The sequence below is a fragment of the Paenibacillus sp. GP183 genome (assembly GCF_900104695.1).
Taxonomy (GTDB): Bacteria; Bacillota; Bacilli; order Paenibacillales; family NBRC-103111; genus Paenibacillus_AI.
In genome coordinates, this window is sequence record NZ_FNSW01000001.1 from 1614803 (window position 1) to 1845488 (window position 230686).

The 230686-nt window shown below is 45.7% G+C and carries 223 protein-coding genes, 1 tRNA gene, 1 other RNA gene and 1 riboswitch (2 of these 226 cut by a window edge); of the genes, 65 read left to right on the top strand and 160 right to left on the bottom strand.

The genetic code is table 11. The features are described from left to right. The 8 genes from BLV33_RS08100 to BLV33_RS08135 all read right to left on the bottom strand — a co-directional run. Positions 1–1267: the 5' portion of an ABC transporter substrate-binding protein gene (locus BLV33_RS08100; RefSeq protein ID WP_090789944.1), read on the bottom strand. Its footprint begins 176 nt before the window's first position; only the first 1267 of its 1443 coding nucleotides appear in the window; its start codon is at positions 1265–1267; its stop codon lies off the left edge, out of view. A 109-nt stretch (positions 1268–1376) separates the two neighbouring features. Next, positions 1377–2657, bottom strand: coding sequence for a response regulator (locus tag BLV33_RS08105; RefSeq protein ID WP_090789947.1), 1281 nt, complete (start codon positions 2655–2657; stop codon positions 1377–1379). 23 nt (positions 2658–2680) lie between these two features. Further along, positions 2681–4453, bottom strand: coding sequence for a sensor histidine kinase (locus BLV33_RS08110; RefSeq protein WP_139305705.1), 1773 nt, complete (start codon positions 4451–4453; stop codon positions 2681–2683). Positions 4454–4474: 21 nt separating this feature from the next. Then, positions 4475–5653 carry a response regulator gene (locus BLV33_RS08115; protein WP_090789951.1) on the bottom strand — a complete coding sequence of 393 codons (1179 nt, stop codon included), beginning with the start codon at positions 5651–5653 and terminating at the stop codon, positions 4475–4477. Between the two features lie 3 nt (positions 5654–5656). Next, a complete protein-coding gene (locus BLV33_RS08120) occupies positions 5657–7450 on the bottom strand; it encodes a sensor histidine kinase (protein ID WP_253187000.1) in 1794 nt (597 codons plus the stop codon). Between the two features lie 73 nt (positions 7451–7523). Further along, the gene (locus BLV33_RS08125) at positions 7524–8405 is read right to left on the bottom strand and encodes a carbohydrate ABC transporter permease (protein WP_090789953.1); all 882 of its coding nucleotides are present in this window, start codon (positions 8403–8405) and stop codon (positions 7524–7526) included. A 20-nt stretch (positions 8406–8425) separates the two neighbouring features. Continuing rightward, positions 8426–9316 carry a carbohydrate ABC transporter permease gene (locus BLV33_RS08130; RefSeq protein WP_090789955.1) on the bottom strand — a complete coding sequence of 297 codons (891 nt, stop codon included), beginning with the start codon at positions 9314–9316 and terminating at the stop codon, positions 8426–8428. Between the two features lie 106 nt (positions 9317–9422). Continuing rightward, complete coding sequence (locus BLV33_RS08135; RefSeq protein WP_090789957.1) at positions 9423–10772, bottom strand: extracellular solute-binding protein; 1350 nt, start codon at positions 10770–10772, stop codon at positions 9423–9425. A 175-nt stretch (positions 10773–10947) separates the two neighbouring features. Here BLV33_RS08135 and BLV33_RS08140 point away from each other — a divergent pair, with 175 nt between their 5' ends. Continuing rightward, positions 10948–12042 (top strand): threonine aldolase family protein, encoded by a 1095-nt coding sequence (locus tag BLV33_RS08140; RefSeq protein ID WP_090789959.1) that lies wholly within the window; start codon positions 10948–10950, stop codon positions 12040–12042. Between the two features lie 33 nt (positions 12043–12075). Here the strand turns inward: BLV33_RS08140 and BLV33_RS08145 are convergent, their stop codons facing one another. The 17 genes from BLV33_RS08145 to BLV33_RS08225 all read right to left on the bottom strand — a co-directional run bounded on the left by BLV33_RS08145 (position 12076) and on the right by BLV33_RS08225 (position 31642). Beyond that, positions 12076–12633 carry a non-oxidative hydroxyarylic acid decarboxylases subunit B gene (locus BLV33_RS08145; RefSeq protein ID WP_090789961.1) on the bottom strand — a complete coding sequence of 186 codons (558 nt, stop codon included), beginning with the start codon at positions 12631–12633 and terminating at the stop codon, positions 12076–12078. Between the two features lie 11 nt (positions 12634–12644). Then, the gene (locus BLV33_RS08150) at positions 12645–12950 is read right to left on the bottom strand and encodes an MFS transporter (protein ID WP_090789963.1); all 306 of its coding nucleotides are present in this window, start codon (positions 12948–12950) and stop codon (positions 12645–12647) included. 176 nt (positions 12951–13126) lie between these two features. Further along, positions 13127–13750 carry an SGNH/GDSL hydrolase family protein gene (locus BLV33_RS08155; RefSeq protein WP_090789965.1) on the bottom strand — a complete coding sequence of 208 codons (624 nt, stop codon included), beginning with the start codon at positions 13748–13750 and terminating at the stop codon, positions 13127–13129. 107 nt (positions 13751–13857) lie between these two features. Further along, positions 13858–14607 (bottom strand): IclR family transcriptional regulator, encoded by a 750-nt coding sequence (locus BLV33_RS08160; protein ID WP_090789967.1) that lies wholly within the window; start codon positions 14605–14607, stop codon positions 13858–13860. Between the two features lie 286 nt (positions 14608–14893). Beyond that, positions 14894–16060: a group II intron reverse transcriptase/maturase gene (gene ltrA / locus BLV33_RS08165; protein WP_090789969.1), complete on the bottom strand. Its 1167-nt coding sequence runs from the start codon at positions 16058–16060 to the stop codon at positions 14894–14896. A gap of 1020 nt (positions 16061–17080) precedes the next feature. Continuing rightward, the gene (locus BLV33_RS08170) at positions 17081–17866 is read right to left on the bottom strand and encodes a molybdate ABC transporter substrate-binding protein (RefSeq protein WP_090789971.1); all 786 of its coding nucleotides are present in this window, start codon (positions 17864–17866) and stop codon (positions 17081–17083) included. A gap of 8 nt (positions 17867–17874) precedes the next feature. Then, complete coding sequence (locus tag BLV33_RS08175; RefSeq protein WP_216234721.1) at positions 17875–19209, bottom strand: MFS transporter; 1335 nt, start codon at positions 19207–19209, stop codon at positions 17875–17877. A gap of 117 nt (positions 19210–19326) precedes the next feature. Continuing rightward, on the bottom strand, positions 19327–20652 hold the full coding sequence (locus tag BLV33_RS08180; RefSeq protein ID WP_090789973.1) for a (Fe-S)-binding protein: 1326 nt from the start codon (positions 20650–20652) through the stop codon (positions 19327–19329). A gap of 16 nt (positions 20653–20668) precedes the next feature. Then, positions 20669–22075 (bottom strand): FAD-binding oxidoreductase, encoded by a 1407-nt coding sequence (locus BLV33_RS08185; RefSeq protein ID WP_090789975.1) that lies wholly within the window; start codon positions 22073–22075, stop codon positions 20669–20671. 48 nt (positions 22076–22123) lie between these two features. Next, a complete protein-coding gene (locus tag BLV33_RS08190; protein ID WP_090789977.1) occupies positions 22124–23293 on the bottom strand; it encodes a pyridoxal-phosphate-dependent aminotransferase family protein in 1170 nt (389 codons plus the stop codon). A gap of 118 nt (positions 23294–23411) precedes the next feature. Further along, complete coding sequence (locus BLV33_RS08195; RefSeq protein ID WP_216234724.1) at positions 23412–24227, bottom strand: enoyl-CoA hydratase; 816 nt, start codon at positions 24225–24227, stop codon at positions 23412–23414. A gap of 27 nt (positions 24228–24254) precedes the next feature. Beyond that, positions 24255–25445: a CaiB/BaiF CoA transferase family protein gene (locus BLV33_RS08200; RefSeq protein ID WP_090789981.1), complete on the bottom strand. Its 1191-nt coding sequence runs from the start codon at positions 25443–25445 to the stop codon at positions 24255–24257. 39 nt (positions 25446–25484) lie between these two features. Beyond that, the gene (locus BLV33_RS08205; RefSeq protein ID WP_253187001.1) at positions 25485–26009 is read right to left on the bottom strand and encodes a gamma carbonic anhydrase family protein; all 525 of its coding nucleotides are present in this window, start codon (positions 26007–26009) and stop codon (positions 25485–25487) included. Positions 26010–26050: 41 nt separating this feature from the next. Further along, on the bottom strand, positions 26051–28234 hold the full coding sequence (locus BLV33_RS08210; protein WP_090789984.1) for a malate synthase G: 2184 nt from the start codon (positions 28232–28234) through the stop codon (positions 26051–26053). Positions 28235–28279: 45 nt separating this feature from the next. Then, a complete protein-coding gene (locus BLV33_RS08215) occupies positions 28280–29044 on the bottom strand; it encodes a fumarylacetoacetate hydrolase family protein (protein WP_090789986.1) in 765 nt (254 codons plus the stop codon). Between the two features lie 82 nt (positions 29045–29126). Beyond that, positions 29127–30587 (bottom strand): NAD-dependent malic enzyme, encoded by a 1461-nt coding sequence (locus tag BLV33_RS08220; protein ID WP_090789988.1) that lies wholly within the window; start codon positions 30585–30587, stop codon positions 29127–29129. Positions 30588–30766: 179 nt separating this feature from the next. Continuing rightward, the gene (locus BLV33_RS08225) at positions 30767–31642 is read right to left on the bottom strand and encodes a hypothetical protein (protein ID WP_090789990.1); all 876 of its coding nucleotides are present in this window, start codon (positions 31640–31642) and stop codon (positions 30767–30769) included. Positions 31643–31999: 357 nt separating this feature from the next. Here BLV33_RS08225 and BLV33_RS08230 point away from each other — a divergent pair, with 357 nt between their 5' ends. Further along, on the top strand, positions 32000–32200 hold the full coding sequence (locus BLV33_RS08230; protein ID WP_090789992.1) for a hypothetical protein: 201 nt from the start codon (positions 32000–32002) through the stop codon (positions 32198–32200). Between the two features lie 61 nt (positions 32201–32261). Here BLV33_RS08230 and BLV33_RS08235 read toward each other — a convergent pair whose 3' ends face one another. The 13 genes from BLV33_RS08235 to BLV33_RS08295 form a co-directional block, all read right to left on the bottom strand. Then, complete coding sequence (locus tag BLV33_RS08235) at positions 32262–33482, bottom strand: MFS transporter (protein WP_090789994.1); 1221 nt, start codon at positions 33480–33482, stop codon at positions 32262–32264. Between the two features lie 96 nt (positions 33483–33578). Next, positions 33579–35000 (bottom strand): amidase, encoded by a 1422-nt coding sequence (locus tag BLV33_RS08240; protein ID WP_090789996.1) that lies wholly within the window; start codon positions 34998–35000, stop codon positions 33579–33581. A 23-nt stretch (positions 35001–35023) separates the two neighbouring features. Beyond that, positions 35024–36463 carry a DHA2 family efflux MFS transporter permease subunit gene (locus BLV33_RS08245; RefSeq protein WP_090789998.1) on the bottom strand — a complete coding sequence of 480 codons (1440 nt, stop codon included), beginning with the start codon at positions 36461–36463 and terminating at the stop codon, positions 35024–35026. Positions 36464–36514: 51 nt separating this feature from the next. Then, positions 36515–37912, bottom strand: coding sequence for an amidase (locus tag BLV33_RS08250; RefSeq protein WP_090789999.1), 1398 nt, complete (start codon positions 37910–37912; stop codon positions 36515–36517). Position 37913: 1 nt separating this feature from the next. Continuing rightward, positions 37914–38102, bottom strand: a complete 189-nt coding sequence (locus tag BLV33_RS08255) for a hypothetical protein (RefSeq protein WP_090790001.1) — start codon at positions 38100–38102, stop codon at positions 37914–37916. A gap of 29 nt (positions 38103–38131) precedes the next feature. After that, a complete protein-coding gene (locus tag BLV33_RS08260; protein WP_090790003.1) occupies positions 38132–39124 on the bottom strand; it encodes an ABC transporter ATP-binding protein in 993 nt (330 codons plus the stop codon). Positions 39125–39140: 16 nt separating this feature from the next. Further along, positions 39141–40040: an ABC transporter permease gene (locus BLV33_RS08265; protein WP_090790004.1), complete on the bottom strand. Its 900-nt coding sequence runs from the start codon at positions 40038–40040 to the stop codon at positions 39141–39143. 14 nt (positions 40041–40054) lie between these two features. Next, positions 40055–40999 carry an ABC transporter permease gene (locus BLV33_RS08270; protein WP_090790006.1) on the bottom strand — a complete coding sequence of 315 codons (945 nt, stop codon included), beginning with the start codon at positions 40997–40999 and terminating at the stop codon, positions 40055–40057. A gap of 14 nt (positions 41000–41013) precedes the next feature. Continuing rightward, positions 41014–42618 (bottom strand): ABC transporter substrate-binding protein, encoded by a 1605-nt coding sequence (locus tag BLV33_RS08275; RefSeq protein ID WP_171909057.1) that lies wholly within the window; start codon positions 42616–42618, stop codon positions 41014–41016. Between the two features lie 46 nt (positions 42619–42664). Further along, complete coding sequence (locus tag BLV33_RS08280; RefSeq protein WP_090790011.1) at positions 42665–43666, bottom strand: ABC transporter ATP-binding protein; 1002 nt, start codon at positions 43664–43666, stop codon at positions 42665–42667. A gap of 21 nt (positions 43667–43687) precedes the next feature. Beyond that, positions 43688–45304, bottom strand: coding sequence for an ABC transporter substrate-binding protein (locus BLV33_RS08285; RefSeq protein WP_090790013.1), 1617 nt, complete (start codon positions 45302–45304; stop codon positions 43688–43690). A gap of 54 nt (positions 45305–45358) precedes the next feature. After that, positions 45359–46912, bottom strand: a complete 1554-nt coding sequence (locus BLV33_RS08290) for an amidase family protein (protein ID WP_090790015.1) — start codon at positions 46910–46912, stop codon at positions 45359–45361. A gap of 50 nt (positions 46913–46962) precedes the next feature. Further along, positions 46963–48552: an amidase family protein gene (locus BLV33_RS08295; RefSeq protein ID WP_090790017.1), complete on the bottom strand. Its 1590-nt coding sequence runs from the start codon at positions 48550–48552 to the stop codon at positions 46963–46965. A 245-nt stretch (positions 48553–48797) separates the two neighbouring features. Here BLV33_RS08295 and BLV33_RS08300 point away from each other — a divergent pair, with 245 nt between their 5' ends. Beyond that, positions 48798–49820, top strand: coding sequence for a LysR family transcriptional regulator (locus tag BLV33_RS08300; protein ID WP_090790019.1), 1023 nt, complete (start codon positions 48798–48800; stop codon positions 49818–49820). Positions 49821–49850: 30 nt separating this feature from the next. On the opposite strand, the gene BLV33_RS08305 is transcribed toward BLV33_RS08300, so the two are convergent. From BLV33_RS08305 to BLV33_RS08320, 4 genes are read right to left on the bottom strand one after another with little or no spacing between them, the layout of a single operon-like run. Continuing rightward, positions 49851–50882 carry an Ldh family oxidoreductase gene (locus tag BLV33_RS08305; RefSeq protein WP_171909058.1) on the bottom strand — a complete coding sequence of 344 codons (1032 nt, stop codon included), beginning with the start codon at positions 50880–50882 and terminating at the stop codon, positions 49851–49853. Between the two features lie 32 nt (positions 50883–50914). Next, entirely contained in the window at positions 50915–51094 is a 180-nt protein-coding gene (locus tag BLV33_RS08310) for a hypothetical protein (protein WP_090790023.1), read from the bottom strand. Then, positions 51091–52428 carry an amidase gene (locus tag BLV33_RS08315; RefSeq protein ID WP_090790025.1) on the bottom strand — a complete coding sequence of 446 codons (1338 nt, stop codon included), beginning with the start codon at positions 52426–52428 and terminating at the stop codon, positions 51091–51093. The genes BLV33_RS08310 and BLV33_RS08315 overlap by 4 nt, the downstream gene beginning before the upstream one ends. 39 nt (positions 52429–52467) lie before the next feature. Beyond that, positions 52468–53604 carry an AbrB family transcriptional regulator gene (locus BLV33_RS08320; RefSeq protein ID WP_171909059.1) on the bottom strand — a complete coding sequence of 379 codons (1137 nt, stop codon included), beginning with the start codon at positions 53602–53604 and terminating at the stop codon, positions 52468–52470. Between the two features lie 249 nt (positions 53605–53853). Here BLV33_RS08320 and BLV33_RS08325 point away from each other — a divergent pair, with 249 nt between their 5' ends. Next, the gene (locus tag BLV33_RS08325; RefSeq protein WP_090790029.1) at positions 53854–54756 is read left to right on the top strand and encodes a LysR family transcriptional regulator; all 903 of its coding nucleotides are present in this window, start codon (positions 53854–53856) and stop codon (positions 54754–54756) included. Positions 54757–54794: 38 nt separating this feature from the next. On the opposite strand, the gene BLV33_RS08330 is transcribed toward BLV33_RS08325, so the two are convergent. Further along, positions 54795–56072, bottom strand: coding sequence for an amidohydrolase (locus BLV33_RS08330; RefSeq protein ID WP_090790031.1), 1278 nt, complete (start codon positions 56070–56072; stop codon positions 54795–54797). Positions 56073–56200: 128 nt separating this feature from the next. Here BLV33_RS08330 and BLV33_RS08335 point away from each other — a divergent pair, with 128 nt between their 5' ends. Genes BLV33_RS08335 through BLV33_RS08345 form a run of 3 tightly spaced genes read left to right on the top strand, consistent with a single transcriptional unit; the run spans position 56201 to position 57457 of the window. Next, positions 56201–56521, top strand: coding sequence for an ArsR/SmtB family transcription factor (locus tag BLV33_RS08335; protein ID WP_090790033.1), 321 nt, complete (start codon positions 56201–56203; stop codon positions 56519–56521). Beyond that, entirely contained in the window at positions 56514–56951 is a 438-nt protein-coding gene (locus BLV33_RS08340; RefSeq protein ID WP_090790035.1) for an SRPBCC family protein, read from the top strand. The genes BLV33_RS08335 and BLV33_RS08340 overlap by 8 nt, the downstream gene beginning before the upstream one ends. Before the next feature lie 53 nt (positions 56952–57004). Then, positions 57005–57457 carry a DinB family protein gene (locus BLV33_RS08345; protein ID WP_090790037.1) on the top strand — a complete coding sequence of 151 codons (453 nt, stop codon included), beginning with the start codon at positions 57005–57007 and terminating at the stop codon, positions 57455–57457. Positions 57458–57561: 104 nt separating this feature from the next. Here the strand turns inward: BLV33_RS08345 and BLV33_RS08350 are convergent, their stop codons facing one another. Then, complete coding sequence (locus tag BLV33_RS08350; RefSeq protein WP_090790039.1) at positions 57562–58590, bottom strand: alpha/beta fold hydrolase; 1029 nt, start codon at positions 58588–58590, stop codon at positions 57562–57564. A 97-nt stretch (positions 58591–58687) separates the two neighbouring features. Here BLV33_RS08350 and BLV33_RS08355 point away from each other — a divergent pair, with 97 nt between their 5' ends. After that, the gene (locus tag BLV33_RS08355; RefSeq protein WP_090790041.1) at positions 58688–59455 is read left to right on the top strand and encodes an IclR family transcriptional regulator; all 768 of its coding nucleotides are present in this window, start codon (positions 58688–58690) and stop codon (positions 59453–59455) included. Here BLV33_RS08355 and BLV33_RS08360 read toward each other — a convergent pair. The 9 genes from BLV33_RS08360 to BLV33_RS08400 form a co-directional block, all read right to left on the bottom strand. Next, a complete protein-coding gene (locus BLV33_RS08360; RefSeq protein ID WP_090790043.1) occupies positions 59445–60221 on the bottom strand; it encodes a LamB/YcsF family protein in 777 nt (258 codons plus the stop codon). The genes BLV33_RS08355 and BLV33_RS08360 overlap by 11 nt on opposite strands. Continuing rightward, a complete protein-coding gene (locus BLV33_RS08365) occupies positions 60222–61241 on the bottom strand; it encodes a 5-oxoprolinase subunit C family protein (protein WP_090790045.1) in 1020 nt (339 codons plus the stop codon). Beyond that, the gene (gene pxpB, locus BLV33_RS08370) at positions 61238–62008 is read right to left on the bottom strand and encodes a 5-oxoprolinase subunit PxpB (RefSeq protein ID WP_090790047.1); all 771 of its coding nucleotides are present in this window, start codon (positions 62006–62008) and stop codon (positions 61238–61240) included. Before pxpB ends, BLV33_RS08365 begins: the two co-directional genes overlap by 4 nt. A gap of 25 nt (positions 62009–62033) precedes the next feature. Then, positions 62034–63386, bottom strand: coding sequence for an acetyl-CoA carboxylase biotin carboxylase subunit (accC, locus tag BLV33_RS08375; RefSeq protein ID WP_090790049.1), 1353 nt, complete (start codon positions 63384–63386; stop codon positions 62034–62036). 33 nt (positions 63387–63419) lie between these two features. Continuing rightward, positions 63420–63896, bottom strand: coding sequence for an acetyl-CoA carboxylase biotin carboxyl carrier protein (accB, locus tag BLV33_RS08380; protein WP_253187002.1), 477 nt, complete (start codon positions 63894–63896; stop codon positions 63420–63422). Positions 63897–64154: 258 nt separating this feature from the next. After that, positions 64155–64784, bottom strand: coding sequence for a pyroglutamyl-peptidase I (locus BLV33_RS08385; protein WP_090790053.1), 630 nt, complete (start codon positions 64782–64784; stop codon positions 64155–64157). Positions 64785–64798: 14 nt separating this feature from the next. Then, the gene (locus tag BLV33_RS08390; RefSeq protein ID WP_090798772.1) at positions 64799–65761 is read right to left on the bottom strand and encodes a DUF979 domain-containing protein; all 963 of its coding nucleotides are present in this window, start codon (positions 65759–65761) and stop codon (positions 64799–64801) included. Beyond that, a complete protein-coding gene (locus BLV33_RS08395) occupies positions 65761–66489 on the bottom strand; it encodes a DUF969 domain-containing protein (RefSeq protein ID WP_090790055.1) in 729 nt (242 codons plus the stop codon). Before BLV33_RS08395 ends, BLV33_RS08390 begins: the two co-directional genes overlap by 1 nt. Positions 66490–67525: 1036 nt before the next feature. Beyond that, positions 67526–68020 carry a collagen-like domain-containing protein gene (locus BLV33_RS08400; protein WP_139305706.1) on the bottom strand — a complete coding sequence of 165 codons (495 nt, stop codon included), beginning with the start codon at positions 68018–68020 and terminating at the stop codon, positions 67526–67528. Positions 68021–68289: 269 nt separating this feature from the next. On the opposite strand from BLV33_RS08400, the gene BLV33_RS08405 reads away from it, so the two are divergent. Both BLV33_RS08405 and BLV33_RS08410 read left to right on the top strand, forming a co-directional pair. Beyond that, a complete protein-coding gene (locus tag BLV33_RS08405; RefSeq protein ID WP_090790057.1) occupies positions 68290–69486 on the top strand; it encodes a transposase in 1197 nt (398 codons plus the stop codon). Between the two features lie 886 nt (positions 69487–70372). Beyond that, positions 70373–71056, top strand: a complete 684-nt coding sequence (locus BLV33_RS08410; RefSeq protein WP_253187221.1) for an IS6 family transposase — start codon at positions 70373–70375, stop codon at positions 71054–71056. A gap of 126 nt (positions 71057–71182) precedes the next feature. Here BLV33_RS08410 and BLV33_RS08415 read toward each other — a convergent pair whose 3' ends face one another. The 17 genes from BLV33_RS08415 to BLV33_RS08495 all read right to left on the bottom strand — a co-directional run bounded on the left by BLV33_RS08415 (position 71183) and on the right by BLV33_RS08495 (position 88170). After that, on the bottom strand, positions 71183–71725 hold the full coding sequence (locus BLV33_RS08415) for a chromate efflux transporter ChrA (protein WP_090790061.1): 543 nt from the start codon (positions 71723–71725) through the stop codon (positions 71183–71185). Further along, positions 71713–72345 carry a chromate efflux transporter ChrB gene (locus BLV33_RS08420; protein ID WP_253187003.1) on the bottom strand — a complete coding sequence of 211 codons (633 nt, stop codon included), beginning with the start codon at positions 72343–72345 and terminating at the stop codon, positions 71713–71715. Before BLV33_RS08420 ends, BLV33_RS08415 begins: the two co-directional genes overlap by 13 nt. Before the next feature lie 97 nt (positions 72346–72442). After that, on the bottom strand, positions 72443–73480 hold the full coding sequence (locus BLV33_RS08425; protein WP_090790063.1) for a ketopantoate reductase family protein: 1038 nt from the start codon (positions 73478–73480) through the stop codon (positions 72443–72445). Positions 73481–73491: 11 nt separating this feature from the next. After that, positions 73492–74310 carry an SDR family NAD(P)-dependent oxidoreductase gene (locus tag BLV33_RS08430; RefSeq protein ID WP_090790065.1) on the bottom strand — a complete coding sequence of 273 codons (819 nt, stop codon included), beginning with the start codon at positions 74308–74310 and terminating at the stop codon, positions 73492–73494. A 95-nt stretch (positions 74311–74405) separates the two neighbouring features. Next, positions 74406–75194 carry an SDR family NAD(P)-dependent oxidoreductase gene (locus tag BLV33_RS08435; protein WP_090790066.1) on the bottom strand — a complete coding sequence of 263 codons (789 nt, stop codon included), beginning with the start codon at positions 75192–75194 and terminating at the stop codon, positions 74406–74408. 18 nt (positions 75195–75212) lie between these two features. Next, positions 75213–75980, bottom strand: coding sequence for an SDR family NAD(P)-dependent oxidoreductase (locus BLV33_RS08440; protein ID WP_090790068.1), 768 nt, complete (start codon positions 75978–75980; stop codon positions 75213–75215). A 21-nt stretch (positions 75981–76001) separates the two neighbouring features. After that, complete coding sequence (locus BLV33_RS08445; RefSeq protein ID WP_216234726.1) at positions 76002–76754, bottom strand: creatininase family protein; 753 nt, start codon at positions 76752–76754, stop codon at positions 76002–76004. A 52-nt stretch (positions 76755–76806) separates the two neighbouring features. Then, on the bottom strand, positions 76807–78414 hold the full coding sequence (locus tag BLV33_RS08450; protein ID WP_090790070.1) for a gamma-glutamyltransferase family protein: 1608 nt from the start codon (positions 78412–78414) through the stop codon (positions 76807–76809). Positions 78415–78463: 49 nt separating this feature from the next. Beyond that, on the bottom strand, positions 78464–79465 hold the full coding sequence (locus BLV33_RS08455) for an asparaginase (protein WP_090790072.1): 1002 nt from the start codon (positions 79463–79465) through the stop codon (positions 78464–78466). 103 nt (positions 79466–79568) lie between these two features. Next, on the bottom strand, positions 79569–81143 hold the full coding sequence (locus tag BLV33_RS08460) for an ABC transporter substrate-binding protein (protein ID WP_090790074.1): 1575 nt from the start codon (positions 81141–81143) through the stop codon (positions 79569–79571). A gap of 76 nt (positions 81144–81219) precedes the next feature. Next, positions 81220–81936: a creatininase family protein gene (locus BLV33_RS08465; RefSeq protein ID WP_090790076.1), complete on the bottom strand. Its 717-nt coding sequence runs from the start codon at positions 81934–81936 to the stop codon at positions 81220–81222. A gap of 23 nt (positions 81937–81959) precedes the next feature. Then, positions 81960–83354, bottom strand: coding sequence for an amidase (locus BLV33_RS08470; RefSeq protein WP_090790078.1), 1395 nt, complete (start codon positions 83352–83354; stop codon positions 81960–81962). Positions 83355–83367: 13 nt separating this feature from the next. Continuing rightward, positions 83368–84273: an ABC transporter permease gene (locus BLV33_RS08475; protein ID WP_090790080.1), complete on the bottom strand. Its 906-nt coding sequence runs from the start codon at positions 84271–84273 to the stop codon at positions 83368–83370. Continuing rightward, on the bottom strand, positions 84270–85223 hold the full coding sequence (locus tag BLV33_RS08480; RefSeq protein WP_090790082.1) for an ABC transporter permease: 954 nt from the start codon (positions 85221–85223) through the stop codon (positions 84270–84272). Before BLV33_RS08480 ends, BLV33_RS08475 begins: the two co-directional genes overlap by 4 nt. A gap of 16 nt (positions 85224–85239) precedes the next feature. Further along, complete coding sequence (locus BLV33_RS08485; protein ID WP_090790084.1) at positions 85240–86202, bottom strand: ABC transporter ATP-binding protein; 963 nt, start codon at positions 86200–86202, stop codon at positions 85240–85242. Beyond that, the gene (locus BLV33_RS08490; protein WP_090790086.1) at positions 86199–87191 is read right to left on the bottom strand and encodes an ABC transporter ATP-binding protein; all 993 of its coding nucleotides are present in this window, start codon (positions 87189–87191) and stop codon (positions 86199–86201) included. Before BLV33_RS08490 ends, BLV33_RS08485 begins: the two co-directional genes overlap by 4 nt. A 76-nt stretch (positions 87192–87267) precedes the next feature. Beyond that, the gene (locus BLV33_RS08495) at positions 87268–88170 is read right to left on the bottom strand and encodes an isoaspartyl peptidase/L-asparaginase (RefSeq protein ID WP_090790088.1); all 903 of its coding nucleotides are present in this window, start codon (positions 88168–88170) and stop codon (positions 87268–87270) included. 216 nt (positions 88171–88386) lie between these two features. On the opposite strand from BLV33_RS08495, the gene BLV33_RS08500 reads away from it, so the two are divergent. Continuing rightward, a protein-coding gene (locus BLV33_RS08500) for an IS630 family transposase (protein ID WP_216234728.1) occupies positions 88387–89428 on the top strand; the annotation gives its coding sequence in 2 pieces (ribosomal slippage) (positions 88387–88896 and positions 88898–89428; 1041 coding nt in all). Positions 89429–89720: 292 nt separating this feature from the next. After that, on the top strand, positions 89721–90365 hold the full coding sequence (locus BLV33_RS08505; protein ID WP_090790090.1) for a GntR family transcriptional regulator: 645 nt from the start codon (positions 89721–89723) through the stop codon (positions 90363–90365). A gap of 55 nt (positions 90366–90420) precedes the next feature. Here the strand turns inward: BLV33_RS08505 and BLV33_RS28725 are convergent, their stop codons facing one another. Continuing rightward, on the bottom strand, positions 90421–90645 hold the full coding sequence (locus BLV33_RS28725) for a hypothetical protein (protein WP_139305707.1): 225 nt from the start codon (positions 90643–90645) through the stop codon (positions 90421–90423). 855 nt (positions 90646–91500) lie between these two features. Here BLV33_RS28725 and BLV33_RS30420 point away from each other — a divergent pair. Next, positions 91501–91629 carry a hypothetical protein gene (locus BLV33_RS30420; RefSeq protein ID WP_290439047.1) on the top strand — a complete coding sequence of 43 codons (129 nt, stop codon included), beginning with the start codon at positions 91501–91503 and terminating at the stop codon, positions 91627–91629. Between the two features lie 8 nt (positions 91630–91637). Continuing rightward, complete coding sequence (locus BLV33_RS29240) at positions 91638–91787, top strand: hypothetical protein (RefSeq protein WP_171909060.1); 150 nt, start codon at positions 91638–91640, stop codon at positions 91785–91787. Between the two features lie 14 nt (positions 91788–91801). Here the strand turns inward: BLV33_RS29240 and BLV33_RS08515 are convergent, their stop codons facing one another. From BLV33_RS08515 to BLV33_RS08550, 8 genes are all read right to left on the bottom strand, one after another. Then, the gene (locus tag BLV33_RS08515) at positions 91802–92203 is read right to left on the bottom strand and encodes a hypothetical protein (RefSeq protein ID WP_090790094.1); all 402 of its coding nucleotides are present in this window, start codon (positions 92201–92203) and stop codon (positions 91802–91804) included. A 200-nt stretch (positions 92204–92403) separates the two neighbouring features. Further along, positions 92404–93147 carry an IS21-like element helper ATPase IstB gene (gene istB, locus BLV33_RS08520; RefSeq protein ID WP_090790096.1) on the bottom strand — a complete coding sequence of 248 codons (744 nt, stop codon included), beginning with the start codon at positions 93145–93147 and terminating at the stop codon, positions 92404–92406. A gap of 2 nt (positions 93148–93149) precedes the next feature. Then, positions 93150–93917 (bottom strand): Mu transposase domain-containing protein, encoded by a 768-nt coding sequence (locus tag BLV33_RS29915; RefSeq protein WP_253187004.1) that lies wholly within the window; start codon positions 93915–93917, stop codon positions 93150–93152. Between the two features lie 13 nt (positions 93918–93930). Further along, a complete protein-coding gene (gene istA / locus BLV33_RS29920) occupies positions 93931–94689 on the bottom strand; it encodes an IS21 family transposase (protein ID WP_253187005.1) in 759 nt (252 codons plus the stop codon). A gap of 103 nt (positions 94690–94792) precedes the next feature. Beyond that, positions 94793–95992, bottom strand: a complete 1200-nt coding sequence (locus tag BLV33_RS08530; protein WP_090790098.1) for a TniQ family protein — start codon at positions 95990–95992, stop codon at positions 94793–94795. A 41-nt stretch (positions 95993–96033) separates the two neighbouring features. Then, entirely contained in the window at positions 96034–96801 is a 768-nt protein-coding gene (istB, locus tag BLV33_RS08535) for an IS21-like element helper ATPase IstB (RefSeq protein ID WP_171909061.1), read from the bottom strand. After that, positions 96794–98329 (bottom strand): IS21 family transposase, encoded by a 1536-nt coding sequence (gene istA / locus BLV33_RS08540; RefSeq protein WP_090790101.1) that lies wholly within the window; start codon positions 98327–98329, stop codon positions 96794–96796. The genes istB (BLV33_RS08535) and istA (BLV33_RS08540) overlap by 8 nt, the downstream gene beginning before the upstream one ends. 390 nt (positions 98330–98719) lie before the next feature. After that, entirely contained in the window at positions 98720–99043 is a 324-nt protein-coding gene (locus BLV33_RS08550; RefSeq protein ID WP_171909062.1) for a Mu transposase C-terminal domain-containing protein, read from the bottom strand. 149 nt (positions 99044–99192) lie between these two features. On the opposite strand from BLV33_RS08550, the gene BLV33_RS08555 reads away from it, so the two are divergent. After that, on the top strand, positions 99193–99534 hold the full coding sequence (locus BLV33_RS08555; protein ID WP_090790106.1) for a helix-turn-helix domain-containing protein: 342 nt from the start codon (positions 99193–99195) through the stop codon (positions 99532–99534). A gap of 329 nt (positions 99535–99863) precedes the next feature. Beyond that, positions 99864–100196: a hypothetical protein gene (locus BLV33_RS08560; protein WP_090790108.1), complete on the top strand. Its 333-nt coding sequence runs from the start codon at positions 99864–99866 to the stop codon at positions 100194–100196. A gap of 367 nt (positions 100197–100563) precedes the next feature. Here the strand turns inward: BLV33_RS08560 and BLV33_RS08565 are convergent, their stop codons facing one another. Together BLV33_RS08565 and BLV33_RS08575 are read right to left on the bottom strand one after the other, a co-directional pair. Further along, positions 100564–101025, bottom strand: a complete 462-nt coding sequence (locus tag BLV33_RS08565) for a Mov34/MPN/PAD-1 family protein (protein WP_090790110.1) — start codon at positions 101023–101025, stop codon at positions 100564–100566. 785 nt (positions 101026–101810) lie between these two features. Beyond that, positions 101811–104453 carry an adenosylcobalamin-dependent ribonucleoside-diphosphate reductase gene (locus BLV33_RS08575; protein WP_090790114.1) on the bottom strand — a complete coding sequence of 881 codons (2643 nt, stop codon included), beginning with the start codon at positions 104451–104453 and terminating at the stop codon, positions 101811–101813. Between the two features lie 436 nt (positions 104454–104889). Here BLV33_RS08575 and dat point away from each other — a divergent pair, with 436 nt between their 5' ends. After that, on the top strand, positions 104890–105723 hold the full coding sequence (dat, locus tag BLV33_RS08580; protein WP_090790116.1) for a D-amino-acid transaminase: 834 nt from the start codon (positions 104890–104892) through the stop codon (positions 105721–105723). Between the two features lie 102 nt (positions 105724–105825). Here the strand turns inward: dat and BLV33_RS08585 are convergent, their stop codons facing one another. After that, positions 105826–106668 carry a lipoate--protein ligase family protein gene (locus tag BLV33_RS08585; RefSeq protein WP_090790117.1) on the bottom strand — a complete coding sequence of 281 codons (843 nt, stop codon included), beginning with the start codon at positions 106666–106668 and terminating at the stop codon, positions 105826–105828. A gap of 141 nt (positions 106669–106809) precedes the next feature. Here BLV33_RS08585 and BLV33_RS08590 point away from each other — a divergent pair, with 141 nt between their 5' ends. From BLV33_RS08590 to BLV33_RS08600, 3 genes are all read left to right on the top strand, one after another. Then, the gene (locus BLV33_RS08590; protein WP_090790119.1) at positions 106810–108588 is read left to right on the top strand and encodes a DEAD/DEAH box helicase; all 1779 of its coding nucleotides are present in this window, start codon (positions 106810–106812) and stop codon (positions 108586–108588) included. Beyond that, positions 108585–109592: a YqhG family protein gene (locus BLV33_RS08595; protein ID WP_090790121.1), complete on the top strand. Its 1008-nt coding sequence runs from the start codon at positions 108585–108587 to the stop codon at positions 109590–109592. The genes BLV33_RS08590 and BLV33_RS08595 overlap by 4 nt, the downstream gene beginning before the upstream one ends. A gap of 120 nt (positions 109593–109712) precedes the next feature. After that, complete coding sequence (locus BLV33_RS08600) at positions 109713–110645, top strand: hypothetical protein (protein ID WP_090790123.1); 933 nt, start codon at positions 109713–109715, stop codon at positions 110643–110645. Between the two features lie 46 nt (positions 110646–110691). Here BLV33_RS08600 and BLV33_RS08605 read toward each other — a convergent pair whose 3' ends face one another. From BLV33_RS08605 to BLV33_RS08625, 6 genes are all read right to left on the bottom strand, one after another. Further along, positions 110692–110910: a YqzE family protein gene (locus BLV33_RS08605; RefSeq protein WP_171909063.1), complete on the bottom strand. Its 219-nt coding sequence runs from the start codon at positions 110908–110910 to the stop codon at positions 110692–110694. A 66-nt stretch (positions 110911–110976) separates the two neighbouring features. Further along, on the bottom strand, positions 110977–111258 hold the full coding sequence (locus tag BLV33_RS08610; protein WP_090790127.1) for a hypothetical protein: 282 nt from the start codon (positions 111256–111258) through the stop codon (positions 110977–110979). Between the two features lie 79 nt (positions 111259–111337). Further along, positions 111338–112198: a DUF695 domain-containing protein gene (locus tag BLV33_RS08615; RefSeq protein ID WP_090790129.1), complete on the bottom strand. Its 861-nt coding sequence runs from the start codon at positions 112196–112198 to the stop codon at positions 111338–111340. 17 nt (positions 112199–112215) lie between these two features. Continuing rightward, positions 112216–112380: a hypothetical protein gene (locus BLV33_RS29245; protein ID WP_171909064.1), complete on the bottom strand. Its 165-nt coding sequence runs from the start codon at positions 112378–112380 to the stop codon at positions 112216–112218. Between the two features lie 22 nt (positions 112381–112402). Next, entirely contained in the window at positions 112403–113089 is a 687-nt protein-coding gene (locus BLV33_RS08620) for a YidC/Oxa1 family membrane protein insertase (protein WP_090790131.1), read from the bottom strand. A 19-nt stretch (positions 113090–113108) separates the two neighbouring features. Beyond that, a complete protein-coding gene (locus BLV33_RS08625; protein WP_090790133.1) occupies positions 113109–113390 on the bottom strand; it encodes a hypothetical protein in 282 nt (93 codons plus the stop codon). Positions 113391–113509: 119 nt separating this feature from the next. Between BLV33_RS08625 and BLV33_RS08630 the strand changes: the two genes are divergently transcribed. Further along, positions 113510–113707 (top strand): CDGSH iron-sulfur domain-containing protein, encoded by a 198-nt coding sequence (locus BLV33_RS08630; protein ID WP_090790135.1) that lies wholly within the window; start codon positions 113510–113512, stop codon positions 113705–113707. Between the two features lie 54 nt (positions 113708–113761). On the opposite strand, the gene cysI is transcribed toward BLV33_RS08630, so the two are convergent. The 5 genes from cysI to BLV33_RS08650 form a co-directional block, all read right to left on the bottom strand. Next, the gene (gene cysI / locus BLV33_RS08635) at positions 113762–115477 is read right to left on the bottom strand and encodes an assimilatory sulfite reductase (NADPH) hemoprotein subunit (RefSeq protein ID WP_090790137.1); all 1716 of its coding nucleotides are present in this window, start codon (positions 115475–115477) and stop codon (positions 113762–113764) included. A gap of 37 nt (positions 115478–115514) precedes the next feature. Next, positions 115515–117341: an assimilatory sulfite reductase (NADPH) flavoprotein subunit gene (locus BLV33_RS08640; RefSeq protein ID WP_090790139.1), complete on the bottom strand. Its 1827-nt coding sequence runs from the start codon at positions 117339–117341 to the stop codon at positions 115515–115517. Positions 117342–117577: 236 nt separating this feature from the next. Next, complete coding sequence (locus BLV33_RS29250) at positions 117578–117751, bottom strand: hypothetical protein (RefSeq protein WP_171909065.1); 174 nt, start codon at positions 117749–117751, stop codon at positions 117578–117580. Between the two features lie 153 nt (positions 117752–117904). Further along, positions 117905–119275, bottom strand: a complete 1371-nt coding sequence (locus tag BLV33_RS08645; RefSeq protein WP_139305709.1) for a PDZ domain-containing protein — start codon at positions 119273–119275, stop codon at positions 117905–117907. 97 nt (positions 119276–119372) lie between these two features. Beyond that, positions 119373–119456 (bottom strand) — tRNA-Leu (locus BLV33_RS08650). A 131-nt stretch (positions 119457–119587) separates the two neighbouring features. Between BLV33_RS08650 and BLV33_RS08655 the strand changes: the two genes are divergently transcribed. After that, positions 119588–119770: a hypothetical protein gene (locus BLV33_RS08655; protein WP_090790143.1), complete on the top strand. Its 183-nt coding sequence runs from the start codon at positions 119588–119590 to the stop codon at positions 119768–119770. Positions 119771–119784: 14 nt separating this feature from the next. On the opposite strand, the gene BLV33_RS08660 is transcribed toward BLV33_RS08655, so the two are convergent. After that, positions 119785–120522, bottom strand: a complete 738-nt coding sequence (locus tag BLV33_RS08660; RefSeq protein ID WP_171909066.1) for an adenosylcobinamide amidohydrolase — start codon at positions 120520–120522, stop codon at positions 119785–119787. 25 nt (positions 120523–120547) lie between these two features. Then, a complete protein-coding gene (locus tag BLV33_RS08665) occupies positions 120548–120781 on the bottom strand; it encodes a hypothetical protein (protein ID WP_090790147.1) in 234 nt (77 codons plus the stop codon). 584 nt (positions 120782–121365) lie between these two features. Between BLV33_RS08665 and BLV33_RS08675 the strand changes: the two genes are divergently transcribed. After that, the gene (locus tag BLV33_RS08675) at positions 121366–121674 is read left to right on the top strand and encodes a hypothetical protein (protein ID WP_090790151.1); all 309 of its coding nucleotides are present in this window, start codon (positions 121366–121368) and stop codon (positions 121672–121674) included. A gap of 51 nt (positions 121675–121725) precedes the next feature. Here the strand turns inward: BLV33_RS08675 and BLV33_RS08680 are convergent, their stop codons facing one another. Together BLV33_RS08680 and BLV33_RS08685 are read right to left on the bottom strand one after the other, a co-directional pair. Further along, positions 121726–122052 (bottom strand): hypothetical protein, encoded by a 327-nt coding sequence (locus BLV33_RS08680; RefSeq protein WP_090790152.1) that lies wholly within the window; start codon positions 122050–122052, stop codon positions 121726–121728. A gap of 82 nt (positions 122053–122134) precedes the next feature. Then, the gene (locus tag BLV33_RS08685; RefSeq protein WP_090790154.1) at positions 122135–122704 is read right to left on the bottom strand and encodes a xanthine phosphoribosyltransferase; all 570 of its coding nucleotides are present in this window, start codon (positions 122702–122704) and stop codon (positions 122135–122137) included. A 163-nt stretch (positions 122705–122867) separates the two neighbouring features. Here BLV33_RS08685 and BLV33_RS08690 point away from each other — a divergent pair, with 163 nt between their 5' ends. After that, complete coding sequence (locus tag BLV33_RS08690) at positions 122868–123596, top strand: hypothetical protein (RefSeq protein ID WP_090790156.1); 729 nt, start codon at positions 122868–122870, stop codon at positions 123594–123596. 21 nt (positions 123597–123617) lie between these two features. Here the strand turns inward: BLV33_RS08690 and BLV33_RS08695 are convergent, their stop codons facing one another. Continuing rightward, positions 123618–124253 carry a DedA family protein gene (locus BLV33_RS08695; protein WP_090790157.1) on the bottom strand — a complete coding sequence of 212 codons (636 nt, stop codon included), beginning with the start codon at positions 124251–124253 and terminating at the stop codon, positions 123618–123620. Between the two features lie 147 nt (positions 124254–124400). Between BLV33_RS08695 and BLV33_RS08700 the strand changes: the two genes are divergently transcribed. After that, positions 124401–125435, top strand: coding sequence for a YkvI family membrane protein (locus BLV33_RS08700; protein ID WP_090790159.1), 1035 nt, complete (start codon positions 124401–124403; stop codon positions 125433–125435). Here the strand turns inward: BLV33_RS08700 and BLV33_RS28730 are convergent. From BLV33_RS28730 to BLV33_RS08720, 5 genes are read right to left on the bottom strand one after another with little or no spacing between them, the layout of a single operon-like run. Then, complete coding sequence (locus BLV33_RS28730) at positions 125373–125816, bottom strand: hypothetical protein (RefSeq protein WP_139305711.1); 444 nt, start codon at positions 125814–125816, stop codon at positions 125373–125375. The two genes, BLV33_RS08700 and BLV33_RS28730, sit on opposite strands and share 63 nt — an antisense overlap. A gap of 26 nt (positions 125817–125842) precedes the next feature. Continuing rightward, positions 125843–126118, bottom strand: coding sequence for a hypothetical protein (locus BLV33_RS08705; protein ID WP_090790161.1), 276 nt, complete (start codon positions 126116–126118; stop codon positions 125843–125845). Between the two features lie 14 nt (positions 126119–126132). Continuing rightward, positions 126133–129414 carry an AAA family ATPase gene (locus BLV33_RS08710; protein WP_090790163.1) on the bottom strand — a complete coding sequence of 1094 codons (3282 nt, stop codon included), beginning with the start codon at positions 129412–129414 and terminating at the stop codon, positions 126133–126135. Continuing rightward, positions 129411–130730: a metallophosphoesterase family protein gene (locus BLV33_RS08715; RefSeq protein WP_090790165.1), complete on the bottom strand. Its 1320-nt coding sequence runs from the start codon at positions 130728–130730 to the stop codon at positions 129411–129413. Before BLV33_RS08715 ends, BLV33_RS08710 begins: the two co-directional genes overlap by 4 nt. After that, a complete protein-coding gene (locus BLV33_RS08720) occupies positions 130727–131857 on the bottom strand; it encodes a glycosyltransferase family 4 protein (RefSeq protein WP_090790167.1) in 1131 nt (376 codons plus the stop codon). Before BLV33_RS08720 ends, BLV33_RS08715 begins: the two co-directional genes overlap by 4 nt. A gap of 142 nt (positions 131858–131999) precedes the next feature. On the opposite strand from BLV33_RS08720, the gene BLV33_RS08725 reads away from it, so the two are divergent. Beyond that, positions 132000–133136, top strand: a complete 1137-nt coding sequence (locus tag BLV33_RS08725; protein WP_090790169.1) for a GGDEF domain-containing protein — start codon at positions 132000–132002, stop codon at positions 133134–133136. Next, positions 133129–133914 (top strand): hypothetical protein, encoded by a 786-nt coding sequence (locus BLV33_RS08730; protein ID WP_090790171.1) that lies wholly within the window; start codon positions 133129–133131, stop codon positions 133912–133914. Before BLV33_RS08725 ends, BLV33_RS08730 begins: the two co-directional genes overlap by 8 nt. A gap of 8 nt (positions 133915–133922) precedes the next feature. Here BLV33_RS08730 and BLV33_RS08735 read toward each other — a convergent pair whose 3' ends face one another. From BLV33_RS08735 to BLV33_RS29255, 5 genes are all read right to left on the bottom strand, one after another. After that, positions 133923–136298, bottom strand: a complete 2376-nt coding sequence (locus BLV33_RS08735) for a sensor domain-containing protein (RefSeq protein ID WP_090790173.1) — start codon at positions 136296–136298, stop codon at positions 133923–133925. Next, positions 136288–136806 (bottom strand): DUF5317 family protein, encoded by a 519-nt coding sequence (locus BLV33_RS08740; RefSeq protein WP_090790175.1) that lies wholly within the window; start codon positions 136804–136806, stop codon positions 136288–136290. The genes BLV33_RS08735 and BLV33_RS08740 overlap by 11 nt, the downstream gene beginning before the upstream one ends. Before the next feature lie 311 nt (positions 136807–137117). Continuing rightward, positions 137118–137327 carry a helix-turn-helix domain-containing protein gene (locus tag BLV33_RS08745; protein WP_090790177.1) on the bottom strand — a complete coding sequence of 70 codons (210 nt, stop codon included), beginning with the start codon at positions 137325–137327 and terminating at the stop codon, positions 137118–137120. 163 nt (positions 137328–137490) lie between these two features. Next, the gene (locus BLV33_RS08750; protein WP_090790179.1) at positions 137491–137781 is read right to left on the bottom strand and encodes a hypothetical protein; all 291 of its coding nucleotides are present in this window, start codon (positions 137779–137781) and stop codon (positions 137491–137493) included. Between the two features lie 100 nt (positions 137782–137881). Then, on the bottom strand, positions 137882–138043 hold the full coding sequence (locus tag BLV33_RS29255; protein ID WP_171909067.1) for a hypothetical protein: 162 nt from the start codon (positions 138041–138043) through the stop codon (positions 137882–137884). Positions 138044–138236: 193 nt separating this feature from the next. Between BLV33_RS29255 and BLV33_RS08755 the strand changes: the two genes are divergently transcribed. From BLV33_RS08755 to BLV33_RS08765, 3 genes are all read left to right on the top strand, one after another. Further along, complete coding sequence (locus BLV33_RS08755; protein WP_090790181.1) at positions 138237–138620, top strand: helix-turn-helix domain-containing protein; 384 nt, start codon at positions 138237–138239, stop codon at positions 138618–138620. Positions 138621–138736: 116 nt separating this feature from the next. After that, entirely contained in the window at positions 138737–139585 is an 849-nt protein-coding gene (locus tag BLV33_RS08760) for a sugar phosphate isomerase/epimerase family protein (protein WP_090790183.1), read from the top strand. Between the two features lie 26 nt (positions 139586–139611). After that, the gene (locus BLV33_RS08765) at positions 139612–140973 is read left to right on the top strand and encodes an RsmB/NOP family class I SAM-dependent RNA methyltransferase (protein WP_290439048.1); all 1362 of its coding nucleotides are present in this window, start codon (positions 139612–139614) and stop codon (positions 140971–140973) included. Here BLV33_RS08765 and BLV33_RS08770 read toward each other — a convergent pair. From BLV33_RS08770 to BLV33_RS08795, 6 genes are all read right to left on the bottom strand, one after another. Beyond that, the gene (locus BLV33_RS08770) at positions 140943–141230 is read right to left on the bottom strand and encodes a hypothetical protein (RefSeq protein ID WP_253187006.1); all 288 of its coding nucleotides are present in this window, start codon (positions 141228–141230) and stop codon (positions 140943–140945) included. The genes BLV33_RS08765 and BLV33_RS08770 overlap by 31 nt on opposite strands. Before the next feature lie 130 nt (positions 141231–141360). Continuing rightward, entirely contained in the window at positions 141361–142359 is a 999-nt protein-coding gene (locus BLV33_RS08775; RefSeq protein ID WP_090790185.1) for a hypothetical protein, read from the bottom strand. A 301-nt stretch (positions 142360–142660) separates the two neighbouring features. After that, positions 142661–148849: a glycoside hydrolase family 78 protein gene (locus BLV33_RS08780; protein WP_139305712.1), complete on the bottom strand. Its 6189-nt coding sequence runs from the start codon at positions 148847–148849 to the stop codon at positions 142661–142663. Between the two features lie 579 nt (positions 148850–149428). Further along, positions 149429–150559: an S-layer homology domain-containing protein gene (locus BLV33_RS08785; protein ID WP_171909068.1), complete on the bottom strand. Its 1131-nt coding sequence runs from the start codon at positions 150557–150559 to the stop codon at positions 149429–149431. Between the two features lie 135 nt (positions 150560–150694). Beyond that, complete coding sequence (locus BLV33_RS08790; protein ID WP_090790191.1) at positions 150695–151447, bottom strand: pseudouridine synthase; 753 nt, start codon at positions 151445–151447, stop codon at positions 150695–150697. 4 nt (positions 151448–151451) lie between these two features. Then, positions 151452–152960, bottom strand: a complete 1509-nt coding sequence (locus BLV33_RS08795) for an RsmF rRNA methyltransferase first C-terminal domain-containing protein (RefSeq protein ID WP_090790193.1) — start codon at positions 152958–152960, stop codon at positions 151452–151454. A 139-nt stretch (positions 152961–153099) separates the two neighbouring features. Here BLV33_RS08795 and BLV33_RS08800 point away from each other — a divergent pair, with 139 nt between their 5' ends. After that, complete coding sequence (locus BLV33_RS08800) at positions 153100–153609, top strand: thioredoxin family protein (protein ID WP_090790195.1); 510 nt, start codon at positions 153100–153102, stop codon at positions 153607–153609. On the opposite strand, the gene BLV33_RS08805 is transcribed toward BLV33_RS08800, so the two are convergent. The 12 genes from BLV33_RS08805 to BLV33_RS08860 form a co-directional block, all read right to left on the bottom strand. Further along, positions 153610–154044: a DUF309 domain-containing protein gene (locus tag BLV33_RS08805; protein ID WP_253187007.1), complete on the bottom strand. Its 435-nt coding sequence runs from the start codon at positions 154042–154044 to the stop codon at positions 153610–153612. Beyond that, a complete protein-coding gene (locus BLV33_RS08810) occupies positions 154037–154840 on the bottom strand; it encodes a GTP diphosphokinase (RefSeq protein WP_090790197.1) in 804 nt (267 codons plus the stop codon). The genes BLV33_RS08805 and BLV33_RS08810 overlap by 8 nt, the downstream gene beginning before the upstream one ends. 24 nt (positions 154841–154864) lie before the next feature. Further along, a complete protein-coding gene (locus tag BLV33_RS08815; RefSeq protein WP_090790199.1) occupies positions 154865–155962 on the bottom strand; it encodes a quinone-dependent dihydroorotate dehydrogenase in 1098 nt (365 codons plus the stop codon). 314 nt (positions 155963–156276) lie between these two features. Next, a complete protein-coding gene (locus BLV33_RS08820) occupies positions 156277–157842 on the bottom strand; it encodes a L,D-transpeptidase family protein (protein WP_090790201.1) in 1566 nt (521 codons plus the stop codon). A 197-nt stretch (positions 157843–158039) separates the two neighbouring features. Further along, positions 158040–159623 (bottom strand): stalk domain-containing protein, encoded by a 1584-nt coding sequence (locus BLV33_RS08825; RefSeq protein WP_090790203.1) that lies wholly within the window; start codon positions 159621–159623, stop codon positions 158040–158042. Between the two features lie 32 nt (positions 159624–159655). Beyond that, complete coding sequence (locus tag BLV33_RS08830) at positions 159656–160633, bottom strand: hypothetical protein (protein WP_139305713.1); 978 nt, start codon at positions 160631–160633, stop codon at positions 159656–159658. Next, positions 160620–160820, bottom strand: coding sequence for a hypothetical protein (locus tag BLV33_RS08835; RefSeq protein WP_090790207.1), 201 nt, complete (start codon positions 160818–160820; stop codon positions 160620–160622). The genes BLV33_RS08830 and BLV33_RS08835 overlap by 14 nt, the downstream gene beginning before the upstream one ends. A 118-nt stretch (positions 160821–160938) precedes the next feature. Next, positions 160939–162849: a FecR family protein gene (locus tag BLV33_RS08840; RefSeq protein ID WP_090790209.1), complete on the bottom strand. Its 1911-nt coding sequence runs from the start codon at positions 162847–162849 to the stop codon at positions 160939–160941. Between the two features lie 251 nt (positions 162850–163100). Next, positions 163101–164906, bottom strand: a complete 1806-nt coding sequence (locus BLV33_RS08845; protein WP_090790211.1) for a CHASE2 domain-containing protein — start codon at positions 164904–164906, stop codon at positions 163101–163103. A 221-nt stretch (positions 164907–165127) separates the two neighbouring features. Further along, positions 165128–165361: a ferredoxin gene (locus BLV33_RS08850; RefSeq protein WP_090790213.1), complete on the bottom strand. Its 234-nt coding sequence runs from the start codon at positions 165359–165361 to the stop codon at positions 165128–165130. An 81-nt stretch (positions 165362–165442) separates the two neighbouring features. Further along, positions 165443–165937 carry a molybdopterin-guanine dinucleotide biosynthesis protein B gene (gene mobB / locus BLV33_RS08855; protein ID WP_171909069.1) on the bottom strand — a complete coding sequence of 165 codons (495 nt, stop codon included), beginning with the start codon at positions 165935–165937 and terminating at the stop codon, positions 165443–165445. Between the two features lie 6 nt (positions 165938–165943). Next, the gene (locus tag BLV33_RS08860) at positions 165944–167248 is read right to left on the bottom strand and encodes a DNA polymerase IV (protein ID WP_090790217.1); all 1305 of its coding nucleotides are present in this window, start codon (positions 167246–167248) and stop codon (positions 165944–165946) included. Positions 167249–167426: 178 nt separating this feature from the next. Between BLV33_RS08860 and cimA the strand changes: the two genes are divergently transcribed. The 3 genes from cimA (at position 167427) to BLV33_RS08875 (ending at position 170864) form a co-directional block, all read left to right on the top strand. Then, a complete protein-coding gene (gene cimA, locus BLV33_RS08865) occupies positions 167427–169046 on the top strand; it encodes a citramalate synthase (RefSeq protein ID WP_090790219.1) in 1620 nt (539 codons plus the stop codon). A 152-nt stretch (positions 169047–169198) separates the two neighbouring features. Further along, complete coding sequence (locus BLV33_RS08870) at positions 169199–170302, top strand: ogr/Delta-like zinc finger family protein (RefSeq protein WP_253187008.1); 1104 nt, start codon at positions 169199–169201, stop codon at positions 170300–170302. Continuing rightward, positions 170283–170864 carry a hypothetical protein gene (locus BLV33_RS08875; RefSeq protein WP_090790221.1) on the top strand — a complete coding sequence of 194 codons (582 nt, stop codon included), beginning with the start codon at positions 170283–170285 and terminating at the stop codon, positions 170862–170864. The genes BLV33_RS08870 and BLV33_RS08875 overlap by 20 nt, the downstream gene beginning before the upstream one ends. Before the next feature lie 33 nt (positions 170865–170897). Here the strand turns inward: BLV33_RS08875 and BLV33_RS08880 are convergent, their stop codons facing one another. Next, complete coding sequence (locus tag BLV33_RS08880; protein ID WP_090790223.1) at positions 170898–171431, bottom strand: TlpA disulfide reductase family protein; 534 nt, start codon at positions 171429–171431, stop codon at positions 170898–170900. Between the two features lie 130 nt (positions 171432–171561). On the opposite strand from BLV33_RS08880, the gene BLV33_RS08885 reads away from it, so the two are divergent. Together BLV33_RS08885 and BLV33_RS08890 are read left to right on the top strand one after the other, a co-directional pair. Further along, positions 171562–172866, top strand: a complete 1305-nt coding sequence (locus BLV33_RS08885; protein WP_090790225.1) for an MFS transporter — start codon at positions 171562–171564, stop codon at positions 172864–172866. Between the two features lie 66 nt (positions 172867–172932). Then, positions 172933–173352 (top strand): M67 family metallopeptidase, encoded by a 420-nt coding sequence (locus BLV33_RS08890; protein WP_090790227.1) that lies wholly within the window; start codon positions 172933–172935, stop codon positions 173350–173352. Here BLV33_RS08890 and BLV33_RS08895 read toward each other — a convergent pair. From BLV33_RS08895 to BLV33_RS08905, 3 genes are read right to left on the bottom strand one after another with little or no spacing between them, the layout of a single operon-like run. After that, positions 173346–174080 carry an exonuclease domain-containing protein gene (locus tag BLV33_RS08895; protein ID WP_090790229.1) on the bottom strand — a complete coding sequence of 245 codons (735 nt, stop codon included), beginning with the start codon at positions 174078–174080 and terminating at the stop codon, positions 173346–173348. The genes BLV33_RS08890 and BLV33_RS08895 overlap by 7 nt on opposite strands. A gap of 35 nt (positions 174081–174115) precedes the next feature. Then, positions 174116–175192 carry a DUF294 nucleotidyltransferase-like domain-containing protein gene (locus BLV33_RS08900; protein ID WP_090790231.1) on the bottom strand — a complete coding sequence of 359 codons (1077 nt, stop codon included), beginning with the start codon at positions 175190–175192 and terminating at the stop codon, positions 174116–174118. A 39-nt stretch (positions 175193–175231) separates the two neighbouring features. Then, positions 175232–176614: an ammonium transporter gene (locus BLV33_RS08905; RefSeq protein WP_090790233.1), complete on the bottom strand. Its 1383-nt coding sequence runs from the start codon at positions 176612–176614 to the stop codon at positions 175232–175234. A 314-nt stretch (positions 176615–176928) separates the two neighbouring features. Between BLV33_RS08905 and BLV33_RS08910 the strand changes: the two genes are divergently transcribed. After that, positions 176929–177369 carry a MerR family transcriptional regulator gene (locus BLV33_RS08910; protein ID WP_253187009.1) on the top strand — a complete coding sequence of 147 codons (441 nt, stop codon included), beginning with the start codon at positions 176929–176931 and terminating at the stop codon, positions 177367–177369. 27 nt (positions 177370–177396) lie between these two features. Beyond that, a complete protein-coding gene (locus BLV33_RS08915) occupies positions 177397–178086 on the top strand; it encodes a zinc metallopeptidase (RefSeq protein ID WP_090790237.1) in 690 nt (229 codons plus the stop codon). Positions 178087–178146: 60 nt separating this feature from the next. On the opposite strand, the gene BLV33_RS08920 is transcribed toward BLV33_RS08915, so the two are convergent. After that, positions 178147–179037 carry a glutamate biosynthesis transcriptional regulator GltC gene (locus BLV33_RS08920; protein ID WP_090790239.1) on the bottom strand — a complete coding sequence of 297 codons (891 nt, stop codon included), beginning with the start codon at positions 179035–179037 and terminating at the stop codon, positions 178147–178149. A gap of 145 nt (positions 179038–179182) precedes the next feature. Between BLV33_RS08920 and tpx the strand changes: the two genes are divergently transcribed. After that, positions 179183–179704 carry a thiol peroxidase gene (gene tpx / locus BLV33_RS08925; protein WP_090790241.1) on the top strand — a complete coding sequence of 174 codons (522 nt, stop codon included), beginning with the start codon at positions 179183–179185 and terminating at the stop codon, positions 179702–179704. 49 nt (positions 179705–179753) lie between these two features. Here the strand turns inward: tpx and BLV33_RS08930 are convergent, their stop codons facing one another. Both BLV33_RS08930 and BLV33_RS08935 read right to left on the bottom strand, forming a co-directional pair. Beyond that, positions 179754–180143: a DUF1499 domain-containing protein gene (locus tag BLV33_RS08930; protein ID WP_090790243.1), complete on the bottom strand. Its 390-nt coding sequence runs from the start codon at positions 180141–180143 to the stop codon at positions 179754–179756. Positions 180144–180280: 137 nt separating this feature from the next. Continuing rightward, on the bottom strand, positions 180281–181627 hold the full coding sequence (locus BLV33_RS08935; protein ID WP_090790245.1) for an Nramp family divalent metal transporter: 1347 nt from the start codon (positions 181625–181627) through the stop codon (positions 180281–180283). Positions 181628–181901: 274 nt separating this feature from the next. Between BLV33_RS08935 and xylB the strand changes: the two genes are divergently transcribed. After that, positions 181902–183431 carry a xylulokinase gene (xylB, locus tag BLV33_RS08940; RefSeq protein WP_090790247.1) on the top strand — a complete coding sequence of 510 codons (1530 nt, stop codon included), beginning with the start codon at positions 181902–181904 and terminating at the stop codon, positions 183429–183431. Positions 183432–183535: 104 nt separating this feature from the next. On the opposite strand, the gene glpX is transcribed toward xylB, so the two are convergent. The 5 genes from glpX to BLV33_RS08965 form a co-directional block, all read right to left on the bottom strand. Next, positions 183536–184516 (bottom strand): class II fructose-bisphosphatase, encoded by a 981-nt coding sequence (gene glpX, locus BLV33_RS08945; RefSeq protein WP_090790249.1) that lies wholly within the window; start codon positions 184514–184516, stop codon positions 183536–183538. 58 nt (positions 184517–184574) lie between these two features. Beyond that, positions 184575–185231, bottom strand: coding sequence for a fructose-6-phosphate aldolase (gene fsa, locus BLV33_RS08950; protein WP_090798787.1), 657 nt, complete (start codon positions 185229–185231; stop codon positions 184575–184577). A 91-nt stretch (positions 185232–185322) separates the two neighbouring features. After that, positions 185323–185504: non-coding RNA, 6S RNA (gene ssrS / locus BLV33_RS08955), on the bottom strand. 57 nt (positions 185505–185561) lie between these two features. Continuing rightward, positions 185562–186338 (bottom strand): YesL family protein, encoded by a 777-nt coding sequence (locus tag BLV33_RS08960; protein WP_090790251.1) that lies wholly within the window; start codon positions 186336–186338, stop codon positions 185562–185564. 184 nt (positions 186339–186522) lie between these two features. Then, a complete protein-coding gene (locus BLV33_RS08965; RefSeq protein ID WP_090790253.1) occupies positions 186523–188139 on the bottom strand; it encodes a degradosome RNA helicase CshA in 1617 nt (538 codons plus the stop codon). 282 nt (positions 188140–188421) lie between these two features. On the opposite strand from BLV33_RS08965, the gene BLV33_RS08970 reads away from it, so the two are divergent. From BLV33_RS08970 to BLV33_RS09000, 7 genes are all read left to right on the top strand, one after another. Next, positions 188422–188955 carry a DUF4178 domain-containing protein gene (locus BLV33_RS08970; protein WP_090790255.1) on the top strand — a complete coding sequence of 178 codons (534 nt, stop codon included), beginning with the start codon at positions 188422–188424 and terminating at the stop codon, positions 188953–188955. 42 nt (positions 188956–188997) lie between these two features. Beyond that, the gene (locus tag BLV33_RS08975; protein WP_090790258.1) at positions 188998–189708 is read left to right on the top strand and encodes a DUF4247 domain-containing protein; all 711 of its coding nucleotides are present in this window, start codon (positions 188998–189000) and stop codon (positions 189706–189708) included. 108 nt (positions 189709–189816) lie between these two features. Beyond that, positions 189817–190885 (top strand): IS630 family transposase gene (locus BLV33_RS08980; RefSeq protein ID WP_253187010.1). Its coding sequence is split into 2 segments (ribosomal slippage): positions 189817–190326 and positions 190328–190885, totalling 1068 coding nucleotides; the frame shifts between segments, so codons are not numbered across the junction. Between the two features lie 148 nt (positions 190886–191033). Continuing rightward, a complete protein-coding gene (locus tag BLV33_RS08985; protein WP_090790260.1) occupies positions 191034–191849 on the top strand; it encodes a YitT family protein in 816 nt (271 codons plus the stop codon). A 126-nt stretch (positions 191850–191975) separates the two neighbouring features. Continuing rightward, entirely contained in the window at positions 191976–192170 is a 195-nt protein-coding gene (locus BLV33_RS08990; protein ID WP_090790262.1) for a hypothetical protein, read from the top strand. Positions 192171–192278: 108 nt separating this feature from the next. Next, positions 192279–192521, top strand: a complete 243-nt coding sequence (locus BLV33_RS08995; protein WP_090790264.1) for a Sec-independent protein translocase subunit TatA/TatB — start codon at positions 192279–192281, stop codon at positions 192519–192521. 175 nt (positions 192522–192696) lie between these two features. Beyond that, positions 192697–193881, top strand: a complete 1185-nt coding sequence (locus BLV33_RS09000; protein ID WP_090790267.1) for a putative glycoside hydrolase — start codon at positions 192697–192699, stop codon at positions 193879–193881. A gap of 51 nt (positions 193882–193932) precedes the next feature. Here BLV33_RS09000 and BLV33_RS09005 read toward each other — a convergent pair whose 3' ends face one another. Continuing rightward, entirely contained in the window at positions 193933–194472 is a 540-nt protein-coding gene (locus tag BLV33_RS09005; RefSeq protein WP_090790269.1) for an NADPH-dependent FMN reductase, read from the bottom strand. Positions 194473–194612: 140 nt separating this feature from the next. On the opposite strand from BLV33_RS09005, the gene BLV33_RS09010 reads away from it, so the two are divergent. Further along, complete coding sequence (locus BLV33_RS09010; protein ID WP_090790271.1) at positions 194613–195566, top strand: D-2-hydroxyacid dehydrogenase; 954 nt, start codon at positions 194613–194615, stop codon at positions 195564–195566. A gap of 77 nt (positions 195567–195643) precedes the next feature. On the opposite strand, the gene serS is transcribed toward BLV33_RS09010, so the two are convergent. From serS to BLV33_RS09035, 5 genes are all read right to left on the bottom strand, one after another. Next, a complete protein-coding gene (serS, locus tag BLV33_RS09015) occupies positions 195644–196921 on the bottom strand; it encodes a serine--tRNA ligase (RefSeq protein ID WP_090790273.1) in 1278 nt (425 codons plus the stop codon). Positions 196922–197204: 283 nt separating this feature from the next. Next, positions 197205–198173, bottom strand: a complete 969-nt coding sequence (gene pfkA, locus BLV33_RS09020) for a 6-phosphofructokinase (protein ID WP_090790275.1) — start codon at positions 198171–198173, stop codon at positions 197205–197207. 13 nt (positions 198174–198186) lie between these two features. Further along, on the bottom strand, positions 198187–199209 hold the full coding sequence (locus BLV33_RS09025; RefSeq protein ID WP_090798789.1) for a tetraprenyl-beta-curcumene synthase family protein: 1023 nt from the start codon (positions 199207–199209) through the stop codon (positions 198187–198189). Positions 199210–199240: 31 nt separating this feature from the next. Further along, positions 199241–199861, bottom strand: coding sequence for a hypothetical protein (locus BLV33_RS09030; RefSeq protein ID WP_139305714.1), 621 nt, complete (start codon positions 199859–199861; stop codon positions 199241–199243). Between the two features lie 30 nt (positions 199862–199891). Beyond that, on the bottom strand, positions 199892–200206 hold the full coding sequence (locus BLV33_RS09035; RefSeq protein ID WP_090790278.1) for a hypothetical protein: 315 nt from the start codon (positions 200204–200206) through the stop codon (positions 199892–199894). 138 nt (positions 200207–200344) lie between these two features. On the opposite strand from BLV33_RS09035, the gene BLV33_RS09040 reads away from it, so the two are divergent. The 3 genes from BLV33_RS09040 to BLV33_RS09050 all read left to right on the top strand — a co-directional run bounded on the left by BLV33_RS09040 (position 200345) and on the right by BLV33_RS09050 (position 203570). After that, positions 200345–201706, top strand: coding sequence for a multi antimicrobial extrusion protein MatE (locus BLV33_RS09040; RefSeq protein WP_216234731.1), 1362 nt, complete (start codon positions 200345–200347; stop codon positions 201704–201706). Beyond that, positions 201703–202851: an MFS transporter gene (locus tag BLV33_RS09045; protein WP_090790280.1), complete on the top strand. Its 1149-nt coding sequence runs from the start codon at positions 201703–201705 to the stop codon at positions 202849–202851. Before BLV33_RS09040 ends, BLV33_RS09045 begins: the two co-directional genes overlap by 4 nt. Positions 202852–202922: 71 nt before the next feature. Beyond that, entirely contained in the window at positions 202923–203570 is a 648-nt protein-coding gene (locus tag BLV33_RS09050; RefSeq protein ID WP_090790282.1) for a nitroreductase family protein, read from the top strand. A 58-nt stretch (positions 203571–203628) separates the two neighbouring features. On the opposite strand, the gene BLV33_RS09055 is transcribed toward BLV33_RS09050, so the two are convergent. The 3 genes from BLV33_RS09055 to BLV33_RS09065 all read right to left on the bottom strand — a co-directional run bounded on the left by BLV33_RS09055 (position 203629) and on the right by BLV33_RS09065 (position 205648). Continuing rightward, positions 203629–204369 (bottom strand): YebC/PmpR family DNA-binding transcriptional regulator, encoded by a 741-nt coding sequence (locus BLV33_RS09055; protein WP_171909071.1) that lies wholly within the window; start codon positions 204367–204369, stop codon positions 203629–203631. 264 nt (positions 204370–204633) lie between these two features. Then, on the bottom strand, positions 204634–204831 hold the full coding sequence (locus BLV33_RS09060) for a cold shock domain-containing protein (protein ID WP_090790286.1): 198 nt from the start codon (positions 204829–204831) through the stop codon (positions 204634–204636). A gap of 109 nt (positions 204832–204940) precedes the next feature. Next, positions 204941–205648 (bottom strand): class I SAM-dependent methyltransferase, encoded by a 708-nt coding sequence (locus BLV33_RS09065; protein ID WP_090790288.1) that lies wholly within the window; start codon positions 205646–205648, stop codon positions 204941–204943. Between the two features lie 185 nt (positions 205649–205833). Here BLV33_RS09065 and BLV33_RS09070 point away from each other — a divergent pair, with 185 nt between their 5' ends. The 6 genes from BLV33_RS09070 to BLV33_RS29260 all read left to right on the top strand — a co-directional run bounded on the left by BLV33_RS09070 (position 205834) and on the right by BLV33_RS29260 (position 212155). Next, positions 205834–206067 carry a hypothetical protein gene (locus tag BLV33_RS09070; protein ID WP_090790290.1) on the top strand — a complete coding sequence of 78 codons (234 nt, stop codon included), beginning with the start codon at positions 205834–205836 and terminating at the stop codon, positions 206065–206067. A 269-nt stretch (positions 206068–206336) separates the two neighbouring features. After that, complete coding sequence (locus BLV33_RS09075; RefSeq protein ID WP_090790292.1) at positions 206337–207158, top strand: TerC family protein; 822 nt, start codon at positions 206337–206339, stop codon at positions 207156–207158. 85 nt (positions 207159–207243) lie between these two features. After that, the gene (locus BLV33_RS09080; RefSeq protein ID WP_253187011.1) at positions 207244–207429 is read left to right on the top strand and encodes a hypothetical protein; all 186 of its coding nucleotides are present in this window, start codon (positions 207244–207246) and stop codon (positions 207427–207429) included. Positions 207430–207681: 252 nt separating this feature from the next. Continuing rightward, positions 207682–209472: an oligoendopeptidase F gene (pepF, locus tag BLV33_RS09085; RefSeq protein WP_253187012.1), complete on the top strand. Its 1791-nt coding sequence runs from the start codon at positions 207682–207684 to the stop codon at positions 209470–209472. Between the two features lie 81 nt (positions 209473–209553). Further along, positions 209554–211941, top strand: a complete 2388-nt coding sequence (locus BLV33_RS09090) for a beta-propeller domain-containing protein (protein ID WP_090790297.1) — start codon at positions 209554–209556, stop codon at positions 211939–211941. Between the two features lie 70 nt (positions 211942–212011). Then, positions 212012–212155 (top strand): hypothetical protein, encoded by a 144-nt coding sequence (locus BLV33_RS29260; protein WP_171909072.1) that lies wholly within the window; start codon positions 212012–212014, stop codon positions 212153–212155. A 2-nt stretch (positions 212156–212157) separates the two neighbouring features. On the opposite strand, the gene BLV33_RS09095 is transcribed toward BLV33_RS29260, so the two are convergent. Then, positions 212158–212982 (bottom strand): DUF92 domain-containing protein, encoded by an 825-nt coding sequence (locus BLV33_RS09095; RefSeq protein ID WP_090798791.1) that lies wholly within the window; start codon positions 212980–212982, stop codon positions 212158–212160. Between the two features lie 185 nt (positions 212983–213167). Here BLV33_RS09095 and BLV33_RS09100 point away from each other — a divergent pair, with 185 nt between their 5' ends. Then, on the top strand, positions 213168–214361 hold the full coding sequence (locus BLV33_RS09100) for an HD domain-containing phosphohydrolase (protein ID WP_171909073.1): 1194 nt from the start codon (positions 213168–213170) through the stop codon (positions 214359–214361). Between the two features lie 54 nt (positions 214362–214415). On the opposite strand, the gene BLV33_RS09105 is transcribed toward BLV33_RS09100, so the two are convergent. Beyond that, positions 214416–215054 (bottom strand): fumarylacetoacetate hydrolase family protein, encoded by a 639-nt coding sequence (locus tag BLV33_RS09105; protein WP_090790298.1) that lies wholly within the window; start codon positions 215052–215054, stop codon positions 214416–214418. Between the two features lie 44 nt (positions 215055–215098). After that, on the bottom strand, positions 215099–216397 hold the full coding sequence (locus tag BLV33_RS09110; protein WP_253187013.1) for a CapA family protein: 1299 nt from the start codon (positions 216395–216397) through the stop codon (positions 215099–215101). A 155-nt stretch (positions 216398–216552) separates the two neighbouring features. On the opposite strand from BLV33_RS09110, the gene BLV33_RS09115 reads away from it, so the two are divergent. Continuing rightward, positions 216553–217326, top strand: a complete 774-nt coding sequence (locus BLV33_RS09115) for a metallophosphoesterase family protein (protein ID WP_090790300.1) — start codon at positions 216553–216555, stop codon at positions 217324–217326. Positions 217327–217367: 41 nt separating this feature from the next. After that, positions 217368–218582, top strand: coding sequence for an MFS transporter (locus tag BLV33_RS09120; RefSeq protein ID WP_090790301.1), 1215 nt, complete (start codon positions 217368–217370; stop codon positions 218580–218582). Between the two features lie 486 nt (positions 218583–219068). Here the strand turns inward: BLV33_RS09120 and BLV33_RS09125 are convergent, their stop codons facing one another. Then, positions 219069–219707, bottom strand: a complete 639-nt coding sequence (locus tag BLV33_RS09125) for an O-methyltransferase (protein WP_090790303.1) — start codon at positions 219705–219707, stop codon at positions 219069–219071. Between the two features lie 135 nt (positions 219708–219842). Between BLV33_RS09125 and BLV33_RS09130 the strand changes: the two genes are divergently transcribed. Further along, positions 219843–220982 carry a THUMP domain-containing class I SAM-dependent RNA methyltransferase gene (locus BLV33_RS09130; RefSeq protein WP_090790306.1) on the top strand — a complete coding sequence of 380 codons (1140 nt, stop codon included), beginning with the start codon at positions 219843–219845 and terminating at the stop codon, positions 220980–220982. Positions 220983–221262: 280 nt separating this feature from the next. On the opposite strand, the gene BLV33_RS09135 is transcribed toward BLV33_RS09130, so the two are convergent. The 5 genes from BLV33_RS09135 to BLV33_RS09155 all read right to left on the bottom strand — a co-directional run bounded on the left by BLV33_RS09135 (position 221263) and on the right by BLV33_RS09155 (position 224546). Next, the gene (locus BLV33_RS09135; RefSeq protein WP_171909074.1) at positions 221263–221646 is read right to left on the bottom strand and encodes an SMU1112c/YaeR family gloxylase I-like metalloprotein; all 384 of its coding nucleotides are present in this window, start codon (positions 221644–221646) and stop codon (positions 221263–221265) included. A 127-nt stretch (positions 221647–221773) separates the two neighbouring features. Continuing rightward, positions 221774–222691 (bottom strand): exopolyphosphatase, encoded by a 918-nt coding sequence (locus BLV33_RS09140; protein ID WP_090790310.1) that lies wholly within the window; start codon positions 222689–222691, stop codon positions 221774–221776. A gap of 121 nt (positions 222692–222812) precedes the next feature. Further along, positions 222813–223193, bottom strand: a complete 381-nt coding sequence (locus BLV33_RS09145; protein WP_090790312.1) for a hypothetical protein — start codon at positions 223191–223193, stop codon at positions 222813–222815. An 86-nt stretch (positions 223194–223279) separates the two neighbouring features. Then, positions 223280–223368, bottom strand: a riboswitch (cyclic di-GMP riboswitch). 165 nt (positions 223369–223533) lie between these two features. Further along, positions 223534–223986, bottom strand: coding sequence for a hypothetical protein (locus BLV33_RS09150; RefSeq protein ID WP_090790314.1), 453 nt, complete (start codon positions 223984–223986; stop codon positions 223534–223536). Then, positions 223983–224546 carry a glycine-rich domain-containing protein gene (locus BLV33_RS09155; RefSeq protein WP_090790316.1) on the bottom strand — a complete coding sequence of 188 codons (564 nt, stop codon included), beginning with the start codon at positions 224544–224546 and terminating at the stop codon, positions 223983–223985. The genes BLV33_RS09150 and BLV33_RS09155 overlap by 4 nt, the downstream gene beginning before the upstream one ends. A 207-nt stretch (positions 224547–224753) precedes the next feature. On the opposite strand from BLV33_RS09155, the gene BLV33_RS09160 reads away from it, so the two are divergent. Further along, positions 224754–225662 carry a TIGR01777 family oxidoreductase gene (locus BLV33_RS09160; protein WP_090790317.1) on the top strand — a complete coding sequence of 303 codons (909 nt, stop codon included), beginning with the start codon at positions 224754–224756 and terminating at the stop codon, positions 225660–225662. Between the two features lie 48 nt (positions 225663–225710). On the opposite strand, the gene BLV33_RS09165 is transcribed toward BLV33_RS09160, so the two are convergent. Continuing rightward, a complete protein-coding gene (locus tag BLV33_RS09165) occupies positions 225711–225932 on the bottom strand; it encodes a YuzB family protein (RefSeq protein ID WP_090790318.1) in 222 nt (73 codons plus the stop codon). Continuing rightward, positions 225932–226234 carry a heme biosynthesis protein HemY gene (locus BLV33_RS09170; RefSeq protein WP_090790320.1) on the bottom strand — a complete coding sequence of 101 codons (303 nt, stop codon included), beginning with the start codon at positions 226232–226234 and terminating at the stop codon, positions 225932–225934. Before BLV33_RS09170 ends, BLV33_RS09165 begins: the two co-directional genes overlap by 1 nt. A 192-nt stretch (positions 226235–226426) precedes the next feature. Between BLV33_RS09170 and BLV33_RS09175 the strand changes: the two genes are divergently transcribed. The 3 genes from BLV33_RS09175 to BLV33_RS09185 are packed head-to-tail and all read left to right on the top strand — an operon-like array spanning position 226427 to position 228695. After that, positions 226427–226789 (top strand): winged helix-turn-helix transcriptional regulator, encoded by a 363-nt coding sequence (locus BLV33_RS09175; RefSeq protein WP_090790322.1) that lies wholly within the window; start codon positions 226427–226429, stop codon positions 226787–226789. 50 nt (positions 226790–226839) lie between these two features. After that, the gene (gene map / locus BLV33_RS09180; RefSeq protein WP_090790323.1) at positions 226840–227586 is read left to right on the top strand and encodes a type I methionyl aminopeptidase; all 747 of its coding nucleotides are present in this window, start codon (positions 226840–226842) and stop codon (positions 227584–227586) included. A gap of 20 nt (positions 227587–227606) precedes the next feature. Then, positions 227607–228695: an AI-2E family transporter gene (locus BLV33_RS09185; protein WP_090790326.1), complete on the top strand. Its 1089-nt coding sequence runs from the start codon at positions 227607–227609 to the stop codon at positions 228693–228695. A 415-nt stretch (positions 228696–229110) separates the two neighbouring features. Here BLV33_RS09185 and BLV33_RS09190 read toward each other — a convergent pair whose 3' ends face one another. Next, complete coding sequence (locus tag BLV33_RS09190; protein ID WP_090798797.1) at positions 229111–230676, bottom strand: flotillin family protein; 1566 nt, start codon at positions 230674–230676, stop codon at positions 229111–229113. After that, a protein-coding gene (locus BLV33_RS09195) for an NfeD family membrane protein (protein WP_090790327.1) crosses the window boundary here: on the bottom strand, positions 230657–230686 show its 3' end. The gene runs 516 nt beyond the window's last position; only the last 30 of its 546 coding nucleotides appear in the window; the start codon falls outside the window, past its right edge; the stop codon is at positions 230657–230659. The genes BLV33_RS09190 and BLV33_RS09195 overlap by 20 nt, the downstream gene beginning before the upstream one ends.

Here is a 230686-nt window from a genome sequence, read left to right on the forward strand (position 1 = left end):
TGTTTAATTCAGGAGAATACTTATACACATTATCATGCTTTTCCAACAAGGCATTATATTTTTTTCCATAATCCGAGTTGTCATTCCAATAGTTGATCAGTTGGGGAACATAGACTTGATTTTTGGCTTTTTGAGCTTTAATTTGGGTGTCAATCGAATCCAGATAGGCATCCGTAAAATATTCATCCACTACAAAATTGAATGCCGCTTGCTGCTGCTCTTTGGTTGCCAATCCATTGATAACCTTGTAATTTCCGCCAGCCACACCGATATGTTTGCCGCCTTTAGTCATCGATGGAATTGGATATAAGAGTACATCATCTTTACTAAGTCCGCCTTGGTTGATGGCTCCATCAAGAGCATTACCGCTTCCGCACATAACCATTGCGCCGCGGCCTTGGTTGAATAGCGTCAGTGCATCGCCGTAACCAAGCGCCCAGTTTTGTGGAATCACATTTGCGTCCTTCAAATCCTTATAAAATTGCAGCGCCTTAAGTCCGGCATCCGAATTAAAGGCTGCTGTTACTTTTCCGCCTGCTACGGTTTCAATTTCTCCGCCCGCCGAATATAAGAAGTTCGTCCAGTTCCAACCTGCCTCGGTTCCTTTACCCATCGGGATAAATCCGGCTATTCCTTTGCCTGGATCGTTGACTGCCTTCGCAGCCTTTATCAGATCATCCCAAGTCCAATCAAGCGGCGGCAATGCGACCCCTTTATCTGCAAACAGTTTTTTGTTAATGGTGATCGTCATTCCATAAGCATCAATAGGAATTCCGTATGTTTTTCCTTCTATAATAAATGGTTTTAGCGCAAACTCATTCAGATCTTTGGTATATTTCCATTTGGACAAATTATCGGTTAGATCCAAGATCCATTTCTTTCCTGACAACAGCTTACCTTCCGTTGCCCAAGTGGTAAATTCGGTTTGCGCACTATTGGAAGCCATCTTGATGGCAACCTCCGTATTTTCGTACTTCCAATATTTTGGAGTGATCGTCACATTGGGATTCTTGGCTGTAAATCTTTTGATTTTCGCATCTAGGGTTGCATTTTCTTCTGTTTTATCAGCCGGATATGCGTAAGCAGTGATACTCACCGGTGCTGCCGGTACTGGTGTTGCTGGTGCAGGTGTTGCACTTGCAGCATTACTTGCCGGCTTAGGTGTATCCGTAGCTGTGGTTGCCGTCTTACTTGGAGTTCCTCCACAGGCTGACAGCACAAGGATCAGTGCAAGAAAACTAAGAACCAAACTCTTATTCATTCTCATTTTATTTCCCCTCTCGATAACGTTTACATGCACTTATATTATAAAACCCCCTTAAGTTCCATGACGATGTGCGATATTATGATAAAGCAGTGTTTAATTATGGTACCTGTTAATGTTTGAACTCGGAGGGGTTGACGCCAAAATACTTTTTAAAAATTTTGCTGAAATGCTCCGGTGATTCATACCCAATCTCATCTGAAATCTCATATCTGCGTTTTTCAGTGGTTAAAAGCAGCCGCTTTGCTTCTTCCATTCTTAGCTTGGTCACATAATCCCAAAGATTAATGCCCACGATCTTTTTAAATAAATAGCTCAAATAATTAGGGCTCAAAAATACAGATTCAGCGATATCTTGCAGTTTCAAGCCTTTTTGACGAAAGTTTTTCTCTATGTACTGAATAGTGCTTTGAATAAAGCTGTTATTCTCCTCCGGTTTGCCAAAATCCTCAATGTAGAACACATGATGATCCTTATGTATTTCACTCCAATGAATCGCTTCATTCGCTTCTTTATTTATTTCCACCCAGTTCCGAATGCCTTCTTTAATTCGGCTGATCCCGATCACACTTTTCATATTGATATAGGTAAGCAGATTATTGTGCAGCAATTGGGCGATCATCGTTTGCTGATTGAGCCGAGTTGTCATATCCATCTCCTCTTGTGAAAATTGGAGCACGACTGAAATGGTATGACTCCCGCTGTAGAAAGCAATACTTTCCCATTTGTTTAACGTTTCCTCAATGACATTTAATGACGCATATTTCAATAAATTCCGATCACGAAAAGAACTGATTTCAAGCTCCAATAAACCGGCTTTTGTTAAATCGAGCTTAATTACTAACATACAATAGTAGGGTCCGTCTAACCGATAGCCCAAATAGCTGAATACTTCCTCAATTTCAGATTCACTAATCCCTTCCGAAACCAATTCGTTCAAGATATAGTTTCGACTGGAAGCCATATCTTCAAAAGAGAATTTATGATTAAACATAGTGTCCGTAATGGAACGTAATTGCACTTCTCTTTCCATCAACAGAGCATGTGACACTCGAATTAACTCTGCGGGACTAATCGGTTTCACGATGTATTCCTTGACCCCAAACCTCAACGCTTTCTGAGCATATTCAAATTCACCATGGGCTGACAAAACAACTATAGGAATCGTAGGCTTCTCCACAAAAATAGTTTCAATGAGTTCAATACCATTCATCAGGTCCATTTGAATATCGGTTATCACAAAATCGATTCTTTCCAAGCGAATATAATCAAGTGCTTCAAATCCGTTATGCGCTATGAATATTTCTGAGACAGCCAGATGGGAGTTGGTTAGGACGGTAGCCACGCCGTCACAAATCATAGGTTCGTCATCCACGACTAAAATGTTATACACTCTGCAGCCTCCCTTCTAAAAATTTAACTTTCTCCTGTTATGGCAGGTATCAGGATAATAGCCCTGGTTCCACCCTCCGGTCTGATCTCATAATGTAAGCCGAAGGTATCGCCAAAATGTAGCTTGATTCTTTTATTAACATTCATGATGCCAAAGCCTGTATTAGGAATAACTCCATCCAAAATATCGTTTAACCTGCTTAAATCCGTTAATTTATAGCCATTATCTTCAATCATGATCCTAAGCATACCCTCATAGGTTTTAAGGGATATCCATAATTGTCCATCTTGTTCCATATTCCGAATCCCATGGATAATCGCGTTTTCCACCAGAGGCTGCAGAACCACTTTGGGGATCAAAAAGGGCTTAACCTCCTCTTCTACATCCCAATTAATCTGGAAAGAGTAACGGTATCTTTTTAACTGCAGCCTTAAGTAGGCTTCTACATGGTTAAGCTCTTCAGAAATTTGGATCAATGTTTTACCGCGGCTTAGGCCGATTCGCATCAACATTGAAAGATCATGGATCATTTCGGCTGATTCCGAATCTCCTTCCTTGGTAGTCCGCCAATAAATCGATTCAAGGGTGTTATAAAGTAGATGAGGGTTGATTTGTGAATGGAGGATGGTTAATTCGGCTTCCTTATGTTTTAATTCCAGATCATATTTATCATGAATGGATTGATTTAACCGTTTGGTCATATCAATAAATGAATTGTTTAATAATCCGATTTCATCCTTTCGATTGATCTGATAGTCGCTCATTAAGGGTTTTCCGGGTTCAAAAGATCGAGTTAATCGGGCTAGTCGGGACAAAGGATTTAGAATATATCTGAAAAAGTAAATGCTCGTAATGATTAAAACAAAAAAGTAAGCCATCATCAAATAGTTAACCAATTGCCGCATGGCCACATGCTCGCCGATAATCGAATTAACAGGAATTTGGAAAAGCAATTTGGTATCGCTGTCTGAACTCGAATGAAAGACGTATAACCAGGAATGTCCCTCTTCTTGCGCCGTATAGACGCCCGATAAAGAATTTGAAATAGCTGCTGGAAGCTTAAAAGAGGACCCAATTTCGAAGCCTGCCGTATTCGCCATTATGACATTTTCGTTATTTAAAAGGAGAATCCTTCCGTCTTTTGGAATTTTGAGAGGCTCCAGATCTTTTTGCAGCAAATAATCCAACCCGGTCATCACGGCAACTCCAACGGGCATATTATCGCCTATCGTGTTATTCATTCGTCTTATGTAAGCAGTTGTTTTCAGATGTTCCGGATTATTTCCCCATTGGTCGATAATCTTGATGATACCGCTGCCTCTTGCGCTTACCGCATCTTGAAACCAACTCTGCGATGCGATTTGGGCAGAGTAAAAAACCCCTTTTTGCAGGATTTCCGGAGGGGGTGCGAATGGATAGGAATCGGTAAGCTCAGGGATAAAGATCGAGAAGTTAATAGGATTTTTGGAGTAGTTCGAGAGCAGCGAATCCAAGACCAAATATTTTTGCAATCTCTCGTATTCGGATAAAGAAGACACATCAAACATTCTTTGAGTTTCCGGGGTAATCATTAATTTCTCTGTAATCCCGTCGATAGAGGTGATATCCCGATCCAACGTTAAATGACTTGTTTTGACCAATTGAAACAACGTATTCCCCATTTGATCTTCAGTGATCGAAGCAACCTTGACCGAAACAATCCAATATACAAGCAATATGGGGATAACAACCAGAAATACAAAAAAAACGATTAATTTTTGAATCAAATTCATTTTTGAGGGCAATATCAAATTCAATCGATCATTCGCCTCCACCAATTAAAAAGATGAGTTCACGCTTTGCTCCTGGCGATATTCAGATGGTGTAGTGCCATACTTCTTGCGAAAGACTTGCGAGAAATGACGCAAATCATGGTAGCCGATCCTCTCGGTGATGTCGATGAGCTTCAACTTTGGATTGAGCAGCAGCTGCTTGGCCTGCTCCAGCCGCAGATGGATGACGTACTCCTTGAAGCCTTGGCCTGTCTTCTGCTTAAATAATTGACTGAAGTAGGCCGGGTTCAAATAAACAATGGAGGCTACCTTCTCTAAGGATAAATCCGCATGATAGTGCGTACGTATATATTGCAGCGCTACTTCAATGGAACGATCGCTGCCGTTAGCGTAATACTCGTATATTTGCGTGGCAGACGCTTGACGCATGCGCTGAACCTCAGCAGGCACAGCCTGGAACTGCTCAATCCGCTCGGTGCTCATAATCTGGAACGGCACTCGTAAATATTTGATCAGATGCCCTCGCAATTCTTCAATGAGCGACTGCAATCGGGTGCCATCAGGCAGTGTAACCAGGCCCAGCAGACTTTTGCTGTCGTATAAGGTTACGAAGCCCTTGCCATGTTTCTCGATCAGCTCGAGGAGTACGTTCTCAATGATGAAATTGTCGAGCTGCACGACTTTGTCGCTCTCCATTTTGACCATGATGAGGAAGAAATGGGGATGTTTATCCATGAAGGGCTTCATATCGATCCGCCCTGTGTCAAGCCCCATCGCCCAGCGCTGGAAAACGGCTTCCTGCAAATATTTGCGATTGCTCTTCAGCTGCAGCATTTCCTCCGTATGCTCGGTTTCCCGAACGACCTCCTCGCCAAGCTTCTCCACCATTTCGTTCAATGCATCCTTGCCAAAAGGCTTGAGCAAATAATCCTTTGCCCCTAATCGAATGGCCTCTTGTGCATATGCAAACTCGGAATAGGCTGAGATCACTACCCATTTCACTAACGGGTGACGGTGGCGAGAGATGTCCATAAGCTGGAGGCCGGTCATGCCCGGCATCAAGATATCTGTAAACACAATGTTCATGGGTTGGGTGCGCAGCAGCGCCATCGCTTGCTCGGCATTCGCCGCCAAGTGAATACGGTATTGCGGAAAGCTGCTCAGCAGCGTGCGCTCAATCCCCTTTCGAATAGCGCTTTCATCATCAACGATAAGAATGTGCATAAACTAACTACCTTTCCGAGGAAGCGGAATGGCGATAACGACCTTGGTTCCTTCCCCCTGTGTACTATGAATGCTGAGTCCGTAGGAATCGCCAAACATTAAGGCAATTCGACGGTGAACATTGGTCAGTCCAATACCTCGCGAGAGTTTTCTATAACTCGCAGGACTATGAATGGAAGCGGTGTCTTCCCGAAGCATCTCTCTGAGCCGGTTCAGAACACTCTCTTCCATGCCGATTCCGTTATCTTCGATAACAATCCACAGCTCCTGCTCATTGACCTTGGTTGACACTCGGAGGGTACCTTTATGACTGAGCGGCTCCAATCCATATTTTACCGCATTCTCGATGATCGGTTGAATCGTCATCTTCGGCAGCGGCACATCCAGCCACTCAGGATAGACGCTCACCTCGGCGCTGACCCGGCCTTGTAAGCGATTCTCAATAATCGTCATATAATGGCTCATTTGATCCAGTTCCTGCCGCAGGGTGGTCTTGGAAGCTTCCTCCCAGTCGCTGCTGTAGCGAAACATATGCGATAAGGCCAGAATGACCCGACCCAGCCTGTCATTCTCTCTCTCATCCAGCATCCAATAAATCATATCGAGCGTGTTATATAGAAAATGAGGATTAACCTGCGACTGAAGCGCCTGCAGTTCGGCATTCTTCTCACTGATGGAGGCAAGTGTGATCCGCTCAATCAGCTCATCCATCCGTTTGACCATGCGATTGAACGATGACACCAACGAGTTAATTTCTTCAAATGAATTGACGGTTACCGATCCTTTGAAATTCCCCATCTCCACCTGCTTCATCTCGCGGATCAGCAGCTTTAGCGGCGAGGAAATATTGCGGGAAATCAGTACCGCGAGAGCAGTCGACAAGATGACAAGCACCACGATGACGACATACAAATACTCTCTGGACTTTACCACTTCAGCGTTGATATCCTCTTTTGGCGTCAGTCCGATAATCGTCCAGTCGGACATCTTGGCCTTGGCGGCAACAACGAGTTGATTGGCTTGATTGTCTACGATAATCTGGGCGGTCTGCGGACGCGGAAGCCCGTTTAAAGCCGGCGGTTTCACCTGCTCCGATGCCGAAGAAACAATCAGTCGATCCTCCCGATCCACGATGTAGACACGACTGTTAGGGCTTATGGTCACATTGGACAGCGCGGCAAGTATGGGCGCTGGGTTCGTTTCAATGAGCATCACACCGATCATTCGGTGGTCGGTCAAATCATACAATTTGCGCCCAAAAACAAAGAGCTGCTCATCCTGGAATCGATTGATTACAGAACCATGGAATAACCCCAGCCACACCATCTCTCCGGAAGAATTGAGGAGCTTCTGATACCAGTCTGATGACGTAAAATTCGCATCGATGACACCGGCGAATCTGCGCTCGTAGTTATAATTCTTTCCAGTATTCGTGATGACATGAATGCCGACAATATCATCGCGCGAATAATAAATTGCGCCCATAATGTTCGTAATTGTGCGCTCGTTAATCACACTGACAGCCGGGTCCTTGTTGGCCTCGCGATCTTCAATGAGGCGCAGCATCTCATAGTTGCTATTGAGTGACTTGGTAACGCTGTCATATCCCTGGAGCAACAAATCGAACAAACCAACCGTTTGCGAAATATTTTTCTCCGCCAGAACACTAATTTTACTGTGAATGATTTCGGTTGTCTTCTGATAATAGAGCACACTGACAATGAGCAGGAGAACCAACATGCAGGAGATAAATAGCAGAAACAGCCGATTGCGTATGGAATGCAGGCCGCGTGTCAATCCAGTCGATCCCCTTTCTTTATGCCCTGCTTCCCATTTTAACACAGAGAACAAAAAAAAGGGGAGTGGTGAATTATCCCTTCACCGCTCCCGCGACCATGCCCTTCGTAATTTTGTCCGCTAACAAGAAGTATATGAGAATAACCGGCAGTGCTCCGAGTACGAGGAATGCCCCAATGGCTCCATAATTGACCGAATATTGACTGACAAAGCTGTTCACGCCAAAGGGAAGCGTCTTTAACCGTTCAGACGAGATGAATGTGGCTGCCAAAATGTACTCATTCCATATACTAATGAAGGTTAGAATCGATACGGTCATCATCGGAGGAATTGAAATCGGCAGGATGATGCTTCGGAAAATACGCTGCACACTCGCTCCATCCATCACGGCGGATTCTTCAATTTCGCTTGGAATGGACTTCATAAATCCGCTGAGAATGAATACGGCAATCGGTGTCTGAAACGCCACATACGGCAGGATCAGCGAGAGATGCGTATTGAGGATGTGCATGTTTTTGAAAATGATCATGAGCGGCAATAAGGTTGCCTGCAGCGGGATCATCATTCCGATCAGAAAGAGAACCATCACAATCTGGCCGTATTTCCATCGGAAGCGGCTGATGGCGAATGAGGCCATCGAGCTTAACAGCAGCACGGAAGCCATGGACACTGAGGTGACAAACAAGCTGTTTTTCAAATATTGAAAATAATGGCCAGCTTTTATCGCGTCGCTGAAATTTTTCCATTGAAGCACGGCCGGCAGCGCGAAAAATCTGCCTGATAATATTTCTTCATTGGTTTTGAAGGAATAAATGAACAGCCAGAGGAGCGGATAAACTTGAGTTACGACCAGAATAGAAAGAAAGATGACCACGATCACCTTGACCGCGGAGGGGCGTTTCCTTCTGACTATTGCTGCAGGCATTGCAGGAGCTGCACTCAGCGTTGAATTCATGTTGATGGAACTCCCCTCTTTTAGGAATATTTTCTCTCTAATAGATTAAACAACTTATTGATAATGACAGTTACGATTAGGCACAAGCCCACTAAAAACGCCCCGATTGCGCTTCCGTATCCATATTTCAGGGAAAGGAAGGAGGAGTTGTACATGTGCGTCGAGATCACATCTGTCGCATGCGCAGGTCCACCGGCTGTCATCACCATGACCATGTCAAACGCTTGAAGCGAGCCGATAAAAGCCAGGACTATCGATATTTTGAAAATCGGAATATTCATAGGGAAGGTAATATGCCAGTCAGCTTTGATTCCTTCAGCTCCGTCAATCCGGGCAGCTTCATAAATATCAGAAGGAATGTTCCTGATGCCGGTAAACTGGATCAGCGTATGATAACCCAGGTACTGCCACAGCGCTACAAAGTAAAGCGAGTACATCGCAATTTTCGGTTCAGTCAACCACGACCTCGTCCAGCTATGCAAGTTCAAGAGGTCAAGAACTTGATTCAGCATGCCCCCCATCGCGGCGGGATTATAAATCGTTTTCCATAATTGGCCGATAATGACGACGGATAAAATAACAGGCAGAAAATAACTCGAAACGAGAAAGTTCGGCTTCTTGATAAACCTGTTAAGCAGAATCGCTACGAATAAAGCAATTGGAATCTCCGCCATGGAGAACACTGCAAACATTAACGTTCTGCGAACAGAAGGCCAGAATACGGGGTCTGCGAACAGGAGTGTATAAAAATTTTGCAAGCCAACGAATTTGGACGTGCCAATCCCGTTCCAATCCAGGAGCCCGCTATAAAGCGAAACGAGAATCGGGACAAACACGAGTCCCGCATAGAGCACCAGGCACGGAAGTACAAACATTGCTATCGTCCATTTTGAGACTCTTAACACATTCACTTTACTCGCCTCCCTTATTGGAATATGCCAATCGGAACTTACCTTTTACACCTGGATGGCGTCAAAGATAAATTCCGAATCGGCTGTTACTTCATCTTATTTCATCTTATTTTTTGTTTGTATCGTATGCGGTTTGATGCTCTTTGGCGATCTCTGCAGGATCCTTCTTCTGTACGAACAGGTTTTGGATGCTGGTCAGATGGCCTTGTGCTGTTCCCGGGTTCATCGTGTTGTCGAACGCCAAGTCTCCGCCTTTTACTTGCTTGAACAAGCCGAGTACTTCCATCGCCATATCGGAATAACCTGCAGCTTTAAAGTCTCCATCCACCTTCTGAGCCACACCTACCGCTCCTTTTACGGCAAAAGCTTCTTTCGGATAATTCAGCATAAAGTAGTTCAGGAAATCTTTAGTTTCTTTCAAATGCTTGCTGTTTGCAGAAATTGCAAATGCGCTTCCCGGTGCCAGCATGAACTCGTCAGGGTTACCTTTGCCTTTGACCGTCGGGAATTTGAATACGCCAACCTTGCCATTCACCGAGGATGTTTCAATACCGCCTGTTGCCCAGGAGCCCATGAAGTACATGGCAGCTTTGCCGGTTTTGAACAAGTTCTCGCCAGCATTATAATCAAAAGAGGTTGCTCCTTCCTGGAACGCTCCTGCTTGAATCAAATCCTGGAAGCTGGAAACAGCATCTGTAAAGGCAGGGTCATTGAACGTCTTTTTGCCGTCAACTACATCTTTCAGGAAGCCAGGTCCGCCGTTTGTACGAAGCAGCACGTTCATGAACAAGAAGGAACCGGTCCATGAATCCTTTTCACCGATGGCCATAGGTTGAATCCCTTTGGCTTTAAGTGTTTTTACAGCAGCGACCATTTCTTCGAAGGTTTTTGGAACTTGTACGCCAGCTTGCTGGAACAAATCTTTATTGTAATAAACGACAGCGATGTTATTGCCGTCAGGCAGTGCATACAGATTATTGTTGAACGTATACCAGTCAAGAATTCCGCTCTGGAAGGTATCTTTCAAACCGTTCTGAGCCACCATGTCATTCAAAGGTGCAAAAAGGCCTGCATCCACGAAAGGCTTCATTTGCGCAGCTGGATTAACAATCGTGATATCCGGAACCTCTTTGGAGGCCGCTTGCGTTTTCAGCTTCAGTTTTTGTTGATCCGTGTTCAGGGAGTCGAGCTCGATTTTGATACCCGGATTTTTTGTTTGATAGTCATTCACGATTTTCTTCAGCATGCCATTCTTTGGATCTGTTGGATCAGGATAAATATTTTGGAATGTAATCGTAATGTTGTCTACCTTTTTCTCAGGCGCTGTAGTACCTGCACTTGTAGTTGCCGTTGCCGTGCTACCACCATTGCTCTTAGTAGCTGAACCACATGCAGTCAAGCTAAGTGCCAGCGTACCTGCCATAACAAGCTTTAATGCGTTTGACTTTGTTGCCATTTTGAATCCCCCTTGATCTTTGATGTGTTTATTATCATCCATTATAGGCATCGCTTACAATGCGGGAAATTATAGGTTTGTAGTTTGGTTTTTATAGGTTCTTTTCTTGAACTTTACCTGTTATACTTCTTTTATATAAAAATTAGGTTATCAACTGAAAGGAGTATCATCCATTATGAACGGAAATAATCCATTGTTAGAAGCATTTAATCAAACTACCTATCAATTAGGTGGCCATGGTAAAAGAAATACGAAAGTGCTGAAAGAGGCATTCCAGCATATCGATGAGAATGTGGACAGTGATAATTATGGTGCAGGCAAGGTCATTGAAGACTTTCAAGATCAAATGGCGGCGTATTTAGGAAAAGAAAAGGCCGTTTTTTTTCCAAGTGGAACCATGGCACAGCAAATTGCCCTAAGAATATGGTGTGATAAAAAGGGACTAAAAAAAGTAGCCTATCACCCTTTATGTCATTTAGAGATTAAAGAACAAGACGGGTTAAAAGAACTGCATCATATCGAATCTATCTTGTTAGCGGATCATAGCAGGACCATTCAGCTTGAGGATGTTCTGAACATGAAGGAGGATGTCGCTTGTATTTTGCTTGAATTGCCACAGCGCGAGATCGGTGGAACGCTGCCTGATTACCAGGATCTAGAAGCTATCTCCGTATACTGCCGCGAAAAAGGGATCAAGCTTCATATGGATGGGGCTAGACTTTATGAAACGCTGCCCTACTATCAAAAGTCGGCTGCTGAGATTTGCAAGCTTTTTGATAGTGTTTATGTTTCATTATACAAAGGAATTGGCGGGATTGCAGGCGCTATTCTTGCAGGCGATGAAGCTTTTTCGAACGAATCCAAGGTATGGAAAACGCGCCATGGCGGAAATTTAATTAGCCTTTATCCGTATATTCTCAGCGCGGATTATTATTTCAAACAAAGGTTGCACAAAATGGAGCAGTATTATGAAGAAGCAAAGGAGCTTGCGGGTTTTTATAATCAGTGCCATGCCGTTGCAACAAAACCTTTGGTGCCTGTTTCCAACATGTTTCATGTACATGTTGATATTCCGAAAGAAAAGCTTGAATCTATTTTAATAGCCATTTATAAAGAAACGGGTATAGGCTTAACCACCTATGTCAAAGAAACCAGCGCGACAACCTGTTATTATGAAGTTAGTATCGGTGATCGTTACTCGAACATACCGAAAGACGAGATCAGGAAAGTATTTCAATTGCTTGATGAGAGAACCGGAGCGGAGATTTAGTTTACTTTCCACTACAGGGTTACGCAAACTTTTTCAACTTTTCCAGCGTTTCGTTAAGTCATTTTCGATCTCAAACTGGTCTAAAATTCTCGCTACCGTATGATTGATAATATCATCAATCGTTTGGGGATGATTGTAAAAAGCAGGCATAGGGGGGAGCATGACTGCTCCCATCCTTGACAGCTTCAGCATGTTTTCGAGATGGATATCGTTTAGCGGCGTCTCTCTTGGTACAATCACTAACTTCCGTCGCTCTTTCAATATAACATCCGCAGCTCTCGCCACTAAGTTGTCAGTGATGCCGCAAGCGATACTCGCTAATGTCTTCATACTGCAAGGAGCAATAATCATACCATTTACCTGAAAGGAGCCGCTTGAGATGGAAGCGCCCAAGTCATTGGAAGAGTGAACGTGACTGGCCATTGATTTGACTTCGTCTACCGAATAGCTGGTTTCAATCTTTATCGTCGCTTCAGCCCATTTACTCAGGATTAAGTGGGTCTCAACGTCGTGTTCCTTCAAAGCTTGTAAAGTTCTAATCCCATAAACGGCTCCCGTTGCTCCGGATATGGCTATAATTATTTTCCGCATAACTTTGGCACCTACTTCAATTTTTTAAAAGCCCACATATGTACCTTATCTTTTCCGCCTGAAATACACCCATTGAACTTTTGCCAAAAAACGGACTGTTCATTTTTTCTTATGTCCTTGATTTCCGTATAAACATCCATATTGGCCACTACAAATTCTTCAACGAACAAGTCGGGTTGGTCCGTTCCTTCATAAATGGTGATGTGTTCAGCTCCAAAATGATGAAGTTGATCTTTCAACTCATGAATCAGGTTTAGATACGTTTCTCTTTGTTCTTTATCCACCTTATATTCAGAAAGAATGGTTATCGTATCCAAATTGCCTTCCTCCTAGCATTCCATAACTAGTGATTTGTAAGCATATTATATACTGTTTCTTTCTGAATCACATCAGCATAGTTGTAATTATCTCGCCAGAATAATAAAGGTCAATCGAATTGTTTATCGACTGACCTTGTTTATTCCAATATTTGATCAATGTATTGAATAAATGCTCAAGCCTTTACAGCATCGAGCCAAGCCTTGGCTATTAAAGCATGACCGGCAGGAGAAGGATGAACTCCATCAGGTGCCCAAAATGCTGGAGGAGCCTCAGTACTTGCTTGCGCAAAAAGACCGTCGAGCGGCACGTATAACGTATTGAACTCCCTGGCGAGCTCTCTGACAGCGGTGATTTTAAGATCCAGGTCCTCTCTCCATTTCTTGCGATCCTCAGGGAATGGGAGCACAAACGGCTCGATCAAAATCAGCTTGGCGTCCAGCTTCTCTTTGGTTTGCACGATCAGATCCCGATACCCTTGCGCATAGTCCTCCGCTGAGGTTGGATCATTACTATCATAACGTCTCCAAGTATCATTGATCCCAATATAAATCGAAACCCAAGTGGGGTTAATATCGAGGCAATCCTCCTGCCAGCGCTGCTGCAAATCCTTGACCCGGTGTCCGCTGATCCCCTTATTAATAAACTTCACTTGCTTCTCCGGATACTTGCTGGAAAATAAAGCCGATGCCATCAGAGCGTAGCCCTTCCCCAGATCATCCGTTTCCCGATTTCTTCCGCAATCTGTAATGCTGTCTCCCTGAAAAAGAACTACCGCTTGATCTTCGATTCTGGTCATTTGATATTTGCTCCTCTCGGTTATAAGCTTAATCTCTCCAAAACTTTGAACCATATTATAAAAAAAACCGCCGACACTTAAGATCGACAGCGGTTTACCTTATTCCATTAGCGGTTGAAAGACAACATGTGAGCCAAATCTTGAATTTCGCGGAGCGCAGACTCTTTTTTCTCCTCCCAATTGTGAACCGGCATCGATACGCTGACTGCCGACGTCATTTCATTTTTTGAAGGAAATACGGGAGCTGCAATGCAATTAAACCCCATGACGCCTTCCTGAAGGTCAATCGCATAACCGTTCTTGCGGATCTCGGCAATCTGTGCCATCAATTCCCGTTTGGTATGGAGCGTGAACGGCGTCAGCGCAGGCAGATTTTCTTCCGGATACAATCTATGCAGGTCTTCTTCTTTCAGGTAGGATAACAATACTTTTCCAAGTCCTGTGGCATGGGCTGGAAACCGGACGCCGGGTACCGGAACCATCTGTATTGGGGAAGGCGCTGTTTCTTTGGCCAAATACAACACATCGGGGCCGTTCAATTGAGCCAGCTGAATCGATTCCATAAGACGTTCCATCGTTGTCGGGGCCAACCGTTGAAAAGCCTCTATCAGATCATATTGTTGAAAATATGAATTGCCCATTATGCCATAATGAACTCCCATTGAATACGTGTTATTCGGATTCTGGGTAATCCATTCAAGAGCTTCCATCGTCTGCAGCAAGGAAAACATGGAACTTTTGCTTATGTTAAGCCGTTTGCACAGATCGGCCATTTTCAGCTTGGCCGGCTCATCTGCGATCATACGGATAATGTCATTGGCTTTTTCCAATGCAGGCACCCAATATTTTCTGTCCATAGAAACTCCATTCACATTTATATTATTTCATTATACTACCCGGTTCTCAAATATTGTCAATACCATAACCGCGTTCACTCGGCTAAATACGAGATTAATATGGAGTGATCCAGGTCTCCGAATCCGCTGGTCGTGTCCAAGTAGGGTAAGACGAGGGATTACTCCCTCGGACTCCCCGTCAAACCGTGCATGCGGATTTCCCGCACACGGCTTTCCTTCGTCAGTTCCCCATCTTCAGGAATGAGTTCTCTTCATCCGTCACCGGATTGCAAATTTCACTCCTGAATTAGGAACGTGTGATGAGTAAGCTTGTTAGAAATACCATTCCTGCCGATTCCAGTACTTTGTTAGGTATCAGCGAATTAGAAACCGTAGATTTCTTTTGACGCATGAAGGCTCGAACCCTCATACGCGTCCATTCATCCAATCGTTGAAACTTCTTCTTTACATTCCCTATGCCGAAATAGTTACCAAAACCCCGTGCAATTTCATTTAGTTTCTTGAGCATTTCGCCAAAGTTATTCGCTTGTTGTCTGCGGGTGACTTCCCGGATTTTATCCTTGTACTTCTTCACTTTCGTGTCGGGTACCATCAGATAATCTTTCCAGAAGTCGAATCCTAGGAAACGAAAGCCTTCATCGAAATGCACCACTTTTGTTTTCTCAGGGTGCATTCGAAGCTGTAATTCCTTTTCCAGAATGGTCTTTGCCGCTAGATACGCTTCTTCTGCTTGCTCCTTTGTTTTGCAAAGAATAACGGCATCGTCTGCATACCTTACCACAGCAAAACCTTTCTTCTTCATCCCCCAGTCGAAATGGTTCAAGTACAAATTCGCAAGCAATGGCGACAAATTCCCGCCCTGCGGAGACCCGATTTCCGTTTCATGGAACTGGCCACCTTCCATGAATCCCGCCGATAGCCATCCGCGAATGAGCGTCAGCACTTTTCCGTCAGTGATTCTCTCATGCACTTTCTCCATCAGTGATTCGTGTGGAATTTCATCGAAGAAAGACATGATGTCCAGGTCAACCGCATATTCGTATCCGCCACGTTTCGCGCGTCGAATCGTATTCACTGCTTGGTGCGCCGAGTATCCTGCACGAAAGCCAAAGCTATAGTAGTAAAAGTCCTGTTCGAAGATCGGTTCAATGATTTGGCGTACCGCTTGCTGACATATGCGATCTCGGATTGTGGGTATCCCTAACGGTCTTAACTTCCCATTTTCCTTCTCGATGAAATGTCGTTTCACAGGGTCGGGTTTATACCGCCCTTGTTGCAGTAACCTTTGGAGTTCCCTTAGGTTCATGCACACGTTTTTCTCAAACATGGCGATACTTACGCCATCGATGCCGCCGCTTCCCTGATTCTTCTTTACAGATAGCCATGCTTCGTACAGATTATCCATTTGGTACACTTTATCGATCAGGGAGTAGTATCGTCGTTTCGGTTTCATTGGTGTTTCACCACCTTTACCCCTACTCACCAAGCTGATCTTGTTTCCGCTACCGATGATCGATTCCTTGCTTGTTCCACGGCACGACAAATGCGTCTTAGACTCATTGCCAATCGCTCCTGTTTGCTCGCCGTGTACTCAGGTCGCCAGTAGCCCTCGATCCGTTGGCGTTCTTTCGCCATTGGCGGGACGTACCCACTTGGAGCTACCCTCATTGGTTTAAGGCGTTTACGATCCCCCACTCACGCAAACTCACAGACTTTGACGAAGCACGTCCCCTTTGCCTCTGTCTTCCCTCTTTTGGAGTGGAAGCAGGTTATGCGACTGAGTTTTTTTTTTTTTTTTCCTCTCGTGCGCATACTCATCCAAGTTTTACCCTCCAGACTGTTACAGCTTTCATCGGCTCGGACTTACTCGCTACTACGGGACGATCCGCCATCTCGCAGCCCATCGATTCGGCTTTCCCTTTAAGGTTATACCTCCCCTACCTTGTCCGCGTTTACGTCAAGGAGACTACGAGACTTCCCTCAGTTATCTGCACATTCTATTCCATCCATCCTGACCCTAATCACGTCGATGAGCCTTGCAGGTCATGTCCCTTTGATTGTTTTCCTGCAAGATATGCTTAATCGCATAGGTTTCCCCGTTTTCATGGCGGGTCACCCTACATCGCCGCCACCTCTGGTTCACCGCATTCCGGGCTGGACTTTGCCTGCAGGCCCTTCGGATTCCCCCTCACGAGAGACACCCTGCCAATCCTTCTCCTATTGGATTAGGACCTTATCTTCGGCTACGGCACTTTAAAGGGTAAAGTTACCGAGTGGATTTGAACCACTTAGATTGTGCGACTGTGAGGCGCACATGAAAAAGGATCCCGCACGGATCCTTAGCAAACAATAATACTCGTATAGGACTCTGCGCCAAAAACTCCATTTTATTGAAATTCGCTTGAGATAATGCTCATTCCACCTAACTCCAGATTCGATTTCATAATCTTCTGACATTCACCCGCACAATAATTTATATGTCCAGTTCTGATGGAATCGACCCTTCTTTGACGAACGGAAAAAGTGGTGGCTGACCCGCCTGCTTCAAAATATCCCGGCCGGCCGGAGAAAGAACGAAACGTAAATAGTCCATGGCGGCCTCCCGATTTCGTGATGTTGACGGGATGCTGAGGACATTTCGTATTTGATCGCTCAAGTTGATGGAATCGGGAAACGGAATGTAATCAAAATGCTGCCGTTCTGCAATCGCCGTCGATAGATATACGATTGCAGAGTCCCCCTTATTCTCTCTCAAGGCTTGAATCGCCTCCGGAATGGTATGCGCCTTGACCGCTGTTTCGATCATCCGCTCCGCAATCTCGGGCATTCCCTCTTGGTTTGCAGCCTTCCGAATGAACTCAATCGTTCGGTATGTCGCGAGATCCTTTTCGCCGGCAACCCGGATCAATTGAATTCCCGGGCGAAGGAGATCCTGAGCTCCATGAATCGCGAGAGGATTGCCTTTGGGTACCATCAAGACCATCTGGTTGGCGGAAAAGACGATATACCAGGACGCGGCCTTCAAATCCGTGCCCCGGATGTACTTTCCCATCATTTCTTCCATCATGACTTTCTCGTCTGAAAAGGCCGCAATGTCACAGCTCGCACCATTGCCTATCTCACTCGCCAGCTCACGCGAACGTCCTGGCGTTAAACGAATTTCGATGTCGTCATGCAGAGCTTCGAACTCTTGTTTCAGCAGGTTCATCGGACCGGTTAAGGAATCCGCATGGAAAACTTCAATTTCTGTTTTCATCATGATCAGACTCAGCCCGATATTGTAGGCGGATTCATTTTAGCTAGCATTTGCTTATCGACAACGGATTTTTCGGGGTTCAACCAAAACAGCCAAACGATCGCTCCGATGGTCAGAAGTCCGACTTCGACATAGAATGGCGCACTCCACATGCCTGCCTGCACAAGGGCGCCAAAAACGATAGGAGATAAGGCGCCGCCCATATTCCCTGCCATATTCATCATGCCGGATACAGTTCCCGAATATTCTCCACCGACATCCATCGGAACGGCCCAAGCGGGACCTATGACGCATTCAAGGAAAAACATGGATGCCGTCAGACAGTATACAGCCAGATAAGGATCGGAAGTTTGAGCGGCTGGAATGAGAAAAATAGCGGCACAAAGCATGGACGGTATAGCGACTACCTTTCGCGCGAACTTCATATTTTTGGTTTTATGCAGAATCTTATCTGTTACGATTCCCCCTACCGTATCCCCAATTACACCGGCAAACAAGGGCAAGGAGGCAAACAATCCCATTTTCACAATGGAAAAGCCCTGATGGTCTACCAGGTAAGACGGCAGCCAGGTCAAGAAGAAATAAAGGCAATAGTTGTAGCAGAAATACGCGGCCATGATATACCACATGTTGCTAGACGACAATAAAAACTTCCAGGGAACCTTCGGTTTTTTCTTAATATCGATCGGCAAATTTATGTTACCGCTTTCATCCAGCCCTCGAAGATAAGTTAATTCCGCTTCGTTCACCCCTTTGTGCTCCTCCGGCAAGTTGCGGTAAATCAGAAAGAACAGAAGTGCCCATACTATACCTACGAGACCGAAAGTGTAAAAAACCGCTTTCCAGCCCCAGGCCACCATAATGGCCACCGCGATCGGCGGCACGATTGCCGCTCCGAAACGGCTGAAGCTATGCGTGATGCCCTGAACGAAACCTCGCTCCGCTTTCGTAAACCATAACTGCATGGCTCTCGTTGCTGTTGGAAATGCTCCGGCTTCGCCAAGTCCAAATAAGAAACGGATCACCCAAAATGAGATAAAGCCTACAGACTGGGCGGTAACCATAGTCATGAAAGACCAATACGTCACGATCGTTGTAAGAACGCCTCGAGGACCAAATCGGTCGCCTAGCCAACCTCCTGGAACCTGACCTATCGCATAGGCCCAAGTAAACGAGCTGAAGATTAAGCCCATCGTGATTTTATCAAAACCAAATTCCTTTCGGATAGCCGGCGCTACTACAGATATGTTGGTCCGGTCCATATAGGTGATGAGATACATTAGACAAATAATTAATAGAACCAACCAGCGCATATTGCTCCTCTTTTGATTCAATAATTTGTTCAAAGATACAACCTCCAGCAATTTAATGTTTGGCCAGACTTCTAACTAGGCTTCAAAACAGTTTTCCATCACCTCCATAGTGAATAGATCTATCTTAAGTAAATTACGATAGCGCTTACATTATCTCGAAATTGAAGATTTGACGCCTTCTTTCTGTGCCCTTTCCATCGTTTCCGTCAAATAGTCAACAATATGCATCGCTTTAACTTTGCCCTGGAGCCCCGCTCTTTGTATGCCGATGTTCATTTGCAGCAGACAGCCTGGGTTAGCCGTAATAATAATGTCCGGCCGAATGGCTTGGACATGGTTCATTTTTTTATCCAAAATATCCGAAGCAAGCTCTGGTTGAAGCAAATTATAAATGCCTGCAGAACCGCAGCATAACTTGGCTTCAGGCAGCTCCGTAAATTCTGCATTCGTCACGCCTTTCAACAGCTTCTTCGGGGCGTCCTTAACGCTCATGACATACTGGAGATGGCAAGAAGGCTGATAAGTAATCCTTTCCCCGTTCCCAACGGCATCCATTTCATTTGGATCAAGCACTTCGCTGATATCCCGAATCTTGTCGCTAAAGCTTTCGGCCGGGTGGCGCCAGTCCGGATCGTCTCTAAGGAGCTCCCCGTATTCTTTTAACATAGCTCCGCATCCGCCTGCATTAGTTACAATGAAATCCGCACCACTTTGTTCGAACGCCGCAATATTTCTCCTAGCGAGCTCCATGGCTGATTCTTTCTTACCGTTATGCCTATGAAGAGCCCCGCAACATACCTGTCGATCCGGCGTTATGACATCGTATCCGGTCTTGGACAGCAATTGAATCGAATGGTCATTCGTCTTACGGAACATGACGTCCATGATGCATCCGACAAACATGCCAGCACTAAGCTGAGAACGTGCAGCATCTTCGCCGCTTCCCCGCGACTCAGTCCAAACGGGACGGGGCTTGCGTTCTGCAGGTGCCGTTATATCCGGCATAACCGCTTCCATTTGCCTCAGCGATTCCGGGAAAAGCTTAAGAATTCCAAGTCCTTGCGTTATTTTCCGCAAGCCGGACTTTTGGTAAAGCCATAGAAGTGTACCCAAGGTTCGAAGCCTTTTTGGATAGGGAAGCAGACTATCAAAGAAGAAATTGCGAAGAAGTTTTATGTGCGGAGGGTACGATTGGGTTTCCTTCAATTTCTCCTTGGCAAGCATGACAATATCAGGAATCGGAACGTCCATCGGGCATGCGTCAACACATGCGGAACAAAGAAGACAGCGGTCCAATTGCATTTCGATTTCTTTGTTGCTCGGGATCACACCCTCTATTACGCTTCGCGCCATATAGACGCGACCTCTGGGTCCGTCCGCTTCCTTGCCGGTAATATCCAGCGTAGGGCAAACATCGCGGCAAGCCCCGCAGCGGACACAAGAATACATGGCTTCTTCCGTACTTAACATTTTCATAGTCCGGTTCTCCCGCTCAGATTGGCAGCGCCATTTTGCCAGGATTTAAAATATTGTTGGGATCCAATGTTTTTTTGATGGCGCACATGACTTGAAACGCTGGGCCGTGTTCAATTTCCATATACGGAGCTCTGACAAATCCTACGCCATGCTCTGCTGTTGTTGTTCCTTCCATCTCGATCGCCATTCGGTGAATATCCTCAATCATTTTCTTGGCGTTCTCCACCTCCGTTTGGTCTTTTAAATTGATCACAGGCGATGTGTGCAAATTGCCGTCGCCGATGTGCCCGTAAATGGCGCATACGATTTGATACGACCTAGCGATCTCGTGAATGGTCCGCAGCGCTTCAGGCAATCTGGATAACGGGACGCAAATATCCTCTCCTCCGTATACACGAAATCCACCCGGCTTTAAACGCCCTGTCGCCGCACCGACGATTTGTCTGGCTTGCCACAACTTCTGGCATTCTTCAGGGCTGTCGCTGAATTTCACATAGTCGGTATATGCACCAACAACCTCAGTTACCCTTGCGACTTGGGAGGACACCTCAGCCTTACCGCCATCCACTTCGATCACGAGCAGAGCCTCATTTTCGGGCAAAGCAAGCTCCGGCCGCATCAGATTTGCCGCTTTCGTACATTGTTGGTCCATGATTTCCAATGCGGAAGGCATGATCCCCGAACGAAAAATATGGTTGACCGCTTCGCCCGCAAGTTCAAGCTGCCGGAAGGAGCAGAGGATGATTCCACGGGAAGGCGGGAGGGGAAGAACTTTTAGCCGCAACCGCGTAATAATGCCCAGAGTCCCTTCCGAACCGATCATCAGGTGAGCGAGATCATAACCTGAAACCGATTTCAGCGCCTTTGATTTTACGCCCCCTGTGACAATGACGTCGCCTGTCGGCAGCACGACTTCCAGACCAAGCACATAAAAACGGGTATTCCCGTACTTGACTGCCCGCAGTCCGCTTGAATTATTGGCAACCATGCCGCCTATTGTGCACATTTTCGCGCTGCCCGGGTCGGGCGGAAAGAAGATTCCATATTTCTTAAGAGCGTCATTCAGATTAGCCTGCACAACACCCGGCTCGACCGTGACCTGCATATTCGAGTGATCAATCTCCAGAATTCGGTTCATTTTGGATAAATCCATCACAATTCCTCCCAAAACAGGAACCGGTCCACCGGTCTGAGCGGTTCCCGCTCCCCTAGGATAAAGAGGAATACGATATTCATTCGCCAATTTTGTACAAGCGCTCACTTCTTCTGTCGATTCGACAATGACGACAATTTCCGGTTCCTTCGGTTCCAATTGAGTAGCGAAAGAAGCGTCGTAAGAATAGGTCATCATATCGGTTTTGCTTGTCAGCACACGGTCTTGGCCCAATATTTGCTGCAATTTAAAAATAAGATTCCCGCTCATACGACCCCCAGTCCGCTTGTCTCCAGAGCAATGATTTCGCAGAATCGGTTAACAGTAAGGGTTTTCCAGCCAGTACTTCTGGGCTGCGGATACTCCCGCTCCAAGCTGAACGTTAAAGCCCACCTTCGTAAGTCCCAGCTCCAATGCGGCAAACATTTTCAAGATGTCAGCGGCATCTGTATATCCCATATGTCCTAGACGAAGCAGTTTCCCTTTCTGTTTCCCTAAGCCGCCGCCTACAGCAACATGGAATTGCTCCCGCATTAATTTGCGCAGCGAGTCGGAGTCCATCCGATCGAATACTACCGAGGTGAGAGTCGGACTGGCCGCAGAATCATCGACCAGAAGTTCCAATCCCAGGGCGCGGACTCCCGATCTTGTCATATCGCGCAAGCAGGCATGACGTTTGTAAGCTGCTTCTATTCCTCCCCCCCGCTCAATCATTCTGCAAGATTCAAGCAAACCGTTCACCAAGGCAATGTTGGGTGTGTACGGCGTATGTCCTTTCGGAAGCAGTTCTCTGTACTTTTTCAAATCCAAATAAAATGACGGACATTTATGGTTGTCAATAACACCCCATGCTTTATCACTCACGGCTACCAATGCGTTTCCTGGCGGCAGCATAAGTGCCTTTTGGCCGCCTGTAGCCACTATATCGATTCCCCAGTCATCCATATACAAAGGAGTTCCGACGATAGAGCTGACCGCATCCGCGACAAAAACGGCATCGAACTGCCTGACGATGGAGCCTAACTCCTTAATGTTATTGATCGCTCCCGTAGACGTTTCGCAATGGGTCGCAAAAACGGCTTTGATTTCAGGATGCTGCTCCAATGCTTTTTTGACATCTCTCGGGTCAACGATTTCTCCCCAGGGAGCATCCACACGAATGACGTTTACACCGATATGTTCAGCAATATCGACCAAATAATCGCCAAAGTAACCGATTACACAAATGAGGATCGTATCCGATGGACCGACCAGATTCACCATCGCCGTTTCCAGTGCCGAAGCACCGCTTCCGCACAGGATATAGACGTCGTTTTTCGTTTGAAACACTTTTTTGGCCGCTTCGGCCGCTTCCTTCAAAATTTCCTGATGCTCCTCATTCCGGTAATCCATCATCGGATGATCGAATGAACGTAGGATCGCCCTCTGAATTTCCCGCGGAACCTGTACGGGCCCAGGCAGACGCAAATCCATTTTTTCCGAGAACATAGAGCCACTCTCCTTGGAAATGTATAGTTTCATTATAATGAACCATGTTCAATATCATGTGATAATTATATTGCAAATTCTGGAAGAGGTCAATCGTTTTTTCTCTTCCCGCCCATCATTACAGGTGCCAGTTCGGCTTGCGTTTCTCGATATAGGCGCTGACGCCTTCTGCGAAATCCTCGCTGCCGTAAACCAGAGCGATCACATCATCGAACTGTTCTGCCGATAAATGATTTTGGTCGGCTTGTTTCAGGCGCCGAAGAGCTTCCTTCGACGCCTTAATCGTTAACGGCGCATTTCGACTGATTTGCTGCGCGACCTCCATCACTTTATGCAAAAATTCTGCTTGATCAAATAAGGAAGTCAAAAAACCAGCTTGCAAAGCCTCGTCGGCCGAAAACAACCGAGATGTAAACAACATCTCTTTCGTTCGCATGGCACCGATTTCCCGAACGATCCGCCGATAGCTGTCAAGACTAAGGCAATTGCCCAGCGTTCGTGCCATCGGAGCTCCAAATTTGGCAGCCGGAGTCGCATAGCGCAAATCGCAGGCTGCCGCGATAAGGAGCCCGCCTCCAACAGCGTAACCATGAATAGCTGCGATTACCGGTATCGGCATGTTTTCCAAGAGGTGGATTATTCGATCGATCCTACGCTCATATTGGATACCATCTTGCCCGGTAAACCCTTTGAACTGGCAAATATCGGTACCAGCTGCAAAGGCATCGCCGTCACCCCGTATAACGATAACGCGAATCGATGCATCTTCCGCCAGCTTGTTTAAATGAGCTTCCAATTGTTCGTACATGGTCCATGTCAAAGCGTTGAGGGAGGAAGGTCTTGACAACAGCAGCTGTGCGATCGGACCCGTTTGTTCCAGCAGTACGGCACCTTCTTCACGTGCGTTAGATGCTTTAGAACTTGGATTAGACACAGGTAACTCCCTCCTGGGCATTCAAGGTTATTTAATGACAGCCTGGCTGCGCAATTCAGTTAACTGCTCTTCTGTAAGCCCTATCGTGCTGCTTAATACTTCATCCGTATGTTGGCCGAACAATGGGGCGGGCATCTTGATTTGACCCGGTGCTGCCGAAAATTTGGTGGGGATTCCGAACATCTTCATTTTTCCAATAACAGGGTGCTCAATCTCCTCAATCATCCCCCGCTCTAAATAATGCGGATCCTGCACGACATCGTTGAAGTTGTTGATCGGGCCGGCAGGTACTCCAGCAGCCTCGCACTTTTGGAGCCAATGTGCCCTGTCTTCCGTTTGAAATACTTCCTCCAGCAAAGCCTCAAGAGTTTCGACATTGACCCCGCGGTCTGAATTGGTTTTAAATCGCGGATCCTCTAGCCATTCCGGTTTACCGATGACCTCTTGGCATAATTTCTCCCAGGTTCGCTGATTCGCGCAGCCTAACATGATATATCCGTTTCTCGTCTTTAAAGCCTGATAGGGAGCCGAAACTCTATGACGCCAGCCTGTCGGGCCTGGAACGGTTCCGTTTGAAAAAAAAGCTGCCGCTTCCCAAGTAAACCAAGGTAACCCGCATTCGGCCAAGGATACGTCGACATGTTGTCCTTCGCCGGTTCTTTGTTTGTAAATATACGCTGCCAAAATCGAGTAAAGCGCGGTAATACCGGCACCAATATCATATACGGCAATTCCCGACTTTAAAGGCCTTCCGCCGGGTTCGCCCGTCATGCTCATTAACCCGGACATTCCCTGAGCCACAAGGTCAAAGCCGCCCTTATGCGAATAAGGTCCGGTTTGACCGTACCCGGAGATTGAACAATAAATGATTCCAGGATTTAATCTCTTAATCGTTTCGTAGTCGACTTTTAGCGATTTTGTTACTCCAGGCCGGAAGTTTTCAACGATGATATCCGCAGTTTTGGCTAGTTCGTAGAACAGCTCTCTGCCTGTTTCATTTTTAATATCGAGGACAATTCCTTTTTTATTGCGGTTAATTTGAAAGAAACAGGTGGATTCCCCGTTCACGAAAGGCCCCATCTGGCGGGAATCATCACCACCATCCAGCTTTTCCACTTTGATAATCTCGGCGCCCAAATCTCCAAGCACCATCGTACAATAAGGTCCGGCCATAATTTGTGAAATATCCAGTACCCTTACTCCTTCTAATAATGCCATATTTGGTTTCCCCCCCTAAAATGAGAAGTAAGCGCTTTCTTATTTCTCGAAAACGATATTTGCAGCAATATACCGCCTGCTCTGCTGCACATAATGATCGGATGTGTTTACAATTTTGGCCAAATCATTCTCGGTCAGTTCCCTGACAATCTTACCGGGACTACCCATCACCAGGGACCTTGCAGGGATCTTTTTGCCTTCCGGAATCAGGGATCCTGCAGCCACAAGGGACTGCTCACCGATCTCTGCACCATTCATAACGATGGCTCCCATTCCAATTAATGCGCCATCGCCAATGGTACAGCCATGCAGGATTGCATTATGTCCTACGGATACACGATTACCGATAATCAGTGGTTTTTCAGGGTCAACATGCAGCGTGCATCCGTCTTGGATATTGGTTCTATCTCCAATACGGATTAGTGCATTGTCTCCCCTTATCACCGAGTTGAACCAAACACTGGATTCCGCTCCGATTGTAACTTCGCCGATCAATTGAACTCCTGGAGCGATATATGTCGAGGAGTCCAAACATGGCTTGATTTCATTAATCGAATAAATCACAATGCATCTCCCCTTCATTTGCAATGCAGGTGCGGAGCAAATTATGCCTTCTGGGCTGTCACTTTAGCTTTGAATTCTTTACGTCGACGATGCAAAATCGGCTCCGTATAACCGCTTGGTTGTTCATATCCTTTAAAAACCAATTCGCAAGCGGCTTGAAATGCTACAGAGCTATCAAAGTTAACAGCCATAGGACGGTAAGCGGGGTCGCCTGCATTTTGCTCATCCACTATTTTTGCCATGCGCTTCATGGTTTCTACGATCTGCTCCTCAGTACAAATACCATGGTGCAGCCAGTTTGCCATATGTTGACTGGAAATGCGAAGGGTAGCACGGTCTTCCATAAGTCCAACATTATTAATGTCCGGCACTTTGGAGCAGCCAATCCCCTGCTCTACCCATCGAACCACATAACCTAATATCCCTTGTGCATTATTGTCCAGCTCCTGCTGGATTTCTTCATGGTTCCATTCCGGGTTCTTGGCAACTGGAATGTCTAGAATATCATCACGGAAATCCTTAATCGTTTCTTTTAAATGATTTTGAATTACTTTTACATCAACTTGATGATAATGGAGTGCGTGCAATGTAGCAGCTGTAGGCGAAGGCACCCATGCGGTATTACAGCCTGCTTCCAGTTGACCGATTTTTTGTTTCATCATTTCCTTCATCAGGTCGGGCATGGCCCACATCCCTTTGCCTATCTGAGCGCGGCCTTGCAAACCACAAGCCAGGCCTATGCTAACGTTCGACTTTTCATAGGCTTGTAACCATGTTGATGACTTCATGTTATTCTTTCTAATCACAGGGCCCGCTTCCATAGAAGTGTGCATCTCGTCACCTGTACGGTCCAAGAATCCCGTATTGATAAAGGCAATGCGTTCCTTAACTGCACGAATACTAGCTTTCAAATTTAAAGAAGTTCGACGTTCCTCATCCATAACACCGATTTTAAGTGTATTACGTTCTAGTCCGAGCATATCTTCAACTCTATTAAATAGTTCATTTGCAAAAGCCGCTTCTTCGGATCCGTGCATTTTCGGCTTAACAATATATATGGAACCTGCGGAAGAATTGCAATATGGGCTGTTTCGCAGTAAATCGTGTTTCGCAATTAGGCTGGTCACAACAGCATCCAGAATCCCTTCCGGAATTTCCTGTCCATTCTGATCCAGTATCGCATCGATGGTCATCAAATGACCAACGTTACGAACAAACAGCAGTGAGCGTCCGGGCAAACTAAACTCCTCACCGCTTAGAGACGTGTATATTCGGTCTGGATTCAGTGTCCGTCTAACGGATTTATTTCCTTTCTGGAAGGCAGCAGACAACGTCCCTTTCATAAGGCCCAACCAGTTCCTGTAAACCAATACTTTATCCTCGGCATCCACTGCTGCGACAGAATCTTCACAATCAATGATCGTCGTGAGCGCCGCTTCCATGAGAATATCCTTCATACCCGCTTGATCCATATTTCCAATAGGATGATTACGGTCAAGCTGGATTTCAAAATGAAGACCGTTATTTTTTAGCAAGATAGCGGTTGGATCTTCAGGCTGGCCCTGGAAAGCTATAAGATTTGCGGCATCTTTGAGCCCCGTTGTTTGTCCATTGCTAAGAGAAACGGACAATTGACCACCCACAATCGAATATCGTGCTGCATCTTTATGTGAGAATGCTATTAATGGCGCTGATTGATCCAGAAAATTCCTGGCATATGCAATAACTTTCTCGCCGCGGATCGGATTGTATTCAGCTGAATGGGCAGCTCCTCCTTCATCATCGATTGTATCCGTTCCATACAGAGCGTCGTATAGGCTTCCCCAGCGAGCGTTGGCCGCATTAAGCGCATAACGGGCATTATTCACCGGAACTACTAACTGCGGGCCGGCTTGCATAGCAATTTCATCATCTACCCCTTGGGTGGTAATCTGAAAATCCTCAACCTGAGTCTCTAAGTAACCAATTTTTTGCAGGAAATTTTTATAAGCTTCGAATTCAAAATGACCATCATTTTCCTTGTGCCATTCATTTATTAATTGTTGCAATTCATCTCTCTTGGCTAATAATTCTTTGTTTTTGGGAGCTAAGTCGTCTATCAAGGTACCGAAATCAGACCAGAACCGTTCGCTGTTCAATCCGCTCCCGGGGAGGGCTTCCGAATTAATAAACTGATAAAGTACCGGAGAAACTTGTAGATTTCCTGCTTTCACATATTGTTCCATGGCTATCTGCCTCCAAAAATTAGTCTAAAAATGGATAGGCTTATATTAGTTAGAAGCGCTGACAGGGTTTCGCAGGTGCCCTATCCCTTCAATATAACAATCAACAAGATCCCCATCACGCACCATATCCGCTCCGGCTGGCGTTCCTGTCAGGATGACATCCCCCGGCATAAGAGTCATAAATTTGCTGATGTAGGATATCATTACGTCTATCGGTGTAATAATTCGTTCCATCAAGGCATCTTGCTTGGCCTTATCGTTCACATATGCTTGAATCCGTGCTGACCGATAATCAAATTCAGTTTCAATCACCGGACCTAGAGGACAGAATGTATCGAACGCTTTGCCAATCGTCCAGTGTCCTTCCGGGTGAAAATAATTAAAAGCGCCGAAATCATTGGCAACGGTATAACCGAAGATGATCTCGTCCACTTGGCCGGGTTCAATGTCTTTCACTGTTTTCCCTATGATGACAGCAAGCTCCGATTCAAACTTGATTGCCTCCGTTCCGCGGGGGAGCAGCACTTTGTCACCAGGACCGACTACAGTGGTCGACGGTTTAAAAAACAAGATCGGCATTTCAGGAACAGGCGGTTTTTCCATGCTTTCATCAACAAAATTTTTGCCAATTCCGATGATGTTTCCAGGTATAAGCGGAACTAAGAATCGCACATTTTCCAAAGGGAAGGTATTACCGGTAAGAGTGCGGGAGCCAAATAAGTCTCCAGTAAATTCCCTTACAACTTTCTCTTCAACAATACCGCTGCGGGTTACAGAATCATTAGTAAGATTAAACCGAGCCAACTTCATAAAATACGCCGCCCTTCTTGTTCAATATTATGAACATCGTTCATTTTTTATTCAAAAATATCTTATCATAAAAAGCACTGTATTAGTGCAAAATCATACTATCTTCAACAATATTTATGGTTCCATGCGGTTCGTGAGATTGAAATTCTGGCGGAATCCGTTTAGCCACGCCGGTTTTAAGTGCCGCTTCTATGACCGCATCGCGCACTCGCAGAACAACCTTTTCATTAAAAATACTTGGAATAATGTACTGCTCATTAAGCTCTTCCTCAGTAACGATGGAGGCAATGGCTCTTGCTGCCGCCAATTTCATCTCCTCATTAACCCGTGATGCACGACAGTCCAGTGCCCCTCGGAACATACCGGGAAAGCAAAGAACGTTGTTAATTTGGTTCGGATAGTCACTTCGCCCTGTGGCCAACACACGGACTAGCGGCTCCGCAATTTCAGGGTCAATCTCAGGCTCGGGGTTCGCCATGGCAAACACAATCGGGTCTTGAGCCATTTGTTTAATATCAACTGTTGTGAGAACACCAGGACCTGATACACCAATAAACACGTCAGCTCCCACAATCACGTCACCTAGCTTGCCTTGCTTTCTCTCTGAGTTGGTGACAGCTGCAATCCGGTTTAGGGTCGGATGATTGTAATCGACCCCCGGAACCAGCGCGCCGCAGCGGTCAACTGCGATTAGATTGCGTACCCCTGCTGCTAAAAGCATTTCAATGCAGGCAGCTCCAGCTGCTCCGACGCCGCAAACCACGACTCGGATGTTGGATACCGATTTTCCGACGAGCCGAAGCGCATTAAATAGTCCTGCCAATATCACAACAGCCGTACCGTGCTGATCATCATGAAAGACAGGAATGTTTAATTCGTCTTGCAATCTTCGTTCAATCTCAAAACAACGGGGGGAGCTGATGTCCTCCAGGTTAATCCCACCGAAAGTAGGTGATATCGCCTTAACAATACGCACAATTTCGTCTACATCCTTAGTCTGCAGACAAATCGGAAACGCATCCACATCGGCAAATTGTTTAAAAAGCATTGCTTTTCCTTCCATTACTGGCATAGCGGCTTCAGGACCAATATCCCCAAGACCCAAAACGGCTGTACCATCCGTAACGATCGCGACCGTATTGCGCTTCACGGTCAATGTAAAAGCTTTGCTCGGATCCTCATGTATGGCCATACAAACCCGAGCCACTCCAGGTGTATACACCCGGGATAAATCCTCCCGATTTTTAATCGGCGACTTGGGCATGACTTGGATTTTCCCGCCTAGATGGGCAAGAAACGTACTGTCAGACACATGAATAATACGAGTTCCCTGAAGCGATTGGACCTTATCTATAACTTGTTGATGCATGTCTACATTCAATTGTACCGTGATATCGCGAATGCTTACATCTTTACCTGCTCGGATTATATCAACAGCAACGACATCGCCGCCGGCTCCGTTCACAGCAGTGGCAATCTCCCCAAAAGTAATTTTCGCGTTATCAATTTCAACCCGAAAAATCATACTCGTGCTTATCGACATTCAAATTCCTCCTTTAATCATTGTTCAAGATGTTCATTATATTGAACTAAGTTCAAAATAATGCTTACTTTTCATGATCCCATAGTTATCCATTAGTGTCAATAAGAAAAAAAGGAGCTGCGGCAGCAGCTCCTTCTCTTAGAAATTTAATAATTTTGATTACTATTTGTCATTTATAGTTATTGAGCAACATTTGAGTTGTTCATTTGAGCATCGTTTACGGGTGCTTGAACTGGGGCGGCAGCTTGGTCGTTTTGATTTTGATTATTTGCTGTCGTATTTGTCGTGTTTTCGGAAGAAGTTCCCGCATTTGACGTATCATTGGTATTACCCTTCTTAGCAGCATGCTTTACAGGTCCATGCCCATGTGCCGCAGCTTGGTTGCTTTGATTTTGATTGTTTGCTGTTGTATTTGTCGTGTTTTCGGGAGAAGTTCCCGCATTTGACGCATCATTGGTATTACCATTTTTAACGTCGTTTACGGGTGCTTGAACTGGGGCAGCAACTTGGTTGTTTTGATTTTGATTGATTGCTGGCGTTTCGTTAGTAGTAGTTCCCGCATTTGACGCATCATTGGTATTACCCTTTTTAGCTTCATTTACTGGTCCTTGAACTGGGGCAGCAGCTTGGTTGTTTTGATTTTGATTATTTGCTGACGTATTTGTCGTGTTTTCGGTAGTAGTTCCCGCGTTTGACGCATCATGGATATTACCCTTTTTAGCTTCAATTACGGGCGCTTGAACTGGGGCAGCAACTTGGTCGTTTTGATTTTGATTGATTGCTGACGTATTTGTCGTGTTTTCAGTAGTTGTAGTTCCCGAATTTGACGAATCACTTGTCTTAGCCTTTTTTGCTTTATTTACAGGTCTATGCCCTTGTGCCGTAGTTTGGTCGTTTTGATTCTGATTGTCTGCTGCCGTTAATTTCTTGATTGCTGCAGAAGTTCCCATATCTGCTGCGAATGCCTGATTATGTGGCATTACAACCATGCCACCTCCCAATAACAAACTTGCTGCTATCGTGCCTACAACGATTTTCTTATTAATCGATTTCACAGATATCATTCCACCTTATCTTCTAGTTTTTTATCTTACAGATTTTGCTCTCAAACGATAGGCTTGCAGTAATCGACTCCGCGGAAGTCTTGTGTGCCTAGATTTAGTGTAAATATGATTTCTGAAAGTAGCATGAAAAAAGGTGAATCCAAATGTTGGAAGTAATATTTAAACTTTGCTAAACAAACAAAAAAGGCCCATTTGCTTATTTTCGTAATTATGTCCAGACACAAAGAGACCCACATTCAAATAATATGTGGGTCTTCATTTATGCTCATCACAGGCATGACTAGTTGTTATCTACTTTCATGTTAATTTCATGTAACCATTATAAGATTAAGCTAAGGAGTGATTAATATGATTTTTTCTTTTGACCATAGCGAATGGCTAGATGAATATAATGACTACATGATGCTTTACAAAATGTTTGGTGATGAAGAATATCTAGAAGAAGCTGTTGAGGTGCTGAATAGTCTAAAGGCATTAGTAACACGCACAGAATATTACCATAAATTTATGGTAAGTATTAATGATAATGAAATACAAAAATTTAAGTAAACGGATCTGCGAACCCACATAACTCCGTTTTTGTTGATTCTAAATTCATTGGAATTTATTTTCAAACACTGCGCCTCACCGTTTGACTCTCGGTCCCCTCATCGGAGCTTAGGTGGAGCGGATCTTCCGCCGGTAATGTGTGTTCAACCGAGGGGGGAATTCGCGTGAAGTAAGCTCCTGTCATCATAATGATGCCATTGGCGACAAAAATGAACTGCAATCCAAAATATCCGCCAGCTCCACCAAAAATGATGGGTGCCGCAAACTGAAGAATCCGATTGATGGAAAGCCGGATGCCAAGCACTTCGCCGTGGCGATCCGCCGATGTGTAATTGAGCGCATACACGATACTTAACGGTTGGACAATTCCGAGACCGGCGCCCATTAAAGCGATAATTATCGCCAAAATGACCGGTATTTGGGTCCATGCGATGAGCAAAAATGCCACGGCACTAAAAAACAAAGCAGCAGTCATCACTTGAGTTCTGCCGAATTTTTGTACGATTTGATATTGGATGAACCTCACAGCAATGGTCATCATTGCGGAAATAGACAGGATGATCCCGATTTCGCTTACGGACATGCCTATTTTCATCCCGTAAAGCGGAAAATACGCTACGATTAATTCTTTCGAGTACAATCCCACTCCGCTAATAATCAATGATTTTCTTAAATTCACATGTTTAAGTAATGTCCACGTAGAGCCCGAGTAGGGATAAGCTTCCTGCATGTTCGAAGCGCCCACCCGCCAGTGATGAGATTTAAGCAGGCACCCTAAGATCAATGCAGCCAATGTTGTAGCGGCGGCAAGGCCAAAGGAAAAGCCAAAGCCGTAATGAGCGAATGTAAAGCCGCTCACCAGCGGACCGAGCATATCTCCAAAGGCAGCCGACAGGCTGTGGGCTGTAATCAATTTATCCCGGTTTCCCGGAAGATTCCCTACTGTTTTTTGTATCGAAAGAATGACAAGAAGCTGCGAAAAACCAAAGATCAATTGAGACAAAAATAATAGGGGCAATCGGAACGAAAACAGCGGCAAAAGAAAAGCGAGCAGCAGCCCGCTTCCCCCTAGAAACACCATTCTTTTGGAACCGACACGATCAACCCATCGGCCAGCCCGAACCGCCATCAGCATGGATAAAAAAGAGTAAGACGACACGAGCAGCCCGATGAGCGCAAACGGAATGCCAATGGATTCAGCATAAATGGGAATGATCGGACGTGTGCTGAACATACCGAAACCGTACAACGCGTTCATAACTAACAAAGTAAAGAGGATCATAACTTACCTTCACCAGCTCTCGAAAGCATATAACCCGATTCCGGCACTGACTCAACAAGCTCTGGCCAAGTTGATCTTCACGACATCATCCGCTTTTTATACAACTAACCGATTTGCTCCCACCATGGAACTAGCTTGCTCGTAGGCGTAAGCCGCTTGAAATACCTGTACCTCATCGAAGGCTCTGCCTTGAATTTGCAAGCCGATCGGCAATCCGGACGCAGTAAACCCGCAGGGTACGGAAATGGACGGATACCCATTGAAATTGCTTGGAGAGGTTCTGCCCGCTATGCCGAGTTCACGCGGATTTATTTCCTTTCCCCCATGTAAAATGGTTTCCACGCCTATCGGGTAAGCAGGTAGCGCCGTAGTCGGTGCTGCCAGAAGGTCGATTGTTTGATAAACATCGGCCCACTCTTTCTTGTAATGCTGCCGCAAGCGCTGAGCTTCGACATAAGCCCAGGCAGGAATAAATTGCCCCTTTTCCAGCCGTTCACGAACGTTCGCGCCGTATTCGCCATAACGATCTTTCAAGTACGCCGAATGATACGCATAAGCTTCCACATTTGAAATCAGCCCTTGTAAACTTGCTGCCTCCGCTAAGGAAGGAATGTTGACCTCAATGACTTTTGCGCCGAGCTCCTCAAGCAGGCTGATGGCTTGCCAAACAGACTTCTCAATTTCAGGATCTAAATTTTCAAAATAGTATTCCTTGCAAATCCCCACTTTTTTGCCTTTTAACGGAAGACGGTCTCCATCTTCCAAAGCTGCCAAATAATTAGGCACTTCTTTCGGGGAGGAGGACGCATCTTTCGCGTCATATCCCGCTATTACGGAAAGCACAGCCGCAGCATCCCAGGTCGTTTTCGTCATCGGACCGGCATGATCAAGCGATGAGCTTAAAGGAAGCACACCGTGCCTGCTGACCCTTCCATAAGTAGCTTTTATGCCGACAATACCGCACAATGCAGCCGGTCCACGAATGGATCCGCCGGTGTCGGTGCCTAGGGAAAATATTGAACTTGCCGCGGCCACCGAAGCCCCGGATCCGCCGCTTGAACCGCCGGGAATCATTTCCAAGTTCCAAGGATTTCTTGTCGGGCCGTAATGTTCGTTTTCGTTAGTGCCTCCGAAAGCAAACTCATGCAAGTTATTTTTACCTACAAGGATTGCGCCCGCTTCGCTCAAACGCTTAACGGCAGTCGAATCGTAATCCGGAACGTACTCCGCTAAAATTTTCGACCCGCCCGTCGTCTTGATCCCTTTTGTCGTAAAAAGATCTTTCGCCGAATAAGGAATTCCATGGAGCAGTCCTCTGTATTCGCCATTCATGATCTCTTGTTCCGCTGCCACAGCGTCCGCCATCGCCTTGTCGGCAAGCACGGTGATGTATGCGTTAATAGACGGCTCGGTTTCCTCAATTCGCTGCAAACATTGCTCCACCAATTCAACTGGCGAGATTTCCTTCTTTCGAATTAATGGCGCCAATTCTTTAATCGATTTTTGCATGAGACTCATTTCTCATCGCTCCTTCAATATATTCATAATTGACCTATTTTTTCAGGGGACTTCAGCGTAACTTTGTTTTTCCTATCAAGCATCAACATAGCAACAGGCAGCACTAACAAAATAACGCCTCCCAATCCTAGAAATAACTGCTGAACTGCCAAAATTCCCGCCTCTTCTATCGGCATGCGGATGGAATAGAGACTTCTCCTTGCTTCGAAAAACATCGAGAATATAACGACAGCCACAGATGCGGTAATTTGTCCTACGACGTTATTGATGGACATCGCTCTCGAAACTAGTTCTCCCGGCAAAGCATTTAAGCCTGCGGTTGTGGCCGGTGTATGAATGCAACCTATGCCCAAACCGCGAATACTAAGCAACAAAACCAACATTAAAATGCCGCTTCTGCCTGCCGTTAACCCTAATGCGAACGACATCAATGCGACAATAACCAGACCGATTGGCAGTATGGCTTGAGGACCGTAACGGTCCACGATTCGTCCGCCTATTGTCATCGCCAACCCCATCATCAAAGCCTGGGGAAAAAGAATAAGTCCTGTTGTCAGGGCACTGTCATGCAAGACCTCCTGCAGCAGCAGAGGGATGAGCAGCATACCGGCAAACATACTTGCCGTCGTGACAGAGGCGATCACCGTGCTGACAGCAAAAACAGGATTTTTGAAAATACGCAGATCGATAAGGGGAACACGGGTATGAAGCTCATTCCAAATGAAGCCGAGCAATCCGGCCGCACCAATTCCTAGAAGGAAGAGGGTGATTCCTCCTTCCTCCTTCCAACTATACGGAAGTCGGTTTACTCCCAGAATCAAGCTAATGATTCCAACGGATACACTTAGAAATCCCCAATAGTCAAAATGCGCTTTCTGCCGTTCCCGATTCCCTTTAAAGAAATATAAGGTTGCAGCAATGCAGATGAGCCCTGTAGGAATATTCACCAGAAACAACATGTGCCAAGAGCTGAATTGTAAAATAAAACCGCCGAGGGTCGGACCTACTGCTGGAGCAACCATTCCGGCAATACCTGTAATTCCGGTCGCCAGTCCCCGTTCATTCACAGGAAAGTATTGGAATATTATAGATATTCCTAATGGCATAATAAGTCCGGCACCTACCCCCTGCAATGCGCGGAAGGCTACGATTGAATGAAAATTCCAAGCCATGACTCCTAAGACCGATCCCGTCAAAAACAAAAGCATACCTAACAAATAAACAGATTTTCGGCCCAGCACATCCGATAAATAGCCTGTAGCAGTCATGGTGACCATCATTGGAATCATAAATCCAGTCACAATCCATTGCGCTTCAGCAGCGGTTAAATGAAATATCTTCATAAATGAAGGGATCGATACATTTAACATGCTGTTGTTTATAAAGATTGTAAAAGTACCTAATAATACACAAGTTAATATAGCCCATTTATTGGCAGCCGGCTGGATTAGGTCTTCACGCAAGTTGATCACCGCCTTCCTGCAATAAAGAAGAAAGGGGAAGCGACAGCTCCCCTAAGCTACCCATATCTCTTCATTCGGAAGCTTTTTATACAAAGAGGCATGCTGTTCAAAGCAATGGCCAATCGATAAAATTTCTCCTTCACCAAAAGGTCGGCCCATCAGCTGCATGCCGATCGGCAAGCCGTCGGATGAAAATCCGCAAGGTATCGACAGCGCCGGCAGACCTAAGAAATTCGCTGTTGAAGTCATGCTTTGTACGATAAATGCAGGATCATTTTCAAATTGTTGAATCAATTTGGCAACGGTCGGCGTAGTGGGAGTTACCAGCACATCCACTTCTTCAAAAATGCCGTTGAACTGATCCCGCATCCTGGTTCTAAGCCTCTGGGAGTGGACATAAGCCTCCGCCGGAATATATTGACCCAATTCAAACGCAAGGCGAAGCTTCGGACCGTAACCCGCAGGTTGTTCCTGCAAATTCCGATGATGAAACGCATAAGCCTCCGAGTTTAAAATAATCCGGTTTGCGTCTACCAGCTCCTCTATCGATTCAATTTCTACAGGTATAATTTTCGCACCCATTTCTTCCATCATCTTCAATGCTTGCCGTACGGAAGCTTCAACCTCCGGCGCAATGTTATCGTAGAAATAAGTGGTTGGAACTCCTATTTTTTTACCTTTTAAAGATTCGCTTTTAGTGAACGACTGCATATCCCAATCCGGACCGTTATGGGAGCTGTCATCCTTCTGATCATATCCGGCCATAACTTGCAGTAAGATGGCGGCATCCTCGCAGGTACGGGTCAACGGACCGATATGGTCCAATGTCCATGACAGCGGGCTTACTCCGTGACGGCTCACAAGACCGTATGTAGGCTTCAAACCGACAACGCCGCAATAGCTTGCGGGATTGCGTATTGAGCCTCCGGTATCGGTGCCGATAGAGGCTAGAACCAAAGCGGCCTGCACCGCCGATCCCGAGCCTGAACTGGATCCGCCGGGTATGCGTTCCAAATCCCAGGGATTTCTCGTCCAGCCGTAATGAGGATGAGGCGCTCTAAAAGCATACTCATTCAAATGGGCTTTCCCCATAATGACCGCGCCGGCATCCAGCAATTTATCCGTTACGGTTGCGTTGAATAGAGGCGTGTAGTCCGGATCGATCCTGGAACCGTTCGTCATCGGGGATTCTGTGTAAGCGATAATATCTTTTAATGAGATAGGGATACCGTGCAGCGCTCCTTTATAGTTTCCTGCCATAATCTCTTCTTCGGCCTGCTTCGCTAGCATTTTCCCAGCTTCCGCCGTGACGGTAATAAACGTGTTCAGCTTAGATTCATATTTTTCGATTCGCATCATGAAATAATTGAATAATTCAACGGGGGACAGCTGTTTGTTCTTTATTAATCCGGCGGTTTCGGCAATTGTCATCAAACCGTTCATTTCCATATTATTTCCTCTCCGGGCTGAAAACCGGCGCCGGTTCCAAGTCCAACGTGAAATTTTGGGAGAGCTTCTGAACACCCCGGATCATCGTTTCCAAATCTTTCGCATACTGGGGAAGACAATTTTCAAGCTCCGGGTAAAGCGTGCGGCCATTTAATTCCAAAGTCATACTTTTCAATGTGCTTGCATCCATTGTGCTCACATATCCTCTCTATTAGTTATTTATGAAACTACTCTTGCTTCATTTCCTGTCTCATATAGAAAGCAAGCTACATGATGATCCGGCCCCACCTCAATCGTTTGGGGCACCGCCAGCGCGCAGCGCTCCTCGGCAAAATTGCAGCGCGTCCGAAAGCGGCATCCTGACGGAGGATTTAAAGGACTTGGCAATTCCCCCTTTATCGGAGTATGTTTATTCAGTGTATTGATTCCGACCTCCATGGATGGAGCGGAATTCATTAAAGCCTGCGTGTAGGGGTGATAGGGTTTCGAATAGAGCCGGTCTGCCGGACCTTTTTCAACCACTGTCCCCAAGTACATCACCATCACATCGTTGCTCATATATTCAACTACGTTCAGATCGTGAGATATAAACAAAAGGGACAATGAGAATTCCTTCTTCAAATCCTGAAACAAATTCAGCACTTGCGCCTGAACCGATTTATCCAGCGCAGAGACAGCTTCATCGGCTATGAGAATATCCGGTTCCAGCACCAACGCCCTGGCTATCGCCACCCGCTGCCTTTGTCCTCCGCTTAGACTGTTCGGGTATCTGCCGGCATACGATACGGGCAAGCCGACAGCATCCAAATAGTAATGAGCCCTCTTCCTTGCTTCCTGTTTCGACTCCCCGTTTACCCACAGGTTAAACGCCACGTTATCCAGAATCGTCATTTTCGGATTTAGGGAAGAATAAGGGTTTTGGAAAACCATTTGCATATTTTTCCTGACATGCTGCATCTCCGACTCCCTGAGGCCCAAAATATTTTGTCCGCGGAAGCGAACCTCTCCTAAATCGGGCTCAATCAACCGCAGAAGCAGTCTTGCCAATGTAGATTTGCCGCATCCGGATTCACCTACAATACCCAAGGTTCCTTGTTCTTTTAAAATAAGAGATACTTGATCAACGGCGGAAACAACTCCTTTTGTTCTTCCCCACAATCCCTTGATCGGAAAAGATTTGCTTACTGAATTAACTTCCAGTATCGTGTCCACCGGAACCTCACTCCTTTCACCGCTTCGATTCCAAAGCGTCTCTCAGTCCGTCCGCCACCAAATTAATAGTCAATGCACTCGCGAATATAAAGGCACCAGGAATAATCGTGACAATGGGATTGATAAAAATTTGCTGCTTTAGGTTGTTCAGCATAATCCCCCACTCGGCAGCCGGCGGCGAGACGCCCAATCCCAAAAAGCTTAAACCGGAAGCGAGCACTAGGCTGATGCTGATCTGGGTTGTGCTGTAAACAAACACCTTACTGAAAATATTCATAATGATATGGTAGCGTATAATCGAAAACGATCGCGCTCCGCTTGATTTTGCCGCTTCAATAAATTCCTCCGCTTTCACCCCCTTGACAGCGGACTCGGCAATCCGCGCGACCGGCGGTATAAAAACAATCGATATCGCGATGATGATATTGCCTATGCCCTGGCCCAGCGCGGAGGATATGCCTATGGCCAGCAGCACGGCCGGGAAGGAGTAAAAAATATCGAGCGTCCGCATGATAACTGTGTTAAGCCAACCTCCAAAGTAACCTGCGGTTACTCCTAAAAATCCACCGATACTTGCGGCAATCAACACAGGCATCAGCCCGGCAAACAGACTCAGTCGTCCGCCGTATAATATCCGTGTCCATATATCGCGCCCTTGTTCGTCCGTTCCCAGAATGTGCCCTTGTGTACCGAGGGGGAGCAATCTTTCCGTAACCTTCCCTGCCAGCGGGTCATACGGGGCAATGAACGACGCAAAAACACTGGATACGATAATGAGAAGCAATACAATCAGCGAGATAAACGCTATCCTGTTTCGGTAAAAGGCGTCCCACAACAAAAGTATCTGAGAATCTTCTTTTCGCTTTTTAAATAAAACAGCTTTTTCCGTTACCGCACCCACATTTTGGTTAATCATAGCGTCCTCCTTCCTTACGTATGCCTTATCCTTGGATCAATCAGGCCATGGACTAAATCAACAATCACATTCAAGCATACAAACATCACCGCGATGATCAACACCCCCGCTTGAATAACCGGAAAGTCTCTCTGGCTGATCGCTTGGTAGATGAGCTGCCCGACACCCGGCCAGGAAAATACGGTTTCGACCAAGACCGATCCGCCCAAGAGATACCCGAACTGCAGTCCCGCTACGGTCAATATGGTCGGTGTCCCGTTTTTCAGCACATGAAGCAAAATGGTCGAGGATTTGGCTCCTTTGGCCTTGAGCGTAGTGACAAAATCTTGATGCAGAAGATCGTATACGGTGCTTCGAATCATTCTGGTCATCACACCAAGTGTCGTCATGCCTGCGGCAACAGCCGGCAAAATCAAATGCGTAAGAAGATCCCCGATACCTCCTCCACCAATATTTTTCATGCCGGAGGGCGGGAGCCATCCCAGCAGTACCGAAAAAATACCGATCAAAATGAGCGCCACCCAAAAGTTGGGTATGGCAACGCCTGTCAAACCGATCATATTGGCCATCGAAGCCGTCCACGATTTTGGATTATAGGCACTGTAAACGCCGACAACGATGCTGAGGCTGAATGCCAATACCCCGGCTGCCAGCGCCAAGATGAAGGTGTTCCACAACCCTTCGAACATCAATTGATTCACTGCAATCCGTTTAATAATCGAACGTCCCAAGTCACCCTGAAGGATATGAAACAGCCAACTGAAATACTGGATGTAAAGGGGCTTATTAAGCCCTAATTCTTCGGTGATTTTCTGCCGGTCCGCTTGCGAAGCATCCGGGGGAAGAATAGTGTTGACGGGATCACCCGGGACGATCTGCAGCATGAGAAAGACGACAACCGTTACACCCAGCAGTGTAGGAATCATCAAGGTCAATCGTTTCAGCAAAAAGTGTAGCATGTTCGATCCCTCCTTTATTCCATATGGATGGTAGTCAAGTCGGCGAACCAGGACTGAGGCTGAATAAATCCTTTGACGTTCGGAGCAAGCACCCGTAAATTCAAATCATGTACAACAAATAACCACGGAGCGTCATCCGCTACAATACCTTCTGCCTCTTGCAAGTAAGCGTCCATTTCAGAAGCATTGAACGTTTGTTTGGCTTTTTTCAATAATTCGTCGAACTGCGGATTGGAATACTCCGGGGCATTGCTTCCGTTCGGTATAAAGGAGCTTGTAGCGAAATAGCGTTCATACGCCGAAGGCATGATCGGATTCAGCGAGACGTTATAGGCCCCTATATTTTTTCCGGCAGGAAATCCCGCTCTGTATTGAGTAAGCAGGGTTTGCCACTCCAGAGCTTCAATCTTCACATCAATACCAACAGCCTTTAAGTTCTTCTGGATAAACTCGTTCATCGGCAGCGGCCACATATTCCCCGAACCGCTCGTCGGAACGACAAACGTCGTTGAAAAGCCATTGGAGTAGCCGGCTTCGGCAAGCAATTTTTTCGCCTTTTCGGGGTCGTAAGTGTACTTGGCGACTTTATCGTTGTACCACTTATGACCCGGATAAAGCATTTGAGTGGCGGGCCTGGCCACACCGTTTAATAACGATTTGCTTAAGCCTTCACGGTCAATCGCATAGTTGGCGGCTTGGCGAACCCGTTTATCTTTCCAAGGGCCTTCTTTCATATTCAATATTAAGGGCCAAATATGCGGGTAATCATTTAACAAAACTTGAAAGCCGGAGGATTTTAACTGGCTTACGGACTCCGGAGGAGGAATTTCCGCCCAATTTACCTGGCCTGATTGCAGCGCCGCCAATCTGGCTGACGGATCCGGAACCGGTCGAAGGATAACCTGATCCACTTTAGGAATATTGCCCCAATATTTGGTGTTTTTCTCCATCACCATCTCTTGCCCTTGTTTAAGGCTCACAAATTTAAAAGGACCAGTGCCGATGGGATGGTTGAAATAATCCTGGCCATATTTTTTCACAGCCTCCGGACTAGGCACGGCTATATTGGTCAAATCGTACGGAAAAAAGCTGTATGGTCCTTTGGTCTTTATTTGCACGGTATAATCGTCTACTTTGCTGTAGGAATCAATATTTTTAAGATACGATACGATACCTGCAATCAGCTGCGCTTTGTAATAGGGCGAATCCGGTTTTTTAAGCCGATCCATAGTAAACATGACCGCATCTGCATTAAAGGGGGTTCCGTCATGAAATGTGACGTTTTTTCGCAAATGGAAGGTCCATAACGTCGGGTCCTCTTTGGAAATTTCCCATGATTCAGCCAAGCCCGGTTTGACCTCGGCAGGTTTGTTTCCCTGACTCAGGTCCCACAGCACCAAAGTGTCGTAAAGTTGATACCCTACAAATCTCCAACCCTCAGAGCCTTCGGTAGGAACGGAATCGGGAACCGGTATATTGGCGGCGGACATGGCGATGACCAATGTGCTCTTTTTACCAGCAGTTTTAGCGCCGCTGCAGCCGGTTAAAATAATCATCACAGCAACAATGAACAGAATTATAAAACGATTGACTTTGCCATTGGGCATCTTGGGTTTCATTGATAGCCGACCTCCTTTTTTATTTGACCATCCGCAGAAACCCCGGTTAATGATGGGCGTACCTCCTTTGATCGTTGTGGCTGGCGTTGGCTTCATTCAATAAGATGCAGGCGGCCTGATGATCGGATTTTAATTGAATTAAATCGGGATGCCCCTCTGAACAAGAAGTTTGGGCATCAGGGCATCTCTCGGCAAAAGCGCAGCCGACGGGCATTTTTGTAATTAACGGCGGCTGCCCCGGGATGGTTACCAGTCTTCCCCTCTGGCCTTTTCGCGGTGTTGCTGCCATTAACCCCTTGGTATACGGATGCGCCGGTTCGGACAGGATTTGTTCCACCTTCCCATATTCCACAATTTTCCCCGCGTACATAACGGCAATATCATCGGCCATTTCTGCCGCTACCCCGATATCATGCGTGACCAGCACAATTGACATGCCAAATTCCGCTTGAATATTTTTAAACAGATTTAATATTTGCGCCTGAATCGTCACATCTAATGCAGTTGTAGGTTCATCGGCAAGCAAAACATCGGGTTTACAAGCCAACGCCATTGCAATAACGGCACGCTGCCTCATCCCCCCGCTCATCTCATGAGGGTAAACCCTGGTCCGTTCTTTCGGGGAGGGGATGCCGACTTTTTGAAAGAGCTCGACAACCTGGGCCTTCGCTGCGTTACGCCCTATCTTTTGGTGGGTTATGATCGTTTCTTCAATTTGAGCTCCCACCCGATACAGGGGATCCAGCGCAGATAATGAGTCTTGAAAAATCATCGCGATCCGATTGCCCCGTATGGCTTGTATGTCTTTTTGCGGACTATGAAGAATATCCACTCCCTGAAACCGGATGGAACCGGAAAGCTTGGCATCCGGAGGCGCGATCCGTAATATGGAGCGAAGCATTACACTTTTCCCGGAGCCGGATTCGCCGATCACTACCAACGTTTTTCCTTTCTTCACATTTAAATTCACACCCCGGACGGCGGCAACCATCCCTATTTTGGTGGAAAACTCTGTTACCAGATTCTCAATCCTCAATACTTCAGCCATGTTCCTCTCCGCCTTTCTGGGTTAATCAATATGGATTGAAGTCAAATCCGCGTACCAAGACTGGGGCTGTATGAATCCTTTGACATTCGGCGATAAGACTCGCAAATTCAGATCGTGTACGACAAACAACCACGGCGCGTCCTCGGCTATAATTCCTGCTGCCTCTTTCAAAAAAGCGTCCCTTTCCGAAGTATTGAACGACTGCCTGGCTTTACTCAACAAATCGTCATAGGCAGGACTTGAGTACAATCCGATATTGCTCCCGTTCGGTAAGATGGAGCTTGTAGCGAAGAAGCGTTCAAATATCGATGGAAATGCAAATCCGAGTGAGATGTTATAGGCACCCACTTCCTTGCCTGCAGGGAATCCGGCTCTATATTGGGTGAGCAGGGTTTGCCATTCGAGTGCTTCAATCTTCACGTCGATACCTACCGCTTTTAAGTTTTTTTGGACAAACTCATTCATCGGCAGCGGCCACATATTTCCGGAACCGCTGGTCGGGACCAAGAACGTTGTTTGAAATCCGTTCGGATAGCCTGCTTCGGCGAGCATTTTTTTCGACTTTTCAGGGTCATAAGTATACTTGATCGCCTTGTCGTTGAACCACTGATGCCCCGAATAGACCAGCTGCACGGCAGGTGCGGCAACTCCGTTTAATAACGACTTGCTTAATCCTTCGCGGTCAATCGCGAAGTTGGCGGCTTGACGAACCCGTTTATCGCTCCAAGGTCCCTCCTTCAAATTCAAAACATAAGGCCAAATATGCGGATAATTATTCAAAAACACCTGAAATCCGGATGATTTCAATTTACCTACGGACTCCGGAGGGGGAATTTCCGCCCAATTCACCTGTCCGGACTGCAGAGCCGCCAATCGGGCGGACGAATCCGGAACGGGCCGAAGGATGACCTTATCTACCTTGGGGATGCTGCCCCAATATTTGTCGTTTTTCTCCATAACAAACTCTTGCCCTTGCTGCATACTCACAAATTTAAATGGGCCGGTACCGGAAGGATGGTTAGGAAATTCCTTCCCATATTTTTTCACAGCCTCTGGACTGGGAATTGCTATAAAAGGGATATCATACGGAAGAAAACTGTATGGTTTTTTGGTCTTGATTTGTACGGTATAATCATCCAATTTGTTATAAGATTCGATATATTTCAGATAGATTAAGATACCGGCTGCGGTTTGCGCACTGTAATACTGAGAATCCTTTTTTAATATCCGATCCATAGCAAAAATAACCGCATCCGCATTAAAGGGGTTTCCGTCATGAAATGTAACGTTCTTTCTTAAATGGAATGTCCATAGGGTCGTATCATCTTTTGATACTTCCCAGGATTCGGCGAGTCCCGGTTCGATATCGGCAGGCTTTTCCCCTTGTCTCAGGTTGAACCTTGCCATCCCGTCATAAAGCTGGAATCCGACAAATCTCCAGCCTTCCGCTCCCTCAGTCGGAGAAGAATCGGCTACCGGAAGATTGGAAGCAGACATGGCAATAACCAACGTGCTGGTTTTGGACGACGACTTGTTATTGGCACCTCCCGCACAACCTGCCATAATGATCATCATTATAATGATCAAGAAGGCCAGCGATCTGTAGGAATTGCCGTAACTAAACCTCAGCTTCATCATGTATGACCTCCCTTTTCTCAATCAGATCTTGAACCATATCTGCTTTGGATTGGTTTATATGGCAAGTACCGTTTGAAGCTTACTCATGTCCACTGTTTCCTGGAATGCGTACGCGGTTTGCAGCAACAACAGATCCTGGAAATGTGGAGCGATCAGCTGCATGCCGATCGGCAAGCCTTCGGATTTGGCGCATGGCACGCTGATTGCCGGATGGCCGGTGTAATTAAACGGCATCGTATTTCGGGAATGGGCGGCACCTCCACGATTGAGATAATGTTCCATGGCTTCCACATAATTTCGGGCTTCCACGAACTTCGGCGCTTTGTTCGGTTTTGTTGGGCATACAAGCAAATCGACCTCTGCAAATGCTTTGTCATATGCCTTCTTTACTGTTTTGCGGACGTTTTGCGCTTTTGCATACAGCCGTCCATGGTAGCGTTCGTGCAGATATTCGGCCAGCGTCATATTGAGCTTGAAGGTCAACGGCCATTCATGGCCATGGCTTTGCTTGAATCGGCCGATCGTCGTAATGAGCGAAGTCGGATAATAAGTAGCGGCAAAAGCACCGCCAAAGTTAGTGTCAAACAAATACTTGGTGCCCTCCAGCATGATCGCAGAACCCGCTATGTGGGCGTCGGTATGCATCGGAATCGACACTTTCTTCACCTCGGCTCCGGCATGGCGCAGCACATCAACTGCCGACAAAACCGCCTCTTCCACATCCTTTTCCATGCCTTCATATCCGAACCCCTCTGTTAAAATGCCGATTTTCAAGCCTTTGACGCCACGATCCAACAATTCCGTATAATTCGGTATTTCCGGCATCTCGGTTTGTCGCGGATCATAGCCATCCGGTCCGGCCAGGCACTGCAGCGCCGCCGCCACATCCTCAACCCGGCGCGCCATTGGACCGAGATAGTCCAGACTGGGATCGGCGCCGACAACACCCGTATGCGGTATCAGTCCGAACGTCGGCTTCAGTCCGACGACACCGCAATAATGGGCGGGATTGCGCACGGAGCCTCCCTGATCCCCGCCGATTGAAATATCCACTAAACCGGCGGCTAAGGCTGCCCCGGAGCCGGAGGAGGAACCGCCGGGTACATGATCCGGATTATGGGGGTTCTGGGTACGGCCGAAATTGCCGACTCCGATCATGCCTCCGCTGGAAAAGTCATGCATGTTCAGCTTGCCGGTAATGGTTGCGCCGTGATCGAGCAGCCGGGTTACAATCGTCGCATCGTAGTCGGGAATATATCCGTCCATAAAGTGAGAACCAAAAGATTGCGGGATGCCAGCTACGGCCACATGATCCTTCAAGGCGACTGTTTTTCCCTTGAGAATGCCTTCCTCGGCTCCCTCGACACGGCATTTGCGAATGAACGCGTTATACGGATCCTCTTCGGCGGAAGGCCGGTAACCGGGATCCCGAGTCAAATAACGAAGCGGCAAACGTTCTTCTTCGATCCGCATTTCATAAAACTCATCCAATTCTTGCAGAGAGCTCGCGATTCTATCCTGCACAATCTCCGCTTCAGTCCGGGTAAAATTGAATCCAAGTTCCTTGCCTAGCTCCATAACCTCTTCCACTTCAGGAATCCTTAACATGGCTCCATCTCCTTGGCTTTTTTATATGTAAGGCAAGTTTTTCGAAACACTCAGACAGTGACGATTTCCTTCGGGGTAACTGGCAGATATTCGTACTTCACGGATTGCTGCACGGCATAAGCAGCACGGAGCAGATTCGTTTCGTCGAAATGCCGGGCCACCAGCTGCAATCCGATCGGCAGACCGCCTGCCTTACCGCAGGGCACGCTGATCGCCGGGTGACCGGTGAAGTTAAATTGCCGCATATTTTTACCTCTAATGTTGACCGGATCGGTCGGACCCGCATGAGCCGACAAGGTTTCTTCCAGCGCATCCTTAGCATTTTGGGTGATTCGATAAGGTGGAGCCGTAGTTGGTACGGAAGGCATAACCAGAAGATCAACCTGCGAAAATGCCTTGTCATATTCCTTAATGATGGGATTTCTTACGTTGTGAGCCTTGGCATACAAACGACCATGGTATTTTTTGTGCAGGTAGTGTCCGAGGGTTAAATTCTGTTTCATGAGGATGGGGAGTTCGTATGCGTGGCTTTGCTTAAACCGTCCTATGGTTGCAATCAAGGATGCTGGGTAATAGGTTTTGGCAAACGCTCCGCCAAAATTGGTGTCATACAAGTACTTGGCGCCTGCCAGCGAGAGTGCGGAAAACGCAAGAGCGGCATCGGATTTGTGTACGGGAACGGAAACTTTGCTGATGATCGCTCCCGCTTCCTCGAGCTGGTCGATGGCTGAAAGCACGGCATCCCTGACTTCCTTCTGCATCCCTTCGATGTCAAAGCCTTCCGTCAGGATGCCAATTTTTAATCCTTTCACCCCTCCTTCCAGAAGTTTGGAATAAGAGGGTATCTCCGGAACACGGACCTGACGCGGATCATATCCGTCCGCTCCAGCAATGCATTCTAATGTCATCGCGATATCTTCCACGCTCCGAGCCATCGGACCGACATAATCGATGCTCGGCTCCGAGCCGAATACCCCGGTATGCGGAATCAGACCGAAGGTCGCCTTGATTCCGACCACGCCGCACCAGGCGCTTGGGATGCGAATGGAACCACCCTGGTCTCCGCCGATGGCGATATCGACGTAACCCCCCGCTACAGCCGCTCCCGAACCGGTGGACGATCCCCCTGTAACGTGATCCGGCATGTGCGGGTTCAGCACTCTGCCGTAATCGCCGATGCCAAAGGTCGATCCGCCGTTTGAAAAATCGTTCATGTTTAATTTCCCGGTGATTGTCGCACCGTGATCGAGCAGCCGGGTTACGATCGTCGCATCAAAGTCCGGAACATATCCTTCCATAAAGTGAGATCCGAAGCTGAGCGGCACTCCCGCCACACTGACATGATCCTTGAGTGCTACAGTCTTCCCTTTCAACAGCCCCTCACCGGATCCTTCGATGCGGCACTTGCAGAGAAATGCGTTTAGCGGATCCTCCTGTTCCGTCGGCCGGTATCCGGAATCCCTAGTGAGGTAACGAAGCGGCAAACGATCTTCCTCGATCCGCATTTCGTAAAATTGATCCAAACCGATTAACTGCTCGGCCATCGCCTTCTGTACTACTTCCGCCTCCGTTTGCGTAAAATCAAAGCCAAGAGAACAAGCGTAATCCATAACTTCATCCACATCAGGAATCCTTAGCATGGCTATCTCTCCTTTTTGTGATTAATGTTAATTTATATAACACACAATAGCATTTACTTGTAAATATAAGGTAATAGAAAAAAACAATACCCAAAATTTTTTTGAATTAAATCGATATTCCCATGAAGCACTGTAAGTTATATGTTATTATATGTAACACATAAAGATTTATTGTTTATTTCTGAGTAGAGAAGCGGGGTAGATATGTGGGGTCGCGTTTGAAGTGAATATAAGGAGGGTATGTAATGAATTGGAATGATTTACATTCTTTTATTACTGTTGCTCGGGAAAAAAGCATTTCCAAAGCCTCTCAAAAACTGCACTTTACTCAGCCTACTTTAACGACAAAACTCAAAAAATTGGAGGAGCAGTTAGGAATCCATTTGCTCGAAAGAAACTGGGAGGGGGTAAAATTAACCGATCACGGCACGATTTTCTTAATGCATGCTCTTAGGCTCACACAAGAAATGGATGAAATTATCCAAATGATCAATAAATTGAGTCAGCTCGAAAAGGACAAAGAATCACCCCAATCGAACACGTCCATGGATAAACTGAAAATTGGAGTATGCCGCCAGGTAAGTTCCAATATTCTCGCACCGCTGTTTATTGAGCTGAACAAAAAATACCCTCTCCTGCGGTTCGAAGCCCTCTCCACATATAACAATGTCATCTTGCATCTGCTTGAAATTGGCCAAATTCATATTGGCATTACGTCTTATTTCGATCAACGGCAAGGCTTCAAGGCAATTCCCATATTTCAGGAGAAAATGGTGCTCCTCGCTCCAATTAATGATCCGGAACCGATTAGAGAAGATCTCGGAAACGTCAAGGACCTATTGAAGAAACCTTTTATTCTGCTCCATCCGAATCATTCCTATTTGCCGCACCGAGAAACCATGGATCGCATTTTGATCGAATTATTGGGGACTATGCCCGAGGATATCCAGGATGTCCATACAATCATTACGCTGAAGCTCATGGTTTCTAACGGTATGGGGTATGCCATTTTGCCAACCTCGTTTTTGTTGAATTCGGTTCACCCCGAGCCTTTGGAGCATTCCTTCGAAGGTCTGACGTATAAGGTCCTAGAACCGGAAAATTATCGGATGATCAACTTGGGGGAACGAATTCCCTCCAATACCATTTATCTGGTGTATGCCGACGACGCACCGTTTAACTTTGCCATGGCAGATATCATCCATCAGATTTCCTCTATGTTTTCGAATGTTGAGTTGGAGTTTCCTGGAACTGCTTATCCACATTAAGAAAATGCAGAATTCGTTAAATTCCTGACCTCATGCCAGCAGTGCAACTATTTCCTCCCATATCGACGCCTGTAAGTCCATTACGCCGGATTCGAGTATCTTGCGTTTTTGCCGGTAACCTCGTTCTCCGGGATAATAAATATTGTCAAAGCCATCGGCAAGTTCCGACGAATGAATCTGTTCGATAAGCTGGCCTACCCTTTCCTTAAACATTTGAATATTTTGAAACCACCCGATTTGAATGGCTATCAACAAATGGCTGACCCGCTGCTGCCGCTCCTTGTTGTCCATCGGCTCGACCTCGGTGTCGAAAGCGCCTCCTCCAAGCAGTGAGGTAAGCAAGCTGACGGCAAGCGTAACGCCATATCCTTTATGCTCAGCAAAAGGTAGTATAATGCCTTGCATCGCTTCTAATGGATCGGTTGTCGGTTTACCGTTGCGATCGAGCGCCCAACCTGGCTTAATCTGCTCTCCTCGGGTAATTGCACTGCGAATTTTCCCTACGGCGGCTACACTGTTAGCAATATCCAATACAAACGGAAGTTCCTTGTCCGGAGTAGGTACACCGATCGCCCATGGATTGTTGCCGAAAAGCTTGCTCAATCCTCCCCACGGAGCCAGTCTGGGAGATGCGTTGGAAAATACGAGACCGATCATATTCTCGTCCGCTGCCAGTTTAGCATAGTATCCGGCCGTACCAAAATGCTGGCTGTCTCGGACAGTTACAGCACCGATGCCGAACAGGTTCGCTTTACGGATTGCTTCCCGCATTCCTTGGTACGCAATCCACTGCCCGAGACCGTGACGCCCGTCTATTGCCCCCACTGCTTGATTATCTGTTACGATTTCCGGATTAGAGGGCATGCGAATCGATCCGCTTTTCAGTTTTTCATAGTACATCTTGACCCGCAGCAGTCCGTGTGTATGAATCCCTCTCATTTCGGCATCAAGCAGTGTATCGATCAGCACAGTCAACTCTTCGGACGGAAGCCCCGTCTTCTCATACAAGCGAGTAAGCGTGTCATTCACTTCCTTGATAGACAGTTTCAGCGTTTGTGCCATTTGCATTTTCCTCTCTTGGCAATATGAATTAATTAAAAGGGAAACACATCATGATCGATTGGATATTGCATGACGGTTTCGATATTTTTCAGCATATTCCGCAGCGGTTCCTCAATCTTTTCAATTTCAGACTCATTGATGAATCCGGCCTGGACCAAATACTCAGTCATGACTTTTTGCAGGTTGACTTCATTATGGTTCAAATGGATCATACCTTTCTGCCGATGGGATGACTTTCTTCGTACAATAGAGCAAATCTTAATAAGCTTTCTTCCGATAATGCCTTTCCTACAAGTTGACAACCGATGGGCAGGCCCAATTTAGAAACGCCGCAAGGAATAGTTAACGAGGGCACGCCGGCTAATGTGAAAGGAGAATTGAATCGCTGATCCCCAGTTCCATATCCTTCCGGAGCCGTATTCGGGGCAGAAGGGGTTATCATTACATCTACAGAATTCAAAATCGATTGCATTTGCTGAATGTAAACTTTTCGAACCTGCAGCGCCTTTACATAAGCCGTCTGGGGAATCGACATTCCCACAGCCAATCGATAGCGCAAACTCTCCCCGTATAAATCTTTTTTCTTGATATATGTATCCATGTGATAACTGCTTGCTTCCGAATGAGAAATAATTGCTTGCGCAGAAACAGCCGACTCAAAAGATTCCGGCAAATCAATATCGATTGTAACAGCTCCCAATTCAATGAAATTTTGGATGCATTTATTAATAGAAACCCTCACATCTTCTTCTATGTTGTCAAAGTATCGCTTGGGAACACCAATTTTGATCCCGTTTAAATTTTTTAACCTGGTTATGTGGGATTGGATTTTTTCTGTCCTTAGCGAGATTGGATCATTTTTGTCATACCCAGACATGACGTTCAAAACCAGAGCCTGATCCTGAACTGTTTTTGTTAACGCGCCAATGTGGTCAAGCGTCCAGCTAACAGGAATGACACCATAGCGGCTTAAACGTCCCAATGTCGGTTTCAAGGCAACCAATCCGCAATATGCAGCCGGTCTGATTAAGGATCCGCCCGTTTGGGAACCAAGGGAGAAAGGCGTCATACCGGACGCTACCGCAGCTGCCGAACCTGAACTTGAACCTCCGGGGGAATGCGCTAAATTCCATGGATTTCGGGTTTGGGTCAAGTGGGAAAATGCAAATTCGGCTGTCGTGTTCTTACCAAGAAGAATCCCTCCCGCGTTTTTTAATTTTGAAACCGCTGCAGCATCATAGTTCGAGACGTAATTTCCCATAACCTTCGAACCACAAGTCGTTTTTATTCCACTGGTAAAAAAGATATCCTTTACTGAGAAAGGTATACCAGCGAGATAACCAGCATCTTCACCAGCCATTATTTTTCGCTCAAGTAACTTAGCCTGTTCAATCGCCTGCTCTCCCAAAATCGTTACCCAAGCATTAATTTCAGAATTCTTCTGTTCGATGACACTCAAAAAGTACTTCACCAGTTCAACAGACGAAATTTGCTTAGTCTTAACCATATGAACCAGACTTGTTAAATCATTCTCAATGGCAATCACGTTCGAAACACATCCCTTCTATTAAAATCGACAAAACATTCAGTTTCTCGTGTCCAGAATCGTACTCTCTTCCTGAGCGAAGCTTCTTCTCTTCCTTTTAGCGAGAATGAAATTTTCGCTCTTATTAGCCAATAGTACCCATAAAGGCACCATCACGTTAATGAGTATTTGACGGGTGATTTGAGCTGTTACGATAATTTCAAGCGACAAATTCAGGGACTGGGCCAGCACGATCATTTCCACTGCGCCCCCTGGTGCTGCACTAAGAACGGCAGATTCCCACGATAACTTGGGTACAGTCAACAAATACAGGACGACAAGCGCATTGGAAGCAACGGTACAGACCATGATGACAATACCAATTGCCAATTGTTTCATCCGCTCAATATTAAAGATGGCACCCAGTCCATTACCGAGAGCAATTCCCAAAAACATCTGAGCGGTAACGCTTAGAATTCTCGGTACACCAAAAGGAATGAATATGCCGGCCGTATTCACGAACAAGACAGTCAAAAGTAACGGTCCAAGAAGCGTTCCCGTAGTGATTCTAAGCCGTTGTGCCATCCAAGCTCCCCCTGCTGCAAGCACGACCGTGATTCCGATAGACTGGAGCGTGCTCAGGAACAATACAGAGAACCCCCCCACCGTACGATGCGGCATTCCTGATCCGACGTGGCTTACCAATAGCGATGCCATTACTACCACAAACACGATACGAAATGATTGAAGTAAAGTCACAATCAACGAATCTGCACCATGTTCCTTCGCTACACTTCCCATGATCCCAGCCCCGCCCGGAAGAGTAGCAAATATGGCTGTCTTCAAGGAAACTTTTTTTGAAATGATGAAATAGAGCCATCCGAATGAAAATGAAAGAGTCAGCGAAATAACCACCATGACAAGTACATCTATTAACAGCCAGTGAAGCTGAAGGATCTCAATCACGTGCAGCATCGAACCGATTCCGACTCCGAGCACCGCCTGTCCGACCTTACGGATGTGATTGAATGATAGGGGAAGGGATATCCTTATTCTGGGACGAATATAGCTTGAAAATATTGCGGATCCGATCATTCCGCCAAACAACCAGCCTAAACGAAATCCAAGCGAAACAAAAGTCCACCCCAACGCTAAGGATCCGAGTGTAAGACTCAAAGCGGCCAAATAGGATCGCAAATCGATCGACCTGAACGGGCGAATCATAAGAATCTGGAAAGCTGTATACCAGCCAATTCCATGTCTACCCCCTTTATGTTATATATTCTAATATGAAATGTTATGTTGATTGTTATTTTCGATTTTAATCGTCGATCTATGAAAAGTAAAATACAAAAAGCTCATGTATACATTAGCTTTTTTAATTAAAAATCGTGATAGATGGTATATAATGTAACAAATAGCAAGTGAGAAAGAGGGTGATCTGAAATGAATGAGGATCATGTCCGAACGTTTCTTGTCGTATATCGTTTAAAAAACTATAAGAAAGCTGCAGAAGAACTGTTCATTCCTCAACCCACAGTTTCATACCGGATTTTGCAATTGGAAAATGAGTTGGGCAAGAAATTGCTGATTCGCGGAAAAGGCGAGGTGCGATTAACGGAGGAGGGGCGGGCATTTCTTCCGCATGCGATGCAGGTGGTCGAATCGATGGAGTTGGGCCGTAAAGCGATGGTAAAATTAAAGGAAGGAATGCTGGGGAAGTTGGATATTGGAATTTCAAATACTTTTTGCTCATACTTACTGCCCGATATCATTCATACATTTATCCAAAAATATCCGGACACTCAAATCACCGTTCGTTCCAATAATTCGTTTGAGGTCATCGAAGCGATCAAAAACAAACACTTCGAGCTTGGAGTGACAAGATTTACAATTTACGATCGTCAGATCATGTTTCGGAAAATTATAACCGAGCCATTGTATGCCATTGTGCCGAAAGGCCACCCACTAATTGACGAGCCCTCCGTCTCCATGGAAAGGCTATTGAAAGAACCTTTAATCTTATTTCCGCAAGGATCACAATTACGGGATACGATCGACATGTGTTTAAATCGGTCCGGGCATCCGTATGAAGTCAAATACGCTACCAACAACATGGAATTGCTCAAGAGTTTAATCATCAATCATTCCGGTATTTCTTTCTTCTCTCCCTCCTATGTATTAAGGGAATTGGAATCCAAAGAATTGATAAAACTTCCTATCGTAAATAACCCGTTTCCTCCTCGCCAATCCTATATTGTCTACCGGAAAAACGAATTGAACAGTCTGGACGAAATATTTATCGAACATCTACTTCGACATATTGATTTGCGATACGCCAATTTGTAAGGCGGAATCGCCAAATTACATACCTTGCTGGTTATCCATCAGCTATTACTTAGTGTTCTTCTCGCAATTCGCTCTACTAACATTGCACTGATCGGAAGGACCCTTTCATCAATATCAAATTGTTGATGGTGATGCGGCGCTGCTAATGGGGTCCCAATAACCATATATGTACCCTTCCCCCCAAGCTGTTGAACACGTTGAATCAAGAAACTGGCATCCTCACTTGCACCAAATGAATAATGCTCTTTAAAAGAATGGAAACCTTCTACCTTGTTTGCCTCCTCTAAAGTGATTGAAATCAACTCATCATCACATTCCATAGTGGTTCCTTCCCCAATGATCTCAATCTTATATTCCAGTTCGTGCATAGCTGCACTGTGAGCGATAATGTTCCTTACCCGTTTTTCTAATTCTTTGTTCACCTCAGATAAAACTGCTCGCGTCTCGATAATCATTTTTGCGTATTCAGGAACAATATTCGGGGCAGTACCACCTTCTAAAACCCCGACGTTCACTCTTGTTGTACTATTCCCAAACCTAGGTATTGCATGAATATTTAACAACGCTGTAGAAGCCCCAAGCAAAGCATTACGCCCTTTTTCAGGTGATATACCTGAATGAGAAGGAACCCCGTAGAATTCTGCCTTTAGTCTTGTATTAGCTAATACATCTTTAGATCCCCCACAAATTTCTCCTAGTGGAACACCTAGCCCCAAATGCAAACAAAAAATTTTATCAACATCATCCACAATCCCTTTCTGAACGATGGAATAAGCCCCTCTTCCAGCTTCTTCGGCAGGTTGGAAAATTAATTTTAAAGTACCGGAAAAATCCTGGTCTGACATTTTCCTTGCGAGCTCCAAACCAATGGCTGTATGGCCGTCATGTGCGCAAGCATGCATATATCCTTCATATTTCGAACCAAATCCATTTATTTGAGGGAAATGTTCGGGATCTTGACTTTCCTTGATGGGTAAAGCATCTATATCAAATCTAAATGCAATCGTCGGACCCACTGCATTACCTTTGAGTATTCCAATTACTGCTGTATACCCTCCTCTCATTTTCTCAAGAATTGCAGGATTTGCACCGTCTTGCAATGCCCTTTGATAAGCTGCTTCTAATTCGGTTTCGGACGGTACTCCCCTTCTCGATTCGATGTCTAATGCATCATCTCCATATGTAACCTCATACCCTAAGCCTTTTAATGTTTCTACTATTTTTGAAGCTGTTCTAAATTCTGTAAATCCAACCTCAGGATGGCTATGTAAATCACGGCGGGTCTCTATCACATTGTGTGGATTAATTATTTTCATCGATAATCAGCCTCTTTCGCCATTTTCATCATTACTTTGAATCTTTCTGACTAATTATATCATACAGGATAAAAATCCTTTATATTGTTATCTTGACATGCAATCAAATAGTTGCATATAATAGGGGCATGGACAAAGTATTTAAAGCACTTGCCGATGGAACTCGCAGAGAATTACTCGACCTCTTGTTCGCGAATAACGGACAATCCTTAGGAGAACTCTGTAAACAAATGACTATGACTCGTCAAGCTGTTACGAAGCACCTTCTGCTGCTGGAAGAGGCAAATCTGGTTACTGTCGTTTGGCAAGGCCGTGAAAAGCTGCATTATCTTAATCCGGTACCTATCGGGGAAATTTATCAACGCTGGATCGGCAAGTTTGAGCGTCACCGGATTGAGGCATTAAACACACTAAAGCAAGCCTTGGAGGAGGAATCTAATCATGAATAAAACTTCATTCGTTTATGTGACTTACATCGCAACTACATCCGAGAAGCTGTGGGCAGCCCTAACTAACAGTGAATTCACCAAGCAGTATTTTTTCGGTAGTGAAATCGTTTCAGATTGGCAAGTTGGTTCCAGCTTTAAATTGATGAATAAAGATAAGGTTGAACATTATGGTGAAGTTCTTGTATATGAGCCGTATCGTTTACTCACAGTTACTTGGAGCGTCAAAGACGTTGAAGGAGATCGAATCTCTAAGGTTACATATGAATTAACACCCATGAACTCTACTATAAAACTGACGCTCCGACACGAGGATTTATTAGATAAGGATATTCGCAAAGATGAAGGCAAGTTTAATGGATTTAATAATGGCTGGCCTGCCATTCTCAGCAATTTAAAGAGCCTGCTCGAAACAGGCAAAACCCTGCTTTAGGCTAATTCTACTGAATCGGCTGCAAACATAAATAAAGCCAATGGAGGACGTTAATGACTAATAAATTGTTTGTAGATTACGAAAATGCAATCCTTGAGGTTTTAAAATTAAAGGAAATCCCTGAATCTTCTCTTCTCAAACCTATTCAAGAAGGCAAGTGGTCTGTTAGAGAAATAATTGGTCACCTTTTTTACTGGGATAAGTTTATTTTAGACCATTTGGTTCCGCATATAACTAATAATGCCGTCTTACCCCCATTTCCTGACTTTGACCTTCACAATCAGGACGCAATAAAATATATAGAAAGATACAATTCAGTTGTTTCTCTGATTGATGAGTTTTCTCAAACACGAAAACAAGTAATTGAAAAAATGTTTGGTATTAAAAACAATATAAAATTTACAATCGGAACTGATAATTTTACAAAGGATAGTTTCATAACTGTTTTCATAGAACACGATACCCACCATTTTAAGCAAATTTGGGATCATTTGAGTCTGGAATGATTCAAGGGTAACTTATTCTTGTATTTTTATACATTTTCATGTATTGTGATTTTTCATAATAAGTAAGAAAACCAAGGTGATGACCCCGCATTTCTACAGGGTCATCATGCGTTTAATAGTTCTTTCACGGCTTCATCGATGAAGTTTATATCTGTTTGGTTAAAGCTTCCTCCGGCATAATGACCGTAAATACTTGGAATGACACGAACTTCTGCGTTTGGAATAAATTTTGCTTCATATTGAATATCTTCTGGTGGAAAATAAAGATCGGTTAACCCAGGTAAAATCATTGCTTTGGCCTTTATGCGACTTAAAGCTTTCTCGCGGTTACCGTCGCAACCGGGTGTCATGCCAATATCGCCATACTGCCAGGTCCAAGCCATGGATAATAAATTATTTGCATCCTTGTTCAAGAAGCCCCCTTCCCAAAAACGGATAAGGAAATCCTCAAGAGATGAATATCCATGATCGAGATAAAGTTTTTGGTAATAAAAAGCTTGCGATAGTCCCCAACCGGCATAAACCCGAGCCAATGCCCGAACACCAGTAACCGGTTGCTTGTCATAGAAACCGTTGTTCCAAGCCGCATCCGCACGCAAAGCGCTTTTAATTCCCTCAATAAATACGAAGTTGTGGGGAGTTGTTGATGCGGTACCACATGAGGGTGCAATACGTTCGACCATATCAGGATAAGAAGCCGCCCATTGGAAAGTCTGTTGGGCCCCCATAGAATAACCGCATACTAGATCCACACGTTCAATGCCAAATTTTTCAGTGATCAATTTATGCTGGCATTCAACATTATCAAGTATGGTTATGTTCGGGAATCGTCCCTGATCGTAGGGCATCGGTGTGTTGCTGGGTGAGGATGACAATCCGTTCCCAAACTGGTTTAATTGAATAATGAAATATTTACTCGGATCTAGCGCTTTCCCTTCTCCGATTCTGTACTCTTCGTCTTTATGCGTGGCCGAGTAGCAAGTGGGAACCACAATCACATTGTCTTTATTGCGGTTCAAGGTCCCATGTGTCTTGTAGGCAAGCTTCGCCTTGTGCAATGTTGCCCCACTTTTTAAATGAACATCGCCTAATTCAAAGGTTTCATAATCCGTAATATGTTCATTTTCTGTCATATCGTTGAACCTAACCTCCTTCAAAATGGTTGAGTTTTTTTCTTGTGTATTGTAAAATTTAGATTAATAATTCCAAATTGCGGAACACGGAGGGAACATGCAAAACAAAAATAAAACCGTCACGAAAACGAAAGAAATTTTGGAGTTGTTTGTAGAACATGAAAGTCTATCACTGCAGGAAATCTCCAATATTTCCGGGCTGTCCAAGACTACTGCGCACCGCATGATAGGTTCACTGGAGGAAGTAGGCTTGCTGACAAGAAACTCGGCAGGTAAGTACCAGCTCGGTTTGATGTTTCTTCAATATGGCCAGTTCGTCAAAGAACGTTTGGATATCCGTCAGATCGCTTTGCCGATTATGAAGGAACTGCGAGATGATGTGAACGAAGCCGTCAACCTTGTAATCAGAGAAGGAAATGAAGCCATTTATATCGAAAAGGTCGACACTAATCAACCAGTTAGAGTGTACACACAAATTGGACGAAGGGCCCCTCTTTATGCAGGAGCGTGTCCCCGAATTTTGCTGTCCTATATGCCTGTGGAAGAACGCTTGAAATACATTGAAGAAACTGCGCTCGTTCCCTGCGCCGACGGCACGTTTACCGATAAGAATAAACTGTTGAAAACAATTGAACAATCCGTGAAGCTCGGATATACAGTTAGCCATTCGGAACTGCGTAATTTCAGCTCCGCCGTGGCCGCGCCTATTTTTAACCATGATGGCGTCGCAGCCAGCCTTAGCTTGTCAGGTTTGCATACAAGCTTCCATGAGGCTCGAATTCCGGAATTAGTCGATAAAACGATAAACGCCGCGAATCGCATTTCCAATCAGCTCGGACGTGTTAAGCAAGGTCCTATTGGATAGAACTAACATTTCTTATGGATCGAAGCCGGATCCCTTCAGACAGAAGCATTTCACGGATGCTGCCTGCAAATTGCAGCGCATGCTCGCCGTCGCCGTGAATACATATGGTCTCGGCAGTAATCTTAATCTCCACATTTTCCCGCGAACGCACGATGCCCTCTGTCACCATTCGCACGATCTGGGCTGCCGCCTGCGTCGGGTCGCTGATTAAAGCGTCCGGTTCGCTTCTCGGGGTAAGGCTTCCATCACGGCAGTAGGTCCGGTCGGCAAACACCTCGCTTGCCGTCTTCAGCCCGATTTGAGCTCCGGCATGGATCAGTTCGCTGCCCGAGAGACCGTACAAGACCAGTTCTGGATTTACTTTATACACAGCTTCGGAAATCGCTCGCGCCAGCTCGCCGTTCTGAGCCGCCATATTGTATAAGGCTCCATGCGGCTTGACATGCTGCATGATTCCGCCTTCGGACCGAACAAAACCATCCAGAGCGCCGACTTGATACACGGTCATGTCGAATGCCTCCTGGGGAGAAATCGACATATTTCGTCGACCAAAACCCGCTAAATCCGGCAGCCCGGGGTGCGCACCGATAGCCACCTGTTTATTCAAAGCCAGATTTACCGTTTTTCTCATCGTGCTTGGATCACCTGCATGAAAACCGCATGCAATATTAACGGACGTAACCAATTCGAGGATCAACTCGTCTTGGCCTAATCGATAGGCACCGAAGCTTTCACCCATATCACAGTTCAAGTCCACTTCATACATTTAAACGCCACCTTCTTTCATGAGATAAAGCCCGATCGCTTTGGCCGTCAGATCAAATGACTGTTCCATGTCGATATACAATTCCTCTGCCTTCTCCAAAGATATTTCGGTAAACCGGACATACTCACCCGGTTTCACTTGAGCTAGTACGGGAAGATCGACAGTAGCCACCTCCGCAATGCTCGGGTAACCCCCAATCGTTTGCCGGTCCGCCATTAAAACGATCGGGTTACCTTCCGAAGGAACCTGAACCGTTCCAAACGATACCCCTTGGGAGATCGGTTCCAGAGGCGATTCCAATTCGAGCACCGGACCCTCCATGCGGTAACCCATCCGGTCCGATTGAGGCGTAACGCGAAATGGTTGGCTTACAAAGGCATTCCTGCTATCTTCGGTAAAATACGCAAAATCGCGACCGCGAATTACGCGGATCACCGCTTCTCTCGCATATGCGGGGCGGGCCGGAGAACCGATAAACCATGGGGCTGCAGCAAAAGGTCTCGATTTTAAAGCTCTCAAGCTTTTCTTTATATAATTTTTCGGAATTTCGGAAACAGACCTGCTGAGGAGCACATCTCCTGCTTTCATCGCCCTCCCATCAAGACCTCCTAGTTCCGCACGCAGATAGGTGCTGCGGCTTTCCATCACGAGCGGAACGTCGATTCCTCCCGCAACGGCTAAATAAGCGCGCGTCCCTTGCATGCAGGCTCCAAATTCAAGCACTTTTCCGGTTTTGACGAGAACAGGCCTCCATAATGGAACCGGCTGTCCATCGATGATAGGAGAAAGATCAGCTCCACATATGGCAATGAGCGTTTCGGCCTCGAAGCGAATGGACGGTCCCAGCAGCGTGATTTCCAATGCCGCTTCACCTTGTCCGTTGCCTACAAGCACATTTGCCGCACGAAGGGCGAACGAATCCATTGCTCCGCAAACAATGACCCCTTGATTTTGGAATCCGAACCTCCCTAGATCTTGAATTGTAGATAAAAGACCCGGATTTATGATATGGAGACTCATACGCAATCCTCTTTCCAATCTTCAAATTGATCTGGCTGAATCGGCAGAAATCGGACAATGTCGCCAGCTTTCAGCAAACTCGGCTCTGGTTGATCAGGACGAAACAGCTTCAATGGGGTTTCTCCGATTAATTGCCAACCACCTGGAGTGGAAATCGGATATACACCGGTCTGCTTGCCGCCGATGCCGACAGAACCGGGATGAATGGATTGTCTCGGAGTGCTTCGTCTTGGAACGGCTAAACGTTCCGACATCCCTCCGAGATAAGGAAAGCCCGGAGCGAATCCAATCATATATACCAAATAATCTTGGCTTGAATGAATCTTGATGACTTGCTCCGAACTCAGCCCAGTATGTGTCGCTACATCTTGTAAATCAGGCCCGAATTCCCCTCCGTAGCAAACCGGTATTTCTACGACCTTGGGGCTTTCGGGCGTAGTCGAATCCAAAAACGAAACCATCCGGCTGACGATCTCCTTGACAACCTCAAAAGGGGAGCGAGCTGCCGTAATGCCATAATGCGGCAATTGGACTCCCGTGTTCGGATCACGCAATTTCATCGGTTCGTAAAAAACAGAGACCGTCGTAAAGGCCGGCACGATCTCCACGATGCCGGGAAAAGGATTCAGCTCCAATTGAAAGCACAACGATTTGATTTTCGCGTGGGTGTCCGGATGGATGCCGCCACCCAAATCGATGACGATCGCTCTGTCGCCAAGCGGCAGAAAACGAACACCATTCTCTTCCGCTTCATATAGGCCCGACATATGTCTCCTCCTTACTTTACATTCGTTATTCCAAAATGGATATTTCGTTCGATTCCAAAAAATGAGTGTCGAAATTCCCTTGGATGAATTGCTCGTTCTCCAGCAGGGCAAGGTGAAAAGGAATCGTCGTCTTGACTCCCTCGACAACAAATTCGCGCAGCGCTCTCTTCATCCGACGGATGGAGTCCTGCCGGTCTTTTCCACAAACAATCAGTTTTGCGATCATCGAATCATAAAATGGCGATATTTCGCACCCGGCATACATCGCACTGTCCACCCTAACTCCAAAGCCCCCGGGAGGCAGATAGGTCATTACCCGACCGGGAGAAGGCATGAACTGAGCGGCCGGATTTTCGGCATTAATTCGGCATTCCATCGCCCATCCGTTCATCCGGATGTCGCTTTGACTGAAAGAAAGAGGGAATCCTGCAGATACCGTGATTTGCTCCTGAATCAAATCAATTCCGGTAATCATTTCAGTTACTGGATGCTCTACCTGTATCCGCGTATTCATTTCCATGAAATAAAACTGTCCGTATTGGTCCAGCAAAAATTCGACCGTCCCCGCACCGTAATAGTTAACTGCACGCGCGGCGGCTACCGCCGCTTCACCCATCCGTTCGCGAAGACTTTGGTTAAGCGCCGGTGATGGTGATTCCTCAACAAGCTTTTGGTGCCGCCTTTGAATCGAACAATCCCTCTCGCCCAAATAAACGACTTGACCTTGCCGATCTGCCATTATCTGTATTTCTATATGACGAGGACCCACCAAATATTTTTCGAGGTATACGCCCGAATGACCAAACGCCGCATCAGCTTCTTTTTGCGCTTGTACAATAGCCTCCAACAGCTGCTCTTCATTGTGAGCCACCCGCATCCCTTTTCCGCCGCCGCCGGCGCTAGCTTTTACAATGACAGGATAGCCAATTTCCGCGGAAACGCGCAGCGCCTCTTCCGTTGTCTCAATCAATCCTTCCGTTCCGGGGACGATAGGCACACCTGCCTTCTTCATCATGGCTCTAGCGGCAGCTTTGTCGCCCATGTTGCGGATTGCCTCGGCATCCGGACCGACTAAGGAGACATGAAAGGAAGCACAGATCTCAGCGAATTCCGCATTTTCAGCTAAAAATCCGTAACCCGGATGAATAGCGTTGACGCCCGTAGATAAGGCAACCGCCATCAAATTGGGGATGTGTAAATAGCTCATCTTCGAAGCAGCCGGTCCGATACAATAAGCTTCATCCGCCATAGTGACGTGCAGCGATTTCCTGTCGGCCTCGGAATAAACAGCCACGGTTGCGATGCCGAGCTCCCGACATGCCCTGATAATGCGAACCGCGATTTCCCCACGGTTTGCGATCAATACTTTCTTAAACATAAGGCATACCTCCTGCCGCTTAACTAAATAACGTTAATCCCGCTTTACTAAAAACAAGGTCTGACCATACTCTACTAGTTGCCCTTCTTCAGCAACAATTTCAACGATTTCACCGCTCATGCGCGCTGTTACTTCTGTAAACAGTTTCATCGCCTCAAGTATACATAACACCGTTTCGGCGGTCACCTTGTCGCCCACTTGCACAAAAGGTGCTTTCCCCTGCTCTGCGGTCGTGTAGAATGTCCCTACCATCGGTGCAGTAACAGGGATCAATTCCGGTTGCAATGGCTCCGGATAAATTTCAGATGTTGAAATCTTATGCAAGCCTGGGGTTTCTTCCGAATCGGATATTGCTTCACTCATTGGAACGTCCAGGTTCTTTTGCTTCATTGAAGCAGGACGATCCTTCTTTATTACGATATTGGTGGTTCCATCCGAATACTTGAACGTCTTTATGGGATATTGGCTTACGGTTTCTATCAGTTCTTGCAATTCCTGTTTTGAAAACAAAATGGGTGTCACTCCTTCAACAAGCATTTGTTAGTTTGACTTTAATTATTCCGATACTCGGAATGATAATACCGTTTTATGAAATTACAAATTTTATTGTAGCAAGACTTATTTAACATTACAAGCAACCTGGTAACGTTAATGAACTTTATCATAACCATTATTGCATGGTTGGAACCGATGCCAAACAAATAGCCTGGGACCATGCCGGTACCAGGCGGAAACTTGCGGCTAACTTTGTGCATATCAAATAGATTCTTAATTTTGCAGGTCTTCAATAGTAGTTTGAATGATGATACGCAGGGCCTGCAGCATCGTCTCTTGCGGCAAAGCAGGCAATAAAGGATTTTCAACTGCCATCTCCGTTGAAGCTGGAAAATGAACAAATCCTGCAATCGTGGAAATATTGTTTTTACGGATATAGTCTAAAACACCATACATCGTATTGTTGCAAATAAAAGTACCTGCGGTATTGGAAATGTATGCCGGCACTTCTTCTTCATTCAATCGATTTACCATTTTACGAACCGGTAGTTGTGTAAATAACGCATCCGGACCGTCAGGGTTAATCGGTTCATCCGTCGGTTTGACTCCTTTATTATCTGCATATGGAGCATCTGCCGCGGTATCCTTCACATTAACTGCAATTCGCTCGGGAGTAACTGACGTTCTTCCATGGTATAAACCGCACGAAATGACGGCATCCGGTTGATAAGCCTCGATTTCTTTAATAATTGCTTCAACGCATTCATCATAATTTACTGGCAATAACACAGTTTTCAGTTCCACCCCTGCGAATGTTTCGCTAGCAATGGCTTTAACCAATTTTTCTGTCGGATTAATCGTACTGCCGCCAAACACTTCAAATCCAGAAATTAAGATTTTCATTTAAACCCTCCAAACTAGAATCGATAAACAAGGAAGTACATCAGCAGGATGTTAATTACTAGAAGGGGTACACCAATAGGGATTTGGGCTTTGATGACCGCGTTTTTATCCTTTAAATTAAGAAGCATAGCTGGGACGATATTAAAGTTAGCAGCCATAGGCGTCAATAATGTTCCGCAATACCCGGCAAACATGCCAATGGCCGCCATAATCGCCGGATTTCCGCCATGCATATGAACGATAAGCGGAAGACCAATACCTCCTGTAATGACTGCAAACGCCGCAAAGGCATTCCCCATAATCATTGTAAAAACAGCCATTCCAATGCAATAAGCGGCGACTGCAACGAATGGATATTGAGTTGGAAGAACATTTCCTACCAATTTGGATACAACATCTCCCACACCGGCTTGCGCAAAAATAGCTCCAAGCGCCGATAACATTTGAGGCAAAATAATCGCCCATCCAACGACTTCCGTGAGTCGACTACCTTCGTTCATTGCAACGGACATTTTTGCCTTCGTTAAAGATTTGGCCGCAATGAAGGCGATGATCGCGCTCAATCCAAGTGCAATTAGAGTAACCATTTCCGGGTCGACAAGATTAACTTTACCGAAATGGATTTTATCCAATGTAAAACTGCCGATCACAGTAATAATAGGAATTAACAGAGCTGGAAGAAATATTTTGCTTTTTAGTCTAACTGCATGTTCCTCACGATCTAACTGAGGATGTTCTTTTTCAGGGGCCGCCTTCATTTTGCCAAGAGCGGCTATGATAACCATGACCAGAACGAGATATCCTGTGACCACATTAGGTATAACCTTCCCAAATAGAAAAGTAAAGGCGAATATTCCCCAGAACAAAGTTGAGCCGATCCGGGTGGGATGATCCGGGTTTCGAGCTACCCGATAAGCAACAAAAGCTACGATAATCCCCAGTAAATAATAAATGTAATCTATTGTAAAAATATTTATCATATAGATTCTCCCCTTGAAGAATTCACTTTTGGATTTGTTTCCATCTGGTTACCGGATCGTTTTGTCATTTCCAAATCAATTCGCTTATCCAATTTTCTTAATCTATACCAAGATAAAAAGAAAACTGCAATAGCTGTCGGCAGCCCCCAAAGCGCCATGTCCCATACTCCAACATGTAAGCCGGAGGAATCAAAGAAACCTTTCATCAAAAGAATCGCACCTGTTGCAATAAATATATCTTCACCAAAGAAAAATCCTACGTTTTCCATCGCCGCCGAATGAGCTTTGATGCTATCCTTGAGGTTCTCAGGAAGCGGACCGTATTTTGCAGTTGCCGCTCCTTCTGCCATTGGCGCCACAATTGGGCGAACCGTTTGGGGGTGGCCCCCGATATTAAGACCTAAAGCTGATGACCATTCTCTGATAAACAAATACCAAAGCATGACCCTGCCGGCTGTTACGCTTTTTGCTTTTCGAATTAAGGTTTCTGCCTGTTCTTTTAACCCATAGCGCTCCAGTAACCCGATCACCGGTAATGTCAGTACGATCGGTATCGTCATATATCGGTTCGTTATAAATGCTTCTCCAAACTTTGTCATAATGTCATTAATCGATAAACCAGAAATAAGCCCCGTTACAATACCTCCTACCATTACAACAAGCAAGGTATTAAAACGAAAAGCAAATCCTAAAGCTACAATTAAAATGCCAATTAATTTAATCAATCCAATACACCCACCTTTCTCCGTTTTTCCAACAAATTATCGAGCCATTAAACAAGACGAAGCTTTAGAGAGCGAGTTCCGCGCTATGGACTCCAACCCACTCCGGGTAATTATCAAAAATCCTCTCCTTCCGATTGCTGACCACTTATTTCATGATTAGATCACTTAGTGAAATGGGAGCTATTCCTGGCAGATTTGTTCCGATATTCGGAATTGAACATCCAAATTTGAAATCATAAAATAATAATAAATTATTTGACATCAATCGTCAATATAGTTTACTGATATTTGTTTTATTCTAAAAATCTTACTATTTTATCACCATTAATTTCAAAATTTCATCATTAATGTTATATTTCCTTACGTTAATTCTTATGGACAAAACGGTCGTTACGAAAATAAGCGCTTTCAAAACTAGATTGCCAAAATCTTGTTTTCACCTTCGTAGAGTCAACTATACACGAAAATCTATAACGCAATCTACAAGAAGTATCTGTTAAGAAAGGTCAAATAAGGAACATAACTTCCACGAATCGTCAATATAACTTATTGTTAACCTTTTAAATAACCTACTTGATGATTCATCATGATCTAATCACTTATTATGATTTTTTTTCATCTTATGAGAAATCAAAAAAAAAAACCATGTGATATTTCATAATTAATTAGAAAACGGAGCCCGCAAACTCGCGTGGCTCCGTTTTTGTTGTTACAGAATTCATTAGAATTTGAAGATTGCCGCGGCTGAAAACATTTTTTGTTGCAATGTGTCTTTGATCGAGTGTTACTTTGTCTCCAGCCTATTTGACTTCCTGTAATGATAATCCGATTTGACCGCCTTTTGGTGCTTCATAAATGGTCATTACCCCTGTACTAAAATCTAAGCTCGTGGAACTCTCACCGTTGCTAATGAATGGCATGTATTTACTATAAAAATGGATAGGGGCGTCCGGAATGTATCCATACGGCACGTGCGGAATAGTAATTACTATCGTTCCCTGAGCTAGCCTAGTGGCCGTGAAACCAGAACCAGCAATTATGTTTCCGGTTGACTATCCACCCATCCTGTTACTAACGTATTGACCCCAGGACCGGCTGGACCAGTGTCCCCTTTGACCCCCGCCCCAGTAGCGCCGGTATCACCAATCGGCCCTTGTGCACCTTGAGGTCCGGTCGCTCCAGTAGCACCAATGTCACCTTTCGGTCCTTGTGCACCTTGAGGTCCGGTCGCTCCAGTAGCACCAGTGTCACCTTTCGGCCCTTGTGCACCTTGAGGTCCGATTGCTCCAGTAGCACCAGTGTCACCTTTCGGCCCTTGTGCACCTTGAGGTCCGATTGCTCCAGTAATGCCGGTATCACCTTTCGGCCCTTGTGCACCTTGAAGTCCGGTCGCCCCGGTATCGCCTTTATCTCCTTTATCACCCTTCGGACCGACAACATTCCACGTGATCAGTTGTTCATTCTTTTCACACTGTTGGTTTTTGTTATCCTGTTGGTTTTTGTCATCCTGTGGGTTTATGTTACCGTTCATTAAGAGTCGAAGCTCTCCATTTTTTTTGACACACGCTTGAAGGACTCCCGTATTTCCCTGAGACGACGCTGCGTAAACCCCAATTCCTGATAGACTTAAGATAATAACAGCCGTTAAGAAAAGCAAAACTTTTTTACTTATGTGAGCATTTTGCATTAACATGAGCCCTTGATACACAAGGATTTTGAGGCATAAAAAAGGGACTTCACCCCAACTTGGCGAAGTTTTTCGGTGACCAAACCAAAAACCCAAGAACGGAGGAAGTCACCTTGTATATTCTCCAAGAAAGTCTATTTTCCTTTGAGGATCTGCTGAAAATGCAATCAAAAGATCGATTACCAATCTTTTTTAGCGTTCTCGATCTTCGTCCTTACGCCAAAGAGTTGAGAAGTCGTTCACCCCGAGGCGCTGACGGCCACTGTAGAGAAGGTTTGCTACGTGCGCTTCTAGCTGCACCGCTCGAGCACATCCATACGTTTACTGGTTTGCATCATCGGCTGGAAACGGATCTTCGATTTCGCTATCAGTGTGGACTTCCGCTAGATCGCGAAGCGCCGTCTGTCTCTACGCTAAGCCGAGTCTTCGCCGTGTTGACCAAGAAAAACTTGGCAAAGCAGCTTTTCGAGGATTTGGTCAAACGCTGCCAGCATGAGGGCATCATCGACGGCAGCCATGTCGCGATCGACAGCGCCGCCATCCATTCTTATGAGAAGAAGCAGCCCAAGCGCAAAAGTGAGCAGACCGGCGATGCGAACTGGGGTGCGAAGTTTGATTCATTCGGCAACAAAATGACTTGGTTCGGCTATAAGCTCCATCTAGCTGTAGACACGAAAAGTGAGCTTCCGCTAGCACTGGAAGTCACGCCGGCGCATGTCAATGACGGGGAGATGGCGCCCGGTCTGATTGAGAAAGTAGCTGTTAAAACGAACACACAATTCTTCATGCTTGATGCGGGCTACGACCAAATGAAGGTTTACGAAGCCGCTCGAAACGTGAGGGCGCAAGCCATTATCCCCCTCAACCCCCGAGGAGAAAAAGAACCGCCTGCCGCAATGACAACAAACGGAACGCCATGTTGCTCGATGGGGTTCTCCATGACATACTGGGGCGCTGACGGCGATTACTTGAAGTTCCGTTGTCCTCACGCTGTAGGCAAAGTCGAGTGTCCGTTAGGCATGGCCGCCTGTTCATCTTCCAACTATGGCATGGTCGTTAAAGTAGATGTAAAGGACGATCTCCGGCGTTATTGCAGCCCGCATCGGGACACAAAGCGCTGGAAAGAGCTTTACAACGAACGCACCAGCGTAGAACGATGCAACTCCAGAATGAAAACTTATCTTACGGCAGACGACATGCATGTCTGGGGTATTCAGAAAGTAACGACTCACCAGTATCTGAATGCCATTGTACTGCTTGTATCTGCCCTTTCCGTTGCTTCTAGAAAGATCCAAGTAGCTGCAGTTTGAAAAATTAGCAAACACGAAATTCTGCAGGTCTGCCTATTTTTAGAATCCAGCTACGCAATAGCCCTGAGGTTATTAGTTTTTTCCCTTTTTAAGTCAAAAACGGAATTATGCAAAATGCTCATGTACATACTCAATAACTTCCTTCCGAATTTTTGGAATTTTTGATATGCCTTTTAATTTTTGCGACATCCCAATCACCCTATGGACAATCATATGAGAATATTTTCGACTTGTAAATATATTAAAAATAGCCTACCCAAATGGAGTAGGCGGCTATAGACAACTGAAGATAGTGGGATTCGTCCTTGAAAATTCTTTGTGTCCATCCATATCTTTTCAAACTCAGTTTCCCACTCCTGTGCCATCTTCGGATCGTGGATCACAACCAACACCTCATCGTTTATTGTCGCCGCTGACGCAGAGTTATTAAAGGTTAGGCAACATTTTCAACATTCAACGTCGTGTATAAAGAATTGATTCTAATGAATTCTGCAACAACTCTAACGAATTATGGAATTTCACAAAAAAAAATGTTATTTTTCATGAAAAATTATAAATTTGAGCCCGCAAACCCACGTGACTCCGTCTATATTGTTTCATGATTTATGATCAGGGGCATTTTTTGAGGATCTGTTTTTCAGATAAAATTGTAATTAAAAAACGCTGCATTCATCCCTAATGCATAATTATGCACCTTTTGACCAACCTTTCTTTCTTGACTCAGTTTAACAATACATAACACTTCCGTCGTGCATAGACAAGCGCAAAAAAAGACCCAGACGAGAATGTCTGGGTCTTATGAGTGGTTGTGGTGCAAAGCTTTAATTCATGATAACATAACTGAAATTGAAGTCATGGGATGGAGCAACTTACTTTGGGAACGCAATTGAATTTATTCAAATGGAAGCATTATGAATCATCGATTATTTTACTAACCGTAAGATGGTATTTGAAATATAGTTTAAGCTATCGAGATATCGTAGAAATGATGGGTGAACGGGGATTAAAGATTTCTCATACGACGATTATGAGATGGGTCCATGAGTTCGGACCCGAAATTGATAAACGAATCCGCCCCTTTTTGAAACCTACAAACGATTCATGGAGAACGGACGAAACGTACATTAAAGTCAAAGGTCAATGGAAGTATTTATATAGGGCTGTTGATTCTATGGGGAAAACAATTGATTTTATGTTATCTGAAAATCGAGATATGGCGGCAGCTAAGCGCTTTTTTACAAAGGCTTTGTCTTCTACCCATAATCAAAACCCACGTGTGATCACTTTGGATAAAAATCCAGCGTACCCACCAGCTATACTAGAATTAATGAGTGAGAAATCCATGCCAAAGGAAACCACGATTAGACAGACCAAGTATCTGAACAATATTGTGGAGCAAGATCATCGGTTCATTAAGAAAATCACAAAACCAATGCTTGGTTTCAAAACGTTCCAAACCGCAGAACAGACGTTAAAGGGAATCGAGGCTATGCATATGATTAGGAAAGGGCAGGTTGAAACTTCGTCTGTCCTCACTGCTATTGAATGGATCAACAAAATTTTAGGGTAGTGGTATAGACAATCTACAATTTATCGGGCAATTGCTTTTTTAATTAATTGTTGCACCATAACCCAATAACTTGAGGTCTATCAAAACCTACGACAAAAATAAGACTCAACATTAAAAATACCACAACTAAATGCTGAAATGGGCCACAACTACACCACCATAAACAAAAGCAACTAAAATGACGATTGCAGGATGAACCTTTTTTATGCCCAATAACCAGTAGGCCACAGCTGCTATGCACAAAGACTGCAAGATGCCGAGGGTATGAATGGAGTTGGATCCCATTTGCCAGGTTAAGATAAGCATCATAATGGCAATCACCGGCTGCACTAGCATTGTCATGCCTTTAACTGCCGAGGAATTCCGATACTTTTGCAGCACCTTAAGCAGTAAAATAAGCGCGGCAGCGGAGGGGAGAATTGTGGCAATTAGAGCTAGAACCATACCTGTTAAACCGTACACATCGTAACCGACAAAGGCGGCAATTTTGGTTGCGATCGGACCGGGCAATGCATTGCCAAGTGCCAAAATATTCGAAAACTGTTGGTCGTCCGCCCAATGATAATGAGTGACGATCTCCTGATACATAAGCGGTATGGAGGCGGGACCTCCACCGTATCCGAGCACATTGGCAATAAAGAACCCGATGATCAGATTTATCCAGTCCATGTGGAGGAATCCTCCCTCTTTATATTTTTGTTCCTTTGCTTTCTTTCCTTGAACCGGCCGAGCGTTTTCAAATGAAAGGCACCGTACAAAAGAAACATAGCAATGACAATCGCCGGATGGACATGAATGATCTGAAGCAGCAAAAAGGAAATGGCGAATAAGGCGAAGCCAAGCGGCTTTCCGAGTCCCTTCATGGCCCGTTCGCCGAATTCGTAAGCCATCTGTCCGAGCATTACCGCGATCACGGGCACGACGGTGGAGATAATCCCTTGAATGATTTTCGAGCCGCTCAATACGTACACCGCCGAGAGTAAAGCGATCATAGCAATGGAGGAGGGGATGATATGCGATAGCACAGCGATGACGGCTCCTAAAACTCCCCTCTGGCTATAGCCTAAATAGGCGGCCATTTTGGTGGCGATAGGTCCGGGAAGCGCATTGGCGAGCGCAAGAATTTCACCGAATTCCTCATCCTTCATCCAGCCGTATTTGTTTACGGCCTCATAGCGAATCAGCGGAATGACGGAGGGACCTCCCCCGTAGCCCAAAATCCCCGTTTTGCACATCGCCCAAGCGAGCTGAGCATATACTGTGGACTGTTGGTTTTCTTGATACTCCATGTTATAACTCCATTCCCATACGGCTTTTGTACCGTGTAATCAAAACCTGGCAGTCAACCTCTGTGGATCAAGAAGACCGTCATTTCCGCCTTCATGATCATTTGCTTCGTCTTTCGTCATAAACCGCTTTTAAGTCATATAAGTTTTTCCAATCCATTACTCTTTCCCCGTTTTCCAGTTCTCTGATGAACCGAGTGACATGAGAAACAAGCGGGAGCGTTAAACCATATTTCAACCCGATATCAAGAATAGGCTTCAGTTGAAACTCTAATTCCGTTTTCCGCTTGCGAACTGCAAGGTCGCGCCAAATGCCGCTTTTTGTTTTTTTGTTTGTAGCCATGCGCTCGCTCAATTTCTCCAACTGAGCATCCAAAGCCATACTATTCCTTTGACCGCGGGGATACACAAGCGCTGGTTCCCAGTCGTCAAAGCCCATGGGACAAACGTTTTCTTTCTCAGCGACCTCCAGCACTTCCGAGCACAGCTCCATCAACACTTCACGCAGGTCCCGGTTTCTGACCACGTCGGCCATCGCTTCATCCGCCAAAGCCGTGGCATACAGCAAAGCAATATAAGACAGCTTGCCCCACAGGTAGCCCCAAATGTTATCTGTTACGTTTACGGGTCCCCAGCACGCCAGCCTTCTTTGCAAGTCGAGTATCCGTTCGGAAATCGTTCCGTCCAATTCTCCAAGAAACAACGAAGAAACGCCACCGTATAAAATTCGTCCAGGCTCTAAATAATCCGCCGAAAAATTAACAAAACAGCCGATTGTCCGCTCTTTTCCAATCAGTTCGGAAATGATGTTTTCGCACAGACCGTTTTGAAAGGAGACAACCGCGGACTGCTCCGTCAGCAAAGGCATGATTTGCCTCATGGCCGTTTCGGTATGCTGTCCCTTCACACAAAGAAAAACCATATCCAAAGGTTTCCCACGTTGCAATAAATGTTCGGGCGTATAGGCTTCACCCTGAACTGTAAAGGCTTCCTCACCTTCAATCGTAAGCCCGGTTCCATTTATATAATCGACATGCTCTTTCACGATATCACAAAATACGACTTGCTCGCCAGCCCTTGTCAAATACGCGCCCAATACACCGCCGATAGCTCCTGATCCGATGATCGCAATTTCCATGGATAACCTCCTTAAAACATGTGATGCCCGCCGTCAACGGAAATAACTTGTCCGTTAATGTAGCTAGCGTAATCGGATGCGAGGAACACGACGGGATAAGCGATTTCTTCAGCTTGGCCCAGCCGGTGCAGCGAGATGGCATCCAGCAGTTGCTTCTGTTTCTCCTCCTGCATCGCATCCCATTGCTTCGTTGTCGAAGGATTGGACAACACAAAACCGGGTGCTACATTGTTTACAGTAATCCCGTAAGCCCCCAATTCCCGGGCCATCTGCCTCGTCAGTCCAATCTGCCCAGCCTTGGCGCTCGTATAGGCTTGAATGCCGGTCAAGCTGAAGCTTCTTCCCGCCCCGCTGGAAATGTTGACGATGCGGCCGTATTGTTGCTTCTTCATGATTGGAGCAACTTCGCGAATCATATAAAATACCGCTTTTAAATTAATATTGACAACTTGCTCCCACTGCTCGTCCGTCACTTGATCTACGGGCTGATGGACTTGTCCAACAACCCCGCCCGCGTTGTTGACCAGAATGTGCACACCCTGATACGTTTGCATAACCTTGCTTAACAGCTGCCGTACTTCCGCCGGGTCGGTCAAATTGAAGGCGCCTACTTCAATCTGCCCCCCCGTTTGTTCCGCCCGGATCAGCTCATCAATTTCCTGTTTCGTCTCATCCAGCTCTTTACCGCTCACGTCGGTTCCATAAACGGAAGCGCCGCATTTCGCAAACTCCTTGCAAATTGTTTTCCCAAAACCATGGCCGGCCCCAGATACAATGACGACCTTGCCATGGAAACTGATGGAATGTCCACTTTTAACATTTTTAACCATAAATGACCTCCGCATGTCTTTTTTTACAGCTTCGAATGAGTATAGTTGTTTTTTCGGGCCTAGATGAGAAATAAAGGAGATCAGTTTCATCTCCTTTATTTGATAGAAATCAGATCTCCGACAAAGGAGGACAATCCTCCATCGACGCCTAATGCTTGTCCTGTAATAAAGGAAGCGGAGTCGCTGGCCAAGAAAACGGCGGCGCTGGCCACTTCATCGGGATTTCCTAAACGATTGAGCGGATAATGATTTCTCAATTGGGCTTCCGCAGCTGCCGGGTCATCCATTTTACCTAAGAACTGCTCTTCCAGCAGTGGCGTTCGAATCGAACCCGGACATAGGCTGTTCACCCGAATGCCAAATTTGCCGTACTCGGCTGCAGCCGCTTTACTAAGAAGGATGACCCCGCCTTTAGCCGCCGAATAGACGCCTAAGCCAGGCCACGCGGCAAGACCAGCAACGGAAGCCATGTTGATAATGCTGCCTGAGCCTTGGGCCTTCATGATCGGCAGAACAAACTTCAGGCCTAGGAAAACTCCTTTAAGATTCGTATTGATCGTCCTGTCCCATTCTTCTTCGGTCGTATCGGCTATCGTAGTAAAATATTCAAGCCCGGCATTATTAAACATGATATCGATTTTTCCGAATTGACGATGAACGGTATCGATTAAACGGTTCATATCTGTCGCATTCGTCACGTCCGTTTGTTGAAACGTTGCTTGCCCGTCTTGACTGCGAATCAGCTCCACCGTTTCCATTCCCGCTTGCTCGTTCAGATCGGCGACGACAACAGTCGCGCCTTCCTTGGCGAAGAGCAGCGCGGAGGACCGACCAATACCTGAACCAGCGCCTGTAATAATCGATATTTTGTCTTTTAATTGCATGTAAAATAGCCTCCCGGACTACATCATCACTTCTCCGCCATTTGGCGATAATACTTGTCCGCAATAAAAATTGCCCGTCTCCCCGGCCAGAAAAGCGATGCTGACAGCCACATCCCGGACTGTTCCTAACCGTTGCAACGGAATTTTCGAAGTCAAATTGCTGCGGATCTGATCTGCCGTTGTATGCAGATGACGCGCTTCCTCCTCAATCATGTCAGTCTCAATCGGACCCGGCGCAACCGCATTGACCAAAATCCCGTGAGGAGCCATTTCGCGCGCCAGCGCCTTGGTAAACCCGATAATACCGGCTTTAACCGCCGAATAATGAACAGAGCCTGCTTCTCCGCGCTGACCCCAATTGGATGCGATGTTAATGATTTTTCCGCCGTTATTCTGTTTCATGTATGGAATCGTTTCCTGCGAAAACAGAAAGCTTCCGGTTAAATGAACCTGCAGCATCCGGTTCCATTCGTCCAAGGTGATGTCCGTAAATGATTGAAGACCCATAATTCCGGCGTTATTCACCAAAATATCGACCGAACCAAATTCCTCTGCCGTTTTCTTAACAACTCGTTTCACATCGGCCAGTTGTGTGACATCGCCTGGCACCGATATCGCTTTAAAGCCTTGGGAACGTATAAGATCGGCCGTCTTTTGCGAAATCTGTTCATCGATATCGGTAATCGCCATATTCGCGCCCAATGATGCCAGCATTTCGGCGATGCCTTTGCCGATTCCGCGTCCGGAACCCGTTACAATCGCTGTCTTTCCTTCTAGTGTAAACAATCAGCTCATCCTTTCTGCCGTTTACTTAAGGGCCAAGCCGTATTTCCAATTGTTTTTATCCATCTCTTCGATGAAATTAACCAACACATCGACGACGGTTTTCTCAAGCAGCTTTCCTTTTTCCACCGTACCTTTGCTCGGATCTCCACTGGCTCCGGTATCCGTCAGCTCTTCAAAGCGCCATTTGATTTCAACATGCTCCGGTAGCTCCGGAACGACGCCTTTGGCATGCTCCATTTGCATCAATTCGGGAAACAAAGCAAGCCCCATCGAGGTTTCGCCCTCGCCTGCATGCCCCAAACCGTTCCAAACCTCAAATGTATTCTCGGGAATCATTTTCCCCGCAGCCACCCACCAGTCGTTTAAGCTGGCGATCACCACATCCGGGTACTGGACTTTTACCGCCCGCGCTGCCAATTCGATCGGAGCGATATTTCCGTCGTGTCCGTTAATGATAATGATTTTTTTAATTCCGTTGCGGATCACTTCTTGAAGCACTTCTTTAATGATCGACGTGATCGTTTCAGGCTGCAGGCTGACGACAAACGGAAGCTTGTTGTAATGGGCGCTGAAGCCGTAATTAATCGGGGGAAGGACCATCAGGCCGTTGACCCGTTCAGCAACCCTTTCCGCCAACCCGTTGGAAATGAGTGTATCCGTGCCGAACGGCATATGATACCCATGGTTTTCGAACGCGCCGACTCCGAATATAACCTTGTCGATATTTGCCTCATTGTACTGGTAGCCCGTCATTTTTGATCCAATATAAGCCATTTTCGTTTCCCCTTTCGCCTGTTGATTCAGAAGCCGAGGCCGTGATTCTTGTTTACCACACGCTCACGGCTCCGTCCGTTCTAGGTTCCGTTCCTCCCTCTAAAACGCCGTCACCATTTCTCCAAATGATTTGCCCCCTGCCGAATCCGGTTGAGCCTACGCCCCACTTCACCTGATGTCCCATTCTTCGCAGAGCTTCCGCAATGTGCTCCGGAACCGAGTGCTCCAATTCCACCGTCTTTCCTTCCATCCACTGCCACCTTGGCGCATCCAACGACGCCTGGGGGTTTAAATGAAAATCGATGGTGTTCATAATAACCTGCACATGACCTTGAGGCTGCATAAATGCGCCCATAACCCCAAACGGCCCGACAGGTTGATTATCCTTCGTCAGGAAACCGGGGATTATCGTATGATAGGTTTTCTTACCGGGCTCCAGGCAGTTGTCATGCGCTGGATCTAACGAAAAGTTTCTGCCGCGGTTTTGCAGACTGATGCCCGTACCCGGGATGACGATGCCGGACCCAAACCCCGCATAATTGCTTTGGATAAAGGAAACCATGTTGCCTTCCCCGTCTGCTGTAGCCAAATAGACAGTCCCGCCTTTGGGCAGGCTTCCCGGCTCCGGGAGCAGCGCCTGCTTTCCGATCTTTTTTCTTCTCTCTTCCGCATACTCGTCCGAGAGCAAATCATCGACCGAAACTTTCATTTTGGCGGGGTCGGTAATATATTTCTTTCCGTCCTCAAATGCAAGCTTCATCGCCTCGATCTGCTTATGATACGTATCCGGACAATCCTTGGACGTAAATTCGAAGCCTTTTAAAATATTTAGGGCCATGAGCGCGACGATTCCTTGACCGTTGGGTGGAATTTCCCACACATCGTATCCCCGGTAATTCACCTTAATCGGCTCTACCCATTCCGGCTTATAACCCGCCAGGTCCTCTTTTGCAAGAAAACCTCCATGCCGCTTGAAAAATGCGTCGATTTTCTCTGCCAATTCCCCACGGTAAAAGGCGTCAGCTTTCGTTTCCGCGATAAGCTTCAATGTTTCCGCGTGCGCTTTCGAGCTCCACATTTCGCCGATGCTCGGCGCTCTGCCCTGCGGCGCGAACGTCTCAAACCAGCCGGCAAACTCAGGTCCCTTTAACTCCTGCTTATATTTATCGAATGCTTCGCTCCACATGTTTCCCAGATTCGAGGAAATCGGAAAACCGTTGCGTGCATATTCAATCGCAGGCCGCAGAACTTCCGTCAACGGAAGCTTCCCGAACCGTTCGGACAATTCCGCCCAAGCGGCAGGAGCTCCGGGAACCGTCACGGGAACGAGTCCGTATAATGGCATTTCCGAGTAACCAGCTTTATTCAGGGCTTCAATGGATATGCTTCCCGGGGCCGGTCCGCTCGCATTTAATCCATGCAGCTTGCCTTGGGTCCAAACCAGAGCAAATGCATCCGATCCGATGCCGTTGGCTGTAGGCTCTACCACCGTTAAACAAGCAGCGGTGGCGATGGCTGCATCTATGGCATTGCCGCCTTTTTTTAAAATCTCAAGCCCCGCCTCCGCAGCCAACGGCTGTGACGTAGCCACCATGCCATTTTTCGCGAATTGAACTTTTCTTCTGGATGGGTAAGGATAATAACTCGAATCGTACTCCATGTTTTCAGACTCCTTCGATAGGCTTTAATATGAAGCTACTGCAAATAACTTACAGCGAAAATGCGGCTTGGAGCCTGCCGATAATCTCTTCACGCGCATTGCGAATCAAAGGTGTATGATGAGGCTCAAGAGCCTTCAAGTCGGTTTCAGTCAAATAGCCTAGCTGCTCAAGAATGGCGACAACGGTAGGATATGCGGCCCGGGCGTTCCCGTCCTCTACCTTAACCGCAATGCCGATTCCTTGACCGATAATGCCAGCGGCGTAAACGCCCTCAGCACCCGCTTTTCCTACGATCCGTCCTTTTAAAGCAGTCATTAAGTCGGTACAGAACCGGTCCTTTCCGCCGACCATTTCCGGATGCTCCATCATTGCCGAGGCAATTCGCTCCAGCGTTTGGCGGCGGGGCTCAGGCAGCTCTGACGGGTCGGACAATTTGGCAAACGCTAAGGCTAAACGATTCAGTGGCAGCCCAAATACCGGCACGCCGCAGCCGTCAACGCCGATCACGATATCCTCTGAATTCATGCCCGCCATATCCGCCACCGCAGCCCGCATCATCACTTGCACCGGATGGTCGACTTGGCGGTAACTCTCCAGGTCCGCTCCAAGATGGCTTGCCAATGCGAGCATACCAGAATGTTTACCTGAGCAGTTGTTGTAGATCGGCGTTAATTCTCCGCCTGAACGTATTAGCTTCTTGTAATTTTCCTCATCGCGCGGTGCATGAATTCCGCACTGTAAAGCCTCCTCCGAAACGCCGATACGCGCCAGAAGATCCGCTACCCGATCCGTGTGCCTCTCCTCTCCACTGTGGGAAGCGCAACAAAGCGCGAGATCAGCCGATGTAAAAAGATAACGATCGGCAGCTCCCGATTCCACAACCGGAATAGCCTGCAGCGGCTTAGAGGATGAGCGGACAAACGTCACATGGCGGGGGTCGCCTAAACCGTGCAGCACGTTTCCTTTCAAATCCACCACGGCGACATGGCCGTAATGATTGCTTTCAATTAGTGGACCTCTATACACATGAATAAGCTGTGTTGCAGACATAGCTCAAACTCCTTTAATTTTAATGGTGTTGGCATAAACAACCCGACGCAGTTTGCATGTGATAGACACATCCGGCGCCGGGCCATCATACTTCCTGATATCCTTAATTTTTACTCATATTAACGGTGCGGATCATGCCGTCGGGTACGTACTTATAGCCTTGAACCGCCTTTGAAAGTCCGAAAACATAATTAGGATGATACAGAAAAACATAAGGGATATCCGTATTGATCGTTTTCATCACATTTTCGTAAATCACTTTGCGCTTGGCTAGATCATCCTCAGTACGGGATGCATTGAGAAGTTTGTCGACTTCCGGATTGCTGTATTTGGAATAGTTTAAAAAGCCGCCTGTTATGTTATAATCGTAAGCATTTTGGTCCGGGTCAGGTCGTCCGCTCCACGTAGCCAGAATCGCCTCGAAATTCGTTTTAACCAGATGATCCTGATTCGCAGTGGCGTCAAGGGCTTCCAGAGTGACATTGATGCCGGCCGGCTTAAGCATCCCTTGAATCATTTGGACAACCTGCTGGAACGTCTGATTTTGGATATACTGCAGTGTAAAGGAGAATCCGTTCGGTACGCCTGCCTTATTCAGAAGCTCTTTAGCCTTTGCTAAGTCAGGCTTTGCAGCTTTATCACTGGCGCCATAAGCAAAATGTGAAGGGACAAAAGGCGAATGCGCCGGAATAGCCGCACCGTTCAACACCACGTTGACAATGGCATCCCGATCAATCAACAGATCAACAGCCTGACGCAGTTCCACCTTATCGAAAGGTGCTTTATTCAAATTCATATGAAATCCGACAAACCCTTGACCCGCTTCGTTAATGACAAGAGATTTAGGGTCGCTTTTCATATTGGCAATTTCCTTGAAAGGAAACGAGTCGGTCATGTCGACGGCACCGCTCTTCAAATTGATAAATGCGACATTCGGGTCCGGAAAGATTTTAAAGACGACCTGGTCGAGCTTCGGCAAGCCCTGCTGCCAATAATTCGGGTTCTTTTCCAGGATAAGCGATGATCCTCGGGTGTATTTACTAAACTTAAAAGGTCCTGTACCCACCGGATTCGATGTAAAGTCTTTGCCATATTTTTTTACCGCATCCGGCGATACCATCATGCCCGAACGGTCTGTTAAAATGGAGAGAAAGGCGGAAAATGGCTGTGTAAGCTCGATCTGCACCGTATTCGTATCTACCACCGTTACTTTATTCACAAATTTCAGCTCGTTTTTACGCGGGGAAGTGTCTTGCTTATTGCGCTCAAAGTTAAACTTGACAGCTTCGGCGTTAAAGTCGGTTCCATCCTGGAATTTGACCCCTTGACGCAGATTGAGCGTATACGTTTTTTTATCGCCCGACACACTCCATTTTTCGGCCAGCATCGGCACAATGTTACCAGAAGCGTCTAAATCGACCAGCTTGTCGTAAATGCTTTGATAGATTTGTCGTTCATAAAAGACAGCTGAAGCGCTGGGATCCAGCGTCACAGGGTCCGCTTGCAGCGAGATGTTTAACGTGCCTCCTGTTTTCGGTGCACTGCTGGCAGTACTCGCACTCGTGCTCGTGCTGTCTGCTGTTGTCTGCTTGGCGGTACCGGCGGAACATCCTATTACCGTTAGCAGCAAAGAGGACGCTATCGCTAAATTGGCGATCCACTTGATGTTTTTTCTCATTGTTAAACCCTCCACTAATTATTTTTTTTTAAAAGGTTGAATATTGATTGCCATCTTATTACTTTCATGCGCTTGCTTAGCGATCCGCGAAAGCCCACATCGTTTCAATGTCATGGACGATCAAAGGCAGGAGCGCCTTATAAATTCGTTCCCCTTTTTCAACCGTTGCCGAGGCTGCATCGCCGGAGTAGGCTTCAGGGTAGGCTTTCTTGCCCAGGTTTGGAAATTTCAGATTACGGGGTACAGGAATCGTATGCCGGCCGACATTATTCAAGTCGACATAGGCTTCATCGATCGCCATCATGGTGGAGGTTTCATCCTCCCCCGCATGTCCTGTATCCGGAGCGATCGTTACAATCGTATCCCGGTAATCCAGCCACCAATTGATGGTCAGTACCGTCACCCCCGCATCCGCCAACTTCTCAGAAACTAGGTTCAAGCTGGCCGCATTGCCGCCATGTCCGTTAAACAAGATGATATTTTGGAACCCATTGTGGAGGAACCCTTTACCAATTCCCAAAACATACTGGGCGAATGCTTCACCCGAAACATCAATAGTCCCGGGGAACGGTGCCAGGCCGAACGAATGGCCGTACGGAATTTCCGGCGCCATCAGCACCTTTTCCCCAATCATGGGATCCAATCTTTTGACAAACTCCCTGGGAATTAAGATGTCCGTGCCGAGTGAGCAGTGCGGTCCGTGCGCCTCGATCATGCCGATGGGCAGGAGAACCGTATTCACTTTGTTTTGCAGCTCTTGAAAAGTAGTCATGTTCAAATCCATCATGTACATCGTTTGTTCTCTCCTCTCTTATTTCAGGATAATACAGGGCGTCTGGTTAACGGATTTTTACGCTCATAAGCATGGGCGATTGAAAGGATATCCGCTTCGCCAAAATATTTGCCGACAAATTGCAGCCCAATCGGCAACCCTTCTTCCGTAAATCCGCCGTTGATGGAAATGGCGGGATGACCGCTTAAATTAAAAGGCGCCGTAAAAAAGACTTCGTTATGCGAATCGTCGCCCATTGCCGGGTCTTCTTCCGGCGCAGGAAAAGCGACTGTAGGCGTCACGATGGCGTCGACACGGTCAAATACATGATGCACCTCCCTTTTGAAGGCATGCATTGCTTCGAGTCCATCCAGATAATCAAAAGCTGTCTGGGAAATGCCCTGCTGCAGTTGCAGATAGGTGGCCACGGCATAATCTTTCTCACGGTCCAGCCACTTCCGATGAACATAACTGGCTTCCGGCAGCATGATTTTCATCAGATTCTCTTCCGCCGAAGAAAGTCCCGGCATATCCACCTCCACAATTTCGCAGCCTGCTTCCGAAAGACATTGCAGCGCTTGATTAAAAACGCTTTTTACTTCCTCGGTTCCGTGATCCAATAATGCCTTCGGTAAAATCCCGATCCGTGTGCCGGCAAGCTCCCGGTCTAGTCCTGCCGCATAAGAAGCGGGTTTCGAAAGCTTAGGGTCGGAAAACTGGTCGCGCGGGTCATAACCGGCCATCGCATCCAGAAAGACCGCAGCATCTTGTACGGAACGCGTGATAGGTCCTGCATGATCCAAAGACCAAGAGAGTGGAAACACGCCGAACGCGCTGACCAGCCCATACGTCGGTTTCAGTCCGACCACTCCGCAGTAAGAAGCCGGAATGCGAATGGAACCTCCCGTATCTGTCCCGATCGAGCCGTATCCGATGCCTGCGGCAACCGCAGCAGCACTGCCGCTGCTCGATCCGCCGGCCGTTCGGGTTGTATCCCACGGATTGTTGCATTGACCATAGTCGGGGTGCACCGCGCCATAGGCAAACTCGAGCATGTTGGTTTTGCCAAAGAGAATCGCGCCTGACGCCTCCAATTTTTCAACGGCCGTCGCTGTATACGTTGGTATAAAATCGCCATATATTCTCGAGCCGCAGGTTGTCTTGACATGTTCCGTATAGAACAAATCTTTCGCCGAGTATGGAATACCTGTCAAAATCGGGACATTATCATGCTGTAAGAAAGCCCGTTCCGCCTTTTGGGCCGCATCCAATACTTGCTCGCCCAACACGGAGATAAATGCATTCAGTCGAGGCTCCCATTCTTCCATCCGCCGCAATACAAGCTTTACGACCTCAACAGGCGAAATTTCCTTGGAGCGATACAAGGCGGCTACTTCGGATATTGATAAAAACAAGACATCATCCATCGTACTTTTCATTCACAACCCCCCGTTACCGTTTCAATTTCGGATCCAGAACTTCGCGGATTCCGTCTCCCAGCAGGTTAAAGCCAAGCACAACTAAGAAAATGGCAATTCCGGGCCATAATGCAAGCAGCGGATCGGTGTTCAGATAGCCCTGCGCAATTTTCAGCATCGTTCCCCAGCTCGGCTGCTCCGGCCTTGCGCCAAGCCCCAAATAAGATAACCCAGCTTCAGCAATGATCGCGGCAGCCATCGTTAATGTCGTCTGCACCAGCAGCGGACCCATCACATTGGGAAGCACGTGCAAAAACATAATTCGCAGATTGCGGGCTCCGATGGCCTCAGCCGCCTGAACATACTCCAGGCTGCGAACCGTGAGCACTTGCGCGCGCGTGATCCGGACAAATGCCGGGAAAAAGCCGATGCCAATGGCTACGATCACGTTGGTAAACCCGCCGCCAAGCGCTGCTGCCATTGCCATCGCCAGAATGATGGAAGGAAACGCCTGCATCGCATCGACCACACGCATCACAACCCACTCATCCCAAAATCCGCGGAAATAACCACTGATCAGCCCTAGAGGAACCCCAATCAGCATCGCAATGCCGACGGAAACTACCGAAGCTTCCAGAGAGAGTCGGGCCCCGTACAGCAGCCTGGAAAACGTATCCCGTCCCAAATCATCCGTACCCAGAAGATGACCGCCTCCGGGCGGTTTCAGCACGGAGGAATAATCCTGATAAAGCGGATCATGCGTGGTGATCCATGGCGCAATAATTGAAATAAGCACTAACCCTCCAAAAATGACCCCTCCGATGACGGCAAGCTTATTGCGCGCAAAACGCTTAAAAAACTGCCGCCACTGACGTTGGGGATGCTTCCGGACGGCAAGTCCGGCTTCTCTCTCACCAACCGGCTGAACCGACTGACTCATTTTTTCCCGCCCCTTTCAGCTATGCGCGGATCAATTATCGTGTACAAAATGTCAATCGTTATATTCACGACAACCACCAGCAGAGCCGATACTAAAATCGCTCCCTGTACTGTGATAAAGTCCCTTTTGAAAATAGAATCGACAATCAATTGTCCAAACCCCGGAATGGAGTAAATGGTTTCAGTGATGACAAGACCGCCAAGGAGTCCCGAAACGATATTTCCGCTGCTCGTAAGAACGGGGGTAAAAGAATTTTTCAATGCATGCCCCCATATGACGGTCCGTTCTTTCAATCCCTTGGAATATGCGGTTCGGATATAATCTGCGTTCATTACCTCAAGCAGACTGCTTCGCTGCATGCGCATCAAAACCGCAGACTCGCGCATCCCCGTGGCAATGATCGGCATGATCATCGCCGCAAGATTGGCTAGTGGATCGGTAAAAAAGGGAACATAGCCCGATGCTGGCAACCACCCCAATTTAACGGAAAGCAGGACGATCAGCATCATACCGAGCCAAAAGTGCGGAATGGACATCCCTCCGAGGGCGAAAAGCGTGCTAACATAATCGGCCCATTTACCTGGACGGGTGGCGGAAATAATGCCTGCAGGGATCGCAATCAGGACTGCCACCACGAAGGTTCCGAAGGTCAGCTCCAGCGTCACGGGCAGCCTCTGCATAATCAATCCTGATACGGGCGAATTGTCAATCAGCGAGTTCCCGAGATTCCCATGAAGCACGCCGCCCAGCCAAGTGAAATATTGAACGATTATCGGCTTGTCCAGACCGAGCTGCTTTTGCAAAGCGGCTACCATCTCCGGTGTTGCTTCCTGCCCGAGAATGGCCGTGGCCGGATCGCCTGGCAGCATGTGCAGCAATAAAAACACCAAGATTGTGACTATAAAAAGCACCGGAACCGCCAATAGCAGCCGTCTAACGATAAATATCATTGCAATTCTCCTTTCATCAATAAATGTGACAAGATACCCAGTGTCCAGGCGACGTTTGTTTCAGCATGGGCCTCTCCGACTTACATCTCTCTTCTGCAAAGCGGCAGCGTGTATGGAAAGCACATCCGGTAGGCGGGTTTGAAGGGCTCGGCACTTCTCCGGACATAATAATGCGTTCGCGGTTTTCCCTCGGATTAGGGTGCGGCAAAGCGGATAACAGGGCTTGCGTATAAGGGTGCTGAGGATTTTCATAAAGCCCGTGCTTGGGCGCCAGCTCCACCAAACTGCCTAGGTACATGACACCTACTCGGTCGCTGATGTGACGTACCACGGACAAATCATGGGAGATGAACAAATAGGTTAGTTTGAACTGCTCTTGCAGATCTTTCATAAGGTTGAGAATTTGGGATTGGATAGATACGTCTAACGCAGACACGGGCTCATCCGCCACAATCAGCTTCGGTTTTGTAATCAATGCCCGCGCAATGCCGATCCGCTGCCGCTGGCCGCCTGAGAACTCATGCGGGTAACGGTGATAGTGGTGTTCGGAAAGGCCCACAATTTCAAGCAATTCCTTCACACGCTGCTTCCGTTCGGCACCGGCGGCTAGTCCGTGAATTTTCAAAGGCTCTTCTAAAATGTTACCTACGGTCATTCTCGGATTAAGCGAAGCGAATGGATCCTGGAACACGATTTGCATATCCCGGCGTATTTTACGAAGCCCGTCCCCTTTCAGCAAGGAAAGGTTTTGTCCTTGAAAAATGACTTCTCCCGCCGTCGGCTCCGTTAGACGGATAATCGAGCGGCCGGTGGTCGATTTGCCGCAGCCGGATTCTCCTACGATCCCAAGAGTTTCCCCTTCATTGACGGAGAATGTTACATCGTCGACCGCTTTTACATAGCCACTTGTTTTATTGAAGAGGCCGGAGGAAATTGGATAATATTTTTTCAGACCTTGTACTTCAAGCAATACACTCATTCGTGCGCAGCCTCCTTCATTGCAGTACCTTCATGCAGCCAGCAGCGGCTTTTCTGCCCCCCCTGGAGCTCGAACAGCGGAGGCGAATCTTCCAAGCATCTGGACTCCACATACGAACACCGAGAGGCAAAACGGCAGCCTTGCTTGACCGAGCCGGGCAGAGGGACGTTGCCGGGAATGGAGTCAAGACGGTATTGGTCCACATCGACTTTAGGGATCGACTTCATGAGACCCTGGGTATACGGATGTGATGGATTTTCAAATAAAGTGTAAACGTCCGCTTGCTCCACTACCTGTCCAGCGTACATGACAACCACTCGATCGCACATCTCGGCTACAATGCCCAGATCGTGCGTAATCAGCATGATCGATGTGCCTTGCTTATCGCGCAATTCCCGCATCAAGTCTAGTATTTGGGCTTGTATGGTGACATCCAGCGCAGTTGTCGGCTCATCCGCGATCAACAGCTCCGGTTCACAGGACATCGCCATCGCGATCATCACGCGCTGCCGCATTCCCCCCGAGAGCTGGTGAGGATATTCGTCGATAATTTTTTCAGCGCGTGGAATGTGCACCTTTTTAAGCATTTCAATCGCATTTTCACGCGCCTGCTTTTTCGAATATCCCCGGTGTAGCACCACCGATTCGCAAAGCTGATAGCCAATCGTATACACTGGATTGAGGGAGGTCATCGGTTCCTGAAAGATCATTGCGATCTCGTTTCCGCGAATATTGCGCATTTCGTCTTCCGAAAGCTCCAATAAGTTTTTGCCTTTGTACCGAATCTCGCCTTGAATGCGTGTCCCTGTTTTAGGAAGCAGCCGCATGAGAGTTAGTGACGTCACGCTTTTGCCGCAGCCCGATTCTCCAACAATGCCAAGCGTCTCCCCTTTTTTCACAATAATGTCAACACCGTCAACGGCCGGAATGGTTCGTTCTTCGTTAAAAAAATGGGTCCTGAGCTGTTTAATTTCCAAAATATTGGTCATGAACCTACCTCCAATACATTTCGTAGTTAACACAATGTCCCGGTGTGACTGCAGGGCGGAACTCCAACATCTTATTTCATACCGTCTTTAATCGTACAGGCTTTATATTTTTAACTTCGCCGTTTACAACAACAATGACGGGAAACGAACTGCAGTTGTGAGAGATTCCAATACGCTCGGAGGCATCAATCACAATCAGGCCGCCTGTTTCACCAGTTAAACGCGTCATACGCTCGATCGCCTCTTCGGCCACATCCTGGGGATGCTTGCCCGACCTAATCTGGTCGTCCACAAATTTGGCAGTTAACGTCTGAATGAAGGCTTCTCCTTTTCCTGTACAAACAACGGCAGATTGCTCCGATGCATAAATCCCTCCTCCGATGATCGGAGTATCTCCGACCCTTCCAGGCAATTTCATGAATGCTCCTCCAGTAGAAGAGCCTGCAGCCAGCTTTCCTTTATCGTCGCAGACGATGCAGCCCACAGTATCGGTTTCTTTCTTTAATCCGGTATATAAACTGAAATCGAGCTTCTTCCCTTCAGCCAGTAATTGGCGCGCAAGGTTCCATGACTCTAGCTGCTCGCTAATGATACAATTATCTAATGGAATTCCTTTTTCTCTGGCGAATAAGGCCGCCCCAGCACCAGCCAAAATCACATGCTCGGATTCCTCCAGCAAACGATAAGCGGCGCTAATCGCATACCTTGTTTGCGGCATCGCAGCTACGGCCGCGAACTTTTTAGTATCCCCGTCCATTATCGACCCATCCACTTCCACGAAACCGTCCCTATTCAATACGGATCCTAATCCGGCATTAAATAGCGGATTATCTTCCATCTCATTAACAGCCACTTCAATCGCATTTAACCGACCTTCGAAAAGCTTTGCGTAACCTTTTAAAGCGGCCCTGCTTAACCCTTCGATAAATGATGTTTCCTCACTTGTTTCCACGCTGCCATGAACAATGATTGTTGACATGAATTATCCCCCCTCCTGTTGTTCGCTTATAACCCGCATCTCAAATCATTTGAATTATTTACTGGTTAGCGAACTATTTCATTGAAGTATACTAGTAACATACTAGTAATATATCTATGAAGTATACTATATAAGTTGAACTAAAGTGACTTGGAAGGAATTTCAAGTAATGCTCGTCGAATAGGTTAAGATCAACTATTGGACGGGTGATGCAAGATGAAACCGGTAGAAGAACAATTGTATGAAGTGGAGCAACGGCTAAAGCATGAGAAGAGCAGACGAATGTTTGAGCGATACCAGTCTGTACGATTGCATCTTCTCGGTAAAACGAATGAGGATATCGCCGTAAGCATCGGGAGAAAGCAAAGCACCGTTAGTACTTATCTGCGGCAATACCACAAGCAGGGGCTGGATGGGCTTCAAATGAAGTTTTCCCCCGGGCCTCCTGAGCAACTCAGCAAGGAGCAACAAGAGAAATTAAAGAAAACGATCACCGACTTCGTCCCTCACGACGTCGGATTTACAGCTAAGTTTAACTGGACTCTGCAAATCATTGGAGAGTACATCAACCGTGAATTTGGCAAAACATACTCCATTCGAGGCGTCTCGAAATTAATGCACCGGATGGATCTCAGCTACACCAAGCCCACTTACACGCTCGCGGCAGCTGACGAAGAAAAGCAACGGTTGTTTGTCGAAACCATCTTCCCAAGGTTAAAAAAATTACGAGAACGGCGAAATTGATCACTTATTGTTTGAAGATGAAAGTATGATTCGCGATTACCAGGCGCTTCAGAAGACGTGGTTTGCAAAGGGAAAGCAACGGGTCATCAAGACAACAGGCAAACACCGTGGTGTAAAACTGCTGGCAACACTAGACTATGCAGAAGGTAAAATCGTCTGGAAAGAAGACGAGCAATACAATGCTGAAGCATTCTTGGTCTTCCTTCAGCAAGTCTTAGCCGCCTATCCTACGGGCAAAATCGTTATGATATTAGACAATGCTCGTATTCATCATGCCAAGTTACTTGTACGTTTCTTACAAGAGAAAAAGAGTCGCCTTGAACTTGTGTTTCTCCCTCCGTACAGTCCAGAACTCAACCTCGTTGAAGGCCTCTGGAAGTGGCTGAAAGCAGATGTCATTAATAACGTCTTTTACCACACGACATCTCAGATTCGAAAGAATGCTGAAGCCTTTATGGACAGAATTATGAGAGATCCACTAAAGATAATTGATCGGTTGTGCATACGCATGTGAGTGTCATTGGTTCAACTAATATAGTAACAAACTAGTAATATATCTATAGTACATCCATAATATATTTATAGTATATTAGTAATATATCACTTACATTTTACATTGCTAATGTTTCTATAGTAGGTACATACTTGTCGAAATTAATTCTTTTCAAAACTGTGATTTTCGCTTATGTTATATATAATAACATTAACAAAAAAATTCTACAACACCATTCTACAATTTTCGTTTTATGTGTTATGTTTTGTTACAATAATCAAAAATAACCTATGATTTAAGAGAGGTTGTCGGCATGGATGAAAAATCTTCCTTAACGGAACAAATCTATTACAAACTAAAAGAAATGATTTTATACGGCAAGATAAAATCAGGCGAATTATTAACGGTAGGAGAGATTGCTCAAAACTACCATATTAGTAGAACCCCTGTCAGAGAGGCTTTTACGGCGCTAAAACACGACGGTTTGCTTGAGGTTTTGCCACATAAAGGTTATTTGGTCAGCAGAATTGATCTTAAAGATCTGGAGGATCTGTTCGTTATTCGAATGATGCTCGAGGGCGGAGCTGCAGAACTCGCGGCAACAAATGCGTCCAAGCAAATGATTGCACAATTGGAACAACTGGCTATGGTTGAATTTAGCAAGGACGATGAGAGAGACGAAATCTTTTTCATGAAAACGAATTTAAACTTCCATACTTTTGTTGCCAAAGCATCAAAAAATGACAGGCTGGTTAACCTGGTAGCCAATAGCCTCAACCTTATGCAGCGAGTTTTGCTTTGGGATTTGAAAGACTCAAGCCTTTATTCTATGCAAACAGAGCATATGAAGCTAGTGGAATTAATCGGAAAGAGAGACCCTGTTAATACAAAAAAGTACATGATCGAACATATTGAAAGCTCCAGAAGACGAATTTTTTCCAGAAATTATAGCTCATAAATGGATTATCTACACGAGTTGGATATGCTTAAATCCGAAATGTCGGAATACGACCTTATTCTTGTCCGCCCATCGCTTGTTGATGCTTTACGGATGAACTCAGTCGTTCCTTGGACATCACCACCGAGGCAACTAGGGCCAAAGCCGTTGGAATGAGCGCCCATATAAGAATCTTATAAATGAAGAACAATCGTCTGTTATCCAAAAGATTCATTAAATTCAGGATCGATATTTCCAACGTTAAAGTTAAAATAAGCGATATTTCCGCATTGATCTTCATTGGATCTTTGCTCCAACATTTTCTTAGTTACATTCATGCGCCATATCCGCTCAAAATGATTTTTAAGTTCCTCCTGATCAACCAAATCCAATCTAAGTAACACATAAGGATACTTACGATAATGGTCTGTAATGTGATAAACTTCAGGATTAAATTGCATCATGAAATCTCTATTTTCAAAATCCATTTTAAGAACTAAGGTTATTCCATTAAGTTTTGAAGTGCAAGAAACCAGCAAATTCAAGGGTTTTCTGGTTTTTTTGTGTAAGTTATTTTAGTTTGACTATTCTTCACATAGTGGGATTTTAACTGGCAATATTTATGTTTGGGGTTGACAAGCCTTCCGTGGGTCTTTTAAGGTATTCTGAGTTCTCAGGCAACTACAACACACAAAGCATTAACAGGGCTTAAATTGGCTTGTAACTGGTCCAATGGCTAGGAAAATAGAAATATTAAGCCAATTGTTAACTGTCCTCTTGAGATGACAGCCAGAAGTGAGAATGTATAACATTTTATTTGAGCAAGCTAAGCTAAAACCCCATTATTATCTGCATAGGCAATCGAAACTTTATCGTCAACACTTATACTAATTCGTTGGAATGACAGATTTTCTGAAGGTTCGAATAAAATCGATATACGATGATTTTAAACAACGGTTTGAATTTGGTGAGTTATTGGTTGGGAGTCAGTCACACAGAAGCTCGGAAATCTTTTAACGACACCTCACGTTACAAGAATTTACTTCATACTCATACTGTAGACATAAGTACATCCCTCCTGATACATTTGATTCTACATAAGGAAGGAATTTCCTTTAAATTGTCGAATTATTCTGATTATCTAGGAGGTGATACAATGACAAAGGGCAAAGATGCAAAAAAAGATGCAAAGAAGAAACCTGTCCCTTCCAGCGCTACATCTCAAGGAAGTACAATAAATATACTTAATCAACAACCATCAAAGAAAAAGAAAGAGTATAAATAGGAGGATCTATGTTCTCAAGTGGTAGCACACTTCGCACCTCTGCCGACTTCGATAATGCCATAATGTTTTGGCTTAAGATTGAAGTATGGCAAGACGAGGCGTCATTGATTACGCCGGTGTTATTGAATCTCATACAAATGACTCAGTTTCATTTATGAATGAATCAAAATATTTAAAAGCTACTTGCGAATTCAACTTTTAAGGAATCTACATAACCACTAATTTTAGAAATTGTTTCTTCTTTAAAATAGTACCTTTTCCTCCCATCCTTCATGACTAAAGTTAAATCTGCCTCAATACCCCGTTCTCTTAAAATTTTCCACAACCTCTTTTCACCTATTTTTAATTTTTTCATTACATCATTAAAATAAAGACCTTTCTCTTCTTGTCTTCTTCTCTTTAAAATTTCCAGACATGCCCTAAGCTGCCCCTCATCATAATAATTGTCATCCAACGTTCGATTCCCACTTACACGAAAAGGCTTAAGTTGTCCAGACAATGTAAAAGCAATAATTTCAAGTATCGTAAATGTATATTTAGCATACTTAGATAAAACATTATGAAATCTAACCATTGAGGGATTTATTTCTTCCCCAATCTCTCCAAGACAATCCTCAACTAGCTTATTTACTTCTTGAATCTGAAACTGAATATTTCAGTGTGGCGGAGCCACCATTCCGTTAGGTAGTGAGCCAGCTCTCCGGTAAAATTGAGCCATGCGTCTGGTAGAGGGGAGCCACCGGTTTAGGTGGCTCCCCCGATTTTTTTAATAAGTTAGCTGATGATTCCCTTGCGTTTGCGCATAGAATCGATTCCATCAATCGTAATCGTGTAAGAATTATGGACAATTCGGTCCAATATAGCATCGGCTAATGTACTTTCTCCGATCTTTCCATGCCAGCCGGCGGGAGAGAACTGGGAGCAAAAGATGGTGGATCCTCTTTGATGTCGAGCTTCCACGATTTCAAGCAATTCTCTAGCTTCGCTCTCTTTCAGAGAAACAAGCAACCATTCATCCAAAATTAATAAGGGGACTTTTTTGTATTGCTTGATCACTTTCTGGTAGACCCCTTCGCCCCGTGCAACAGCCAACTCATTTAAGAGATCCGGCAAACGCATGTATTTAGCTGGGTAAAAGTTTCTGCAGGCGGCCATACCAAAAGCAGAAGCCAAATACGTTTTTCCCGCGCCAGAAGCACCCATGATAATGATGTTGTGTTTTTCCTGGATATATCCACCGGTTGCCAAGCGAAGGATCTGCGTTCGATCTAGTTTTCTATCCGCATGATACTCGACATTTTCGATGCAGGCATCACTCTGTTGAAGATCAGCACTTCGAATCAGTGCCGACAAACGGTTGTTCTTCCGTCTGGCCCATTCCATATCGACCAGGAGTCCAAACCGTTCTTCAAATGAAAGGGCATGAAAAGCTGTATCCCGTAGTTGGTTGCGATACGAATCAGCCATAGCTGCCAGATGCATTTCCTGTAGTTTACGCATGGTAGTTTCATCAAACATGACTATTCCCTCCCATAATAATCTGCGCCTCTGGTAAACCCATGAGAAGCAGAATTAGCGTCCGGCGATGGTGATTCTTGGATTTTCATCCGATCTTGACCTGTGGTTAGAATGGTTTTAATGCTTTGGAAATTAGGTCTGGGCGTATAGGACAATGCCTTTGTGCAAGCGGCTTCCAGACGAGCAACGCCATACTTGTCAGCCAGTTTAAGAAGCGCCATACAACTTCTGTACCCTTGTTGTTCGACCTTGTGGGAAGAAAGGATGGCTTGAACGGTGATGGTCGTATGGGAACCGACCGTTTGCGCCCAAGAGACAAATCGGTTGGCGTTCCACTGGATATATTTCTTATGGTTCTCCGGCATATGCGCTTCGACCGTACTGTACTGTCCAGGACGACCGTGAAGCCGCGGATGTGAACATATCCGATGATTGTTAAAGAATACTTCAATGATATTGCGGGTAAGACGAACATCGACTTTATGCTTGATATATTCGTATGGAGTAGAGTAGTGCATATTCTCCACAGATATATGATAATTAAATTGGACTGTGGCGATTTTCCAGATCGCCAACTCGTAGGGGGCAGCAGGCAAGATTAAAAGCAAGTGTTTTTCTTCGGCAAGAAAAACGCTGCGTCTGCTCCCTTCTTTCTTTTGAAAGGGTTTGTTATTTAAGGTATCCAGCTTTTCTCGAATGGCTTGATTCAATTCCACTAGACTGAAACATTGTTGTTTGCGTAAAGCAGCTATGATCCACGTTGAGACCACGCCGACGGATCCCTCAACATTCGGGATAATCCTTCGGTTTACGAACACGGGCCGGGATGACAGCCGTGCTGTAATGCTCCGCCATTTCATGGTACGTCTTGTTAATGACTGGCGAATACCAAGAGGCCTTTTCCACGCCCGTCTTGAGATTGTCCGGGATCAGCATACGTGTGGCTCCGCTGAAAAAGGAATACATATGAACATGTGCAGTGATCCAGCTTTCCTGATTTTGCGATGCAAAAGCCTCTACATAAGCGTACTGGCTGTAGGAAAGCACGCCTAGAAAAACATACACATCGATCATTTCACCGGAATCTCTATCGATGATCGATGCCGTTTGTCCCGCCCAGTCCACCTCCAACTGTTCTCCAGGTTTTCGCAAGATCCGCATCGTCGCTTTCGTCTTTTGCGTGTATTGCTGGTAGTGATGGCAGAACTGAGAATACATGAGTGGGATCTCATGGCTTGTCCGACAACCTTCACAATATTCGCTCCAAAGCAAACTAAGTGTCACGCCGCTTTTGGCCATCTCCTTGTGGATGTATTCGTAGTCGGGGTATTTCCTTGACGGGGGTGGAGCTGCCTCAGTAAAGAGGCGTTGGCGCATTTCTCCATCGGTCATTTCGTTTTCGGGCGACCACGCCAATCCGATTTCTTCTGCTCGTTGAATAATTTTAGAAATGGTGTTACGCGAGCAGACGCAACTGGCAGCGATGTTACGCTGACTAATCCCTTGGCTATGTAGCCGCAGAATTTCACGGTATGGGGTCATTTGAATGACCTCCTTATGAATGATTTACACTGCTGTGAGACAGTGCATTCGTTCATTCTACAAGGAAGATCGCTTTCTGGCTCTCATCTCCGGAAGGGTGGCTCTATATTACCGGAGAAGTGGCTCTCACTTTCCGGAACAATGGCTCATTTTGCTCCGGAGTATTCAGAAACACTACTTTAGGAGAATTTGCTACTCTAATTGGCGTTAAATAACCGGCGTCGACTATTTTTTGAACGGAATCTGAAATAACACCAATAATTAAACCGACTTCTTTCTTTGATATCAATGATTGCTTATTGCTCAAGTAGTCAGCAAGAGTTGTTTTTTCAACTAAATATCTTTGTTGGCCGTTTGTATATTTCGTTTCAATCTGCAACTCATTAAAATCATTTAACTCATGAAGTTTTTCATAGGCAATACCTGTAATTTGTCTTACTTCCTCCCTTCGAACTTTCCGTCTATCTGCTAGTAAACCTGGGTTCCTTTTAAACACTGAAAAATCTTTCCTTACGTTTCCTTCATCAATTTGTTCAAGAAAATAGTCGTTATATGCCTCCTGAATCCAAGTAAAAACCTGATCATCAAAAATGATTTCGAAGGCTTTAAGACGTCCATATCTCTGGCTTCCATTGTTGCGACGTAGGAAATCCTCCAGTACGATAAAAAAATGTTTTGGAAATTCTAGATACATCCAATAAACATTAGCTAGTGCATTTGCTAAATTGAATCCGCTTTTTTCACCCTTGGAACGATTATAAAAAAATGATAATTTTTCGCTCGTCATCGCGGTATAATCAATTCCACCAATAAGCAAGTAAAAACTTTTGTAAGCTAGTAGGAAAAACTGATCAAAATTACAATTTGCAATCACATAACTCTCTTTATCCCATATGCTATTAATTAATTGTTGCTGGGACTCCTTAAAAATAAAATTCTGATTCACAGCAGACTCTGTACTCTCGTAACTCAATGAACATATTTCACATCTTTGAGTTGTAAATGCTGCCATGTTAATTAAATGGCCGCACTGAGGACATTGATCTACCATCATTACGTTATGCTCAATACATAGATGAAAGGGAGTAATACACCAGACTGTACGATGATAATATTTCCCCCTTATGCACACGGGACAGTATTTCACTTTGTTTTTCATAATAATTTTTGGGTATAGAATAGATCCAAAGAAACCTTTTAAGTTATATCCATTATTTTCGCCAAAAGAATCAACGTCCTTAATTAGAACGTCTCCTGCGTATTCCGGCTGATCCGGACGGCGATTCCGGAAGTATCCGGACACTAAACCGGAAACATCCGGACACTTTGTCGAGTGATTTGATCTTACGATAATGCAGTATTGTTTTCAATAGATTTTATTGTTTTTTCGGCCATCACTTCCCGCATGGATTTCTTTGAATCCAACGATAAGACATATGAGTTGTGGATAATTCGGTCCATTATGGCGTCAGCTGTCGTTGGATCCGGGAATAATTCATACCATTTCGAGTGGGCCATCTGCCCTGCGATCAATGTGGATGCTTTGTTATACCGACTCTCCGTTATTTCCAGGATGTCACGACTTTCTTCCAATGTGTATCCCTTAAGGCCGATGTCATCCAGAATTAGTAGCTTCACACCTTGCAACTGCTTCATAAATGCTGTGTACCGGTGTTCGATTTTAGCCGCTTGGATTTCAAGAAGGAGTTCAGGGATTCTGTAGTATTTGACGGTATACCCTTTTCGGCAAGCGTTATTTCCGAACGCACATGCAAGGTAAGATTTGCCGCTTCCTGTTTTCCCGGTGATCACAATGTTCAGTTTCTGCTCCATAAAAGCACAAGTAGCCAAAGTCTGTATGGTCTTTTTATCGATGGTCCGATCGGTGGCATAATCGATATCCTCCAGGCATGCATTCAACCCTAGAGAAGCACTGTATAATTGCCTTTTAATTCTGGCGTTCTTTCTCGATAGCCATTCTTTTTCCACCATGAGGCCGAGTCGTTCTTCAAAGGAGAGTTCTCTCCAAGAGGCGTCAGATTCGTCCAGCATTTGAGCCATAACCTTGAGTTTCATATCTTTTAACTTTTCAATGGTGGGGTTATTAAGCACGGAAACCACCCCCTGTGTAAGCACTGCTTCCCCGTACATTGTCATGTTGGATGATTTTTTCATCGCTGATGGTTGTAACTCGTACCGTCAATTGTTTGAGGATCATACTGAAATATTTAAAAGAGCAGGTATTCTTATCCAGTGCATCCCGGCTGGCACGTTCCATAATTTCGGCAGAATAGCTTTTGCCGAACCGCATAATTCCCATACAAGCCCTATAGGTCTGCATGGGATATTCCCGGCTCTCCAACAATTGTTTGATCAGCTCACGTGTATGGGGTCCTGTTTTCTCTGCCCATGAAAGGAAACGCTCTGAGCTCCATCCGGATACCGCTTTGTGTTCCTCAGGCATATGTTCCGGTAGCGTTGTATACCTTTTTGATGCGTTATAATTTCTTGGGTAGGCAGCGATCCTTTCATTGCCGACATAGACTTCTACCACTCTGGTAGTCGCTCGTACGGAACAGGATTGGTTGACATAAGCGTAATGAACACTGTAAAAGAAACGGTCATATTCAATATGGTAATTGAACTGAATCTTGCCTTCTCGCCAGTCGGAATATTCGTACTTTGTGGCAGGCAGGGGCTGTAAGCAGGGTTTATCTATCTGTTCAAAGGCTGTCAATCGATTGCCTTGCATCTTCTGAAAGGGCCGAAGGATCAACTTTACTAATTCTTCCGACAGGGCTTGATTGATCTCATAGAGGCTGAAAAACTGCGTGTTTCTCAGGACAGCGATGATTCTTCTTGACACGATGCCTACCATATTCTCATCTGCCGCCTTATCCTTCGGTCTACCTGCCCTTGCAGGAACAAGGGTTGTTCTGTAATGTCGGGCCATTTCGTTGTAGCTCTTGTTTAGGACAGGGTCGACCAGATCGGATTTAATCACAGCCGTCTTGGTGTTGTCGGGAATCGTTACTTTCGGAACGCCACCGAAATATTCAAAGGTCCGCACATGTGCATCGATCCAATTTGGCGTTTTCTGGTCTCCATACGCATAAACAAAAGGATAAGCACTTGCCGGTAGAACGGCCACAAAGAGGTAGGCCTTCTTTATTTCTCCTGTGCCTGGCTCGACGTAGGACATAGTGTCTCCTGCCCAGTCGACCTCGACTTCCTCGCCAGCTTTGTGTTCTTTGTGCATGGAAATCTTATTGTGTTTTTTAAAGTTCCTGTAGCGTTCACAGAATTGGCTATACATGATCCCGGCGGGATTCTTTTTCTTGTACTCTTCCCATAGCAACATTAGCGTGACGTTTTTTTTCTTCATTTCGTTAAATACGTAATCCATATCTGGTTCGAGGGGGAGTGTCTTGCTTTCTACGGGGGGATACAAAGCGGACATCAGTTGCTTATCTGTAAGCTCGATTGGCCATGTAAGTCCTGCTTTTTCAGCCCGGGCTAACGTTTCGGAAACCGAGGACTTTCCGCAGTTGCAGGCTTGTCCTATTTCTCTCAGGGAAAGGCCAATCTCATGTTTTAATCTTAAAATCTCTCTTGCCTTTAACATTTCCATCCTCCTCATCGATTGGCCTCCTTAATCTGTCTGATTAAAGAGTACCTGTTATTTTCATAACTCGACAAGGTGTCCGGATCATTCCGGAATGAGCGTCCGGATGTTACCGGAACGCTGTCCGGATGTTACCGGAATGCTGTCCGGATGTTACCGGAATGCTGTCCGGATGTTGCCGGAATGGGTGTCCGGATGTCACCGGAATACGCACGTCTCCTAACTTCTTTATTGCATTTTGATTAAATTCATTATTTTGAGCTTCATAAAATGATAAGTTCAGATAATCGATAAGGTAAGAAAAACGGTAATTATTCATTTTTGATACACGGTAAAGAAAGCCTGATAAACTTTCATTACACTGGATAAAAGGGCGAATTAATAATTTCTGTGAATTATCATTCCTCATCTTTTCAAGAGCCTTTTCTTACGGTTCTTTAATTGTTCTTTTAATGAACGTATCATTGCTTGATAATTTTCAGCACTTTGATGATCTGCGGCTACATTATTTGAAATGCGGTATGCTATCGTTAAACTTCCATCTTTCAACAAAACCAGAATGTAATCATCATCGTAGTTATCAAAATAAATTGGAATTTTTCTAAATTCTTTTCCATACCACTGTTCACGAATTGCAATGCTGCATGAGTAAAAAAAACCTTTAAAAAGGATCCCTTTCTCATTTACCTCGGCTTGCTCAAGTGGAAATAGATCAATTAATTTTTCCACAGTAGTACACCTCCTATTAATCTATTATTTATATTATTACCAAGCACTAGATTCATCATACATATATATAGCATTTATAAATAAATACTATTTTTCTCCCGTGTTTATCTAGTTACTGGTTGACTACACTTCAATTAGAGGTGTAACTCATGTCTGAATCAACGTTGAAATTAGTTGGTAAGCGAATACGGGACTTGCGGAAAGAAAGAGGATTGTCACAGGAGCAACTAGGAGATTTAGCCAACTTAAACTACACATATATTGGGGGAGTCGAACGGTCGGAAACCAATATATCTGTCCTTAATCTTACAAAAATTGCCCAAGCCTTAAATGTTGGCGTTAATGAATTATTTACTTATACCAGGCTAAGTAACCAAACAAAAGGGAAGTCTCATGATATGGAACAAATAATAGACCTTCTCCTTTCGCTTAATCCAAGAGAAGTAAAAAAAGCGAAAAACATTTTAATGGAAGTTTTCGATAAGAAATAAACGGCGACCCATTAGGTCGCCGTTTATTTCTTATACGTTTAAAGAAGGTTCTTGTGTATCTTTCGATTTCCTTGATCTCTTTCTTTTTATCATCAGCTTTTCTTTGTATCTGTTCATCGCATATGTTTCATTACTGATATCCACTACGGTACTGGTATTGCCATTTTCGTTATTTGCGGCATCTCCGCAGCAAAAGACGATAAAGTTTATGCCACAAACCTTCTGGTAAAGGATCTCCACTACGTTAACCGGACTTGATAAGGCTGCTTTTGGAAAATGGATTTTAGGTTCTTCTTCATCAGGCGTTTTAGATACAGGTCGATATCGTCATGCTATTGAAAATCATCGTCCAGCGCAAAAAGAGATGTTCATTCAGTTCACAGAACGCGGCGTGGTCTGGCAAGACGGCACTCATCAAAAAGTCGATGCTGTTATTTTTGCTACCGGATATAAACCAAACTTTAGCTATTTACACCTGCTTGGTGGCGAACAAAGGAATAAGTCAAACTTTCCCAGGTCTCTTCTTTACAGGAATGTCATGGCAGCGTTCGTTTGCCTCAACTACCCTTTGGGGAGTCGGTGATGATGCAAATTTCGTGGTTAAAAATATTCGAAAATACATTCGATCTCCTTTTAAACAACGATTGGCTGTTATTCAATAACCAAACTAATCCCCAGTTTCAGCGACACATGCACTGTACAGATATCTAACTGTCAGGATAGCTCAAAAACTTGCGACAAAAAATAGAAACGGAAACTTTTTAACTGCCGTTTCTATTTTTATTCTCTTATAGCCGTTAAATCGGGATAACGAAGTTTCTAATTCCTGCGCTACTTCAACAAGACCTACTACCCCCCTTGACCTAGAGCAGCTACATCTTTTAATTTTTCGATGCCTAGAAAACAAGCGGCAGCCAGATGGCTGCCGCTAGTTATTTGTATTGTTGTTGCCATAGAATACGCATCCCGGGCAACGTAATGTAAACGTTGATGCACTAACTTAACTGTTACAACGGAGCTTTATTACCATCACTTCTTGCACAGTTGTGTCAGCTTCTTGCCTTTGCGCTGCGATGCTACATAAAGATCACGCATGCCAATGATTACAAGAAACAGAAAATCTATATCCATTTTCGTGTCGTTTAACATGCCCTTTATAAGTTTGCGATCAACTGATGACGGCGTGGGAGTCGCTTCGGGGTGGGTATGACATTCACCAAGATACCTGATTTCACCTTTCGACTCCTGCCAAGCCTCAGTTACAATTCGCTGTGCCTTTTGCACGCTTCTATCGAAAAAATAACGCCCTGATTTATCCTCGGATGTGGGGGTGCTTATTTGTTCGATGATTATTTTCTCATACTCATAAACACGACCTAACAAAATACCGCCAGCTTCATGTTGCCGAAGCTCAATCTGACGATAGGATTCGAATGTTTTTATGACTTCGGGTGTAAAAATGAGTGATTTATCGCCGAATTTGTATTCCATCACCTATTGCATTCCTCACAGCGCACAAAGTTGGTAAGCGGAAATCTCCGTACTGAATAGTTTTCCACCACAGCCCATCTGCCAGCTACTTTTCTACCTTTTTCTTTTTGTAGCGTTAAATTGCCGAGCCAGGTGAACAAGGTGTTTTCCTGCTCCTTCCCAGACCGAATGTCGTCTAAAAAAAACGTCAAGTCGGAGATAAATCGTTTGACTTCTACATATACCGTCAATTCATAGTACGGTCGAGGTTTATCATAGATCCAAATCGCGAAGTCGATAACGATGTCCAAACTTTCAGTACATTTATTTAACCATTTTCATCTTTAGAGAAAATTCTTGCAATCATTTTTCACACTCTCAGAAAAATGCGTAACCACATTCAATTAATCAGTCACGATTTAACTTCTTCCAAACTCTCGGAAATTGGCTGTTTTCCAAAAGTGGCGAACAAGCATTCTATCACCAAAATTTTTCAATCTTTCGGAATACACCCCAGTACCGACGAGGGTTTGCGGCACTAAAACTTCCAAACCTTATTTCCGTTTTTCCAAACCCAATGGAGCGTTACACTTTTCGAAGGGTTACAGGTGACTGCATAAATATGCAGTGCAGTGCATAGTCTTGATTCTTGAAATATAATTTACAGTTTATTTTGAAATATTTACAGACAATGCTGAAAAATCACAGTCGTGTATAAAGAATTGATTCTAATGAATTCTGCAACAACTCTAACGAATTATGGAATTTCACAAAAAAAAGCCACCCTCCCGGGTGGCCTTCATTGTTTAGCTACACTTGCTGAAACCGCAGTTCGCGCAGGTCTTGCAGCCTTCGCTGTTGACCAGGGACGCTGAGCCGCAGGATGGGCACAGGTCCTTCGAGTTCAAGCCGACCGGCTTGAACTGGCCGTGACCGCCGTAACCGCTGCTGGTTACAGCTCCAGCGGGTGTTTCAAGAATTTCGCTGGTCGCGGTAATGAAATCTTCCACATCGTCGCGGTCGTTCATCACTTCGTCGTGCTGCTCGAGTGCTTTGGCAACGGCGTCGGCAATGGACTCGACGCGGTTGTTGCCAAACCCGATGGCGCCGGAGCCGCCGATGCCCTTCAAGTGCTTGACCAGCAGGCGAACCTTGTCGCCGTGGTCGCCGTAGCGAAGGAACAGGGAGCACACGCGGCCGAGAGCTTCGGACATTGCGAAGACATCGGAACCGGCTTTGCCCACGTTCAGGAAGATCTCGCTCGGTGAGCCGTTCATATCGTTGATGGTGATGTAAGCCATACCGAAAGGTGTATTCACTTTGTAAGTCGCACCGCGCAGAATCTGTGGACGGCGTTTGTACTGCTTATCGAAGCCTTGCTCCGTCTTGGCATCAACATTTACAGAGAGATGATTCGAAAGGCTGGCAAAAGTATGCGCCTCGTCTTGCACATCAGCTTTAAATTCCACTTCAGGAGCAGCAACTGCTGCAGGAGCTTCGGCTTTCTTGTCTTCCTTCTTCTCAGTGCTCAGGACTTGCACGTCACGGCTGCCGTCACGGTAGATCGTAACGCCTTTGCAGCCTAGGTCAAACGCAAGCTCATACAATCTCTTGGTCTCTTCAACCGTAAAGTCCGCGGGACAGTTCGCTGTTTTGGAGATGGAGCTGTCTACCCAGGTTTGGATAGCTGCCTGAGCACGGATGTGGTCTTCAGCGCTAAGGGACATCGAGGTAACGAAATAATCCGGAAGCTCCTCGTCAGGATGCTGGTCCTTATACTCTTGTGCAATGGGCACATACTGCTTATCGAAGCCGAGACGGCTTTGGCGGAAATATTCAAAAGCAAAATACGGCTCAATTCCTGTGGATGTGCCAACCATGGTTCCAGTGCTTCCAGTAGGAGCTTGAGTAATGACGGTTACGTTGCGCATACCTTTCTTCTTGATAGCTGCGCCAACCTCAGGGAATACCATGGTCATTTTCTTCATGAATCCGCTTTGCAGGAATTTGTCCTCGATAAAATGCGTGAAAGAACCTTTTTCTTCGGCGATGTCAGCGGAGGCCAGATAAGCTTCTTTTGCCATAAAGCCATAGATCTTATCCAAAAACACCAGAGATTCCGGGCTGCCGTATCGGATCTTAAGTTTAATCATCAGTTCGGCAAGACCCATTGTTCCAAGTCCTACACGGCGCTCACCCTGTTGATTGATACGGTTCTCCTCGAAATGATAAGGTGTCTTATCAATAACGTTATCCAGGAAACGGGTGGAGTAACGAACGACTTTCCCAAGATCGTCCCAATCCACATCGTGTTTATCAACATCGTAGAATTTGGACAGGTTGACAGCAGAAAGGTTACATACGCCCCAAGCCGGAAGACCTTGCTCACCGCAAGGATTCGTACAAATGATCGGGTTGAAGTACCAGCTGTTGGACATTTGGTTATAGTATTCCATGAACACAACGCCCGGCTCGGCGGATTTCCAAGCACTTTCAATAATCATATGCCATACTTCACGGGCCTTAACCGTTTTGTAAGGCTTGACGGCTTTGCCCATCTGCTTCCAGGAATCCAGGTTGCCGTCCCATTTCTCGTTATATTCAGGGTCCGTCGTATCCGGGAATACAAGCTCCCATTCCAGATCTTCCTTGACCGCTTTCATAAAGCCGTTGCTTACGCATACGGACAAATTCGCGTTCGTAATTTGGCCCATCGTGGATTTCACGGTGATGAAATCAACCAGGTCCGGATGCCAATCGTTAATCATCAGCATCAATGCGCCGCGGCGGGAACCGCCTTGCTCAATCAGGCCAGTCGTGTAGCTGAACAGTCCGCCCCAGGATACAGCACCGCTGGATGATCCGTTAACGCCCTTCACGACAGACCGGCGAGGACGAAGCGAGGACAGGTTAATGCCTACACCGCCGCCGCGTGACATGATTTCGGTCATTTCGCTTAAGGTCGCCATGATGCCGCCGCGACTGTCATGAGGGGAGGGAATCACATAACAGTTGAACAGCGTCAATTCATCGCTCGCATCAGCGCCGGCCGCAATACGCCCACCGGGAACAAGCTTCCAATCCTCCAATATGTACTTGAATTTGTCGGTCCATTCTTTTTGCTTCTCAGGCGAGGCTTCAACAGAAGCCATAGCTTTGGCAAGACGATTCCAGAGCTGTTCGGGCGTTTTTTCTATATTAAGCGTAAGTTTCTCCACGGAAGATTCCACAACTTCTCCGCTGCGGGTTTTGACCGTTACCTTATTGCCTGTTCGGGTGATGATTTCGCCTACTTCTTTGGCCGGGAATTTAGGGTCGTCCTTGGTTAAAACGAGTACGGTATCGCCCACCTTCGCTTGACTGGTGTCTGCGTTTTTAAGAGCATACCGATCCAAAAATATTTTCTCGCTTAATCCATCCAATGTCCGTTTAATCTGTACAGTTTCCACCTATAACACCCTCCAGTAGGCTTTATAATATTCACAATATTGTGACGTTGATGCTCTTTTAAGTTTTGGTAAAGCACAATATATTGTGTGCGAGTTTCATTATACAACACTATATGTTGTGCATCTAATGAATGACAGACCGAATATGGCAAATAATACAAGCCTACGTCCAAATATCTTTTATTTTCTTCGATTTGCTATCTTTTTCAAAACGCGTAATCTGATGAATTCCGATAACAATCGACAAATATGTCCAAAGTCCCTGGTCGAAATAGTTCGAAATTTGTATATAAGCGAGCGTTCCTGAACAAAAGAAATTGCCCCCTTGGAGCCATCTTTTGACAGCATGTCCATATACCTGTTACGATAATTATAGTATACCACATTTTAGATTTATTTAGAACATATGTTTGTATGTAAAATGGAGGAAATCCCGATGATGTATTATAAAAACCAATTCCTGGACAAAAGCGAGGTTGGCATTTCCCCAGATGATCGCGGCTATTACTTTGGGGACGGTGTGTACGAGGTTTTTCGGATTTATAAGGGACAGGCGTATGAAAAAGAAGCACATTTTCAGCGATTAGTCCGAAGTGCCAAGGAAGTCAGTATTCCATTGCCTGATACGATCGAAAACATCGATAAAATTATAGGAAAATTGATCGAAATGGAGAAAATTTCCGATGGAACGCTATATTTGCAAATCACCAGAGGAGAGTCGCCGCGTTCGCATCCATTCCCCCCATCCGAAACAACACCCGTGATGATGGCTTACTGCACAGAGGTCCAAAGACCTATTGCTTCCATGCAAAAAGGCATCACTGCCATCACCATGGATGACATCCGCTGGCTCCGCTGCGACATCAAAACCTTGAATCTGCTGCCCAACATACTCGTTAAGCAAACGGCCATAGAACGAGGAATCGGCGAAGCTATTCTCCATCGAAATGGAACCGTAACAGAATGCAGCGCCTCTAATATCATGATGGTTAAAGCAGGTGTAGTTCTAACGCATCCAGCCAACAATCTGATCCTTCACGGCATCACCCGGGCGGTTGCTTTGAGGCTTGCTCGAGAACTTGGCATTGAAGCTAAAGAGGATGCATTTACGGTACAGCAGCTGATGGAAGCGGACGAAGCCTTTCTCACAGGCACAACCGTGGAGATAACACCCATCATTGAAATCGACGGCAAAAAAGTGGGCAGCGGCATCCTTGGACCGATCACTCAAAAGCTGCAGCAGGAATTTGAACGAACCATTTCTGTTTAAAAGGATATGAAACCAAACAAGCTTCAAGGCTCTGCGTGTTTTGCAGGCTTCGAAGCTTGTTTTAGTTGAATCGAGTGTATTCATTGATATTATGCACTTCATTCACCTGCGGAAATTCCAATTCTCCGCTGCGTACTTCTCCTGAACAAGCTGTCGAGTCAGCTCCTGCTCATAAGCAGTCAGCTCCCCATCCTCCAGTACGATTCCCAAACCTTTGGCAATTCCCCGCCGAAAAGCATCTTCCACCTCACGAAGGTGGATTGGCGGTTTATTTTGCGCACGAAGCAGATCGTTGATCGTAACCGCTTTTTTCGCGAAGCTCAGCTTCATTCGCTCCGCGACTTTTTCATTCGAAAATTTCAGCAGCCGAAACAGCTGGTCCGTATCCATATCCAGCAAAATGGAACCGTGCTGAAGCACTACATCCTTCTGCCGAACCTGTGCGCTGCCCGCAATTTTACGGCCCTCCACAACAAGCTCGTACCAGGACGGCGAATCGAAGCACGCCGATGAGCCCGCGACGGAAGCATACTTCTCCTTCTCTTCCTCCGAAGCCAACTGTACCATCTCCGCGTTCAGCCCCAAGCCCCGAAAACCCTGCAGCAGCCCTTCGCTCAGCACCCGATAAGCTTCCGTAACATTCCGCGGGATTCCCGGATACGTTTCGGAAACGATGATGCTGTAGGTTAGCTCGCGATCATGCAGCACCGCTCTTCCGCCGGTAGGCCTCCGCACGAAGCCAATACCTTCGCTTTCCACGGCTTCCATATCAACTTCCTGCGCTTTTTGGAAATAACCTATAGACAGCGTCGCCGGATTCCACCCATAGAAACGAACCGTCGGCGGCGACTTCTCCTCACTGTGAGCAGTCAGAATTGCTTCGTCAATTGCCATATTTTCAGCGGGAGAACGATCTCCCGTATGTAGAAAACGCCATGCTTTCATTGAAGGCTCCCCATCCTTTCAAGCTCTTGCATTTTGCGGTATCAAACCAGTTTAACATACCCTCCTCCACAACAAAAGTTATGAAAAAGGCCGATTAGGTTCATACTAGGAATCTATTCCTATCGATTAACAGGAGGCCTCATGCAGCAGAATCAACAGCAAGAATTCATTCGCCCGATTCATGATCAGCTTCATATGCATATAGATAGAGCCTGGCTGCCTTCCTTCGAGGATCGTGTACAAGGAGGCGGGCCCTGGGACGATTGGACGCTTTATCAACTGGCCTATGAGGCAGAAGAATCACGGTTGATTTCCAGCTTTGAGGAGCTGCAGTGCTTAAGCCGGCTGGAGCATCTCAAGCCGATGACGCATCAGATCGATACAGCCATGAAAGTGCTCAATGAAATGCGCGGACGTGCGATTTTGGCGGACGAGGTTGGTCTAGGCAAAACGATTGAAGCCGGCTTGGTCCTCAAGGAATATATGGTGCGAGGTCTGGTTCGCAAAACCCTTATTCTGGTGCCAGCTTCTTTAGTCTTACAATGGGTGCGGGAGCTCAATCAGAAGTTCGGCATTCAAGCGTCTGCCCAGAAAAAGGCGTACATGTGGAAAACCTGCGATGTGATCGTAGCGTCCATGGATACTGCCAAACGCGAGCCGCACCGCGAAATCGTGATGGGTCTCGAATACGACATGCTCATAGTGGACGAAGCTCACAAGCTCAAGAACAAGAAGACGACGAATTACCAATTCGTAAATGAGCTGCGCAAAAAGTACTGTCTCTTGCTTACCGCAACTCCCATTCAAAACGATCTCAAGGAGCTTTACAACCTGATTACTTTACTGAAGCCAGGGCAGCTCGGCGCCCAAACCAATTTTAAATCGAATTTTGTCGTGGGTAAAAGAACACCGAAAAACGAGGGCAAGCTTCAGCAGGAGCTGTCCAAGGTCATGATTCGCAATCGGCGCAGTGACGGGGCACTGGAATATACAAAGAGGGTTGTGAAAAACATTCCTCTCACTCTATCGCCGGAGGAGCAGGCGCTTTATGATGGCGTCACTCAATTCGTGCGCACCCGGTATGAAGAAAGCAAGGGCAATCTCACCAGCATACTTTCCATGATCACCCTGCAGCGGGAGGTTTGCAGCTCTCGCGACGCTGTTTTTCTGACATTGGTTAATTTATTCAAAAAGACGGCAGAGGATTCTCCAGTGAGACCGCGTATTTGGGAGCTGGTTGAGCTGATCCGCAGCATCAAGGCCAATACCAAGGCCGACAAGGCCATAGAGTTGGTTCAAAGCTTAGGAGAGAAGGTAATTATTTTTACAGAATATCGAGCCTCCCAGGAGTATCTGCTCTCGCATTTGAAGCTGCACAATATCAGTGCTGTTCCTTATCGCGGAGGGATGAATCGCGGCAAGAAGGACTGGATGATGGACCTTTTCCGCAATCGGGCCCAGGTGCTTGTTGCGACGGAAGCCGGCGGCGAAGGCATTAATCTGCAATTTTGCCACAACATGATTAACTTTGACCTGCCGTGGAATCCCATGCGAGTAGAGCAGAGAATCGGACGGATTCACCGCCTAGGTCAGACGCAGGATGTGAATATTTACAACCTGTCGACCCGAAATACGATTGAAGAGTACATCCTTTCCCTATTGCATGAAAAAATCAATATGTTCGAGAAAGTCATTGGCCAGCTGGATACGATACTCGAACGATTTGAGAAAAAGAAATCTCTTGAATCCTCGCTATTCCGATTGGTGATGGAATCCCGTTCTGAAGAAGAAATCCGCAGCAAGCTGGATGAATTCGGCAATGCCTTCACCGAGATCCAAACGGAGATGGAGGCATCCGACGACCCGCTGAGCTCAATCCTGAATGCAGTAGACGGGCAACGAGTTGAGGTAGGACCATGAATAAACGGCATATTCAGACCTTCGTAATGCGCTATCTGGAAGCGTTCGGCTGCAATATTATTGAGAAAACGCCGGAGTATGTCACGGTTAAGCTCTCGCCGGAAGCCGATAAGGAAATGACCGGCCGCTCTTATTATTGGAGCTTTGTTGAACGTACAGGAGCTCCTGCTGAAACAATGACCTATACCTTCATGTTTGAATCGGAGAGGATCAAAGAATTGCCTCAGCCCGCTACAATGCCAAGCAGCACTCCTCCAGGCGGAGAAAGCGCTCAGGCAGCTGCTGGAGCAGGAAACACTGCAGCAGCTGCCGTTGCACCAGCAAGCAGCAATGATAACAGCATCCTCGGGCGTTATTTTGGTTTTGTTCCGACGACGGTTATCGCGCGGGTGCCTCGTGATGAGGTTACGTTTGGCAGCCGCAGGCTGGAGCAGCTTTTTAACATCGTAGGCTCCAAAGGGAGATTTGTTCAGCTGTTTGAGGTGCCTTTTACCTTGCAGCCCTCGCCTTCTATGAGACGGGTCTATGAGACGTGGCTCAATATCAACTATAAATTAGAGCTGACCTGCGATATGAAGCGCAGCGAGATACATTCCATTGCGATTCAGCTGAACAACGGCGAAATACGCGAGAATTTTCATAAACAGCTTCTTACCAAAAATCTAACGCCCGGCCTTCCGGCCAATGCTTTTATCCTCCCCCATAGTCTTACCCTGCCGAAAGCTGTAAATGCGTTGGAGCTTGTCCTAGAGCGCACCGTCAGCAATTACGATCACAAATGGGCAGATCAAGCCAATGAAAGACACCAGGATGAGGTACTCCGCATTGATTCCTATTATCGAAGTTTGATTGAGGGAGCCGAATTGGAGCAGAGGGAGGAAATAGAAACTCAGTATTTGAACCGCAGAGCGGAAATCGATTGGCAGTACAAGCCCCGCGTCCTCGTTTCCGTCATCAATTGCGGATTGTTCCATCTGAACTCGGGAGATAGGGCAAGAAACTGACTTCATTCGTGAAAAGATAGCAAATTTACCGCTGCATGATCCAACATTCTTTGCATGCCATCAAGCTTAGAATGTAGGAATAGCATAGACAATTGAAAAAAATGGGCAGGTGACAAGAATTTGAACAAATGGATTATCCTATTGCTGTCGGCAAGCGTATTTCTCGGCGCTTATCGGACCTCTCCACATCAACCATTGATCATTACAGGACAAGCTGTACCTGCTGCCGTAGCTTTGAATAGCAGTGCTCCTGAGCCTCCTGTTAAGCCTTCTGATAAGCCTTCTGTTAAAGCTTCGGACAAGCCCGCTTCCATTTTGGATGATACCGTGAACCGGTGGAAGCTTGCTTTAGCGAAGGAGCATGGCTTTGAGAGCTGGGAGAAAGCCACCTGGAGCAGCTACACACTAGGACCCGGCAATCATGGGTGGGCCGTAATCCTGGTCAACGAAGGAAAAGAAATTGGATATATGATCATTCATGCCGCCGAAAATGGCGAGTTGCGCCTAACGGAATATGGTACTGGAAGCAGCCCTTTATTTAGCCTTACAACCCTGTATCGTTCGTTGATACAGCTTGGACTCATTCCTGAATCTACTAAAGCGGATCGCTTGTATTTAGGCCCACTGCAAGGTGTATGGACCCTTACAGCGGATCAAAAGACATATGTGCTCGATGCCAAGACGGGGGAGACTTTGCCTTTTGACAACCTGTCGGTGATGGACAACGTAACCATCCCTCTTCCTTCAAACACAACCTTTAGCGGGAAGCTGGAAGAAAAGCTGCTGCCTTCCTTTGACCCCTACGAACGACTGCCATGGGTACAGGGTAACCCGGTCGCTATTTCTGGACTGGATGAGCTGCGAATCACCCTGCAGAACAATCCAAAGCTAACTTATGTTTCAGAGCCTTATGCAGGAAAAGTAACTTATGCTCTTGCTGTGCTTGGTTATCGTAAATGGGAGAAGGATGATCCCTATCTGATTCTGGATCATGAAGGACCCTGCTATCTGCCGCTTCTTTCTGCATTATCTCGCGGCAAGCTTTATCCCTGATCGTCTATTTAAAATGAAAAAGAACAACCTCCGCTTGGCTGATGAATCAGCCTTGGGGAGGTGTTCTTTTGTTTTTTCGGAATTGCTGCGCTATCATTCCAATCGCCATAGGCAGCATGCCAAACCAGCGGGATTGCCAGCTTTCCATGTTAGTCTTGTCGATTTGCTTGGCATGCTTGCGCACTTCTTTAGGTGTGTGGACGTATGTGACGACCTGCTCCGCGAGAAACTTGAGCAGTTCTTCTCTTTCTTTTTTTTCAGCCAAAGTACCACCGCCTTCCATCCACAGTGTATCCCGTATTCAGCAGTGTCATACCTGATTATGGCTGGGTCATCCCACCCTGCCGCCGCTTTCTATAATAATTTTATCGGCAAAGGATTTTATGGTCCCGCATCCGATCAGCATCGGCTTGGATTCGCATTGCAGCAGCATGGTGCTGCTCCTTACATCCCAAGCGTATTTAAAGCCTACTTTAAATCCGGTAACCGTAAGCGTAAACTTCCCCGAGGGTGTATTGGGAATCGATGAACTGTGCTTTCTGCCCGCATTTTGCAATGCTTTAAATACGGCAGGTGTTACATTCCTATAAGTCCAAGTTGGACAAACTGCCATGATGTATCCCTCCTTCTACCTACATTTGTATGTGGTGGAAGGAGAGTGGGTTCCGGTTTCAATCGTGGAATAATTTCGGTTAAAGCCGAAATCCGATAGATAGAATAATTAAAATAACGAGAAATAAGATCAGGTACCAACGCTTTTTGAAAAATTTAATCAAAGCGAAACGCAGCTTGGCCGGAAGCTTAAGCTTTAAATTCGTCCCCCAGCCATCGTACACGCCTCCCGCTTTATCCGTCAGTGCGAACAGCTCCTTCGTCACCGCATTGATGGTGGGCAAGTCAAGCGCGTGCCTTTTGCTCAGCTGCAGAACATAGGGATACTTGGTTTTGGATGTATCCTTTTCCGCATTCACAACCTGGTACCCCAGCTCACGGGCTTTGCTTTTAACCTCATCCATTCCGATTTTACTTGCAAAATGCAGCCAATGCTCCACCACTCTGACCATCTCGGCTCGATCCCCATGCTGAATCAGCGCGTATGAGATTTTGGCATTGCGCATCCACTGCTCTTCCAGCGGCCTCGGATACATCACTTCCCGATAGAAGGACCAGTCGGCATCCTCCTTAACCGATGAATAATAGCGAAAAGACGGAAAGTCGACCATGATCTCACGAAGCTTCGGCTCCCAGTCCTCGGATTCATCCGCATAAAAATACAGCTCCATCTTGTTTTGCACAGAGATTCTGCCGACATAAACCGCGAGCTCAGCATCCTGCATCCGCCGCATCAGCCTATCCTCCAGGGAATAAAATAAATCCTGCGCGCCCTTGCTGGAATTACCGGCTGCATCCCATAAACTGTACATATTGAAAATGACAGCAATCAAACGAGAGAACCCTGCCACTGGCGCCGTTTCCTTGAGGCCTGTGTTCATGAATATCATCATGGGCTCAATGCCGTCATTGCGTTCAAATAAATTCCAATCCTCAGTCATTCGTTAAAATCTCCTTCTCATTTCCGCAGGTCCTTAGCATTAACTGACTCATTGCGAAGAGATTGCTCGAGATCAGCTATTGTTTTATTTAACAGTTCACCCTTGTTTTTGGAAAACAGGCTTCGCTTCTCTTTTAGCAGTACATTCAAGATCAATTGCTTTTGCTTATTCGTCAACAGCATTATAAACCCCTCCTGTTGATGGTTACTTAGGCCCTGCCATCTCAGGCATTCCCTCCAGAATCAACCTTTTTCCGAATGAAGTCCGGTAAAATCCCCGTTCCATCAAAGCAAAAAGTGAACTAGTTGCCGAATACAGACAGACGGCTACAGGTGACCACCACATCACCGCTCCAAATATACCTACCATCAACAGCGGCAAGCCTGCTCTTTGAAGTAATGAACCGGCAATTGCCATCTCTGAGGTTAGCGGGATGAGCATACTGATAAAAGTAATCACTGCGCCGGAAATCGGTACGATATGCATCGGATCAAGCTGGCCTAACGAGGCTACCCATGGGATGATTTCTGAAGTCATGGTGGAGCCATGTGAAATGAATAATTGATACAAGCTTAAGAAAATCGGCGCTTGAATAAGGCTGACCACAATGGTGGAGAGCGGTTTAATGCCATAGCGATTATATAGCTTCATCATTTCTTCACTGAGCTTTGACGTATCCGATGCATACTTTTTACGCAATTGGGCTAACTGCGGCTGAATGCGAGCCTGCCTGACTTGCTGCTTGGCCATTCTCAAATTTAACAAGAATAATGAAGCTCGAATGAGTAACGTTAACAATATGACCGCTATGCCCCAATCATGTGTAAACCCCTGTAGAGCGGATAACAGCATATTCAAAATATGAATCACGGGTTGAAGTAATGTCGACATCTCTCTATTCCTCCTTATATCATGAAAAATTATGATTACTCATGATAAAAAGAGAGTCTTCTTCTCCACTCGGCAGACTTCGTCCGCTTCTACTTCCAGGTACTTTCCTGCGGATCCAGTGCAGCCTATCCAATCCGCTAGAAAGTTTCTGTCCGACTTTCTTTACGAGGCTGCTTCCATTAATAAAATCAGGCTCAGCGTGCTGCAGCTGGAGAGGACAGGCATAGAAAAAATAACCGGCCAGCAAACCAGTTAGACCGAGCAATAAAATAATGAAGGAAACATCTGCGGTTATCTCCATGCCTTCCCCTCCTTTTTTCAGCAAACCTGTATGATCAGTTTCTACGCAAAGCAAACAAAAAAGGTTTCATGTTTCATCCATCTCTATGATATCTTTACTATAGATAAGGAGGTGAAAAAATGGCAGAAACCAAAATTACAGCTAACGATAACGGTCCATTAGTTATTAATGGTGAAATTGAACTTATTGATGGTGCAGGAAACCGAATCGAAACCAAACAAGCTACATACTTGTGCCGATGCGGTCAATCTAGCAATAAACCATTTTGTAACGGCGCTCATAGAACAGCAAACTTTGAAAGTGCAGTTCGTGCATAATAACGCCACATGCAAAACAGAGGCAGCCTCAGCTGCCCCTGTTTTTAATAATGACTAGTTATGAAAGTCCAGTCCTGAATGAACCTCTTTGACATAACCCGTACGGATTACAAAATCCCCGAAGTGTTCACCTTCCTGCCGTTCCTGCGCATACCGATGAATAATCGGTTTAAGTGAGTCCAAGATCTCTTTTTCGTCGATATTTTCCCGGTAAAGCTTGTTCAGCCGATCTCCGGCAAAGCCGGCACCCATATACAGATTATATCGGCCAGGAGCCTTGCCGATAAATGCGATTTCACCCAGGGCAGGACGTGCGCAGCCGTTAGGGCAGCCGGTCATACGAATAACAATCTCCTCTTCTCGCAAGCCTGCATCCTCAAGGATCAACTCGAGCTTTTCCAATAGTGAGGGGAGGTAGCGTTCCGATTCAGCCATAGCCAGCCCACAAGTAGGGAGGGCCACACAGGCCATGGAATTTCTCCGCAGCGCTGATTGCTGTATCCCATCCTTGAGTCTATAGGCCTTGACCATTTCCTCAATTTTACGCTTCTTCTGGCTGCTTACGTTGCCGATGATCAGGTTTTGGTTGGCAGTGAGCCGGAAATCACCGGTATGCATTTTGGCAATTTCCCGCAAGCCTGTCTTTAAAGGATACCCCTCCTGATCGGCAACCCGACCGTTCTGGATAAACAGGGTCAAATGCCATTTGCCGTTGCTCCCTTTCACCCAGCCATAGCGATCACCGTTATTTTGAAATTGGAAGGGACGGGCTTCCTCAAGATTCCAACCTAATCTTTTGGTGAGTTCGTTAATGAACCACTCTATTCCGCGATCATCGATGGTGTACTTGAATCTAGCGTGCTTGCGCACAGAGCGATCTCCGTAATCCCTTTGAATCATCACTGTTTTTTCCGCCACGTCAATGATCTGTTCAGGTGAGCAGAACCCGATCACGCGAGCCAGTTGAGGATATGTCTTCGGGTCACCGTAACTCATCCCCATACCCCCACCGACAGATACGTTGAATCCTTGAAGCTGTCCATTTTCATAAATGGCGATGAAACCCAGATCCTGAGAATAAACGTCTACATCGTTAGAAGGAGGCACGGCTACACCGATCTTGAATTTGCGCGGAAGATACACAGGCCCATATATGGGTTCTTCCCCGCCCTCTTGACTATCGATCACTTTCTCACCGTCAAGCCAGATCTCATGATAGGCATTGGTCCGTGGAGAAAGATGGTCGCTAAGGCGCTGAGACCACTCGTAAACTTCAGAATGAACCTCAGACTGGTAAGGGTTGGGATTACACATGACATTCCGATTCACATCTCCGCAAGCGGCTAGTGTAGTGAGCAATGTATCATTAATGGTCTTGATGGTACTCTTCAATTTCCACTTTATGACTCCATGCAGCTGAAAGGACTGCCTTGTTGTCAGCCGTATCGAACCATTCGCGTATTGATCGGCAATACGGTCCATCATCAACCACTGTTCGGGTGTAACGATACCTCCAGGCGCCCGAACTCGCAGCATGAACTGGTAAGCTGGTTCCAGCTTCTGCTTATGGCGTTCATTACGCAGATCCCGGTCATCCTGCATATAGCTTCCATGAAACTTCATTAATCGATTATCGTCCTCAGGTATGGACCCGCTAATTAAATCTTCAAGTGTACTTGTAAGGCTTCCCCTCAGGTAATTGCTCGAGCGCTTAATATGCTCGACTTCACTGTGCGGAGCCTTGGACGGAGCAAATGGATCATGACTCATTTTGCAGTCTCCTCGCTTTCGTTCTTTGATCTATTTTTCAATACACATCACGCTGGTAGCGCTTCTGCTGCTGCAATTCAGTCAAGTAGGCTGAGGCCTCCTCGGGACTCATGCTGCCTTCACGCTCGAGGATCGTGAGTAAAGTATTATGGACATCATGAGCCATATTCTTCTCATCGCCGCAGACATATACGCATGCCCCTTCCTCTAACCATTGGAAAACATCACGGCTCTTTTCCATCATGCGATGCTGGACGTAAATTTTCTTGTCGGTATCACGGGAAAAGGCGACATCCATGCGCGTCAGCAAGCCTTCCTTGAGCCAACGCTGCCAGTCAATCTGGTAAAGAAAGTCCGTGCTGAAGTGCTGATCTCCGTAGAACAACCACGTTTTTCCCCCTGCACCGACTTCCTCCCGTTCAGCCAGGAATGACCGAAATGGAGCTACACCCGTGCCTGGTCCGATCATTATGATTGGCGTATCCGCATTGGCAGGCAGCTTGAAGTTAGGATTGTCATGTACGTAAACCGGCAAGCTGGCACCCGGCTGCAGCCGTTCTGCACATTGTATGGAGCAGACACCGTACCGATCGCGTCCGTGCGCTTCGTAACGAACGGTTCGAATGGTCAGGTGCACCTCATCCGGGTTGGCTTTGGAGCTGCTGGCTATCGAGTACAGCCGGGCCGGCATTTTTCGAAGGATGGATACGAATTCTCGTGCAGGTGTCCCCTTAAGGGAGAAATCCTGTACTAGGTCCAAAAGATCCCGGTTGATCAGATAAGCCCGGAGTTCTTCCTCATGTCCTGGTGTAACAAGCTCTTGCAGACCCTTGTTGGACGAAAGCTGTGCAGCTTGCTCCAGTAATGGCTTTGTCAGCACAGTGATCTCATAGCTGCGGAGTAATGCCTCTCTTAAAGGCAATTCATCACCCTTCTTACTCGCAGGAACGATGTCTTCAGGCTTCCAGCCCATCTCTTCGATCAGAGTGTCAACCAAGTCTGGATGATTTTCCGGGTAGATTCCCAAGCAATCTCCGGGTTCATATTGTAGATTGGATCCCTCAAGGGACAGCTCCAAATGGCGGGTTTCGAGCTTAGATCCACGCCCGTTGAGATTCAAATTCTCAAGGAGCTCAGCAGCAAAAGGACTCGTCCTTGAATATGCTTGTTGATCCGTATTTAGCGCTTTTTCAACTGCCTCATTGGTTTCAACGGGGATAACCGAGACCCCAGTCTTCTCATTTAAGGAGCCTAAAACATGCTTAATCCACTCTGCCGCGGGTTCGTCAAAATCCAAATCGCAATCCACTCGCGGGGAAAGCCGCTTGCCGCCTAATTCCTCCAGACGACGGTCGAAGTCTTTGCCGGTTTGGCAGTAAAACTCGTAGGAGCTGTCTCCCAAGGCGAGCACGGAATACTGCAGGTCATCCAATTGAGGCGCTCTTTTGCTGTTAAGGAATTCATAGAAGGGCAATGCATTGTCCGGTGGATCCCCTTCTCCATGGGTGCTCACAAGAATCAATAAATTGCGTATTTTCTTTAAGTTATTAGACTTGAACTCAATCATTGAGGACAGAGATACTTGAAAGCCTCGCTCTTCCAACTGTTTAGTTAGGCCTTTAGCCAACCTTTGGCAGTTACCGGTCTGGGATCCGAAAAGCACGGTTACTTCCTGGGAAACCGGGCTGGCTGCCGGGACAGGTTGGACGCTAGTGTTAACTATCACAGGGGATGCCGTTTTAGGGAGAGCGGCAAGATAACCGCTAAGCCATATCAATTGTGTCTCCGTTAGTGAAGGAAGGAGGCGATTGAGGAGTTCTGCCTGATCTTGATTAAAAGGACTGTTTGTTACTTGAAGTTCCAACGATATCCACCTCTCAAATAGGTTAAAGCCTGATTCAAAGTATCTTTATAGGAATTACTTATTTTTAGCTCTTTTTGAACCTATCATACTAGCTCAAAATGGTCAACGATAATGGAAATAACTGTCGAAAAATTTGCAAAAAAAATAGCCGGAGTCCTTATCCAGCTTGGGTTTTACAGCATTATCATTTAATTTGATAAATTCAATTTTATATGCTTATAATTGGTACGATCACTTCAATTCCATCCTTTAGCGATAACCGTTTTCTTTTTGTTTTTAAAAATCCTGTCTAACAAACCCATTTTCTGTTTGCGTTTGAGAGTGAGTTTAACACCGTCGATCAGTAGTCTGGATCTAAGTTCATCGCGACGATTTAGCGTATGTAACCTTTTTATGAATTGCTCGTCCATGTGACCATCCTCCCAAGTGTCAGATTAAATAGGCAAGTTGGATCTCTGACATATCTACATTATAAGATCACTTAGGAAAAATGTTTGTCATACTATGTGGCGAGTACAACACTTATTATGTCGACAATTAGGTTTTTAGCAGGAATAAAGCTTTTACCTGGTTTTGGGGTGTGCCCACAGCCAATTCAAAATATCATCCAGCGTATGAACAGGCACTATTTGCAGGTCGGGAGCTCCTCTTTTCGCATCTGCCTCATTTTCGAAAGGAACGAAGAATACATCCACACCTGCCCTGTTAACGGTATAGGCTTTCTGCTCCACTCCCCCGACCGGACCGATTGAACCATCTTGTCCTATGGTTCCTGTGCCTGCAACACGATTTCCATTTGTTACACCGTATGGTGTGAGCTGATCAATCAGAACGAGCGCAAGCATCGCTCCATGCGACGGACCTCCTTCATGAACTAAATAGTTATGATAGGTCACCGTACCAGGAATGTCGTACTGTAATTCATCGCTTACTTGGATCCCAAAGGCAGCCCGTTTTGGATCGTCCGGGTTTGCACGAGTCTCAATCGTGAACGGTATTCGTTTACCGCCGCGAAGGACTAAAACCTTCACTTGTTGACCAGGTGAGACCTTTGACATGCGCTCCGTCAAATCTTGTACCTTTGAAACCTTCATGCTATTTATTTCCTCAATTATATCGCCACCTTGCATAATGCCTTCAGCAGGACTGCTTTTGATGACTGCCGTGATGAGGACACCATGTGAAGTGATACCTTTGCCATTTCCAAGCTTTTGAAAAGCAATCGCACTTCCCGCGGCGTTCGCATCCTCCTTCATACTCCGTGAAAGCTGATCGTAAGCTCCTAAAGACATTCCAAGCTTCTCAATGTGTTGGAACGTATAGTGGGGAAATAGCTTTGCGTAAATCCAATCTACCGGGAAAGCGGGCCGCTCAAAAACGAGAAGGCCAGAGATTTCTCCATGCACATTCCCGCCCTTAGCCTGTGCGTAACGGTTCATGTTCATAGTCAAACCCGGGTATGTCACCATATAAGAGGTTGGCCAGAACAAAAAAGACAATACACAAATCGTCAAAATAAAAACAGATACACTCTGGACCGGAAACTTGCGCCGATTACGTTCATTGAAGAACAGATCGACAAATACTAGCAGCCATGCTACTCCTAAAGCTCCCACCGAGTATACAAGCTGCTTGGGAACAGTCAGAATCGCAATGGCAGCCACTGCTCCGGCAATGAACACAGCCCAGCTTCGGAATTGAACCCACCGGATATGACTGGCGGCAGGTCTCGCAGCAATAATATTTAGTAAAGCCACTATCATCCAGATCAGGGGAATTAGAACGAACGCATAAATAAACTGATCTAGGACGTCAATCCAGTAAAAATTTGTTCCGAATCGTAAAGGATCAGGCAGCCATATTAATTCGCCTGTTACAAGCAGCACCATAGCCAAAGCCATGCCAAAGAAGTATGCTTTCTGCCAATGTCCCAATGTAATCAACAACCCTTTCAAAACCCTAAATTTTCACATGTGTGTTTAAACGCACTAAGGGTCCCAGCCAATAAGCTGGAACCCTTGCACTACTTGATGCGCTCGAGAGGACTCGAACCTCCACGGCTGTTACACCACTAGAACCTGAATCTAGCGCGTCTGCCAATTCCGCCACGAACGCATATTAGGCGACAAAATTTAATATACCATGGTCGATAAACGAAGTCAAACGCTTTTCACCAGGCATTTTTCTCCAGACTGCATAAGCATGGCTATGAAAGCGAAACCTAGGAAAAAAGGAGGTTTGGAACAATGGATCAAGAGGAAATAGATGCCTTGGAGCCCAAATATACCGGCAATCAACGTGACTTAACGGAAGGTGAAGCGGCTGGCATTAAAGCCGATCCGGCGAACGACACTGATGATGATTCGGTGTTAACCGGTGCTGGAAATCAACAGATTGCAAATGCTTTTGGTTTGTTTAGAAGACCTTAAACAACCCCTGAACCTCAATTTGTTGCTTTTGCATACTTTTTGCCGGAAACCATAATGGACTCATACACGGCTCGGCCAATGCAATAACCGAGCTGGGTAGCTGTGCCTGCATACGAATGGAAGCTTCCCCTATTATTTGCGGCGATGAGTACGGCATCTGTAGTTGTACCGGTAGCCGGACGACCGCCGTCGGATGTGTTCATGCAGATCCCCAGATCAGCCAATGCCGCAGTTTTGGCTTCTGTAGCTGTAATAACAGCATTAACCATTGCTGCATCTGTCAGTGTTCCATGAATCAACACGATGGTGTTGATGGTTCCAGGATACAAGGCTGTCGCTAGTAATGGGTTCCCTGCTCTCGCCTTATTGCTGAGCCCAACCGTTACATAGGTGCACACTTTCAGCTGTTCTTGCTCGGCTTTTCCTTCATCTGCCCATAACTCCGTGTGGATGCCTGCATCTCTTACCCAAGCTGCGGTAAGCATGCCCGCTGTTTCATCAGGACGCAGTCCTTCGCTCTGCAAGAAGCAGTTCATCTCTTCAATGGGATCTACTGCCTGGTAATTTTTATCGACCTGACGATTGATCAGACAAGTGTGATGTCCGAAACCACCGCCCCAAGGGGATGAGTTTAACGTGCGGAGCGGTTGAAGGCTTTTCCACAGCAAGTACGGCCCTTGCTCTGAATGGATCAGTTCAAAAGTGATCCCCTCCAATGGGCTTGTCCCATTTTTCAATCGTTTGATATTCATTTCTAAGATGATCCCCTTTCGATTACTATTCCAACTCATGAGGCAATTCGAATTCTGGGGGACGTTCGTCTGTGAACGGTTGAAACACATAATTGCGGTCAAGAGTGACCACCCGGCGATTTTGTTTGCGGATCAAGACGCTTGTCTCGTTCCAGGCCACTACAATACCTTTTACATCATTTGCGGGATTAACATCACGGACAACTCGCACTTTCGTACCTTGTTCCCGATACTGGTCTAATTGATCATCAGATATCATTGTTTACCTCCTAAGAGTTTTGCTTTAGCAAAACTGACTTCGTAAGCATAAGCTTTGAGTTTTGCTTTAGCAAAACTGACTTCGTAAGCATAAGCTTTGAGTTTTGCTTTAGCAAAACTGACTTCGTAAGCATAAGCTTTGAGTTTTGCTTTAGCAAAACTGACTTCGTAAGCATAAGCTTTGAGTTTTGCTTTAGCAAAACTGACTTCGTAAGCATAAGCTTTGAGTTTTGCTTTAGCAAAACTGACTTCGTAAGCATAAGCTTTGAGTTTTGCTTTAGCAAAACTGACTTCGTAAGCATAAGCTTTGAGTTTTGCTTTAGCAAAACTGACTTCGTAAGCATAAGCTTTGAGTTTTGCTTTAGCAAAACTGACTTCGTAAGCATAAGCTTTGAGTTTTGCTTTAGCAAAACTGACTTCGTAAGCATAAGCTTTGAGTTTTGCTTTAGCAAAACTGGCATCGTAAGCATAAGCTTAGCATATTCGTTCCTGCTTAGTCCTATTTTACATAAATATCTCATTCCGGGAAAAAGTAATCAAGAAGCAGTTGAATGAAACGTTGAAGAGGGGAGACATGATTGCAGCGTGGAAAAGAAAAAATACTATATAGCTGTTGGACCCGGCGAGGTCATGGAGAATCAAGGCGATGCCAGCTTTGAATTCGAAATTGAAGCGACGGAAGAGGATATCGACAGGCTGCAGGAGCTTTTTGAAGAAGCGGATAATTCAGATCAAAGAGGTTATGCCCGATCTTTTATCCCTTTGAAGGATTACTACTTTAATGAATCGAATCAAGATTACGATTACTATCTTCACGAGGTATACCGCATGCTGTATGATCTAGGAACCGAGCAGACCAAGCAACATATTGAAAAGATGAACATTCTGAATTAAAAAAAAGACCTGCGATATAAACTTCGTAGGTCTTTCGTATATTAGCTGATGTCAGCTCACATGTTCTTTGGAATCGTTTGTTTCAAACCATAAATCGAGAACTTTGCTCGACATCACGCGGCTCTTTATATATTCAATCTGCTGTTGGGAAAACTGCGGCTCCCAATCGATCGACAATTCCGTGGAAAGCTTAACGACAGTTAACAGCTCTGACCAGGCGACATATCTTTTGTACCAGAAAAATTGCGGGTGTTCAATCATATAGGGATACAGATCATCAAACTCTGTATGTTTACAATCGAGAGCACGTTCAAAATGATTCTTAGCCTCGGATAACTTGGTCATAAAATAATCTGCAGAAACAATCTCGTTTCCCATTGGTTCAGCCTCCTCTCACAACCCTATTATAATGGAAAAATCGCTTACAGGGAAGGCAAAATTCTGATAAATCATAGAGTCTTCATTCGAATTCAATGCGTCCATTTGCCAGTGAGGCGATTTTGGCCAAGGATTCCAGCCGAATCCCCCGTTCTCTGATTGAGGATCCTCCGGCTTGAAAACTCTTCTCTACCACGATCCCTACACCTACGAGCTCCGCTTCCGCTCTCTCGATAATCCGGATCAATCCGCGTGCGGCATCGCCATTTGCAATAAAATCGTCAATGAGCAGTATACGTTCATCTTTTTTCAAAAGGTGGGAGGATACCATAATGTCGGTTACGATGCCTTTGGTGAAGGAAGGCACTCTTTCGCTGTAAGTATCCTGGTCCATGGTCAATGTTTTTTTGCGTCTGGCAAAAACCATGGGTACTTTAAGCTCATAGGCAACAGCCAGAGCAATCGGGATTCCCGAGGATTCCACAGTGAGCACCTTTTCCGGCAGCTCGTCAGCAAACAATCTGGCAAATTCCTTGCCCATTTCCATGATCAGCATCGGATCCACTTGGTGATTCAAGATGGCGTCCAGCTTCAAAACCTGATCGGATACGACGACACCCACTTCCAAGATCCTTTGCTTTAACAAATCCATGTGATACCTCCGTCCGATATAATTTGAATAACTCCATATTTTTACTTTGTAGTATCTCATATTTTTTTAATTTTACATAGTCCATTCTAAAATTTAGCAACTTTTTGGGCTCAAACAGTGTCTAATATATATAGGACAAAGACCGGAAAGGAATTACCCCCAAATGAATAAATCGTGGAAGCTCATAAGCTCCCTTAGTATATCGTTATTAACCGTGTCTTTGCTGACTGCCGGCTGTGAAAAGCCATTGGATCGCACTGCTCAGCCTCCTGCTGTGAGTAACTATCCTTCACGGGAGCCTATCTCCACCAGCGGCAATGAAATTGACCCGTCCAGTTCTATTCGGGGAGGCGGCATTACGCCTGTGTCTACCCCATATGCAACCTCGGATCATGAAGCTCAAGTTTCGGCGAACCGGGCATCAACCGTTGATCCAAATGCACCTATTCCTGATCGACCTCCGGCCAAATCCACGCCAAAACCAAAGGTAGACCCGAGCGATGCCTATAATCAGGCAAAGCCGACATTAATGGGGCTAAAGCTGGGAACGGACAAAGACTCGGTGCTGGGCCGCTTCAGCAAAGCCAAAGATCAGTTCGTCATGGATGAAGATACGGATCCGGTAACCGTCTATGATTACACGGATTTCTCCATAGGATTCAACAAACAAAACAAGCTGGAGTTCGTTAATGTACATACGGCGGATATCGATCCTGGGCTAAGAGGCTTACGCCTCGGTGAAAAATCAGGGGATGCGATTGCCGCCCTTGGAAAGCCGAATTCGAATACCTCCTACGTACTTGCTTACAAAGCTCAAGGCACCATTCTCAAACTGGATATCGATCCAACCAATGATACCATTCAATCTATTAAACTATTTGCAGATAACTAAAAAGTAAAAGCAGAACCTATTCTATTGGAAGGGTCCTGCTTTTTTTATGTCTTCCTGCTTTTTCCTTTTACGCATTCTTACTAAGACAAGGATAGCAATCAGCATGATCATTATAATTCCAGTCACGCTAAAACCAACATATTTGTGTATGATTTGAAGCAGTTCTTCCCAGTTTCTACCGATAAAATGACCGAGTGTCAAGAAAGTGATACACCAGACCAAGGCTCCGGATGCCGCATAAAGCAAATATCTCAGTAAACCCACACCGCTTACACCCGCTAAATAACAAGTAAAATGCCTCACGCCCGGAACAAAATACCCGAAAAACACAGCCCACATGCCATAGCGTTTGAACCAGCCTTCCGTTTTCTCAAGCCTTTCCGGCGTTAGCTTAATCCATTTGCCATATCGGTGTAAGAATGGCTTGCCTATTCGATGTCCCAACGAATAGCTGACTATCATTCCTGTCATGGTTCCTGCATAAATGACCATCAAAGTTGTTGTATATAAGAACGGGCCTCCTGGTGCTGTCAAAGATCCAGCAAAGGTCATAAGTGTTTCATCCGGCACGGGTAATCCGATGATTCCAGCCGAGAGAAGCAAATATAAGGCCGGATATCCAAAGCTGTAGATGAAACTGTAAAGTTCATGATGCACGAATATCCTCCCCCTATCGGTTTATTTCGCTGGAATTCTTGCTCATTTTAACAGAAATCCAAATAACTTGTCATGCTGTTTCATGCAGAAACATAACTTGTACTAAATATACAGGAACTCAGAAGGGTTAGGAAGGAGCAGTCCGGGATGCGATCAGGCTCACAAATCGTCCGTATTGCATTTACCTATATCGGCACAGTCGTCGGTGCAGGTTTTGCTTCCGGACAGGAAATCCTGCAATTTTTCACTCGCTATGGCGCTGTTGCCACTCTAACGATTGCGCTGTCCACTTTTTTATTCATTTGGTTCGGTATTAAGCTGATGCTGATGGCACATGATCTCAAAGCGAAATCCTATGAGGATTTGAACAAGGCTTTGTTCGGTGATTTCATGGGCAATGTGATCAGTCTTTTTACCATGCTTGTCTTGTTCTGTATTACAACCGTTATGCTGGCTGGCGGCGGAACGATATTTGAAGAGCAGCTCCATCTTTCCTATCAGACAGGATTGCTGGTAACCCTTGTTCTGGCTTATTACGTACTTTCTCGAGGTATTCAGGCGATCATGACGGTTAACTCCATCGTGGTTCCTATCATGATCCTCTTCAGTATAATCATTGTAATTTATACTTGGAATTCTCCAGGCAGTAACGGTTGGCTAACCCATACCTCCGACTATTCCTTGGGGCGTGTGTGGCTGGCTCCCTTTCTGTACACGGCCTTTAATTTGGCTATGTCACAAGCCGTATTGGTCCCGATGGGAGCTGCTGTCGAGAATCGTTCCGTGCTGTATACCGGAGGTTTATTGGGCGGCCTTGGCATTGGCTTGCTGCTGTTGGCTGCACATTTTGCTCTATCCGCACAAATGCCAGGTATATCTCAATTCGAGATCCCGATGGGCAATATCATCAGCCGCCTTGGACCCTGGATACAAACGGCTTACCTGCTTATCATTTATGGCGAAATCTTCACCACTTATATCGCGGATGCTTACGGAGTATGCCTGCAGCTTCAGCAAAGGACCAAGCTGCCGCTCAAAATGATTATTTTCGCCATCCTCATCCTTACCTATGGCTTCAGCCAAATTGGTTTCAAGGTGCTGCTCAGTGCGATGTATCCCTTATTTGGCATGGTCAGTATCATTTGGCTGGTCATGATGGTTTGGAGAAATCGGGCTTTGTGAAGCTTCGGCAGGCGGTCTATTTATGCCGATCACCACGAACAGACGGACAATTAACAATAAAACACCCATCATTGAAAAAATCAGCCCGCACAGCAGATAAAAAATATGATAGGGCGGAAACGAGGCTCTGTCCCGCATGACAGCAAATAGATCAGCAGCGAGAAGCAAGATTCCTATTGCGGAAATCCCTAATATGGCAAAGTCCATCACCGTCCATTGAGACAGGTAAAGAGCTGCGATCTCTGCGGAGCTGAACGCCCGAGGAGAAGCAGCCTGCTGCTTCCAAAGCTGGTGAATGATCCAGGCGGTATAAAGGGCAATCCCTGTAATCACGAGCCCTAAGAACCCGCCAAAAATCGCTAGACTCATATTCAATGACAAACCTGCCCCTCCTTCAATTCCCTGTGTTATTGATGGCTTAGTTGGTAAACAAGAACGAAAGTAAGCAAAAAGACCAAAGCTGGAAGCAAATAGAGAAGCGGAAACAGCCAGGATTCGGGTGCAGCTGGTGTGACACGCCAAATGAAACGCTCATGCAAACGAAACAGGATGTTTTGGGTCAGCTTGCTGCTCTCATCGCTTTCAACCCTGTCACTCTGAGCTTGCAATTGAATTTTACCTTTTTTCCAGCCGATTTGATATGTAATTTCCCGCTGTTTACCCGACTTATCATTCGTATCCATAGCTCAGCCTCCTTTTAAAGCACTATCAGCCTATGATCGGAGATCATCCGCTTGGCTGCATCCCTTACGTGAGTATGGCAGGTAAATAAAAGAATCTGGTGTCGCTGGCTCAGTTCATTTATCACCTGCAGACAGCTCTCCATTCGCTGCTCGTCGAAATTCACGAGGATATCGTCCATAATTAGAGGCAGTACGGCCCTGCCGGCATATTCCTCTGCCAGCGCAAAGCGCATGGACAGATACAGCTGCTCCGCTGTGCCTCTGCTAAGATAGCCCGTATCGAGCGTTCGCCCGCTGTGATGCATCGCGACCAGCTTCTGCTCACCAAATGGAGCTTTGATTCCGGTATAATTTCCCTGCGTCATTTGTTCAAAATAGGCGGATGCCCGTATGAGTACACCCGGCTGCCGATCCCGTTCATAAATGTCTCTGGCTTTCTTCAGCAATAAAGAAGCAAAGGAGACAGCTGCATATTGATCAACCAACTGCTGGATAGAAGCTCTGTATTCTTCAAGCTTTTGCAGCTTATCCGTATGCTCGGTGCCCAGCTCCAGCTTCTCAATCTCACTGGCAAGTCTCCCGGATTGTTCGCGACATTCATTCGTTTTGTCTTCCAATACCTCGATTTGAATGGTTATTTCAGCTTTTAAGCGTTCCAGCTCCTCATCGCCCTTTTCCTCCAGCAATGCCTTCAGCTTGGGCAAAAAAGTGCTGCCAGCCAAAGCTTCCATCGCAGCGCTTAAATGTCTTTGCTCCTCCAAAAGCTTGAGGCGCCGCTCTGCTTTGCTTTGATTCTGACGAAGCTGTTCACCGTGATCAGCTGATGCTTCTTTAAGCAGATCCACCAGCTTACTGGAAACACGTTGATTGCGACCAACCATCAGCTGCTGCTCATGCTCAATTTGAGCAAGTTGATGATGGAGATTTTCCTGTTCGGAAAGGAGGCGTAGCTGCTCTTGTTCCTGTTCTTTCCAGCGCTTTATTGCAAGGACAGGCTCTTTGGTATCAGTCCCAAGATAAGTCGCAATATCCAACTCAAATCGATGCATGAATTGCCGGTGAGCCGTTATTTTTGCTTCTAGCTGCACTTGTCGGCGCAGAAGGTCATGACCCCGTTCCACCAGCTGCAAGCTTTCAAATAAGGCATCAGGCGATAATTGTCCAGTAAATCCTAATGACTGTGTCCATTCGTTCCATTCTGTTTGCAGACGGTCCAATTGCCCTGCCTGCTCATGCATTTCTGCTGCATGCTGATCATCCTGCTTCTTTAATGTTTGCAATTGAGTTCGCGAATCGCGCAGCTTGTCCTGCTTACGTTCAAGCTCACCGCTTTGATGCCTGTGTTGCTCCGCTTCCTGCCTCAGGTCTTCAAGCGAAGTTTCCAGCCATTGGAGCACCAGGGACCAATGATCGTTTGGAGATGACGGGGCAGCTGCTGGGGAAGATGTTTGAAAAGCGGACCGGAATGTTCCGTTTTCCTTGGTTGCAGCGGCTTCCTGTACCCCTAGCCATATACCTGCTTGCTGCTGCAGATTATTCTCGTAAGCTTTCAACTTCTGCTCGAGTGCAAGGATTTTATCATTTTCGGATGTTGATGATTTATCTGAATAATCCTGGCTTTTACGCTGGGAATTGTCATGGGCTCTATGCGGATTGGACAGATATAGATAAATGAAAATGCCCGCTCCGATCGCTAAAACCATACCTGCCAGCAAACCTTGGCCATTCCAGCCTAAAGCTGCGGAAAGAAGGATGACCGCCCCTAATGTAAAGAAAGCAAGCATTCGCTGCCTCTGAGCGGCTTGCCGACCAGCTCTTGCAGAGGACTCAAGCAGCTCTTCCCGATATCGCTCACGATCTGCAATGCGTTCAAGCAGATGCTCGCGTTCGGTGCGAAGCAACCGCCACTGGGCAAAATCTCGGGCGATCCGATTCAAAGCCCGTGCGGGATCTTCCTCGATCTCTGAACGCGATCCTGCTAATGCATTAAACAAAGTGGAATTCGAGTGCTGTAGTTCTCTTTCCTGCCCCGCCACGGATTCCTGCACACGGTCTATTTGCAAGCCGAGACTTGCCTGCTCTCCGTAAAGCCGTCTCATTCTCTCCTGAAGCTCGGCAAACTGGTCTCGATAGCTGCGAATCCGTTCCCGCAGCGAGATTGAAACAGGAAAGGCGGCAAGCGTGCCGGTTTCCCATTGCTCATCCAACTGTTTGAGCAGTCTAGCGACTTCAAGCATCAGGTTTGAAAGCTCAGCCTCCAGCTCGGTGATGGATCTATCGCTTTCATGGTAAAGGGGTGCTTCTTCCAGAAGCGTGTTTAATTCACTTTTATAGACTAGCAGCTCATCAATTATCACAAGAGCCTGAAGCTCGGATCTATATCCCTGCTGTTTCAGATAAAGCCGTGTTTCCTCTTCCTTGCATAGAGCCAGCTCATTCTCCAAAGCCTCCAACCGGGCGGTCGCATTCTCCGGGAAGGCTTCCATCTCCGGAAGCTCCTTCAGATCCTCGGAAATCTGCTTCAGACGAATCCAGGAGCTTCTGGCTTTGCTCCCCACAGTGAGCTCATCGAGCTCATTGCGGAGCGATTGCTTGCGCAGCTCTTGCTCCGCAATGAGCTGCTCCGTGGAGCGCCTCTCTTCGAGCAAGCGGTCGTATTCGCCGATTCGCTCTTTGCTGCGGCGAATTTGCCCATCCAGCTCCTCCAGCTCCTTCAGCAGGAGGTTGATCTCTTGATTGCGGCCTCGCGGCTTGTACAAGCTGTCCGCTTGCGCGGCCAATTTGCGCTGGGCTTCCATAATCGTGGAGCCGCTGACTCCGAGACCGGCGCTGTACAGGTAGCCGCTGATCTCGTCGCTCTGCAGGGTGCGCAGCTCCTGCAGCTCGCTTAACCCAAAAGCGAACAAGCTGCGAAACAAGTCGGCCGACAGGCCGCCCAGCAGCTTGTGCAGCAGTTCCTCGCCGCCGGTGGTGCCGTCACCGAGAGTCACCGTGACGATCCCTGCGGAGGATCGTCGACCGCCGGTCGAGCCGTCGTAGCGCTCGACTCGAATGAGATGACCCTGCTCGCCTTGCAGGGTCAAAGCCCCTCCATGGGCACCGCCCATCGGCGGTTCGTATCGGTCCGCCCGGCTCTGCCGGGTCGGAAAGCCGAACAGCACCGCACGGACGAAGCCCATGAGCGTGCTCTTGCCCGCTTCGTTAGCGCCGTAAAACAGCGCGAGCGGGCTGTCCGTATCGAGTGTCCTCTCCTGGAGGACACCGAAGCCCTTGACCTGGATGGATATGATCCTCATCCATCCCACCCCCCATCCGCGGCCAGCAGGTCCGCGGTCAGCTCTTCAGCGGCGCGCAGCCACTGCTGCAGCCGCTCGGGCGCAAGCGCAGGCGGGCCGCCGGCCGCTTGCGGCAGGGTTTGCAGCGCGGCGAGCGCCTCGCCCGCGAAAGCGCGCAGCGCGGGTTCGTCGCGCAGCAGCGAGTGCGAGAAACGCAGCAGGTCGCCGATGAAGCTCTTCTGCTGCAGCAGAAGCTCGCGGTCGAGCTCGCTGCCGGTTCGGTCCTCGAGGGTCTCGATCCAGACAAAGCCGCTTGGGCCTCCGTTATTGGATTTAAGATCCTCGCTTGGACCGGCTCGCAAAAATTCCTGATCGCGAAGATCGGTGAGCAGCTCACTAAGAGCTCGTCCTTTGCTGAGCAATCTATGCAGCGCTCCTCTGCCTTCGAGGACGATGCGGATTATACAATCCCGCCCCTCTGCAGTTTGACGGATGCTTTCTTTATGCGCCTCCAACATGTCCCGGAGCTCTTGCTCCGACTGTAAGCCTTGTATCGACAGCTTGTCATAGTACCAGCGCAAGCTGTCCAAGGCATGGAAGGTAAGCTCTGCCCTTCCCTCTTCGTTGACTTCCACCACATAACAGCCTCTAGGACCGGTCTCTCTTATGCTTCTTCCCTGCAGATTTCCGGGGTACACGATGGCCGGGCATGTATGCAGAACTTTTCGCGTATGTACATGACCCAGCGCCCAATAATGGATTCCGCTGTTTAATAAATCATCCTTGGAGCAGGGAGCATAATTATCGTGAGCAGGATCGCCGTCCACATTCGTGTGCAGAAGGCCAATTTGATAAATAGACTGATCGCCGCTTCTGTATTGTAAGGCAAGATTCTCCGTTGTCGCTGCGGTTTTATAGGAAATGCCGTGAATTTGTGCAATAACACCACGGCCTTGTTTTTCCACAGCAACCGTTTCCACCCGGTCAGAAGCAAAAAAATGAACCCCAGCGGGCCAGGCCAGCTTCGCTGCGCGTCCATCCTCCGGGTCGTGGTTTCCATGGATGATATAAGCTTGTATATCGTGTTCAGCCAGCTGCCGCAATGCTTGTTGAAAGCGGATTTGCGCTCGCAGTGAACGATCTGCCAGATCGTAGACATCTCCGCTGATCACAATGAAGTCCACTCTCTCGTGTATGGCCAGCTTTACAAGCCGATTTAGCGACTGGAAAGTTGACTCTCTGACTCGTTCACGCAGCTGCTGCGGCATTACCGACATGCCTTTAAAGGGACTATCCAGATGCAAGTCAGCTGCATGGATAAATCGCAATCTCTTCATGCCTTCACCTGGAACCTCTCATATACGCTCTTCAATTGCTGAATAACCCGATTCAGCGAATAGGTATTCTTTGCCTTTTCAGAGGCGCTTCTTGCGAGTACATGGCGGAAGTCGGGATCGATTATGACTTTCTCCAGCGCTTGGCTGAGAGCGTGATGATCGCCCACAGGAACGAGCAAACCATTGCTGCCATGCTCGATTTGTTCGGCGATTCCGCCTACATCGGTTCCTACCAATGCCAGATAGCATAGGGCGGCTTCGGCAAATACCGAGCCGAAGGCTTCAGCTCGGGAAGGCAGGACAAACACATCAAAAAATGGCATGAACTCCTCCGGGTGCAGCATGTACCCATAAAAAATCGTATCTTCATATATATTTTGTTCGATGGCCAGCTGCTCCAGCTCTTCGCGGCTTGGACCGTCTCCGATAATATGCAGCACGAAGGATTGTCCGCGTTTCTTCAGCTCGCCGCAGGCAAGCAGCAGCGTATCCAGTCCCTTGGCCGGAACCAGCCGGCACACTGTGATCAATTGAGTAACCTGATTATCATGGGAAACGGGACGGAAGCGTTTCTCGTCAAATCCGTTCGGAATGACTCCGATTCGCTCCACATCCTGAACATATTCACCGATATAATGTTTAAAGGAGTTCGAAACCGTGATGATTTGATCGACCTTGGCTTCCAGCTCCCCGTAGAGTGAAGTGAGGAACAAATGCTCAATGCCGTTTTCCTGAATACGGCCATTTAAAATAAGCTCACGTTCATAACTGGAATGAACGGTCATGATCACAGGTGTGTCCGGATAAATCTGTCTCATGGCCAAAGCGGCAATCGGATGGTGCGCATGGATGATATCGAACGTTTTGTTAAGCCTGAGCTTGGTCCACCATACATAATCCTTGTATGTTTGAATGTATCGGTCAACGGTCGGGTTCCCTGCATATTGACGCCAATCGAAGGTTGAAAATTCGAATTCTTCGATTCCTTTACCGCGAATTCGCTTAGGCAAGGAAAAGAGCTCCATTTCCCAGCCTCTTTTATTAAAACGTTCCAAAATATAGGGAACCATGGACGAAACCCCACCCGGCTGTTCCGGTGGAAAAAACAATGCTTGCAATATTTTCATGTCTTAGTCCCTCCCCCGGTGAGTTCTTATTTCTATTACTATTGTAACTGCTGGGCATGGAATAGAAAAGAAAAAACGATGATACCCCTATTCCAAATTTTCCTATATAATAAAATCGATTGTCGTACATTCGGAGGAAACCATGAAGCTCAAAGATCTATTTATCGGCCCCTATGCTCCTGTTTTTTCACATGTGATTGTTCTTGTTATTCTGGTATTAATGTTTGTTGTTTCCCTTCGCCTGTATGTGGATCGCCGCAAAAAGGGTTATTTATCGATGACGATCTCGCTGACGATCCTGATCGTTCATTACCTGTTAATGATTTATTTCGATTTTGGCAACAAGCGTGAAGGAATCGACAATTATATTTCTATGCTCCTTGGCATGGTGTCTTTTGTGCTTGTAAATATGGGGTTTTTCCAGATTTATAATCGTGCTAAAAGAAAGCATTATCTGTTTTTTTACGGATTGATTGCAGGCGGCTTTCTGGTATCACTCCTGTTTTTTTATGTGCCCGTATTTTATCATGCCGGAGAACGCCAGGTTTATCTTTTACAGGGAGTAGGCATGGAGTTTTATATGTTTGTGCTGATCTTTCTATACTTCTATCTGATCCCTCCGGCAATCGGCCAACAGGTTAAATATCAATTCGCATTATCGGTCTATTTTACGAATCAAATTACTCATATTCTGAATGCTTATATGTTTGATGCTTCACAGCCCTTTTTATCCATAGTCGAAAATATGCTACCCATCGTCTTTTATTTTCTGCTCTTTTTGATGCTGTTTGAGCGGGTGGTCGAGTTGATTCAGGCGATTTATAATTCCTCGATTACCGATGGCTTGACTCATTTGTTTAACCGTAAATATTTCAGCAACCGGGTTTCCCAATACATAGAAAGAAATCTGCCTATCTCGATTTTGTTCAGTGATATCGATAATTTCAAGAAGCTCAACGATACAAAGGGGCATCAAATGGGTGACCATGTTCTCAAGCAAGTGGCAGCTATTATGAAAGAGGAAAGTGAGGATTTCGGAATTGCCGGCCGTTATGGCGGTGAAGAAATTGTCTTGATGATCACGGATCATTCCGTTAATATGGATGCTTTTGCCGAGCGTGTTCGTCAGCGTGTGGAGGATGAAACCCTCGTTACCGTTAGTTTGGGCTATAGCAAATACGACAGAGGGGTGACGGCTGAGCAGCTTATCAAGCAAGCGGATGAAGCGATGTACAAAGCCAAAACAAGCGGCAAAAACAAGGTGGTCAGATATGGTTAAAATCAATTATGGATGGAAGTATGAGGCAGCCATTTGGCTGGTGTTTCCTATTGTTGGATTTTTTATTTCTTTACTGATTTATCCTTATGCGATGGAGCGTAATGCTGTGCCCCATGCTTACACATTTTCCAAGGTAAATGCCTCTAATGGTGTCAAGCTTTATACCTTGCGAACGGATCCTGAACATGTTGAGCTAAAAGCGATTGATACCAATCTGCTGAATACCGGATTGTATGGAATAAATGGCGGCTTTTTTTATAATGGGGATTTATTAAGCATTGCGGTTATGGATGATTGGCCGGTTAAGGCGGCTCCCAATGATTATGGAAGTGGTTGGTACAACACGGGTCTTGCTCGCGGAACACTCGTATGGGATAAGGTGCTGAAGCATTTCTCCGTACAAGTTGTCGATAGCGCAGATCAGCTTCAGGTTACGAATCGACTGGCTTACTGGGCACAAGGCGGAGTCAGCATGGGGTTGTCCGAAGGCAGCTCCTGGGAACGGCTCATGCCGGAACAACGGATGCCTGCGTATGATGAACAGCGGCTTCGATCCGGTGCAGCTTTCGACAGTGAAGGGAAGCTGTGGCTGATTGTCACCCCAACACTTTGCACTGTGGAGCAATTTCGCAGCGCCATCCTTGAACGAATCATTCCCGGGAAGCTGATTGACGGCATATTCCTTGACGGCGACGGCTCCTCCCAGTTCGCAAGTCGAACAGCCAAGCTGGGTGGAGACGGGCGTGAAGTTTATCAAATGCTGCAAATTGCCAAATAATTTGGCTTTTACTCTAGCTGGTAACGATCGAAATGAAACAATTCCTTTGAAGAAGTCATACCCCATACCCTCTCAATAAACTTATCTGCTGATAAAGGTTTGCTCATCAAATATCCTTGAACTCCGTCACAATCTTGTTCACGCAAGTAAGAAAGCTGTTGATTCGATTCGACTCCTTCGGCAATTACTTTTATATTTAAACTGTGTGCCAATTTTATTATTCCGCTTATGATCAATTCATCTTTTGGAGACGTATTTAGGTTATTGATAAATGATTGATCCATTTTTAAGTAGTCAAATGAAAAATGCTTTAAATAGCTAAGCGAAGAGTAACCCACTCCAAAATCATCGATGGAAATAGATAAGCCGAGCTCTTTTAATTCCTTTAATACCTTCATCGTATGCTTGGTGTTATGCAGTAAAATGCTCTCTGTAATCTCAATTTCAAGCCACTGGGGATCTAACTTCGTTTCTTGTAAAATATGCTGAATCGTACTTACTAAACTGTCATTTTGCAATTGGGTAGATGAAAGATTAACAGAGATAACCATTGGGGAAAACCCGTCATTTTGCCATGATTTATTTTGTGCGCAAGCAGATCTTAATACCCATTCTCCAATTGACAGGATCAATCCACTCTCTTCAGCAACTGGAATGAACTGTGCGGGAGACATGCTGCCCAATTCTGGATTTTCCCAACGAATTAGGGCCTCCATCCCATTAATTCTGCCACTGGCCAAATCTAACTTAGGTTGAAAGTTCAAATAAAATTCTTCTCGCTCAATAGCTTTATGCAAATTAGAATATATTCTGTGCTTGGCATCATTTACCTCTTGTATGTCGTGGGAATATACGTGGTAGGTGTTTCCTCCTGATTCTTTGGCACGATACATGGATGCATCCGCATTTTTGATCAATGTTCCCACTTCTGCTCCATGATGAGGATAAATACAAATTCCTATACTTGTCGTTATGTATATTTCCTTATTTTGCAGATAAAAAGGTTCGGCTAATGCTTTCAAGATCGCTTCGGCTGTTTGTATCGCCTCTTCCGTACTGCTCAGATTCGGGAGAATAATTGTAAATTCATCGCCTCCAAGTCTGGATACGATGGAACCTTCTGCAACTGATTGAATAATTCGTTTGGAGACATCAACTAATAAAAGATCGCCTGTATGATGGCCCAACGTATCATTTACTTGTTTGAACTGATCCAAATCAAGAAACATTAGGCCGGCTAATGAATGGTTACGAACAATTTCTAAAGTTTCAACCATGTATTCTTGAAATTTGCTTCGATTTGGCAACCCTGTAATGGCATCAAAGTAAGCCATTTTATGAATTAACCGTTCCGCTTCCTTTTGCGCTGTTATATCCTTAAAAATACCATAGATCCCAACAATTTGGTCATTCACAACAGTTGGACCGCATGTTGCGAACAGCTCACGTATAGTACCATCTTTAGCAGAAACACTTAAAGAAAATTGCTGTGGAATCCCCAGCAGCGCTTGTTTGATATGAAGTACAGCTTCTTCCTTCTCTTCTGACTTCAAATATTCTAACAAATTAACATCTAGTACACTTTCTTGGGAATAGCCGAGTAATTTCTCGAACATCGGGTTGACACTCGTAAATTTACCGGAAAGATCCAATGTGAAGACTATATCTGGATTATGGTCAAAAAGAGACTTATATCGTTGTTTGCTTTCTTCAATTTTATAGATATGTTTGTTAAAGGCTGTGATTAGGAAGTTAATCAGCAGCATAAGAAAGGCTGCAATAATAACCTCAGTAAGGAAATCCATCGGATTTGTTTGTTTCAATAGATGATACATAAAAATTGGTACTACTAAAAAAGAAACATGTACTTTAATAATCTCCAATAATGTTGTTTTACTAAAAAAAGGAATTTTATTTACAAATTTCATGATTCCTGCACGTATTATTAAGTTTACGTACTCAAAAACAAATGTAATACAAAGAATTTGAACGATAAGTGGTAGTTGACTCGTAAATTCTAAAATAGTCGCCGCACACACCATACTAATAAAATACATACCTAAAGTTGAAAATAAGCGGTACCAGTTAATTCGATAGAAAGGTTTTGAAGCTAACAAAAAAAACGTTAGCGTACTGACTATAATCGGTACCGTGCTTGCAGAAATCCCCTTAGAATACATCAGAAAAAGAATAGCCAGTGTTGCTCCATTGTACCAAAGTCCATTCGGCGATTTAGTTGGAGCTATATCGACAATGCATATTAAGGCACATATAAGAAATACCGATTCCCAATTCCTATTGGATTGAAGAAATCCCATACAGATGTACGTTGTGTAAATACCAGTTAAAAATAATACCATTGTGTACAGATTTTTATCCTTCATGTTTATCCCTCTTTAAAGTGATTCCTAATAGAAACAGAATAAACCCGAAGCCTACAGAAACATCCCCTATACTTATTACATGTCGGATAAAGGGAATCCAATCTCCCAACCACCAAAAATTGGATGTATTCATTAATTGATGTCGAGGTGCATCAAGATGAGAAGCATTAATACCAGAAATAATCATAGCTTTTTCAGAAACCGGCATTAAACCACCGTGTACGATAATTGATATTAGATTAAGCAGAGCCCCAAAACATATAAAAATAATTCCTGGTAAATGCCTGTTCATCCATAAACCTAAGATCATAACAGCAAACGAAAGTTCAAGTAGAATAGGGTAACTACGTTGTGTTCTATTGCTTAACCAATAGATGAGGATTTGAAAAGTAAAAGTACTGATCAGTAAATAAGGCATTTTAAATGTTGTAACGGAATTAACAATTGTCAATAAATTGCGTTTCAAGATCAGGCAAAGTATAACACCTGCAATAATAAAGTAGATCATATTTGTTCATTCCTTCATAAAAAAATGAAAGGAACTAGGATTTGCCTAGCTCCTTTTCGTCGTTATGGACCCCATGGACCTGCTAACACAGTTGCATACACCATTGATGCTACAAGCAAGATGGCAAATATCCAATTTTTCATTGCAGTTTCCCCCCTTAGAAGAAATGAATTTCTAGTATGTACGATGGAAAGATCAACCAATGAAATTATACCTTCAATACATTTTTTATACAATATTATTATTCAAAATATATAAAAATTCGACAAAAAATGATATCATTCTCTCCACGATTCTCATCCCTCTTGCTGTTAACGCTCGAAATGGAACAATTCCTCCATTTCCTTGCCGAGCAGATCGCTCAGCTTCCTGGCGGTGCCTGGACCCACAGGCTTCACAGACCGCTCAAGCAGGCTGATAAAGGAATGACTCAGACCTGAATGCTTAGCCAATTCTCGCTGCGAGTAGCCTTTGATTATTCTTGCTCGAATGAACACATCGGATCTCGCCACGATTCTCATCTAAACCCCGCCCTTGTTCTCATACTGTTCCCCTTAAACTATTATATCATTTTATTTTACTACCGCAACTATTTTTGTTTACTTTAGTTTCTGTAAAAAGTCCCTGACATTGCTTGGTTAAGCAGCGTCAGGGACATCTGGATGAACTGATATGTATCATGTATCATTCTTCGGTAAACTGAATCTCATTAAAATCCGTAATCAGCACCCAATCATGCTGTATCGTTGATCCGGTTGATGCAACCAGCTGCTGAAAAGGCGTGTCCGTAAAACCAACTCTATTGTCCCTTTTCTTCCAATGCTCATAAACTTCTTTTGTTATTTCAAACGGCAGCAGCGGCTTAAGTGTCCGTTTGCTATGCACTACAATAAAACGGTCTCCATCTCTTGCGACAACTGCATTCTTATAAATCATGTGCAATTGCTGCTCTTTGGATATTTGAAATACGCTCATATGTTCCCCTCCTCTGATATCAATTATATCGATTGAAGCGAATAAAGCAAATAAATGAACAATAGACACCTAACGTTGCAGGTGCCTTCATGGGATGAAGCTAATCTTCCTTCTTTTCATTATCCCCATCAAAGGTGTGCTGAATCTTATCGACCATTTCTTCCACTGCTTCACTGATTACATCCGTAGGTGCTTTGGATTCTTCAGGAAGAGTCGGAATTGTGTTCGGAGTAGCGTTCTTAAAATATTTATCTTCCTGCATATCTCTGACCTCCTTTTTTTTCTAGAATCATCATGGTCATAAACAGACCCTACTAATCATTTAACCCAATGAACCCAATGTTTAAACATTTGCAAGAAGGAATTCTAAACCTTTGATTGTCATCACTATTGTAAACTGATAATATAACATTGTTAACTAATGTTTACTTTTTATGACGTGAGGGAGAATTACTATGTATTTTTACGATAAATTGAGGGACTTGCGCAAGCTCAAAGGCTTCACGATTCGCGAATTGGCAGATCGTTCGGGTGTTTCGGCTGCTTACATATCACAGCTTGAGAATGGCAATCGCGGGATTCCATCGCCTGAGGTGCTGATGAAATTTTCCGAGGGCCTCAATGTGTCCTACTCAGAGCTGATGGAAATTGCCGGTTATTTGGAGTCGCAGGGAGTGCAGTGTGAAGTACAGAGCAATCCGGTTAACCTGCGAAGATTTCTCCGCGAAAATAATTTGATGTTCGACGGAATTGTGCTGACCGACGATGACAAGGAATGGGTAGAGCGCATGCTCACCACTTTATTCTGGAAGGAAAGGCACAAACAAGAGGAAGCCTAGGTGATAAGCTCACAAGGGCTTCTTTTTTTGTCAGTGTCTGTTGTCCATGCCGCATCTTTATTTTATGATGGAAGAAGTTAGGTTATCGAAAAAAAGGGCAAAGGCGGGATTATATTATGATCAAGGGAATAACAAGAGCAGGGATCGGCCAGGCTGGAGATTTCGAAAATTTGGTGAAGCTGGCGGCAGAATATGGATTTGGAGCGGTTGATGCAAGCGGAGCTGAGCTGGAAGGTCTTATTGCGAAATTCGGAAAAGAGGGGGCCATTGCTTTTCTAAGCGAGAAGAAGGTTGTCATAGGAACCATGGGATTACCTGTGGAATGGAGACAAACCGAGGAAAAATTTCGCAGTGATTTAAGCCGATTTGCCCTGCATGCGGAAGTAGCATCAGCTCTGGGCTGTAAAACTTGCTGTACCTATGTTCTCCCTTCTACGGATCACAATGCCGCACATTTTATGGTACTAGCGACTCGCAGATTGCGTGTATGTGCCCAGATTCTTGATGCTTATGGCATGAAGCTGGGGGTTGAATTTGTCGGACCGCACCATCTCCGAACTGCATGGAAGCACCCATTTATCTGGGATCTGGACAGCACACTCGACTGGATAGATACGATCGGTCAGCGGAATGTAGGACTCCTCTTCGATGCTTATCATTGGTATACGAATGAACATACTATTGAAGATATTTTAAAGCTTTCGGCAGCGGAGATTGTCCACGTTCACATCAATGATGCACGGGATATTCCCGTTTCCGAGGTTTTGGATAATGATCGCCTTTTCCCCGGTGAAGGCGTCATTGATCTTGGCGGTTTTCTTCGCGCCCTGAAGCAAATCGGCTATAAGGGTGTGGTCGCCCAAGAAATTTTAACGAATAATCCGCCTTCTGATTCCGTAGAAAAACTGCTCGAGCGCTCAAAAAATGCTTTTGATCGCGTTTACCGTTCAGCAGGACTGGAGTAACCCTATAAAGGAGTTTGGTCATCACTGTGAAGCTGCCCGCAGATTACATTGAGCGCATGCGCTTACTTTTAGGTGAAGATTCGGAGAAATTTCTTTCAAGCTATGAAGCTGCAAGAACACATGGGCTTAGATTCAACATGGGGAAAATAAATGCGGGTTGTTCAGCAGCTGAAGAAATCATTGAACAGTTTGGTTTGGAGCCTATTCCATGGTGTGAACCCGGCTATTATTATGACGAAAGCGCTCGTCCCGGCAAACACCCCTATCATGCTGCAGGACTTTACTATATTCAAGAACCGTCAGCGATGTCAGTCGTTGAACTGCTTGATCCTAAACCTGGAGATGTTGTTCTTGACCTCGCTGCCGCTCCTGGAGGCAAATCCACTCATATCGCCGACAAGCTTCAGGGGGAAGGCTTATTAATTGCCAATGAAATCCATCTGGCCCGAGCGAAAATTTTATCGGAAAATATCGAACGCATGGGCATCGCCAATTGTGTAGTTATGAATGCTTCACCTGACCGGCTTGCGGAACGATTTCCAGGCTTTTTTGACAAAATCATGCTGGATGCGCCATGCTCCGGTGAAGGCATGATTCGTAAAGATCCGAACGCGGCGGCGGAATGGTCAGTGGATCTTGTGAGGAAGTGCGCTACTAGGCAAATGGATATTTTACCGGATGCTGTCCGCATGTTGAAGCCCGGGGGTATCCTGGCCTATTCAACATGCACCTTCAATCGCGAGGAAAACGAAGACACCATTCAAGCTTTGATAGAGCGATTTCCAGAGCTGGAGTTGCTTCAGACCGAGCGAATCTGGCCTCATTTGCATAAAGGTGAAGGACATTTCGCTGCCATATTAAAGAAAAATGCTGAGTATACAGAGGATTTGCGCGAGAAAATTAAACCGGGCCAGAAATCGGATAAAACAAATAAACTTATGTCGGAAGCCATAAGCCTGTTCGAAGATTTTCAAAAGCAAGTCCTTCCCGGTTTCCGGCTTGGACCTGGTGAGCCGCTTTTATTTGGCAATCAACTTTATCATTTGCCGTATGCCGCGGGCTGTTCATTTGGAGATCAGACCTTGCAAAGCCTCAAGGTGGTGCGACCGGGACTACATCTGGGTGAAGTGAAGAAAACCCGATTTATACCGGCACATTCACTGGCTTTGGCAGTAAATAAGAGATCGGCGAAACCATCTCACACCTACTCCCTTGCTGCCGATTCCAGAGAAATCTTGGCCTACTTACACGGTGAAGCCTTGATTACCAAGAGGTCTGTCCAAGGGTGGGTTATCGTCCTTATCGAAGATCACCCTGTAGGCTGGGGCAAAGAAAGTGAAGGTCAACTCAAAAACCATTACCCCAAAGGACTGCGTTGGCTTTTTTGAGATCCCTTCAATCGGCCGTGAATATCCTGCATCCGTTCGTTCTCACTGCGTAAATCCACTTCAATCATGGCCGTCAATCGCTCGATTTGATCAACCACCGAATCCGGGAGTTCTACCTCCTCCAAGGATTTTACAATATACAATAAACATTGCAGGGTCTCATCCATGAGGCCTCTTTTTTTGCCCTCAATCACCACTTCAGACAAAAAAATGAGATGATTCAACTCTTTCTGCGTAAATTTCACTTGTTCGTTCATCCCCTTTCCCCAATTATCCAACATTTTCTTGGTATAGGAAAGAAATTTTATTGTAAAAAATCGAAAGAAGGCAAGAACTCCTAATGGTGAGAGTTCATGCCTTCTTTGTGGGGGGATTCGAACTTATTTGTCAGTGAAGCTGCTCTGTTTCAAACAAGATCTCATCAATGAGCTGATTCTGATGCAGCATCGACAAGTTTACTGAATCGAATTCCTTTTCTTTGTCCAACTCCTCAAGAAGTAGTGCAGCTATGAGCTCTCGATCATCCGAGCTTCCCGGCTCCCTGAAATCGATAAATCCCGTGATTTGGCGCTGGCTGATATCCATGGTTGCCGTTCCCATCGGGAGTCTGCCTTCGGATGGCTTATAAATTTCATAGGTCAGAGCGTCATCGTCATCCCTGGCCAGAACGATGGTATAGTCACTGTGATCCGCCTTTCCTTCGGCATGGGGAACATCCATCTCTGCCTCATAAAGGTCATTGTGCAGTAAATCAAAAGTCTCTATCACTTGTCCGTCAAAAGTCATAGTCAAAAAGTAAGAATCAATCTCATCTTCGTTAAAATCCGCAACAATCAGCTCCGCAGCTTGCTCCATTTCCTCATCCAGCGGATAAGATTTCCATTCGACCTTACCGGTCACATCCGTTCCAACCATATGAATGTCAGCTTCTGCGACTAACTCCATCTCCGGATCGAAGATGTGATATTCAATTGCATTTCTTTTTTCGGAAATAGTGACTAATTCATATCCTAAATCATGCTCATTCTCCTCAGGTTCCAAATCCGCATATAGGGAGTCTTCTTCTTTCCCATCCGGAGACGCTTCTATGGCGGCTTGTTCATCCGTTACAATCAAAAGTTCATAGGGGCTGTAAGTCACGAAGACTTCACAAGTTTTCACTTGCAAAGCGCTGACCAGCAGCTGCACATAATTTTGTAAAAAAGCGATCGTTTCACGTTTAGCAGATTCTGACAGCGAGTGCTCTTCCAATTGGATGGAGCCGCTTAATCGATCCGATTCTCTGTACACCAAGGTTAACGTACCGACAAATTCATTATCAAGCACAATATCACAAACTTCACCGCCTGCCGTTTTCAGATCAGGTCTTAGCATCAAACCGGTCATCCGTCAATCGCCTCCTTGGCATATAATTCAAGTGGTAGAATGTCCAAAATTCGCCCAAATTATTAACCCTTGAGGCTAATATCCATACGGCTATTCATCTAGGAACATAATTTGTAGGAACCCGACAAATGCTTCACATTGTCGGAATCAAACCGCCAAGGGGAGGGATTCCATTGTCTGCGTGCTGTTCGTTTTATTAGTTATCATTACGCGTTCTATATTTGTGTATTAGCTCATTACACCCAAGACTAAGGGAAATTATACGAAGGGATGTCCTCGGACATCCCCTTTCTCATATGTATTACCTGACTCGATGCACCCCGAAGGATTGATTCACATTTCCGATGATATTTATCGGGATATTCTCTGTTTTCACGGTCCCGTTTGTATATCGAATTTCAAAATGAATCGTTTGGAGGCCTTCGGGCAACCCGTCTGTCATGGATTGAAGCACCGGATCAAACAATTCTCCATGAAACAGATTGGGATCGCTTGTAGACTGCAATATTTCAGTTATGAATATGTCATTGCCAGCTAATCCAGTTGTATCTATCCAAGTTTTTGCTTCCGCTACAGGAGCTAAAGCGCTTCGCGTTTCAACGATAAAGATTTCACCGGAGTAAAAATCTCTGGGTCTGAGTGTAGTCTGGTGACCTTTGTTTTGATGATGCTCTAACCATTGTTGCGTATAGGCAACTTCAGATTGGATCGTCAATGGCAGCACAGTGACTGTTTTCGTTATACTAGCCGTGGCTTTTCCATCAGATACATCCAAGGTGACAACATAATTGCCTGCCATATTTAACAATTGGCTAAATTGGCTTTGAACAATCCCAAATGTGGACTGATCCGGTCGATGAACAATCCAGGAAAAAGTCAATGCATCCCCATCCGGATCCGTGGATTTATTGACAAAAGAAGCTGTATCCCCTTCATATAGGGGCTTAGGACTCCAATCAAAATCCGCAATAGGCGCCCGATTCAGGTACATCCAGGTTTGAGCCGAATAGCTGGACCAAACATATCCATCATAGACTCTTACCCAGACTCTTAGCTTCTGTCCTGAAGGAAGGTTGCTCGTGACTGTCCAGCTGCCAGTACCTGTTGATGTGTTCTGAGCTACTTGTCCGGAATCCAAAATCATGAGATTATTCGCTTCATTAGTAATCTGGATGTGAAAGGCTTTGAATATCGTCCCAGCATCCAGATCGGTTTGACTCCATTGCAGCGTCGGACGAAGCGAGTTAAAGATGGTCGGAGCTACTTGTGTACCAATTGGTATGGTCATCGTGGCCGTTGGCGGCCGGTTCGTGATTAGCCATCCGATGTTGGACCAATTGGATTGCATAGTTTTATCTGAAACTCTGACTTTGACTTGATACAAAGTGCCTGGATTAAGATCCATCGTCACGGTCCAACTTGCGCTGCTATTAGGCGCTGCATTCTGCGACATTGCCCCGCTGCTAATCACAAGGTTGCCGATTGAATCCGAAATCTGCACCTCATAGCCGGTTAGATTGTACCCGTTCGGATCGAACTGATTCCAGGTGATCGTCGGCCTCATAGTTCCTATCATTGTCGGATTCGCCTGTGTTCCTGTTGGGAACGTCAACGTTGATGTCGGCTTTTGGAGCGGTGGGCCTTGTCCCAATGTTACCGGATAGTAAGCCGGATTAGACTTCGCTCCGTATTCATCGATAGACTGTACGTAGAACGTGTATGTCCCCGGTATCGGTGGCGATCCGAGCTTGTCGCTCACATTAGTTCCATTCGGATCTACATAGCCCCAAATCCGAGAAATAACGCCGTGATTCTGACAGTAATTATAACCTGTTGTATCGGGTGGCGAACAATTTCCGTTACTCGAATCATAGCGATCCGGATCATAATCGTTGATGTTATGATTGAGCGTTCCGTCTTTATTTTGCGTCACCGAGTAGGAAATAACGATTGGCCTCCGGTGAACTATTATCGTACTTTTGAATGGATTCGACCATTTTCGGTAATTATCGAACAGCACGCTCGGCCAGCGGTAGAAAGGATTAGGATCATCCTCTGCTCTCAAAGTGATGTTGTAAACACCAACCTTATCAAGCTTTGTCTGTGGGGTTGTCAAATCAGTATTGTTGTAAATCGAATAGCCACCATTGTTCAAGAATTTGGGGGTGTGCGCTATGTGCCATTGGAAGGTTCCAGCCATCGGGTCATTTTCAGGGTCAGTAAAGGTAAGTCCGTTATATTGTACGCTTGCTCCTGCTGCTGGATCATCCAAGATAGCGTACCCTGTCAGCCATTGATTGCTGGACACATTTATCTGACTACTCATGCCAGTGAAACTTACGAAAGATTTAACTGTAAATGGTCCAATCTTACCTTTCGTAAATGTGCTGTCTTGAACTCCGATGAAAATTGGAACACCGTCCATGTAAACGTTGAACATATCCCCGCTCATCGTGATTTTGAAACCGTACTCGGTGTTATCGTAAAACGGCCAAGTAATACTTTTAATTACCAATCTAGCTCCACCCACGTACTTGCTAAGGAAAAGCGTCGTTCCATCCGTCTCTACCGCGTAACGATTCTTCGGATCAACCATTCGGAAGCTAAAACCTGCAAAACTGGTATCCTCGGTCGCGTGACGCATGTTCATTTTGAATAGGATGTCTGTGTTATCGTAGTCGGTTGGCGAAACGAATTGCCCGAGCTTAAAGCCCTTGTAAGCAACCGTGTTGTTCACCGTGCCAACATCGAGGAACATCCACTTGTCATATGTCGGATAGCCTTGAGAATAGCCCATTCCGCTACTAGCGGTAGCACCACTGTAGACGGAAAGGAACATGCCATCGCCAACATATTGACCAAAATTAATGTTAGTTGCCGTTTGCTCATTGTAGTTATAATTACTAAAATTCTTATATACCTTTTGTGAAGAATGCCAATTGAACATATCACACGTTCCACTTGCACTTACCGAACACCAACCGCCAGCCGTTGAGCCGTCAGCGTTGATGTGGAAAGGGCTATAAGCGAAGTTTTTTGACCATTCTTGAATTTTAGGGCCGCCCCACTTCGCCCCGGTGTTTAGATCGACTGTCTCATAAAATTCGTTTAAGCCTGTATAGTAGCTGCCGTTTATATAATAAGTCTGGAACGTACGGGTATATGCTACCCCGGCAGTCGAGTTGATTACGAGTATCGGATCGTTTTCTTCGGGTTCATTGTATGGACCGAGTGATCCATACGAAATCTTGTCGCCAGCCATTCTCCCTAAATTGGTATAACCATTAAAATCAGCGTTAATTTTGATCAGATAGTTACCAGTCGGAGATTCCGGGTTGTCATACTGATTAAGTGAATAGTAACTGCCAGAATGATTCACCGTGCCTGTACACGCTAACGATGCATAAGTGTACATATTCCCTTTGTCGTCCTTCCAAAACTTCGTTGTACCGTTTTGCGTAGGGGACCATCCGCAGTTGTACCATTCGGCAGGATCAGTCATTTGTTGCCCGTAGTAGTTCTTCCATTTCCGAGAATAGGTGCCTCCCTGCCCCGGAATGTCTAAACTTCCCGTTTTCACAAGCGTACCCGTACGATCATATTCCGCATACTTAATTGACGGGGCCTTGTTTTGCACGACAATTAAATGATCATTTTGAGTGAAAAATTTGAAACCAGCATAAGAATCATACGTCAATGCTGTGTCAGTTCGATTGAGCATGTCAGTCCTGCCGATCAAGGCTCCCGTGTACGCATCATATGTCCATACACCAAGAGAAGTCTTTTCCGATCCGCAACCTGAACTGGTTTGAGGGTTATCATTACTATCAGTGTAATTGTACGTGAAGCAATAATCCGGTATTAAATAGTTGTACAAGACGTAGATCACGTCACCTGCAACCTCTTGCCCTATCGCTGCACTACCAGTTGTCATAGCCGCTTTGGTCGATGACGCCTCATTGTACCGTTTATTCCAGTAATATCTTCCAGCATAGTAGTCCGCATTTGTATAATACGGAACGATCTTGTCCGGAGCTGCTGGTAAGTCAGGCATTTTATAGCTATATCCATAGCCATTGTAATAGCTATCACCAAGTTTAATAGCAAAATCATAAGGATTTACACCATTGCTCCATTTATGTTCCATGATACCGGTACAGTATCCATATTGTGAACATGTGGTTTTATCGGGCGCAGCGTAAGTTGGGACACGGCTTTTGTTATAAGCCCATAGATAGTTGGAAGAATCAAAGTACAGGTACTTCTTATTCGTCCGGAACATACTCCCGAATTGAGTAGGCTGCAGCTTATCATAAGCTGCTGTCGGATTGGTGACAGGATTACCATTGATGTCTACCGGAATCAGGATTGGCTGAGATCGGGTTGAGTCTTGGCTTGCCATCGCTTTATACGGCGTAATGTTATCTGGACCATGACCCGCATCTCCGATTGCTCCTAAAAATGCGTAACTCTGCGAAGGATTCCCCGGCCCGCCCCAATGAACCTTTGAGAAGGTTTCTTGCTGCTCCATCCCTTTCCCTAGCCCAGCTACAATTTTATTACCTTCTAAGCTCCAATTTGACTTAGACACCGCTTGAAGGCTATTAACGTCGTATAGATTCCATTTGTCTAGGATGGTACTTGCACCCATGATGATAGGAGGATTAATTCCAGGTTGGTTATTTTCACCTTCTATCGTAAAGGAAACTGTCGGCGCATTGTTTATAACATCGTACGTTAGCTCCGTTAAGGGTTGTGTAGTAGAAGCATAAGCTTGTTTTCCATAATCTTCAGTCACAAGAACATCAAACATATATTTCCCTACAAGGTTTCCCTTAAAAACTAACTTATTGTTATCATAGGAAATTACTTTTACGTCCATTGCACTTATGTTTACCCAAGGATCATCGCTGAAGCCATTATTATTGCTGTCGTACTTATATCGCCATTTAACAGATACAATTTGATCGTTATCCGGGGAGTACGATAGGTTCTTAATCGTTACATTCTGTCCACGAATACCGAGTGGCGGCACTTGTAGCTTGCCAACAGGCGGAAAATCTGGAGTAACTGTTATGCTGCATGAAGAAGCCTGGGAAACGAAGGCACCCGTTTCTGGATTAGTATAATCACTCACTAATCCAGTATTATCGTAAACTCGGTTAAGCGTTACAGTAGTCGAAATGTTGGACAATGTTCCGTTGTAGTAAGAACCTAACTTATTGGTCCACTCATCTCTAGTATGATCGATAGCGGAACCTCTAGGGGAATAACTCTTATCCGCATTAATATCGGTCGCACCCAAAGGTCTGTACTCTTTAACAAGTGCAGGACAACTTACAATTGGAACCGGATTAGGCATGACAACATCGATTGTAGCTGTAAGACTTGAACTAGCACCAAACTGGTCAGCTGCAACAGCTTTTACTGTGTGACTGCCTAACTTTGTCGCTTTAAGATTTTGGAATGCTTCATTGTGCACATCTAATCCGTAATTGCTCGGCAGTCCTTTGACCCAAGTGCTATTACTGGCGTCAAACTGCCATGTGTAATAAATGGAATCACCATCAGGGTCATATGGAGTCTTAGGAGTAACGGTGTTATCATGTATGACTCGCAAGTTGAGATAATCGTTCAGAACGGCTTGATAAATGGGTACATATCCTTGCGCGTCACCCTGATGAAACCAACCTATATCGAATACTGGAGGCCGGTCGTTAATTGGAGCAGATACGTCTAAATTGTGGGATGTTATAAAATTCGTCGATGCACAATCAGCAACAACATTTATGTAAATAGTGTTGCTGCCTACCGCTAAGTTAGTAGGGTAGTTAGCATAACTGAACACACTGTCTGCCGTTCGACTCGTCACGAGCGGTGAATCCCAGAAATACCCACTTGCAGAAAACCTATACTGATGATACTTATATGTACAACCAGCCGGAATACTAAATGGTAGAGGGTGTAGCGTAAAAGAATCCCGGAATTTAATAGCCGAAGGATTAACAGTAAAATCGCCTGTTATAACGATCGGCGGCGTTGGGGTTGGTGTTGATGTTGGTGAGGTAACTGGGTCATAGTAAACATCAATAGTTGGAAAAGGTCCGGTGTATTTATAGGTTATTCCTTTCCACGCAATATCCACCGCCATAAAGTACTTACGACCTTCAGCATTCCCAACTAACCCAGGCGTTCCCATGGCAACATTTCCAATAATTGAATACCCAAAAGGTGAGCCAGTCTGGTATACCTGATTATTGAAAACCATTGACACAGCTACGAATTGTTTGCTGTTTATAGTGCCTGACTGTATTACTTGGCAAGTTGGCTGAGTTAAAATGTCAGAGCATTTGGTAGCTACAGGATCTAAGTCTATCCCCGATATGGCTGAGGATGGTACAATAGTGCCAGAAGCATCTTTAAAGCTATTAGCATCCGGTACTATTGAATGATCGTCTGCAACACCACCATTATTACTAGGCTCGTACAAAGCACCACCCGATCCTCCTGTAGATGCAAATGTTGGCATCGAAGCATTTGTGCCACTAGTGACATCATACGCAACACTCGGAAACGGTCCAGGACAATCAGATACCCCACCTGAAATACAACCCCCAGAAAATTCATACTTATGGCCAGTATCCTGAGTATTCCATTTGTCGCCTGCACTATTACGCCAAATAACATGCAGAAATGGATGTTTGTTTTCTGTGTAGCTAACAGGTGTGGGCGTGCCATTAATTCCAGACCACTTAACAGTTTCAGTTGCGGTGTCCAACGTTATAGCTCCAGAACTAGGTGGGCCAGTAACCACAATTTTGGATACTTTGAAACCTGCTTTATTCACTGGCATATTCACGTATGGTAAGCCCTGCGTTGAAAAGTAACCAGTTGGCGGAACTAAGGTCTTTGGATCTATAACTTGAGCGCTTGCAGACTGTAACTGCAATATAAGCGGTACAATTATTATAAGGCTGACAATAATAGCGATCACGGAAATCCTTTTCCTATTTTTCATATGACACCCTTTTGCTGTAGTGTGGTTGTGCAAACCATCTACCCCAATAAACTATTGCGCTTTGGCAAACTCAACGGATACTCTGTTATACTTATTAATTAAATAAACCTTACCGAAATTGCGTATATCTCCTTTTTTAGCATACGTCACAATCCAACCTGAATTTGAAAACACCTTGTTCAAGTTTTCATCCTTTGGCCATCCGAATGGTGCGTCCTTGACCAAGAAAAATATACCATCATACGGTGAACCAATCCCCAATGATAAACCAAGAGTAAACCAATTACTTTCTTGTGCTATTTTGTTATCCACAGTTATGTGGTAAACAAAAATATAGCTGTCATCAAGAGACTCGTGCAGACTAGTCTTAACCTTCAATAGTTCCCAGAAAGGGTCTGACTTATCATCACCATCAACAACGTGAACCTTATTAAATGTTGCAGTGACACCGCTTTGTACATCTATGGTTGCTGGAAGCTGTATAAGCTTATAACCACTACCAACAATGGTTTCGAAATTAGTGCCATGGAAAGCAATTTCAGCATTACTTACAGCAAGCTTATCCACTCCCAGCTTGCCTCCCCCATTTATCGTTAAGATCCGCTCGATGATCGTAACCGATTGGGCGCGAGTTGTAGACTTATCAGGAGCAAGCTCTCCATTGGACAACCCTTGAATAAGGCCCGCTTTAGCAGCATTGTACATGAGCAATTTATCCTCGATCTGAGCGGCTTTGTCTTGGAGTTTGGCGTCTGTGGATCTAACTGATATCCGTGCCATTTCGAGTCGGGTTATGGGTTGATTGATTTCTCCCAAAGAAAAATCCGACTCCCTCAAGATCCCCTTTGCTTCAGCAGCCTCCACATAAGGCTTGTACCATTCCATTCCCCCTGCAACATTATTCAAAGGAAACTTCATAGCTGTTACCGCCATTTTCAAAAACTCAGCGCGGCTTACATTCAACTCAGGACGAAACGTTCCATCCTCATAGCCATCTACATAATCTTTATCTACTGCTTTCATAATGCTTTCTTTTGCCCAATGTGCCGCGATATCAGTTAACTGCACCTTCGGTTTAACATTCGGCGTGGATTCCATTGCGGAAGCTTCTGAGGTTGACGATTTACAACCAATGGAGTGAGCAAAAATGAAAATGCAGATGACAACTAATAATTTTTTCAAGGGGGTCACTCCTATTAATGAATTGGTCATTTTTACCATTAAAAAACCGCCCTTATATCGCTTTTGACAACGATACAGGGCGGTTCTTCCGCACAATGCTTGCTTTTCTTTTATAAATTAACATAAACTAGCAAATTATTCAATATCTATCATGAAATTTTGCAGGGAATTCAACTCAGTCTCGGTCAATTCTCTAACCGCACCAAGGGCCAGAGCTGGATCAAGCTGGAGAGGTCCCATTGATATTCGCTTCAAATAAACAACTTGCTGCCCAACCGCTTGCAGCATTCTTTTTACCTGATGAAATTTTCCTTCCATTATGGTCAACTCGATTACGGACAGCTTACCCTCAGAAGCATTCCCTGCCTCCATCACGACAAGCTTGGCTGGCAGAGTCACATATCCATCTTCCAATGTAACCCCTTGCTTAAAGGCTTCAATCACAGATTCGCCCACTTCCCATTCTACCTTGGCGAAATAGGTTTTGGGAACATGCTTGCGCGGTGACAGCAGGTTATGTGCCAGCTTGCCATCATTCGTCAGCAACAAAAGTCCCTCTGTATCCTTATCCAAGCGACCCACCGGGAATACATCAAAAGGCTGATAGATTGGGTCCAAAAGATCAACAACCGTTCGATCCCGGTTATCTTCCGTAGCTGAAACTACTCCCTGTGGCTTGTTCATCATCAAGTAGACAAATTCCCGATAATGAACGGTGTCGCCGTCCACGGTTATTTGATCTTTATTCGGATCTACTTGGATGCCGCTGTCCTTGACCTTTTGACCGTTTACCAAAATAACGCCGGCTTTGGTGAGCCGTCTCAGCTCGGAACGAGTTCCGTAGCCCATGTGCGCCAGAATTTTATCGAGACGCTGCGTGGTTTTCATTGATTCAGGTCCACCTCCAACCAGGCGGGTACTCGTTTTTGAGCATGCCCTCGTGCCATTTGCCCCAGCCGACGGAAAACCCGTCGACGCACACGAGGCAGTACCCCTTCAACGCGATCCCAGGTTCATCGCGCCTAACTTCCTCGGGCGAGACCTCCAGCGTCTCGCCCTTCAAATAACGGATGACGCGCGCATCCGTCACAGCCAAGTTCACCACGCGCCGCGCGTCCTCCATCCGGAGGCCCATCGCCAGCGCGTGTGAAGGCTCAAAGCGGCCGCGGTGCAGCGCGCCCAGGTACCACCCGGGCCGCACGATCTTCACGCCGCTCAGCTCGGGCAGCCCCTCCGGCGCCGCATACGCGTGCTCGCCGAAGCAAACGAGCCGCCCGGCGGCTTCGGGCACCACGCCGCTGCGCAGCAGCTCGCGCCCGAACGCCTGCAGCGGCTCCAGGCTCACGCCCGCGCTAGGCACCGCCGCGCGGGTCCAACCCTTCCGCAACGGTGCGCCTTCGCGCCCGCTGAGCGCAGCCCCAACCGCCGCGTTCTCCGTCGCGGCGAAACCCTGCCGCCGCAGCACGGCGGCAAAGTGGCCCTCGCCCTTCAGGCGATGGGGCCACAGCCGCGCCGTGCCGGCGACAGCTGCGATGGCGCGCGCCGAGTAAGCGCCATCGCCCCAAGGCGCCCTCAGCCAGTCCGGGCGCCCCGGGCTAAAGTCCGCATAGCCTCGGACGTCCACAACATCAAAATCGACGTGTTCATCCAAAAACGCGGCGATATGCACTTCATTCTCCTCCGGCGAGAACGTACACGTCGAATAAACCATCGTGCCGCCCGGAGCCAGCATGCTGGCCGCTTGTTCAAGCAGTTCGCGCTGCATCCTTGAATATTCTAGGACAGCTGCCGGCTTCCACTGCGAGATCATATCGTCTTCCTTGCGAAACATCCCTTCACCCGAGCAGGGGGCATCAATCAGAATTTTATCGAAATAGGCAGCAAAAGGCTTCATCAATCGTTCTGGCTTTTCATTCAGGACAACTGAATTACGGATACCGAAGAGCTCAAGATTTTTGACGAGTGCCTTGACCCTGTCCGAGTGGATGTCATTCACAGCCAACATGCCCGTACCTTGAAGCTTTGCAGCGATTTGTGTAGATTTTCCTCCAGGAGCGGCACATAGATCGAGCACCCGATCCCCGGGTTTCACATCCAGAAGTTCGACAGGCGCCATCGCGCTGGGTTCTTGGATATAATAAAGGCCAGCATGATAATAAGGATGCTTTCCCGGACGCTCCCCCTCTTCATAATAATAGCCTTCATTCGACCATGAGACCTTGCTAAGCGTTAAAGGTGACTTTTCAAAAAAAGCATCTCCACTTAACTTGAGCGTATTCACTCTTAGGCCATAGGCTCTTGGCTGCTCGTAGCTTTCAGCAAAAGCTGCATATTCGCTGCCCAGTAATTCCTTCATTTTTTCAACAAATACCGCAGGCAGCTTACTGGTGCTCAAGTTCATCTTTCCTTTTCCGGTTTTCTCGCTAGCTATCGGTATTATAGCCGACTTGTTATCAAACAGCCAATCTTTTTAAGATGCAAGGCAGGATTTGCGCATCATTTCCTAGAAGAAATGAACACAATATAAAACGAGGTGAAATATGAAGAAGCTGCTCGTTTATTTATCCATAGTCGTTGTTTTATTTGGTGCCATATATGTAATGAACAATCAGTCCAAAAAAACCGACGATCAGAAGTACGCAGCGAATCCATACGGCGTTCCTGCCTCCAAACTGAATCCGGCCACCATACCGCTTTTAAGCGATCCCAATTACCAAAACGTTATTCTCCCCAAGGAGCTTGATCAAAAGCTTGCAAAAAAGCTAAGCTTTTTCGTCTACTATTTTAAATCGGATTGCCCGCACTGCAAAGTAACGACTCCGGTCATTGTTCCCATTCAAAAAGAAGTCGGTGTCGATGTAAAGCAGTTAAATCTCTTGGAATATAATGAAGGATGGCAGAAATATAACATCCAGGCAACACCGACTCTAATCTACTACAAAAATGGTGTAGAGGCTGATCGCCTCACTGGCGGGATTCCCGAGACGGCAGGCGGAGCTGGCAATAAACCCGAGTTGTTCAAGCAATTTTTTCAAAAATATAAAAGTTAACTACGATTCCTTATCATGGGCTGCGGGCGGGTTCAGCTTCAATTGCTCCACCAAATGTACAAGTTGTTCGTCTTGAATCACAATATGGAGATCATAAGGCTCGAACGGACTTTGCTCAAATTGGCTTAGCTGCTCCACGTACAGACGACTGTCCTGAACCAGCTTCGCCAGATCAATCCCCAGAGCTTCAGGGGGATAATGCGACAGCTTATCCAGCGCCGCTGTAAAAAGCTTGATCGAACCGCTCACATTGCCGTTAAAATGATGATAAAGGCCTACTGCAACCTGCAGCAGACCTTGATATAAATGATTTCGCCCTTCCTCCATCCAAAGCTCTTCCATCACTTCATGGCATTCAAAGTAATCTCGGGCTTCGTTAAAATAATACAGAAACTCCACATATAAACGGTCATAAGTAAGCATAGGCTTAAGCATGTTCCCCTTTTTTGGCTCTCACAATCGCCGTTTCAAGATCTTGGATGAGTTCAGTCAACGCCCTTACGTCGTCCTTTTCCCAAATCTCATTAAAGCGCAGCTGGAACTGTGCCGCTTCCCGGAAACGATGGAAAAAATAAAGCTCCTGAATGTAATTGAGCACTTTGTTTACTAGATTGGAGTTATCCTCAAACAGCTTTTGAGCTTCCATAATCTCATCACGGATACTGGACATTTCCTGATCCAATAAATAAGCAGCTTCAGCCGCTTTACTGAGCCTCGTCCTCACTTCATCGGGTAAGGTTTCCTTATATTTATAGTTCAAAGAATGCTCGATCGTTGCCCAGAAATTCATAGCCAATGTACGGATCTGGATCTCGGCGAGAACATGCTTCATGCCAAGTGCCGTTTGCACAGGATACTCGATAATCAAGTGATAGCTGCGATAGCCGCTTTCTTTTTTGTTTTCGATATAGTCCTTTTCATAGACGACTTTCATATCCTGTCTGGCATGTATCAATTCAGCCAGCCACTGAATATCCTCGACAAACTGGCACATGATTCGGATACCCGCTATGTCTTCGATCCCGGTTTCCAGTTGGTCAACAGGAACATTCAGTCTCTTAGCTTTGTCCAGTATGCTTGAGATTTTCTTTACCCGGCCTGTTACGAATTCTATGGGTGAATATTCTTCGCGGCTTTTCAGCTCACCTCGCAGCGTTTTGAACTTCACCTTCAATTCCTCTATGGTCTGCTCATAGGGAAGGAGAAACTTTTTCCAATCGCGTCCATCCATCTGACTTCCTCCATTTCAACCCAATCACCGATGATCGGCTCCAATTGCTTCCGATATATGGGTAAATCCATCCTTTTTCAATAATGTCTTCAGCCCTTGACTCAGTCTGCCAAGCAGCTCCGGACCCTCATAAATTAGCGCAGAGTAGACCTCAATCAGACTCGCTCCCGCTCGCAATTTGTCATACGCATCCTGTGCCGAGAAAATGCCGCCTGATCCTATGATCGGCAGCTTCCCTTCCGTTAATTGATACACACGCCTGATGACTTCTGTCGAACGCCGGGTTAACGGTTTGCCGCTAAGCCCGCCTGTTTGTTCTTTATTCGGATGCTGCAGCCCTTCCCTGCCTAAGGTCGTATTGGTCGCAATGATCCCGGAAACACCGCTGTCCATGATCGAGCGAACCGTCTGTTCCAGTTCGTCATCCGTAAGGTCGGGGGCAATCTTGACCAACACCGGTTTACCTGAATGTCGATGCTTTTCCTTCTGTTGCTCCATCTCATCCTTGACGGCATCCAGAAGCCTGTTTAAATCATTCCCATGCTGCAGATTACGCAAATCCGGCGTATTTGGTGAACTGATATTCACGACAAAGAAATCACCCAATTCGTAAAGCCCGCGAAGACAATTGCGGTAATCGTCCTCTGCAGATTCATTCGGAGTCGTTTTATTTTTCCCAATGTTGATCGCGATGGGGATGTCCCGGCGTTTCATTCTTCGCAAGTTTTGTGCCATCGCTTCAATACCTATATTATTAAAGCCCATTCGATTGATTAAAGCCCCATCCTCAGGAAGGCGAAAAAGCCTAGGCTGCTCATTACCCTGCTGCGGCTTAGGTGTAATCGTTCCAACCTCCATAAAGCCAAAACCAAGCTGTGAGAAACCCTCAACTGCATAAGCATTCTTATCCAGACCCGCTGCAAGTCCAATTGGATTGGCAAATTCAATCCCCCAAAGTGTCTGTGCCAAAGCAGGTGAATAAGGTACTCCGTAAAGCGAGTTCAGCAGTTTTTTGCCCCCTGGTAAAGCTACAGCCATATGAAGGCCGTTAATAGTAAGATGATGCGCCTTTTCCGGATCCATGGAAAATAGTATCGGCTTACCCAGCTTTTTGTACAGCATTCTCATGCACTCCGTTCTCTAAATGACTCTAAGAGTCAGTTTATCCGAGTCCGTGAAAATATGCAATCACGAGATGTGCCACAGTTTGAAAGCGCTCTATAAATTTATACATACCTTGACAGCAAATATGATAAGATGAAAATAGTACTCTACTATACATAGAAAAGGTGAATAACGTGCCTAAAAAGAAACCTGCTTATATGCAACACAAAGGTAAGGAAGAGGTAAATAAAAAGGCTCTGATCTGGACAGGCGCTATTATATTGGGAGTTATCTTGCTTATGGCCACCCTGCTCATCTTGAATAGATAGCGGTTAATCCAACCATTTGTAAGTTTTCTTTGGATTGCTGTCTTCCGTCTGCAGCGGAGCTTTAAAAGGCGTAGCCGGCTTGCCGGTTCCATTCCCTTCACCTGGTTTTCCGTCGCCAGAGTCAGGTATAATGCCTTTTCCTATTTTCACCTTGGTCTGCTGAGGTACCATATCATACAGCTCTTCAATGTCTGCTTGCAGCATCCGAATACAGCCCAGCGATTCGTCCTTACCGATGCTCGCAGGTTTGTTTGTGCCATGAATCGCATAGAGCGTATCAGATAAAGTCATCCCCCGGCTTCCAAAATCCCCATTCGATTTGCCATTAGGATTTCGCACTTTTTCCGTGATCACAAAATCTCCCTCGGGTGTCTTTGTACCACCCAAGCCAACCGGATAGTTGCGAATCACAAAGTTGCCGCTGACTAGCACTAAACGATGCTTATCTTTATCCACGAGAATCGAAAGAGGCTCTTGTAATGGGGATGAGAGAGATGCTCCCGCTTCGCCTGGACTGCTTGCAATAGCCTCCTGTTGACCGGGATTCTGCTTTTGTGCTCCTGCAGGATTAGAAGCTGTATCCGGCATGGTGGAAGCTCCCGATTGAGAATCCTTTCCTGGAAGTCCTTCCTTTTTCTCTATCAGCATTTTCGGAAACATGGCTTCCATCTGTGGGGTCAAACCAGGCAGCAAATTCTGGGGGTATGGTTCACGCAGCTGCTCTGCTCTCTCTGGTAGTGTTCCCGTTTTTTGTTGGAAGGCGTCCATCGCTGAGCTCAGCACAACCGCTTCTTCTCGCTCTTGCCTCCAATTTTCAACGATGACAGCCACCTTGCTATTATCTGCCGGCTCGCAATGACATGTTTTGGGGTCATAGTATTGAACCTGGGATTGTCCTTTATTGGTATCACTGCGCTCCACACCAAGCAAAATTCGCAGTGATGTATACCACTCTATCCATTTACCATCTGGTGTTGTATGGCCTTCGACCAAGAGAGAGCTTGTCCATAAGCTATTGTTTGGAACAATCATTTGGGCCAAGTCCTGATTCAAATTGCCTCGCCCATAATAAATTCTAGTTCCACTTTGAAGAGGTAATGGACTCACGGCTTCTTTTACTGCGATTGCTTCGATTTTCACTTCCGAAGGCACTGTTGCTGTTGCAGCTGCAAAGTCGGAAGCATTGGGCTTATTACTAACATTATCCACCGAAGTCGGGATATAAGCAAACAGCAAAAAGGCTGCAAGAACTCCCCATTTCCATCTGGCTGTTTTTTTGTTCCTGTTTTTATGATCCGATGATGGTTTCACCTGCAAAATTTTATCCAAATCTTCCTTTTCGACCACCGCCTTCTGCCTTTCAAAAGCCTCATAAATTTCACCGGCTTCTGCAAAACAATAGGCAGCTTTAGCTTGTTTTCCATTCGCAGCATATTCTCGGCCCAGCAAATACCAAGCCATTTTATGATCGGGATGATCTTTCACATATTTTTTTAGATAAAGAGGATCCTCAAAAGGATTGTGCTGAAAAAAACGCTCCACCTGCTCTTGATTTTTTTTATCGTTCAATGGAGCTCCTCCTCATCTTAAAGGCTTCCTTAATAACACTGTTGCTGTGTACTTCCTCTGTTTTTTATCGGCAAACTCGAGAGAATTATTGAGAAAAATTCCCTATATTTACCCGTTTCCGCAAAAAAAACACCTGCACGGCATATTGCCGTTCAGGTGCTTCCTGATTGATGAAAGAAGTGATGCAATAGGCTGGATTAACGAATAATCGCCGTTTGGGTTGTTTGATCCCACTGAACATCCAAACCAACTTGTTCCGCAAAGAATCGAACCGGCACATAAGTCAGATCTGATTTTACATATGGTGAAACATCTGTATTCATGGCAATATCTGCCTTGCCTTTCTCCACGCGTTTGATCCCTGTTTTACCGATGTACAGCTCAATGGTGATATTTCCATTAATGAGTTGTATCGTTTTCAGGCCAGCCAGCTCCGTATATTTCACTGTGTATCCAAGTGCTTCACTAATCGCTCTTACCGGAACCATTGTACGCTCATTCGTGAACTCAGGTTGGGCTTCAAAGCTGATAACCTGGTCAGCATATACAACTTTGATATTGTTATCCTTCGGCAAAGCTGCAGGCAGCTTATAAGGAGTGATCTTACGGATTTTGTTGTTATAAACGTCAGCAACAATAATACTTCCGTCTTTCGCAACAGCTACATCCGTAGGATTGTAAAGAGTAGCTTTTGATTCTATGCCATTAGTTTCACCTGTAACTGTATTGCCTGCAATGGTGGACACTTTACCATTCAATAAATAACGAACGGAATGATTCAAAGAATCTGCAATCAGCAAGCCTCCCTCGGAGGTTACAGTGATTCCCTTAGGGAAATCGAAGGAAGCTTTTAAAGCATCTCCATCTGCAAAATTCCCAGCCGCATACAATGCACCCTTCTCGGTTACCCCTGATCCAGCAACTGTGGAAACTACACCTGCGCTAAGATCAATGTAACGAATGCGTTGATTGCCTGTGTCACTCACATAAAGATTCCCTTTAGCATCTAATGTAAGGCCTGATGGCTCGTTAAACTTGGCATCCTTCAAATTGCCGTCCTTGAAATCTCCTGCAATGGCGGCTTCACCCGGTCTAACTTCTATCCCGCGATCAGAACCTGCGTTTAAAGTAGTAACAATACCTGCAGCTGTAATTTTACGGATGACATGGTTCAAAGTATCTGCTACATAAACAGTACCGTCCGCTGCAGCGGCCACATCTGTGGGATGATTAAAGCGCGCATCGCCGCCTGAACCATCAATGTTGCCAACTACCCCGTTACCCGCTAGAGTAGTAACTTGTCCAGAAGCATTAATTTTACGCACTGCATGATTGCTTGAATCGGCTGCATAAACATTGCCCTGAGCATCAACCGCAAGTCCTACTGGTTCATTAAAGAACGCTTCCGAAGCTTTTCCATTCAAGAGGCCACCGATGGGAAAACCTTGGGCATTCAAGTTGACCGCCAAATCGGGACCGGCATACGTTGTCACCTGACCAGCCGAGACTTTCCGAACCAGATGATCGCGTGAATCTGCGACAAGTAAAGATCCATCTGACAAGGTCAAAACTCCCGAAGGTGAGCGAAAAGCAGAACTTAAGGCAGCGCCATTTACATCCTTGAAATCTCCAGTACCAGCAAGCGTGGACACATCAGCCATAATTTGGCCATTACTTGTGAACAGCGCATCAGCTGATAATCCGGCCGCTGATACTGAGGATCCACCTAGAAGCGTTGCTGCTATGAGTGAAGATAGTAGAACTTTATTGATTGGTATCATAGGTCTCTCCTTTAATTAATTGTTAATCCATATCAATGAGCAATAAATATGTCTTGAATGGATCCTAGCATCATTGAAGTTAGATATCTTTCAAAATAACTTCCATTCGTCTGACTTGTAAACGTAACTAAGTCACGTATATCTAACTTTGTTGCGGGGTCCTTTATTACAACATTTGTGTTAATCTGAAACTCACGTTTCACTGAAGGTTTAACATCCACTCTAGAACCAAAAGTGAAAGAAGATTTATCAACGGGTTTTTTGTAAATATCCGGAAAAAACCAATAATCCCCTAAATCCAAATCGTTAATAGTAACACTATTCCCTGACACAACTCCATATTCTGGTGGAGTATAAGGCATTGACATCTTTTCAAGAGGACTAGTTGAATAACGACCAAAACCAAAGTAATCTAAATTAAAATAAAAGACTTTTTGACCATCTGGAATTGGTTTATTAAGATTAAGTGTTACTTTCCTAGCTGTATAAATATTTATTGTATTGATATGGCCCTGCATAATTGTTGTACTAGGTATCGTCACTGAGACCAGACTAGAAGTCACTGCATACTTGGATAATTTTTTATAATAATAATATGGTTCAATATAAACACTACCGCTTACAGTTGTATTAGGTATCAGATAGAATTCTACTAAACTACCATAATTTGTATCTATTCTGGTAGCGCCTGATAAGTTTTTTGCTCCTAATTCATTCTTCAATTTGTACCCATTGAGATTAAGGGGAGAATTAATTAGCTGAATCTTTGCAATTCCTACATTGGAAGGAATATTTCCAATGTAATAGACTGCCTGCTCATCTAAATAATAATTTGCGATATTTAGAAGAAAGGCTTCATCTAAATTACTAGGATTAAGATAAATTTTCGTAAAAACCAATTTTTCTAATGAAATTTCTGTAGCTTCGACGTTTACCCCTTTTTGAGTTAGTTCTACATAATAATTATGAAGGTCACCTGTAACCTCCACCCTTATTTCAATAATTATCAAAATTGAAACTTTTTTCAATATTGTTAATTGTAACTGGTTTGTAGACACTTCCTGAAACGGTATAAACTGCAATGGTCACTGCAGGCGTGGGAGAGGACTCTTCTGCTCGGACTGTTGATGGACTGCTGATCAAAGGGACAAGCCCTAAGATCAGCGCCATGATTAATATAATTGATAGCTTTTGCATGTGGTTCACCTTTTATTAAATAGAATGGATGATTTTGAAATGGTTAAACTGATAGTGTTGGCGTCACTATGGCTTTACCGCTTATGCTGATGGTGCTGGTGATGGTGAAGTTGTTATTTTATTGCTGTGGTGTTTTGACATCAAAAATGGCTGATTCTTGGATTATTGGAGTAATAGAATTACCTGATTTATTTACCAAGATAATTCCACCTTTTGGTATAGATATTTTACCTGGTCCACTCACCAGAAAATCTATATCAATCAAAGGTTGTCCTGAACTATCAACAGATACAGGCAGTGTATCTTTCCCGTACTTGGTTACAACAAAAACTAATTCATTTTGGGTACTGCCTAAGACTTCTCTAACGTTATATACACCATGATCATTCTGTGTTGATGTTGGCGCTGGTGATGATGTAGACATTACAAGATCCGGTTTGAAAACAGAATTACTCGGAAAATGAACATTATTATCAAATGAGATGTTCTTATCATATACCAAATGAATTTCAGCACCATATAAACCGACAAAATCTTTTAGAGATATTAAATATTTAACTTTATTACCAACTTGTTCTGGTGCAATAATAACCTTCGGCGTCACAACAGGATCCGGATTTGAATCTGGTATTGTTGATGGTGTTGGTGTCAGAGTAGGCGCAGGAGTAGGAGTAGGCGCCTTCGTACTATTCAATTGATTATCTTTAAATTTAGCTTTTTCTGCATCACTCAAATTCTTCAATAACTCAGCCTCGGCCTTAGCCTTTTCTGCTGCTCTAGCCTTCAGATTAGCTTCTTCCAAAGCCTTTTTGGTGTTTTCTAGAGCTTTCAAAACTTCATCCAAGGCTTTCTTAAGCTCATCTTGCTTCTTTTTCTCTTCTTGCAGCTTAAGAGCTTTATCAGCTTCCAGTTTTTGCTGCAGCTCAATTCTTAGCTTTTCCGCTTCTGGATCAACACCCGCGGTTTTATCGAATGGCTTAACATTGTTCAGATCAAGCTTCTGATTCGGATCCACGATGTCTTTGTTGGCCAATTCGATTAATTTATCCATGGAGGCTTTATCCACTTTATTGGTATCTAGCGCGCTTTTGGCAATGTTACCTATCAAGTTGTTCAAATTTATAACAACTTTATTAAGTTCTTCGATGTTCTTGATAACAAATGTACTGTTAACACCGGCAGCGCTTGTTCCGCTAGCGATTTCTTGCTTTTTGCGATCGATAAACTCCGCATTTTCTTTATCGATGGATGCTTTATTTTGAATAATAGCTTTAATGACATTAGCCGAAGCAGATTTCACGATGGCCCCAATATCCAGAGGCTCAATCTTGATTGCCAGGTTTTTGCTTTCTTCACGGGAATCTACCGTCAGCTGCTGAGTCGGGTATACTATTGCTTCTGTTTTTTGTTCTTCGGGCGGCGGTGGAGCTATACCGAAGGTACTCGCTGTTTTCGTGCCTTGCGCTCCCGGGGAAGTGGATACCGTTGCTGCGACAACACCAGCACCTACTGCAAGCTTGCTTTTGCCTGATTCCGGATCTACACCGACGAAAAATTGCGTTCCGCGAACACCCATGACAGCAGTGGGAGTTTCCACCTCAAACTGGTCATTGGAGCCTGCCAGAGACTTTACCTTTACCCACATGGAGCCTGCCCACATTTTGAGCTTTGACTTTTTGCCGCTTCCGCTGTTAGCCAAGTCTGAGATATTAAATTCCGAAGCCTCGCCAAGCGTGATTTCGGAATCTCCATTACTGACATTTAAGATTACCGATGCTCCTGAACCTGTAAACAAGGTATCCCCTTGATTTAAGCTCATACCTTCATAAGCATCATAGGATTTGGATCCTCCGCCCTTTTTGACAGTGACATCTCCACTGAGGGATGCAATAACCGCCAAACGGGATGTCTTGGCTTCTGCCTGCTTAACCAAAACGAGGGATAACATACTGAAAACTAATGAGAAAATAAGCAGCACAGCTACAAATGGTCTCATCTTGAAACGATTGTTTAGTAATGCAAAATCCACAAAAACTCCTCCTCTTGTTCCTTTTCCTCATGCTTCGCAGAGTCAAAATCGAGCATTTATATATGTATAACTACTGAAATCTTGTTGCTTGGCAATTTAGATTATCGTATGTTATAACACTAGATTCATTGTAAGATTTATAGCAAGAAATGGCAATAAATATATACATTTTTCTACAAAATGCATCATATTTTTTCCCATTTATCCCCTCATTCATTGAGTTTTGTAATCTATATTACAAATCTAAGTTATTAATTGGAAAGAGGGCTTTTCAGCTCGGTGACCTCGAATAATTTGAGTGCAACCGTCTTGCCCTTCATCATTTTTTCACCGGCAAAATTGTACTCAAAGTGTTCCTTGGTCCGATCATAAGTAGATTCCGATACAAGAATTTGGTGAGCTGTCGTATTCGACTCAATTCTCGCCGCAATGTTCACATTATCTCCGATAGCTGTATAGTCCACACGAAGGTAGGAACCAATGTTTCCTACAACTACTTCCCCCGTATTGATCCCAATACCGACACTGACAACCACATTATATTTTTCTTTGATTCTATTTCTTACATCTTCCATGCCGCGCTGAATATCATAGGCAGTTTTAACCGCGTAGTATTCATGATTGGGTACATCAAGTGGAGCATTGAACAGAATCATGGCAGCGTCACCGATAAATTTATCAATAGTTCCATGGTTCTCCAAAGCTTTTTCAGTGATCAAGTTGAACATCGTATTTAAGAAATCTACGACTTCTGCGGGCTGTAATTTTTCCGACAAGGTTGTGAATCCGCGAATATCCAGGAACAGAATGGAGAGCTCCTTGTTGATCCCGCCCAGCTCAATTTCCCGGTCGTTGCTTGCGATCTCTTTAACAAGCTCTGGAGAGATGTATCTTCCGAACTGCTTGGTGATAAAGTTTTTATTCTTCGTCTCAAAATAAGTCTTGATCGCGATATTCACCAAGTAAGCAAGAATAACAGCCGTCAAAGGATAAGTCGCATCAAAAATAAGGGTATTGTTCACATATAAGTAATATTGGGCTACAAGAAGAACGATGACTATCAAGAAGACCAATACAACACTCCATATAGAAGACTTAAGCCGCCAAGTAAAGTATCCTGCTATAAGGGCCAGCAAGATCATGATCAAGAACAGCCACATATCGGAAGTAAAGGTAATGAGTTCACCTGCCAGGATCTGATTTAAAATATTGGCATGGGCATAAACCAGATTCATGTGATTTTCAATTGGAGTGATACCCTGGTCCGATCCTGGGGCTGTATACCCAACTAACACAATCCGATCTTTAAATATTTTTGAAGGAACGGTGCCTTCAAGGACCTTATGATAGGAAACATTCTCAAAATCCTTTTGTACCGCGTCATATTTGATCAGCGTTTCAGTTTTGGGCCTGTCCCCCGTGGGCTGAGCATTGAGAAAAGGCTTAATATCCGCACCTGCCATTTCAGCCAGCTTCAAGGCAAAGGATGAATAAACGCCTTGCGGAGTGTCGATTTGCAGCCATGTTCTTCGAATCACACCATCCGGATCAAATACTGCGTTGATGTGTGCCGGTACAGTTTTGAAGTCAGCTAAAGGGGTAACTATTTTATCTGTATGTATGAGCTTGCCTTTCTGAACAATGGTTGAGCGACTTATGGTCCCCTCCAAATCTGCATGGGAAGGAAAAATTATGTTGTTGTATTTTTTTGAAATCGCCGAAACTAAAGCATCACTGGCCGGATTGTTACTCTGGGTATATAATTCAATATCAAAAGCTATCGCTTTTGCTCCGCCGTCCTCGAGCTTTTGAATAAGATCACTGTACAGTTTTCGATCCCAGGGGTAGGGCCCCAGCTTTTGCAGGGATTCCGTATCGATCGTAACCAGGAGAATATCCCCGGCAGGTGCATGGGACATCCCGTTCTTCATATTAAAATCAAAAAGCGAATTGCTTATGGTACTAAGCGCCCCCGAGAGAAATAGAAGGGAACATAGCAGCACCAAGCAAATATTTCCTACTAGCAAAGTCATCGTTTTTTCCGATAGTTTCTTCATACTAAACAAGACCCACCCTTATCATTATTTAAAAACATCTGAAGCTTATATGTATGAGTAAAATACCTGCATGTTTGTCGAATAATGTCCGAAAACCTAGGTACATTAGCATAATATCATAGGTCCAGCTTTTAAAGAAGATAATTTAAATAAGCCTTTGTAAATTTTGTAAATGAAAAAGAGACCGTCCAAAGGACAGCCTCTTAACTGTTTATCTTTATTTAGCTAAACGGTGAGTCTGCTACTTTAATGGAGTCCGTAGGGCAGCCGTCTTGAGCATCCTGAAGATCATCATACAAGTCTTCAGGGATTTCGGTTACCCCTTTGTTGCCGTCACCGTCAAAAATAACTTCGGCCAAGCCTTCATCATCATAATCATAAATGTCAGGAGCAGTCGCGCCGCATGCACCGCAAGCTATGCAGGTGTCTTTATCCACATAAGTATATTTAGCCAATTTCTTTTCCTCCTCAAAAATATCCCTCAATGTAAAATATAATATAAATGATTGTAAAGTTCAAATCAAAAAATTTTGGGGTTAGGGGTTAAGGGCCAAAATAAAATCTACAATTAACTGCGGATTGTTCAAATTCAGCACAGGGATAGACTTATGTGAAAAGTCCATATCGGTGGCTATCGCGATCGGCTGCACTTCAAGCTCTTCAAGATGAGCTAGGATGTCGCGTTGACCTTCGGTCCGAAAGACAATGATCTTGGGATGTCCAGCCATTTTGAAGCCTTCAATAAGTATATAATCCATCGACTCTAATGAAGCAATCAGCTTTTCAATTTTGAAATCGGCTTGTTTTTCAAAGGTGTGAAGTCCATCGGGTGAAACCGTTATAACAGAATCAGCGCCTTTTTGAATGAACAATGTGGAATCGGCACCAGTCTCTTCTTTATAGTGTCCATGTGCGTCATGTTTAATAACGGCAACCTGATAATCCTTCATCTTAAGGAGATGCAGCACACTGGAAATGATGGTTGTCTTGCCGCTGCCCGAATATCCCGCAAAACCAATTACTTTGGTCATTGGCATTCACTGCTCCTTGTCTTCTGCATCCAGTGGGTTGTTCTTTAGATGATCCATCTGCAAAGAGGTGCCTCTCGCTTTATGATTCCTCAGCATGGTCGAGGGATCATCACCCATCATCCCGGCGGTAAGGATCGCATTTTCACCATATTTATCGCGAAGCGAGTCCATGATTTGGTTCAAACGGTCTTTTTTAGGGTCTTTCTCATAGTCAAACAAATCAAGCTGAATAGCTGAATCTTCCTTCGCTGTTAAATTCTGCAGTGTCACACCCAATAGCCGAATCGGCTTGCCTTTAGCCCAATGCTGGTCAAACAGCTTACAGGCGGTCCGGTAAATCTCATCCATATGCTCGGTTGGAGTCGGCAATGTCTGCGAACGAGTTATCGTTTTCATATCTGGATCTCTTACCGTAATTTGAACGGTAGCTGCAACCAGCTTTTGCTTGCGAAGCCTCCTCGCCACTTGGTCGGATATATTGAGAAATACACGGTTCACTTCATCTTGTTCCCTATAATCATACGGAAGAGTTGTGGTATGCCCAATGGATTTACTTTGTTCATGCTCCGGATTTACAGAGGAACCATCATGGCCATTCGCCGATTGCTTCAGCCAACTGCCAACTATCCCAAAATGCTTGGTGAGCTTCTCTTCATCAGTATGAGCCAGCTGCCCGATTGTATTAATCCCCAGCTTCGTCAGCTTTTCCGCAGTCTTTTTGCCGATTCCATATAAATAGCCGCATGGCTTGTCCCACAGCACAAAGGGAACATCGCGCAGGCGCAATACAAAAATCCCATTAGGCTTCTTCATATCGGATGCCATCTTGGCGAGCAGTTTGTTTGGAGCAATACCTATCGAGCAGGGAAGAGATATTTCTTCATATATCCGGCGCTGAATCAAGTTTGCAATTTCAAGTGGAGATCCAAACTGTTTGGATCCTGTAATATCTACAAAACATTCATCTATGGACATGGATTCTACTAATGGAGAATAGCTGTACACGATTTGCATAAAACGGCGGGAAAATTGGCGATAGAGATCAAAGTCGGGTTTAATGAGGATTAAATCCGGACATAACTGCAGCGCCTGCCTCACTTGCATGCCGGTTTTGACACCTTTTACCCTTGCAGCATAGGACGATGTCACGATAATCCCTCTGCGCAGCTCCACGCTTCCTGCAACGGCTATCGGCTTGCCGCTGTATAGACCAGGCTCTACCGCCTCATGGACGGAACAATAAAAGGCGTTCATATCAATATGCAGAACAACCTTGCCCTGTTTGGGATAAAACTCGTTTTCCTGCTTCATTGTTCAGGTCCCCAAGGAGAAACAGAATAAAAAGACACTTCAAGCATACAATTTGAGTAACTTGAAATCAAGGCAGCCAATACACCCATTTTTTGAAAATAACAACTATCTGCTCTTCAAATATGATATAATCACTAATTATAATTTGATGCTTTCATTGCAATGAAGGAGGACAAACATGGAAAATTCCGTCAAAATCTTCGATACCACACTCAGGGACGGCACACAAGGTGAAGGCATTAGTTTATCAGTCGAGGATAAAATCAAAATTGCCCGCAAGCTGGACGAGCTTGGGGTTCATTATATTGAAGGCGGTTGGCCGGGAAGCAACAGCAAGGATATTGAGTTTTTCGATAGAGTTCGCGGCATGACCTTCCGCAATGCGAAGATTACCGCATTCGGCAGCACCAGACGCAAGGATTCCCGGGCAGAGGATGACATTAATTTGAATCGTCTGATCGAATCCGGAGTTACGGTGGCTACCATCTTCGGCAAGTCATGGGATTTCCATGTTCACACTGCCATTCAGACAACATTGGAAGAAAACCTGGCCATGATTTACGACTCCATCCGCTATTTAAAGAGCAAGGGTTTGGAAGTCATCTACGATGCCGAGCATTTCTTTGACGGGTATAAAAATAATCCCGCTTACGCATTGCAGACTATCCAAAAAGCTCAGGATGCAGGAGCAGATTGGATTGCTTTGTGCGATACAAACGGAGGATCCTTGCCTGGAGAAATCACGGCGATCGTGACTGATATTCAGCAATACATCCAGACCCCTCTTGGCATCCATGCCCACAATGATTGTGAGCTGGGAGTGGCTAACAGTCTTGCTGCTGTGTCGGCAGGGGCAAGACAGGTACAAGGTACCATCAACGGGTATGGAGAGCGCTGCGGCAATGCAAACCTGAGCTCGATCATTCCGAATCTGCAAATTAAGCTGAGCTATGATGTCATTAGTGAGGAACAATTGAAGTCGCTCACGCTCGTTTCCCGATATGTGAGTGAAATTGCCAACATGCATATGCCCGTCAATCAGCCTTATGTCGGCAACGCAGCATTTGCCCACAAAGGCGGCATTCATGTTTCAGCCATTTTGAAATCAGCCAGCACCTATGAACATATTGTTCCGGAACTAGTAGGTAACAAACAACGTGTGCTTGTCTCTGAATTAGCTGGACAAAGCAATGTACTTGTGAAGGCACAGGAAATGCATCTGGATTTTAACAACGAAACTCAGAAAACCAAAGAAGTCATAGAGCGCATCAAAAATCTAGAGCACCAAGGATATCAATTTGAAGGAGCCGACGCTTCTTTGGAACTGCTGCTTCGTGATGCTTTCGAGGGCTTGGAAGAGATTTTCACCTTGGAGTCGTTTAAAATGATCATGGAAAAAACGGCAAATCAATCCGTGTCTGCCGAAGCGATCGTGAAGGTCCGTGTACATGGACAAACCATTTATACCGCGGCCGAAGGAAATGGTCCAGTCAATGCCCTGGACAATGCGCTTCGCAAAGCGCTGATCCAGCATTATCCGGATATTGAAAACGTTCATTTATCCGATTATAAGGTCCGTGTGCTTGATGAAAAGGATGCTACCGCAGGGAAAGTCCGTGTGTTAATGGAATCAACGGATTTCAACACCACATGGAGTACATTAGGTGTTTCCAGCAATATTATTGAGGCGAGCTGGTATGCTCTGGTCGACAGCTTGCGTTATGCGCTCATCGGCAGGAAACATGTTGCGCCACTCAACAATGAGCACCAGGAGCGACTCGGATTGGTTAATCATTAATGACTGCGGAAACAAAGCAAGAAGCTCCCCTCTAACGAACTGCGGGGGAGCTTCTTGCTTTTTAAAACTACGATAGCACAATTAACAAACAGGATTTTCCTTTCTTTTGTCGAATACATAAGGGACAACAATTTCTCTAGGAGTTGACCCTTTTGCTTTCGAAAAATCGCCTCGGCGCCGCGCCGAAAATTTACTTCAGACCCGAAATGAAAAACTGCCCGCATTGCGGGATCAGATTAAAGCGTTCCCACACTGCATGGAACAAGAAAATTTCAACACTCAGCGGCGTCATTCACGCTTGGAGCATGGCTTATGCCTGTCCCAACATAGACTGTCCGCACGCTGGTGTCACGTACAAATCGGCTGAAGCGGAAGCGCTGAGTATGAAGCACTCCTCATACAGTTACGATGTGCTCTGTCTCGTCGGCGAACTGCGCTTCAAACAGCATCGCACCTGCAAGGAGATTGCGGATACGCTAAATGAGCGCGGTATAGTGACGAGTGAAAGATACGCACAAACCTTATATGAACGGTATCAAACACTGCTAGCTGCAAGCCTTGACGATTACGTCAAACAAATCTTGGCGGAAACCACAGCACAGAATGGCGGCATCATCCTTTCCATGGATGGCGTCCAACCCGAAAAAGGAAACGAGATGTTATACGTCATCCGAGAAGTATTTAGCGGCACGATTCTAGCGGCTCAGAACATGAAGAGCGGAGCCGCCGCCGAATTACGGACACTTATCGATCCGATTATTGAACTGGGTTATCCCATCGTAGGGATTGTCAGCGACGGGCAGGTTTCCATCCGGCAGGCTTTCGAATCGCTCTTGCCTGATGTACCGTATCAGTACTGCCAATACCATTATCTGAAAGACATCGCAAAGCCTGTTGTGGATGCCGATCGCAAACTCAAAATGGAACTGAAAAAGAGCATGCGCGGCCTGCGGGATATAGAGCGAAAAATCGAGCAAGCCGAGAAAAAAGCAATCACGGAAGCACAGGCAAGCGCAAAAGCGAGTCCCCTTGCATTGAGCGATGCACCAGAAGCGCCCTCGTACAAGGAGGCCCAGGTGGCAAAGGGTTATGCCGCTGCAGTGCGCGCTTTACTCCTGGAAGATGGCGAACCACCACTTGATTTGCCCGGTATGCTGATCTATGAACGAGCCCAGGCCATACAGGCGTCGCTACAGCGATGCTTGACTAAAAAAAGAGCCTCATCTTCTTCAGGGTATGGTCAGAATTTTCAGTAAACTAGACGAACTTGGGGTCCTTTATGAAACCGTATGTCGCTGGGCAAAGCCGATTTCACATATAGCGGCGGCGTTGGAGCCGGAAGTAGACAAGACCAGCGAAACGGCTGAATGGGAAATGACTCATGTGCTGAACTGGCTCAAACAGACGTATTCCGACGAGACCGATGCTCCCATGGTCGACAATGTGATCCGCTACTCTCGCGGGTTCTGGAAAGGGTTGTTTACCTGCTACGACCACTATTACCTCCCGCGAACGAACAACGATCTGGAGCAATTTTTTCGGCGGACGAAATCTTGCCATCGTCGGATCACAGGTCTTCGGAATTGGAATAGTTACATCATACGTAACGGAGAAATGATTGTACTTGTTGATGATGCGCTTCGTCAGAAGCACGTCGTCGCCCGTTTACGAACCGTGAGCTATGAAACCTATACAATGCGCAAAGCACAATGGAGCGAACGACTATCCGAAAGCGTTCAACGAAGACGGTTTAATCGCAATCCCCACAATTTTCTGCAACAACTGGAGAATCAATGGGATCAAGTGGTAGTTTGTTGATTGTGCCGTCGTAGTTTAAAAAGGCATTTATCTTCAGCCATTAATTAAATGCTTGATCTTTTTATCAAGTTCATCACGAGGGAGGACGTTGATGACCTCTTGAATCACTCCGTTTTTATCAATCAAATAGCTCGTGGGAATGAACAGAAATCTGTACGTTTCGGCAGTCTTGCCATCTGGATCGAGGAGCACCGGAAAAGGATAGCCCTGATCTTTGGCAAATTTTTTCACATCTGCGAGCTTGTCGCTCTGAGTCACGTTGACGGCATACAGATCAAATTTGCCCTCGTACTTCTTATAGACATAGTTCAAATCTGGAGCTTCCTCTGCACAAGGACCACACCAGGACGCCCAAAAGTTAATCACCAAGGGCTTGTCTCTCGCACCGCCAACTTTATATTCAAGCCCATCCAAGCCCTTTACTGTAAAAAACGGAGCCAAATAATTTACTTTGGGAGCTTGCTCTGTCGGTAGAATGGTTTCTTTATGTTTATTTTCTATATTTGTATAAACGGTAAAACCCACAAGAAATATCGCAATAGTTAAGACCAGAATGCTTCGTTTCAACCTGTCCGCCTCCTTCCTCTATATTATCTCCAAATCCGGATAAATTCCAACATCTTGATTATGAACAATGTATGGTTCCGTTCCCCATAGGAAAAAGTAAACTTACATCATGTTCGCAAAGGAGCTTATCATGGAAAAAACCAAATCAAAAAAGCTTCTGATCGGTTTTGAAAGCGACATTCCCGACTCCGGCACAAAGGAACCAAAAGGTCAAAAAAAAGCCTCGGGCAAGGCAGACCAAGCAAAAGGGCATATTTGGGAGTTCATTGCCATCGCAACGATTCCCATGGTTTTGGTTTTGGGCAATTCCATGCTTGTGCCGATTTTGCCGCAGCTGCAAAGCCAGCTTGGAATCAGCCGGTTTCAAAGCAGCCTTGTCATCACCTTGTTTTCCATTACAGCTGGTCTCATTATTCCGATCTCGGGCTATATGTCTGACCGATTCTCCAGAAAGTCGGTTATTATCCCTTCATTAATTGTCTATGGTGCGGCAGGAGTTCTTGCTGGATTCGGGGCCATATGGAAATCTTATACGATTGTCGTCATTGCCCGTACAATACAAGGTATTGGCGCGGCTGGAACGGCTTCAATCGCTATGGCGCTCGTAGGGGACCTGTACAAGGGTGCAACCGAAAGCAAAGCATTAGGGCTGACGGAAGCATCGAATGGCGCGGGGAAGGTGGTCAGCCCCATACTGGGCTCCTTATTGGCTTTATGGGTTTGGTTTGCTCCTTTTTTTGCCTTTCCCGTCTTTTGTCTTTTATCTTTATTAGCTGTAATTTTCATTCTAAAAGAGCCCAAGAAAAGTAATGAACCTCCAAAGCTCAGAGCCTATATTCAGCAAATTGGCAGCATCCTAAAAGAGAAGGGAAAGTGGTTGATTCCTTCCTTTTTCGCCGGATCCCTCGCGCTATTTATATTATTCGGTGTGCTCTTTTATTTATCCGATACCCTCGAGAAACCCCCTTATAATATTGACGGAGTCAAAAAGGGATTTGTGCTTGCCATTCCATTACTGTGCATGGTGGCCACATCCTATACCACAGGCGCACTTATCAAAAAGAACGGCACTTTGATGCGCTGGTTAATGAATATAGGTCTTGGCATCATGACCGTTTCCCTGGCTTTAAGCATTTTCTTTTTCAATAATTTATATATCTTCATTGGTTTATTGTCTTTAAGCGGAATTGGCACCGGCCTTCTTCTCCCCTGTTTAAATACGATGATCACCGGTTCAGTGGAAAGAGAACAGCGCGGCATGATCACCTCGATATACAGCAGCCTGCGCTTTATTGGGGTTGCCTTTGGTCCTCCTATTTTTGAATGGATGATGAAAATTTCGAATCAAATCGTCTTTATTACCGTCTCATCGCTTGCTTTTATCACATTGGGGCTGGTTTTTTTTCTAATTAAGCCAAAGGGGAAAATTGCATAGCTGAAATCCATGGCAAAATCTTGTATAATGACATCACTTTATCCATGTTAAGAGGAAGGTGATGGAATGATCATTAGGATGAGCAGCGGGTTATATGAAGAACTGATCCGATATTGCCGGAGTAAGCTGCCTGAAGAAGCATGCGGCTTCATTCAAGGCTGCTCTGTTGAAGGTGGATTTAACGCCACCCAGTTTATTCCGATGACGAATAATGCTTTAAACCCGTTTGAGCATTTTGCAATGAACCCCGCGGAAATAGTGCCGATTTTATATAAAAAGGAACCTCAGATGATTGGAATATTTCATTCGCACCCTTCAACTGAAGCTGATCTTTCTCAGGAAGATGGATTTACGGAGTGGCACACCCTTCCTACCTATTGGATCTTTTCTTTTCAGCACCCATCCGCTCCTGTGTTGCAAATTTTCAACATAAAAAAAGCCGATCAGACCCGATTTAACAAACTTTCGTTTGTCATCGATCAATGATGGCTTAATAATGTATATAAATCACCGAGAGTATCAACACGTCTCGATTTAATCTCTTCCATAAATCGCGACCACAGCTTGGCTGTCATCAAGGAATCTTCCAGCGCATGGTGGCGAAGCGTAATATCAATATCAAACGCATCAAGCAATGAGTCCAGGCTATAAGTTTTATGTCTTGGCATCAGCCATTTAGCAATCATCATAGTATCAAGCACCCGATGGGATAGGCTGACCTTGGAAGTTTTCCATAAAGCAGCATTGAGAAAATTTTTATCATGCGCGGTTCCGTGTGCAACCAACACCTTTTGCTGTACAAATTCCAGAAACTCTTGCAGCACTTGCATTAAATCCGGAGCATCCGCGACCATATCATTCGTAATCCCTGTCAACTGCTCGATTTCGTCAGGTATTTTACGTTTTGGATTCACGACGCTGTAATAAGTCTGATCATGCAATACTTCACCGCCAACCACAGATACTGCTCCGAAAGAAATAATTTCATCTCCGTTGTACGGAGAAAACCCGGTAGTCTCCAAATCAAACACTACCAGCTCCATGTTATGCAGCGGGATTTCATATAAGGAATTTTTGCGCTGCTCTTTCAGCATGGAACGAATAAAAGCCATTTGCTGAGCAGTTTGCGCATTAAACATTGAAGTAATCGCTGGAGTGATTCCTCCCATTTTGTAGAGATGCCACATTCGGCCTGCCGGACGCATGTCTTTCACACTCTCCACCTCCTCTTCATTCCTGACCCGATCTTCTAACCTCTCTCTATTTGATTCTCTACGGCCTTGCTCACAAATTTTTGGATATCTATGCCTGCACGCAAGCAAAATTTCAATTCTTGTCTGCTTTCCCTGTTCAATTGATCTGCCGTCAGCTTGCCTCGTGTGGAGTAAAGGCCATGTTCCAATTGATAAGGCGTCAAATCTCGATGCTTCAGGGCGATGATAAAAGCCTTCCGCCACTCTTCTCCACTATGTTCTGGAACGATTTTTGCTGCAATCAAGGAAGTAAGCCTCTCTAATGTTGAAGAAGCTTCAACAAAAGCGGCTATTGCCAAAAGTCGAATGCCGTTCACTATCGGAATGTAAGCACCATATTTAATATCCACCCCGCCAGCATCTTCACCATATCGTTCAGTAATCAGTTGACCAAAGATTCCTAAAGAAACCTTATGATGAAGTGTATTCGACAGCAGTGCATGGAGGATTAACGGATGATTTTTGACATAAGCATTAAGTTCATCTTTTAAACCGGCTACGAGACTGGCATCCCCATATATACAGCGCATATCGGCTAATATCAACAAATACCGGACATTCTCCCACTCAGGTGCTTCAAACCAATTGAACATCATACGGGAATAGGCCGAATAACTTTTTTTCCATTGGGGATTGCTGGCTGTAACATTCCCCTGACAGGGTGGATATCCCAAAACTTCAAGCCCTCCAAGAATACATACAATCAGTTCTGAAAAGTAGGACTCAAGCTCCTCAGCAGTATAAGCTTCCGAGTCTTCATAAATAAAACCGTTGTCTTGATCGCTCCATAAGGTTTGCTCACTCCGGCCTCCGCTGCCGAATAAAATAAATGCGTAGGGGACTGGAGGAAAACCAAAGCCACGGGCATCAAGCAGATTTTCGGCTAGATGAATCGTCCTTTTGATCAAAGCATCGTGAAGCTGGTTAATCTGGACATGCAATTCAAGAGAATGGGAGAAAAGGAGATGCTCCTGGATCATCCCGTGAACCTGATCTCGAATGGTGCGCATTTCGTCAAACTTTTCAGTTTGATTAATGCTGGCCAAGATCTGTTCCATACTGAGATGATTCATGTTGCATCCCCTTCGCACATTACGTGTAATGAATACTAATTAGACAGAGGCTCCGTTTTGTCCTGCTTTTTTCATTTGCTCCGGATACCCGTAAGAACCGTGCTCGGATAAATCCAATCCGATAATTTCTTCTTCCTCTGTAACGCGAAGGCCAATTGTCACCTTGATAATTCCTAATATAATGAAGGAAAGTACAAGAACGAAGGCAAATGCTCCAAATACACCAAGCGCTTGAACGCCTAATTGGTGAAAACCGCCGCCATAGAACAAACCAGCTCCACCTACAGCTGCTCTTGCTGAAAGGTCGGGAGTCGCAAACAGCCCTGTGGAAAGAGTTCCCCAAATTCCGGCAATACCATGCACGGAGAAAGCATAGATGGGATCATCAAGCCCTGCTTTTTCAAACCATTGTGCGGTAAAGAAGGTAACGATTCCGGCAATTGCGCCGATGACGATTGCAGCCCAGGTATCAACAAAAGCACACGCTGCGGTAATTGCGACTAAAGCGGCAAGCACACCATTTAACATGCTTGGAATATCCGCTTTTCCAAAATACATCCACGATATGATTAAAGCTGCAACTCCACCTGCCGCAGCAGCCATATTCGTCGTTAAAGCAATGTAACCAAAGTAACCGTCATTGACAGCCCCAAGCGTACTGCCCGGGTTAAATCCGAACCAACCGACCCAAAGGATAATTACGCCAAGTACGGAAAGCACTTGGTTGTGACCCGGAATCAGATTAGGTGTTTTATCTTTGTTGAATTTTCCAATACGAGGCTTGAGCAAGAGTGTGGCGACAAGTGCCGCTGTCGCGCCTTGCAAGTGAACAACAGTAGACCCCGCAAAATCCTGCATACCCAGAGTGCTAAGCCAACCGCCGCCCCAAACCCAATGTGCAACAATCGGATAGATCACAATCGTGAAGAGGATGCCAAAGATAAAATAGACGGGAAGCTTTGCTCTTTCTGCAAATCCGCCCCATGCAATCGCCAAGGATACACCGGCAAAAGCAAGCTGGAACAAAAATTTAATGCCAATCGGTACATCCGAGGCTTTCAATGAGCTGAAAGCGGCTGTAGCTTGATCTTCAAGACCACTCACGAAAAATCCGGTAGTCCCGAAAAATCCGTTGCCGTCTCCAAAAGCAAATCCAAAACCTATTGCCCAAAAAGCGATAGCGCAGATACCAAAGGTCAGAATGGTTTTACCAGCAACGTGGCCTGCATTCTTCATTCTAGTAGATCCAGCTTCAAGCAGCGCGAACCCGGCTTGCATGAAGATAACCAGTACGGCAGCCAGCAAAACCCATACTCCGTCTATTGCCACTTGCAATTGAGCCGGTGTTACATCAGCAGCAAATGTCATTGTAGGAAACAACATTGCCATACATAGAAAAGCAACTACAAACTTCTTGATCATAACCCCACGCCCTTAATGTTAGATTTAGTAACATGAAATGAAATTCTTAATGTCATTATATACAGGAACATTGGGTTTGACAATAGGATTTTTCATGAAAAAATAGAAAAAAACGAAAAATAACCTCACATTCATCATGCATAATTCGTGTTTTAAGGCATATGTAATATTTTCCATGCTATAATCGACTTATTATTGAGTGTAAAACACTTTTAAAAAGCATTACGTTTGACTGTATGGTTTGCTTTCAGGTATCATTAATAATAGAAGCTTATCGTGAATTCGTACCAAACTTGGGAGCAGAGGTGATTTTCATGGAGCGTTCAGAACTCTATAAAATTGGTGAATTAGCACGACTTGCCGATGTCAGCCCGCGAACCATAGATTATTACACCAAGCTGGGACTTCTGGAGCCCGAAAAGCGTTCAGATACTAATTATCGGCTTTACAGCGATGAAACCTTGATCAGGCTTAAACGTATTGAAAGTATGAAGAAAGAGAAATATACCTTAGAAGAAATCAAGGTTAGTCTTGAGCAATGGGGCCGTGTTTCGAAGGATGATATTGTGACACATAAGCTCTCATCCCTGCAGCTTCATCTGGAACAGCTGGTCAAAGAGGCTAAAGAGCTCGAACCGATCATTGAGAAATTAAAGCCGAATCAGTTAAAGAAGCTCACCAAACTATTGACCCAGCCGACCGCGGCATGTATTGAAGCTTTGCTGTTTCTCGTAGGGAAAGGACCTTTTACTTAGATTAAATTGAATTTGGAGGGGAAGATCATGTTCTTTTTTCATCCGATGGACTATCTCATTATTTTAGCTTTTGGACTTTCGCTCTGGGCATCTTTTCGGGTCAGAGGCACATTCAATAAGTGGTCCGAGGTTCCTGTTCTGTCAGGGATGACGGGGTATCAAGCAGCAAGAAGAATGCTGGATGCTAATGGTTTATATGATATAGCAATCGAGGCTGTTCCAGGAACACTATCCGACCATTACGATCCAATCGCTCGTGTAGTTCGTTTATCGGAACCGGTTTATTATCAAAGCTCAATATCGGCCGTTTCCGTTGCCTGTCACGAAATCGGGCATGCCATCCAGCATAGCGAGCATTATCCGATGCTGGTACTGCGGCACAAAATGTTTCCTGTTGTGAACTTCGCTTCCGGTGTGGCTCCGTTTCTAATTCTGGCGGGCTTTCTGTTCCAGCAAATCCCTTATCTTTTGGGTCTAGGCATCATCTTTTTCTCGGCTGCGGTCGCTTTCCAACTCGTGACACTGCCCGTAGAGTTCAATGCCAGTTCCAGAGCTCGTGATTTGATGGTAGCGGAAGGGTTCATCACCAATGATGAAGAAAAAGGGGTCGCCAAAGTATTGAATGCAGCTGCATTAACTTATGTCGCAGCAGCGCTTATATCCGTTCTTGAGCTTTTGAAATACATCATGATTTTCAATAGCCGCAATAACGATTAATGACAGCACGATATAAATTAAAAGCTTCCCTCTCGCTAAACCGCGGGCAGGAAGCTTTTATTATTTCAGAAGGAAATATTCCAATAAAAACCGCCGAAATACTTCAGCAACAAGCGGCAGCTGTTCGTCATTCCGGCGAATTAATCCAACTGTTCGGGTAACTTGCGGTTCAATCACCCGGACCTTGGCAGGATTCATCATACTGATATCGGATAAAGCCATCTCCGGAAGCAAGCTTACCCCCATCCCCGCTGCGACCAATCCGCGAATGGTATCCGTCTCTTCACCTTCAAATTCGATTCTCGGAACGAAGCCGGCTTTTAGACATGCCTTCATGACGATAGCACGCAGTGTATATTCCTCGCTAAACATGACAAAGGCTTCATCCTTTAATTGATCCAAGCGTATGGTATTGTAATCGGCGAGGATATGGTCTGGCGGCAAAATGGCAAATAACTCTTCGGTCAATAGCTGCTCTCCAGTAACATAATCGTGGGATTCGGGGAATGGAGAAATAAAAGCGAGGTCAATCTCTCCTTTGGTTATATCGCGAATCAGGCTGTTATAAGTCCCTTGTCTAAGCCTGAATTTAACGTTCGGATGATCTTTCCTGAATGCCGCGACCACTGTAGGCAAAATATTCAGCACAAGACTGTGGGGAAAACCAATACGAATCTCACCCGCTTCCGGATCGAGGAATTCATGAATCTCATTGACTGCCCGCTCCAGACCCGTAAGAACCTCCTCAACTCGATCCAAAAACAGCTTGCCGGCAGAGGTTAAATGCAGATTACGCCCTTTTTGCACAAATAAATGCACGCCTAATTCTTCCTCCAAAAGGCGGATTTGTCTGCTGACGGCAGATTGGGCTACATGAAGCTCTTCCGCAGCATGGGTGACATGCTGTTTACGCGCTACTTTTACAAAATACTGCAGTTGTCTTAATTCCATGGAGCGCCTCCGAGCTTGCTTAAGGTTTCTCTGCAACTATTATAGCCCGCAGCAGCAGATTGGACAATAAAGCTCCGAAAAGCTTATAATAATAAATGTTAGAAACTACTGAGATACATAGTAAATAAAGGAGGAGTTAAGTAACATGGCTCAAGAACGTACTGGCGTTGCTACATTTAAAGGGAACCCAATCACTTTAATAGGACCGGAAGTAAAGGTTGGGGACAAAGCGCCTGACTTTACAGTAAACAAAGATTTAATGACCCAGGTTTCCCTCTCCGATTATGCGGGGAAAGTAAAATTGATCAGTGTGGTTCCATCTCTGGATACAGGAACATGTGATGCTCAAACTCGCCGTTTTAACGAGGAAGCTTCCAAGCTGGGCGATAATGTGGTTGTTTTAACAGTCAGTGTGGACCTTCCATTCGCTCAAGCACGTTGGTGTGGAGCTGCAGGTGTAGATAGAGTCATTACTCTTTCCGATTATAAGAGCAAATCGTTCGGCCAAGCATACGGCACCTTGATTAAAGAGCTGCAGCTTGATATGCGTTCTATTTTTGTCGTTGATACCAATGATACCGTTCAATATGTTGAGTATCTGGGTGAAATGACGAACCCTCCAAATTTTGAAGCTGCTGTTGAAGCTGTAAAAACTCTCGTTAAATAAGCTGCTTACAAGAAAAACCAGCGGGGAACAGGCTCCCGGCTGGTTTTTTTCATTCGTTTATTTTATAAGGCGCGAGTTTTCTATCCAATTGTTTATAGAGATCCAGTATGGTTCGATAATTGGAGCCCAGATCTCCCAAGGAACCTCGCGATGCAGAATAAATATCAACAGCTGATTTCATTGGATTAATGGCAAACAAGGTTATTGTAATGTCCTGGGTTCTTCCCATCATGGTCCTGCGTTCGGCCACTATTTCTCCGACATTTTTCACCTCGTGCAATAGCTTGTAGCCCGGTGTCTTTTTCAACACCGCTGTAACCTCATCCCAAAGCTGGTCCTTCGATAATTTGTAATATTTCGTTTTTAGCAGCGGATCTCTAGCTTTCTCCCCTGTTTGCTCGAAACTGCGAAGCAAACCTACAAACGTTCTTTTTAGCAAAAGCCTTATCCCCCTTCAATGAAGTGTATCGACTGCTTGCCATTTCTACACTAAACTTTATATTACCATTGTTTGCACCCAAGAAAAAGAGGCAAAATGAAAGCGCACGGATGCTCTTTCATTTTGCCTCCTAACATTTAACCGAAGAAAGTAGTATACAGCAGATAAGCATTCAGTACAGCGATAATAGCTGCAACGAACCAACTTAACATGACAACCCATTTTGGAGCGACCAGCTCTCCCATTTTGGTACGATCCGAAGTGAATTTCACAAGCGGAATAACGGCAAAGGAAAGCTGTAAAGATAATATGACCTGACTTAGAACAAGTAAATCAGAAGCACCTTTCTCTCCATAAAGCGCTGTGACAATAACAGCTGGTATAATCGCGATAAGCCTTGTAATCAAACGGCGAAGCCATGGGCTTAAACGAATGTTAAGAAAGCCTTCCATGACAATTTGACCAGCCAGCGTACCGGTCAGCGTTGAATTAAGTCCAGAAGCAAGCAAGGCCACTCCAAATATGATACCCGCCGATCCAACTCCTAATATCGGACCCAACAGATGATACGCATCCTGAATCTCCCCAACTTCTCGACCTATCGTATGGAAAGCAGCAGCAGAAAGGATCAGGATCGCCGCATTCACGAACAAGGCAAGCATCAAAGCGACGGTCGAATCAATCGTAGCAAAACGGATAGCAGAGCGTTTACTTTCAACATTATTCTCAACTTTTCTAGTCTGGACAATAGATGAGTGCAGATATAAATTATGGGGCATAACCGTAGCTCCCAAAATACCTAGCGCGATATATAGCATAGCTGGATTGGTAATGATCTGAGTCGTTGGTATGAAGCCGGCAGCCACTTGAGCCATGGCTGGTTGGGAGAATATTAACTCCATCACAAAACAGGTGGTTATAAGAACAATTAAACTAATAACAAGGGCTTCAATATAACGGAATCCTTTGCGTTGAAGCATTAGTACAATTAATACATCAAGTGCAGTAAGTATGACCCCGTTCAACATGGGAATGCCAAAGAGCAGATTAAGCGCAATGGCAGCCCCGATGACCTCCGCCAAATCACACGCTGCAATAGCCAGTTCACACAGTATCCATAAACCAAAGGAAACCGGCTTGCTATAGTGGTCACGGCAGGCTTGAGCCAAATCCTTTCCGGTGGCAATGCCAAGCCGCCCTGATAAGGATTGCAGCAGGATCGCCATTAAATTCGAGATCAGAATGACAGACAGCAAGGAATATCCAAACTTGGAGCCTCCGGCTAAATCAGTGGCCCAATTGCCCGGATCCATGTAACCGACTGCAACTAAATAACCCGGACCGATGAAAGCCATTAGCTTACGAAAAAAATTGCCTTTATTGGGTACAGATAAGGAATGATGAACTTCCGGCAAGCTGGGTAAAGGCGATTGTCTTTTCCAACCCTTGCGTTTATTCTCCTCTTCAGGAATGGCAAGCTCCATACTGAATCCCTTCTTTCTCTTGACCAATAATGTTGTCTACAGGAAACATTTAATTCAGTATACTACATAATCCAATATTATGCTATAGGTAAACAGTTGTTACTAAGGGACATTATTTTTCCTTAAGGAAACAAAATAGAATCAAGAAATAACGATATAAATTGAAGATAAGCAGGAATTTCACATTCGTTTGCGAATAGTATTTAAGAGCTTTGTATAATGATTAAACAAAGATTCATTCATGAAAAATTTCAATTTTACTTGAGGTGACACGATGGGATATTTTTTGGGTGTGGATTTAGGTACCTCTGCAGTAAAATGCATTTTAGTAGACATGCGGGGGCAGGTAAAAGGCGGCTACAGCGTGGAATACCCCTTGCTGCAGCCCTATCCGGGCTGGGCTGAGCAGAATCCTGAGGATTGGTGGCTTGGCACCGTTAAAGCCATTCGCGGGCTATTGGAACAATCCGGCGTTGCGGGCAGCGAGGTAAGCGGCATCGGCCTATCCGGCCAAATGCACGGATCGGTCTTTCTAGATGCTGAGCAGCAGGTTATTCGTCCTGCTCTCTTGTGGTGCGATCAGCGCACAGCTGAGCAGTGCGAGGAGATTGAATCCTTGGTCGGCCGCGATGAGCTTGGCCGGCTCACTGGCAATCGGGCGCTGACCGGCTTCACGGCGCCCAAGATTTTGTGGCTCCGGCAGCACGAGCCGGAGCATTACGCGCGCGTGCGGCACCTGCTGCTGCCGAAGGACTATGTCCGGCTGCGCCTGACGGGCGCCTTCGGCATGGACATGGCCGACGCCAGCGGCACACTGCTGCTGGACGTTGCCGAGCGCCGCTGGTCTCAAACGGTCGCGGAGCGGCTATCCATTCCGCTGGAATGGCTGCCTCCGCTGTTTGAGTCCGGCGATGTGGCCGGCCAGCTGCTGCCGGAGGCAGCGCGCCTTACGGGCCTCGCCGCCGGCACGCCGGTGGTCGCCGGCGGCGGCGACCAAGCTTGCGGCGCCGTCGGCGTCGGCGTCGTGCGCCAGGGCATCGCGTCCGTGGCGCTTGGCACGTCCGGCGTCGTCTTCGTCCACGACGACGCCTATCAAGTGGATGAAGCGTACCGGCTTCATTCCTTCTGTCACGGGGTGCCGGGCAAGTGGCACCGTATGGGTGTAATGCTGGCCGCCGGCGGCTCGCTGCAGTGGTGGCGCAGTCATTTTGCGCATGAGGAGCAGGAGCGTGCGCAGCAGGAAGGCAAGGACGTCTACGAGCTGTTGACGTCTCTGGCCGAGACCGCTCCCTTGGGGAGCGAGGGGCTTTTGTTTTTGCCCTATTTGACCGGGGAGCGGACCCCGCACCCCGATCCGAAAGCTCGAGGCGCCTTCATCGGGCTGAACTTGCGGCACAGCAAGGCGCATCTGACGCGCGCCGTGCTGGAGGGTATTACCTTCGGACTCCGCGATTCGCTAGAGCTGATGAAGGAGTCCGGTATTGTTATTCAGGAGCTCCGTGTCAACGGCGGCGGAGCCAAGAGCCCATTCTGGCGGCGGATGATCGCCGACATTTTTGGGGTCCCGGTGGTCACGGTCAACTCCACCGATGGACCCGCGTACGGCGCTGCCGTTATGGCTGCCTCGGGAGTCCTCCAGCGGGATATAACCGAGCTGTGCGACGAGTGGATCCAGGTCGTCGATCGAGTAGAACCCAATCCGAAGCTTCATGCTGAGTATGAAGCCTATTATCAGATCTACCGAGGCTTGTATGGCACCTTGCAGAGCACATTTCATCAATTGCATGATTTAGCGCTACAATAATTCATGTTAAGCAGAATAGTGCTTGGCTTCTTCAGCAATCTAAACGACAAAATAGGCTTTCCCTGAACCATTTACATGGTTTATTGGGAAAGCCCCTTAAATACCTAACACTGTTCCTTTTTATCATTCAAAAACGGTTTATTTGGCAGATAGTGAATCGATTGTATGTACCTGACCGTTTTTGTTTTGGCACGCATGACGAGGGAGTAAGTCTCTGCACGCTCACCTGACAGGTAGCGCACCCCTTTCAGGAAGCTTCCTGACGTCACGCCTGTGGCTGCGAAGATCACATCTTCATTGCCTACCATGTCTTCCATGGTCAGGACTTTATAGGGATCTTTCAGGCCCATATCTATACAGCGCTGGTATTCCTGAGCGTTGGTTGGCATCAACCTTCCCTGCAGCTCGCCATCGAGGCATTTTAGAGCCGCGGCGGCAAGTACACCTTCCGGCGCACCTCCAGAGCCAACGAACAAATCAATGCCGCTTTCGGGCATTGCCGGTGCGATGGCTCCGGCCACATCACCGTCACTGAGGAATTTAATCCGCACGCCTACTTTGCGAAGAGATTTAACCAGCGCATCGTGCCTATCGCGTTCCAGCAGCATGACCGTCAGCTCGCTGAGGTTTTTGTCCAACGCCTTGGCGGCAATGCCAAGCGTAACCTCAATCGGATCCGTGATGCTGACTTTACCGACGAGGGACGGACCTACGGCCAGTTTCTCCATATACATATCCGGAGCATGGAGCAAATTACCTTTGTTCGCGATAGCCAGCACAGAAATGGCATTGTCCAATCCCTGGGCCACGATATTAGTTCCTTCCAGCGGATCTACGGCAACATCGACTTCAGGACCTTGCAGATTACCTACTTGCTCCCCAATATACAGCATAGGCGCCTCGTCCATTTCGCCTTCGCCGATGACCACCGTGCCTTTGATCGATACAGAGTCAAACATCACACGCATTGCGCCTGTTGCGGCATCATCGGCTTCGTTCTTTTTGCCTCGTCCCACCCATTTCGATGCGGCAAGCGCAGCAAGCTCGGTTACTCTGATTACCTCTAAGGCCAGTTCCCTCTCCATGGTCAGCCCCCCGCGCATTCTTATTCAATTTCAACCAATTTTCCTCATCAGTCGATTTCTAGAATGTCTTCTGGTTGCCTTTATTCCAATCATCCGTGAATTTTTGAATACCTGCATCGGTAAGCGGATGCTTCATCATGTTTTCAATGACTTTGAAGGGCACAGTTGCAATATGCGCTCCGAGCAGCGCGGCTTCAATAACATGCGCAGAATGGCGTACACTTGCTGAAATAATTTGTGATTCAATGCCATGCACCTGGAAAATTTGGCTGATTTCCTGAATCAGATTCATGCCGACCTGGTTAATATCGTCCAATCTGCCGATGAAAGGCGATACGTATGTTGCTCCGGCACGAGCTGCAAGCAGAGCTTGCGTCGATGAGAAGATCAAAGTCACATTCGTTTTGATCCCCATGGACGAGAAGATTTTGGTTGCTTTAAGCCCTTCTGCCGTCATTGGAACCTTAACGACGATACCTTGTCCGAGCGAAGCAAGCTTCTTTCCTTGCTCCACCATCTCTGGTGCCTCTAATGCAACTACCTCCGCACTAATGGGAATGTTGCCCACAATTGAAATGACTTCTTTCAGCGTTTCAAAAAAATCTCTTCCCTCTTTTGTTATCAAAGATGGATTGGTCGTGATTCCTGAGATGACTCCCAAATCGAAGGCTTGCTGAATCTCGCTTACATTGGCCGTATCAATAAATAGCTTCACTGTTCCCACCATCGCTTTCCTTTATTTTTTCACTATTACCTTATCAAATCTGAGGGCAAAGCACAAATTTTTGAAAATCCAAAAAGCACAAAAAAAACCCGCAAATGCCGTCCGATTTTCGCGTTTCAAACCCGCTCTCGCAGGTGGGTGTCCGCAAAACTGCTTTTGAAGTCCCTTTTTGGGGGCATGTCAGCGGCAGTTCAATGTAGGTCTCCCTAGAAACAGTCATTGGTTCAAAACAACTTAAAATCGTAACGTACATCGCAGGATTTAATTGTGTTCCTTTATTATATGCCTCTGGAATTGCTTTTTCAACTGGAAGGTTCTGCGCTAATCTTTTGGCTGTTCATCGGTATCCGGCAGCTTAGCTGCTTCCGCTTCCTCTTCACGAAGACGATTCTTTTCTTCAAGCTGCTCTTGCTTGGTTTGGAGCCTTTGAAAGCTGCGGTGAAATTGCCAAAAGGAAAATGCAGCCATCAAGCTTCCCATAAAGAATGGAATCAGGAATGTGAATTTGAACAAACTGACGTACAAAATGACACCATTGCATATGATCAGCACTACGGAATTAATCGGATTGCCGATCGTAATCAAAATCGAATTTTTGATAATTTGAAAAATCTTCATATGCAGATGGACCATGATCGAGAAAAAATTGAACATGGAAGCCGTGATAATAAAAGTGAAGGCAATGAAAAGGACGGAAAGCAGGCGCAGGGTGCCGGTTTGTCCCATATAAAAGTGATAGTTGACATAAATAATTACAAAAATAATCACAAAAAGCAATCCGCCAATCATGCTCTGCACATAATTTTCCTTATATCCTCGAAAGAATGTCTTCAGGAGTGGCACATCCCCATCGCCAGTCACCCATTTTCTGGCTACTGTAAACATGGCTGCGGTCGCCGGGAACAAGGTGAATGGTGCCAAAACGGCCAGGAACGGCAAGCTTGATAACAAGGCCCCTTCCACAGGACTCGTTAAACTGAGCAATCCCAACAGAAACACAGGTATTGAACAAATGATCCAAAGCAAGTTGATCACAGATAACCGCATGATCCACTCCGAAATTCGGTAAAAACCGCCCATTACACCCTTAAACTCCAAAGCTGTATCCTCCCCAAATGTAAACTATCCATTATTATAGCTTATTTTGTTAATGATAGGTAGCATGCTTGCTTTGGAGCAAATCCGTTGAAAGGATGCAATATGGGCATCCAGTCCGTATGAACAGTACTAAAAAGACCATCCCTCAAGTAAAATTATACCTGGTGGATGGTCTTTGCATCAATTATGAATTGTTCGTGGTTTTCGAACGGTCACGGCTGCCGCTTCCGTAGTCGCGCTCTCTGGGTGAGGAACTGCGTCCCTCACTGCTGCTGTTGCCGCGATAACTGCTGCCGCTGCTTCCGTCTCTAGGGCCATAGTTACTTCCGTCTTTACGTGGATAACGGGAGTTCGAGCCTGAGCTCGAGCCGTAACCCCCGCCTGGACGGTCGTTTCTGCGATCTCCACCGGAGCTGCCGCCGGAACCATATCCGCCAACGCGTCTGCCGGAGCTGCGCACGTCGAATTTTTTCTTTCTTGCGCGCATTGGCTCTTCAGGTGTAAGCTCAATTTCAATTTCCTTCTTCTCACCTGTGAGGAGCTTGAGTGCTGCGGCAATAAGGTTTACGGAATCATACTGCTCAAGCAATTGAATGGCAACGCCTTTAAATTCTCCGTATGCATCGGATTGCATGGCGTCAAGAATGCGTTCAGCTGTCATTTTTTGCTTGCCTTCAATGGCTTCTGCAATACTCGGCAAAGGTTTTTTGTTGATTTTATGGCGTGTTACCTTTTCAATCAAATGCAAATGGTCGATCTCTCTTGGAGTCACGAATGTCCAGGCTGTTCCTTCTTTACCAGCGCGTCCGGTACGGCCAATACGGTGGACGTAGCTTTCAGGATCCTGAGGTAAATCGAAATTGATAACGTGTGTAACGCCGGATACATCGAGTCCCCTAGCTGCAACATCTGTTGCTACCAACACATCGATGCTGCCGTCACGGAATTTTCTCATGACATTATCACGCTGATTTTGTGATAAATCCCCGTGCAAGCCTTCAGCCGCGTAGCCTCTTTTTTGCAGGGCTTCAGCAAGCTCATCCACCCGGCGCTTTGTGCGGCCGAAAATAATGGCCAAATCAGGAGATTCCATATCAATCAAACGGCTAAGCGCTTCAAATTTCTGTCTTTCATTCAGCTCAATGTAAGCTTGATCGATCAGCGGAGCGCTAACTTGCTTTGGGATAACCGAGATATGCTCAGGGTTACGCAAGAACTGTTGAGCAAGCTTTTGAATGTTTGATGGCATCGTTGCCGAGAAAAGCATGGTGTGACGCTCTGCAGGAACCAGCTTCAAAATGGACTGGATATCATCCATGAAGCCCATGTCCAGCATTTCGTCCGCTTCATCCAATACGACGGTTTGCACATCATCCAGTTTGATTGTTTTACGGTTGATATGATCAAGCAATCGTCCAGGTGTACCAATAATAATTTGCGGCTTTTTCTTCAGCGCACGGATTTGTTTGACGATATCCTGGCCGCCATAAATCGGTAAAGAGCGGATGCCTTTGAAGCGTCCCAGCTTCCCGATCTCTTCTGCAACCTGAATGGCAAGCTCTCTCGTTGGGCACATAATTAAGGCTACGATACGTTCTTCCTGAATGGCAATCTTGTGAATCAGCGGGACTCCGAATGCTGCTGTCTTACCGGTTCCTGTCTGTGCTTGACCAATTAAATCGCGGCCTTCCATCGCTAGCGGTATGGTTTTTTCCTGAATCGGTGTGGATTCCTCAAATCCCATCTCCGTAATGGCACGCAAAATTTTCGGTTCTAATCCAAACTCTTGAAATGTTTTCAATCTGTCCAATCTCCTTTTGTACAGGGCAGGCTAATGCCTTGTGTCTTTTTTACCCTTAAGTACGACATGCTATCCGTTTCCATAGTATTCCTTGTGGAATAGTCTTTCGATTCACAAAAATCACATTGATCCAAACGGCCGTTCTTAAGAATATCTTGAATATTATAGCACAACTACCCTATACAATTCCAGTCAATCGCTCATTCTAATTGCGAAACCTAACGCATTGCCTTAACGTATAACAAGTAAGTAAACTAATATCGGATTAGAGGAGCGTTTACCATGTCTATCTTTAAACGTGTAGGTTCAATTCTGCGGAGTAACAAGGAAGTGCCTCAGTCAGCGCCAAGCAATCCGCTTGAAGATTCTGTTGTAGGGGACATTGTAACGGTCGATCTTGAAGAATATGTGATTTCAGGGAAAGTTATATACTTTGACCGCGGTTTTGCCCCGCACAGATATGCTTATTATTTGCAAAGCGGCAAAAATATTCAATGCCTAATAGTGGAAAAAGGACGCACCTACGACTGCTTCATCTGCAGCTTTGTGGAAGGCGCACTTGACGATCCCAATGACGTGCCGTCTCGTCTGGAAATGGATGGTGAAGTTACCTTTGAACTTGAGCACCATCGCAGCGATGTGACCAAGGCCGAGGGCAATACGGATTTCCGCGCAGGCGATGATGTGTTATTTTGGCGTTATTTTGGTCCGGATCAACGATTCTTCTTCCTTCAATGGCAGGATGGCAAATTTGTAGCCATGGAGGGCACACGAACACCTGGCAATCAGATTAAATTTTTAAAATCGACACGATAATTTTCGAATAGGCTCATACAGCATGAAAGGAGGGCATCGATAGTGAAAAAATGGACATCATGGGTGGCGCTCGTTGTCGTGTTTGCCCTTCTGACTGCGTGCGGTGATGCCGGCAACTATGTTAAACAAACTTATCCCCTGGTAAGCGCAGACGGAAATGGAAGCAACCTTTCGAAGGTCTACTCAGCCCAAGGCAAAACGGTTCCGGTTGTTGCCAATGAGTTGGCCCAGAAAGAGCCCCCAAAGGAAAAAAGTAAAGAATCCTTGGATCAAATGTTCCTGCTCTACTCAGATAAAGTGATCAATATTCAGAAGGATCCCAAGGACAGCAACAATACTCTCGTTGAAGTTGACAGTGTTCAATACGCAAAGGAGCATTATGATTCATCCTTCCTTCAAGGATTCTTGGCAGCATCCCTCTTACAGTCGGTGATGGGTGGAGGCTGGTTCGGAAACCATCGCGGGAACGATTATAGAGGCTATACTCAGACCCCGACTTATAGGAGCAGCGATTCCACGCAAACAGTTGCACCAACGGTGAAGAAAGATACACCCAGTACATCAGATCGAACCGGTACCTTCTCAACCGGAAAAAAATCCGCCACCTCGAACAGCAACATAGGTTCAAACAGCTCCGGCAGCGACTCTACATCCAGAAAAAATGACGGATCGACTATAAATCGTGTAACGAAACCATCCAGCAGTAAGCCCGCAACAAGCAGCCGGTCAGGATCATTCAGCCGGCGCAAATAGTTTCGTTTATTCATCTATATAAGTTGAACTAGACACTTTCCTTTTCTAATTGAAAGGATTTCTACCCATCAACCGTCGAATAAGTGAAGACCACTTAATGGACGGGTGATGACGATGGAAGCAGTTAAGTTACAGGAAGTTGAGAAACGGTTAAAACAAGAAAAGAACCGTCGAATGTTCGAGCGATACCAGACAGTTCGCTTACATTTACTGGGGCATGACAAGCAGCAAATTGCCACAATCATCGGGAGGTCGGAGCGTACGGTAAGAACGTATTTACAGCAATATCACGAATCCGGTTTAGATGGATTACAGATGAATTTCTCCCCTGGTCGCCGTGAGCGAATTACTAAAGAGCAGCAAGTGAAGCTTAAGAAGACAATCATAGAATCACTTCCTCATGAGGTTGGATTTACGGCAAAATTCAACTGGACGCTTCAACTGATCGGCGAGTATATCAAACGTGAGTTTGGCGAAAGTTACTCCATCCGGGGTGTGTCCAAGTTGATGCACCGTCTTGATATGAGCTATACCAAACCAACCTATACCTTAGCGGCAGCTGACGAAGAGAAGCAAAAAGAGTTTGTCGAAACAACCTTCCCAAGGTTAAAAAAATTACGAGAATGGCGAAATTGATCATTTATTGTTTGAAGATGAAGCCATGATCCGTGATTATCAAGCTCTTCAACGCACCTGGTTTGCTAAAGGCAAACAGCGAATCATAAAAACCACAGGCAAACATCGAGGCGTAAAGCTGTTTTCTACAGTTGATTACGGCACAGGCCAAATCGTATGGCAGGAAGATGAGGAATATACAGCTGAAAAGTTTCTGGTGTTTCTGCATCGAGTCGTTGATGCTTACCCCAAAGGCAAAATAACAATGGTATTGGACAATGCTCGAGCTCACCACGCAAAATTGCTTGAACCATTTTTTAAGGAGCAGCAAGGTCGGCTTAAACTTGTTTTTCTTCCTCCGTACAGCCCAGAACTTAATATCGTCGAGGGATTATGGAAATGGTTAAAGTCGGATGTGATTAATAATGTCTTCTATCACACCGTCGTCGAAATACGAGGAAACGTACATTCCTTCATGGAACAAATCATGAAAGATCCCTTAAACATCATCGATCGTCTATGCATTAGGATGGAATCAGGGGAGCTACCGGAAAACCAATAGTTCAACTTATATAAAAGCCAAGGAGCTATGCCCTTGGCTTTTTTGCTTCCTGTAAAATTAAATGAACACCGGTCAATTCATCATTGCAGTTTTTGCAGGATGAATTATACTGACAATATGCTGCATACTACGTTTTGAGGTGAGACTTTTGAAGAATGTGCTTGACTGGATTACCGTAGCAATCGGGGCCTTGCTTGCTGCGGTAGGCTTTAATATGTTCTTGATCCCCCATCAGTTGCTCAGCGGCGGCATTTCGGGAATCGCCATGCTTATTGGTTATTTTACGAACTGGAATATCGGATTTCTATATTTCGTTTTCAACCTGCCTATCATGATTTGGGGATTGATTGTCATCGGCCGTAAATTCATAGTGTATAGTGTAGTTTCTGTCATCTTGACTGTATGGCTGATGCAGGTGCTCCCTTCCATTAATCAAGCGCCCATTTTAGGGGCGGTATTCGGTGGAGTTTTAGTAGGAGTCGGCAGCGGGATCACGCTTAGAATGGGAGGTTCTACAGGAGGTTTTGATATTATCGGCTCTATTCTTACACGCAGGTGGGATTTCCCGCTCGGCACTGTACTTTCTCTTCTAAATGCACTCGTAATTCTGGCCTTGGGCTTTTTTAAAGCGGATTGGGATCTAGCATTATACTCCATGCTAGCCATCTACATAAGCGGAAGGGTAATGGACGGCATACATATTCGGCACGTTAAGGTAACAGCGTTCATTGTGACCAAGCAAAAAAAGCAGCTGCTGGAGCGGCTCTTGACCATGCCGCGCGGCGTTACTTTAATCAAGACGGAAGGAGCTTTTACCAGCACCGAGCAGGATATGCTTATGACCGTTACAACTCGCTATGAACTGGCGGATTTGAAAAAAATCATCAAGGATATTGACCCTAAAGCCTTCGTTAATATTGTGGAAACCGTTGGGGTGCTTGGTGAATTTCGCAAGTTGAAATAGAGGATGGATATCCACTTCTAAAATCATAATTATGTGCTATAATAGGTATTGTAATTTCATAGTTCTGGGTTGCATCGTTTAATGTTCAGGCGTAGGTCTTTTTCTAATCTTCTGATTGGAGAGGTGATGCTTGTGGAAACAGTGAAGTTATCCAGGATTGTGCTTAAAGTATCGCCGGAATTGGCAGGTTTTTTGACTCTCAGCGAGCTTAATTCCGAAATCGTTCTGCGAAACGGGATTGAAGCCCTTGAGGCGCAAGATGTCATGGAAATAATTCAATACAGCATTTCGGAACATCAAAAGGACACCCTTTTTCATTAAAGGGTGTTTTTTTTCTCACAAAGTTTACCCTTTTGTAATATTTGTGGTGTATAGTTACTATAAAGACATGGTATGATAGAACCTATAAGAAAGCGGAGGTGTCTAATTATGGGTGCTTTATCCCCTTGGCATTTTATATTGATAGCAATTGTGGCTTTGCTGCTATTTGGACCCAGTAAACTGCCTGAGCTCGGACGAGGTTTCGGCAAAATGTTTAGGGAATTCAAAGACGCGACCAGCGGCAATTCTGCTAACGACGATCATAATCAGGCGCGCAAAGAGATTCAACCTGCCGAAGGGCCAAAAAATGATGTGACCCCGTCGGGTCCAAATAGTCAATTGCCGAAGTAAAACACAAGTATCTGGCAGCAAAAGCATCCGGTCTCATCCGGATGCTTTTTTTTCTGACCAATGTACCATATCTCTTGCTCGATTATTCATCAAAACTCTACAAAATACCTATGTGCGAGACGAACAAGTTCATTTATAATGGATGGTAGATTGAATTAGAGAGGACTTATTCAGCATGGAAATTTTACTCGCTTCATTAATGATGATCTGGGGGAATGTGACTGCTACACATCCGGATACCAACATCGAGCAATTGGTTCAAGCTTCTTTGGAAGCCAAAAACGCTATCGTTCAAGTTACACCGGCACCAACCGAAGTTGCAGTCGATCCATTAGCTCCCATAAACAAGAAAGATCCACAAAAGGATGCTCCTGTTGTAAAAGGAATTTATGTCACCGCTCACAGTGCAGATGGCGGCAGAATGGAAAAACTGGTCAAATTAATGGATGATACTGCGTTAAATGCCATGGTCATTGACGTAAAGGATGATTGGGGCTATGTAACCTGGAATACTGGAAATCCAGAACTGGAAGCCATGGGTACTACGAACAAAATTATTGCCGACATGCCTAAACTTATGAATACTTTAACCGAACATAAAATTTATCCAATTGCTAGAATTGTAGTTTTCAAAGATACGGTTTTGGCCAAAAAAAGGCCGGATTTATCGTTTGTGAATCCGGATGGAACCCTTTGGGGAAATTCCAAGAATCCGCCGGACAGCTTTGTGAATCCTTATAACAAAGAGGTCTGGGATTATAACATCGCTGTTGCCAAAGAAGCGGTTAAAGCCGGTTTCAAAGAAATTCAATTTGACTATGTAAGATTTCCGGAGGGCTTTGAGAAGAGGGCCGATATTCTCAAATATACCAAAGATGATCGCTCCCGCATCGATGCCGTTGCGCAGTTCGTGAAATACGCGAGAGAACAAATTGAACCGCTCGGTGCTAGAGTGTCCGTTGATATATTTGGTTATGCCGCATCGGTTCCTGCAGCTGAAGGGATTGGCCAGGATTTCGTAAAAATTTCGGAAAATGTAGATGTGATCAGTCCAATGGTTTATCCCAGCCATTACAGTGAAGGTTGGTTCGGTTCCAAAGTACCGGACGCTGCACCCTTTGCCACCATCAATGGAGCCATGATCGATACGAACAAGAAGCTGGCACCGATTGAAAAGTCCGGACTCAAGCCTGTTATTAGACCATGGATTCAAGATTTTACCGCATCATGGGTCAAGGGATATATCAAATACGGCAAGCATGAAGTTGAAGAACAAATACGCGGGCTTGAAGCGAACGGCATTCATGAGTTCCTGCTATGGAATGCCAATAATAATTATACAGCAGATGTTAATTATTAATTAAATAAGCGAACAGCGGAGAAGCGGATATATATCCGTTTCCCGCTGTTTTTATTTGCGGAAATTTACAATCATCGTTACGAAATATTGCAGTGTACGTGCAACTCGCTTCTTGATCAACTCCGATTCCGGCTCTCCCTCGGAAGTAAATCGACGTTGATCCCCTCCAATAGAAATCCATTCCGGGCAATTGATCCCGTGAACGTTACGCACAATAACTTGAAGCTGCTGGAGGGTGCTTACTCCAACCGCACCGCCTGCAGAACTCATGACAAGTACAATTTTACCGTCGAAATGTTCGGAGTCTAAATGGTCCAAGGCATTTTTTAGTACACCTGTTGGTCCTCCATGATATTCCGGTGAACTGAGGACAATACCATCTGCTTCCGCAACGGTTTTTGCGAGAAGCTGCAAATTGACATCATCGACTTGATCTCTTTCGTCCGGATAATAAAAAGGAACCGGCTTTTCAAAAAGATCATGAAAGGTGACTTCACATCCTTTTTCCTCCAGCTTTGAACCGACATATTTGGCGAGAAGCTTGCTGCTGCTGGAAGCTCTATTACTTCCTGAAATGATCGCGATTTTCATATAAACCTCCCACTCGCGTTGTATAATTGTAATTGTATTTTATCAGAATCGTTTTTTTGCACAAGGCAATACATTTTCACTCTTGGGTATGTTTTCCGTTATAATTGAGGTATAGATATCCTAAAGAGGAGTTGAAGAGCATGAACATTGTAGCGATTTCAGGAATGGACCTTTCCCAATTAAGAGACAATCTGCCGGATGAAGTGCGAAGCCGGATAAAGTTCATCTGGTGCAAAAACACCAAAGCAGCCAATGAATTTCTCACGGATGCCGAAATCTTGCTGACCGCGGGCCGTTTGGATCCGGAAATCATGGAGAGAACACCCAAGCTCCGCTGGGTACAATCGTTAGCTGCAGGTATCGATAAGCTTCCTCTGGAGGCGTTTATCAAGCGAAATATTATCGTCACGAATGGAAAAGGCGTCCACACTGTGCAGATGAGTGAATTCACTATAGGCGTCATGCTGCAACGGGTACGAAACACCAACAAATTCCTGAAGCATCAGCATGAGAAAATATGGGATCCGAAGCTTTCCTTCGATGAGCTTTACGGTAAGACCGTAGGTATCCTCGGTGCCGGAGCGATTGGGGAAGCCGTTGCCCGCAAATGCCAAGCCTTTGATATGAGAGTCATCGGATTTAACCGAAGCGGAGCAGCTCAGCCTCATTTTAATGAAATTTTGACAGGTGACAACGGTTTGATTACCTTGCTCCAAAAAAGCGACTTCATCGTTCTGCTGCTGCCCAGCACTCCCAAAACGCACCATTTAATAAAAAGAGAGCAATTCCAGCAAATGAAGTCATCTGCATTTCTCATTAACATAGCCAGAGGCGATGTGATCGATGAGGAAGCACTCATTGAAGCGTTAAAAAATGGGACTATATCCGGAGCAGCCTTGGATGTTTTTGAGCAAGAGCCTTTGCCAGAAACGTCACCATTCTGGACCATGGACAATGTTATTCTGACACCACACATTGCAGGTGCTACGGATCATTATATCGAAAGAGCAGCGCCGATCTTCTATCACAATCTGAAGCAATACATAGCCGGGCAACCCCTGATGAACGTAGTGAATCTTCGAGAAGGATATTGAAATTAGTTAATCCCCCATCAGACCGGTGAATCCCGGTTAGGATGGGGGATTATTGTATGCGATCTTATCTTATTTGTTTACGTGATTCGATCCTCTCCTCTCATGTATGGCCTTAGGGCATGGGGAATGTAAATGGATCCATCCGCTTGCTGATGATTCTCGAGCAATGGAATCAATATTCTTGGAGTCGCCACTGCTGTGTTATTCAACGTGTAACAGTAAGCCAAGCGGCCTTCCTCATTACGAAATCGCAGTCCTGAGCGCCGTGCTTGAAAATCCAGTAAGCTGGAAGCAGAATGAGTCTCCCCATAAGCATTACGGCTTGGCATCCATGTTTCTACATCGAACTGCTTGTGATTTTTGAGCCCCATATCTCCGGTACATACTGCAACTATGCGATAGGGAAGCTCCAGGAGATGGAGGATATGCTCTGCCATTTCGGTGATTTGTGTCAGCATCTCCTCTGCTGCCCCAAGATCATTTCTGCAAAGAATAACCTGTTCCACTTTTGCAAATTGATGAACCCGATAAAGACCTCGAACATCGCGCCCAGCCGAACCCGCTTCCCTGCGAAAACAATTGGAGACTGCAGCCAAACGAATCGGGCCTTTCGATAAATCGACAACCTCATTCCCAAAATAAGAAATCAGGGAAGCTTCCGATGTTCCAACCAGCCATTTGCTTTCATCCGAAAGCTCATACGTCTGGTCTTTTCCGTGCGGAAAGAATCCTGTATTTTCCAGAGCTTCCTCTTTCAGCATCAGCGGTACATCCATCACGGTATAGCCTCGATCAGAAAGCAAATCAATGGCCAGCTGCTGAACGGCTCTATGCAAATAAAGGCCGGCTCCCTTGAGGAAATAATTGCGACTACCCGCAACCTTGACACCTCTGGGGATATCGAACAATTGCAATTGTTCCCCAAGAGCAAGGTGATCCTTGGCTTCAAATGCAAACACCGGAAGCTTTCCGACGGTCTTGACGACCACATTATCCAAATCCGTTACTCCAATCGGCGAATCCTTGGAAGGGATATTCGGAATGAGCAGCATCAGTTGCTTCCATTCACGCTCCAGTTCAGCCAACCGTGTCTCTTGCTCGTTTAAGGCAGCATTTCTATCCCTTACCTCCGCTTTGATATCCTCTGCTTCAATATGGTTTTGCTTCATTAGGAGTTCAGCTACTCTAGCTGTACTCTTATTGCGTGCTTCCCTCAGTTCATCGATACGTTGACGCACTTTCCCTCGTTCTTCATCAACCGTAAGCAGGCGACTCAAAGGAATAATGATTCCTTTTTTTTGAGCAGCCTCTTCCACTTCATGACGGTTTTCGCGTATCCACTTCATGTCCAGCATCTTGGCACCACCGTTCTTTTTTTATGAAAAGACAAAGAACGCCCTCATCCGATTGGGACGAGGAGCGTTCTGCTCGCGGTGCCACCCAACTTGATTATCGCCGCTTCCGCATGCGTTAATCCTCTTGGTCTCCGCTGTAACGGGCGATGCCGGCTTATTTAGAGTCGATTCATGCCAGCCATCGTCTCAATCATAAGCGTCTCCGAGTTGGAATCTCTTCATAGACATAATACCGATTTAATGTTGTGATGTTAGTATAATTGAGGACTCTAAAAAGATCAACCTATTGAGACAAGCGAAGCGCAAGCTCATACATTTCCATGTTAAAAGGACGCTGGGTGCTTACCACCTGGTGAATGTCGGTTGCCACGAGCTCGCCTTTGAGAACGCCGCATGCTTTGGAGGAATCGCCTTCAATCAGTCTGCGAACGGCAAAGTCGCCTAATCGGCTGGCGAGAATACGGTCGTTATGGGTAGGTGCTCCGCCGCGCTGGATATGTCCAAGAACGGTAACTCGCGGTTCTATGCCATTGCACTCGGTGATTTGTGTAGCTATTTGTTCTCCGCTGCAGACACCTTCTGAAACCAAGATGATGCTGTGCCTTTTCCCATGGGCGAAGTTGTCTTTCATCCGGGTGGCAACCTCAGCGATATTAAAAGGAATTTCCGGAACCAGGATGGTTTCAGCTCCGCTGGCTAGCCCGGCATAGAGGGCGATTTCACCGCAATGCCTTCCCATGACCTCGACTATTGAAGAGCGCTCATGAGAAGTCATGGTATCCCGCAGTTTATTAATGGCATCCACAACAATACTTACGGCTGTATCGAAACCTATCGTGAAATCCGTAAAGGGAATATCGTTATCAATCGTACCTGGAAGTCCCATTGTTTTGATGCCCAGCTTGCTTAATTTACTTGCACCCTTATAGGAACCATCTCCGCCGATGACTACGAGACCGTCAATGCCGCGCTTACGAAGGTTATCAGCTCCAAGCTGCTGCCCTTCTTCAGTCAAAAACTCCTTGCAGCGAGCAGTCTGCAGGATCGTTCCGCCGCGCTGGATAATATCCCCCACACTGCGTAAATCCATTTGACGGATATCATCGTTAATTAAACCTTGATAACCGCGCTGCACGGCATAAACCTCCAAGCCGTTGTAAAGCGCGCTGCGCACAACCGCACGGACTGCGGCGTTCATTCCCTGTGAATCACCGCCACTGGTTAAAACTGCTATCGATTTTACTGCTGACATCACACGATTCCTCCTAAATTGTACGTATAAACAGACTATTGATCCAGAAAAACATCCGGGTGAGCGGGCTGTTTCTCATAAGACGCTTGGATATTTGCTTGACCTTCTGTTGGCCCTTTACTTTGGGGTCGGATAAATAAAGCGCCAGTAAACCCTCAATTATCATACGATGAAATCTTGGATGTTCCAAGCATAAAGTTTTCAGACGAGCTTGTTCCACCACGAAGGCAATCCGTTCACCCATATGATCCTTATTCTCATAATAGCTGCAAAAATTCAAATCTCCGCCAACCCGATCTTCTTCTTGATCGATCAAATAGTCCAGCAAAATATGCAAGCCGCAAACATAAGGAAAATAGGCTTGCTTGATTTGCTCAACTTCATCCTGCTGAAGCTGCCGATTGGATGCAGCCAAAAAAAGCATAAACATGCCTAACGTAGATCCTGTTGCTGCAGCAAACTCATTCCAGCGAAGCTGGGGACTTAGCTCCTTGTGCTTTTGCCACCAATCGTAGAGCTTAGCTTCTCTCAGATCCCTCTGTATATGTTTATAGACCTGCAAATCGCAATAAAGGCTGACAAGTTCCTTGACCGGATCTGCCACTAAGGCATAAGACGGCAGTAAACAAATGCAGGATTGGCAGGTTTTGACCAAATCATTCAGATAGCCAGCATCTTCGTGCTCTTCACGAAACGCATAGTAGTCATGAATCGGCGCAGACGGATCAACAGCATCCAGCATGGAAAGATGAAGCTGCCGAAAATCTTGAGCATCCAAAGAGGTGCTTCGGTCGCAAAGATTGTCCAGATAATCGCTTATAGTCTGAAAGGCTACAATGAGCGGAATAAGCACATGGCGCATATGCAAATTGGCAGAGGCATAAACAGAGCCGCCTATACAATGAAATTCTTTGGTTGTAATGCTGTCCCTGGCTTGTTTTCTCAGCTCTGGGTCCGGTATTCGGCTAACTGCTTCCTTCCAATACTGGAGATGGTTTTTTACCTCGGGAAGCACAAAGCGGTATATACGAAACATAAGAACGATCGGTCCACTGGGTACCAATCCCCTACTGTTGTTCAATTGCTTCAAGAAGACTTCCTCCATAACTCTGTTCATAGCAATAATTCAACAACAGCTTCATTTCCAAATACTGAATTTGTCTCAACCATTCTTCTGCCAGTGAATCCTGAACATGCATAAGCTGAAGCGCGACGGCGTCAACAAAAACAGCGGGATTCCAGACAGGTGATGCTACCAACACCTCAAGCTTGCTGCGCAGTGTTTCATTGTCCAGCTTTGCCAATTGCTCCATGGTTAAGTAAGCTCTCAGGCTTGAGACAAGCTGAGTTGAAATAGGGTGGTGACGAGCATCATTAAACCAATACTTTGCATTACTGAAATCCCCTTCCATCCGGTGAATCAAGCCATGCCAATAGCTGCCTGTAGGGCTTGTGATTTCCTGGGAAATGACATGAGAGGACTCCAGATTTTCATTCCAAAGATACAGACCGGATTGGATAGCCCGCATAAACTCATTTTCATTTATTCCAAAGGATTCCTCCAAAGCTTGGATTTGATTATCCATCTCCGGATTCCAGACTTGCATGGGATTTAGGAAAGGCTTATGGGTAAAAAGGATCTTCGCCATTGCCATGATATTGCTTGTTTGCTGCCTCACACTTGTCATGCTGGCATCCCCTCTCAACGATTGGCCCATCTATGAATGTATCTTCACATCCACCTCTTGATTGATCCGAAACCAAAGGTGCAAATCGTTAATTGTACTTGCTAGTTCTGCGATCTCCGAATTTAGCTGGCAGGATGCCGGGAAATCATCCTCCCGATCCAACTGGCTTTGCTTGTGAATGATGACAGCCTCCAGCTTATGGATGCGATCAGGTATGGTACCTCTGATTTGCTCCCACCGAAACAGAAGATCAGAGCGATCCTTCTCGGAATACTCCTCCCATTCCTGCTCCAAAACGGGCAGCTCAATGCCCAATCTTTCATTATATAGAAAGGAGTAACTCATCTGTCTTTCCTCCTTAAAAACCATGTCTATCTTTAAATGTACCATTTCATGAGGCTCGGTTCCAGTTAAAATTGTATGTCAACTGCGTGTTGTTTTCTGCTATACTTAACTAATCTTTAACACTTAGGGGAGGCATTGATGTCTGTGGACCAGCATGCAGGAGCTGTTTCTTATAAACAGCTCTGTTACTTTTTTCTTCCTCTTGGCCTGTCAGCGACATTGGTTACCTTATCGCATGTGATTATCAACAGCACCTTGGCAAGATCCGTCAATCCTGAGCTGATTATTGCCAGCTATGCACTTCCGATGAGCTTGCTCGCCTTGACGGAGAGGCCTTCTGTGCTGCTGAGGCAAACCTGTTCAGCTCTGGTCAGGGATCGAATTTCTTTCCGATCCATGGCAGTTGTGAGCTGTTATATATTGATAAGCATGCTGCTGCTCGGATTTATCATTGCTTTTACACCTATAGGAAAATGGTTGTTTAAATACATTTTCGGCGTTGAAGCGGATCTCCTTGGTCCAATCATAGACGTTTACCGTATCCTGATGTTCGTCAGTATATTTTCCGGCCTGCGCTGTTTATTTCATGGCATTATTATATTTAATCTGCGAACCAAGTGGTTGACCATTGGAATGTTTATCCGGCTTGTTGGCATGTATATCCTGTCTCTGTACTTCATTCATCGAGGTCCCATCGAAAGCGGCGAAGTCGGCGCCATCATTTTCCTTGTCGGTATGATCATAGAAGCATCTGTCAGCATATGGGAGGGTCGTTCGCTGCTGCGTAAAGTCATTCCGGAAAAAGCGCCGGGCCATCCCATTGAAACAAAAAGCCAAATCTTAAGTTTTTATAGACCCTTATTGCTTTCTTCTCTTATTGCCATTATTGTGGGTCCTGCCATTAATGCCATGCTGGGCAAAACAGTTAATATTCATCTAGCGATTGCAGCTTTTGCCATCGCCGGAAGCCTTACGCAGCTTGTTCAAAGCTTTTTTTCATATATGCATCAAATTGTATTAAATTTCTACACCAAGGACCCGAAAGCTGTTTTGCGGTTTTCATTATTCGTAGCATTTATACCTAGTGTACTAATGGCAATATTGGGCTATACTTCATTAGGTCCGTGGTTCATGATGCATGTAATGGGAGTGAATAATGAACTTATGCAAGCCAGCCTCAGCACTTTGCGGGTGTTTATGATTTTAACCTTGGTCTTTCCGTGGCTGGATTTCATCAACGGTATTATCATGCTGAGGGGACAAACTAAGGTTATGATCAAATCGCAATCCGTGAATGTTGGTGTCACGCTAGCCGCCTTAATAATTTGCGTTATCTTTACACCTGGCTGGAATGGCGCTATAGGAGCAATCGCTCAATCGTTAGGAAGTTTATCGGAGCTGTGTGTGGTCTTGTATGTAATGAAGATTTCCTCCTCCACCAAGGAACGCTTGGTCGGTCAGTCAGAATTCTATAAGAAATCGAGTGATATTGCACCATGAACACCAAATCAGAAGAGATCGTTTTAAAAGGATTTACTTTTTCTTTTTACATGACCATGTGCATATTGGTCACATTTTTCCCGCTCTATTTTGATTACAAAGGCTTTTCCAAAATAGAAATCGGGATGCTTTATTCCGTTGGCCCCATGATCGGGATTTTTTCGAACCTGGCCTGGGGCTTGTTAAGCGATAAATATCAAACTGTAAAAAAAATCATGATTCTGCTGTTCACTGGCCAAGTCGTTGCTGCTTATCTTATCTTTCATACCGATTTGTTCGCACTGCTCTATGTATTTGTGGGTGTGTTTTTCTTTTTTCAGCAGCCTGTCAACTCGCTTAATGATTCCCAACTGATGCTCAGTGTCAGCCAATCCGGAAGAAGCTATGCTTCATTTCGCATATGGGGATCCATTGGATTTGCTTTTGCTGCCGGTTTTTTCGGTTTGCTGCTCAAACTCTACGGCTCAGGACTTACGTACACCTTGACCGCCGTTTGTATTTTCATTTCGCTGGCCATAACATTATTTCTGAAGGATGCAAGGAGTAGTCAGAGCAAGATCGAATTTGGCGGCATTTTTAAAATTATTAGTTCCCGCAAGTTTCTTTGGTTCCTCTTTCTGGTCATGACGATGTCAATTGCTCACCGCATGAATGACGGTTTTCTGGCGCTTTATTTACGGCAGCTGGGTGCGCCGGACACGATAATCGGGTATGCTTGGATGGCATCTGCGTTAAGCGAGATTCCTGTGTTCTTCCTGCTTAGCAGGTTCGGCCATCGCTTCAAGGAGCTTCCTTTAATGGCATTTGCCGGTTTGATTTATTCAGTCAGGTTTCTTATAATGGGTTACGTGCAAAATCCTCATTGGGTCGTATGGATCCAATTGATGCACAGCTTCTCATTCGGTATTTTTCTCTTTACTGCGATTCGCTACATGGGGCAGCTCGTGCCTGACGAATACCGCTCATCGGGACAAGCCATTTTCACGGTCACCTGGTCCAGTATAGCTGGTTTGATCAGTGGGGTAGTGGGCGGGTGGATTTTTGACGTATGGGGTGGCAGCGTTTTGTATTTGTGGGGCTCGCTGTTGTCGCTTCTGGCCTTTATTGGTTTTTTAGTGACACATTTGATGCAAAAAGAAGCTTAAGCTGTCATTGCCAAGCAGATTCATTGTCATTATGATTAATATCCATTTTATGAAGGCAGGTAGCACATACGATGAATTATGAAGCATTTAAAGAAGTTTTGCTTGGCAGACGCAGCATTCGCAGGTTTACGGAGCAGCATGTTTCTGTGGAAGATGTCCAAGAAATCATTGACTGTGCCCGTTATGCGCCGAGTGATACGAACTCGCAGACATGGCAGTTTATTGCCGTTATGAACAAGGCTAAAATTAAAGAGATCGAACAATTGACCTGGGAACAGCTCCATCTCAAGGCATCGGCAGCAGATGAGAAAGGTTTAACGAAGGAAGCCCGACTCCTGACCAAATCATTTGGCCCTTATGCAACAGCATTCTCGGATGCACCTGTGCTGATTATTTGTTTAGCCACACCGTACACATCCAAATTTCGCGATAAAATCTTTGATCCGATCGGATTTGTCGATGAAAAAGTGTGGGCGGAAGAAGGCATCAAGAGCTCATGCCTGGCTTCGCAAAACCTGATGCTTGCCGCGCATGCCAAAGGACTTGCGACCTGTCCTATGACCGGCCCTGTCTTGCTGGCCCAAGATCAGCTGCGTGCCTATCTCGATATCCCCGCCGAATCGCAGATTAACATGGTCATCTCGCTGGGTCATCCCGCTGAGCATCCTGGCCGGCTGCCGCGCAAAGAAGTGGATGAGATTTTACGCATTGTTGATTAAAAGTCAACAAAAAAGGTTCCGTGAGTTTGAGCTCATGGATCCTTTTTTAAATCGACTTTTACCCGATACGTTCCATCTCAGCATCGCTGATTTCAAAATTCGCGAATACGTCTTGGACGTCATCATTGTCCTCGAAGGCTTCCATCATCTTCAGCAGCTTCTCGGCATTCTCACCGTCCACCTGCACTGTATTTTGCGGTACCCAGCGGACCGCTGCTGATGTGAAATGGAAGCTTTGCTGTTCCAGCGCGTTCTTAACCGTCTCGAGCTCGTGCGGATGGGTCTGGATTTCGAAGCTGTCCTCTTGCGTGATCAGATCTTCAGCACCGGCTTCCAGCACCTGAAGCATCAGCTCGTCCTCTTCGATTTCGAGCTCCTCCCGATCGAGCACCAGTACGCCCTTCTCGTCGAACATATACGCGACGCAGCCGGACTCACCCATATTACCGCCGCGCTTATTGAAAGCGGCTCTGACATCCGCAGCCGTCCGATTCCGATTATCCGTCAGGCATTTGACCATAATGGCCACACCGCCGGGACCGTACCCTTCATAGATGATTTCCTCATATTCCACGCCTTCACCGGCACCTGCCGCTTTCTTGATGGCGCGCTCGATATTATCATTCGGCATTTGAACTTGTCGGGCATTGGTGATGGCCGTCTTCAAAGCAAAATTGGCATCAGGGTTGGGACCCCCTTTGCGTGCGGCTACATAAATTTCCCGGCCGAGCTTCACAAATTGATTATTTTTGGCCTGATCGGCTTTACCTTTGCGATCTTTAAACAATTTAAACTTCATGATCTTACGCTCCCCTTAATCATTTTGCATGACTAGTTTACCATTTGCGGCGGGTTACGGTCAAAGCTGAAATGCTCAACCAAGGATAAACGGCTGCACCGTCCTAAATGACGAGCGCGTTTATCAAGGTTGATGCGAAGCAAGATAAGTTTAGAAAAACTTATACTTTCTAATCAACCAAAAAAAAGACAGTCCCGAATCGCTTCGGAAACTGTTCTGTCGTTTGTGCTATGACACTATTTATAAGTGGGTTATCCCAAGTTCTTATAATTTGGTGACGTTAGCTGCTTGAGGACCGCGGTTGCCCTGCGTGATGTCGAACTCAACCTCTTGGCCTTCATCTAAAGATTTGAATCCATCGCCTTGAATCGCTGAGAAGTGAACGAATACATCGTCTCCACCTTCAACTGAAATGAATCCGTAGCCTTTTTCTGCGTTAAACCATTTAACTGTACCCTTCAAATGAACAACCTCCTAAAAATATCGCCATCTGTGACGAATAGGAAAATTATATCATTATCCAACATGGAAATCAACTTGCAGAGCAATGCAAGCCCCAGATATTGGGCGATTAGCGCTTAATAATCTGCAAAAACTGCTTGGAATTCGGGAGAAAAGGGAGCTTAGAGTCCAAAAGCTGCACAGCCGCTCCTTCCTCTTCCAATGCCCGCAAGAGCTCATCCAGCCTGCCATAAGGCTCAGTACGAAAATTCAAAAGAGGATAAATACGAACCTCTCCACCCTTTTTACAAATACGCAGCAATTCCTTCAAAGCCGCCAGGTGAAAGGAATAATCAAACTGCTCCTCATATAAAAACAAAAAATGGCTGCAAAGCACCAATGAAAAAGTTCCTTCATTAAAAGGCAGCTCAGGCAGAGATCCGGTGTGATAGCGGGCCCTCGAGTCAGGGCGTGAGTAATCTTCCAAAAACAAGCCCAAGCTTCTTTCCCGTCCAGCCCGGTGGCGTTCAATACTGCCGTAGTAATCCCAATTGTACAGATGCTGCAGCCCTGCTAACTTGGACGAGGAAAGCTTGATTTCCTCCAAACCGTGTACGCCAATTTCCTTTGCGGACATTACATACAAAGGATCGGATGCTTCAGCAAGGATGCCCCTTAAGTCAGCTTCGGCTGTAAATGATGAAGCTCCCCCTGACACATCAAGAACTCGTTTGCCCTGCAGCTGCAAGCCATCAAGATCAAACATTCTTACGTATTCCTCATAAGATCTGCAGGTCATGGCTACGCCCGCCTGCTGGTAAAAGTTTTTCATTTCCATGCTCATCTCTCCTCTTCTCAGCTCTTCTCGGCTCATCTCGGCTTATCTTTATCACCCTGTAAATGCCTGAGGCTTGGAGGCATTTTATCATCTTTTTAATCAACTGACAATGGGTTAATTCTTGATTTCATATACGGCTTCATGTATGATGGGTCCAATATGAACTGAATGGGGCGTTACGGCAAATGATTAAGAAGCACCAAATCTACAAAAAAGATAAATGGAACATGATGAACGTAGAAGTACACGGGTCGAAAATTGTATTGACGGAAATCACCGATCAGTGGGGTGAGGAATCCCACACATTTCTGGGGAGACCCGCTATGCTGCATTGGGCCAACGAAAGATTTTCCAAAGAGCGCTTCGACGGAACTGAAGAAGAATGGAATGCCATTATGCAAGCTTTTAGTGAAGTTTAGCCGAATCCTTGACTTACGGTTTGTCCACTGTTTATAATCAGGATAACTTAATAATCGTCACTCCAAAGGGGAGTAGCTAGTAACAGTAAAGTCGTCAATTCGGGATCTTTAAACGATCCCCGGCTTTATTGGCAACGTGGATATACGTTGTTAGCAAGACCTTTGCCATGCACATGGTGAAGGTCTTTTTTGATTATAAAAAAGCCTTCGCCGGTGTCCGGTGACTGGCTTTTTGTTTTATAAACTATAGAAAAAGGAGTGGATTTGGCATGGAATTCCTGTCGGCGGCATTTTTTACGGCTTTACTCAGCATCATTATGATTGACCTTGTGCTTGCAGGAGACAATGCCATTGTCATCGGCATGGCGGCGAGGAATCTGGATCCCAGAACACAAAAGAAGGTTATCTTGTGGGGCACTTCAGGCGCAATCGTCATTCGTGTTGCTGCAACCATGGTCGTCGTGGTGCTGCTCAAAATCCCCGGACTGCTGCTCGTTGGTGGATTATTGCTGCTGTGGATAGCCTATAAGCTTTTGACAGAAAAGAAAAATCATGATGTAGCTGCAAAAAGCGGAATGTGGGCCGCCATTCGAACGATTATAGTTGCTGATGCCGTCATGGGTCTGGACAATGTTATTGCCGTTGCCGGAGCAGCCCACGGAGATTTTCTTTTGGTCTTGATCGGATTGCTCGTCAGCGTTCCCATTGTAGTCTGGGGCAGCACACTTTTTATTAAATGGATGGAGAAATTCCCCTGGATCCTCTACATCGGCTCTGGAGTGCTCGCGCTTACGGCCGGCAAAATGATTACGGGAGAAAAATTTCTCGAACCCTTCTTCGAAGCGAACGTAGTTGCCAAATGGATGTTGATCACCTTCCTGATTGCAGCTGTGCTCGCTGCGGGCAAATGGAGCAAGATGGTTGGTTATATTGTGGAAGTAAACGATCACGGACAATTGACCCTGCCTAAAGAGCTTAGTGATCAAGCCCAGATGGAACCGGAAGATCAATATACCGTTGAAAGGAACGCTCGAGGCGATTATATGCTGGTAAAAGTTGATTTGGAGCATCAATCCAGGTCTGCAGGTTAACCTTCCTTCATCCGAGCCAAGAGGAATTACCACTCATACAGCGAACATAATGAAATAGTCATTTTATTTCCATGTTAGCGAGGTGATGTCCTTGACGGACAGCGGATCTATTCTTACCTTTGTCATTGTTTCATTTTGTTTGGCCCTCATTTTAATCATGAGAAGAGATTCTATCCCCGCTCCATTCAAAAGGTATTTGGCACTTCTGGCTCTTGTTATGGTAACGATGTCCTTTGTGCTGATCGTGATCAGCTTTTATCGGATGCGCTAGTGAATTTACTTCGTTCCAGGTTTTTCATATAATGGGGTTATACGACTAGGAAATGAATGGCAGGTCATACTACCAAGGATAAACGGCTGCGACGTCCTAAATGACGGTTGGGTCGACTCGGGAGTGTTGCTGATGCGCTGGATTTGTTTACTGGTTGTGCTTGGAATACTGAGCAATACATTTTCTATAAAACAGACAAACGCTTTTACAGCATCCAAACCCCTTAAGGGGCAACATGATAGGAGGGCTCCAATGAGTCAATTATTAGAACGTAAGGAAGTGCCGGTTGAGAACAGCTGGAGGCTTGAGGATCTTTATAAGGATCAATCATCTTGGGACCAAGAGTATAAAAAGGTAAAAGAATCATTAAGCAAAATCAGCGCTTTTGAAGGCAAGCTTCATGAGCCTGCCGCTGTAAAACAATGTTTCGAACTGGAAGACGAGGTATCCTTACATACGGAAAGATTGTACGTGTATGCGAATATGAAACATCACGAGGATACAGCAGATTCTACTTATCAAGCCTTATCGGACAAAGCCAGGAAAATAAGCGTTGAAGTTGGAGAAGCTTCCTCCTTCATTTCTCCGGAAATTCTCAGTCTGTCCGATGCTCAGCTAGAGAAGCTTGTCAACAATCCCGATCTTGCATTTTATAAGCAATCGCTGGAAGAAATGATTCGCCAAAAGCCGCACACACTTTCCAAAGATCAGGAAGCATTACTCGCTCAAGCCGGTAATATAGCAGGTGCGCCAAGCACGATTTTCGGCATGCTGAACAATGCGGATCTTAAATTCCCCAAGATTAAAAATGAAATTGGCGAAGAAGTGGAATTAACCCACGGCAGCTACATTCAGTTCTTGGAGAATCGCAATCGCGATGTGCGGAAGCGCGCTTTTGAAGCTGTCTATGACACCTATCGCGGCCAAAAAAATACGATCGGAGCAACCTTGAGCTCCAATATCAACAAGAACATGTTTTACGCCAAAGCTCGCAAATATCCATCTGTCCTGGAAATGTCGCTTTACGGCGATAACATCAAGAAGGAAGTCTATACAAACTTGATTGACACTGTGCATGATTCGCTGCCTGAGCTTCAGCGTTATCTAAAGCTTCGCAAGAAGCTTCTGAAAGTGGATGAACTGCACATGTACGATTTGTTCGCACCGCTGGTCGAAGAATTCAAGATGGATATCACTTACCAGCAAGCGAAGGAAGAAATCAAGAAAAGCCTGGCTCCGCTTGGCGAGAATTATCTTAAGATTCTTCAGCGCGGCTTCGACGACCACTGGATCGATGTATATGAGAACAAAAACAAGCGCAACGGAGCTTACAGCTGGGGTGCTTACGGCACGCATCCTTATGTGCTGCTGAATCACAAAGACAACCTTAACAGCATGTTCACGCTAGCTCACGAAATGGGCCATGCCATTCATTCATACCTATCCGACGAAACTCAGGAATACCGCTATGCGCAGTATACGATTTTCCTGGCTGAAGTCGCATCTACCCTGAATGAAGCCCTTCTCATGGATTACCTGCTAAAACGGGTGACGGATCCAAAAGAGAAGCTGTACCTGCTAACCTACTATGCAGATCAATTCCGTACCACGGTATTCAGACAAACGATGTTTGCCGAGTTCGAAATGATTACGCATGACAAGGCTGAGCAAGGCGATGCGTTGACTCCACAGGAGTTCAGCCAGATCTATTACGATCTGAACAAGCTTTACCATGGCCCAGGGATGGTTGTGGATCAAGATATTGAAATGGAATGGGCTCGTATCCCTCATTTCTACAACAGCTTCTACGTGTATAAATACGCGACGGGCTTCTCGGCGGCGACCAGCTTTGCCAAGCAGATATTGGATGAAGGCGCGCCAGCGGTTGAGCGTTATCTGGGCTTCCTGAAAAGCGGAGGAAGCGATTATTCGCTGAATATCCTTAAGCGCGCAGGTGTTGATATGTCCTCACCGGAGCCGATTAAGCGAGCCATGAGCGTTTTCAGCTCCCTGATTGATCAGATGGAAGTTATTACAAAATAAATTTTTGTCTTATGCAACTTCACAGCCCTCTTCTTCGTCAGTGAAAGCAAGAATAAACTGATGGTTGGAGGGGGCTTATGTATGAAAAAAATGGCATTATTGGGTGGACTCATTTTAGCAGTATTTGCGCTTTTTACCACAGGCTCATTGGCTGGGAGCAACGACGCCGCTGCGAAAGTGACAACGGGAACCGGACCGATCCCCATTGAATTCGCCGGCAAGCAGCTTACTTTTACAACCGTTCCGCAAAACATGGACAATCACTTGATGGTGCCGCTCAGAGAAATGAGCGATATGCTGGGCATACAAGTGCAATGGAATGAGCAAACCGGAGAAATTGCCTCAAAGAAGGATGGACGCTCTTTGATCTGGAATTTGGGACAAGCTGAAGCGCAAAGCAGCATTGGGAAGCTATCACTGGCAGAGGCACCTTACTTGGCTGACGAAAGCCTTATGGTGCCGCTGCGCAATTTTTCTGAAGCCTTTGGTTTTATTGTGCATTGGGACGAATCCCGCAAAGCTTTAGTGCTGCAAAAGGAAGAAAGCAATCTTCCGATTGTCGGCTCCGCTGCGAAGCTCTCTGCTTTGCTTGAAGAAAGCCAAATAAATGGAAATATGCAGTATAGTATGAACAACCGAAATGTGATGAAAAGTGCAGGTGCCGCTTCGACCGGAGCTGTTCCAGCGACAGCACAATCTTCAGCTGCAGCTGCCATTGAAAGCAAAGCGGATACATCCTCCGGCTATTCCACCACGAATGTGCAGGTAGCGGGAGTTGATGAAGCGGACATCGTTAAAACGGACGGAAGCTACATCTATCAAGTCAATCGGGACAAGGTCATTGTCAGTCAAGCGGTACCTGCCGACAAGATGAAAATAGTCAGCACGCTTTCTTTTTCAGATGGGGCAATGCAGCCAACTGAGCTTTATGTGGACAGCAAGTATCTGATTGTTATCGGGAATACGGCTGGAAATCGTGCGATCTCCTTCCCTGCTGCAAAGCCAATGGACAGCAAAATGATAATGCCCATCCGACCGAATTTTAAAACAACCGTAAAAGCGATCATTTACGATCTTACTGATAAAGCTAATTTGAAAAAACTGCGTGAAGTTGAGCTGGACGGCTATTACGTTTCCTCGAGAAAAATCAACGATTCGTTGTATGTAATCGCGAACAAAGGCATCGACATGCAAATACTAAAGGAAAACAGTGCTGATGACAATCTGCTAACGGCTCCTTCATATCGGGACACTGCTACGAGTGACGGTTATACACCGCTGCCTTACGATCGAATTCGTTATTTCCCGGGTACAGTCGCACCGAACTTTGTACTTGTCGGCGGTTTAAATCTAAGCGAGGCTAATAAGCCAATGCAGGTCTCTTCCTATGTAGGTGCAGGCGACAATATATATGCTAACGAGGATCATTTGTACGTTGCTGTTACCCAATATAAACAAGTGACCCAACCCATGAATGATGTGGCGGCAGCCAATTCCAAAATGATGCCGCAGTCAGTTGAAACCAATACATTGATTTATAAATTTGCCTTGGATCAAGGAGCCGTTCGTTCTATTGCGAGTGGGACCGTACCGGGTACCATTATCGGCCAATTCGCCATGGATGAACACGCCGGATATTTCCGAATTGCCACAACAAATGGGAACATATTCAGGACGGATGAACAAACCTCCAAGAACAATGTGTATGTGCTTGACGGTACAATGAACAGGAGCGGACAACTCGAGGGACTTGCTCCCGGTGAACGCATCTATTCGATTCGCTTTATGGGGGATCGCGCCTATATGGTCACTTTCAAGAAAGTCGACCCGCTCTTTGTCATTGATCTTAAAGATCCCAAAGCCCCTGTGGTGTTGGGCAAACTGAAGATCCCAGGCTATAGCGATTACTTGCATCCTTATGATGAGAATCACATCATTGGATTTGGCAAAGATGCGGTTGAAGCGGCCAATGAATGGGATCCTAAGGGATCGACAACCGCATTTTATCAAGGCATGAAAATTGCCATGTTTGATGTCAGCGACGTCACTCATCCAATCGAAATGTTCAAGGAATCCATTGGTGTGCGAGGAACGGATTCTGAATTGCTTCATAATCATAAAGCGCTTCTGTTCTCCAAAGAAAAAGGCTTGCTGGCTTTCCCGGTTACGGTTATGGAAAATAAGGCGGCAGCCGGAGCATCAAGAGTTATGGACTATGGACAATTTACGTTCCAAGGACTGTATGTGTACCATGTGGATTTAACGAAAGGCTTTCAGCTTCAAGGCAAAATCACACATTTATCCCAAGCAGACTTGGATAAAGCCGGATCCGGCTGGTATCAAGGTGATTTCAATGTTCAAAGAGGCATGTATATTGATAATGTACTGTACAGTGTATCTTCAGGCATGATTAAAGCTAATGAGCTCGGCTCGCTTAAGGAACTGAGCCTGTTGAAATTGACTCCTTAGCCATTCAACAGCAACAACCCTGAACTCAGTTAGAGTTTCAGGGTTGTTTTACGATTACAGGTAATCTACAATGAATGAAGACTTCGATAAAATACCGGAAAAGGTGAAGATAATTATGATCGGTGCGCTTATTTTTGGAATCGTGCTTGTAATCACGATGCTAGTCTTATTGATTTGGGTGCTGAATAAAGCTTATTCCCGAAGAGATGAGTAGATTTATAGAAGCCATATCAGCATTGCCGCCGCAATGCCACCAATAGCCGAGCTGACAGTATTGACTGCATCATTATTCATCCAGGATGCTCCTCTGATGCGCGCAGCATCTGCATCACAGTGGCGGGATTTTTCTATTTCTTTTCCGCAGCTGTCACAACGATACATCACCTGAACCGTAGCTCCCAGCCATGAATCGGCAAGTGAGCCTAACAGTCCTGCGAATAAACCTGTTACCAGCAATGGAATCAACATCCCTCCGCCATACCACTGCATGTCTGTTAAGGGAGATATCTGAATAAAGATCCAAGCAACTGCGCCGATGAACAATCCTCCGGCAGCTGAAGCCGCAATACCCATCCAGGTAATTCCGCCGGATGTCCCGGGTGCGACCTGCTTTCCGCTAACTATAGATCGAGGCAGACTACGGCTCAAACCACCAATTTCAGTCGCCCATGTATCACTATTCACTGTTGCCATGACTCCGATAAACATTGCCAACCAGATGGGATGCGGCCATATTGCGGAGGCTGTACACAGCATTAGACCCAAGCCTCCATTTGCCACCACTTGACCGGCATCGCGTCTGCTACCTTTGGCGTAACCGCTCTCTGCAGCCGACTTACGATGGTGTTTCAACTTGGAAAGCGCTGTAGATGATATAAAAAAGGCAATCAACGTTCCGAACCATGCCAAGCTGCCAAGCCCATACATAATGGTTCCTAGCATAAATGCAGCGATGGCTCCCGACAAAGATAATGAACGCTTCCAATAAGCCAGTAATGCAATGAACAAACTTCCCAACAAACCTGTCAACCAAGCTCCAATCACTAACGCTGCCTCCTTGCTGATATCCTTGATTCATTTTACAGGATGAGCTTACCCGAAACAATCATGGGTTTTTCGACATAATTCCCCAATATCTTGTCTTTCAAGCAGGATTTTTGGTGTTTGTGAGGAATATATGGTTTTTATGAGGAGTATAGGATGAAAAGAGACTCAAGGAGGATTATATGGAACACGACATGGTTGGACTCGAGCCAAAGCTCAAAAAGGACTTGCACCCAGAAGAAATGCTTCGGATCATCTTTGATTTCGCAGCCAAAATCGCGAATGAGCGCAATCTGGACAACGTGCTGATGCTGATGGCCGACATGGGCAGAGACATGATCGTGTCCGACCGCTGTACTGTTTGGCTGCTTGACAAGAATAAAAACGAGCTTTGGTCCAAGGTCGCCCACGGCATGAATGAAATAAGAATGCCCAGTACTGCTGGACTTGTTGGTCATGCAGTCACATCCGGTAAGGCTGTTTTCATCGACGACGCTTATGAAAATGAAGAATATAAACAATTTTTGATCAACGGTGCCTTAAAGGTAGACAAGCAAACCGGTTATCGCACGAAAGCGTTAATGGTCATTCCCTTCCGCAATAATGAAGGCGAAATTATGGGAGCCTATCAGGCGATCAACAAAATGACGGAGAGCGGACAATTTTCCAGCAAGGACATGGAATACTTGACACTTGCTTCTTCCTATGCGGGAAAGTCCCTCGAATCTGCTCTGCTCACCAATGAAATCGAAGAAACGCAAAAAGAAATTATTTTCACGATGGGTGAAATCGGCGAAAGCCGCTCCAAGGAAACAGGAAACCATGTTAAACGTGTTGCGGAATTTTCTTACTTTCTGGCACTTGGTCTTGGGATGAGCCAGGAAGAAGCCGACCTGCTGAAAATGGCTTCCCCGATGCATGACATCGGCAAAGTCGCGATCCCGGATGAGGTGCTCAAAAAACCGGGCAAGCTGACGGAAGAAGAATTCGATGTCATGAAGTCTCATACGAATATCGGTTATAATTTGCTCAAAAACTCCACCCGCCACATTCTTAAAACAGCTGCTATCGTTGCTTATCAGCACCATGAGAAGTGGAATGGAAAAGGTTATCCTTGCGGAATCAAAGGCGAGGAAATCCACATCTATGGCCGCATCACAGCCATTGCTGACGTATTTGATGCGTTAGGCAGCGAAAGAGTATACAAAAAGGCTTGGGAGCTGGACCGAATTCTCAATTTGTTCAAGGAAGAACGCGGTCATCATTTTGATCCTCGGGTCGTTGATGTGTTTTTTGAACAGCTGCCGAATATTGTAAAAGTACGCGATGCTTATTCCGATTTCAATCTCGCAGAGAAGACTGAAAATAGTCATTAACTGTTGTAAAAAGCTCCCCGAGGGGAGCTTTTTTGGTGCGAGAAGGTTTAGGCATTAACCTTCGGTTTTTATGGTAATAGACCCTAAAGATTGGTCGCCCCACAGAAGCTCCAGGCGATCGCCCTGCTGAACAGGACCCACGCCTTCAGGTGTTCCTGTATAGATGATATCGCCTTCACCCAATCCGAAGTTGACTGCGATAAAATCAATAATGGTTTGCAGGTTAAAGATCAAATTTTGGATATTGCCTCTCTGAACGGATTCCCCATTTTTCAGGAGCTGAAAATCAGTTTGCTCCAAGGCGGCTGCTCCAGGAAAAGGCAGAAAACCTGTTATAGGCGCTGATCCCAAGAAGCCTTTGGCCGGAAGCCAGGGCTGTCCTTTTTTCTTCATTTCATTTTGTACGTCGCGAAGTGTAAAATCTATGCCCAATGCGAATTGATCGATAATCTCATCAACGCTGATCCCAGGCGTATAAGATTTCCCTACATGTAGGACAAGCTCTCCCTCATAGTGGATTCCGCCTTGATCTCCGGGAAGAGTTACATGTTCCGCGTCCATGGAGATTAGCGCATGCGTGGGTTTGGTAAAAATCATCGGCTTATCGGGTACATCGTTTCCAAGCTCAGCGGCATGTTCCCGATAATTACGCCCGACACAGTAAATATTACGTATGGTGTTAAAGTTTGTCATCGATATTTCCTCTTTTCATTTAGTAGTATATAATCCATATCCTATCAGCGCTGTAAAGTCTGCAGCGGCACGACTCGTCCTGCTTCGTTAACTTTGGCCTGGATCGAAATTTGGCTTAAACGCTCAAACAGCTTTGTTGCTTTTTCTTTGGCCATGATTTCAGGCTGTGCCACTTTGTTTTGAATAGGCACAAGATCAAGGTCACAGCGTTTTTCCTTGCTGCAAGTTGCTTGCAGAATAACGGATTCCAAAGTCTTTTGGACCTCGTTAACTGTGAAAATGAAATTACCAAGGCTATAAGCAATCCACTTGCCTTTATAATTCTCAAATCCCTGCAGCACATGAGGGTGGCTGGCAACAATCAAATCTGCTCCGGCATCGATATAACGGTGCGCAAGCTCGGTTTGAAATTTATCAGGGTTATCCGTACGCTCCACTCCCCAATGCGCGATGACGACAACGAGATCAGCCTGCTGTCTGGCTTTTTGGATGGCTTCAACCGGCATTGTATAGCTATAGGTTTCTGCTACCCCCGGGTGATTGACTCCGGCTTTCCAGGAACCCTCCGGTACGACACGTGAGAAGCCCAGAAAAGCGATTTTAATCCCTTGCTTTTCAACAATAACGGGACTATAGGCTTCTGCGGCATCTTTGCCTGCTCCTATGTACTTGATATCCACTTTTTTCAGCTCATCGAACGTATCCAGCAGTCCTTCTTTACCATAATCCATAACATGGTTATTGGCCAAATTCACCAGATCTACCCCAGCGTCCTTAAAGGGCGGTAAAGCGAGCGGTGAGCCGCGATAAACATAATCTTTTTTCTGAACTTCTCCTCTAACCGTTATGGGAGTTTCCAAATTGGCAACCGTGTAATCCGCTTTCTGGAGATAATCTTTAACAAAGGTATAAGGATAATCATAGCCATTTTTTTTCATTTGAACTTCTACTGTGCTTGAAAAAATCACATCTCCGACAAAACTCAGCTTAACTTGCTGTCCGGTTAAAGGAGTTTGCGGCGCTTCAGTCAGTGCTGGAGCTGATGGAACAGTTGAAGCTGTTGGGATGGGCTGAGATGGCACGGGCGTTGGCTGCTGATCCGGTTTAGGAGTAGCCTCAGGCTTGGTTGTCACTGCAGCGCTTGATGTTGGAGCTGCTGATACTGCCAAAGGAGTCTTCCCTTGATTCATAGTTGCTTGATTGGATTGAGAAAAAAGATAAATTGCACCCAAGACCAGGATCAAGCAAACAGCGGCGATTGCAGCTATCCAGGCGACAAGACGTTTGACAGGCCACTTACTTTCTTTATGGTTTTTACGATGACGATCTGATCTCGATAACATGGTTAAACCCTTTCTGGTAAAGTTAATCAATGCGGAAGCGTCAACACTAACAAATTATAGCAGAATGGAGCTGTAAAAGTAACTTATTCTCAGAATCTATGGGATATGATATAAATGGTAATGAGCCTCACTGGACTGGAAAGGCAGGATGAATAATGGAAAGGATCGCATTGATTTCAGATATCCACGGCAATATGCCGGCACTGGAAGCCGTTCTGCTTGATATAAAGCAAAGAGGGATTGATCGGATCGTTTGTCTGGGGGATCTTGTAGGCAAGGGGCCGGAACCGGCTGAAACGATAGATCGAATTCGGGAAACCTGTGAAGTAGTGGTGCAGGGGAATTGGGATTTGGGCATTACCTATAAACAGGATAACGACAATGGGTTATGGCAGCAATCCAGAATTGGTCCGGAGCGGCTTGCCTATCTGGCGCAGCTTCCCTTCGCTTACGAATTTATGCTCAGCGGCAAACTATTTCGATTTTTTCATGCTTCCGCCAATAGCGTATTCCACCGTGTCAAACGCAAAGCCAGCAAGGAAGAAAGGCTTGCCATGTTCAGCAACACTGACCTTACCAATCAGACTTGCGGTCAAAAGCGGCCTGATCTTATTGGTTATGCAGACATACATGTGCCTTATTTACTCACACTTAAAACAGCTTCGGACAACCCTACCGAGCTTCATCAAGGCAGCGGTTTAACCTTGTTTAACGTAGGGAGCGTCGGGTCACCCTATGATGGAAATCCTCACTCCTGCTATTGTATTGTCGAAGGCAGCTTTAACAGCTTACATCCCTCCAGCTATTCGATCCAAATTGTTCGTACTCCTTATGATATAGAGCATTCGATCCAATTGGCTCGGGCTGCCAAGCTTCCTGACTTCGATCGCTATATGTTGGAAATCAGCACCGGTTTGGTTCACAAATAAACTCTCCATACTGCAAGGATAACTTGAAATGAGGGGTACATATGGTCCGGTGGAAAGTCAATTTAATGGTTTTGTGGTTGGGGCAGTTTTTAGTTCTGGGCGGAATGACCATGATTATGCCGTTCATGCCCTTGTATTTGCAAGAGCTTGGGATGAAAAATCCGCATGAAATAGCCACTTGGGCAGGCATTATTTTCGCAGGCAACTTCGTCACTTCGTTTCTATTTCAACCGTTTTGGGGCGGGCTTGCTGATCGTTACGGACGTAGAGTCATGTTGCTGCGTTCCGGGTTCGGTATGGCAGTAGTCATATCGCTGATGGGGTTTGCCGGCAATGCCTGGCAGCTGCTCCTGCTGAGAATGCTAAACGGCACGATATCCGGTTTTATTCCTGCTGCTGTTGCTCTCGTTTCAACAAATACGCCGAAGGAAAAACTCGGCTTCGCCATGGGTACCCTGCAGTCAGGAGCGGTTGCCGGAACCATTCTCGGTCCATTTATCGGAGGGCTGTTGGCGGAATGGATCGGGTATCGATATATTTTTTATATCACCGGTTCGCTGCTGTTTATCGCTTCCGTCCTTACCTTGCTGCTCGTTAAAGAGAAATTTAATATCAAAGAAGCCATCGCCAAGCCTAAAGTTTCCATCCTCTCCGGATTTGGCCAATTGAAGCATATTCCTCAGCTGCCTTCTTTATATGCGGTCACGTTTATGCTTCAATTCGCTTTTTTGAGTTCGATGCCATTGATGCCGCTTTTTGTAGGGCAGCTCCATGGATATGGACCAGGGCTTGCTCTTTTTGCCGGGTTGGTAGGGTCGATCACCGGATTTTCCAATATGATCTCATCACCCCTCCTGGGCCGTCTTTCGGATCGGATAGGGCCTGAATGGATTTTGGGTGGATGCCTTGTCGGGGCATCCTTAATGTTCATTCCTCAAGCTTTAGTACATAATGTTTGGCAGCTGTTCGCTGCAAGATTCGGACTCGGCATATTCATGGGAGGCCTATTGCCTACCGTGAACGCGCTTATAGGCAAATATGCGCCAATGGGCATGGAAAGCCGCGCCTACAGCTTTAATACAAGCGCCTTGAGCTTGGGAAATATGACCGGTCCCGTGGTAGGCGGTGCCATATCCGGGCTGCTGACCATTCAGCAAATTTTCATTATTTCATCGGTGCTGCTGATGGTAAATGCCTTTTGGTCCTATAAAACATTGCTGCTTCCTATGCGAAGATTACCAAAAGCTGTCGATTAGGCGAAGCCTAGTTAGTGCGGCGAAGCTGGCTGGTTGGGTGAAGCTGGTTAGGTTGTGGTGAAGTGGTAGTGTGGAGTAGCTGGTTAGAAGTGAAGCCGGGTGGTGAGGCGAACAGTGTATTTCCTACACTAAAAAATGGATACAATCTTCAATAATCTTAATAATAGTGTATAAAGTGCAGTCTAATCTAAGAAGATCAGTGAATCGACAAACTAATTCTTAAAAACAGTGTACGCTTTATACTGATTTGGTCAAGGTATGGGGACACTCACAAATTACAATGTATGAAATGCACTGTTATTGATCGATATCCCCAAAATAGATTTCTGTGAACAAAAACCAGCCCACACACAATGTTTCTCAGTGAAGGACTGGTTTGATTTTACCAAGGACTACTAGAATCCAATCAAAAAACCTGACTATAAAAACGATGAATCCTCCCCGGGAGTCCTCGAGAAGCTTCGGGAAACCTCGATAATCGTGTTCTCACCCGCGAATACGAGCAATCGCCAGCCCGTCATATGCAGGTAATACTGTGCTTTCCAATCGGGGGTCTTCGGCAATTTTGCGGTTGAATTCACGCATTGCCTCAACAGATGCCTTTTTCACGGCCGGATCAAGTACATCTCCATGCATAAGCGTATTGTCTCCGGCAATGACGGCTCCCGGATTAGCGAGCTTTATCGCCCATTCCAAATAATTCGGATAGTTGACCTTATCCGCGTCGATAAAAAAGAAATCGAAGGTCTTTCCTTCCGCCATCAACACCTCGAATTGATCAAGGGCTTCGCCAATCCGATACTCCACCTGCTCTCCGAAACCAGCCTCAGAGATATGTAACCGGGCTGCATCAGCGAACTCCTGCTTGAGCTCTAAGGAGACAAGCTTCCCGCTAGCCTCCAACCCTCTAGCCAAACAAATACCGCTGTAACCGCCCAGCGCTCCGATTTCCAGCACGTTCTTGGCGCGTATCATTTTAACCAGCAGGGTTAACAATCTGCCATATCCCGATGCAATCGATATTTCTGGCATGTTCCGGCTTCTTATTCCTTCTTTTACCCTCTCCAGGACAGGGTCTTGCTCATATAAAGCTTCAACGTAGCTCTCTGCAGATATCGGTTCCATCGAACATCCTCCTCAAGTAGGGTCCTCCTCGATTGTAAGTCCAACCCTTTTATCCTATACTTGATAATTGTATGGTTTTTCCTGGTTGAGATCAACTTTTTTCAAATGAAGATTAGAGATAGGACGGTATAGATAATGTCACAGTTAGATCTGATCGCAACCGTTCCCATGGGGCTCGAGGCGGTGGTTGCCCGCGAAATTCGCGACTTGGGTTATCCCGATGTAACGGTTGAAAATGGCCGTGTTCTCTTCAAGGGAGACGCCTTAGCGATTTGCCGCGCCAATCTTTGGCTCCGCACTGCTGACCGCATTCTGGTCAAAATGGGGCAATTCGAAGCACATACCTTTGACGAATTGTTCGAGGGCACCAAAGCCCTGGATTGGCCGGATTGGATTCCGGAGGACGCCGAATTCCCCGTCGAGGGACGCTCGCACAAATCTCAGCTTTCCAGTGTGCCTGCCTGCCAGGGCATCGTAAAGAAAGCGATCGTGGAGAAAATGAAGCTGCGCTACGGCACCGAATGGTTCGCCGAAACCGGCGCACGCTACGTCATCGAGGTCGCGCTGCTGAATGATGTGGCGACGCTGACCCTCGACACCACCGGTCCAAGCCTGCATAAGCGCGGCTACCGCAAGCTGGTGACGGAGGCGCCGCTCAAGGAGACGATGGCTGCAGCGATGGTGCTGCTCAGCCGCTGGCGGGCGGATCGCCCGCTCTACGACCCGTTTTGCGGGTCGGGCACGATCCCGATCGAGGCTGCGATGATCGGGTGGAACATCGCGCCGGGCCTCCGGCGCAGCTTTCCCAGCGAGGCGTGGGACACGGTCCCGCCGGAGCTGTGGGAGCAGGCCCGCGAAGAGGCCTACGACGCTGTGCAGGACGATGTCCCGCTGGACATCGTCGGCTGCGACATCGATGGCGCTGCCATCGATGTGGCACTGGCCGCCGCCAAGGCGGCTGGGCTTTCGGGACAGCTCCACTTTCGAGTGGAGCCTGTAGCCAAAGCCCAGCCGCTCGGCGACTATGGCTGCCTGATCACCAACCCTCCCTATGGGGAGAGGCTGGGTGATCAGGGGGAGGCCGAGCGGGCACTGCGCCAGCTCGGGAAGGTCACGGGGCTGCTGCCCACGTGGAGCACGTTCGTGCTCAGCCCGGATCGGCAGCTCGAGCAATGGATGGGGCGCCGCGCCGATAAAAAGCGCAAGCTGTTCAATGGGCGCATCGAATGCAGCTTGGCGCAATTTTTGGGGCCGCTGCCTCCAAGAAAGCCCTAGATCGATAGCTCCTTGGAAGGATGAAAAACATCTTTCCAAGGCGCAGTCTTTTTTTTCTGAGCTCTGGAAAGAATGAAAAACATTCTTCCCAGACAGAGTCTTGCCCATCATTGACTCTCTGCAACCTCTGTAGCGATGAAAAACATCTTTACAGGATCAATTCTATCCTTTTTCTCTTAGGCAAGGATGTTTTTCAATGTTTTTCATCCTTCCGGGATAAACGTGCAGGTGCAACCGAGCCGGCTTATATTATTACCATCCCCATCCCCTTGCATGTGGCTTATACTTCTACCAATTCAAGCGGCAGCCCGTCCGGATCTGCAAAAAAGGTAAACTTTCCTCTGGTAATCGGATCAATACGCACGGGTTCCACGCTGATACCTTTTGCCTCCAAATCATGTACGGCTTCCTCCATATTGGATACACAGAAGGCCAGATGCCTGAGTCCCTGTGCTTCGGGTTGGTTGACCCGCGATGGCGGATTAGGAAAAGAGAACAGTTCAATCTGTTCCCGTTCTCCCACCAGCAAATCCAATTTGAATGAATCTCTTTCGCTTCGATAGGTTTCATTCAGTATTTTCAGACCCAATAATTCTACATAGAAGTGTTTGGAACGTTGATAGTTTGAACATATAATTGCTGCATGATGGAAACCATTAAGCATCAATACACTTCCTCCCTTTTCGCTGCTCTTTCTCTATATAGTCTAACAAAAAAGCCACACCCGGAACATAACGTCAGCGGATGCGGCTCCAAACTATGCTTATTTGCTTTGCAATCTTTATTTCACTCTAACCGTCACTTCTCATTGAAGCAACGAGTGTGCTGAGCACTGTGTCCGCTTTATCGTAGTCTACCTGGCAGGTACCGGCAGCATGATGCCCGCCTCCGCCGTTTTGCAGCATCAAAGCGCCAATGTTGGTCTTCGAGGTGCGGTTAATGATGCTGTGTCCGCAAGCGAACACGCAGTTTTGTTTATTGCGTCCATCGACTATCCAGATCGAAATATTTTGGTCTGGATATAAGGCATAGACCATGAAGCGGTTGCCTGGATAAATATTTTCTACCCCTCTCAGATCCGTTACAATAACATTACCTTCAGTGCGCGTGTAGGTGCGCAGCATTTTCTGGTATAAGGCATCAAGTTCTATGTAACGATCCACACGCTCCTTGACATCGGGAAGCGCCATAATTTCAGCTACATTCTTGGAAGCCACGTGATCGACCAAGCTTTCCATAAGCTGATAGTTGCTAACCCTATAATCGCGATAACGCCCTAAACCAGTACGTGCATCCATGAGGAACGAAAGCAAATCCCAACCTTGAGGCTCTAATATGTCTTCCTTGCTGAACTGTGCGGAATCCGCTTTGTCTACACCTTCCATAATATCATCGAGCTCGCTGCCGAATTTATCGCGTCCCCCGTAATAATCATACACCACTCGAGCAGCGCTTGGAGCGATACGATTCTCGCCCTTGAAGGTCACGTTTGCATCCATCCGCTGCCGCTCGCTGGAATGGTGATCAAACCATAAGCCGCAGCCCGGTACATAAGGAACGTTGGCCAAGATATCATTTTCACCAACCTCGATCTCACCGTCCTGCATATCCTTCGGATGCACAAACTTCATCTCATCAATCATATTCATTTTTTTGAAAAGCATCGCACATACCAATCCGTCAAAATCCGACCTTGTAATCAATCTCATCGCCATTAACCCTCCTGATAGTCCATTAGCACTATTTTTCTATCATTATACCTTGATCTTTCAGGAAGTGACAACGATTTGATATAAAATTCAACAAACAAAAAAAAGAACAGCTGCCAACCTAGTTGGCTTGAGCTGTTCTTGATTTAAAGGTTAAACATTGATAAAGCTTCAACAAAAATGCTTCTACTTGAGACCACCCAAAGCTTTTGTTCTTCTCGCTTGGCACTGATGCGTTTGTGCCCATGCTGTGTAAATCAAATAGATTGGAAAGTGGTGCAAATTTCACCGAAAGCTTGACTTCGCCCTTCCAGTAAAAGATCAACATGCTGCTGTTTCTTCCGTGAAACATTTCCACATCCCAGCAAGCTTCCTTGAGGGAGTACTCTTCCGTATCGATGAGCAATTTAGGCCCTTCCGAGCTGGGGATTAAACTGGCCACTCGGTTTCCGTTGATCGATGTAAGCACTTCTTCCTCATTTTGTTTCCATTCAACTTCCAACTGTTATTTCCTCCTGTCCCAAAAAATAAATAAAACCCCATCCGTGATTCCGTCGGGAGGGGTGTCCTGTATATATAACCCTATCCTTCGGCAGCTGGCAAGCACGTTCCAGATGGAGAACGGAGCCCCTTTAGCTTTGCGTCGCTGGCTTTCGCCAGTTTTGCCATTATCGAGATTTAACGAAAAATGTCGTATCCTGCTGTTATTACTTAAAATATAAGCGATTTATATAAAAGGAAACATAATCCAATCGCACTATTTTTCATGCAAGAATATAGGTAATAAGAACTATCTTTACAAAAAATGCCTTTCTATCTGGATTTTCCCCTTGAGAAATGACTTAACTGCTGCTTCCACACCCGCTGCTGCCGCCGCCGCAGCTAGAACCCGATGAACAGCTGGACCCGCCTCCGGAATCGCCGCCTCCGCCCTGATCCGATGAAACGGAGCTCCCGCAGCCTGAGGCAGAGCACCCGCTTCCGCCGCTGTTTGCTCGCATCTGACTGTCGTCAATCGGAAGAACGTCATTCATGTTGTTCTGATAATTCGAATTATCCACCATGGAGAAAAACATCATTGCTCCCGCCAAATAGGTCAAATCCATGGTTCCATTGTTCCTTGACCAATTTGTTTGCGCATAGCTCGAGCTTCCCGCAGCATGCCTTGCTTCATCTATGGCTTGATTGATTAGAATCTGGTTCGTCTCTTTTACCTCTACATATCGATTGGCGGTTTCCGTATCAAACCAGAGACTTGAAATTTCCTGTTCATTCCCCTGCTGAAGCACATTCAATCTCTCTGCTTCCAGCGGATAGCGGAAGAATCCATTCCAAATCGCCTGACTGTAAGGAGTGAATATAAACAAATGCGCATAGACCCAGTCGAACCACGCACGTCACCCGGCATTTGTTTGGGGTCGCGTTCAGGAGCATGATGTATTTGGCTGCCCATAAAGGCTTCGCCGAAATTTTGATACTCCCTGGTGAACATCAGCATTTCGTGCCAAATATCATCGACCTCTTCACTGAACATCGGAGTACTTTTCAAAATCAAGTTCATCAAGAAATATCTTTTGAGCTCAAAAAGCTTACAATGAAATTCATCTTCCGACATATTCCCATGCTTCGTCATTACCCTATATTCCAGTCTTTCAACAAAATCCGCAGTAAAAGCGGCTTCGAGTCGTTTGACAGCTTCCGTCAGTGGAATTGAATCAAGTAAACCCAATCCCTGGGGCAATTGACTTGCATCATAACGGACACGTTTGGTTGTCCCTTGATTGCTTCGCGAACTGTAACTCACAAAGAAGATGACGATGATGAAGACGATGGCGCCAATAAAAAATGCTGGCATGTATAACCTCCCGGAAATTTGGCTTTCCTTGCTATGTATTTCCATTATAAGGGATACCGGAGTATCCTCCAATAGGATGGCATATATTTCTTCATACAACTATAATGAAAGAAAGGAGATGCTTACGATGCAAGTATTGCTAAAGCAAAACTCTTAGGATGCTTACGACGCAAGTTTTGCTAAAGCAAAACTCTAAGGGGGAAGCTTATGAAAATTGCGATTACAGGCGGAACAGGCTTTGTCGGCAGCCACTTGATTCCTTTTTTCCTGAAAAACGGACATGAAGTTCTGATTATTTCCCGGTCTTCTTCTCCTTCGCTTCAAAAAGGGATTTCTCACGTGACCTGGAATCAATTGCTGGCAGATCCTGCTGCCCATTCAGGCATCGATGCTATCATTAACTTGGCTGGTGAATCGATAAATCAGCGATGGACGGATGCGGCCAAGCATCGAATTCTGGATTCGCGTTTGAAATCAGCAAGCTATATTGAGAAATTTATCAACGAGCTTGATGATAAGCCAAAGGTGGTTATCAACGCCTCCGGCATGTCCATATACGGTACATCCTTGGAGGATACCTACGATGAACGAAGCCCTCATCGCATTGTTGATTTCTTGTCCGGTGTAGTCGAAAAATGGGAGCAAGCAGCCGACCAAATCAAGGATGCTCGTGTGGTAAAAATCCGTATTGGCCTGGTCATCGGCAAAGATGGCGGCGCGTTCCCCAAAATGCTGCTTCCTTACAAGCTGGGCATCGGCGGTAAAATCGGCAGCGGCCATCAATGGATTTCATGGATTCATATCGATGATATGGTTCGATTGATTGATACTTGTATCCAAACCGAGCAAATTAGCGGCCCAGTTAATGCGACAGCACCGAATCCGGTGACGAATGAGGCATTCGGCAGAGCGATTGCTGCAGCTTGGCATCGCCCTCATTGGTTGCCATTGCCTGCTTTCATGCTCAAGCTGATGTTCGGCGAGTTATCTACCCTTCTGCTTGATGGTCAAAAGGTACTTTCACATGTTCTGCTGAAGCATGGCTTCGAGTTCAAATATCCTACCATAGATCAAGCTTTGCGTGACTTGGCGTCTAATCCACTCAATAAGGAATAGCCTCTGCGCAAGAATACGCAGAGGCTGTTCCTTATTAGTCAAAATCATTTATTTGACGTATTTTTGCGCCTTTTCCAAAGCTTCATCTTCGGTGGGAGCCGTGATATAACGTCCGTTGATAAAAATAAAAGCAAATCGCGAGCAGGGTCCGCAATAGGATTTGCATCCGACCTTGACTTCGGCATCCGGTGCAATGCGACCAAGCTTGGTCAAGGTTGACTTGACTTTCATATGCTTGCATTTGTCGCATATACGAATATCGTTAGCCATTAATGGTCCCCGGTGTTCCCCTTGGCCGGATTCGTAATCATGAAGCCTTCCTCGGGGACATAAAAATAATCGATCCGAATCCCGTCAAGCAGAGGTTCATTTTTATCAAGTACAACATCGATGCCTTTATCCGTGCTGACAACGACATCATCATCCTTTTTATCATCAAGGCCAAGACCATAATGGGCGTGGTCCCCATGTTTATGTGTAACTTGCACACGAACCATAAGACCCTTATTTTCTTCTTTGTCGAGCTCCAGTTGTAAGACTTTTGCAGCATTGCGTGTAATTTTGACGTTCATATAGCATCTCCTGAAACTTTTTTTAATTATTATTGTAAAGAAAGCGGGCTTTGAAATCAACTTTTCGCCTTCTATTGCCATTTTACAGCTTCTTCTTTAGTATGGAAAGTAGCGAAATTTTTTCTCCTTTATGCGACAATGAAATTAACTTACCTACAGGAAAGTAATTATATTAGGAAAGGAAGGTTTCATATGACGACTCTCAAAACCGTAAAAACGACTTCTTTAAGCAGCAATCACATTCCGAAAGAACCTCAAATCATAGAATGCTCCGTGGAAAGAACACTGGAGGTGATCGGCGGCAAATGGTCATTTCTCGTTCTGCGCGAATTGTTCTGCGGGACACGCAGGTTTGGCGAGCTGCAGCGGCAAATCAATGGAATCAGCCCCAAATCATTGACGGATACACTTCGCCACCTGGAGGAACAAGGCGTTCTGGAAAGGACCGCTTACGCGACAGTCCCAGTTACTGTAGAATATAAACTTACACCAAAAGGTCAGGATTTGCATCAAATATTAAAAGAAATGAAATTATGGTCCGCCAAGTGGACATAATGGACTGAAATGGCTTTGCCGCTCACAAGAAGCTAAGGAGTGTACATCCTATGATTACCATCAAGTCAAAAGAAGAAATAGATAAAATGGGCAAAGCCGGACAAATACTTGCCGCATGCCACAAAGAAATTGCCAGGATGATTAGGCCTGGTATCACCTCTTGGGAAATTGATCAATTTGTTGAAGGCTTTTTGGCCAAACATGGCGCTATTCCGGAACAAAAGGGATACAAAGGCTATCAATATGCAACCTGCGCCTCGATCAATGACGTGATTTGCCACGGGTTTCCAAGTAAAAACCCTTTAAACGATGGGGATATTGTCACGATTGACATGGTCGTCAGATTGGGTGACTGGCTGGCAGATTCTGCATGGACCTACGGAGTGGGGAATATCTCGAGTGAAGCTCAAAAACTGCTCAAGGTTACGAAGGAATCCCTCTATAAAGGTATAGAAAAAGCAGTCATTGGCAACAGACTTGGGGACGTGTCCAATGCCATTCAAACTTACGCGGAAGCGGAGGGATTCTCTGTTGTCCGAGATTTTGTCGGTCATGGCATTGGCATGGATATGCATGAAGAGCCTCAAGTGCCTCATTATGGGCCGGCTGGCAGAGGTGTGCGCCTTAAGGAAGGCATGGTGTTCACGATAGAGCCGATGCTCAATGTCGGCCAATATTTTTCCAAGGTCGATCTGGATGGGTGGACGGCTCGTACATTTGACGGGAGCCTGTCCGCTCAATATGAACACACTATTGCCATCACGAGCGAAGGACCGCGGATATTGACCGAACAATAATCGTCGCTGGAGGGAAGAAAGTGATTTCTTTTTACAGAAAATATTGGAGAACAGCTTTTGATATCGCGCTGATTATTCTGACTGTTTATCTTTTCATGCTTCTCTTCAGCTACCTGTACAGGATCGCGACACCGATCTTTCTAGCTGTCATTATTTTTTTCATGATTGAGCCGTTGGCCCGTTTTCTGAATCGCAGAGGGATGCGGAAATCGCTGGCCTCGGCCATTTCCACCTTCTTGTTCATCATCGTGATCTTGGGAGCACTGGTCGGTGCAGGTATTATATTTACCAACCAGATCTTGAATTTAGTCGATATAATTAGAAAATACAGTTCCCAGACATTGTTTCAGGAGCAATTGATGGAACGGTTTTCGGTTATTCAAGGACAACTGCAAAATTTGATACCCCCTGAACTGTTAAATAATGCAACTGGCTCTGCTGCCAATTTCGCCTCAAAAGCATCTGGTTTTATCACTGGATTTCTGTCCGGTTTGGTCGGCGGCTTAACTTCATTCTCCACATTTATCTTCAATTTTGCCGTCGGGATCATTCTTGCTTATTTTCTAAGCATCGAGATTGAAGCCTGGAAAAAGCTCGCCGCTGACAAAACGCCCCGTACCTTCAAGCATGTGTACTTTTTTCTCAAAGAGAATGTACTCAAAGGTATCGTTTCTTACATAAAAGCTCAGTTGAAGCTGATCTCACTTACCTTTATCGTCATTTTCATCGCACTGCTTATCCTCAATGTTAAGAACGCATTTTCGATCTCATTGCTGGCAGCATTCTTCGATATCTTGCCGCTTCTGGGTGTCGCAACATTATTCATTCCATGGATTGTCTATCTGTTCATTGTAGGTAATACCACTTTAGCTATTTGGCTTACTGCCGTCTTGCTTGTAGTTATTCTGGTCCGTCAAATCATGGAGCCAAAAATCACAGGTGATTCATTGGGTGTCTCTGCTTTTACAACACTATCCTTTATGATTATCTCCTTATCGCTCTTCGGGGTAGCAGGCGTGATTCTGTCCCCCATACTGATTATTTTGCTAAAAGCCCTGTATGACCAAGGATATCTGCAAAGATGGATTCGCGATCCTGAAGCGGAATGACCTTCGAAAAAAAAAGCGGCTGTCCCCGTTTGTCATTGTGAGATGATGGAGGGACAGCGTGAGACCAGATGTATTTCATACATCTTTTTTTAGTGAATAGCCCACTTCCGGCAGAACCAGATGTATAACCTACATATGGCTCAGCCAGTTTCGCCAGTTTCTATCTATTTGCTGGAAACAAGATGCAGGTTCTGCATCTGAGCATCTCACAAATCAGCAAAGTGCCGTTTTGGGATGTACTTTTTGCATCCGGATGGCTAATTGAAGCTGCGCGGGGGCTCACTCCACGGTTCCCTAATTAAACTGAGTCCTACCCGCCAATTCTAACAGATCCGCTTGATCAAATATGCTAAAAAACCTCGCAAAATTCTGGAATTTGCAATTGCATTACCTATTGTGCTGTCCCTTATCCCTTTCATGGTTTTTCCATATCCGGCACGGGTGTAAATACGGGAGATGGTGCGTTCGCCGGAGATACTGAAGGGATTGCAGCTCCAATGCTCGCTGTGCGTTTTGTAAGATTCTTGATGATGCCTTCCACATCGATGCCTGAGACACTCTTCAGCATTTCAGGTGCTGTTGCCATGAGGGATGTTACATAATTGCTGACTCGGGTAGCACCTTCACCGTGACCAGTGTCTACTACGGTAATCTTGTCAATCGCGCTGATCGGCCCGGCTATTTTACCAGCAAGCTCAGGCAGCATTTTCACAATTATATCGAGCACAGCCGCTTCTCCGAAGGCTTCAAAAGCTTCAGCCAGCTTCTGCTTGGCTTCCGCTTCGGCAAGACCGCGCAGCCTGATGACCTCAGCCTCTGCAGTACCTTTGGCTCTCTCGGCATCGGCAGCAGCCATACCGTCAAGCCGCTTCTGCTCGGCATTAGCCTTGGCTTCCGCCTCGATCCGGTATTGCAGGGCATCGGCTTCCAGAAACTTGCGAGCCTTCTCCGCTTCCGCAGCTTGCTCCACGGAATAGCGGTCGGCGTCAGCTTTTTTCTTCACCTCGGCGTCATACTGCTTCTCGCGGCGGAGGATTTCCTTCCCTTCGAGATCAATCTCGCGTTCTTTGCGCACAAGCTCGACCTTCATCTGCTCCTCCACCACGCTTTGCTTGGAGCGAGCCTCTTGAATGTGATACGCTTGATCGGCCTCCGCTTTGGCCGTATCCTGCTCCATTTTGAAGGAAGCCACCTTGAGCTCCTTTGACTTTTCCGCTTCGGCAATATTGGTATCTCGCAGCAGCTCCGCCTTTTGCCCTTCTTCTGCTGCTTTTGCCTTTTGCACTCTGGCATCACGCACGGCATCGGCTTCGGCGATTTCCGCATCTCTCTTGACGGCAGCGATCCGCGGCTTTCCTAAAGCGTCCAGATAGCCTTGCTTATCGCGCAAATCCTTGATCGTGAAGGATACAATCTGAAGCCCCATTTTTTTCAAATCCCGCGCGGCAACGCCCTGTACTTCCTGGGCAAACTTATCCCGGTTGCGGTAAACTTCTTCAACAGTCATCGAGCCTAAAATGGCTCGCAGGTGACCTTCCAGTACTTCCTGTGCTTCACTTTTGAGCATCTCGATAGGTTTCCCCATGTATTGTTCCGCAGCAGTTGCTACATCCTCGACCGATCCGCCAATTTTGATAATGGCTACACCATCCGCCATAACGGGCACACCTTGCTCCGTATACACTTCAGGGGTCGAAACATCAAGCTTGTGGGAAAGCAGCGATAGGAATTCGGCTTTTTGAAAAATCGGCAGGATGAAAGCTCCCCCGCCTCTTACGATTTTGATTTTACGGCCCATTTCGTCATCGGCTACATATTTGCTTCCCAGAAATGATCCTGTCACGATCATCGCCTCATCGGGTCCGACCGTTTTATAACGAGCCCAAAACGCAATCCCCAGCAGTAAAATAACCCCTACAATACTTCCCGGTATCAACAATGCATCCAAATTCGTCAAATTACTAATCCCCTTTCTGTCCATCATCATTGAT

What these genes read in the sequence shown, in the direction of transcription:
- BLV33_RS08115 (WP_090789951.1), bottom strand. Translation starts at nt 5,653, where the DNA reads ATGCACATTCTTATCGTTGATGATGAAAGCGCTATTCGAAAGGGGATT.
- BLV33_RS08125 (WP_090789953.1), bottom strand. Translation starts at nt 8,405, where the DNA reads ATGAATTCAACGCTGAGTGCAGCTCCTGCAATGCCTGCAGCAATAGTC.
- BLV33_RS08135 (WP_090789957.1), bottom strand. Translation starts at nt 10,772, where the DNA reads ATGGCAACAAAGTCAAACGCATTAAAGCTTGTTATGGCAGGTACGCTG.
- BLV33_RS08140 (WP_090789959.1), top strand. Translation starts at nt 10,948, where the DNA reads ATGAACGGAAATAATCCATTGTTAGAAGCATTTAATCAAACTACCTAT.
- BLV33_RS08145 (WP_090789961.1), bottom strand. Translation starts at nt 12,633, where the DNA reads ATGCGGAAAATAATTATAGCCATATCCGGAGCAACGGGAGCCGTTTAT.
- BLV33_RS08155 (WP_090789965.1), bottom strand. Translation starts at nt 13,750, where the DNA reads ATGACCAGAATCGAAGATCAAGCGGTAGTTCTTTTTCAGGGAGACAGC.
- BLV33_RS08160 (WP_090789967.1), bottom strand. Translation starts at nt 14,607, where the DNA reads ATGGACAGAAAATATTGGGTGCCTGCATTGGAAAAAGCCAATGACATT.
- ltrA (WP_090789969.1), bottom strand. Translation starts at nt 16,060, where the DNA reads ATGAAACCGAAACGACGATACTACTCCCTGATCGATAAAGTGTACCAA.
- BLV33_RS08170 (WP_090789971.1), bottom strand. Translation starts at nt 17,866, where the DNA reads ATGATGAAAACAGAAATTGAAGTTTTCCATGCGGATTCCTTAACCGGT.
- BLV33_RS08180 (WP_090789973.1), bottom strand. Translation starts at nt 20,652, where the DNA reads ATGAAAATGTTAAGTACGGAAGAAGCCATGTATTCTTGTGTCCGCTGC.
- BLV33_RS08185 (WP_090789975.1), bottom strand. Translation starts at nt 22,075, where the DNA reads ATGAGCGGGAATCTTATTTTTAAATTGCAGCAAATATTGGGCCAAGAC.
- BLV33_RS08190 (WP_090789977.1), bottom strand. Translation starts at nt 23,293, where the DNA reads ATGTTCTCGGAAAAAATGGATTTGCGTCTGCCTGGGCCCGTACAGGTT.
- BLV33_RS08200 (WP_090789981.1), bottom strand. Translation starts at nt 25,445, where the DNA reads ATGGCATTATTAGAAGGAGTAAGGGTACTGGATATTTCACAAATTATG.
- BLV33_RS08210 (WP_090789984.1), bottom strand. Translation starts at nt 28,234, where the DNA reads ATGGAACAATATGTGAAAGCAGGAAATCTACAAGTTTCTCCGGTACTT.
- BLV33_RS08215 (WP_090789986.1), bottom strand. Translation starts at nt 29,044, where the DNA reads ATGAAGTTGGCTCGGTTTAATCTTACTAATGATTCTGTAACCCGCAGC.
- BLV33_RS08220 (WP_090789988.1), bottom strand. Translation starts at nt 30,587, where the DNA reads ATGTCGATAAGCACGAGTATGATTTTTCGGGTTGAAATTGATAACGCG.
- BLV33_RS08230 (WP_090789992.1), top strand. Translation starts at nt 32,000, where the DNA reads ATGATTTTTTCTTTTGACCATAGCGAATGGCTAGATGAATATAATGAC.
- BLV33_RS08235 (WP_090789994.1), bottom strand. Translation starts at nt 33,482, where the DNA reads ATGATCCTCTTTACTTTGTTAGTTATGAACGCGTTGTACGGTTTCGGT.
- BLV33_RS08240 (WP_090789996.1), bottom strand. Translation starts at nt 35,000, where the DNA reads ATGAGTCTCATGCAAAAATCGATTAAAGAATTGGCGCCATTAATTCGA.
- BLV33_RS08250 (WP_090789999.1), bottom strand. Translation starts at nt 37,912, where the DNA reads ATGGAAATGAACGGTTTGATGACAATTGCCGAAACCGCCGGATTAATA.
- BLV33_RS08255 (WP_090790001.1), bottom strand. Translation starts at nt 38,102, where the DNA reads ATGGATGCAAGCACATTGAAAAGTATGACTTTGGAATTAAATGGCCGC.
- BLV33_RS08265 (WP_090790004.1), bottom strand. Translation starts at nt 40,040, where the DNA reads ATGATTAACCAAAATGTGGGTGCGGTAACGGAAAAAGCTGTTTTATTT.
- BLV33_RS08270 (WP_090790006.1), bottom strand. Translation starts at nt 40,999, where the DNA reads ATGCTACACTTTTTGCTGAAACGATTGACCTTGATGATTCCTACACTG.
- BLV33_RS08275 (WP_171909057.1), bottom strand. Translation starts at nt 42,618, where the DNA reads ATGAAACCCAAGATGCCCAATGGCAAAGTCAATCGTTTTATAATTCTG.
- BLV33_RS08280 (WP_090790011.1), bottom strand. Translation starts at nt 43,666, where the DNA reads ATGGCTGAAGTATTGAGGATTGAGAATCTGGTAACAGAGTTTTCCACC.
- BLV33_RS08285 (WP_090790013.1), bottom strand. Translation starts at nt 45,304, where the DNA reads ATGATGAAGCTGAGGTTTAGTTACGGCAATTCCTACAGATCGCTGGCC.
- BLV33_RS08290 (WP_090790015.1), bottom strand. Translation starts at nt 46,912, where the DNA reads ATGTTAAGGATTCCTGAAGTGGAAGAGGTTATGGAGCTAGGCAAGGAA.
- BLV33_RS08295 (WP_090790017.1), bottom strand. Translation starts at nt 48,552, where the DNA reads ATGCTAAGGATTCCTGATGTGGATGAAGTTATGGATTACGCTTGTTCT.
- BLV33_RS08300 (WP_090790019.1), top strand. Translation starts at nt 48,798, where the DNA reads ATGAATTGGAATGATTTACATTCTTTTATTACTGTTGCTCGGGAAAAA.
- BLV33_RS08305 (WP_171909058.1), bottom strand. Translation starts at nt 50,882, where the DNA reads ATGGCACAAACGCTGAAACTGTCTATCAAGGAAGTGAATGACACGCTT.
- BLV33_RS08310 (WP_090790023.1), bottom strand. Translation starts at nt 51,094, where the DNA reads ATGATCCATTTGAACCATAATGAAGTCAACCTGCAAAAAGTCATGACT.
- BLV33_RS08325 (WP_090790029.1), top strand. Translation starts at nt 53,854, where the DNA reads ATGAATGAGGATCATGTCCGAACGTTTCTTGTCGTATATCGTTTAAAA.
- BLV33_RS08330 (WP_090790031.1), bottom strand. Translation starts at nt 56,072, where the DNA reads ATGAAAATAATTAATCCACACAATGTGATAGAGACCCGCCGTGATTTA.
- BLV33_RS08335 (WP_090790033.1), top strand. Translation starts at nt 56,201, where the DNA reads ATGGACAAAGTATTTAAAGCACTTGCCGATGGAACTCGCAGAGAATTA.
- BLV33_RS08340 (WP_090790035.1), top strand. Translation starts at nt 56,514, where the DNA reads ATGAATAAAACTTCATTCGTTTATGTGACTTACATCGCAACTACATCC.
- BLV33_RS08345 (WP_090790037.1), top strand. Translation starts at nt 57,005, where the DNA reads ATGACTAATAAATTGTTTGTAGATTACGAAAATGCAATCCTTGAGGTT.
- BLV33_RS08350 (WP_090790039.1), bottom strand. Translation starts at nt 58,590, where the DNA reads ATGACAGAAAATGAACATATTACGGATTATGAAACCTTTGAATTAGGC.
- BLV33_RS08355 (WP_090790041.1), top strand. Translation starts at nt 58,688, where the DNA reads ATGCAAAACAAAAATAAAACCGTCACGAAAACGAAAGAAATTTTGGAG.
- BLV33_RS08360 (WP_090790043.1), bottom strand. Translation starts at nt 60,221, where the DNA reads ATGTATGAAGTGGACTTGAACTGTGATATGGGTGAAAGCTTCGGTGCC.
- BLV33_RS08365 (WP_090790045.1), bottom strand. Translation starts at nt 61,241, where the DNA reads ATGAGTCTCCATATCATAAATCCGGGTCTTTTATCTACAATTCAAGAT.
- pxpB (WP_090790047.1), bottom strand. Translation starts at nt 62,008, where the DNA reads ATGTCGGGCCTATATGAAGCGGAAGAGAATGGTGTTCGTTTTCTGCCG.
- accC (WP_090790049.1), bottom strand. Translation starts at nt 63,386, where the DNA reads ATGTTTAAGAAAGTATTGATCGCAAACCGTGGGGAAATCGCGGTTCGC.
- BLV33_RS08385 (WP_090790053.1), bottom strand. Translation starts at nt 64,784, where the DNA reads ATGAAAATCTTAATTTCTGGATTTGAAGTGTTTGGCGGCAGTACGATT.
- BLV33_RS08400 (WP_139305706.1), bottom strand. Translation starts at nt 68,020, where the DNA reads ATGAACGGTAACATAAACCCACAGGATGACAAAAACCAACAGGATAAC.
- BLV33_RS08415 (WP_090790061.1), bottom strand. Translation starts at nt 71,725, where the DNA reads ATGGACTGGATAAATCTGATCATCGGGTTCTTTATTGCCAATGTGCTC.
- BLV33_RS08420 (WP_253187003.1), bottom strand. Translation starts at nt 72,345, where the DNA reads ATGGAGTATCAAGAAAACCAACAGTCCACAGTATATGCTCAGCTCGCT.
- BLV33_RS08425 (WP_090790063.1), bottom strand. Translation starts at nt 73,480, where the DNA reads ATGGAAATTGCGATCATCGGATCAGGAGCTATCGGCGGTGTATTGGGC.
- BLV33_RS08430 (WP_090790065.1), bottom strand. Translation starts at nt 74,310, where the DNA reads ATGGTTAAAAATGTTAAAAGTGGACATTCCATCAGTTTCCATGGCAAG.
- BLV33_RS08435 (WP_090790066.1), bottom strand. Translation starts at nt 75,194, where the DNA reads ATGCAATTAAAAGACAAAATATCGATTATTACAGGCGCTGGTTCAGGT.
- BLV33_RS08445 (WP_216234726.1), bottom strand. Translation starts at nt 76,754, where the DNA reads ATGGCTTATATTGGATCAAAAATGACGGGCTACCAGTACAATGAGGCA.
- BLV33_RS08450 (WP_090790070.1), bottom strand. Translation starts at nt 78,414, where the DNA reads ATGGAGTACGATTCGAGTTATTATCCTTACCCATCCAGAAGAAAAGTT.
- BLV33_RS08455 (WP_090790072.1), bottom strand. Translation starts at nt 79,465, where the DNA reads ATGTCTGCAACACAGCTTATTCATGTGTATAGAGGTCCACTAATTGAA.
- BLV33_RS08460 (WP_090790074.1), bottom strand. Translation starts at nt 81,143, where the DNA reads ATGAGAAAAAACATCAAGTGGATCGCCAATTTAGCGATAGCGTCCTCT.
- BLV33_RS08465 (WP_090790076.1), bottom strand. Translation starts at nt 81,936, where the DNA reads ATGTACATGATGGATTTGAACATGACTACTTTTCAAGAGCTGCAAAAC.
- BLV33_RS08470 (WP_090790078.1), bottom strand. Translation starts at nt 83,354, where the DNA reads ATGAAAAGTACGATGGATGATGTCTTGTTTTTATCAATATCCGAAGTA.
- BLV33_RS08475 (WP_090790080.1), bottom strand. Translation starts at nt 84,273, where the DNA reads ATGAGTCAGTCGGTTCAGCCGGTTGGTGAGAGAGAAGCCGGACTTGCC.
- BLV33_RS08480 (WP_090790082.1), bottom strand. Translation starts at nt 85,223, where the DNA reads ATGATATTTATCGTTAGACGGCTGCTATTGGCGGTTCCGGTGCTTTTT.
- BLV33_RS08485 (WP_090790084.1), bottom strand. Translation starts at nt 86,202, where the DNA reads ATGAGTGTATTGCTTGAAGTACAAGGTCTGAAAAAATATTATCCAATT.
- BLV33_RS08490 (WP_090790086.1), bottom strand. Translation starts at nt 87,191, where the DNA reads ATGACCAATATTTTGGAAATTAAACAGCTCAGGACCCATTTTTTTAAC.
- BLV33_RS08495 (WP_090790088.1), bottom strand. Translation starts at nt 88,170, where the DNA reads ATGTCAACAATCATTGTTCATGGCAGCGTGGAAACAAGTGAGGAAACA.
- BLV33_RS08505 (WP_090790090.1), top strand. Translation starts at nt 89,721, where the DNA reads ATGGATGAAAAATCTTCCTTAACGGAACAAATCTATTACAAACTAAAA.
- BLV33_RS28725 (WP_139305707.1), bottom strand. Translation starts at nt 90,645, where the DNA reads ATGAAGATCAATGCGGAAATATCGCTTATTTTAACTTTAACGTTGGAA.
- BLV33_RS30420 (WP_290439047.1), top strand. Translation starts at nt 91,501, where the DNA reads ATGACAAAGGGCAAAGATGCAAAAAAAGATGCAAAGAAGAAACCTGTC.
- BLV33_RS29240 (WP_171909060.1), top strand. Translation starts at nt 91,638, where the DNA reads ATGTTCTCAAGTGGTAGCACACTTCGCACCTCTGCCGACTTCGATAAT.
- BLV33_RS08515 (WP_090790094.1), bottom strand. Translation starts at nt 92,203, where the DNA reads ATGGTTAGATTTCATAATGTTTTATCTAAGTATGCTAAATATACATTT.
- istB (WP_090790096.1), bottom strand. Translation starts at nt 93,147, where the DNA reads ATGTTTGATGAAACTACCATGCGTAAACTACAGGAAATGCATCTGGCA.
- istA (WP_253187005.1), bottom strand. Translation starts at nt 94,689, where the DNA reads ATGACCCCATACCGTGAAATTCTGCGGCTACATAGCCAAGGGATTAGT.
- istA (WP_090790101.1), bottom strand. Translation starts at nt 98,329, where the DNA reads ATGAGGAGGATGGAAATGTTAAAGGCAAGAGAGATTTTAAGATTAAAA.
- BLV33_RS08555 (WP_090790106.1), top strand. Translation starts at nt 99,193, where the DNA reads ATGTCTGAATCAACGTTGAAATTAGTTGGTAAGCGAATACGGGACTTG.
- BLV33_RS08560 (WP_090790108.1), top strand. Translation starts at nt 99,864, where the DNA reads ATGCTATTGAAAATCATCGTCCAGCGCAAAAAGAGATGTTCATTCAGT.
- BLV33_RS08565 (WP_090790110.1), bottom strand. Translation starts at nt 101,025, where the DNA reads ATGGAATACAAATTCGGCGATAAATCACTCATTTTTACACCCGAAGTC.
- dat (WP_090790116.1), top strand. Translation starts at nt 104,890, where the DNA reads ATGATGTATTATAAAAACCAATTCCTGGACAAAAGCGAGGTTGGCATT.
- BLV33_RS08585 (WP_090790117.1), bottom strand. Translation starts at nt 106,668, where the DNA reads ATGAAAGCATGGCGTTTTCTACATACGGGAGATCGTTCTCCCGCTGAA.
- BLV33_RS08590 (WP_090790119.1), top strand. Translation starts at nt 106,810, where the DNA reads ATGCAGCAGAATCAACAGCAAGAATTCATTCGCCCGATTCATGATCAG.
- BLV33_RS08595 (WP_090790121.1), top strand. Translation starts at nt 108,585, where the DNA reads ATGAATAAACGGCATATTCAGACCTTCGTAATGCGCTATCTGGAAGCG.
- BLV33_RS08610 (WP_090790127.1), bottom strand. Translation starts at nt 111,258, where the DNA reads ATGGCAGTTTGTCCAACTTGGACTTATAGGAATGTAACACCTGCCGTA.
- BLV33_RS08615 (WP_090790129.1), bottom strand. Translation starts at nt 112,198, where the DNA reads ATGACTGAGGATTGGAATTTATTTGAACGCAATGACGGCATTGAGCCC.
- BLV33_RS29245 (WP_171909064.1), bottom strand. Translation starts at nt 112,380, where the DNA reads ATGCTGTTGACGAATAAGCAAAAGCAATTGATCTTGAATGTACTGCTA.
- BLV33_RS08620 (WP_090790131.1), bottom strand. Translation starts at nt 113,089, where the DNA reads ATGTCGACATTACTTCAACCCGTGATTCATATTTTGAATATGCTGTTA.
- BLV33_RS08625 (WP_090790133.1), bottom strand. Translation starts at nt 113,390, where the DNA reads ATGGAGATAACCGCAGATGTTTCCTTCATTATTTTATTGCTCGGTCTA.
- BLV33_RS08630 (WP_090790135.1), top strand. Translation starts at nt 113,510, where the DNA reads ATGGCAGAAACCAAAATTACAGCTAACGATAACGGTCCATTAGTTATT.
- cysI (WP_090790137.1), bottom strand. Translation starts at nt 115,477, where the DNA reads ATGAGTCATGATCCATTTGCTCCGTCCAAGGCTCCGCACAGTGAAGTC.
- BLV33_RS29250 (WP_171909065.1), bottom strand. Translation starts at nt 117,751, where the DNA reads ATGGACGAGCAATTCATAAAAAGGTTACATACGCTAAATCGTCGCGAT.
- BLV33_RS08655 (WP_090790143.1), top strand. Translation starts at nt 119,588, where the DNA reads ATGGATCAAGAGGAAATAGATGCCTTGGAGCCCAAATATACCGGCAAT.
- BLV33_RS08660 (WP_171909066.1), bottom strand. Translation starts at nt 120,522, where the DNA reads ATGAATATCAAACGATTGAAAAATGGGACAAGCCCATTGGAGGGGATC.
- BLV33_RS08665 (WP_090790147.1), bottom strand. Translation starts at nt 120,781, where the DNA reads ATGATATCTGATGATCAATTAGACCAGTATCGGGAACAAGGTACGAAA.
- BLV33_RS08680 (WP_090790152.1), bottom strand. Translation starts at nt 122,052, where the DNA reads ATGGGAAACGAGATTGTTTCTGCAGATTATTTTATGACCAAGTTATCC.
- BLV33_RS08685 (WP_090790154.1), bottom strand. Translation starts at nt 122,704, where the DNA reads ATGGATTTGTTAAAGCAAAGGATCTTGGAAGTGGGTGTCGTCGTATCC.
- BLV33_RS08690 (WP_090790156.1), top strand. Translation starts at nt 122,868, where the DNA reads ATGAATAAATCGTGGAAGCTCATAAGCTCCCTTAGTATATCGTTATTA.
- BLV33_RS08700 (WP_090790159.1), top strand. Translation starts at nt 124,401, where the DNA reads ATGCGATCAGGCTCACAAATCGTCCGTATTGCATTTACCTATATCGGC.
- BLV33_RS08705 (WP_090790161.1), bottom strand. Translation starts at nt 126,118, where the DNA reads ATGGATACGAATGATAAGTCGGGTAAACAGCGGGAAATTACATATCAA.
- BLV33_RS08710 (WP_090790163.1), bottom strand. Translation starts at nt 129,414, where the DNA reads ATGAGGATCATATCCATCCAGGTCAAGGGCTTCGGTGTCCTCCAGGAG.
- BLV33_RS08715 (WP_090790165.1), bottom strand. Translation starts at nt 130,730, where the DNA reads ATGAAGAGATTGCGATTTATCCATGCAGCTGACTTGCATCTGGATAGT.
- BLV33_RS08720 (WP_090790167.1), bottom strand. Translation starts at nt 131,857, where the DNA reads ATGAAAATATTGCAAGCATTGTTTTTTCCACCGGAACAGCCGGGTGGG.
- BLV33_RS08725 (WP_090790169.1), top strand. Translation starts at nt 132,000, where the DNA reads ATGAAGCTCAAAGATCTATTTATCGGCCCCTATGCTCCTGTTTTTTCA.
- BLV33_RS08730 (WP_090790171.1), top strand. Translation starts at nt 133,129, where the DNA reads ATGGTTAAAATCAATTATGGATGGAAGTATGAGGCAGCCATTTGGCTG.
- BLV33_RS08735 (WP_090790173.1), bottom strand. Translation starts at nt 136,298, where the DNA reads ATGAAGGATAAAAATCTGTACACAATGGTATTATTTTTAACTGGTATT.
- BLV33_RS08740 (WP_090790175.1), bottom strand. Translation starts at nt 136,806, where the DNA reads ATGATCTACTTTATTATTGCAGGTGTTATACTTTGCCTGATCTTGAAA.
- BLV33_RS08745 (WP_090790177.1), bottom strand. Translation starts at nt 137,327, where the DNA reads ATGAGAATCGTGGCGAGATCCGATGTGTTCATTCGAGCAAGAATAATC.
- BLV33_RS08750 (WP_090790179.1), bottom strand. Translation starts at nt 137,781, where the DNA reads ATGAGCGTATTTCAAATATCCAAAGAGCAGCAATTGCACATGATTTAT.
- BLV33_RS29255 (WP_171909067.1), bottom strand. Translation starts at nt 138,043, where the DNA reads ATGCAGGAAGATAAATATTTTAAGAACGCTACTCCGAACACAATTCCG.
- BLV33_RS08755 (WP_090790181.1), top strand. Translation starts at nt 138,237, where the DNA reads ATGTATTTTTACGATAAATTGAGGGACTTGCGCAAGCTCAAAGGCTTC.
- BLV33_RS08760 (WP_090790183.1), top strand. Translation starts at nt 138,737, where the DNA reads ATGATCAAGGGAATAACAAGAGCAGGGATCGGCCAGGCTGGAGATTTC.
- BLV33_RS08770 (WP_253187006.1), bottom strand. Translation starts at nt 141,230, where the DNA reads ATGAACGAACAAGTGAAATTTACGCAGAAAGAGTTGAATCATCTCATT.
- BLV33_RS08775 (WP_090790185.1), bottom strand. Translation starts at nt 142,359, where the DNA reads ATGACCGGTTTGATGCTAAGACCTGATCTGAAAACGGCAGGCGGTGAA.
- BLV33_RS08790 (WP_090790191.1), bottom strand. Translation starts at nt 151,447, where the DNA reads ATGAAAACCACGCAGCGTCTCGATAAAATTCTGGCGCACATGGGCTAC.
- BLV33_RS08795 (WP_090790193.1), bottom strand. Translation starts at nt 152,960, where the DNA reads ATGAACTTGAGCACCAGTAAGCTGCCTGCGGTATTTGTTGAAAAAATG.
- BLV33_RS08800 (WP_090790195.1), top strand. Translation starts at nt 153,100, where the DNA reads ATGAAGAAGCTGCTCGTTTATTTATCCATAGTCGTTGTTTTATTTGGT.
- BLV33_RS08805 (WP_253187007.1), bottom strand. Translation starts at nt 154,044, where the DNA reads ATGCTTAAGCCTATGCTTACTTATGACCGTTTATATGTGGAGTTTCTG.
- BLV33_RS08810 (WP_090790197.1), bottom strand. Translation starts at nt 154,840, where the DNA reads ATGGATGGACGCGATTGGAAAAAGTTTCTCCTTCCCTATGAGCAGACC.
- BLV33_RS08815 (WP_090790199.1), bottom strand. Translation starts at nt 155,962, where the DNA reads ATGCTGTACAAAAAGCTGGGTAAGCCGATACTATTTTCCATGGATCCG.
- BLV33_RS08825 (WP_090790203.1), bottom strand. Translation starts at nt 159,623, where the DNA reads ATGATACCAATCAATAAAGTTCTACTATCTTCACTCATAGCAGCAACG.
- BLV33_RS08835 (WP_090790207.1), bottom strand. Translation starts at nt 160,820, where the DNA reads ATGCAAAAGCTATCAATTATATTAATCATGGCGCTGATCTTAGGGCTT.
- BLV33_RS08845 (WP_090790211.1), bottom strand. Translation starts at nt 164,906, where the DNA reads ATGAAGAAACTATCGGAAAAAACGATGACTTTGCTAGTAGGAAATATT.
- mobB (WP_171909069.1), bottom strand. Translation starts at nt 165,937, where the DNA reads ATGACCAAAGTAATTGGTTTTGCGGGATATTCGGGCAGCGGCAAGACA.
- BLV33_RS08860 (WP_090790217.1), bottom strand. Translation starts at nt 167,248, where the DNA reads ATGAAGCAGGAAAACGAGTTTTATCCCAAACAGGGCAAGGTTGTTCTG.
- cimA (WP_090790219.1), top strand. Translation starts at nt 167,427, where the DNA reads ATGGAAAATTCCGTCAAAATCTTCGATACCACACTCAGGGACGGCACA.
- BLV33_RS08875 (WP_090790221.1), top strand. Translation starts at nt 170,283, where the DNA reads ATGGTCAGAATTTTCAGTAAACTAGACGAACTTGGGGTCCTTTATGAA.
- BLV33_RS08885 (WP_090790225.1), top strand. Translation starts at nt 171,562, where the DNA reads ATGGAAAAAACCAAATCAAAAAAGCTTCTGATCGGTTTTGAAAGCGAC.
- BLV33_RS08890 (WP_090790227.1), top strand. Translation starts at nt 172,933, where the DNA reads ATGATCATTAGGATGAGCAGCGGGTTATATGAAGAACTGATCCGATAT.
- BLV33_RS08900 (WP_090790231.1), bottom strand. Translation starts at nt 175,192, where the DNA reads ATGAATCATCTCAGTATGGAACAGATCTTGGCCAGCATTAATCAAACT.
- BLV33_RS08905 (WP_090790233.1), bottom strand. Translation starts at nt 176,614, where the DNA reads ATGATCAAGAAGTTTGTAGTTGCTTTTCTATGTATGGCAATGTTGTTT.
- BLV33_RS08910 (WP_253187009.1), top strand. Translation starts at nt 176,929, where the DNA reads ATGGAGCGTTCAGAACTCTATAAAATTGGTGAATTAGCACGACTTGCC.
- BLV33_RS08915 (WP_090790237.1), top strand. Translation starts at nt 177,397, where the DNA reads ATGTTCTTTTTTCATCCGATGGACTATCTCATTATTTTAGCTTTTGGA.
- BLV33_RS08920 (WP_090790239.1), bottom strand. Translation starts at nt 179,037, where the DNA reads ATGGAATTAAGACAACTGCAGTATTTTGTAAAAGTAGCGCGTAAACAG.
- tpx (WP_090790241.1), top strand. Translation starts at nt 179,183, where the DNA reads ATGGCTCAAGAACGTACTGGCGTTGCTACATTTAAAGGGAACCCAATC.
- BLV33_RS08935 (WP_090790245.1), bottom strand. Translation starts at nt 181,627, where the DNA reads ATGGAGCTTGCCATTCCTGAAGAGGAGAATAAACGCAAGGGTTGGAAA.
- xylB (WP_090790247.1), top strand. Translation starts at nt 181,902, where the DNA reads ATGGGATATTTTTTGGGTGTGGATTTAGGTACCTCTGCAGTAAAATGC.
- glpX (WP_090790249.1), bottom strand. Translation starts at nt 184,516, where the DNA reads ATGGAGAGGGAACTGGCCTTAGAGGTAATCAGAGTAACCGAGCTTGCT.
- BLV33_RS08970 (WP_090790255.1), top strand. Translation starts at nt 188,422, where the DNA reads ATGTCTATCTTTAAACGTGTAGGTTCAATTCTGCGGAGTAACAAGGAA.
- BLV33_RS08990 (WP_090790262.1), top strand. Translation starts at nt 191,976, where the DNA reads ATGCTTGTGGAAACAGTGAAGTTATCCAGGATTGTGCTTAAAGTATCG.
- BLV33_RS08995 (WP_090790264.1), top strand. Translation starts at nt 192,279, where the DNA reads ATGGGTGCTTTATCCCCTTGGCATTTTATATTGATAGCAATTGTGGCT.
- BLV33_RS09000 (WP_090790267.1), top strand. Translation starts at nt 192,697, where the DNA reads ATGGAAATTTTACTCGCTTCATTAATGATGATCTGGGGGAATGTGACT.
- BLV33_RS09005 (WP_090790269.1), bottom strand. Translation starts at nt 194,472, where the DNA reads ATGAAAATCGCGATCATTTCAGGAAGTAATAGAGCTTCCAGCAGCAGC.
- BLV33_RS09010 (WP_090790271.1), top strand. Translation starts at nt 194,613, where the DNA reads ATGAACATTGTAGCGATTTCAGGAATGGACCTTTCCCAATTAAGAGAC.
- serS (WP_090790273.1), bottom strand. Translation starts at nt 196,921, where the DNA reads ATGCTGGACATGAAGTGGATACGCGAAAACCGTCATGAAGTGGAAGAG.
- pfkA (WP_090790275.1), bottom strand. Translation starts at nt 198,173, where the DNA reads ATGTCAGCAGTAAAATCGATAGCAGTTTTAACCAGTGGCGGTGATTCA.
- BLV33_RS09025 (WP_090798789.1), bottom strand. Translation starts at nt 199,209, where the DNA reads ATGTTTCGTATATACCGCTTTGTGCTTCCCGAGGTAAAAAACCATCTC.
- BLV33_RS09030 (WP_139305714.1), bottom strand. Translation starts at nt 199,861, where the DNA reads ATGACAAGTGTGAGGCAGCAAACAAGCAATATCATGGCAATGGCGAAG.
- BLV33_RS09035 (WP_090790278.1), bottom strand. Translation starts at nt 200,206, where the DNA reads ATGAGTTACTCCTTTCTATATAATGAAAGATTGGGCATTGAGCTGCCC.
- BLV33_RS09040 (WP_216234731.1), top strand. Translation starts at nt 200,345, where the DNA reads ATGTCTGTGGACCAGCATGCAGGAGCTGTTTCTTATAAACAGCTCTGT.
- BLV33_RS09045 (WP_090790280.1), top strand. Translation starts at nt 201,703, where the DNA reads ATGAACACCAAATCAGAAGAGATCGTTTTAAAAGGATTTACTTTTTCT.
- BLV33_RS09050 (WP_090790282.1), top strand. Translation starts at nt 202,923, where the DNA reads ATGAATTATGAAGCATTTAAAGAAGTTTTGCTTGGCAGACGCAGCATT.
- BLV33_RS09055 (WP_171909071.1), bottom strand. Translation starts at nt 204,369, where the DNA reads ATGAAGTTTAAATTGTTTAAAGATCGCAAAGGTAAAGCCGATCAGGCC.
- BLV33_RS09065 (WP_090790288.1), bottom strand. Translation starts at nt 205,648, where the DNA reads ATGGAAATGAAAAACTTTTACCAGCAGGCGGGCGTAGCCATGACCTGC.
- BLV33_RS09070 (WP_090790290.1), top strand. Translation starts at nt 205,834, where the DNA reads ATGATTAAGAAGCACCAAATCTACAAAAAAGATAAATGGAACATGATG.
- BLV33_RS09075 (WP_090790292.1), top strand. Translation starts at nt 206,337, where the DNA reads ATGGAATTCCTGTCGGCGGCATTTTTTACGGCTTTACTCAGCATCATT.
- BLV33_RS09080 (WP_253187011.1), top strand. Translation starts at nt 207,244, where the DNA reads ATGTCCTTGACGGACAGCGGATCTATTCTTACCTTTGTCATTGTTTCA.
- pepF (WP_253187012.1), top strand. Translation starts at nt 207,682, where the DNA reads ATGAGTCAATTATTAGAACGTAAGGAAGTGCCGGTTGAGAACAGCTGG.
- BLV33_RS09090 (WP_090790297.1), top strand. Translation starts at nt 209,554, where the DNA reads ATGAAAAAAATGGCATTATTGGGTGGACTCATTTTAGCAGTATTTGCG.
- BLV33_RS29260 (WP_171909072.1), top strand. Translation starts at nt 212,012, where the DNA reads ATGAATGAAGACTTCGATAAAATACCGGAAAAGGTGAAGATAATTATG.
- BLV33_RS09100 (WP_171909073.1), top strand. Translation starts at nt 213,168, where the DNA reads ATGGAACACGACATGGTTGGACTCGAGCCAAAGCTCAAAAAGGACTTG.
- BLV33_RS09105 (WP_090790298.1), bottom strand. Translation starts at nt 215,054, where the DNA reads ATGACAAACTTTAACACCATACGTAATATTTACTGTGTCGGGCGTAAT.
- BLV33_RS09110 (WP_253187013.1), bottom strand. Translation starts at nt 216,397, where the DNA reads ATGTTATCGAGATCAGATCGTCATCGTAAAAACCATAAAGAAAGTAAG.
- BLV33_RS09115 (WP_090790300.1), top strand. Translation starts at nt 216,553, where the DNA reads ATGGAAAGGATCGCATTGATTTCAGATATCCACGGCAATATGCCGGCA.
- BLV33_RS09120 (WP_090790301.1), top strand. Translation starts at nt 217,368, where the DNA reads ATGGTCCGGTGGAAAGTCAATTTAATGGTTTTGTGGTTGGGGCAGTTT.
- BLV33_RS09125 (WP_090790303.1), bottom strand. Translation starts at nt 219,707, where the DNA reads ATGGAACCGATATCTGCAGAGAGCTACGTTGAAGCTTTATATGAGCAA.
- BLV33_RS09130 (WP_090790306.1), top strand. Translation starts at nt 219,843, where the DNA reads ATGTCACAGTTAGATCTGATCGCAACCGTTCCCATGGGGCTCGAGGCG.
- BLV33_RS09135 (WP_171909074.1), bottom strand. Translation starts at nt 221,646, where the DNA reads ATGCTTAATGGTTTCCATCATGCAGCAATTATATGTTCAAACTATCAA.
- BLV33_RS09140 (WP_090790310.1), bottom strand. Translation starts at nt 222,691, where the DNA reads ATGAGATTGATTACAAGGTCGGATTTTGACGGATTGGTATGTGCGATG.
- BLV33_RS09155 (WP_090790316.1), bottom strand. Translation starts at nt 224,546, where the DNA reads ATGCCAGCATTTTTTATTGGCGCCATCGTCTTCATCATCGTCATCTTC.
- BLV33_RS09160 (WP_090790317.1), top strand. Translation starts at nt 224,754, where the DNA reads ATGAAAATTGCGATTACAGGCGGAACAGGCTTTGTCGGCAGCCACTTG.
- BLV33_RS09165 (WP_090790318.1), bottom strand. Translation starts at nt 225,932, where the DNA reads ATGGCTAACGATATTCGTATATGCGACAAATGCAAGCATATGAAAGTC.
- BLV33_RS09170 (WP_090790320.1), bottom strand. Translation starts at nt 226,234, where the DNA reads ATGAACGTCAAAATTACACGCAATGCTGCAAAAGTCTTACAACTGGAG.
- BLV33_RS09175 (WP_090790322.1), top strand. Translation starts at nt 226,427, where the DNA reads ATGACGACTCTCAAAACCGTAAAAACGACTTCTTTAAGCAGCAATCAC.
- map (WP_090790323.1), top strand. Translation starts at nt 226,840, where the DNA reads ATGATTACCATCAAGTCAAAAGAAGAAATAGATAAAATGGGCAAAGCC.
- BLV33_RS09190 (WP_090798797.1), bottom strand. Translation starts at nt 230,676, where the DNA reads ATGGACAGAAAGGGGATTAGTAATTTGACGAATTTGGATGCATTGTTG.